201 protein-coding genes, 2 tRNA genes and 1 pseudogene are annotated in these 227,933 nt (G+C 53.5%); 108 read left to right on the top strand and 96 right to left on the bottom strand.

Going from position 1 to position 227,933, the window contains the following annotated elements; all coding sequences use genetic code 11:
- The 11 genes from WHS46_09295 to WHS46_09245 all read right to left on the bottom strand — a co-directional run.
- Positions 1–185, bottom strand: a 185-nt coding sequence (locus WHS46_09295) for a hypothetical protein (protein ID MEJ5348869.1), incomplete at its 3' end; no start/stop codon positions are given.
- Between the two features lie 459 nt (positions 186–644).
- Positions 645–1,757 carry an alanine dehydrogenase gene (gene ald, locus WHS46_09290; GenBank protein MEJ5348868.1) on the bottom strand — a complete coding sequence of 371 codons (1,113 nt, stop codon included), beginning with the start codon at positions 1,755–1,757 and terminating at the stop codon, positions 645–647.
- 39 nt (positions 1,758–1,796) lie between these two features.
- Positions 1,797–2,675: a lipoyl synthase gene (gene lipA, locus WHS46_09285; protein MEJ5348867.1), complete on the bottom strand. Its 879-nt coding sequence runs from the start codon at positions 2,673–2,675 to the stop codon at positions 1,797–1,799.
- A complete protein-coding gene (lipB, locus tag WHS46_09280; protein MEJ5348866.1) occupies positions 2,662–3,369 on the bottom strand; it encodes a lipoyl(octanoyl) transferase LipB in 708 nt (235 codons plus the stop codon). The genes lipA and lipB overlap by 14 nt, the downstream gene beginning before the upstream one ends.
- Before the next feature lie 101 nt (positions 3,370–3,470).
- Entirely contained in the window at positions 3,471–4,628 is a 1,158-nt protein-coding gene (gene nrfD / locus WHS46_09275) for an NrfD/PsrC family molybdoenzyme membrane anchor subunit (GenBank protein ID MEJ5348865.1), read from the bottom strand.
- Between the two features lie 12 nt (positions 4,629–4,640).
- Entirely contained in the window at positions 4,641–5,432 is a 792-nt protein-coding gene (locus WHS46_09270; GenBank protein ID MEJ5348864.1) for a 4Fe-4S dicluster domain-containing protein, read from the bottom strand.
- The gene (gene dsrJ, locus WHS46_09265; GenBank protein MEJ5348863.1) at positions 5,432–5,809 is read right to left on the bottom strand and encodes a sulfate reduction electron transfer complex DsrMKJOP subunit DsrJ; all 378 of its coding nucleotides are present in this window, start codon (positions 5,807–5,809) and stop codon (positions 5,432–5,434) included. Before dsrJ ends, WHS46_09270 begins: the two co-directional genes overlap by 1 nt.
- The gene (locus WHS46_09260) at positions 5,802–7,427 is read right to left on the bottom strand and encodes a (Fe-S)-binding protein (GenBank protein ID MEJ5348862.1); all 1,626 of its coding nucleotides are present in this window, start codon (positions 7,425–7,427) and stop codon (positions 5,802–5,804) included. The genes dsrJ and WHS46_09260 overlap by 8 nt, the downstream gene beginning before the upstream one ends.
- A 2-nt stretch (positions 7,428–7,429) precedes the next feature.
- Positions 7,430–8,434: a sulfate reduction electron transfer complex DsrMKJOP subunit DsrM gene (dsrM, locus tag WHS46_09255; GenBank protein ID MEJ5348861.1), complete on the bottom strand. Its 1,005-nt coding sequence runs from the start codon at positions 8,432–8,434 to the stop codon at positions 7,430–7,432.
- A 32-nt stretch (positions 8,435–8,466) separates the two neighbouring features.
- The gene (locus WHS46_09250) at positions 8,467–9,006 is read right to left on the bottom strand and encodes an RsbRD N-terminal domain-containing protein (GenBank protein MEJ5348860.1); all 540 of its coding nucleotides are present in this window, start codon (positions 9,004–9,006) and stop codon (positions 8,467–8,469) included.
- Positions 9,007–9,889: 883 nt separating this feature from the next.
- Positions 9,890–11,215 (bottom strand): acetyl ornithine aminotransferase family protein, encoded by a 1,326-nt coding sequence (locus WHS46_09245; GenBank protein MEJ5348859.1) that lies wholly within the window; start codon positions 11,213–11,215, stop codon positions 9,890–9,892.
- Positions 11,216–11,380: 165 nt separating this feature from the next.
- Here WHS46_09245 and WHS46_09240 point away from each other — a divergent pair, with 165 nt between their 5' ends.
- The 7 genes from WHS46_09240 (at position 11,381) to WHS46_09210 (ending at position 18,037) form a co-directional block, all read left to right on the top strand.
- Entirely contained in the window at positions 11,381–12,088 is a 708-nt protein-coding gene (locus WHS46_09240; protein ID MEJ5348858.1) for a TetR/AcrR family transcriptional regulator, read from the top strand.
- Positions 12,051–13,166, top strand: coding sequence for an aminofutalosine synthase MqnE (mqnE, locus tag WHS46_09235; protein ID MEJ5348857.1), 1,116 nt, complete (start codon positions 12,051–12,053; stop codon positions 13,164–13,166). The genes WHS46_09240 and mqnE overlap by 38 nt, the downstream gene beginning before the upstream one ends.
- Positions 13,167–13,453: 287 nt before the next feature.
- A complete protein-coding gene (mqnC, locus tag WHS46_09230) occupies positions 13,454–14,575 on the top strand; it encodes a cyclic dehypoxanthinyl futalosine synthase (protein ID MEJ5348856.1) in 1,122 nt (373 codons plus the stop codon).
- Between the two features lie 9 nt (positions 14,576–14,584).
- The gene (locus tag WHS46_09225; GenBank protein ID MEJ5348855.1) at positions 14,585–15,814 is read left to right on the top strand and encodes an amidohydrolase family protein; all 1,230 of its coding nucleotides are present in this window, start codon (positions 14,585–14,587) and stop codon (positions 15,812–15,814) included.
- Positions 15,787–16,707: a menaquinone biosynthesis protein gene (locus tag WHS46_09220; GenBank protein MEJ5348854.1), complete on the top strand. Its 921-nt coding sequence runs from the start codon at positions 15,787–15,789 to the stop codon at positions 16,705–16,707. The genes WHS46_09225 and WHS46_09220 overlap by 28 nt, the downstream gene beginning before the upstream one ends.
- A complete protein-coding gene (locus tag WHS46_09215) occupies positions 16,689–17,474 on the top strand; it encodes a 2-amino-3,7-dideoxy-D-threo-hept-6-ulosonate synthase (GenBank protein ID MEJ5348853.1) in 786 nt (261 codons plus the stop codon). Before WHS46_09220 ends, WHS46_09215 begins: the two co-directional genes overlap by 19 nt.
- The gene (locus WHS46_09210; protein MEJ5348852.1) at positions 17,471–18,037 is read left to right on the top strand and encodes a flavin prenyltransferase UbiX; all 567 of its coding nucleotides are present in this window, start codon (positions 17,471–17,473) and stop codon (positions 18,035–18,037) included. The genes WHS46_09215 and WHS46_09210 overlap by 4 nt, the downstream gene beginning before the upstream one ends.
- A gap of 506 nt (positions 18,038–18,543) precedes the next feature.
- Here WHS46_09210 and WHS46_09205 read toward each other — a convergent pair.
- Together WHS46_09205 and WHS46_09200 are read right to left on the bottom strand one after the other, a co-directional pair.
- On the bottom strand, positions 18,544–19,833 hold the full coding sequence (locus WHS46_09205) for an IMP cyclohydrolase (GenBank protein ID MEJ5348851.1): 1,290 nt from the start codon (positions 19,831–19,833) through the stop codon (positions 18,544–18,546).
- A gap of 42 nt (positions 19,834–19,875) precedes the next feature.
- Positions 19,876–20,868: a hypothetical protein gene (locus tag WHS46_09200; GenBank protein MEJ5348850.1), complete on the bottom strand. Its 993-nt coding sequence runs from the start codon at positions 20,866–20,868 to the stop codon at positions 19,876–19,878.
- Positions 20,869–21,017: 149 nt separating this feature from the next.
- On the opposite strand from WHS46_09200, the gene WHS46_09195 reads away from it, so the two are divergent.
- Both WHS46_09195 and WHS46_09190 read left to right on the top strand, forming a co-directional pair.
- Positions 21,018–22,079, top strand: a complete 1,062-nt coding sequence (locus tag WHS46_09195) for a hypothetical protein (GenBank protein ID MEJ5348849.1) — start codon at positions 21,018–21,020, stop codon at positions 22,077–22,079.
- 510 nt (positions 22,080–22,589) lie between these two features.
- Positions 22,590–23,111: an AbrB/MazE/SpoVT family DNA-binding domain-containing protein gene (locus WHS46_09190; protein MEJ5348848.1), complete on the top strand. Its 522-nt coding sequence runs from the start codon at positions 22,590–22,592 to the stop codon at positions 23,109–23,111.
- Positions 23,112–23,202: 91 nt separating this feature from the next.
- Here the strand turns inward: WHS46_09190 and WHS46_09185 are convergent, their stop codons facing one another.
- From WHS46_09185 to WHS46_09165, 5 genes are all read right to left on the bottom strand, one after another.
- A complete protein-coding gene (locus WHS46_09185) occupies positions 23,203–23,880 on the bottom strand; it encodes a CDP-alcohol phosphatidyltransferase family protein (protein MEJ5348847.1) in 678 nt (225 codons plus the stop codon).
- A gap of 122 nt (positions 23,881–24,002) precedes the next feature.
- The gene (locus tag WHS46_09180; protein MEJ5348846.1) at positions 24,003–25,298 is read right to left on the bottom strand and encodes a molybdopterin molybdotransferase MoeA; all 1,296 of its coding nucleotides are present in this window, start codon (positions 25,296–25,298) and stop codon (positions 24,003–24,005) included.
- Positions 25,295–25,924: a molybdenum cofactor guanylyltransferase gene (locus WHS46_09175; GenBank protein ID MEJ5348845.1), complete on the bottom strand. Its 630-nt coding sequence runs from the start codon at positions 25,922–25,924 to the stop codon at positions 25,295–25,297. Before WHS46_09175 ends, WHS46_09180 begins: the two co-directional genes overlap by 4 nt.
- Entirely contained in the window at positions 25,921–26,580 is a 660-nt protein-coding gene (gene mobB / locus WHS46_09170) for a molybdopterin-guanine dinucleotide biosynthesis protein B (GenBank protein ID MEJ5348844.1), read from the bottom strand. The genes WHS46_09175 and mobB overlap by 4 nt, the downstream gene beginning before the upstream one ends.
- 11 nt (positions 26,581–26,591) lie before the next feature.
- Positions 26,592–28,064, bottom strand: coding sequence for an aldehyde dehydrogenase family protein (locus WHS46_09165; protein ID MEJ5348843.1), 1,473 nt, complete (start codon positions 28,062–28,064; stop codon positions 26,592–26,594).
- A gap of 226 nt (positions 28,065–28,290) precedes the next feature.
- Between WHS46_09165 and lgt the strand changes: the two genes are divergently transcribed.
- From lgt to WHS46_09145, 4 genes are read left to right on the top strand one after another with little or no spacing between them, the layout of a single operon-like run.
- The gene (gene lgt / locus WHS46_09160) at positions 28,291–29,094 is read left to right on the top strand and encodes a prolipoprotein diacylglyceryl transferase (GenBank protein ID MEJ5348842.1); all 804 of its coding nucleotides are present in this window, start codon (positions 28,291–28,293) and stop codon (positions 29,092–29,094) included.
- A gap of 13 nt (positions 29,095–29,107) precedes the next feature.
- Positions 29,108–31,039, top strand: coding sequence for a GNAT family N-acetyltransferase (locus WHS46_09155; GenBank protein MEJ5348841.1), 1,932 nt, complete (start codon positions 29,108–29,110; stop codon positions 31,037–31,039).
- Positions 31,039–31,974, top strand: coding sequence for a hypothetical protein (locus WHS46_09150; GenBank protein MEJ5348840.1), 936 nt, complete (start codon positions 31,039–31,041; stop codon positions 31,972–31,974). Before WHS46_09155 ends, WHS46_09150 begins: the two co-directional genes overlap by 1 nt.
- Before the next feature lie 57 nt (positions 31,975–32,031).
- Positions 32,032–32,718, top strand: coding sequence for an MBL fold metallo-hydrolase (locus WHS46_09145; GenBank protein ID MEJ5348839.1), 687 nt, complete (start codon positions 32,032–32,034; stop codon positions 32,716–32,718).
- Here WHS46_09145 and WHS46_09140 read toward each other — a convergent pair.
- Entirely contained in the window at positions 32,666–33,277 is a 612-nt protein-coding gene (locus WHS46_09140; GenBank protein MEJ5348838.1) for a hypothetical protein, read from the bottom strand. The genes WHS46_09145 and WHS46_09140 overlap by 53 nt on opposite strands.
- Positions 33,278–33,586: 309 nt before the next feature.
- Here WHS46_09140 and WHS46_09135 point away from each other — a divergent pair, with 309 nt between their 5' ends.
- From WHS46_09135 to WHS46_09120, 4 genes are all read left to right on the top strand, one after another.
- Complete coding sequence (locus WHS46_09135) at positions 33,587–34,909, top strand: S41 family peptidase (GenBank protein ID MEJ5348837.1); 1,323 nt, start codon at positions 33,587–33,589, stop codon at positions 34,907–34,909.
- Positions 34,910–35,301: 392 nt separating this feature from the next.
- Positions 35,302–36,072, top strand: coding sequence for a divergent polysaccharide deacetylase family protein (locus WHS46_09130; GenBank protein ID MEJ5348836.1), 771 nt, complete (start codon positions 35,302–35,304; stop codon positions 36,070–36,072).
- Between the two features lie 130 nt (positions 36,073–36,202).
- Positions 36,203–36,445: a DUF1573 domain-containing protein gene (locus WHS46_09125; protein ID MEJ5348835.1), complete on the top strand. Its 243-nt coding sequence runs from the start codon at positions 36,203–36,205 to the stop codon at positions 36,443–36,445.
- Positions 36,446–36,454: 9 nt separating this feature from the next.
- The gene (locus WHS46_09120) at positions 36,455–37,222 is read left to right on the top strand and encodes an OS_HP3 family (seleno)protein (GenBank protein ID MEJ5348834.1); all 768 of its coding nucleotides are present in this window, start codon (positions 36,455–36,457) and stop codon (positions 37,220–37,222) included.
- Positions 37,223–37,684: 462 nt separating this feature from the next.
- Here WHS46_09120 and ahbD read toward each other — a convergent pair whose 3' ends face one another.
- Genes ahbD through WHS46_09100 form a run of 4 tightly spaced genes read right to left on the bottom strand, consistent with a single transcriptional unit; the run spans position 37,685 to position 42,794 of the window.
- On the bottom strand, positions 37,685–38,806 hold the full coding sequence (ahbD, locus tag WHS46_09115; protein MEJ5348833.1) for a heme b synthase: 1,122 nt from the start codon (positions 38,804–38,806) through the stop codon (positions 37,685–37,687).
- Positions 38,807–38,820: 14 nt separating this feature from the next.
- On the bottom strand, positions 38,821–39,795 hold the full coding sequence (gene hemB, locus WHS46_09110; GenBank protein MEJ5348832.1) for a porphobilinogen synthase: 975 nt from the start codon (positions 39,793–39,795) through the stop codon (positions 38,821–38,823).
- Between the two features lie 18 nt (positions 39,796–39,813).
- Complete coding sequence (gene ahbC / locus WHS46_09105) at positions 39,814–41,004, bottom strand: 12,18-didecarboxysiroheme deacetylase (GenBank protein MEJ5348831.1); 1,191 nt, start codon at positions 41,002–41,004, stop codon at positions 39,814–39,816.
- On the bottom strand, positions 41,001–42,794 hold the full coding sequence (locus WHS46_09100) for an AAA family ATPase (GenBank protein ID MEJ5348830.1): 1,794 nt from the start codon (positions 42,792–42,794) through the stop codon (positions 41,001–41,003). Before WHS46_09100 ends, ahbC begins: the two co-directional genes overlap by 4 nt.
- A 201-nt stretch (positions 42,795–42,995) precedes the next feature.
- On the opposite strand from WHS46_09100, the gene WHS46_09095 reads away from it, so the two are divergent.
- Genes WHS46_09095 through WHS46_09085 form a run of 3 tightly spaced genes read left to right on the top strand, consistent with a single transcriptional unit; the run spans position 42,996 to position 44,930 of the window.
- Complete coding sequence (locus WHS46_09095; GenBank protein ID MEJ5348829.1) at positions 42,996–43,418, top strand: PilZ domain-containing protein; 423 nt, start codon at positions 42,996–42,998, stop codon at positions 43,416–43,418.
- 52 nt (positions 43,419–43,470) lie between these two features.
- A complete protein-coding gene (locus tag WHS46_09090) occupies positions 43,471–43,989 on the top strand; it encodes a hypothetical protein (protein ID MEJ5348828.1) in 519 nt (172 codons plus the stop codon).
- Positions 43,986–44,930 carry an AAA family ATPase gene (locus WHS46_09085; GenBank protein MEJ5348827.1) on the top strand — a complete coding sequence of 315 codons (945 nt, stop codon included), beginning with the start codon at positions 43,986–43,988 and terminating at the stop codon, positions 44,928–44,930. The genes WHS46_09090 and WHS46_09085 overlap by 4 nt, the downstream gene beginning before the upstream one ends.
- A 22-nt stretch (positions 44,931–44,952) precedes the next feature.
- Here the strand turns inward: WHS46_09085 and WHS46_09080 are convergent, their stop codons facing one another.
- Positions 44,953–45,078 (bottom strand): hypothetical protein, encoded by a 126-nt coding sequence (locus WHS46_09080; protein ID MEJ5348826.1) that lies wholly within the window; start codon positions 45,076–45,078, stop codon positions 44,953–44,955.
- A gap of 229 nt (positions 45,079–45,307) precedes the next feature.
- On the opposite strand from WHS46_09080, the gene leuS reads away from it, so the two are divergent.
- The 3 genes from leuS to holA are packed head-to-tail and all read left to right on the top strand — an operon-like array spanning position 45,308 to position 49,391.
- Positions 45,308–47,797 (top strand): leucine--tRNA ligase, encoded by a 2,490-nt coding sequence (gene leuS / locus WHS46_09075; GenBank protein MEJ5348825.1) that lies wholly within the window; start codon positions 45,308–45,310, stop codon positions 47,795–47,797.
- A gap of 25 nt (positions 47,798–47,822) precedes the next feature.
- Positions 47,823–48,341 (top strand): LptE family protein, encoded by a 519-nt coding sequence (locus tag WHS46_09070; protein ID MEJ5348824.1) that lies wholly within the window; start codon positions 47,823–47,825, stop codon positions 48,339–48,341.
- Positions 48,342–48,347: 6 nt separating this feature from the next.
- A complete protein-coding gene (holA, locus tag WHS46_09065; protein MEJ5348823.1) occupies positions 48,348–49,391 on the top strand; it encodes a DNA polymerase III subunit delta in 1,044 nt (347 codons plus the stop codon).
- Positions 49,392–49,448: 57 nt separating this feature from the next.
- On the opposite strand, the gene rpsT is transcribed toward holA, so the two are convergent.
- Entirely contained in the window at positions 49,449–49,727 is a 279-nt protein-coding gene (gene rpsT / locus WHS46_09060; GenBank protein MEJ5348822.1) for a 30S ribosomal protein S20, read from the bottom strand.
- A 118-nt stretch (positions 49,728–49,845) separates the two neighbouring features.
- On the bottom strand, positions 49,846–50,316 hold the full coding sequence (gene greA, locus WHS46_09055) for a transcription elongation factor GreA (GenBank protein ID MEJ5348821.1): 471 nt from the start codon (positions 50,314–50,316) through the stop codon (positions 49,846–49,848).
- Between the two features lie 291 nt (positions 50,317–50,607).
- Here greA and WHS46_09050 point away from each other — a divergent pair, with 291 nt between their 5' ends.
- The 3 genes from WHS46_09050 to WHS46_09040 are packed head-to-tail and all read left to right on the top strand — an operon-like array spanning position 50,608 to position 54,299.
- On the top strand, positions 50,608–51,540 hold the full coding sequence (locus tag WHS46_09050) for an aspartate carbamoyltransferase catalytic subunit (GenBank protein ID MEJ5348820.1): 933 nt from the start codon (positions 50,608–50,610) through the stop codon (positions 51,538–51,540).
- A 38-nt stretch (positions 51,541–51,578) separates the two neighbouring features.
- Positions 51,579–52,865 carry a dihydroorotase gene (locus tag WHS46_09045; GenBank protein MEJ5348819.1) on the top strand — a complete coding sequence of 429 codons (1,287 nt, stop codon included), beginning with the start codon at positions 51,579–51,581 and terminating at the stop codon, positions 52,863–52,865.
- 15 nt (positions 52,866–52,880) lie between these two features.
- Positions 52,881–54,299, top strand: a complete 1,419-nt coding sequence (locus WHS46_09040) for a sigma-54 dependent transcriptional regulator (GenBank protein MEJ5348818.1) — start codon at positions 52,881–52,883, stop codon at positions 54,297–54,299.
- A gap of 77 nt (positions 54,300–54,376) precedes the next feature.
- Here the strand turns inward: WHS46_09040 and WHS46_09035 are convergent, their stop codons facing one another.
- Complete coding sequence (locus WHS46_09035; protein MEJ5348817.1) at positions 54,377–55,318, bottom strand: AEC family transporter; 942 nt, start codon at positions 55,316–55,318, stop codon at positions 54,377–54,379.
- 131 nt (positions 55,319–55,449) lie between these two features.
- Between WHS46_09035 and WHS46_09030 the strand changes: the two genes are divergently transcribed.
- Positions 55,450–55,848 (top strand): hypothetical protein, encoded by a 399-nt coding sequence (locus WHS46_09030; protein ID MEJ5348816.1) that lies wholly within the window; start codon positions 55,450–55,452, stop codon positions 55,846–55,848.
- Between the two features lie 368 nt (positions 55,849–56,216).
- Here the strand turns inward: WHS46_09030 and WHS46_09025 are convergent, their stop codons facing one another.
- Positions 56,217–57,068, bottom strand: a complete 852-nt coding sequence (locus WHS46_09025) for an inositol monophosphatase family protein (GenBank protein ID MEJ5348815.1) — start codon at positions 57,066–57,068, stop codon at positions 56,217–56,219.
- Positions 57,069–57,147: 79 nt separating this feature from the next.
- Between WHS46_09025 and WHS46_09020 the strand changes: the two genes are divergently transcribed.
- On the top strand, positions 57,148–58,002 hold the full coding sequence (locus WHS46_09020; GenBank protein ID MEJ5348814.1) for an amidohydrolase family protein: 855 nt from the start codon (positions 57,148–57,150) through the stop codon (positions 58,000–58,002).
- A 198-nt stretch (positions 58,003–58,200) separates the two neighbouring features.
- Here the strand turns inward: WHS46_09020 and WHS46_09015 are convergent, their stop codons facing one another.
- On the bottom strand, positions 58,201–59,214 hold the full coding sequence (locus tag WHS46_09015; protein ID MEJ5348813.1) for an RNA polymerase factor sigma-32: 1,014 nt from the start codon (positions 59,212–59,214) through the stop codon (positions 58,201–58,203).
- 242 nt (positions 59,215–59,456) lie between these two features.
- On the opposite strand from WHS46_09015, the gene hisC reads away from it, so the two are divergent.
- The 4 genes from hisC (at position 59,457) to sppA (ending at position 64,102) form a co-directional block, all read left to right on the top strand.
- The gene (gene hisC / locus WHS46_09010) at positions 59,457–60,563 is read left to right on the top strand and encodes a histidinol-phosphate transaminase (GenBank protein MEJ5348812.1); all 1,107 of its coding nucleotides are present in this window, start codon (positions 59,457–59,459) and stop codon (positions 60,561–60,563) included.
- Positions 60,560–61,252: a (d)CMP kinase gene (cmk, locus tag WHS46_09005; GenBank protein ID MEJ5348811.1), complete on the top strand. Its 693-nt coding sequence runs from the start codon at positions 60,560–60,562 to the stop codon at positions 61,250–61,252. Before hisC ends, cmk begins: the two co-directional genes overlap by 4 nt.
- 87 nt (positions 61,253–61,339) lie before the next feature.
- Positions 61,340–63,115, top strand: coding sequence for a 30S ribosomal protein S1 (locus WHS46_09000; GenBank protein MEJ5348810.1), 1,776 nt, complete (start codon positions 61,340–61,342; stop codon positions 63,113–63,115).
- Between the two features lie 102 nt (positions 63,116–63,217).
- Positions 63,218–64,102: a signal peptide peptidase SppA gene (gene sppA / locus WHS46_08995; GenBank protein MEJ5348809.1), complete on the top strand. Its 885-nt coding sequence runs from the start codon at positions 63,218–63,220 to the stop codon at positions 64,100–64,102.
- A 1-nt stretch (position 64,103) separates the two neighbouring features.
- On the opposite strand, the gene WHS46_08990 is transcribed toward sppA, so the two are convergent.
- Positions 64,104–64,721: an L-threonylcarbamoyladenylate synthase gene (locus WHS46_08990; GenBank protein MEJ5348808.1), complete on the bottom strand. Its 618-nt coding sequence runs from the start codon at positions 64,719–64,721 to the stop codon at positions 64,104–64,106.
- A 115-nt stretch (positions 64,722–64,836) separates the two neighbouring features.
- Here WHS46_08990 and WHS46_08985 point away from each other — a divergent pair, with 115 nt between their 5' ends.
- From WHS46_08985 to WHS46_08940, 10 genes are all read left to right on the top strand, one after another.
- Positions 64,837–65,883, top strand: a complete 1,047-nt coding sequence (locus WHS46_08985; GenBank protein ID MEJ5348807.1) for a hypothetical protein — start codon at positions 64,837–64,839, stop codon at positions 65,881–65,883.
- Between the two features lie 86 nt (positions 65,884–65,969).
- On the top strand, positions 65,970–67,448 hold the full coding sequence (gene guaB, locus WHS46_08980) for an IMP dehydrogenase (protein MEJ5348806.1): 1,479 nt from the start codon (positions 65,970–65,972) through the stop codon (positions 67,446–67,448).
- A gap of 14 nt (positions 67,449–67,462) precedes the next feature.
- Complete coding sequence (gene guaA, locus WHS46_08975) at positions 67,463–69,019, top strand: glutamine-hydrolyzing GMP synthase (GenBank protein MEJ5348805.1); 1,557 nt, start codon at positions 67,463–67,465, stop codon at positions 69,017–69,019.
- Between the two features lies 1 nt (position 69,020).
- Entirely contained in the window at positions 69,021–69,758 is a 738-nt protein-coding gene (locus WHS46_08970; GenBank protein ID MEJ5348804.1) for a UPF0280 family protein, read from the top strand.
- A 91-nt stretch (positions 69,759–69,849) separates the two neighbouring features.
- Positions 69,850–70,341: a YfcE family phosphodiesterase gene (locus WHS46_08965; protein ID MEJ5348803.1), complete on the top strand. Its 492-nt coding sequence runs from the start codon at positions 69,850–69,852 to the stop codon at positions 70,339–70,341.
- A gap of 10 nt (positions 70,342–70,351) precedes the next feature.
- The gene (locus WHS46_08960) at positions 70,352–70,852 is read left to right on the top strand and encodes an HIT domain-containing protein (protein MEJ5348802.1); all 501 of its coding nucleotides are present in this window, start codon (positions 70,352–70,354) and stop codon (positions 70,850–70,852) included.
- On the top strand, positions 70,839–71,219 hold the full coding sequence (locus WHS46_08955; GenBank protein MEJ5348801.1) for a hypothetical protein: 381 nt from the start codon (positions 70,839–70,841) through the stop codon (positions 71,217–71,219). Before WHS46_08960 ends, WHS46_08955 begins: the two co-directional genes overlap by 14 nt.
- A gap of 27 nt (positions 71,220–71,246) precedes the next feature.
- On the top strand, positions 71,247–74,033 hold the full coding sequence (mutS, locus tag WHS46_08950; protein ID MEJ5348800.1) for a DNA mismatch repair protein MutS: 2,787 nt from the start codon (positions 71,247–71,249) through the stop codon (positions 74,031–74,033).
- Entirely contained in the window at positions 74,030–75,853 is a 1,824-nt protein-coding gene (locus WHS46_08945) for an N-acetylmuramoyl-L-alanine amidase (GenBank protein ID MEJ5348799.1), read from the top strand. Before mutS ends, WHS46_08945 begins: the two co-directional genes overlap by 4 nt.
- Positions 75,850–77,874 (top strand): ribonuclease catalytic domain-containing protein, encoded by a 2,025-nt coding sequence (locus WHS46_08940; GenBank protein ID MEJ5348798.1) that lies wholly within the window; start codon positions 75,850–75,852, stop codon positions 77,872–77,874. The genes WHS46_08945 and WHS46_08940 overlap by 4 nt, the downstream gene beginning before the upstream one ends.
- A 76-nt stretch (positions 77,875–77,950) precedes the next feature.
- On the opposite strand, the gene prfB is transcribed toward WHS46_08940, so the two are convergent.
- The 7 genes from prfB to WHS46_08905 all read right to left on the bottom strand — a co-directional run bounded on the left by prfB (position 77,951) and on the right by WHS46_08905 (position 85,004).
- Positions 77,951–79,088 (bottom strand): peptide chain release factor 2 gene (prfB, locus tag WHS46_08935; protein ID MEJ5348797.1). Its coding sequence is split into 2 segments (ribosomal slippage): positions 77,951–79,009 and positions 79,011–79,088, totalling 1,137 coding nucleotides; the frame shifts between segments, so codons are not numbered across the junction.
- 256 nt (positions 79,089–79,344) lie between these two features.
- Positions 79,345–80,889: an apolipoprotein N-acyltransferase gene (gene lnt / locus WHS46_08930; GenBank protein ID MEJ5348796.1), complete on the bottom strand. Its 1,545-nt coding sequence runs from the start codon at positions 80,887–80,889 to the stop codon at positions 79,345–79,347.
- A 14-nt stretch (positions 80,890–80,903) separates the two neighbouring features.
- Positions 80,904–81,776 (bottom strand): hemolysin family protein, encoded by an 873-nt coding sequence (locus WHS46_08925; protein MEJ5348795.1) that lies wholly within the window; start codon positions 81,774–81,776, stop codon positions 80,904–80,906.
- A 95-nt stretch (positions 81,777–81,871) separates the two neighbouring features.
- Positions 81,872–82,786: an agmatinase gene (speB, locus tag WHS46_08920; GenBank protein MEJ5348794.1), complete on the bottom strand. Its 915-nt coding sequence runs from the start codon at positions 82,784–82,786 to the stop codon at positions 81,872–81,874.
- A 6-nt stretch (positions 82,787–82,792) separates the two neighbouring features.
- Entirely contained in the window at positions 82,793–83,242 is a 450-nt protein-coding gene (gene speD / locus WHS46_08915; protein ID MEJ5348793.1) for an adenosylmethionine decarboxylase, read from the bottom strand.
- Between the two features lie 86 nt (positions 83,243–83,328).
- Entirely contained in the window at positions 83,329–83,880 is a 552-nt protein-coding gene (locus tag WHS46_08910) for a cupin domain-containing protein (GenBank protein ID MEJ5348792.1), read from the bottom strand.
- Positions 83,881–84,032: 152 nt separating this feature from the next.
- Positions 84,033–85,004 carry a diguanylate cyclase gene (locus WHS46_08905; GenBank protein MEJ5348791.1) on the bottom strand — a complete coding sequence of 324 codons (972 nt, stop codon included), beginning with the start codon at positions 85,002–85,004 and terminating at the stop codon, positions 84,033–84,035.
- 135 nt (positions 85,005–85,139) lie between these two features.
- Between WHS46_08905 and WHS46_08900 the strand changes: the two genes are divergently transcribed.
- Positions 85,140–85,985: an NAD(+)/NADH kinase gene (locus WHS46_08900; protein MEJ5348790.1), complete on the top strand. Its 846-nt coding sequence runs from the start codon at positions 85,140–85,142 to the stop codon at positions 85,983–85,985.
- Positions 85,986–86,183: 198 nt separating this feature from the next.
- Here WHS46_08900 and WHS46_08895 read toward each other — a convergent pair whose 3' ends face one another.
- Positions 86,184–87,062 carry a radical SAM protein gene (locus WHS46_08895; GenBank protein ID MEJ5348789.1) on the bottom strand — a complete coding sequence of 293 codons (879 nt, stop codon included), beginning with the start codon at positions 87,060–87,062 and terminating at the stop codon, positions 86,184–86,186.
- Between the two features lie 133 nt (positions 87,063–87,195).
- Between WHS46_08895 and speE the strand changes: the two genes are divergently transcribed.
- Together speE and WHS46_08885 are read left to right on the top strand one after the other, a co-directional pair.
- Positions 87,196–88,107 carry a polyamine aminopropyltransferase gene (speE, locus tag WHS46_08890; protein ID MEJ5348788.1) on the top strand — a complete coding sequence of 304 codons (912 nt, stop codon included), beginning with the start codon at positions 87,196–87,198 and terminating at the stop codon, positions 88,105–88,107.
- Between the two features lie 25 nt (positions 88,108–88,132).
- On the top strand, positions 88,133–89,086 hold the full coding sequence (locus tag WHS46_08885) for an ATP-binding protein (GenBank protein MEJ5348787.1): 954 nt from the start codon (positions 88,133–88,135) through the stop codon (positions 89,084–89,086).
- Between the two features lie 53 nt (positions 89,087–89,139).
- On the opposite strand, the gene WHS46_08880 is transcribed toward WHS46_08885, so the two are convergent.
- On the bottom strand, positions 89,140–89,388 hold the full coding sequence (locus WHS46_08880; protein MEJ5348786.1) for a uracil phosphoribosyltransferase: 249 nt from the start codon (positions 89,386–89,388) through the stop codon (positions 89,140–89,142).
- A gap of 89 nt (positions 89,389–89,477) precedes the next feature.
- Here WHS46_08880 and WHS46_08875 point away from each other — a divergent pair, with 89 nt between their 5' ends.
- The gene (locus tag WHS46_08875; GenBank protein MEJ5348785.1) at positions 89,478–90,296 is read left to right on the top strand and encodes a glycerophosphodiester phosphodiesterase family protein; all 819 of its coding nucleotides are present in this window, start codon (positions 89,478–89,480) and stop codon (positions 90,294–90,296) included.
- A gap of 184 nt (positions 90,297–90,480) precedes the next feature.
- Positions 90,481–92,079: an imidazole glycerol phosphate synthase subunit HisF gene (gene hisF / locus WHS46_08870; protein MEJ5348784.1), complete on the top strand. Its 1,599-nt coding sequence runs from the start codon at positions 90,481–90,483 to the stop codon at positions 92,077–92,079.
- A 108-nt stretch (positions 92,080–92,187) separates the two neighbouring features.
- On the opposite strand, the gene WHS46_08865 is transcribed toward hisF, so the two are convergent.
- The 8 genes from WHS46_08865 to WHS46_08830 form a co-directional block, all read right to left on the bottom strand.
- Positions 92,188–92,985: a PEP-CTERM sorting domain-containing protein gene (locus WHS46_08865; protein ID MEJ5348783.1), complete on the bottom strand. Its 798-nt coding sequence runs from the start codon at positions 92,983–92,985 to the stop codon at positions 92,188–92,190.
- A gap of 418 nt (positions 92,986–93,403) precedes the next feature.
- On the bottom strand, positions 93,404–94,663 hold the full coding sequence (locus tag WHS46_08860) for an aldo/keto reductase (protein ID MEJ5348782.1): 1,260 nt from the start codon (positions 94,661–94,663) through the stop codon (positions 93,404–93,406).
- A gap of 43 nt (positions 94,664–94,706) precedes the next feature.
- A complete protein-coding gene (locus WHS46_08855) occupies positions 94,707–96,692 on the bottom strand; it encodes a 4Fe-4S binding protein (protein ID MEJ5348781.1) in 1,986 nt (661 codons plus the stop codon).
- A gap of 587 nt (positions 96,693–97,279) precedes the next feature.
- Positions 97,280–98,281, bottom strand: a complete 1,002-nt coding sequence (locus WHS46_08850) for a DUF362 domain-containing protein (protein ID MEJ5348780.1) — start codon at positions 98,279–98,281, stop codon at positions 97,280–97,282.
- Between the two features lie 271 nt (positions 98,282–98,552).
- Positions 98,553–99,605 carry a DUF6599 family protein gene (locus tag WHS46_08845; protein ID MEJ5348779.1) on the bottom strand — a complete coding sequence of 351 codons (1,053 nt, stop codon included), beginning with the start codon at positions 99,603–99,605 and terminating at the stop codon, positions 98,553–98,555.
- Between the two features lie 10 nt (positions 99,606–99,615).
- Positions 99,616–100,158 carry a YIP1 family protein gene (locus WHS46_08840; GenBank protein ID MEJ5348778.1) on the bottom strand — a complete coding sequence of 181 codons (543 nt, stop codon included), beginning with the start codon at positions 100,156–100,158 and terminating at the stop codon, positions 99,616–99,618.
- Between the two features lie 27 nt (positions 100,159–100,185).
- The gene (locus WHS46_08835) at positions 100,186–101,904 is read right to left on the bottom strand and encodes a bifunctional sulfate adenylyltransferase/adenylylsulfate kinase (GenBank protein ID MEJ5348777.1); all 1,719 of its coding nucleotides are present in this window, start codon (positions 101,902–101,904) and stop codon (positions 100,186–100,188) included.
- Between the two features lie 321 nt (positions 101,905–102,225).
- Complete coding sequence (locus WHS46_08830; GenBank protein ID MEJ5348776.1) at positions 102,226–103,020, bottom strand: carbon-nitrogen hydrolase family protein; 795 nt, start codon at positions 103,018–103,020, stop codon at positions 102,226–102,228.
- A 429-nt stretch (positions 103,021–103,449) separates the two neighbouring features.
- On the opposite strand from WHS46_08830, the gene WHS46_08825 reads away from it, so the two are divergent.
- Both WHS46_08825 and WHS46_08820 read left to right on the top strand, forming a co-directional pair.
- Positions 103,450–103,526 (top strand) — tRNA-Arg (locus WHS46_08825).
- 11 nt (positions 103,527–103,537) lie between these two features.
- Positions 103,538–103,613 (top strand) — tRNA-Lys (locus WHS46_08820).
- Between the two features lie 483 nt (positions 103,614–104,096).
- Here WHS46_08820 and WHS46_08815 read toward each other — a convergent pair.
- Positions 104,097–105,251 (bottom strand): MFS transporter, encoded by a 1,155-nt coding sequence (locus WHS46_08815; GenBank protein ID MEJ5348775.1) that lies wholly within the window; start codon positions 105,249–105,251, stop codon positions 104,097–104,099.
- A gap of 488 nt (positions 105,252–105,739) precedes the next feature.
- Between WHS46_08815 and WHS46_08810 the strand changes: the two genes are divergently transcribed.
- From WHS46_08810 to WHS46_08760, 11 genes are all read left to right on the top strand, one after another.
- Positions 105,740–106,594: a MoxR family ATPase gene (locus WHS46_08810; protein ID MEJ5348774.1), complete on the top strand. Its 855-nt coding sequence runs from the start codon at positions 105,740–105,742 to the stop codon at positions 106,592–106,594.
- Positions 106,595–106,667: 73 nt separating this feature from the next.
- Positions 106,668–107,867, top strand: a complete 1,200-nt coding sequence (locus tag WHS46_08805; GenBank protein ID MEJ5348773.1) for a hypothetical protein — start codon at positions 106,668–106,670, stop codon at positions 107,865–107,867.
- A 2-nt stretch (positions 107,868–107,869) separates the two neighbouring features.
- Entirely contained in the window at positions 107,870–108,631 is a 762-nt protein-coding gene (locus tag WHS46_08800) for an ATP-binding protein (protein ID MEJ5348772.1), read from the top strand.
- A 13-nt stretch (positions 108,632–108,644) separates the two neighbouring features.
- Positions 108,645–111,359, top strand: a complete 2,715-nt coding sequence (gene polA / locus WHS46_08795) for a DNA polymerase I (GenBank protein MEJ5348771.1) — start codon at positions 108,645–108,647, stop codon at positions 111,357–111,359.
- Positions 111,360–111,467: 108 nt separating this feature from the next.
- On the top strand, positions 111,468–112,805 hold the full coding sequence (locus WHS46_08790; protein ID MEJ5348770.1) for a KamA family radical SAM protein: 1,338 nt from the start codon (positions 111,468–111,470) through the stop codon (positions 112,803–112,805).
- A 13-nt stretch (positions 112,806–112,818) separates the two neighbouring features.
- Positions 112,819–113,880, top strand: a complete 1,062-nt coding sequence (locus WHS46_08785) for a D-alanine--D-alanine ligase (GenBank protein MEJ5348769.1) — start codon at positions 112,819–112,821, stop codon at positions 113,878–113,880.
- Positions 113,868–115,799, top strand: a complete 1,932-nt coding sequence (locus tag WHS46_08780; GenBank protein MEJ5348768.1) for a GNAT family N-acetyltransferase — start codon at positions 113,868–113,870, stop codon at positions 115,797–115,799. The genes WHS46_08785 and WHS46_08780 overlap by 13 nt, the downstream gene beginning before the upstream one ends.
- 202 nt (positions 115,800–116,001) lie before the next feature.
- Complete coding sequence (locus tag WHS46_08775; GenBank protein ID MEJ5348767.1) at positions 116,002–116,889, top strand: YitT family protein; 888 nt, start codon at positions 116,002–116,004, stop codon at positions 116,887–116,889.
- A gap of 54 nt (positions 116,890–116,943) precedes the next feature.
- Positions 116,944–117,666, top strand: a complete 723-nt coding sequence (locus tag WHS46_08770; GenBank protein MEJ5348766.1) for a TerC family protein — start codon at positions 116,944–116,946, stop codon at positions 117,664–117,666.
- Positions 117,667–118,070: 404 nt separating this feature from the next.
- Positions 118,071–120,635, top strand: coding sequence for a mechanosensitive ion channel domain-containing protein (locus WHS46_08765; protein ID MEJ5348765.1), 2,565 nt, complete (start codon positions 118,071–118,073; stop codon positions 120,633–120,635).
- 23 nt (positions 120,636–120,658) lie between these two features.
- Positions 120,659–121,174 (top strand): DUF2062 domain-containing protein, encoded by a 516-nt coding sequence (locus WHS46_08760; protein ID MEJ5348764.1) that lies wholly within the window; start codon positions 120,659–120,661, stop codon positions 121,172–121,174.
- 282 nt (positions 121,175–121,456) lie between these two features.
- Here WHS46_08760 and WHS46_08755 read toward each other — a convergent pair whose 3' ends face one another.
- The 4 genes from WHS46_08755 to WHS46_08740 all read right to left on the bottom strand — a co-directional run bounded on the left by WHS46_08755 (position 121,457) and on the right by WHS46_08740 (position 128,217).
- On the bottom strand, positions 121,457–121,861 hold the full coding sequence (locus WHS46_08755; protein MEJ5348763.1) for a hypothetical protein: 405 nt from the start codon (positions 121,859–121,861) through the stop codon (positions 121,457–121,459).
- A 103-nt stretch (positions 121,862–121,964) separates the two neighbouring features.
- Positions 121,965–125,816: a translocation/assembly module TamB domain-containing protein gene (locus tag WHS46_08750; GenBank protein MEJ5348762.1), complete on the bottom strand. Its 3,852-nt coding sequence runs from the start codon at positions 125,814–125,816 to the stop codon at positions 121,965–121,967.
- Between the two features lie 28 nt (positions 125,817–125,844).
- Entirely contained in the window at positions 125,845–126,384 is a 540-nt protein-coding gene (locus WHS46_08745; GenBank protein MEJ5348761.1) for an acyloxyacyl hydrolase, read from the bottom strand.
- A 24-nt stretch (positions 126,385–126,408) separates the two neighbouring features.
- Complete coding sequence (locus WHS46_08740) at positions 126,409–128,217, bottom strand: BamA/TamA family outer membrane protein (GenBank protein ID MEJ5348760.1); 1,809 nt, start codon at positions 128,215–128,217, stop codon at positions 126,409–126,411.
- Positions 128,218–128,354: 137 nt separating this feature from the next.
- Here WHS46_08740 and WHS46_08735 point away from each other — a divergent pair, with 137 nt between their 5' ends.
- Positions 128,355–130,067: an FAD-dependent oxidoreductase gene (locus WHS46_08735; GenBank protein ID MEJ5348759.1), complete on the top strand. Its 1,713-nt coding sequence runs from the start codon at positions 128,355–128,357 to the stop codon at positions 130,065–130,067.
- A 52-nt stretch (positions 130,068–130,119) separates the two neighbouring features.
- Here the strand turns inward: WHS46_08735 and WHS46_08730 are convergent, their stop codons facing one another.
- Complete coding sequence (locus WHS46_08730) at positions 130,120–130,431, bottom strand: hypothetical protein (protein MEJ5348758.1); 312 nt, start codon at positions 130,429–130,431, stop codon at positions 130,120–130,122.
- Between the two features lie 579 nt (positions 130,432–131,010).
- Here WHS46_08730 and WHS46_08725 point away from each other — a divergent pair.
- The 10 genes from WHS46_08725 to WHS46_08680 all read left to right on the top strand — a co-directional run bounded on the left by WHS46_08725 (position 131,011) and on the right by WHS46_08680 (position 142,745).
- Complete coding sequence (locus WHS46_08725; GenBank protein ID MEJ5348757.1) at positions 131,011–132,189, top strand: cysteine desulfurase family protein; 1,179 nt, start codon at positions 131,011–131,013, stop codon at positions 132,187–132,189.
- Between the two features lie 336 nt (positions 132,190–132,525).
- Complete coding sequence (locus tag WHS46_08720) at positions 132,526–135,045, top strand: TIGR03960 family B12-binding radical SAM protein (GenBank protein ID MEJ5348756.1); 2,520 nt, start codon at positions 132,526–132,528, stop codon at positions 135,043–135,045.
- Between the two features lie 3 nt (positions 135,046–135,048).
- Complete coding sequence (locus WHS46_08715) at positions 135,049–136,605, top strand: Rne/Rng family ribonuclease (protein ID MEJ5348755.1); 1,557 nt, start codon at positions 135,049–135,051, stop codon at positions 136,603–136,605.
- A 156-nt stretch (positions 136,606–136,761) separates the two neighbouring features.
- Entirely contained in the window at positions 136,762–138,537 is a 1,776-nt protein-coding gene (locus tag WHS46_08710) for a chloride channel protein (protein ID MEJ5348754.1), read from the top strand.
- 60 nt (positions 138,538–138,597) lie between these two features.
- Positions 138,598–139,902 (top strand): glutamate-1-semialdehyde 2,1-aminomutase, encoded by a 1,305-nt coding sequence (gene hemL, locus WHS46_08705; protein MEJ5348753.1) that lies wholly within the window; start codon positions 138,598–138,600, stop codon positions 139,900–139,902.
- Positions 139,903–140,088: 186 nt separating this feature from the next.
- On the top strand, positions 140,089–140,322 hold the full coding sequence (locus WHS46_08700; protein ID MEJ5348752.1) for an AtpZ/AtpI family protein: 234 nt from the start codon (positions 140,089–140,091) through the stop codon (positions 140,320–140,322).
- Between the two features lie 7 nt (positions 140,323–140,329).
- The gene (locus tag WHS46_08695) at positions 140,330–140,728 is read left to right on the top strand and encodes an ATP synthase subunit I (GenBank protein ID MEJ5348751.1); all 399 of its coding nucleotides are present in this window, start codon (positions 140,330–140,332) and stop codon (positions 140,726–140,728) included.
- A gap of 3 nt (positions 140,729–140,731) precedes the next feature.
- Positions 140,732–141,454 carry a F0F1 ATP synthase subunit A gene (gene atpB / locus WHS46_08690; GenBank protein MEJ5348750.1) on the top strand — a complete coding sequence of 241 codons (723 nt, stop codon included), beginning with the start codon at positions 140,732–140,734 and terminating at the stop codon, positions 141,452–141,454.
- 71 nt (positions 141,455–141,525) lie between these two features.
- A complete protein-coding gene (atpE, locus tag WHS46_08685) occupies positions 141,526–141,897 on the top strand; it encodes an ATP synthase F0 subunit C (protein MEJ5348749.1) in 372 nt (123 codons plus the stop codon).
- A gap of 140 nt (positions 141,898–142,037) precedes the next feature.
- Positions 142,038–142,745 (top strand): redox-sensing transcriptional repressor Rex, encoded by a 708-nt coding sequence (locus WHS46_08680; GenBank protein ID MEJ5348748.1) that lies wholly within the window; start codon positions 142,038–142,040, stop codon positions 142,743–142,745.
- 210 nt (positions 142,746–142,955) lie between these two features.
- Here the strand turns inward: WHS46_08680 and WHS46_08675 are convergent, their stop codons facing one another.
- Genes WHS46_08675 through WHS46_08645 form a run of 7 tightly spaced genes read right to left on the bottom strand, consistent with a single transcriptional unit; the run spans position 142,956 to position 152,973 of the window.
- Complete coding sequence (locus WHS46_08675) at positions 142,956–145,517, bottom strand: excinuclease ABC subunit UvrA (protein MEJ5348747.1); 2,562 nt, start codon at positions 145,515–145,517, stop codon at positions 142,956–142,958.
- 12 nt (positions 145,518–145,529) lie between these two features.
- Positions 145,530–146,561, bottom strand: coding sequence for a 4-hydroxythreonine-4-phosphate dehydrogenase PdxA (pdxA, locus tag WHS46_08670; GenBank protein MEJ5348746.1), 1,032 nt, complete (start codon positions 146,559–146,561; stop codon positions 145,530–145,532).
- Positions 146,562–146,570: 9 nt separating this feature from the next.
- Positions 146,571–147,482 (bottom strand): quinolinate synthase NadA, encoded by a 912-nt coding sequence (gene nadA, locus WHS46_08665; GenBank protein MEJ5348745.1) that lies wholly within the window; start codon positions 147,480–147,482, stop codon positions 146,571–146,573.
- A 14-nt stretch (positions 147,483–147,496) separates the two neighbouring features.
- Positions 147,497–148,243, bottom strand: a complete 747-nt coding sequence (locus WHS46_08660; GenBank protein ID MEJ5348744.1) for an outer membrane lipoprotein carrier protein LolA — start codon at positions 148,241–148,243, stop codon at positions 147,497–147,499.
- Positions 148,244–148,264: 21 nt separating this feature from the next.
- Positions 148,265–150,517, bottom strand: a complete 2,253-nt coding sequence (locus WHS46_08655; GenBank protein ID MEJ5348743.1) for a DNA translocase FtsK — start codon at positions 150,515–150,517, stop codon at positions 148,265–148,267.
- Between the two features lie 12 nt (positions 150,518–150,529).
- Entirely contained in the window at positions 150,530–152,203 is a 1,674-nt protein-coding gene (locus WHS46_08650; protein MEJ5348742.1) for a ribonuclease J, read from the bottom strand.
- 2 nt (positions 152,204–152,205) lie between these two features.
- A complete protein-coding gene (locus tag WHS46_08645) occupies positions 152,206–152,973 on the bottom strand; it encodes a lysophospholipid acyltransferase family protein (protein ID MEJ5348741.1) in 768 nt (255 codons plus the stop codon).
- Positions 152,974–153,199: 226 nt separating this feature from the next.
- On the opposite strand from WHS46_08645, the gene WHS46_08640 reads away from it, so the two are divergent.
- Positions 153,200–153,676, top strand: coding sequence for a single-stranded DNA-binding protein (locus tag WHS46_08640; GenBank protein ID MEJ5348740.1), 477 nt, complete (start codon positions 153,200–153,202; stop codon positions 153,674–153,676).
- A gap of 401 nt (positions 153,677–154,077) precedes the next feature.
- On the opposite strand, the gene tatA is transcribed toward WHS46_08640, so the two are convergent.
- The 7 genes from tatA to rimO form a co-directional block, all read right to left on the bottom strand.
- The gene (tatA, locus tag WHS46_08635; GenBank protein ID MEJ5348739.1) at positions 154,078–154,290 is read right to left on the bottom strand and encodes a twin-arginine translocase TatA/TatE family subunit; all 213 of its coding nucleotides are present in this window, start codon (positions 154,288–154,290) and stop codon (positions 154,078–154,080) included.
- Positions 154,291–154,311: 21 nt separating this feature from the next.
- On the bottom strand, positions 154,312–154,713 hold the full coding sequence (locus tag WHS46_08630; GenBank protein MEJ5348738.1) for a hypothetical protein: 402 nt from the start codon (positions 154,711–154,713) through the stop codon (positions 154,312–154,314).
- A 75-nt stretch (positions 154,714–154,788) separates the two neighbouring features.
- Positions 154,789–156,093 carry a glutamyl-tRNA reductase gene (gene hemA / locus WHS46_08625; protein MEJ5348737.1) on the bottom strand — a complete coding sequence of 435 codons (1,305 nt, stop codon included), beginning with the start codon at positions 156,091–156,093 and terminating at the stop codon, positions 154,789–154,791.
- A gap of 10 nt (positions 156,094–156,103) precedes the next feature.
- Positions 156,104–156,928, bottom strand: a complete 825-nt coding sequence (gene ccsB, locus WHS46_08620) for a c-type cytochrome biogenesis protein CcsB (GenBank protein ID MEJ5348736.1) — start codon at positions 156,926–156,928, stop codon at positions 156,104–156,106.
- Positions 156,910–157,626 carry a bifunctional precorrin-2 dehydrogenase/sirohydrochlorin ferrochelatase gene (locus WHS46_08615; GenBank protein ID MEJ5348735.1) on the bottom strand — a complete coding sequence of 239 codons (717 nt, stop codon included), beginning with the start codon at positions 157,624–157,626 and terminating at the stop codon, positions 156,910–156,912. Before WHS46_08615 ends, ccsB begins: the two co-directional genes overlap by 19 nt.
- A gap of 441 nt (positions 157,627–158,067) precedes the next feature.
- Positions 158,068–159,093 carry a polyprenyl synthetase family protein gene (locus WHS46_08610; GenBank protein ID MEJ5348734.1) on the bottom strand — a complete coding sequence of 342 codons (1,026 nt, stop codon included), beginning with the start codon at positions 159,091–159,093 and terminating at the stop codon, positions 158,068–158,070.
- 152 nt (positions 159,094–159,245) lie between these two features.
- Positions 159,246–160,616: a 30S ribosomal protein S12 methylthiotransferase RimO gene (gene rimO / locus WHS46_08605; GenBank protein MEJ5348733.1), complete on the bottom strand. Its 1,371-nt coding sequence runs from the start codon at positions 160,614–160,616 to the stop codon at positions 159,246–159,248.
- Positions 160,617–160,977: 361 nt separating this feature from the next.
- On the opposite strand from rimO, the gene WHS46_08600 reads away from it, so the two are divergent.
- The 11 genes from WHS46_08600 (at position 160,978) to WHS46_08550 (ending at position 173,133) form a co-directional block, all read left to right on the top strand.
- Positions 160,978–162,054, top strand: coding sequence for a lytic transglycosylase domain-containing protein (locus WHS46_08600; GenBank protein ID MEJ5348732.1), 1,077 nt, complete (start codon positions 160,978–160,980; stop codon positions 162,052–162,054).
- 45 nt (positions 162,055–162,099) lie between these two features.
- A complete protein-coding gene (locus WHS46_08595; GenBank protein MEJ5348731.1) occupies positions 162,100–162,282 on the top strand; it encodes a hypothetical protein in 183 nt (60 codons plus the stop codon).
- 166 nt (positions 162,283–162,448) lie between these two features.
- Entirely contained in the window at positions 162,449–163,684 is a 1,236-nt protein-coding gene (gene sat, locus WHS46_08590; GenBank protein ID MEJ5348730.1) for a sulfate adenylyltransferase, read from the top strand.
- A 165-nt stretch (positions 163,685–163,849) separates the two neighbouring features.
- Positions 163,850–164,296, top strand: coding sequence for an adenylyl-sulfate reductase subunit beta (gene aprB / locus WHS46_08585; GenBank protein ID MEJ5348729.1), 447 nt, complete (start codon positions 163,850–163,852; stop codon positions 164,294–164,296).
- Positions 164,297–164,314: 18 nt separating this feature from the next.
- Positions 164,315–166,228 (top strand): adenylyl-sulfate reductase subunit alpha, encoded by a 1,914-nt coding sequence (aprA, locus tag WHS46_08580; protein ID MEJ5348728.1) that lies wholly within the window; start codon positions 164,315–164,317, stop codon positions 166,226–166,228.
- Positions 166,229–166,390: 162 nt separating this feature from the next.
- Positions 166,391–167,659: a CoB--CoM heterodisulfide reductase iron-sulfur subunit A family protein gene (locus tag WHS46_08575; protein ID MEJ5348727.1), complete on the top strand. Its 1,269-nt coding sequence runs from the start codon at positions 166,391–166,393 to the stop codon at positions 167,657–167,659.
- Between the two features lie 4 nt (positions 167,660–167,663).
- Positions 167,664–169,883, top strand: a complete 2,220-nt coding sequence (locus tag WHS46_08570) for a hydrogenase iron-sulfur subunit (protein MEJ5348726.1) — start codon at positions 167,664–167,666, stop codon at positions 169,881–169,883.
- 36 nt (positions 169,884–169,919) lie between these two features.
- Positions 169,920–171,080 carry a (Fe-S)-binding protein gene (locus WHS46_08565; GenBank protein ID MEJ5348725.1) on the top strand — a complete coding sequence of 387 codons (1,161 nt, stop codon included), beginning with the start codon at positions 169,920–169,922 and terminating at the stop codon, positions 171,078–171,080.
- 221 nt (positions 171,081–171,301) lie between these two features.
- A complete protein-coding gene (locus tag WHS46_08560; GenBank protein ID MEJ5348724.1) occupies positions 171,302–171,553 on the top strand; it encodes a hypothetical protein in 252 nt (83 codons plus the stop codon).
- A gap of 63 nt (positions 171,554–171,616) precedes the next feature.
- Positions 171,617–172,333 carry a YkgJ family cysteine cluster protein gene (locus WHS46_08555; protein ID MEJ5348723.1) on the top strand — a complete coding sequence of 239 codons (717 nt, stop codon included), beginning with the start codon at positions 171,617–171,619 and terminating at the stop codon, positions 172,331–172,333.
- An 11-nt stretch (positions 172,334–172,344) separates the two neighbouring features.
- Positions 172,345–173,133: a YkgJ family cysteine cluster protein gene (locus WHS46_08550; protein MEJ5348722.1), complete on the top strand. Its 789-nt coding sequence runs from the start codon at positions 172,345–172,347 to the stop codon at positions 173,131–173,133.
- A gap of 301 nt (positions 173,134–173,434) precedes the next feature.
- Here the strand turns inward: WHS46_08550 and WHS46_08545 are convergent, their stop codons facing one another.
- From WHS46_08545 to WHS46_08535, 3 genes are all read right to left on the bottom strand, one after another.
- Complete coding sequence (locus WHS46_08545; protein MEJ5348721.1) at positions 173,435–173,698, bottom strand: ogr/Delta-like zinc finger family protein; 264 nt, start codon at positions 173,696–173,698, stop codon at positions 173,435–173,437.
- A 374-nt stretch (positions 173,699–174,072) separates the two neighbouring features.
- The gene (locus tag WHS46_08540) at positions 174,073–174,480 is read right to left on the bottom strand and encodes a DUF5663 domain-containing protein (protein MEJ5348720.1); all 408 of its coding nucleotides are present in this window, start codon (positions 174,478–174,480) and stop codon (positions 174,073–174,075) included.
- Between the two features lie 119 nt (positions 174,481–174,599).
- Positions 174,600–175,613 carry a transporter substrate-binding domain-containing protein gene (locus WHS46_08535; protein MEJ5348719.1) on the bottom strand — a complete coding sequence of 338 codons (1,014 nt, stop codon included), beginning with the start codon at positions 175,611–175,613 and terminating at the stop codon, positions 174,600–174,602.
- Between the two features lie 268 nt (positions 175,614–175,881).
- Here WHS46_08535 and WHS46_08530 point away from each other — a divergent pair, with 268 nt between their 5' ends.
- The 11 genes from WHS46_08530 to WHS46_08480 all read left to right on the top strand — a co-directional run bounded on the left by WHS46_08530 (position 175,882) and on the right by WHS46_08480 (position 186,403).
- Positions 175,882–176,334, top strand: a complete 453-nt coding sequence (locus WHS46_08530) for a thioesterase family protein (protein ID MEJ5348718.1) — start codon at positions 175,882–175,884, stop codon at positions 176,332–176,334.
- 68 nt (positions 176,335–176,402) lie between these two features.
- Positions 176,403–177,563, top strand: coding sequence for a homocysteine biosynthesis protein (locus WHS46_08525; GenBank protein MEJ5348717.1), 1,161 nt, complete (start codon positions 176,403–176,405; stop codon positions 177,561–177,563).
- 30 nt (positions 177,564–177,593) lie between these two features.
- Complete coding sequence (gene larE / locus WHS46_08520; GenBank protein ID MEJ5348716.1) at positions 177,594–178,400, top strand: ATP-dependent sacrificial sulfur transferase LarE; 807 nt, start codon at positions 177,594–177,596, stop codon at positions 178,398–178,400.
- Between the two features lie 30 nt (positions 178,401–178,430).
- Entirely contained in the window at positions 178,431–179,426 is a 996-nt protein-coding gene (locus WHS46_08515) for a tRNA 4-thiouridine(8) synthase ThiI (protein MEJ5348715.1), read from the top strand.
- 148 nt (positions 179,427–179,574) lie between these two features.
- The gene (locus WHS46_08510) at positions 179,575–179,757 is read left to right on the top strand and encodes a hypothetical protein (protein MEJ5348714.1); all 183 of its coding nucleotides are present in this window, start codon (positions 179,575–179,577) and stop codon (positions 179,755–179,757) included.
- Between the two features lie 32 nt (positions 179,758–179,789).
- Positions 179,790–180,158, top strand: a complete 369-nt coding sequence (locus WHS46_08505; protein MEJ5348713.1) for a hypothetical protein — start codon at positions 179,790–179,792, stop codon at positions 180,156–180,158.
- Positions 180,159–180,164: 6 nt separating this feature from the next.
- Positions 180,165–182,039: a RiPP maturation radical SAM C-methyltransferase gene (locus tag WHS46_08500; GenBank protein ID MEJ5348712.1), complete on the top strand. Its 1,875-nt coding sequence runs from the start codon at positions 180,165–180,167 to the stop codon at positions 182,037–182,039.
- Positions 182,040–182,418: 379 nt separating this feature from the next.
- A complete protein-coding gene (locus WHS46_08495) occupies positions 182,419–183,450 on the top strand; it encodes an OmpA family protein (GenBank protein ID MEJ5348711.1) in 1,032 nt (343 codons plus the stop codon).
- A 74-nt stretch (positions 183,451–183,524) separates the two neighbouring features.
- On the top strand, positions 183,525–183,944 hold the full coding sequence (locus WHS46_08490) for a hypothetical protein (GenBank protein MEJ5348710.1): 420 nt from the start codon (positions 183,525–183,527) through the stop codon (positions 183,942–183,944).
- A gap of 11 nt (positions 183,945–183,955) precedes the next feature.
- A complete protein-coding gene (locus WHS46_08485; GenBank protein MEJ5348709.1) occupies positions 183,956–185,986 on the top strand; it encodes an ABC-F family ATP-binding cassette domain-containing protein in 2,031 nt (676 codons plus the stop codon).
- Positions 185,987–185,998: 12 nt separating this feature from the next.
- Positions 185,999–186,403: a glycine zipper 2TM domain-containing protein gene (locus WHS46_08480; protein MEJ5348708.1), complete on the top strand. Its 405-nt coding sequence runs from the start codon at positions 185,999–186,001 to the stop codon at positions 186,401–186,403.
- Between the two features lie 177 nt (positions 186,404–186,580).
- Here the strand turns inward: WHS46_08480 and WHS46_08475 are convergent, their stop codons facing one another.
- The 6 genes from WHS46_08475 to WHS46_08450 all read right to left on the bottom strand — a co-directional run bounded on the left by WHS46_08475 (position 186,581) and on the right by WHS46_08450 (position 194,700).
- A complete protein-coding gene (locus WHS46_08475) occupies positions 186,581–186,853 on the bottom strand; it encodes a tetratricopeptide repeat protein (GenBank protein ID MEJ5348707.1) in 273 nt (90 codons plus the stop codon).
- Positions 186,850–187,332, bottom strand: a complete 483-nt coding sequence (locus tag WHS46_08470; GenBank protein ID MEJ5348706.1) for a DNA polymerase III subunit chi — start codon at positions 187,330–187,332, stop codon at positions 186,850–186,852. Before WHS46_08470 ends, WHS46_08475 begins: the two co-directional genes overlap by 4 nt.
- Positions 187,333–187,344: 12 nt before the next feature.
- Entirely contained in the window at positions 187,345–187,686 is a 342-nt protein-coding gene (locus tag WHS46_08465; GenBank protein ID MEJ5348705.1) for an MTH938/NDUFAF3 family protein, read from the bottom strand.
- 120 nt (positions 187,687–187,806) lie between these two features.
- Positions 187,807–191,316 carry a DNA polymerase III subunit alpha gene (gene dnaE, locus WHS46_08460; GenBank protein MEJ5348704.1) on the bottom strand — a complete coding sequence of 1,170 codons (3,510 nt, stop codon included), beginning with the start codon at positions 191,314–191,316 and terminating at the stop codon, positions 187,807–187,809.
- A 52-nt stretch (positions 191,317–191,368) separates the two neighbouring features.
- A complete protein-coding gene (locus WHS46_08455) occupies positions 191,369–193,546 on the bottom strand; it encodes a peptidase U32 family protein (GenBank protein MEJ5348703.1) in 2,178 nt (725 codons plus the stop codon).
- A gap of 269 nt (positions 193,547–193,815) precedes the next feature.
- Positions 193,816–194,700, bottom strand: coding sequence for a creatininase family protein (locus WHS46_08450; GenBank protein MEJ5348702.1), 885 nt, complete (start codon positions 194,698–194,700; stop codon positions 193,816–193,818).
- A 406-nt stretch (positions 194,701–195,106) separates the two neighbouring features.
- Here WHS46_08450 and WHS46_08445 point away from each other — a divergent pair, with 406 nt between their 5' ends.
- Genes WHS46_08445 through WHS46_08425 form a run of 5 tightly spaced genes read left to right on the top strand, consistent with a single transcriptional unit; the run spans position 195,107 to position 197,144 of the window.
- Positions 195,107–195,331, top strand: a complete 225-nt coding sequence (locus WHS46_08445; protein ID MEJ5348701.1) for a hypothetical protein — start codon at positions 195,107–195,109, stop codon at positions 195,329–195,331.
- 27 nt (positions 195,332–195,358) lie between these two features.
- Positions 195,359–195,646: a hypothetical protein gene (locus tag WHS46_08440; GenBank protein ID MEJ5348700.1), complete on the top strand. Its 288-nt coding sequence runs from the start codon at positions 195,359–195,361 to the stop codon at positions 195,644–195,646.
- Between the two features lie 27 nt (positions 195,647–195,673).
- The gene (locus WHS46_08435; protein ID MEJ5348699.1) at positions 195,674–196,261 is read left to right on the top strand and encodes a DJ-1/PfpI family protein; all 588 of its coding nucleotides are present in this window, start codon (positions 195,674–195,676) and stop codon (positions 196,259–196,261) included.
- 19 nt (positions 196,262–196,280) lie between these two features.
- Positions 196,281–196,934 carry a LysE family transporter gene (locus WHS46_08430; protein MEJ5348698.1) on the top strand — a complete coding sequence of 218 codons (654 nt, stop codon included), beginning with the start codon at positions 196,281–196,283 and terminating at the stop codon, positions 196,932–196,934.
- 24 nt (positions 196,935–196,958) lie between these two features.
- Entirely contained in the window at positions 196,959–197,144 is a 186-nt protein-coding gene (locus WHS46_08425) for a hypothetical protein (protein ID MEJ5348697.1), read from the top strand.
- 182 nt (positions 197,145–197,326) lie between these two features.
- Here WHS46_08425 and WHS46_08420 read toward each other — a convergent pair whose 3' ends face one another.
- The 3 genes from WHS46_08420 to WHS46_08410 are packed head-to-tail and all read right to left on the bottom strand — an operon-like array spanning position 197,327 to position 200,213.
- Positions 197,327–198,964, bottom strand: coding sequence for a SidJ-related pseudokinase (locus WHS46_08420; GenBank protein MEJ5348696.1), 1,638 nt, complete (start codon positions 198,962–198,964; stop codon positions 197,327–197,329).
- Positions 198,961–199,761, bottom strand: coding sequence for a histone deacetylase family protein (locus WHS46_08415; GenBank protein MEJ5348695.1), 801 nt, complete (start codon positions 199,759–199,761; stop codon positions 198,961–198,963). Before WHS46_08415 ends, WHS46_08420 begins: the two co-directional genes overlap by 4 nt.
- Positions 199,755–200,213 (bottom strand): hypothetical protein, encoded by a 459-nt coding sequence (locus WHS46_08410; GenBank protein ID MEJ5348694.1) that lies wholly within the window; start codon positions 200,211–200,213, stop codon positions 199,755–199,757. Before WHS46_08410 ends, WHS46_08415 begins: the two co-directional genes overlap by 7 nt.
- A 417-nt stretch (positions 200,214–200,630) precedes the next feature.
- Between WHS46_08410 and WHS46_08405 the strand changes: the two genes are divergently transcribed.
- From WHS46_08405 to WHS46_08390, 4 genes are all read left to right on the top strand, one after another.
- Positions 200,631–201,266, top strand: a complete 636-nt coding sequence (locus WHS46_08405) for a TetR/AcrR family transcriptional regulator (protein MEJ5348693.1) — start codon at positions 200,631–200,633, stop codon at positions 201,264–201,266.
- 93 nt (positions 201,267–201,359) lie between these two features.
- On the top strand, positions 201,360–203,219 hold the full coding sequence (locus tag WHS46_08400; GenBank protein MEJ5348692.1) for an acyl-CoA dehydrogenase: 1,860 nt from the start codon (positions 201,360–201,362) through the stop codon (positions 203,217–203,219).
- An 18-nt stretch (positions 203,220–203,237) separates the two neighbouring features.
- The gene (locus WHS46_08395; protein MEJ5348691.1) at positions 203,238–204,434 is read left to right on the top strand and encodes a thiolase family protein; all 1,197 of its coding nucleotides are present in this window, start codon (positions 203,238–203,240) and stop codon (positions 204,432–204,434) included.
- 12 nt (positions 204,435–204,446) lie between these two features.
- A complete protein-coding gene (locus WHS46_08390) occupies positions 204,447–206,492 on the top strand; it encodes a 3-hydroxyacyl-CoA dehydrogenase NAD-binding domain-containing protein (GenBank protein MEJ5348690.1) in 2,046 nt (681 codons plus the stop codon).
- A gap of 188 nt (positions 206,493–206,680) precedes the next feature.
- On the opposite strand, the gene WHS46_08385 is transcribed toward WHS46_08390, so the two are convergent.
- Positions 206,681–208,009, bottom strand: a complete 1,329-nt coding sequence (locus tag WHS46_08385; GenBank protein MEJ5348689.1) for a ThiF family adenylyltransferase — start codon at positions 208,007–208,009, stop codon at positions 206,681–206,683.
- Between the two features lie 784 nt (positions 208,010–208,793).
- On the opposite strand from WHS46_08385, the gene WHS46_08380 reads away from it, so the two are divergent.
- Entirely contained in the window at positions 208,794–209,780 is a 987-nt protein-coding gene (locus tag WHS46_08380) for a glycosyltransferase family 9 protein (protein MEJ5348688.1), read from the top strand.
- A 140-nt stretch (positions 209,781–209,920) separates the two neighbouring features.
- Here WHS46_08380 and WHS46_08375 read toward each other — a convergent pair whose 3' ends face one another.
- From WHS46_08375 to hpt, 4 genes are read right to left on the bottom strand one after another with little or no spacing between them, the layout of a single operon-like run.
- On the bottom strand, positions 209,921–210,199 hold the full coding sequence (locus tag WHS46_08375) for an HU family DNA-binding protein (GenBank protein ID MEJ5348687.1): 279 nt from the start codon (positions 210,197–210,199) through the stop codon (positions 209,921–209,923).
- Positions 210,200–210,231: 32 nt separating this feature from the next.
- Entirely contained in the window at positions 210,232–211,512 is a 1,281-nt protein-coding gene (serS, locus tag WHS46_08370) for a serine--tRNA ligase (protein MEJ5348686.1), read from the bottom strand.
- A 21-nt stretch (positions 211,513–211,533) separates the two neighbouring features.
- Complete coding sequence (locus tag WHS46_08365; GenBank protein ID MEJ5348685.1) at positions 211,534–212,349, bottom strand: zinc-ribbon domain-containing protein; 816 nt, start codon at positions 212,347–212,349, stop codon at positions 211,534–211,536.
- Complete coding sequence (gene hpt / locus WHS46_08360) at positions 212,333–212,890, bottom strand: hypoxanthine phosphoribosyltransferase (protein MEJ5348684.1); 558 nt, start codon at positions 212,888–212,890, stop codon at positions 212,333–212,335. The genes WHS46_08365 and hpt overlap by 17 nt, the downstream gene beginning before the upstream one ends.
- A 217-nt stretch (positions 212,891–213,107) precedes the next feature.
- Between hpt and WHS46_08355 the strand changes: the two genes are divergently transcribed.
- On the top strand, positions 213,108–213,326 hold the full coding sequence (locus WHS46_08355) for a NifU family protein (GenBank protein MEJ5348683.1): 219 nt from the start codon (positions 213,108–213,110) through the stop codon (positions 213,324–213,326).
- Positions 213,327–213,777: 451 nt separating this feature from the next.
- Here the strand turns inward: WHS46_08355 and WHS46_08350 are convergent, their stop codons facing one another.
- The 12 genes from WHS46_08350 to WHS46_08295 all read right to left on the bottom strand — a co-directional run bounded on the left by WHS46_08350 (position 213,778) and on the right by WHS46_08295 (position 225,594).
- Positions 213,778–214,260, bottom strand: coding sequence for a 23S rRNA (pseudouridine(1915)-N(3))-methyltransferase RlmH (locus tag WHS46_08350; GenBank protein ID MEJ5348682.1), 483 nt, complete (start codon positions 214,258–214,260; stop codon positions 213,778–213,780).
- A 29-nt stretch (positions 214,261–214,289) separates the two neighbouring features.
- Positions 214,290–215,009: a TlyA family RNA methyltransferase gene (locus WHS46_08345; GenBank protein MEJ5348681.1), complete on the bottom strand. Its 720-nt coding sequence runs from the start codon at positions 215,007–215,009 to the stop codon at positions 214,290–214,292.
- A 7-nt stretch (positions 215,010–215,016) separates the two neighbouring features.
- Entirely contained in the window at positions 215,017–216,969 is a 1,953-nt protein-coding gene (gene dxs, locus WHS46_08340; protein ID MEJ5348680.1) for a 1-deoxy-D-xylulose-5-phosphate synthase, read from the bottom strand.
- Positions 216,970–217,047: 78 nt separating this feature from the next.
- Positions 217,048–217,953 carry a polyprenyl synthetase family protein gene (locus WHS46_08335; protein ID MEJ5348679.1) on the bottom strand — a complete coding sequence of 302 codons (906 nt, stop codon included), beginning with the start codon at positions 217,951–217,953 and terminating at the stop codon, positions 217,048–217,050.
- Between the two features lie 97 nt (positions 217,954–218,050).
- Entirely contained in the window at positions 218,051–218,329 is a 279-nt protein-coding gene (locus WHS46_08330; GenBank protein MEJ5348678.1) for an exodeoxyribonuclease VII small subunit, read from the bottom strand.
- 14 nt (positions 218,330–218,343) lie between these two features.
- Positions 218,344–219,774: an exodeoxyribonuclease VII large subunit gene (xseA, locus tag WHS46_08325; protein ID MEJ5348677.1), complete on the bottom strand. Its 1,431-nt coding sequence runs from the start codon at positions 219,772–219,774 to the stop codon at positions 218,344–218,346.
- A 207-nt stretch (positions 219,775–219,981) separates the two neighbouring features.
- Positions 219,982–220,989, bottom strand: coding sequence for an ABC transporter permease (locus WHS46_08320; GenBank protein ID MEJ5348676.1), 1,008 nt, complete (start codon positions 220,987–220,989; stop codon positions 219,982–219,984).
- Between the two features lie 4 nt (positions 220,990–220,993).
- Positions 220,994–221,992: an ABC transporter permease gene (locus tag WHS46_08315; protein MEJ5348675.1), complete on the bottom strand. Its 999-nt coding sequence runs from the start codon at positions 221,990–221,992 to the stop codon at positions 220,994–220,996.
- 39 nt (positions 221,993–222,031) lie between these two features.
- Positions 222,032–223,633, bottom strand: a complete 1,602-nt coding sequence (locus tag WHS46_08310) for a peptide-binding protein (protein ID MEJ5348674.1) — start codon at positions 223,631–223,633, stop codon at positions 222,032–222,034.
- A 23-nt stretch (positions 223,634–223,656) separates the two neighbouring features.
- A complete protein-coding gene (locus WHS46_08305; GenBank protein MEJ5348673.1) occupies positions 223,657–224,289 on the bottom strand; it encodes a VTT domain-containing protein in 633 nt (210 codons plus the stop codon).
- Between the two features lie 3 nt (positions 224,290–224,292).
- A complete protein-coding gene (locus WHS46_08300; GenBank protein MEJ5348672.1) occupies positions 224,293–225,123 on the bottom strand; it encodes an undecaprenyl-diphosphate phosphatase in 831 nt (276 codons plus the stop codon).
- Positions 225,124–225,351: 228 nt separating this feature from the next.
- Positions 225,352–225,594, bottom strand: a complete 243-nt coding sequence (locus tag WHS46_08295; protein MEJ5348671.1) for a hypothetical protein — start codon at positions 225,592–225,594, stop codon at positions 225,352–225,354.
- A gap of 216 nt (positions 225,595–225,810) precedes the next feature.
- On the opposite strand from WHS46_08295, the pseudogene WHS46_08290 reads away from it, so the two are divergent.
- The 3 genes and pseudogenes from WHS46_08290 to WHS46_08280 form a co-directional block, all read left to right on the top strand.
- Positions 225,811–225,994 (top strand): annotated as a pseudogene (locus WHS46_08290) (IS1380 family transposase).
- A 3-nt stretch (positions 225,995–225,997) separates the two neighbouring features.
- Positions 225,998–226,261 (top strand): hypothetical protein, encoded by a 264-nt coding sequence (locus WHS46_08285; GenBank protein ID MEJ5348670.1) that lies wholly within the window; start codon positions 225,998–226,000, stop codon positions 226,259–226,261.
- 689 nt (positions 226,262–226,950) lie between these two features.
- The coding region (locus tag WHS46_08280; protein MEJ5348669.1) for a transposase at positions 226,951–227,933 on the top strand (983 nt) is incomplete at its 3' end.

The raw sequence follows: 227,933 nt of genomic DNA, 5'->3' as shown, positions 1-227,933 counted from the left end.
TGATGGAGGAATGTTCCAGATACCGAACGATTTTCTTCCAGCCATTCAAGAAATAAATAGCCCACGGCTTTACCCAGATGGCTTTTGGGCGGGACTTCGGGTGCCACAGATGCCGCAGCGCGCCCGTGATGAAAGCGCTCCAACTTGGAAAAGGCCCGCTCCTTGCGGAAGGCATAGAAATCCACAGGGCTCAATTCCTGGCTGCGAGCTTTATTTCCAACGGCCTAGAGCCGCTGAAGGTAGCCCAAGGACACCTCGGTACGACCGGTTTTTCCCTTGGCGGATTGGGTTCGGAAGTCAATGAATTCCTAACCCACATTTGTAAGATCGGTGGCCTTCGATGCCAGGAAGACATAAACGGCGCAGGGAAGCCTTATGGATGTGTTCCTACCCCCGAGCAAGGGCTTCCGTAGAACGGGGATTTTTGGTTCGCTCGACGGTAAGGTGGCGGATTTCGCTTGGCAGGAGAGGATGCGGCGGATTTCGCTATGCTTCATCCGCCCTACGGATATGGAGGCGGATTTCGCTTTGCTTCATCCGCCCTACGGATATGGAGGCGGATTTCGCTTCGCTTCATCCGCCCTACGGATAGGGTACCGGCAAAAAGCACCCGGCGCAGGCTCTTCCCCAAAAAGCCTGATAGACTACAGAAAGTTTTCCACGGGCACGTACTCCAGGTCGAAGGCCTCGGCGACTCCGGGATGAGTGACCTTGCCGGCGATCACGTTGGCGCCTTTAGCGATTTCAGGGTTTTCTTTCATGGCTCGACGCCAGCCTTTATTGGCGATTTCCAATGCATAGGGCAGGGTGGCGTTGGTCAAAGCCAAAGTGGAGGTTTTGGGAACGGAGCCGGGCATATTGGCCACACAATAATGGACAATACCGTCCACCATATAGATGGGATCCCTGTGGGTGGTGGGCCTGGAAGTCTCGAAACAGCCGCCTTGATCAATAGCCACATCGATCAAGACGGCACCGTGCTTCATGGTGGAAAGCATGTCACGAGTGACCAGCTTCGGTGCCTTGGCTCCGGGGATGAGTACGGCTCCGATGACCACATCGGCCTTTTTGACCAGATCGCGAATGGCGGCTGGAGAAGAGGCCACAAGAAAGCAGTTGGGCGGCATGATGTCGCTCAGGTAACGAAGCCTTTCCAGATTCTTGTCCAGGACATAGACCTTAGCTCCCAAGCCGCAGGCGATCTTGGCCGCATTGGTCCCGACCACGCCGCCTCCTAGAATCACCACCGTGGCCGGCTCCACCCCAGGGACTCCCCCCAGCAAAATCCCCTGACCTCCATAGGCTTTTTCCAGGTACTTGGCGGCCTCCTGCACAGCCATACGCCCGGCCACTTCACTCATGGGGGTCAGCAAAGGCAAGGACCCATCGGCTTTTTGAATGGTCTCGTAGGCGATGTTTACGGACCCACGTTCCATGAGCACACGGGTCAAGGATTCGTCGGCAGCCAAGTGAAGATAGGTGAAAAGGATTTGACCTTCTCGAATAAGATTGTATTCCGGCGGCAACGGCTCCTTGACATGCATGATCATGTCGGCGCGAGCATAAATCTCGGCGGGACTTTCTACAATCTGGGCACCGACACGCTGGTAGTCCTCATCGGGAAAACCGCTGGCCAGACCGGCGCCCTTTTCCACAAGCACCGTGTGGCCTTGTTGCACGGCCACTTCGGCTCCAAATGGGGTCATCGAAACGCGGTATTCCTCGGGTTTGATTTCTTTAAGGATGCCAAGGATCATCGTGGTGCTCCTTTCTCCGAGTTTTCGAAAGCATGCGGGTTATAGGCCGCCATACATTTCATGGGCTCGATAGGAGCTGCGCACCCACGGTCCTGCAGCCACTTGGTAAAAGCCCATGGACAAAGCTTTTTCTCGCCAAGCTTCAAATTCTTCCGGCGGCACGTAACGAGCGACGGGAAGAAGATGCGAAGCCGGCTGCAAATACTGGCCCAAGGTGACGAGACGGCATCCGGACATCAAAAGATCGTCCAGAGTCTTCAAAATTTCATCCTGGGTTTCTCCAAGACCGAGCATGATGCCAGACTTAAGAGGAATCTGAGGGGCGATGTTCGAAGCGGCTCGAAGTAAGGCCAGAGATCGACGGTAGTCGGCTTGGGGCCTGACGGTGTCGTAGAGCCGAGGGACGGTTTCCACATTATGATTCAAGACCGCAGGACCTGCTTCAAGCACCGTGCTCACATCGGAAACGCGGCCCTGAAAGTCGGGAATCAGAACTTCCACCTGAAGTCCGGGAACAGTGCTGTGCAGAATTCGAATGGTTTGGGCAAAAAAGGAAGCGCCTCCATCGGGAAGATCATCTCTTGTTACGGAAGTCAACACCACATAACGAAGCCCGAGGGTCAGCACGGCTTGAGCTATACGAGACGGTTCTTCGGGGTCGGGCGGCATGGGATTACCGTGGTTCACGGCACAGAAACGACATCGGCGCGTGCAACGATCCCCCAGGAGAAGAAAGGTTGCCGTCTTTTGAGAAAAGCATTCCCAATGATTTGGGCATCGAGCTTCCTGGCAGACCGTATGGACATGGCATTTGTGCAATAGGTCTCGCACAGCTTCGTAGGACGCCGAACTGGTGAGACGTTTTCTTAACCATGAAGGTTTTGCGAGCTTTTGGGTCTGGTTTTCATCCGGACGCATCGGGCCTTTTTCCTATGGCAACGTAAAGCGCCTCGAGATCGGTTCTTTCAAAACGGACGTCCAAAACTTGCTCAGCACAGGCCGTGAGCGTAGCTTTCACCTGAATCATAGATAACATGGTTCCGGTTTCCAAAGCGAGAGATGTGACGCTCACATTTTCTAGGCCACAGGGGTGAATCCAGCCGAAAGGTTCCAGAGAATTGTTCACATTCAAAGCGAAACCGTGAAAACTCACACCGTGGCGGACCGCAATGCCGATGCTTCCCAATTTTTTGTCACCGACCCACACACCTCGATTGCGAGTGTTTCGTGTGGCCTTGACCCCGAATCGAGCGGCGGTTCGAATCATAACCTCTTCCAGGGCGGTCACCCACTCCACAGCTTTCCAACCCGCCGAAGGAAGATGCACAATGGGATAGCCCACAAGCTGTCCAGGCCCATGGTAAGTGATGGATCCACCACGTTCCACGGAAAGAACGCGCACCCCATGCGCTTTCAAGACACTGGACGGCACGCACAAGTGTTCCGTACCCCCTCGACGTCCGCAGGTAATCACGGCTGGATGTTCCAGAAGAAAAAAAACGTCTCGGTCCAAGACACCAAGATTACGTGCGTCCACACATCGGTGTTGCAGCTGCAAAGCCTGGTCGTAGTCAAGCACACCCAGGTCGACAAGTCGCCAGAGGCGAACCATAAGGCCGAAGACTCCTTCAATAAGGAAAGGGCGCGGTAAGGTACCGCGCCCTTTCCCTGTGTTTCGTCAAGAGGAGTAGTCCACGGGGTCAGAAGAGGCCCTTAGGCGCGAATTTCCTCCTTCACACCGATGGCCACCTTGTAGAGCACCGCCATGATCAGGAAACCTGTAGCCCATACTCCCAAAGTAATCGCCAGTTCGGGAGCGGTCGGGATATACGGCGTGACCTTGTCGAACACATTGGGAATGAAGCCGGTCACCACCAGCCCGACACCTTTTTCCAAATACAGCCCGAAAAAGACCGCAAGGCAGGCGATCTTCAGCAGTTTTTCATTGTTTCGAAATTGAGGCGGCACCAGAAGAACCAAAGCAATCACCGACAAGATCACGGAAAGCCACATGAAAGGCACCAGTTCCGCATGCCCTTCATAGCCGGCAAACTGGTAGACAAACCCGTGCATGTGTCCCGGAATCTTGCTGTAGAACGCGGTGAAGATTTCCAGCAGCAAGAAGAACACACTGGTGATCATGGCGTAGGTGACAATCTTGGAGAGCTTTTCAATGGCCGAGGGACCCGGATCGAAGTTGGTGCGCTTCCGAATGAGGAAGCACAAAAGGATCAGAAGCGAAGGACCGGAAGCGAAGGCCGAAGCCAAAAAGCGGGCGGCCATGATGGCCGTCAACCAGAAATGGCGACCCGGAAGACCGGCGTACAAGAAAGCCGTCACCGTGTGAATGCTCACTGCCCAGGGTATGGAGATGTAGATAAGCGGTTTGACCCACGCAGGCGGAGGCATTTCCTTGCGCTCGGCGCTCAACACGGTCCAGCCGATCACGGCGTTCAAGAAAAGATAGCCGTTCAAAACGACCATGTCCCAAAAGAGAATGGAATTGGGTGTCGGGTGAAGCAGCACGTTCAGAAGACGCATGGGCTGCCCAAGGTCCACGATGATAAACAGAAGACACATGGTCACAGCGCTTACCGCCAAAAATTCACCCAAAATGGTGATGCGGCCGAATTCCTTGACATGGTGCAAATAGTAGGGAAGCACCACCATGACCGCCGAAGCGGCCACTCCGACCAGGAAAGTGAACTGAGCGATGTAAAACCCCCAGGACACATCCCGGCTCATGCCGGTGATTTTTAAGCCTTGGTTGAGCTGGAGCATGAAGCAGGCGAAGCCGACCCCTGAAAGGATCGCCAGGCCCAGCAGAAGGCTCCAGTACTTTTGTCCACCTTTGAAAGCCTTTTCAAGCATGTCGTCCCCTCATCAGATCAGGTAGTAAACATTCGGCCCCGTACCCAGCTCGATCTTACGGCGCAGACTGTAATGGCCGGAAAGGATCTTGCGCACTTCGGAATTGGGGTTGGTCACATCGCCGAAGATCAGGGCCTTGACCTTGCAAGCTTCCACACACGCCGGCTGCAAGCCTTCATCGATACGTTCGTAACAGAAGGTGCATTTTTCCACCACACCTTTGCGACGTGTCGGGTATGTCATGTTGATGTCTTCGGGCTTGAGATAGGGCCGAGGGTCACCCCAATTGAAGCTTCGAGCGCCGTAGGGACAGCCCGCCATGCAGTAACGGCACCCGATGCAGCGGTGAAAGTCCATCATGACAATGCCGTCCTGTGAACGCTTGAATGTGGCCTTGGTAGGGCACACTCGCACACAGGGCGGATTGCTGCAATGGTTGCACAGAAGCATGAAGGGGCTTTCCTTGACTTTTTCCGGAGCATACTCATGGGCTTGGTCCGGAAAAGCGTGCTTGTATTCTTCCAACCAGATCCATTTGATTTCCCGTTTTTGGTCGGGAATATCCGGCACATTATGGATCTTGTGGCATGCCAAAATGCAGTCTTTGCATTGGCGTTTTTCTTGCTGTTCCCAGCACTTCTTCATATCCACGATCATGGCCCACTGAGCCCCTTTGAGGGCCTTGGGGTCGGGTTTGTAGCGAGGCCCTTTCTCTTGGGCGAGCGCCTGAAAGACAGGCAGAGCACTCAGCCCCAAGACGGATATTCCGCCTATCTTCAGGAATTCACGGCGATTTTTTTCCATCACATGTTCTCCTTAGGCTCGATGTGACACTGCCAGCAATAAGGTTTGACCCCGGCGTAATTGTGGCACTGGTCGCAGAACTTCACCTTGCTGGAATGGCATTTCATGCAAGCGTTCTGCAGGCTCATGACATGTTCTTTACCGTCGGGCCCCACCCACAATCTGTTGGCATCGCGAACCACCAGGTCCCGCCACTGGTTGAGAAGCACCATGTGTTCCGTTTTCATGTAGGCCGCGTCCATGACACAGACTTTTTCCGTTTTCGGCAGCTCGACTTTCGGCGCCGGGGCTGCCTTCCCCAAGTTGGACCACAGGGGGAAGGTGAACAGCACCACAAAGATCAGAATTCCCGGAACGATTTTCTTTGCATCATACATCTTCGGTCTCCTCCTCTTCTTCCATCCCCGGCAGGGGTTCGTAGCGGAGGTCGGTGGTGCGCTTCTTTTCACCTTTCATCACAAGGGCGTTGCCTACCAGCTCGTGAAGTCCTGTGACATTCACCCCCGGAACCCAATAATTCATCAAGGGCGGCAGCACGGCGCGGTCAATGGCGCAGATGCAGGCCAGCATGTTCACGCCGTACTTTTCATGGACATAGCGGACGGCGTTGGCTCGAGGCAGCCCGCCGCGCATACGCATTTCCATGAATTCGTCGGTGTTAAGCCCCGATCCGGATCCACAGCAGAAGGTCTTTTCGCGAATGGTGTTTTCGGGCATGTCATAAAAATGGTTGCAGACAGCTTTCAGCACGTAACGGGGTTCCTCAAACAGGCCCATGGCTCGAGATGGGTTGCATGAGTCGTGGAAAGTCACGATCTTGTTGTCGTTTCGGCTGGGATCCAGATTCAACTTGCCGTGGCGAATGAGATCCGCCGTGAATTCGGCAATATGAACCATCTTGGTGCTCTTGGCGTTCTCAAACACCGTGCCGGTGATGGGGGATTTAGGCACTTCCAGGAAATCCGCAGGGCCGTTCATGGTGTCCATGTACTGGTTGATGACACGCCACATATGGCCGCATTCGCCGCCAAGAATCCATTTGACCTTGAGGCGCTTCGCTTCGGCATACATCTTGGCGTTTAGGCGCTTCATCATCTCATGGGACGTGAACAAGCCGAAATTGCCACCCTCCGAAGCGTAGGTGCTCCAGGTGTAATCCAGGCCTATTTCATGGAAAAGCATCATGTACCCCATGAGGGTGTAGGTTCCTGGATCGGCAAAGACGTCTCCCGACGGGGTGATGAAGAGGACTTCAGCGCCCTTGCGGTTGAACGTGGGTTCCACGCGCACACCGGTGACCGCCTCGATCTCGTCCACAAAGAACATGATCATGTCTTTGAAAGCATGCGGCTGTATCCCCAGGTGGTTTCCGTTCATGTAGCAGTTGGCCACAGGGCCCATGATCCAGTCGATACCGCAGCCCAGTTCATTGAGCAGCTCACGGCCCATCATGGTGATTTCAGCCGTATCGATACCGTAGGGGCAAAAGACGGAGCAACGTCGGCATTCCGTGCATTGATAATAGTAATAGAACCATTCCTTGATGATTTGTTCCGTCAAGGCGCGGGCACCGGCGTATTTTTTCAGAATCTTGCCGCTGCCGGTGAAATAATTGCGGTAAATGGAGCGAATAAGTTCCGCCCGCAAGACCGGCATGTTTTTGGGATCCCCGGAACCGATGAAATAATGGCATTTGTCAGCACAGGCGCCGCAACGCACGCAGATGTCCATGAAAAGCTTGAAGGAACGGAATTTGTCCAGTCGATCCTTCATGCCCTTCAGGGTGATGTCTTTCCAGTCATCGGGTAGCTTCCAATCCTCATCCGCAGGGTTCCATTCTCGAGGATTGGGCAACCCGACCACTTCCAAGTTTTTGGCCTTTGCCCCATAGCAAAAGGTGCCGGGCCGAAACTCCGGGACCGTTTCGGTCCAAGGCTTTTGCGGCGGCCGATGGTCCACCTTGCCTAGTTCGCTGGGTTTCGGTACGCTCGCCATGTTTACTCCTTCTTTTCCACTGGAAGACCAGCTTCAATCATCTTTTCCCTGAATTCATCTTCATACTCTTCATAGGTATGAACCTTGACCGGGTAATTCCAAGGATTGATATGGCGCACCATACGGCTGTTATTGGGAAGATTCCTTGTAGGACTCAGGAAAACTCCAGCCATGTGCACCAGTTTGCTAAAGGGGAAATAGGCAAAGAGCACGCTGACCAAGAAAAGATGAATATAGAAAATGACCCCGATCCCTTCGGGAATCACAGGGCGAAAGGTGGCCAGCCCCATGGTGAGTTCCTTAACCCCCACGATGTCTACCTTGTAAATGTAGCGCATAAGCAGGCCGGTTGCCGCGACGGCGAAGATCAGGAACAAGGGAAAGTAGTCCGACGGCAGCGAAATGTACTTGAGCTGGGGAATGGTGACACGGCGAAGGAAAAGATAGGTCACACCGGCCAACAGAGCCAGGCCGGAAATGTAAAGCCGAGGCAAACCCACTTCCAGAAAGCCGTCCACGCTTTCCAACAGCGTGACCAAAGGAGTGACAGGTTCCGAGAAAAATCGAAGATGCCTGAGAAGAACCACCAAAAAGGAGTAATGGAACACGATGGCTCCGAGCCACAGCCACTTGGCCGATGCATACCGAATCTTCGGCCCTTCGTAAAACTCTAACCGGGTGTTTCGAAACAGGGACCGGAACAGCAAAACCTCAAGAATCATGCGCAATACCACCCCTTTGGTATCCGTTGGATTCTCCAAGGGGTCCGCCTTGATCCAGGGGAAGCTCTTTTGCTGCCCGCAGGTGGTCGGGATGCGGAACGGGACCGGCGATCGGGCCCATCGCACCACGCGTGCCACAACCCCTATAAAAAACAGAGCGACGGCCGCATAGGGAATGAAGACCGCAAAGAGGGTCGTCATCCCGGCCGTCACGCCGATCAGGGGGAGGCACACGAGGATCCCGACGGCGACAAGGGAAAAGACCATGGCTTGTGATGCGTTCATAACCACCCCACCTCGTTTTGGTTAATAAATAGTTAAGATTCCTCCCGGGAGCCGTCTTCCGCACGGCGGCTCTCCCATATGGCCTGAGCCCGCTCCAAAAGTTTTCCGGTCCTGTTCTTGATCTCGTCCACGCGCAGCTGATAGAGCTGTTCACGACATTGCATATAGATGTTGAAGGCCATCAGGGCCGCTCGATCCACGGTGCGTTCAAAACCCACAAGTTCAGCCGCATACTGGGCGGTAAGACCGTCTTTGTCCGTTTGAGCTCGCACGACGTCCTTCAAAGAAAACATGAAGGAGACCGCCTGAGCGGGTGTAAAATCTTGGACGGCGCGCACGCGCACGATTCGATCCAAAAAGGGTAACACCTCGTCGGAAGACAGCCCTTCCAGGATCTGCGCAAAAATGCCCCGAATCCCCTCAAGGATGGAACTCCCCACAGGGTTTGAAAAGGGATCTTTTTCTTTTTTCAGAAACTTGGCCGTTTCTTCAGGATAGGTTTCCACCACCGAATGAAACCATTCTTTCAGAATGGCCTTTTGATTACGTTCCAAATACTGGCTGAAGCTCATGTCGCCACCGTTTGTGCTCAAGGCTGGTTCGGCCGAAACAAACCTTCCTTCGCGAAAAGGGTTCGAGAAGGGCGCTTCGGCGCTGATCTTGTGAAGTATCTCACTATAGAAAAAGCAAAGAAATGTGTCAAGCTTTTGAAAACCTTCGCTGAAGAATGCACAAAGCTTTGAAGAACCTTCCCCATAAAGGCGACAAAAGCGGATGAATTATAGGAACGGCCCTTTGGCAGGGTCAAGGATTTTCGCGCATTCAAAAAGCATGGCTCAAGGCCGCACCTCCGACGTTCGAGGGTGACCAGCGAGGTTTTTGGGAAGATGTGCTTCGTGTCCTTCAACTGACAAATCCCACCAAGGGATATACCAATGGGGCGCCGATGCTTTCTCATGGAACGGGGCATTGGCAGGGCTTGCACCGAAATACCGGCTTGTTTGCCGCTAGGTTGGTCCATCAGGCAGGGCACGGGTGAGTACTTAGGTCCGCCTAGAGCCTCTCCGAAGACTCGCAACAACAAGGTTTTTTATGTCATTTCAAGGTAGGGACGAGGCGGCGCCTCGCCCCCGCAAGCCTGAAACCTTGTTTTCTTCCGGAAGCGCCGGCGTTCCGCCCGTATTTGGCGGCTCAGAGCTCTTCGCTCCCAGGAAACCAAAGGGTTTGAGTATATGGGCTCGGCGCGCCGTGCCCCTACGCTCTGGGCTGGAATCACTCTAAATTGAAAGACCAGCTTTCGGGAATATTGAATCTTCACCGGGCAGATTCAGGGATTCGTGAGGTGAAGACCTTGGTCAGGCTTCATGGAAGAGGCAACCCAGGTTCACCCATGTTTCGCCTGGAAACGTGAAAAAAAACGCGAAATGACCTGACTGTTAAAAACTTCTGTTTTGTTCAACGAAATAAAGCGCGAAGGGCTGTTTCAAAAAGTTCCAAAGCACAGTCCACCTCATCCGCGGACACGGTAAGAGCCGGACAAAAACGCACGGTGTTTTCCCCGCATCCCAAAAGGAGGAGCCCCTTTTGAAAAGCTTCCTGAATGAGGCCGTTTCGCCACTCACTCGCCCTCTCCTTTGTATGCCGGTCTTTGACCAGTTCCACGCCCACCATGAGCCCCAGTCCGCGAACATCGCCGAGGCATTCCCAATCCTGCTGCAATCGACGCAAACCTTCCAAAAGCCGGCGCCCGTTGACGGCCGCGTTCTCCATAAGACTGGATTCCACCAGAGCCAGGGTTTCCAATGCGGCCATGCACGAAAGAGGATTGCCTCCAAAGGTGGACGCATGGCTTCCGGCTTCCCACGTCATGATGCTTGTAGGAGCCATCATGGCTCCTAGAGGCAGCCCGGAAGCGATGCCCTTAGCCAGGGCAATGATATCCGGCACAACACCGAAATGTTCCATGGCGAACATTTTGCCCGTTCGACCGATTCCTGTCTGCACTTCATCGGCCACATAAAGGATACCGTACTTGTGGGCGATGGCCTGAAGGCGCTTATGAAATTCCGGCGGCGGGACAATGTAACCGCCTTCCCCCTGAATGGGTTCCACAAAGATAGCCGCCACTTCTTCAGGGGGCATGGTGGTTCGAAACAGGGTTTCTTCTATCCAGCGTACGCATTCCAGATCGCACGATGGATAAGTGAGATTGTATGGACAGCGATAGCAATAGGGATAAGGAATATGCGTAATGCCTGGAACAAAGGGATGATAATGTTTCTTTTGAATGGTCTTGCTGGCGGTCAAAGACAGAGCGCCCATGGTTCTGCCGTGAAAGGCCCCGAAAAAGGCGATGTTGAGTTCCCGGCGCGTATGCCATCGAGCCAGCTTGAAAGCCGCTTCCACCGCTTCTGCACCGGAATTGCCGAAATAGACCTTGTAGGGATCTTTTTGAGGAAGAAGTGAAGAGAGCTTTTCCGCCAAGCGAATCTGCGGTGTGTAGTAAAAATCCGTCCCTGACATGTGAAGCAACCGCTGGGCTTGTTCTTGAACAGCCTTCACGACGCGCGGATGACAATGGCCCGTGGCACATACCGCAATGCCTGCCGTAAAGTCCAAGAACTGGTTTCCATCCACATCCTCCACCCAGACCCCCTGGCCCTTTTCCGCCACAAGAGGGTAAATGCGCGTGTAGGACGGAGAGACATAGGTATGATCCTTGGCGGTCAGAGCTTGGGCCTTGGGTCCGGGAAGAGGCCCATGAATAATGGGTCGTCGCACGGCTCACCTCCTCATGTGGTTTTCCCTGCTCTATTACCGCGGCCCCTTCCTGGTGGCAAGGGATTGGTTGACAAGCCTTCCCGAGCTTGGGTAAAAGTGACCACCTGGTCACTTTCTGATGCGGGGTCCTTTCAGGGGTGCAGAAAAATGGGCATGGATCGTTTCATGAGGCTCAAGACCTCGAAACGGGAAAAGATTCTGGATGCGGCGGTGGAAGAATTTTCCCGGCACGGGTTTCGACAGGCGAGCCTCAACCGATTGGCAGAATCTCTTGGGATTTCTAAAGGCTCTCTTTTTCAATACTTCGGCAACAAGGAAGGGCTCTTTCTTTTCATCTTTGATCATGCCGTAGCTTTAGTGCGTCAGCGATTGGGTCAGGTCAAGCACAACACGGCGGATAAGGACTTTTTTGAAAGGATTCGCCAAAGCCTCATAGCGGGAGTCGACTTCATTCAAAAGCATCCTCGAGTTTACCGCATCTACCTCAAGATGCTCTTTCAGGAAGATTTCCCCTTGCGGGATGAGCTTCTGCAGCGGGTGCGGTTTTTCTCAGCTGAATACTTGCGCCCCATTGTGCTCGCAGGGATGGCTCGAGGCGAAGTGCGTTCGGACATGGATCCTGAATTTGTGGTTTTTTTTCTGGACGCTGTCATGGATCGTTTTCTTCAGGCGCATTGTGTTTCCTTTCTGGACGGTGGTACGGGTTTGTACGAAGGATCCTCGGAAGTGACGGGGCGTTTGATCGACGAATTCATCAAGGTATTGAAAAACGGGTTGGCCGGTGACGGCATGGTCATGGCAAAGGAGACGGCTTTGGACACGAAAGGGACCGAAAATGCTTCCCGTAACGGTCTACAGGTCTTTGGGTCTTGAGGATATTTACCACAAGGTGATGGAAGGCCGACGGCTGACCCTTGAAGACGGGCTTCGACTTTTTCGATGTCCGGATTTGGTGGCGGTAGGGGGATTGGCCTATGAGGTGCGACACCGCCGGCACGGGACGAACACTTACTACGTAGTCAACCAGCACATCAACTATTCCAATATCTGTGTCAACGGCTGCTTGTTTTGCGCCTTTCGACGCCGTAAGGGTGAAGCTGGAGCCTTTGAACTGACGGTTTCAAATATTGTGGAGAAAGTTCAAGATCGGCTTCAAGAACCCATCACGGAAGTGCACATGGTGGGAGGGTGTCATCCGGAACTGCGGCTGGAAACCTTTGAGGCGATGTTGCGGGCCATTCGACAGGTTCGGCCGCAGGTGCACATCAAAGCCTTTACAGCGGTGGAAATCGCTCATTTTGCCCGCCTGGAAGGCCTTTCCATTCGTGATGTTCTTTTGCGCTTGAAGGCGGCTGGACTGGACATGTTACCCGGCGGTGGCGCCGAAGTGTTCAGCCCTCGAGTGCGCGCCCTTCTGTGTCCTCAGAAGCTCAGTGGCGAGGGTTGGCTACAAGTCATGCGGGAAGCTCACCAATTGGGCATAAAAAGCAACGCCACCATGCTTTTCGGGCATAAGGAAACCCTTGAGGAACGCCTGGAGCATCTGGACGCTTTGCGTCGACTCCAGGATGAAACACAAGGCTTCGTATGCTTCATCCCTTTACCTTTTCAGGCGAAAAACACGGACGTGCCGCATGCTCAAGGCCCGACGGGTGTGGATGAACTGAAAACCATCGCCGTCTCCCGCCTCATGTTGGACAATATTCCTCACATCAAAGCCTATTGGGTCATGTTGGGAGTGAAGCAGGCGCAAGTGGCCCTTCATTTCGGAGCCGACGATTTGGACGGGACCGTGGTGGAAGAAAAAATCGGGCACATGGCCGGAGCCGAATCCGAATCCTTTCTTACCAGAGAGGAGCTGGAATTTTTGATTCGCGAGGCTGGTTTTCATCCCGTGGAGCGTAATTGCTTTTTTGAAGAAGCTGCGGCCCCGCCGTCTTGCGGGGCTTAGGAAGTCGTCTGGGAACCGGTTATGCCGATGGTGCTATTGCCGTTTTGTCGTAGGGACAAGACGGCGTCTCGCCCCTGGAACCCTAAAGTCGGCTTATTCGCCGGAAGTGCCGGCCTTCAGCCGGCTTTTTCCACGGGCGTTCGGTCCGGGTCTTGGGCGGGTCGGAGACCCGCGCTTCCAGGACAATGAGGGCGAGTCCTCAATGAGGCACATTTTTTATGGCATGGTAAAGCCACGTCGCATGGGAGATCCAGACGTCACAGGTTTCTTAAAGGCAAGGAAGGCTTTTGAATTTTTCCGAGGTGGTGATGAAGGGCATAGGTGAAGGTTCCAAAATGCGCTCCTGGCATGAGGCGTTGCTGGAAGGCGTTGTGGAGGAAGGTCGAAGGTTGGACCGCCATGAAGCACGAGAAATCTATCTTCATGCGGATTTTCACCGCCTAGGCCATGCGGCGCATCGCCTCCGTCAAAAAAAGCATACCGAAAATGTGGTCACTTATGTGGTAGACCGCAACATCAATTATTCCAACATTTGCGTTTGTGGTTGCCGGTTCTGTGCTTTCTTTCGGCCTCCAGGCCACCCTGAAGGCTACGTTCTGGGAAGAGACCTCCTTGCTAAGAAAATTGAGGAAACTTTGGCTTTAGGAGGGACTCAGATTCTTCTTCAAGGGGGGCATCACCCGGATCTTCCTTTGAGTTTCTATGAAGACATGCTGCGCTTCATCAAGGAAAGGTATCCGGTTCATCTTCATGCTTTTTCCCCGCCGGAAATTGTCTTTTTTGCCAAGCGCGAACGAATCGATGTGGCCACGGTGATTGCTCGGCTGAAAAGCGCCGGATTGGATTCCATTCCCGGAGGAGGGGCGGAAATTCTTGTGGATGAGGTGCGTCGCCGGGTGTCTCCCAACAAATGTTCCGCAGAAGAATGGCTGGCGGTGATGGAAGAGGCGCATCGCCAGGGATTACGCACAACGGCGACCATGATGTTCGGTCATGAAGAATCCCTGGAGGACCGGTTAAGCCATCTTTTTGCGCTTCGCGACCTGCAGGATCGAACGGGAGGTTTTACGGCTTTTATTCCATGGACTTTTCAACCTGGCAACACATCCATTTCCAAGCGGCCGGAAACGGCGGTGAGCTATCTGCGTTTGCTGGCCCTGTCTCGTTTGGTCCTGGACAACTTCGATAACCTGCAAGCCTCTTGGGTCACCATGGGTCCAAAGGTGGCTCAGGCGGCGCTCTTTTTCGGTGCCAACGATTTCGGCTCCACCATGATTGAAGAAAACGTAGTGGCGGCTGCAGGGGTTCATTTTCGTCTCTCCGTGGAAGAAATCCGTCGGCTCATTTGTGACGCCGGTTTTGTGCCCAAGCAGCGGACCATGGCTTATGAATGGATCGAAGGAACCTAAAGGAATGGCATGAAAGGCGTGGAGATCCATCGAGCGCCTTGGGTTTTTGTGGGTATGGGACCGCCCGTGGCCGACGGGGCCGTGGTGGTGAGTCACGACCGAATCCTGGAATCCGGCCGGGCTCAGGACATGCGCAAAAAATTCGGGAACGCTTCGGTGCGTTTGTGGGATCATGAGGAGGCCGCCCTTGTTCCCGGAGCTGTGAACGCCCATACGCATTTGGACTTCAGTCTTCTTTCTCTTTCCAGACCTTCACAGCCCATGGGATTTCCTCAATGGCTTGTATCCGTGTTTCAGGCCAAAGAAAACCTGAGTCCTTCTAAACGACGGGATGCACACAAAACGGGATCCCTACAGGCCTTTCAGTCCGGCACGCGGTGCTTTGCCAACGTTATGAATCCGCCTGTGGAGTCATTTCCGGAACCTTCAAAAATTCCCCATGAACATCGATTCGTGGAGTTATTGGGATTTCATTGTCAGAATCTTCATGAACTCTTTTCTCCAGAGGCCATAACCCACAAGCCATACACGTTTCTGGCAGCGCATTCCCTCTATGCAACATCTTGGAAAGTTATCGCCCAAGCCAAAGCCTGGAGCCGTTCCAGAGGGTTGCTTTTTTCCATCCATGCAGCCGAGCATTCCGACGAGGTGCACTTTGTTCGAGACGGCACGGGCTTTTGCCGCGATCTGTTGCAGTCCTTGGGGCGTTGGGATGCCTCCTGGCGTCCTTCGGGAACATCCCCGGTGAAAACCCTGCAGACCTTGGGTGTTTTGGACGCTCAGACCCTTTTGGTCCACATGGTGCATGTGAACGAAGAGGATTGGAACGTGGTGGCGCGCTGTGGGGCCGCCGTGTGCTTTTGTCCGCGAAGCAATGCGTGGATCGAAGGAACGATTCCCCGCATCGAAGCGGCCCTTCAAAGAGGGATTCGCTGTGCTTTGGGAACGGACAGCCTGGCCAGTAATGAAGACCTGAATCTGTTTCGTGAAGCAACCGCTGTCTTGGATGGCATGCCGGGCATCACGCCGGCGACGGTGTTACGTATGGTCACGTCCATAGGGGCTCAGGCCCTTGGTCTCCATCCATTTTTCGGACATTTGGGTCCTGGGGCCAAAACGCCTTTCTTGGCCGTTTCCGTTTCGGGTTCTTTTTCCACGGAAAACGATCTGGCCGAAAGAATCATTCGCCATGCGGCGCAGGGGTCTATGGTATGGGTCGCGGACACCACCTCACACTGAAGCTCGGAAAAATCGATTACTTGAATGTTTGGCCGGTCTATTACGCTATGGAACAGCGTCTGGTTCCCAATCCGTGTCACATCTCGGCCCATTGTCCATCGGAACTGAACGCCATGGTGTGTCGCGGAGAGTTGGATCTCAGTGCTGTTTCTTCGGTTATGTATGCTCGGCATCCGCAGTTGTTCAAGATTGTCCCCGGCTTGGCCATCGCCTGTGCCGGGCCGGTCCATAGTGTGTTGTTGTTAAGCCAAAAGCCTTTGGAATCCCTTGAAGGTGAAGATATTCTTTTAACTCGGCATTCGGACACTTCCGTTGTGCTGCTGAAGATCCTCGTGGAAATATTCTGGAACCTTAAAAATGTACGCTACCATCGTGGAGCTCTGGCTGACGCTTTGGCCAACGGATCGTCACCGACGGCCTTTTTGGCCATCGGTGACGAAGCCCTGGTGTGGCGCGGTCATGCGAACTATCCTTTTCGCTATGATCTGGCGGAAGTGTGGCATGGCTGGACGGGGCATCCCTTTGTGTTTGCCCTGTGGGTGGTGCGCCGGGATGTGGCGGCTCGAGAGCCGGCCCTGGTCCGCGAGGCGGTGCGATCTTTATGGGCATCCAAGTCGTGGGGACTTCAGCATCTGGATGTTTTGTGTCAAGAAGCCAGCCGCTTGGGTATTTTGGATCTCGTGGGTTTGCAGCGATATTACAAAACTTTCATTTTTGACCTTCATGAAAGGGCCTTAGAAGGTTTGAGGCTTTTTTACCGTTTCATGGTGGACGTCGGCGATATTCCTGCCTGTCCCCCATTGGATTTTTGGGCCGAAAGCGACGTAAGAGAGGAGACCACGGGAGGGGAACCTTTTGCAGGAGAAGGCAAACAATGGGCGGTAAGCATTTAAGGTTGCGACGTTTTTTTTCCAGAGAAGACGGTCGTCTGGTGCTGTTTCCTTTGGATCACGGCGTCAGTTGCGGCCCCATACGCGGCCTTGAGCGCATGAAATACGTGATTCGCTACGGCATTGCCTCGGGGGCGGATGGGCTCGTGCTGCATAAAGGCATGATGACGTATCTGGAACAAATCCCTGGGCCTCTTCCCGGCATTTTCATGCATCTTTCGGCCAGTACCCAGCTTGGTCCCGCTTTTCATCAAAAGGTTTTGGTTGGGTCTGTGGAAGAAGCCATTCGTCGAGGAGCGGACGGGGTTTCGGTTCACGTGAATTTGGGAGATGATGCCGAACCTCACATGCTCAGAGACCTTGGACATGTGGGAGAGGCCTGTGCCCTGTGGAACCTGCCTTTTTTGGTGATGATTTATGTGCGAGGAGCCCACGCCCCGAAACCGCTGCCTGATGAAGCCGTGATGCATGCGGCACGGGTGGCCGCCGAACTGGGGGCGGATATCATCAAGATACCGGCGCCGCAGCATGAAGAAAGCCTGGAACACATCGTGAACAGTGTTCCTGTGCCGGTGGTCATGGCCGGTGGCAGCAAAGAAGCCGATGAAAGAGCTTTTCTGACAAAAATTCAGCAGGGACTACAAGCCGGCCTTGCAGGTGTGGCGGTGGGCCGCAATGTTTTTCAGCACGCGACCCCGGAACGTTTCTTAGCGGCCATTGTCGCTTTGGTCCATGAAGGACGAACAGTGGAGGAGGTCTGGAGCCCATGAGCTCTCTTCCGGTCATTGTGGCGGTCACGGGCGCCAGTGGAGCACCCTATGCGCAAAGGTTATTTCAATTTTTTGCCCAGCGAGGTGTTTCGGCCCATGTGGTGGCCTCTTCGGCCGGAAGGCTTGTTTATCATTTGGAAACGGGGAGAAATCTTGAAGAGGACCTGCCGGACGGAGTGCCTCTTTATGGTGAAGAAGACTTCAGTGCCCCTATCGCCAGCGGCTCCTTTCGCACGCAAGGCATGGTGATTGTCCCCTGCACCATGGGGACTCTAGCCGCCATCGCCAACGGTTTGGCCAATAACCTCATTCATCGGGCGGCCGACGTGTGTCTCAAGGAAAGAAGGCCGCTTATTGTGGTGCCTCGAGAAACCCCGCTCAGTCTTGTGCACCTGAAAAACATGATGGCGATAACTGAAGCGGGCGGTCTTGTACTGCCTCCGGCTCCAGGTTTTTACCACCATCCGCAAAGTGTGAAGGATCTTCTAGACTTTATCGTCGCCCGTATCCTGGACCACTTGGGTGTCCCTCAGGACCTCGTACCCGCTTGGCAGGGCCTCTAAGCAGTTGTCTGAAAACAGCCTTTCTCCTGGAATCATCGATGTCCCAGCCGTGAAGGGAGCGGGCCGCTGACTTGCACCATCAGGAATAAACCTACTCCCAGACCCCTAGGGGTGAGGCTCACCGTCGCCCCGAAACTGCAAGACCTTTGTTTTCGTGGGAGCTGGAGCCTCTGACCTGCCGTGTATGTGTGTGGGATGCCCCGCACCCAAGGAAAAATTCTCGGTCACCCACGTCGGGGCGAACCCATGTGTCCGCCCCCAGGCCGTTCAGGCATGCCAATCGTTTAGGGCGGATACTCAGGTCCACCCCCACAGATGCGGTAGCGGCAGAAACATCCAGGCTTGGCCGGAAAAAAAAGGCCATGGTTTTCCTGAAAGCTCGATTCCCAGCACGCTCATGTTCGGGACGGCCCACTCATGATGCGGGCGGGATGCCCGCGCACCCAGGTAAACAAAAGTTTTGGGCCTGGTCTGGCCTGACTCGTTCCACGTTCTCGGCAAAACTGCTAGTGCTTAAAAGCTCGTTGCCCCGTGAACACCATGGTGGCTCCCGCTTCATTGCAGGCTTCAATGACTTCCCAGTCTCTCAGAGATCCACCGGGTTGGACCACTGCGGTGACCCCTTGGCGAAGCCCCACATCCACGCCGTCTCGAAACGGGAAAAAGGCGTCGGAGACCATGGTGGATCCTACCAGGCCCGCTTTCACTTCACGAACCGCCGCATCGATTTCTTCACGGTCCTTTCGAGGCCTTTGTCCTGTTTCCACGGCGCGTTCCAGTTCCTTGTAGGAGATGCCGTATTTTTCAAAGCAGAGCGCATCGCCGTAGTTGCGGTAAGCCTTATAGACGGCCAGTTCCGCAACTCCCACTCGGTCCTGTTCTCCCGTGCCGATAGCCACCGTGCACAGATCCTTCACATAAAGAACGGAATTGGAGGTCACCCCTTGTTCCACATACCACCCGAAAAGAAGATCCTGCATTTCTTTATCCGTGGGAGCCCGTTGAATCCGGTAGGTTTTGCCTTCATGGATCGTTTCGGCCAGTTTGAGATCTTGGGGACCTTTGACGGCGCATAGTTGGGATTGTTGCACGATGAGACCGCCATCCATGAGCGATTTAAAATCCACAAAACGCAAGTTTCGATATTCTTCCAGCCGATCCATCCGTCGCACTTGAATAATTCGAAGATTCGCCCGCTTTTTGACAATATCCAAAGCGCCTTCTTCAAAATCCGGAGCCGCCAGAACCTCCAGGTAATTTTGAGCCGCCAATTCCGCGGTATCCTTATCGAGACTTCGATTCAAAACCAGACATCCTCCAAAAGCCGCAATGCGATCCGCTCGATTGGCTCGATAATACGCTTCCGCTAAAATTTCCCCGTGCGCGACGCCGCAGGGGTTATTATGCTTAAGGATGACGGCGCAGGGGCGATCCATGAGATATTTGATGATATTCAGCCCGTTATCCAGATCCGTAAGGTTGATCTTTCCCGGATGTTTTCCCGCCTGCACCATATCCTCTTCGGTTATGGCGCTCACAAGCCCTCGACCTGGCTCAATAAAGTGACAGTCTCCCAAGGTTAGGTTTCCTGAAACAAGCTCGTAGAGTGCCGCTTCCTGACCGGGGTTTTCTCCATAACGAAGACCCTTTTCGATGAGTTCCCCTGTTTTTTCGTCGGGAAATTTCCATGTCCTTTTTCGGTACAGCAGTTCCTGATGTCCAAAACGAATACAAAGTTCTTCCGGAAAATGATCATCCATCACGGTGCGGTACATTTTCTTGAGATCTTGTGCCATGTGTTTGCTCCTTCGGGAGAACGTTATGTTTGTCAACGGTTTTCAACGCAGCTCAGAAGGCAAAGGCGGAACGGAAAATCCTTGAAGGTCTTTTCGGTTTAGAAGAATTCTCGATGCCGAAGGCCTTCTTATTTGCAACGAGGACCCAAGATAACGCAAAGCTTCCAGGTCTTTGGCTTCCACCTGGTCCAAAGCTTCAAACAATTCGGAGATATTGAAGAAAACAATAAGGTCATCGGGATGGAGAAGGTTGATGTCGTCGACCAGACGATTCCTTCGAGCATCATAAACGTGCACGATGCTTTCCAGGAATTTTAAAAGGCGCCCAATCCCGGAGCTGCGTCCATCAGCTCGAGGTTGATCGGCGCGAGGCGGAAGCTCGATACCGCGCCGTGCGAAATATTCTCGAATGACACCATAGTGAATCTTCCATAGGTTTTCGCCGGGTCGAACCAGACGGACTCCGTAGTAAATCGTCTTTTCAGACACCGTTCTGGGAGGTGTTGTGGGCAGGGGTTTCGGCAGAAAGCCTCCAACGGCTTGTCTTTCTGTTCCGGGTTCTGGAGAGGGCCCGGGTTGGTTCGGGGTTTGAGTGGCCCGACCGGCTAGACGCTTTTGTATCTCTTCCACGGTCCATTGTCGGCCATGAGCGCTGAAGGGTTCCTGGGGCTGAACCACGTGATCCACACTGGTTTTAAGACCGAAAGCGTCTTTTCGCTCTTCCTGAGAGGTCTCAGGGGAAACTTCCGGGTAGCTGGAAGCAGCTGGCTCACTCAAAGCCGGAGCAGGCGGCCTTTCTTCCACAACGACGGGGATAGGTCTTCGTATTTTGTCAGGTCCTGCCGAAGCGGTGCTTTGATCGGATTCCGCCGGCTTTTGTGTCGAGGGCGGAGTGGTCTCAAAGGGAGGCCGGCCGGTTTTCATGAGCACATAAAGAGCCCCCACGGTCAGAACGAGCAGCAAAGCAAGTAAAATCAGTAAAAATTTCTTGTTTTCCAATTCCCGGTTGGAACGCCTGGGGGCTCTTTCCTCCATCTTGGCCTCCACTCTGCGTGTTTGACCAGGATGCCGCTCTATGCTAGACGATTCCGGGGAAGGCGGGCGAAGGAAATTTCTGCGGCAACCCAGATACCTGAAAGATATTCACAGAATAGAAACCATACTCTTTGAGGAGCGACTTTGCAATGGGACTTTTTGATCCTGCAGGACGGGCAACACTTGTGGGCAGCATGCCGCACGCAGACCCTGAGCGTGCGGTAAGCGTCATTTTGGAAACCATGACCGACATTCCGGTCTGGCCTCAGTTGTCCCGATATGCCGCCGAACAGATGATGCTGCAGTACTTGGAAGGACTTCCTGGAGTCCGTCAACAAAATGATCGCGTATGGGTGGATACGCTGGATTCTGACCAGGAAATTCTATCTTTTTATGAAGATTATCTGGCCGTAGAGGCCTCCCTGTCCCTTCTAGAGGAGTCCCGCTTTGCCATGGGAAAGGAGACAGGCCGAACCTTTCGCCTCTTTTTAGACAGGCTCGATCAAAGACCCCGCGATTGGAGTGCTGTCAAAGGACAAATTGTCGGCCCTTTTACGCTTTTGAGCGGCATGACGGATCAGAATCGGCGTGCGCTGCTCTTTGACGACCGCATGTGCGATATTGTGGTGAAGCATTTGGCCATGAAAGCCCTATGGCAATTGCAGCATCTGAGTCGATGGCAAAAACCCGTCATCCTTTTTCTGGATGAACCGGCCCTGGCAGGTTTCGGCACATCGGCGTTTATCACTGTTTCCGCGGATCAAGTGAAGTCGCTGATCACACAGGTCGCCGAACCTTTGAGACAGGCGGGGGCTTTGGTCGGTGTGCACGTCTGCGCCAATACGGACTGGGGTCTCGTCTTTGAATGTCCCCTTGATATTATCAACCTGGATGCGTATCAGTTCTTTGATCGTTTCGCCTTATATCGAAAGCAGTATCTTGAGTTCTTTTATCGAGGCGGCATCGTGGCTTGGGGCATGGTCCCAACGTCGGAAGAGGCCTTAATCGACAAAGTGTCGGCGGAATCACTGGCGCAACGCTGGAAGGATCAAGTCCGAACTTTGTGCGGATCCGAGATATCGATAGCATCGGTGCTGCAGCAAAGCCTTGTGACGCCGAGTTGTGGATGTGGTACCTTGAGTGAGCGCCATGCGGAGCGTGTCGCCGAGTTGACAAGGGATTTGTCACGGATTTTGCGAAGCCAATGCTAGAAGGCGAAACGAGAGGTAGCGGAAAGTTCCGCGCGGTTTTTTTTCCTCCTTTCCCGGTGCCTGGACTTCAAAAAAATACGGAACAATGTCGTTTTGCCGTTGACCTTTGCGAAGGCTTTCCCTATAAGGACGCGCGCCGCGCTTCCTCTTTTTGAGAAATGCCGCGGCTGTGGTGGTATCGAGGGGGCATTTTGAAATTGGATGTGAAACACGGTTGATTCTTTGAGAAGGCTTTGTTAGCTTTAGAATGCCGTTGACGGCATTGTCGTCGCATCTCAAAAAATTCCCAAAACTCGTGAGCTGACAACATACTCTCAGCAAACCCCTTCGCCGGTAAGTTGCTTGCCTTCGAAGGCGCCGCAAAAAGGCGGAGCGCATCATGACATGGGGAAGCGCTGAAAATCCCCAATGTTTTTCAGTTGTGGGTTGGAGTATGTGCAGAGGATGCGATTAGGTATCAAGACGTGATTTTTGTGTCACGACTCTTGTGATCAGGAAAGAGAACCAAGAATGTTTACCGGAAAGGAACGTGCTATGGATGTGGAATACAAAAACATCGACCCGAAACTGATCGTCAATGAAATTCGAAACGGCCGATCATTGGAAGCGGTGCAGAAGCTTTTTGGGCTTCGATTTAAAAGCGAGGTTCAAGACTTATACCTCAAGGGCCTCATGGAATTAGGCGAAATTCCTCAAATGGGTTTCGGTAAGCAACGGGCTTCGGAGCCTGCTCTGAATCGTCCTGCCAGAGCCACCAGCCAGCCTCGAGTGCGGGAAAAGTTTGAAGAGCGTCCAGAACCCGAGGTTATCACCAAACCCGTGGTTCGAAGACGTCCCAAGCAAATGGAAGCTCAGGCGCCCTCGGTGATCATCAAGACCACGAACCATCGCACCATAGGGCAAAGCGGAAGCATCACTCTCAACAAGGCGCTTCTTATCGACCAGCTTGGCTTTTCCGTAGGGGATTCCTTTGAAATCTACCGAGAAGATGACCGAGTCATTCTGCGAAAGCTTCCGGAACCTTTGATCTAGAATATGTTGGAAAACAAGGGGCATGGGCTGAAGACGCCCCTTCAGCGGCCTGCGGGGTCTGCAAAAGGAGACCGGGCCATCGGGTGACGGATCAGCTCCTTATGTCCGTCATGGATTTTGAGGTTCCCTCTTCGTGCAGAGCTTGAAGAACGTGCCAGAAACGCCATAGAGCCGTCAGGTTGGTGCCGACAGCCAGAATAAAAAGAGTCACCATGAGAAAGGCGTCCTCGCCTGAGGCGCTGAAAGGAAGGCGGGAGAGTTTGTTAAAGGCCGGATTGGCCATGCCGCCGAGCCCGATCAAAATCACGCGTTCTCCACGTTGCAAAAAGCCAACCAGACATTTTTGTCCGAGCCCTTCGGCACGGGCCCGTGTGTAACTGACCATCAAGGATCCAAAAAGTATACAAAGTACCAGAAAGGAAAGAAAGGGTTCCGAGGAACCTTTTCGGCAAAAATAACCCCAGATGCCGAGATAGATAAAGAATTCGGAATAACGGTCCAGAACGGAATCCAGAAAAGCGCCTGAGTTACGGGCTTTTCCTGTGCTGCGAGCCAAACTCCCGTCCAATGTGTCCACCAAGCCGGCCAGAAGAGTGAGAAGGCCCCCCCAAAAGGGTTGAAAGAGGAAAGCCAGCCCTGCCGCCACGCTTAGACCTAAGCCCATAATGGAGACCTGGTTCGGTTGAACCTTGAGCCGAACCAGAAGAGGTACCAGAATGGTTTGCAGGATTTTATAGTATTGCTTTTCGATGTATGTGCCTTTGAGCATGAACGGTATTCCCTCCGTGCTTGAGAAATCGAGCCAGCACTATACACGCTCCTGACTTCGTTGAATAGAGTCATGTGCGATTTTGGACCACTTTTCGTAAAAACTCTGAAGAAAACAGCGAATTATGGCGAACTCATGGGTCGCTTTTCTGTGTCAGGAGGCGATTTTCCCCTATGGCTCGAGTCCAGGGAAGATCCAAGAAGCAGGCGTACCGTGACAAAGGTTTCCGCAGGAAGGAGTCCGGCCTGAGCCGGCACAAGAGCGTAGGCGTTTTTTTCCGCCAGCGGAATCAGGGAAGACGGGGATTCTTGGAGGAGAGGATCAAACCAAAGGGTTCCATCGCAGCACACCAGGTTTCCCGGTATGGCACGAGCCCCCCTCCCTTTTGGTTCCATCGAACATTTAAGCCTTGCCGAAAACGTCTGAGCCAAAGGCTCCCTTGTGCCATACCAACGTTCAAGGACGGGTAAGAAAAGTTCATGGAAAATCACTTGGGCAGCCCAGGGGGATCCGGGAAGAGCCCAGTAGAGTTGGTTTTTTCGGGTTCCCAAGGCTGTGCTGCTTCCAGGCTTGATCTCGACCCCTCGAAAAACAGGAACGATGCCGAGATCGTTCCACACTTGAAAAATCAGATCCTTGTTTCCTCCACCGGTTCCTCCGGTGGTGATCACTATATCCCCAGCGGCTGCCTCCAGAACGGCGCTGATATGGAAGGGGTTGTCTGGAATACATCCCAGGTGCATCGGGACGGCACCGGCGTTTTGGAGCATGGCTGCCAAGAGGTACCGAGTATCGGGATACGATCCGCCTCTTTCATGCTTTGTTCCAAGCTCCAGAATCTCGTCGCCTGTACTCGCCAAGGCCACTCGACAGGAAACAACCAAAGGAAGCAGGCTGCAGCCCAAAGCGGCCGCAGCAGAGATTCTTGAAGGCGTCAGCCTGTGACCGGCTCGAAGCGTCACGGTGCCCCGTTCCAGCCATTCCCCCGCTGAAGTCACCCACTGGCCTGGAAGAACTTCGGAGTAAATTTTCAGTTGGCCGTCGATTCGCTCCGTATTTTCGTCGGGCACGACGGCATCCGCTCCAGCTGGCAACACGGCGCCTGTAAGAATCCGGCACGCCGTGCCTGGCTCCAACTTTACAGCAGGCACGCTTCCTGCCGACAAGACGTGCTCGAGGCAGTGCACCAACCGTGGATGCTTCAGTGTGGCCCCTTGTGTGTCCGCGGCCCGAACGGCGTAGCCGTCCATGCGTGAACGGCTTTCGCTGGGAATAGAAAATGGAGCGATGATGTCCTGAGCCAGAATTCGATGAAGGGCTTCCGGCAAAGGCACCCATTCAAGGGAAGCCGGCTGCACAATTTGAGCGGCCAGACGGACGGCCTCTTCCAGAGGGATGGCTTGCGGCTGCGATATCATGGTTCAGGATTGGTTCCGCCGGATTCCGTCGAATCAAGTGTTTTCCACAACTCGAGCATTTGCTCATAGTCTTCAGGAGTGTTGATATTCCAAAGACTTCGGCCTTCAGGATCATAACGGCGCCATTGGGATTCTTCCACGGCGTATACGCGCACATTTCGGTAAAAACTGATGATTTGTCGTTGATCCGATTCGATGCATCGTCGAATATGGGGCAGGCAGCGCACATGGTAGAGCGCCATGAGGGGTTCGAATTTTTCTTCTTTCTTGAGCACCACCACATCCACACGAGGAAGATGGGTGAAGGCCGTCATGGCGTGCGCTAAAGACGGGTCAAGAAAAGGCATGTCGGTGGCACGAACAAACACCCAAGAATGCGGGGAAAAATAGAGAGCGGTAAAGATGCCGGCAAGCGGTCCGAATTGAGGCACAATATCGCGAACCAACAAAAGGTCCATGTCTGCGTAAGGAAGGAGGTCATTGGCCACGACCATGACGGCATCGCACACCCTGGAGAGGTTCATTACGGCGCGGTCGATGAGGCGCAGTCCTTGAAAAACTTCCAGAGCTTTGTTCCGTCCAAAACGCCGGCTTTTTCCCCCGGCCAACACCGCTCCGGCAATCACGCCTCGTCTCCCAGAGTTATGGTCACCTTCAGCTGTTTCGGCCTTTTCCAGCCTCGAAGCTGCGAGACCATGCCCACAATGCCGCCGGCGATAAAATCTTGAACGAAATCCTTCATGGGAAGTTTTTTTCCGTCGATCTGAACCAGCACACGAGGCTTTTTTCGGTCTTGCAGGTAGCGGGCTTGAAGAAAGTCGGCGACTCCTTCCACATCGGAAAAGCCGAACCGAGGGACCTCCGTTTCCAGAAGCTCGTCCGTGATGAGCGCGATAAGATTGTCGGATGCGGAACACAAAGGCTGAGGTTCAATGGCGGAGCGAAAGACCTCGATCTTTGGAAAGACGGAACGTTTGAATCCTTCAGCGAGCACAATGTCTTCATCCCAGAAATAGCGAGAGACCACTTCTTCCAGAGGGAGTTCGGCGGCAACGGTGCGAATGGAAGCCACTCGGACAGGGGATGAAATGGCGATGGTTTGAGCTCCCGCTTGGGCATGGCGCCAAGTGTCCTTGCCCTCCCGGTCCATCTGAAACCCGTGCACATCGTGCTTAATGGTTCCTACACGATACCCTCGCTGCACCAAAGCTGGAATGAGCTTTTCCAGGAAAGTGGTTTTGCCCACATTGGATGCGCCCACAACACAGACGATGGGAACCATGGTTTGCCCCCTTAGGCATAAGATATGTAGATGGTTTTCAGTTCCGTAAAGGCTTCCACGCCGAATCGGGACTTTTCACGCCCCAGCCCGCTTTCCTTCATGCCTCCAAAGGGAGCTTCCGGCAGGGCTTGATGCACTTCATTGATCCAAACACTGCCGGCTTCCAAATGGTCGGCCAGGCGCAGTCCTTTGGCTAGGTCCTCGGTGAAAACATAGGCCGCAAGGCCGTACGGAGAACGATTAGCGTCTTCCAAGGCTTCCGCTTCATTGTCAAATGGAACAAGCAAAGTGACCGGGCCGAAAATTTCCTCGTAAACCTCAGGCACCTGGGTTGGAACATCCGTGATGACAGTCGGTGGAAAATAAAACCCTCGGGTCAAGTGTTCCGGAACCACAGCCTGATGAATGGTGGCTCCAGCTTCCCGAAACCGGGACACTTGGGTGCTGACCCGTTGCAGAATGCCTTGATGACTGAGCGGTCCCAAATCCGTTTCAGGTTCCTCGGGATGCCCGAGGCGAAGCTTCATCACTTGGTCCGTGAATTCGGTGACAAAATCGGTCCATAGGGTTTTGTGCACATAGAAACGGGTCATGCGGTAGCAGTACTGACCTGAATTTTTGTAAGCCTGAGCGACCATGTGAGGCAGGTGAGTGCGCCAGCGCGCATCTTGGCACACGATGACGGGGCATGATCCGCCCAGTTCCAGAATCATGCGTTTGACTCCAGCGGCCCCACGACGTTGAATTTCTTTCCCCACCTCTGTGCTTCCTGTGAAGGAGACACCGCGCACGTCTCGGTGATCCACCAGAGCGGCTCCCGTAACAGGTCCGGGTCCGGTGATAACTTGGAAAAGCCCGGCAGGAAGGCCGGACTCAAAGGCAAGTTTCGCCAGAGCCAAAGAGGACAAGGGTGTGTGTTCATCGGGCTTGGCCACCACAGCGCATCCTACGGCCAAAGCCGGGGCCGCTTTGCACACAAGAGTGCTCAAAGGGTAATTGAAAGGCGTGATGGCGGCCACCACTCCCAAGGGTTCTCGAACAACCAAGGTGTGCCTATGAGGGTCCCCAAGCAGGGGAAGAATCCCTGAAAGGCGGTAAGCTTCTTCTGCGAAATAGTCGATCAATTGAGCCGTGTTGTCCACTTCCGCTTGTGCCGCGTGCTTGGGTTTCCCTGTTTCCCGGGTGATCAGGGCTGCTAGATGTTCCTTGTGAAGGCGGATCTTTTCGGCGAGGGATCGAAGCACATGGCGACGGTGTTGCGGTGGCGTCTTTTTCCAATCCTTTTGGGCCTGCACCGCTCCGGTGACGGCTCGATCCACACACAAGGCGTCACAAACAGGTACGGAAGCAAAAGGTTCTTCCGTGGCTGGATCCACGACGGGCAAACATGGTTCTGCCCATTGTTCGGCCCCGTCCAACCAAAAGCCGACCCTTTTCTGCACTTCCGTTACCGCCGTGTTTCGAACCAATCCCGCATTCTCCATGCCCGCTGAAAGGCTCCATGAAATTAAAAACTCTTGGAAATGCTAAATTTCGAAAACAGCACTGCCACAGCGTTGACTCTATGCCACAGCGCCCCAGGCGTGTCAACGCAGCCACCGGCGACAAACACCGTGTCTTTCTGCAAGGAAAATCCGAAGGAGCCGACCGACGTTGACGCTGATACCAGGCGTGTGTTTATATGGGCTCGAAAGAAAGGGAGGCCATCTTATGATTCCGTATCCTAACATTCGTCCTGAAATCCTTTCCATTGGGCCCATTCAGCTTCGCTGGTACGGTTTGATGTATGTGCTGGGTTTTTTGAGCACCTACTATTTGGCTTCACGACTTCCAAAAGCCAAGGAAATCGGCCTGACTTCGGAACGTATGCAGGATTTGATTCTTTACCTGGCTGTGGGTTTGGTGGTGGGAGCCCGACTTGGTTTTCTTCTTTTTTACCAGTACGATAACTGGTCCTTTTATCTAAAGAATCCTCTGGAAATCATCGCCACATGGCATGGGGGCATGTCCTTTCACGGTGGCCTTATCGGCAGTGTGTTTGCAGGATGGATTTTTTGCCGTCGTATCGGCTTACCCTTTTGGGGCGTGGCGGACTGCGTGGCTGTCACGGCTCCCATCGGCTTGGGATTAGGGCGTCTCGGCAACTTCATCAATGGGGAATTATACGGAAGGCCAAGCCGGGTGCCGTGGGCTATGGTTTTTCCTGACGGCGGTCCCATCCCTCGACATCCTTCCCAAATCTATGAGGCTTTGGGAGAAGGTGTGCTGCTTTTTATCATTCTGTGGCGGCTGTCACGGCACCAACGCAAGGATGGAGTCCTGGTGACGGCTTTTCTTTTTTTCTACGGAGCTATTCGTTTTCTTCTCGAGTTCTTTCGAGAACCCGACGAAAATCTGGGTTTTCTTTGGGGTTCCTTGACCATGGGACAGATTTTATGTTCGGTCATGATGCTTACTGCGGCGGTTCTCTATGTGTGGCGTCGATCGCAGCAAGAGCCTTTCCATTTGAAATGAGGAAACGAAGCCCATGAGCGACTCGCAGAATCCGTTGGTGAATACAAGCCGAAATGCCGAAGAGGCTCGGCAAGGTGAATGGCACAAGAAGCTCACCGACATACGCCGAGCCTTTCGAGCCCTGAAAAGAGGCCAAAGGATTTTTATCGGCTCAGCCTGCGGAGAACCTCAGCAGCTCGTACGTGCTTTGGAAGAAGCCCTGCCCAAACTGGCCGACATCGAAATCCTTCATATTTTGAGCTTGGGAAAACACACGTTCCTGGAAGAAAGTTACCATGACAAGTGCCGATTGAAATCCTTTTTTGTGGCCGCGGCTTCCCGAAAGGCCGTCGCTGAAGGACGGGCCGATTACACACCCATCAATTTAGGGGATGTCCCCGGGTTGTTTCGAAGTGGTACCCTTCCCATCGACGTGGCTCTCATTCAGGTGGCTCCCCCTGACGACCACGGTTTTTGCTCACTCGGCATTTCCGTGGACATCGTCAAAGCGGCTGCAGAGACGGCCAAGACGGTCATCGCTCAAGTCAACAGGTATATGCCTCGCACTTTGGGGGACTCCTTCATTCACGTGGATGAAATCGATGCCTTGATTGCATGGGACGAACCGCTGCTGGAAATGCCTCCATCCGAAGTGACCGAGGTGGCCTCGGCTATCGGGGCTCAAGCAGCCAAACTCATTGAAGACGGCTCTACGATCCGTATCGGTGTCGGGTCCATTCCGAGCGCCGTTCTTTATGCGTTGGAAGACAAAAAGGATCTCGGCGTTCATACGGATATGCTCACCGATGCTTACCTGTATCTTGTGGAAAAAGGTGTTATCACCAACGCCAAGAAGACGCTTCATCCTGGAAAGATCATCGCCAGTTTTTGTATCGGGACTCGAACTCTTTTTGATTTCGTTGACAACAATCCCATGGTGGCTCTTTATCCCGTGGAATACACCAACAATTACCTGATTATTTCTCAAAACGAGAAAATGGTGTGTGTCAATTCCGCTCTGGAAATCGATCTCACCGGGCAGGTCTGTTCCGATTCCATGGGATACCAGATTTACAGCGGCGTGGGAGGCGCCGTGGATTTCTTGAGGGGGGCTCGAAATTCCAAGGGAGGTAGAACCATTACGGTGCTTCCGTCCTTGACGGAAGACGGCCGTTCCCGCATCGTTCCCACACTCACCCCCGGAGGTGGTGTGGTGACCACTCGAGGTGGTGTTCAATACGTGGTGACCGAGTACGGTATTGCTCAGCTTCAGGGCAAGAGCCTTCGAGAACGGGCGTTGGCTTTGATCGGTATTGCCCATCCGGATTTTCGCGAGGAACTGACACGTCACGCCTACCGTATTCAGTTGCTCAAGAAAGAGCAATTCGCCATTCGAGCTGCCAAGGCTATTTACCCGGAAGAACTGGAAGTCAAACAGGTGTTTGACGAGGAAACGGAAGTCTTTTTCCGACCGGCCAAACCCACGGATGAACGTTTGTTACGAGAGTTTTTCTACTCCTTACCCAAGGATGAAGCCTACATTCGGTTCCTTTCCACCATGAAGGTGTATCCTCAGGTGGATGTCCATCGTCTGGTCAATATCGACTATGATCGGGAAATGACCCTGGTAGGTCTTGTGGGACACATGGAAGAAGAAAGAATTGTCGCCGTGGGCCGTTTCATTGCCGATGAGGAATCTCCGGGGGCGGAAGTGGACTTTGCGGTTCATCCCGATTACGGACGAAGAGGTATCGCATCTTTTATGATTCAATACCTTGCGGAAATCGCCATACGGAACGGTATTCGTCAATTTCGGGCTTACATTCGGCCGGGCAATGAAAAGGTCTTCGGTATCTTTCAAAGGCTTGGATATTTTGTGGACAGTTCTTATATGGATGGTTTCTATGAAATTCGAGTCCATTTCGACAAGCCTGTGGATGTGTGTCTCACAGAGGTGGCATCGTGATGGGGGAGAAGGAATGGGAAGCCATTCGCGAACTTTCTCAGCGATTGGATCGTTTACAACACGAACTTTGGACTCTTAAGGCGTCTCAGGCCGCATGGGTGCACCCTGTGGAAAGCGCTTTGAGTCAGAGGGGACTTCCCGTGGTGAGTCATGGAGACACCAGCCAAGTGATTATTCCTCCGGAAGCCCCTCAAGAGGCTGTGGATCGTCTTTACGCTTTGCTTCGCCGTTATTCCTTTCGCTTATTTCTGCGCGATGCCATTCGCACTTCCCATGGGGAATCTTTGGAGCCCCTCACACGATACTGCTCCCCAAAAACCGTGCGCTGTTACCTTAAAGAATTGGAACATATGGGGCTCGTCCGCATGGACTCCCAGTGGCGTTGGCAATGGATACGACCCCCGGTGCCCAGTTTCGGGCCTACTTTGGAATGGTACGTATGGCAGATTTTTCAAAGAGAATTTTTGGCTCCAGCCATATTTAACGTTCGGTTGAATCGTACCCGTCATGGTGGAGACTATGATGTGATCGCCTTGGTCAACCACCGGTTGGTTTACGTGGAAGTGAAATCGTCCCCGCCGCGAGGTGTCGAGATGCCGGCGGTGAAGGCTTTTCTTAACCGTCTTAAAGACTTGCAACCTGAAGTGGCCGTGTTCCTTGTGGACACCGAGCTGCGCATGCGCGACAAGATTGCCGTCTTGTTCGAGGAGGCTTTAGCGGATTCGAGGGAGTCTTTGGACAATCGGGAAGTGTGCCGGCTGGTGCACGAGCTGTTTCATATCGGTCACAGTGTGTATCTCATCAACAGTCGAAGAGGGATTTACAGTAACCTGCGTGTGTGCCTTCGTGACGCCTTTCGATGGCATGCCTTGGCCGGCCCTTCATCCACCATAAAAGTCGCCGGCAGGCCTCGAGCCTCTAAAGAAAACGTGTAATCGGATTTTTGGGATTGGTTTGGTGAGCTAAGAGAAAACCCGGAGGTTGACAACCTTATGCCCTTACCGAAAAACTTGTATATCTATCCTTGGGAAAGCTATACGGAAAATAATTGCAACAGTTACTTAATCGATGGTCCGGTGAGAATTCTCATCGATCCCGGACACGCTCATCTGTTGCATCATTTGGAAGCACGCATGGCTCAGGATGGATTCAGCTTGGAAGATGTTCATGTCGCTTTGGCCACGCACCCTCATCCGGATCACTGTGAAGGGTTACTGAAGCTCAAGGAACTAGGGACGCTTATTTCCATGCATGAAGAGGCCTTAGCGTTCCTTCGCCGTTTCAGCGCTCAGTGGGAGCAGATGACGGGGCAAAAGATGCCCGAGTTTTCCGTGGATTTTTTCATCAAAGAAGGTCGGTTGGAACTGGGCCCGGAGGTGTTTCAGGTGATCGAAACACCGGGGCATGCGCCGGGGTCTGTTTGTTTTTACTGGGAAAAACCTGGCGTGCTGTTTTCCGGAGATGTGGTCTTTGTCCAAAGTGTCGGCCGAGTGGATCTTCCCGGTGGGAATGCGGGCTTGTTGGTGCGCAGCTTGGATAAATTGATGCAACTGGACACTCAAGTGCTGTGTCCCGGTCACGGACCGGTACTGGACGGGCGAGGCGCCGTCAAAGAAAATTTTTATCTCATTCGTCAGTATTTTTTCGGCCCTCAGACCCCACAGGCCTGGCCCCAATAGGTCCAGAAGGCGCAGAAGAAACATTTTCGGTAAGAGCTGCAAGCCACTGGATCTTCAAAGTCTCGATCTGATGGGCCATAGTGTCAAGGGATTCGTTCCATTGCGGATCCAAGGCGGGTGTCACATGGACGGCGTCTCCTCGAATCCCCTTTTCGGCAAGCCGGGCTAAGAGACGGTTTTGCCGTGCTTCCCAAGAGTCATCGGCTTCTTTGTTTTTCATGGCCAGCTGACTCAGCCGATCCACATAGGGAAGATCCGTCGTGGAGCCCAAGGCTTGAAAAGCCGGGACCAGGGCGCCCAGGGACTTCTTTTCCGACAAGAAGTCCAGGAGCTTTTGAAGCATGCTTTTGCGAGCGTCTTCTCGGTAAGTTTCAGGGATGTTTTTCCAGGCTTCCAGCATCTGCTCAAGGCTCCAAGCCCCGTCCAAGAAGCGTTGCACCATGCCGGGCACCCTCTCCAGGTGTTCTTTTCGTTCCATGGCTTGTCGTTCTTGCGGGGTGAGGACCAAGTGCTTGGTTTTTTCCAAAACAATATCGAGCGTGCTTTTGATTTCGGCCATGGGGTCTCCCCCCTTTCTCGTTACCGAATTGTGAGTCCCTCGAGCGGCAAAGTCGTCGAAAGAGTCGAAAAACGGACGGGTGGCCTTCTTTGTCGAGGCGACCCGAATCTCTTATAGCTTCTTGACAGGCGAAGTGCAATGTCCTGAGAAAAACGGATTTTGTGAGCGCGTTCGAGTCCATCGTTTGTGTTAAAAAAACGTTCTTTCTTTGACGAGTTCTTTTATAATGGCATGGGCTGAGGTTAAACCCCTGAGGGCCCTCGTGTGCTGTGAAGTCGATGACATTTTGGGATTCAAAAGGAAGAAACGATGAAAAAAGGGAGCAGAAAGACTCGTTTGGTTGTCATGACCGCTTGTGTGGCCTTGGCGGGATGGATCGCTTTGAGAGCCATGGCGACGGGGGCTGAAAAGGGCGTCTACGAGCAGCTCAAGCTCTTTAGTGATGTGATGAATTTGGTCCAGGATCATTACGTGGAGGAGGTGGATTCTCGAAAGCTCATTTACGGGGCCATCAGCGGCATGCTTCGAGAACTGGATCCTCACTCGTCCTTTTTGCGCCCTGAGGACTACAAAGAGCTCGAAATAGAAACCAAGGGGAAGTTCGGCGGGATCGGCATCGAGATTACCGTTCGCAACGGAGTCCTGACCGTGGTGGCTCCCTTGGAAGGAACCCCGGCGGACAAGGCCGGTATTCAAGCCAATGACCAGATCATCAAGATCGATGGAGCTCCGACCCAGGAAATGAGTCTGACGGAAGCGGTGCAAAAGATGCGGGGCCCAAAGGGCACCAAGGTCAAGCTCACGATCATGCGGGAAGGTCAGCGCAAACCCCTGGAATTTGAGTTGACTCGAGACATCATTTCCATTCAAAGCGTACGAACGCGCTTTTTGGAAAAAGGCTATGGTTATGTGCGTATTTCCAGCTTTCAGAGCGGTACGGGACGCGATCTGAGGAAGGTCTTGGAAAAGCTGGAGGCGGAGGAAAAACCGCTGCAGGGATTGATTCTGGATCTGCGCAATAACCCGGGAGGCTTACTGGATCAGGCGGTGGCCGTGGCCGACGAGTTTTTGGACTCGGGCCTTATTGTCTACACGGGCGGACGTCGTGAAAACCAGCAGATGCGCTTTGAAGCGACCAAAAACGCCGTGCCCCATCCGTATCCCATCGTGGTTCTGGTAAACGGGGGTAGTGCCAGCGCGTCGGAAATTGTGGCAGGGGCCTTGCAAGATCACCGAAGGGCTGTCATTGTGGGTGAACCCACTTTCGGTAAGGGTTCCGTGCAGACCGTCATCCCGCTCAACGACGGATCGGCGGTACGTCTGACCACGTCGCTGTATTACACTCCCAGCGGACGTTCCATTCAAGCCAAGGGCATTACGCCGGACATTGTGGTCAAGCGCATTGTGCCCAACCCGGAAAATGGCAGTGAGGAATCGGCACGACGTTTGCGTGAAAAAGATTTACCTCGGCACATGGAGGCCCCGTCCGACAGTCCCGAGCAACAGGACAAGGGGGCGGTGCCGGAGCAGCCGACGGAGACGGAAAAATGGCTTGAGGTGGACAATCAAGTGCGCCACGCTCTGGAGCTGCTCAAGAGTTATCGCATCATGGCGGAAACACGGTACAAATAGAGCAAAGGACCCGCGCTCAGATGGCCACAACCCAAGGTAAAAGGCCCGTCTCAACAGGCAAGCGTCCAAGGGCCCTCTTGGGACAGAGAACGCGAAAGGGAGCCGCGACATCCGGTCGAGCAGGACGAAAGTCCCCCAAGGAAAGCGTCTTTGTCCCTATGCTCACCGTGTGGATTGTTGTGCTGTTTATTCTTCTAAGCCTTGTGTTTTGGGCTAAAGGGAACCCTTTTCGAACATCCTCAGTGGAAATCAAGGGAAGACAGACTGGGGAGATGACTGGTCCTGCGTCACAGGCTCAAGCTCCTAGAAGAACCAAGTCAGTGACGTCCAATGGGTCCTTGGAGGAGACATCCAAAACTTCTCGTCATACGGCGGACTCCCAGGGGCCCAGCGTGGTGGCTGCGGTGCCGAAACCACCCGTTGAGCCGCCGGTACCGCCCACGGTGCCGGAAAAACCTGCCCTGGCTCGAGTGGCCTTGGTGATCGACGATTTCGGCTACGATCTGAAAATAGCACGTAAATTCATTAACCTTCCCTTACCCTTGACCTTTTCCGTGCTGCCTCACCTTCCCCACACGCGTGAAGTGGCGGCTTTGGCGGCGGCCCATGGGCATGAAGTGCTGATCCATATGCCCATGGAACCCCACGGCTATCCTGCAACAAACCCCGGCAAAGGTGCCCTGTTGGTGGCTATGACCCCTCAGGAAATGGTGGCCCAGATTGAAAAGGCTCTGAAGGAAAACCCCTACGCTCGAGGTCTTAACAACCATATGGGTTCCAAGTTCACGGAAGACCCCGAGGCCATGAGGGTTGTGCTGCAGTATCTGAAATCGAGAGGGTTTTATTATTTGGACAGTTACACCAGTGGCCGAAGCGTGGCGGTTTCGGTGGCGCGGGAGATTGGGGTGACCTGTGCCCAGAGGGATATTTTTCTGGATCATGAACCGACGGAAGAGTTTGTTCGTCGTCAAATCGCCGAGCTCATTCGTCGAGCCAGGGTGCAAGGTGAAGCCGTCGCTATCGGTCATCCTCATCCGATCACTTTGAAAGTGTTGCAGGAGGAGGCGGAGACTTTTCAAAAGGAAGGAATCGAAATAGTTCCTCTCAAGAAACTGTGGCAGGAACCGTCGTCTCATAAGGGCGCTCCATCAGACGTTTCTTAAGGGAGACACAAGCGTGCCCGCACAAATGCAAGGAAGTCGGATCAAGGCGGCTGTTTTGACCGGGAATGGGCACAGGCGCCCAAAAGCTCGGCCTCATTCAAGGAATAGCCTGAAAGACCTCCGTTCTCTTTTGAAAGGCCTCACGTTTGTTCCGGCTATTTTCTCGGTGATGTTTGTCTCTTTCATGGCATCGGCAGATTCAACGCCACCGACTTCGACTCCTTCGGAAAAAACAGATACTCCCCGAATTATCATTGAAAATCCAGTGGTAGACTTGGGTGAAGTGATGGAAAACGGCACTGTTTCCCACGATTTTGTGGTACGTAATACCGGTACGGCGCCTCTTTCCATCGAACAGGTTCGCCCTGGCTGAGGCTGCAGCGTGGCCAGGTTCGACCGGCTTATCCCTCCAGGTGGAGAGGGAAAAATCACGTTATCCATCAATCTTTCGGGATTTCGGGGAAAGGTCACCAAGAGCGCCACAGTGCACTGCAATGATCCCCAAAGCCCTAGGGCTTCACTTGCCGTAAGCCTCAAGGTGGTTCCTTTTGTTGATATTCGCCCAAGCGATACGGTGGTTTTTCGAGGGCCGTCGGCGGGGTTACAAGCGCAGCACGTGGAAGTGGAAAGTCTGAAAGTGCCGATGCGCATTCTGCGTGTGGAAACCAACCTGGAAAAGGAGATTCGCACACAGGTGGAGACGCTGGAGGAAGGCAGGCGTTACCGGCTGATCGTCGAAAATAGGGCTGAGCAGGGCAGTTATGCCGGGTATGTTCGATTGGAGACGGACCACCCTCAAAAGCCGGAAGTGCTGCTCACGGTTCGAGGAATGGTGGAAGGGCCTGTGGGGATTCGGCCCACAAGTGTTCTGGTTGGAAAGGTGAAAGGATCCAACGAAAACCGGGTGGGCCGAGTTCTGGTGGTGCACCACGGCGGAACCGACTTTCGTATTTTGCGGTTGGAATACGATGCGAAGCTTTTGAACGTGGAGACAAAGCTTGAAGAAGGTGTTGCCGGTTATTTATTGGAAATCACGGCGAAGCTTGAGACAGTTCCGCAGGGATTCCAGAAACGCACTGAGCTAAAAGTGTACACAAGCATTCGCCCTGAAGACCCGCTTGATGTGCAGGTTTTTGTGGCCCATCAGTGAAAAGGCCCATGCCTTTTATCCCGAATGAATGTTCCCGGTGAGTATCGAAAAATGGAGGGGCCGGCCCTTTGGTGGTGACTTACCCACGGCCTATGGGGGCGCGGGCTGTGTCAGTGTCTGCCAAGTCACGGGATTTCCGTGCGGGAGCAGTGGGCGGACACACGGGTTCGCTCCACAACCAACTGGCTATGAGGGTGAACACTTCGGCGCGCCCTTGCCGGGGATTGGCTGCGAGACCTGACGCATGCATCCGCTCATAGCGAGAATAATCTGTGGCGAAATTTTGGTCCCGTCTGTCATGGGTCGGTACCTGCCGAGAAGCCTGTATCTTAGGGGCGCACCGGTGTGTGCCCCCGTGCGCCCTCTATGAGGGCCGCGAATTGGGGAAATGCACGGTCGGCCGATGTTGGATCCGGACAAGTCGGGAAAGCCCAGGTCAGCAGGGCAACAGTCGATCACGCATTAGACCGGAGATCGTAAAGCTTTGGGTTCATAAAGGCAAAGGGGCTCTTCGGCCATGTAATTTCCCGTAGCTTCAAAGGCGCGAGCGCGGCATCCGCCGCAGACACGAACGTATTCGCAACGCCCGCATTTTCCTTCCAACGCTTTGAAGTTTCGAAGCCTTCGAAAAACCTCGGAGTTTTCCCAAATCTCGCGAAATCCTTGATCCCGAACATTCCCGCAGTTCACTTCCAGGTAGCCGCACGGTTGCACCTGACCCACGTGGGAAATGAAGCAAAACCCTGTGCCTCCCAAGCAACCTCGAGTCATAGCATCCAACCCGAAGGTTTTCATGTCCACAGAACGGCCTTCCTGACGGGCTCTTTGCCGAAGGATGCGGTAATAATGAGGGGCACAGGTGGCCTTGAGCTGCAAGGGAACCTTGTCGCGCTGTTCGTAAAACCAGTGCAAGGTTTGTTCGTATTGTTCTGCATTGATAGCCTGTTCTTCCAGAGACTTTCCTCGACCTACGGGAACCAGCAGAAAGATATGGTGTGCCACAGCACCCAGATTCACGGCAAGTTCCTGAATGCGAGGCAGCTCCTTGAGGTTTGTGGCCGTGATGGTGGTGTTGATTTGAAAGGGAAGATCGGCTTCCCTAGCAGAACGAATTCCTTTAAGCGCTCCGTCAAAGGCTCCCGGCATTTGGCGAAACGCATCGTGGCTTGCGGCGTCCGCTCCGTCCAGGCTGATGCTGATACGCTGAATCCCAACCTCTTTCATTCTTCGCGCGGCATCGAGGGTCACAAGAGTGCCGTTGGGTGCCATGGTCATGCGAAGCCCTCGTTCATGGCCGTAAGCGGCCAAGTCGAAAATATCCGGCCTGAGCAGAGGCTCCCCTCCCGTAAGGATGACAATGGGCGATCCCAGGGCCGCCAGGTCATCTAAAAGGCGAAGACCTTCCGTTGTGCTGAGTTCGTTGGGGTAGGGTTTGTCCATGGCCGCGGCGCGGCAGTGCACGCAGGAGAGATTGCAGGTGCGGGTGACTTCCCAGGCCACAAGGCGGAGAGTCCATGCATGAGCTTCAGTGTGAGGAGTCCCGGCGGCATGAGGACCGGTGGAGGAAACGGCGTGGGAAGGCATGAACACTCCTTTCTTTAGGAGGATAGCAGCCTGGCGGCATCCTTGGCGAAGTAAGTGAGGATCATGTCGGCTCCGGCCCTGTGAATGGCCGTGAGCACTTCCATCATGACACGTTGTTCATCCAGCCAGCCGTTGGCGGCAGCGGCCTTGATCATGGCGTATTCCCCACTGACATTATAAGCGGCTACAGGCCAGTCGAATTCTTCTTTGACGCGTCGAATAATATCCAGATAAGCCAAAGCGGGCTTCACCATGACAATGTCGGCTCCTTCCTCGATATCCAGCTGAATCTCGCGAAGGGCTTCACGAGCATTGGGTGGATCCATCTGGTAGGAACGCCGGTCCCCGAATTGAGGCGCTGAATCCGCCGCTTCACGAAACGGGCCGTAAAAAGCGGAACAATACTTGGCTGAATAGGCCATGATGCCTGTTTGGTGAAATCCTTCTTCATCAAGGCTTTCGCGAATGGCGCCGACACGACCGTCCATCATATCCGATGGAGCCACCATGTCCGCTCCCGCCTGAGCATGGGAGACGGCGATTCTGGCTAGAAGACCCAGGGTCGGATCGTTGTCCACTTCCTGAGCGTGTAACACGCCGCAATGCCCGTGGCTTGTATATTCGCACAGGCATACATCTGTAATGACTACCAGATCAGGACAGGCGTCTTTGATGGCTCTCACGGCTTCCTGTACCACGCCGTTCGAAGCATAGGCTTCCGATCCTATTTCGTCTTTTTTTTCCGGCAGTCCAAAGAGGATCACCGCAGGAATTCCCAGCCCATGGACCTCTTTCACTTCGTGGACCACGGTATCTCGGGACCATTGAAACACACCGGGCATGGACGGAACAGCCTGACGAATTCCTCGACCGCTTCGGACAAAAAGGGGATAGATGAACATGTCCGGACTCAGGCGTGTCTCCCGGACCATACGTCGCAAATTTTCCGTGCGTCTCAAGCGTCTCGGCCGGTATTCAGGAAAGTACATGCACCAAACCTCCTTGGATCAGCCGGCTTGGAAGCCGATCTCTTCGTCCGTCAGGTAACAGGCGGGGTCAGGGGCCCAAAGATCCCCAGTCGCCGCTTCCGCGCGTACGCGAAAATTACCCCCACATACCGACAACCAGCGGCATTGAGCGCATCGGCCTTTCACGTAGGTTTTCTTGTCCTTCAAGCGAGCCATGAGGGGATTGGAAAGATCGGTCCAGATGGCGCTGAAGGGTCGTTGCCGAACATTGCCGAAGGAATAATGCCTCCAAAACTGGTCCGCATGCACCTGACCATCCCAACTCACACAGCCGATTCCTCGCCCGGAATTGTTGCCTTCATTCATTTCCAGAAGTTTGAGAACATCCGGTGCTCGAGGAGACCCTTCTCGAAGCAGGCGCAGGTAGACGTAGGGACCGTCGGCGTGGTTGTCCACCGTGAGCACTTCCTTGGGTTTTCCGCGTCGATGCAGATCCGCTGTACGATCGATGATAAGATCCACGGCACGCCGCGTTTCTTCATGAGTGAGATCTTCTTCCATGAGCTTGGAGCCTCGACCGGCATACACCAAATGATAAAAGCAGACCCTCGGAATATCTTGGGATTCCAACAGATCAAAGATAGCCGGGATTTCGGCGGCGTTCCGTCGATTCATGGTGAAGCGTAACCCCACCTTGATGCCGGCTTCCCGGCAGGCGGCAATCCCTTCCATCGCCCTTTGAAACGCCCCTTTGACCCCTCGAAACCGATCATTGACCGATTCCATGCCGTCCAGACTGATGCCTACGTACGAAAGCCCTATGTGTCTCAGTTCCTGAGCGATGCCGGGCGTGATCAAGGTGCCGTTGGTGGAAACAACGGCACGCATACCTTTCTCTACGGCATAAGCGGCCAGTTCCACGAGATCCGGCCTCATGAGAGGTTCTCCACCTGAAAACAGAACCACGGGGCACCCAAAGGCGGCCAAATCGTCCAGAAGAAGTTTCCCTTCAGCCGTGGTCAGTTCATCGGGAAAATGGCGATCCAGAGCCTGAGCGTAGCAGTGAACGCATTTGAGATTGCATCGACGGGTCATGTTCCAGACCACGACAGGCTTTTTGTCCTGGGAAAACTGTAAAAGATGCGAAGGGAGTTCTCCGCTGCGGCGACCGTAGCGCAAGGCGTCCGAAGGTTCCACGGTGCCGCAGTACAGCTTGGAAATACCGATCATGAGGTCGATCCTTTCTGCGATGAGGCCTTTTCCTCAGGGAGAGGGTGCTTGCGGTAGGTGTCCCGAATGAGTTCATCCAGGTAGGCTTCCGGAGCATCCACGGCACCCTTGGGGAGAATGAATTGAATCTGACCGCTTCTTTCGGCGACCAGTCGAAAGGCATAGTCGTAATCCCGCGAAATTTCCCGACACACAGCCGTGGCTGTCTTATCCTCCGTCAAGGCCTTGATCATAATGGCGGTCATAGCCTGATCGTCGAAATGGATTTTAAAACCCTGATGGTCGTGAAATTCTTCTTCAAAAACCTTGATCTGGTTATACATGGTGATCATGGCGTCAAAGAGCCCTTCGATGGGTTCTCCGGTTTTCACATGCTGATCCACCAAGAGTTCCAACCGTCCCGGCGTAAAGACGAAGGGATAGTTGTGGACGTAATGTTTCTTTTTCTTGAGGACCTGTTGATGAACGGCTTCTTTTTCCTCTCGCACCATCCGTTCATAAAGCTCACGCTGCTGGGGCGAATCCGGATCCTTAAGAATGGCTTCCAAAGCTTCCTGGGGATGCAGGACCAGGTCCTTGGTCACCACCAAATGGCGAATGGAGGTGGACGGCAAGCGTTTCTCAAATCCCAACAAGATCCGCTCGATGACACTCACCAGCCCTCTTGCTCCCGTTCTTTCCTGGTAAGCCATTTCCGCCAAGGTCCACAGAGCCTCGTCCTGGAATTTAAGATCGATCCCGTAGCAGCGAAAATCCTCTTTTTTCCCTTGAATGATCGGACTGTTTGGATTCTTCAGGATTTGATACAAATCTTCCACTTCCAAAGGTTCCAAAACAGCGATCACGGGAAGACGCCCCACGAACTCACTTTCAAATCCATATTCGATGAGGTCTTCCGCTTTGACGTGCTGAAGGAACTTGTGGTCGTCTGTGCGACTGTGAACGGCGGCGCGAAATCCCACACCTTGCTGTTGCAGGCGTTTTTTGACGATTTCGGCCAAACCGTTAAAAGCGCCACTGACGATAAAGAGAATGTTTTTGGTGTTGATGGTTTGCTTGTCCCTTTTGCCGGTTCTTCGGTATTGTTCGATGGCCTGCAGTTGGGAGATGGGATCATGAGGAACCCGTAGATCCACTTCGGTCTCTTCCATGGGCTTTAACAAGGCTCGCTGAACACCGGTTCGCGACACATCAGGTCCGATAAGCTGTGAAGAGGAAGCGATCTTATCGATTTCGTCAATGTAAATGATTCCGTACTGGGCCAGTTCCAGATCATCATCGGCGGCACGCACCAGGTCTCGCACCAAGTCTTCCACATCTCCGCCCACATAGCCTGTTTCGCTGAACTTGGTGGCATCTCCCTTGACGAAAGGAACACCGATCTTCTGAGCAATCAGCTTGATAAGATAGGTTTTCCCCACTCCGGTGGGGCCCATCAGGATAATGTTGTTCTTAATGCGCCCGATGGGATCGGCGTTTCGATGTCCCCGTTCCAAGCGCCACTTGATACGGTTGTAATGCGTGCAGATCTTGGTCGCCAAAATGGCCTTGGCCTGCTCCTGCTTGACCACGTATTGGTCGAGGTAGGCTTCCAGCTCTTCGGGTTTCATGTCAAACTGAATCTGACGCACCTTTTCCGACGAAGACTTTTTGGATTCGCCTGCTTTGGGGTGGGCAACCATCATGGGGGAAATGACCCTGATCTGGCGTCCGTATTTCTTGGAAAGGAATTCGCTGAGCTCCCTTTCCAGTTCTTCTTGATCCGGAAATTTTTGGCACTGATCACTCATGGGGCACCTAGCCTTTCGGTTTGTCCGCTGAATGCGTCTTTCAATGACGCCCTTTGACTATAAGGCGCTCCATTCGCTTTTTCAAGGAAGGCTGAGGATGCATCGGTTTCAAAAGTATTTAAGGTCAGCCGTCAAGATGCCGAATACTAAAATGGTTGAAACAGATCAAGGCACGCCGTCATGGGCATGGAGGAAACATCGATGACGAACAAAGACAATCTTCTGGAAGAACTCAAGGACTTAGAGGAAACGTTGGAACTGACCGGTGTTTTTGAGGAACAGACGGTGGTTCGAAAAACCTTTCGTGTTCCCGTCAACGAACAAACACCGGTCAGCTTGTTCATCCAAGGCGTTTCTTTCCGTGTAGCCAATATCAGTGAAGGCGGTGTGGGATTTTTGGCGGATTCCGGAAACTTGGCCCAGATCGGTCAGGGATTGGACTCCGTGGAATTGCGGTTCGGCGATAGGCATCTTCAGGCTTACGGAACCGTTCGACATGTGACCCCCCTTGAAGGTTCAGGATTCTTGTACGGTCTTTCTCTCGAACTGAAAAATGACGCGGATAGGGATTTCATGGTGGATTTCGTGCAAAAAGCCCGCGAACGGTTTTTCGAGCAGAATTGAGGCACATGCCTCTGAAGGCAGAGCCCCCTAAAGCCGTCAAAGGTGCATGAACATGGGAGAATTGTTTTGGGGCTTTGAAAAGCTGGGTTGGACAGGAGGATCTCCGGTGGCGCCGTCTCGTAAGGAGGAACCGATGGACATTATGGGGGCCTTGCTCCGTGGGGAAGAGCCCAAGGTCACCACAGAAGAAAACGACATCCTTGAACGGTTGGCTTTTTACTTAAGGCGCTTGGAACACCGAAACGCCTCAGCCGGGCATGATGACCGCAAAGGGACTTTGACTCGGCCCAAAGATGCTCAGCCGAAAAAGAAGGTTACCTATTATCTTACCAAGCTGATCATTCAACACTTGGAGAAAGCGCAACATATCTTGTTGGACGCTCCATCGGATGAATCCAAACCGAGGATTTCCAAATCCGTGATCGTTGAGACGGCTTTACGAACAGCACTTCAGGAACTGGACGCCAAGGGGCCCAAGAGTCGATTGTTTCAAATGGTTCACGAGGTGTGCCGAAAACCCAAAGAAACCGTACAGGTTTCCAGGAAGTCATCAGGAGAAGAGGTCCCATGATTATCGTGTGTCCCAGCTGCAATCGGCAGCACAAGGTGGATGAGACTCGCCTTTCTGAAAAGGTGAAGGCCGCAAAATGTGTCTTTTGCGGTCATCGGTTTCCCTTACCGAGACCTTCCGATGGGGAACAGGAAGGGGCAAAGGCGCCGCAGCCTCAACAGGCGGCTCAGGAGGCGCGATGGCCCAAGCGTCGCATTGCCGTCTCTTTAAGCAAAGGGGGTGTGGGCAAAACGACCACGGCGGTCAATCTTGCCGCGGGATTAGCCATGGCTGGTTTTAAAGTGCTTTTGGTGGATACCGACACGCAAGGGCAGGCGTCCTACATGCTCGGAGTGAAGCCAAAAGCGGGTCTCACGGAACTCATGACCGGTGAGGTTATCCCCGAGGAATGCCTGGTCCAGGCTCGAGAGCGCTTGTGGCTTCTGGCCGGAGGGCGTTCTTTGGCAGGGGTGAAACGCCTCATTGCACGCAAAGACTTTCGCGGGGAAATGACCCTCACCGAGGCCCTCACGCCCATTGAGGACCGCTTTGATTACGTGATTGTGGATACTTCGCCGGGATGGGATGTGTTGACCATCAACGTGCTGTTTTATGTCAAGGAAGTCTTGATTCCGGTAAGTCTGGAAGTGATGGCCATTCAAGGTCTTTTGGAATTCAGTCGAAGCCTGGCCTCCGTCCAGAACTATCACAAAGATCTTGCACTCAAATACGTGGTACCCACCTTCCTGGACAAGCGTGTCAAGCAATCGGAAGAAATCCTCGAGCAGCTGAGCGCCCATTACAACAGCCGGATGTGTGCCCCTATTCGTTACAACGTGCGGCTGTCCGAAGCGCCCGGGTATGGCAAGACCATTTACGAATATGCGCCGGGATCTCCTGGAGCCAGGGACTATCGCGACTTGGTTCGCCGGGTGGCTGGAGATGAGACCCTTTTGAGTTGAGCGGGATTGGGGTGTCGAGGTTTTATGCCGTTCCCTGCGCCTTGACACCTTCCCGATGCGGCTCATAGCGGAGTTTTTTCACCAAAAATTTGGCCTTCCACATCTCTTCTTTCCCTTTCAAATTCTCTTCTCCAATCATTTCTTGCATGCTTTCTACTTTCCTGATCCACTGTCGGGAAAGGCCTTGCCATTCCCGGGTGAAATAAGCCGTGGAGGGGTTCAAAGGCTTTGGCCGGACCCTTGCGGTGTTTCCACCGTACTCCTGTTGGTATGCACCGTTGCGATTCAAGGGCGCCTGTGCTACAAGGCAAGCGCTTTTGACCGTTGCATTCGCCTACCGGCTTCAGCCGGTCAAACCACACGTGAGGAACGGTGACATGGACAGCCGATACGATCCTAAAAACATCGAGAAAAAATGGCAGGATTTCTGGGAAAAGGAACAGCTCTTTCGAGCTTTTGAAGATCCCGGCAAGAAGAAATTTTACCTTTTGGAAATGTTTCCCTATCCTTCAGGCCGTATTCATATGGGCCATGTGCGCAATTATTCCATTGGGGATGTGGTGGCCAGGTTCCTTTCCATGCGAGGCTACAATGTTCTGCATCCTATGGGATGGGACGCTTTTGGCATGCCCGCCGAAAATGCGGCCATCAAAGCGAAAACCCATCCGGCCAAGTGGACCTATGAAAACATCGAGTACATGCGAAGCCAGCTTAAACAGTTGGGTTTTTCTTACGACTGGTCCCGAGAATTCGCCACCTGCGATCCGTCCTATTATCGGTGGGAGCAGTTGTTTTTTATCAAGATGTTTGAGAGGGGACTGGCTTACAAGAAGAAATCCTATGTCAACTGGTGCAACACCTGCCAGACGGTTTTGGCCAATGAACAGGTGGAAGACGGCGCGTGCTGGCGTTGTGACCAGCCTGTGGTTCAGAAGGAAATGGAGCAATGGTTTTTTAAGATCACGGACTATGTGGAAGAGCTTCTGGAATGGTTGGACAAGCTTCCTGGCTGGCCGGAGCGGGTGTTGACCATGCAGCGGAACTGGATCGGTAAAAGCTACGGCAGCACCATTCGATTTCCTTTAGCGTCGGGTCAAGGTTTTATCGAAGTTTTTACGACCCGAGCCGATACGCTGTTTGGAGCCACCTTTATGAGCTTGGCTCCGGAACACCCCATGGTGGCGGAACTGTGCCGAGGGCATGACGAGGAACAGGCCGTTTTGGCTTTTGTGGAAAAAGCGAAACAGGCCAAACGGGGTGACCGTACGGTAGGGCTTTTGGAAAAGGAAGGTATATTCACGGGTTCTTATTGTATCAATCCTATGACCCAAGAGCGTATGCCCATCTTTGTGGCCAATTTCGTGGTCATGGAATACGGCACGGGTGCCGTTATGGCCGTTCCGGCACATGATCAGAGGGACTTTGAGTTCGCTCGAAAATACGGATTACCCATCAAAGTGGTCATCAAAGAAAGCGAGGCGGCTTCCGAGCCTGCTGCAGAAGATCTGACTCATGCCTTTGAAGAGGACGGCATTCTTATTAATTCCGGCCCTTATTCAGGCATGTCCTCCCAACAAGCCCGCGAAGCCATCACTCGGGATCTGGAAGCCAAAGGACAAGGCAGTTTGACCGTGCAATATCGGCTTCGGGATTGGGGCATTTCTCGACAACGTTACTGGGGGGCTCCTATTCCCATCGTTTACTGTGATCGTTGCGGAACGGTCCCGGTCAAGGAAGAAGATCTTCCCGTGATTCTCCCTTTGGATTTGGAAATGCCGGAAAACGGCGCTTCGCCGCTCCCTTCCAGTGACGCCTTTGTCAAGACCACGTGCCCTCGATGCGGCGGTCCGGGAAAGAGGGAAACGGATACCATGGACACCTTTGTGGAATCTTCCTGGTATTTCGCAAGGTTCGCCTGCGCCGACCACAACGAAGGACCGTTGGACGATCGCCGCGTGCGTTACTGGATGCCGGTAGATCAATACATCGGCGGCATTGAACACGCGGTGTTGCATCTGCTCTATTCCCGGTTTTTTACCAAAGTCCTTCGGGACATGGGGTTTCTGCACGTGGACGAACCCTTCACGAACTTGCTCACGCAAGGCATGGTGATTAAAGACGGTGCCAAGATGAGCAAGTCCAAGGGGAACGTGGTGGATCCCGACGATATGATTCGCACTTACGGAGCGGATACGGTCCGGCTGTTTTGCTTGTTTGCGGCTCCGCCGGAAAAGGAGCTGGAATGGAGCGACCAGGGAGTGGAAGGGGCCTACCGTTTTCTAGGGCGTGTGTGGCGACTGGTCTCAGAAAACCTGGATGAACTCAAAGCCGTGCGCCCTTATGATGGAAGCGAACCCCTGACACAGGAACTTCAAAGTCTTCATCGCAAAACCCATCAGACGATCAAGAAAGTCACCGAAGATATCGAGCAGCGATTCCATTTCAACACGGCTATTGCCGCCATCATGGAACTGGTCAATGAGATCTACGGGTGCCTGGACAAAGCCAGGCAAGATTCCGCGTGCTGGCCTGTTCTTCGGGAAGCCGTTGAATCGGTTATTCTGATGCTTTCTCCCATGGCTCCCCATATCGCTGAAGAACTCTGGACCCAACTGGGCATGCCTGCCAGCGTCGCCAAGGTGTCTTGGCCTTCCTACAGAGAAGAGGCCTTGACGGCGGATACCGTTCTCGTGGTGATTCAGGTGAACGGTAAATTACGAAGCCGGCTCATGGTTCCAGCGGACATTTCCGAGGAAGCTTTAAAAGAAGCTGCTCTGAAAGACTCTAAGATTCAGAGTTTTCTAGGAGGCAAGCCGGTGCGGAAAGTCGTTGTGGTGCCGAAGAAACTGGTCAACATCGTGATGTAAACCATCCCAGGTAAAAGAGACGCTCATGGGCCGGTATCTGCACAGCCTTTTTGCCTTCAGCCTGATGCTATGGTGCGGCGCGTGTGGTTACCGGTTCGCAGGGGACGGGGCCCAACTGGATGCACGTCTGCAAACGGTGGCGGTTCCCGTCTTTGAAAACCTGACGGCTGAACCTGGAATCGAAGCGGTTTTTACGGGAGCTTTACGTCGAGAGTTTCTCATGAAAAGCCGACTTCGTCTGGTGCCTGAATCCGAAGCGGACGTGGTCTTTATCGGTCAGATTCGACGTCTTTCAACCACCGAGGTGGGCCATAGCAAGGCTCAAAACACAGTCCTCACGCGCCTGACCGTGATCCTGGATGTGCGCAGTGTGGATCGAAAAACAGGAACCATTCTCTGGCAAGACCGTGCCTTGACCTACTTTGAGGACTATGCTCACGATCCGGAAGCCATCGTAGGTTTTCAAAATCGTCAGGAAGCCCTTCAAAGGGCGGCCCTGGAAATAGCTACCCGCGTTTTTGATCGGTTCATGAGCCGATTTTAGCCCACCATGGACAGCCGGCTTTTCTTCAAACAGCTTCGAGAGGCTCCTCTGCGCAACATTTATCTTTTTCGTGGTGATGACCCGTCCTTGTTGGACAAGGCATGGGAAGCCTTGGTTGAGGCCGTCAGGGCCCGGGAGGGTTCCCCGATTCAGGGGGAACAGATGGATGCCAAGGAAACCTCCGTGCATGAAGTGCTCAGTCGAGCCCGTACAGTACCCATGTTCGCTTCCCGGCGTGTGCTTCGGGTGCGCGATGTGGACCTATGGCCCAAAGAGCAGCGGGATCTTCTGGAACGTTTCGTGGTATACCCAAGCCCAAGAAGCCATGTGGTCTTGACCTTGGGAAGCAAAAAAAGCTGGAAGAACTTGGAAAAGGCCGTGGCAGCTCATGGGGCCATCGTGGATTTTCAGCCCATGCAAGAACGCCAGCTTCCTGTTTGGGTTCGAGAAAAGGCGGCGGCTCAAGGAAAAGCCATGACACCCTCGGCGGCCTTCCTGCTCGTGGAAGCTGTGGGCACAGATCTTCATGCTTTGGAAACTGAGATCGAAAAGCTGTGTCTTTACGTAGGAGATGCCGCCACCATCACGGCGGAAGACGTGGAGGCCGCCTGTAGCCGAGTACGATCCGAGCATGTTTTCAAGCTCATGGACCATGTGGTGGAAGGTCGATCCAAGGCAGCCCTTGAAACCCTTCGTCAACTGCTCCTCAAGGGGGATGCCCCCCTGGCCCTTTTGGCGCTCCTGGCACGCCATGTTCGTCTTTTGTGGCAAGTCAAGGATGGACTTGATCGAGGAGAAACGGTGGGGAGCCTAGCACAAAAGATGCGCCTTCCTCCCTTTGCGGTGGAAAAGACCGCTCGCCATGCGCACCTCTTTTCGGAAGATGCCCTTCTTCAACTGCATGCGGCCATAATCGCCATAGACCTTTCCTTGAAAACCACAACCCTTGATCCGGCTAGAGCCTTGGAAGGTCTTCTCTATCGCATGGCGACTTTGAAGGCACAAAAGAAGGAGGTCCTTCCCGCGGGACCTCCTTCAGAATTTTCGTAGGGGCGATAACGGGCCTCGACCCTTGCAAATTCGACTCTGAAAGAGCCTGAGGTGGTTTCAGGCGCTCTGGGCAGCCTTAAGCATGTTGACTTTCTTGGCCAGTCTGGAAATTTTACGCGAAGCCGTGTTGCGATGAATGGTTCCTTTGGCGGCGGTTTTTGCAATGATCGACGTGGCTTCTCGAAGGTGCTCCATAGCTGCATCCACTGCGTTGGTGCGAATGGCTTCTTCCAGCTTCCTGATAGCCGTCTTCATGCGGCTTTTCCGCGCTCGATTGCGCATGCGGCGCGCTTCACTCTGTTTGGCTCTCTTCAGGGCTGATTTGTGATTGGCCAAGACCTTTCCTCCTTCCGTTTTTCACCGTCATCATATGGAAAAAGTGTTCTAGGTTTCTCTTTCGGGAGCCTTGTCTTTTACCCGTGTAAAGGTTTTCTGTCAAGACGCTTTGCGTTTTTTAGGAACGCACTTCCACAATTTCCAACTGACGAACGCCCTTTGGAGTCCTCACCGAAACCGTGTCGCCTTCTTCTTTGCCGATCAAGGCCTTGCCCAGGGGCGAACTGACCGACAGTGTTCCTGCTTGAATGTCCGCTTCGTAAGGTCCCACAAGCCTATAGGTAAGCTCTTCCCCGCTGTCCAGGTCCTCCAGCACTACGGTCAGCCCGAACATGACTTTCCCGCCGTCGGCACCGTTAGTTTCAACGATTTCCGAATGAGCCAGTTTTTCCTGAATATCGGCGATGCGTCCTTCGATCAGGGCCTGTTTTTCCTTGGCAGCTTCATACTCGGCGTTCTCGGAAAGATCCCCATGTCCTCGAGCTTCTTCAATAGCCTTGATCACTTTGGGGCGTTCTTCCTTTTGGAGCCGTTGGAGTTCCTGTCTCAGTCTTTCATAGCCTTCCCTTGTGATTGGAACCCTTTCCATGTCCTGCCTCCAGGTTCAAGGATGTCCCCGTCAAAGCCGTGTCTTGTAAACGCAAAAACGCTCCCCGCCGCCCTTCGCCGTCGGAAGGGCGCTGCAGAGGGCGTTTCCACAATCCAAAGCATGAAAAGATCGCACAGCCTTGAGGTACCGATTCCTTTATAGGGATGCGCTTCCGGTGTCAAGAGGTCCTGTGTTTTAGGCTCTGATTTTTTCCTCACTTTTCAGTCTGAAAAATGGTATTTTCACAAAAAACTATTTTGAGGTCTTAGGAAACACATTGAGGATGTGCCCATGGCCTTTTCGAGAAAAGACCTACTCGGCATGAGGGATCTGGAGGTGGATGAAATTGAAACCATTCTCGACACCGCCGAATCCCTTAAGGAAATCAACACACGGTCCATCAAGAAAGTCCCCACCCTTCGAGGCAAAACGGTTGTGCACCTGTTCTATGAACCCAGCACACGAACCCGCACCTCTTTTGACATCGCCGCCAAGAGGCTCAGCGCGGATACTTACAGCATTAGTACTTCCACCAGTTCCATGGTGAAGGGGGAGACCTTTCTGGACACGGTGAAGAACCTGGAAGCCATGCAGCCGGACGTTTTCATTATTCGGCATTCGGCTTCGGGGACTCCACATCGCATTGCTCAGCGTACCAAGGCTTCCGTGATCAATGCCGGAGACGGCATGCACGAACATCCGTCTCAGGCCCTTTTGGACATGCTGACCATTCGCCAGCACAAGGGTCGCCTGGACGGCTTGACGGTGCTCATTGTGGGGGATATCGCGCACAGCCGAGTGGCCCGGTCCAACATCTGGGGCCTGACCAAAATGGGGGCTCGTGTTGTGGTATGCGGCCCACCGACGCTTCTGCCTTCGCATCTCGAACATCTGCCGGTAACGGTTTCCCTGCGTCTGGAGCCGGTGATTCCAGAGGCGGATGTGATTATGGTTCTAAGGCTTCAAAAGGAGAGGCAGGGTCAGGGGTTGCTGCCTTCTTTGCGGGAATACGCCGCCTATTATGGCATCGATTCCAAAAAACTGGCGCACGCCAAGCCTGATGTGCTCATCATGCACCCGGGGCCCATGAATCGCGGTGTGGAAATAAGCCCGGAAGTGGCCGACGGCCCCCATGCCGTCATTTTGGATCAGGTGAGCAACGGTGTGGCGGTGCGCATGGCGCTGCTTTACCTCTTGGTGCAAAGAGACGAATCGGCCGACTGAATGGGTTTCATGACCCGATGACGACAAGGGAGGGAGCTGTGGAGATCGTCCTGCGTGGCGGTCGTATTCTGGATCCGCAAAGGCGAATCGATAGAATCGGGGACCTCATTATACGGAATGGGGTAATTCATGAGCTGGTGTGGGAACCTCATGCCGTGTCGCCGTCTTCCCAAACCCGCGTGATCGATGTGACCGGAAAATGGGTGGTCCCGGCGTGGGTGGATATGCATGTGCACCTCAGGGAACCCGGCGAAGAGTACAAAGAGACCATCATGACGGGAACCGCCGCCGCTGTGGCCGGAGGATTCGGAGCTGTGGCCTGCATGCCCAATACAAAACCGGTCAACGATTGTGCGGCGGTGACTTCTTTCATAACACGTCGAGCCTTCGAACAAGGGCATTGCCATGTTTACCCTGTAGCCGCCATCAGCAAAGGTCTTAAAGGTGAAGAACTGGCCGAATTTGGAGAACTTCGTGAAGCGGGTGCGGTGGCTGTTTCTGATGATGGACGTCCCGTGATGAACGCGGCTCTTATGCGAAGAGCCCTGGAATACGCCAAAGCCTTTGACTTGCTGGTGATCACGCATGCCGAAGAGACGGCCCTGTCCCAAGGGGGCCACATGCATGAAGGCGTTATGTCGACTCGATTGGGGCTTCAGGGTATTCCCGCGGCTGCGGAAGCCGTCATGATCGCCCGTGATGTGCTTTTAGCCGAGCTCACCGGTGGCCGCCTTCATGTGGCTCATGTGAGCACCGAAGCTTCGGTGTGGATTCTCCGTGAAGCAAAACGCCGAGGCATTCCTGTGACCTGTGAAACGGCTCCCCATTATTTCACCCTTACCGACGAATTCGTGGAAGGTTTTGACACGGTTTACAAGGTCAACCCTCCGTTGCGGACTCGCCGAGACGTGGAAGCCATCAAGGAAGCCCTTGCGGACGGCACCATCGATGTCATCGCCACCGACCATGCACCGCACAGCCTTTTGGAAAAAGACACGGAATTTCAGGATGCTGCCAATGGCATGATCGGCCTGGAATCCGCCCTTCCTTTGGTGCTGAACCTTATTGAAGAAGGGGTCGGCGATCCCCTGGATATTTTGGCCAAGGTCACATGGAATCCTTCGAAAATTTTGGGCATCCCTTTTGGAAGCCTTCGAAAGGGTGCGCCGGCCCATATAACCATTATTGACCCGAATGCGGAACACGTGATCGATCCCGAAACCTTTCAATCCAAAGGGCGTAACTGTCCGTTTCGAGGATGGTCCGTCAAAGGGAGGGCCGTCATGACCCTGGTGAATGGCCTCGTGCGTTATCCTTTTCCTTAAGGAGCGTACATTCGCATGTCCTACCATGCCGACGGACGCCGAATCCTCGTGGTGGATGATGAAAGGAGCATGCGTGAATTTCTGGAGATCATGCTCCAGAAAGAAGGCTATGTGGTGCACTGTGCGGCCAGCGGCACGGAAGCCCTGAAGATTCTCAAAGAACAGCGCTTTGATTTGGTCATCACCGATATTCGCATGAAACCCGTAGACGGTCTGGAAGTTCTCAGGGAATGTAAACAACTGTCTCCTTCCACGGTGGTGATTATGATTTCGGCCTATGCCAGTACCGAAACGGCCGTGGCCGCCATGCGTGAAGGGGCCTACGACTATTTGCCCAAACCCTTCAAAATTGATGAGATGCGCCGGGTCATTCAAAACGCCTTGAAGACTCAGGGCCGAGAAGTGCCGCCCCATGCCCGCCAAGGCCCCTTGCATTTCGGCTGCATGATCGGCGAAAGCCCGGCCATGAAAAAGATCTATGAACTCATTGAACGTGTGGCAGCCACCACCAGCAATGTGTTGATTACCGGAGAAAGCGGTACAGGCAAGGAACTGGTGGCCAAAGCCATCCATAAAAGAAGCGCTCGAGCCGAAAAACCCTTTGTGGTGGTCAATTGCGCCGGCGTTCCGGAATCCCTTATCGAAAGCGAACTTTTCGGGTACCGCAAAGGAGCCTTTACGGGCGCCACCATGGACCGTAAAGGGCTGGTGGAAGCCGCTCAAGGCGGGACCCTTTTTTTGGATGAAATCGGGGAATTGTCTCCAAGCCTTCAGGTCAAGCTTTTACGCCTGGTTCAGGAAAAAACCATTCGTATGCTTGGAGATACCACCGATGTTCCCGTGGATGTGCGCATTATCTCTGCGACCAACAGAGATCTGGAGCAGATGGTGATCGAGCGTCAGTTCCGTGAAGATTTATATTTTCGATTGAACGTCATCCATCTAAGGATACCTCCCTTGAGGGAAAGGCAGGAAGATATTCCTCTTCTTGCAGACTATTTTCTGGCCAAATTTTCTAAAGCCTTCGGGAAGGATATTCAAAAAATTTCATCTTACGCCATGGATATTTTGAAACAGTACGATTTTCCGGGGAACGTTCGAGAACTGGAAAACATTATCGAACGCGGTGTGGCCTTGGAATCTTCGAGTATTATTCTCCCTGAAAGCTTGACCATCGCCACGTCTCGAAAAAAACGTCAGGAAGAATACCAACCAGGTTTGCCTGTTTTGCCTGAAAAGGGCCTAAATCTTCCCAAGTATCTTGAGGACCTGGAAAAAAGCCTGCTTTTACAGGCTCTGGAACGATGCGGAGGCTCCAAACAAAAGGCTGCACAGCTTCTCGGGCTGACCTTTCGTTCTTTTCGATATCGACTCGTTAAGCATGGCCTCTCTTCCGAAGAAGACGAAGACACCCTGGACCGAAAACCCTTCTGAAGCCTCACAAGGTCGAGTGCAGAGTTTCACCCTTCGGTGCACATTCATTTTAAGATCATCATGGTTTTGCGTGCTTTTCATCCATGAAAAGAAAGCAGCACGGCGTAGGTGCAGCCGGAGACCATAGTTAGAAGTGAGGTGGCTGCGGCGGCCAGTTCGGTGTCCCCGCCCAGTTCCGAGGCCATGATATAGGTGATGGTGGCGGGAGGGGCTGCTGTCAGAATGAGCACGGGGGTGTAGAAGGAGGAAGGAACGTGCCAGGAGCGCATGAGCCCATAGGTGATCAAAGGAAAAAGAAGGAGCTTCAAGGCACCGATGGCACTCATGGCGGGCAGCAGCTTTGTCAGCGATTTAAAGGAAAGAGAGGTGCCGATAAGTAACAAGGCGAGAGGCAGAGCCATACCGGAAAGGATTTTCAGGGATTGTGAAAGGGCCGGATGGAGTGAAAGGGAAAGGTAAGAAAAAAGTGTTCCGGCCGTTACCGAAACGATGATGGGATTGGAAACGATACGTTTAAGGGTTTCCATGGGATCGAAGCTTCCGATTCCGGACGGGCTTTGGTTTGTGGGTTTGTAGTAGGCAAAAACGCATACGGCGAGGAGATTTTGTGCCACAATGAGAAAGCTGCTCAAAATGGCGGTTTGCGCAAAGGCTTTTTCTCCCAAGGCATAGAAAGCGATGGCATAGGCCATATAACCCAGATTCCCATGGAAAGTGCTGTGCACAAAGGTCGCCTTAAAAGCATTGGGTCGGCCCATGGAATGGGCGATGGTAAAACCGGCGGTGGTCACAATGGCAAGTCCGGCCAACATGGATAGCACGGCGCCGGCGTGAAAGTTTTGCGAAAAGGAAGATCGGGCGACTTCGTGAAAGAGCATGGCGGGGACAGCCACGTAATACACCAGTCGATTGGCTGAGGCGATGAAAACATCTCCCACGAATCGGCGGTGCATGAGCACATAGCCCAAACCGATGATGGAAAACACAGGAAGGATATGGGTGACGAAAACCTTGAACATCCGCAGCCTCCGGTGCCTGAGAAGGGTTTCGAGTTTCCATACGGGAAAAGGCTTGACCTGCACACAACTCGGTTTTAATAGTCTCGGCACCTTGCGGGGTAAAGCCCAGAATGAAGATGGAGAGTGTTGCGATGGCCAAAGACGTGGATAAAGATGATTTGATGGAAGATTACGAAGACGACAGCCTGGATTTTGAAGGCGGCGCGGATCTGGATTTTGAGGACGAAGAGGAAGGGATCCTCATAGAAGACGAAGACGACATGATGCCGTCGGTGCTTCTCAAGGGGAGTCCCAAGCCCAAAACGGAGGAAGACTGGCGTGCTCGCCTTTTGGAAGCAAGCCGGGAAGGGGTTCCTGAATACAACATGTCTGAGTCGTACAAGGAAGGGGACCTGATCTGGCATCCTGTTTTCGGGCTAGGAGTCGTGAGCCATGTGCTCACCCCAAGAAAAATGGAAGTGGTTTATGAAACCAGCAAAAAACTTATGGCCATGAATGTGGTTCCTCCAACCACCTGGACCAAGGAGTAAGCAGCCGCCCTGGAATGGAGAAAAGCGAGCTTCACTGGTTTTCGTCTTCTCATTCCTGAACCCAAGGGGTCAGACCCGTGTTCCCGCCACAAAAAATGACTTGCAGGGGCGGACCTATGTGCCCGCCCTAAACCACTCCCAGACCATGGGCCTTCTGGACCTTTAGATCCAGCACGTAAGACGGCCTGTGGGGCGGATTTATGTGTCCGCCCTGAAATCATTCGTCCTTTGTTGGAATTAGGGGCGCACACATCGGTGCGCCCCTACAGGGATCCTTTGGTTCAGCTGGGCTATGGTCGAGCGGTTTGAGCCGCCGGCGCGTGGTTCTGTTGTGCTTCTCCGGTTATGGTTCCCGGGGTCAAAAAACCTCAGAGTATTGGGCCAAGAGCTTCTCGAAGGGGTTCGATTTTTTCCAGTAGAAAACGGTGAACAAGAGAAGATCCGGCCACGATGTGGCCGCTTTCCAGGTAAGCCGATCTTCCCCAAAAATCTGTAACCAATCCCTTGGTTTCTTGAATGAGGAGGGCTCCGGCAGCTATGTCCCAGGGTTTCAACCCGATTTCCCAAAACCCTTGCACGCGGCCGGCTGCGACGTAGGCAAGATCCAGGGCGGCGGATCCGGCCCTTCGAATACCGGTGACTTCAGCAAAGACTTCCTTAAAAACTTGAAGATACGGGTCCAAAAACTTTTTGGAACGGAAAGGAAACCCTGTGGCTAAAAGGGCCTCGTGCAAGGGTTTTTGAGGAATCGAAGGAAGAGGACGATCGTTACACCAGGCTCCGACACCCTGATGCACTTCAAAGAGTTCGCGTCGCAAAGGATCGAACACCCATCCCATAACCACGGTGCCCCGAACCGCCAGAGCAATGGAAATGGCAATCATGGGAAATCCATGAATGAAGTTGGTCGTGCCGTCCAAGGGATCCACGATCCAGACATGGGAAGGGGAATGGTTTTCCACAGCTCGTTCTTCAGACATCAAGGTGTGGTCTGGAAAAGAAGATCGAAGACGCTTTAGAATGAGCTCTTCACAGAATCGGTCCACTTCGGTGACGTAATCAGAAACCCCTTTGCTTTCCACCTGAAGGCCTTGGGATTCAAATTTTTCTCGTATATAGGAGCCGGCTTCAAAGATGGCCAATCGAGCGGTCGTACGTGCCTTATGGACTTCCTGGGGTGAGAGAACAGAGCTGGAAGGGTTTCTCCCGGAATCTTTCACAATTGCCTCCTTGCAAGGGTTTGCGTTAACTTGAAAACCTTCTGTAGCCTTCATGTCCTTAACACTGAAGGAGACAACGATGAAAATAGATTTTCACGTCCACAGTTTTCCTCCTGAAGTGGTCGCGGATCGAGAACGTTTTTTTGACGGAGAGCCTGCCTTTCGTGCTTTGTACGGCCATCCTAAAGCACGCTTGGTCGATACGCCTGCCGTGCTGGAAGCCATGGAGCAAAACGGTGTGGACGGCGCCGTGATTTTTGGGTTCCCGTGGAAGAATCGGGAAACGGCTCGACGCCATAACGACTACGTGCTGGAATCGGCGGCACAAAATTCACGACGGCTGATACCCCTGGCCTGCTTTGACGCTCTTTCTGACTGGGCTGTGAACGAGGCCTCCCGATGCCTGGAGGCCGGGGTTGCAGGTCTAGGAGAATTGGCAGTGTATGAGGCTTGTGACGAAAGACGGGCTTTGAAAGCCTATGAGGCGCTCATGACGTTGTGCCGTTCATTCGGACGTTTGATGCTTGTGCATGCCAACGAGCCCGTTGGCCACCTGTACCCGGGAAAGGCGCCTTTTGGCTTGGGCTTTTACTACCAGCTGGCTTCCATGTGTCGGGACGTGCCTCTGATTTTGGCCCATTGGGGAGGAGGCCTCTTTTTTTACGAACTGCTCAAAAAGGAAGCGCCGCAGATACTAGCCCATGTGTATTATGACACCGCTGCATCGCCCTTTCTTTATCGCAGCAGCGTGTATCGGCAGGCCCTTGACATTGTAGGTTGTGACCGAATCCTTTTTGGCAGCGACTATCCTTTGTTGCCCCCAAGCCGCTATGAAAAGGACATGGACGAGGCTGGGCTCATGCCTGAAGAAAAGACGGCGATTCTCGGCCAAAACGCGCTGCGTTTGGTGACCTTTGACGCCGCACTGCCTTGAAGTCTCATGAAGATCCTCAGCCTTTCCATCCGCTCACTAGGGAAGTCGGTAAGCCCTGTCACAAAAGCGAAGGGACCACGCACCGATGCACCCCTTCGGGCACAAAATGATAAACCTTTTCCTAAACCTTGTCCCCGCCGTGCCGACTGTTGGCTAAAAAGTCTACGGGCCTAGGGTTTCGGGCTCCCGCCTGCTTTTTCATGAGGCGTCGATGAGACTTTCTTGAAGAAGCTCCAAATCTTCGACTTCCTCTTCCAGGTAAGCTCTGAGTCTTTTCTTCAAGCGGCTTTCGATTTGTCGAATCCGTTCACGGCTGATACCAAATTGATCTCCGATTTCCTGCAAGGTCATGGGCTCATCGGCTAGAAGTCGATGATCGAAAATGACAGCCTCCTTGCCCTTAAGGCCTTCTCGAAATCGTTTCAGCTTTTCTTGGAGAATGGCTTTGGCTTCGGCATCGGCGAGCAGGTCGTCTGCGGGAATTTCTCGAGCCGGCAAAAAGGCCTTATGGGTGTCGGTGGAGTCATGATCCAGGGGTGCATCCAAGGAGATTTCGCCGCTTGCCAACCGCATGTCCATTTCGGTCACTTCAGATTCCTTCACATCCAAACGCTGGCTTAGCAGTTTGGGACTCGCTTCGATTCCTTGGGCTTCCAAACGTTCTTTTTCTTTGCGCAAATTGAAAAAGAGTTTCCTTTGAGCCTGGGTGGTCCCGATTTTGACCAGCTTCCAGTTGTCCATAATGAATTTGATGATGTAGGCCTTGATCCAGAAAGAGGCGTAATAAGAGAATTTATAGCCTCGGTACGGGTCGAATTTTTTGACCGCCTGCATGAGGCCGATGTTTCCTTCCTGAATGAGGTCCATGAGATTCTGCATCCAGTGGCGCTGAAAATCCATGGCGATCTTCACCACAAGTCGCAGATTGGATGTGACCAGTTTGTAGGCCGCTTCCAGATCGCCCTTTTCCTTGTATCGAATGGCCAATTGGGTTTCTTCTTCCCGGCTCAACAGAGGGTATCTCTTGATTTCTTCTAGATACGCTCGTAAAGGATCGTAGACCTGAGGCCAGTCAGTGCGAGGCGTGTCCGGAATCGTTTCATCCTGAAGAGAAAAATCCTCAGTTTCGAACAAGAGCTCTTCTTCCTGAATGCTCTCGGGCGGAAGGTCCTCGTCCAGCATTGGCGTTAAGGATTGTTTTTTCTTGACCATCTTTTGCGTCCGCCTCCCTTTTATGACGGCGTTTTTCCCGGCGCCATTTCGGTTTGCATGTTTGATGAGGAATCCTGTGTGCCGGTCGTCAAAACGCCACCCACTCCTTGAGGGTCATTTAAAACATATTAACAGAACCGGATCAAGACACCACAAAAGCTTGCGTTTTGAGCGGCTCTTTTTTATAAGCCTTTGCGTAAACTTCATCAAAGCCCACGACCTGTGAAAGGAGCCCGAATCTCTTGGTTTCTCGCTTGGTGCCCCCGCATATCGCCGCCATTGATCCTTATCCGCCCGGTAAGCCCATTGAAGAGCTGGAAAGAGAGCTCGGGATCACCAATTCCATCAAACTGGCCAGCAATGAAAATCCCTTGGGACCTTCACCAAAGGCTGTGGCGGCCATTCGAGAAAAGCTTGGCGGTCTGCACCGCTATCCGGACGGTAGCGGGTATTATCTCCGCCGAAGGATCGCCGAAAAACTGAAAGTCCCCATGGAAGGGGTGGTCTTGGGCAACGGGTCCAATGAAATCATTGAGCTGGTCATTCGAACCTTGATTCGACCCGGGCTTGAGGTGGTCATTCCTAACCCGTCCTTTCTCGTGTATCAGCTGGCCGTCCAGACGGTAGGCGGCACGGTGGTCTCTGTGCCCTTAAAAGATTTTGCCATTGATTTAGAAGGAATCCTCGGGGCCGTTACCGATCGAACGCGTCTCATTTTCGTCAATAATCCCAACAATCCCACCGGAACCGTTTTATCCGAAGAGGCTTTTCGAGACTTTTTTCAAAAACTGCCTTCCGACGTCGTGGTTGTGATTGACGAAGCTTATATCGAATTTGCTCCCATGGGTTCCACCTTTGACGGGTTGGATTTCGTTTCCACGCAAGGGCCCTGGGTCGTGACGACGCGCACCTTTTCCAAAGCTTATGGTTTGGCGGGCCTTCGCATCGGCTACGGTGTTATGGATCCTCAATTGGCGTCCTTTCTGCACCGCGTACGTCAGCCTTTCAATGTGGGTACTCTGGCCCAAACGGCCGCTCTGGCGGCTCTGGATGACGATGAGTTCCTGGAAAAAAGCCGTGCCGTGGTCCATGAAGGCTTGAAGTTTCTGTATCGAGGCCTTGAGGCTCTCGGGGTCCCTTATCTACGTACCTCGACCAATTTCTTTCTCATTGCTGTTCCCGTAGACGCCAAAAAGGTTTATGAAGCCATGCTTCGCGAAGGGGTAATTATTCGAGCCATGAATGCCTACGGGCTTGATCGTTATGTTCGTGTCAATGTGGGACTTCCTGAAGAAAACGAGCGGTTTCTTCGGACTTTTGCCAAGGTTTTGGAACAGTTCCAACCATGATCATTGCCATTGACGGACCGGCAGGTTCCGGAAAAAGCACCATTGCTCGACTCCTGGCCGAAAGGCTTGGGGGCGTGTATTTGGATTCCGGAGCCATGTACCGTGCGGTGGCCTGGGCTTTGACGCAAGAGCGTCTACTGGACGCCGATGATGCCACCCTGGAGCGAGTCCTGCCGACGTTGCCCCTTGCCTTTGTCGTTCAAGACCAGAAACTTCACATTTTTTGGCAAGGGGTTTCCTTGGGCTTGGAAATTCGCAGCCCGGAAATCACTCAAGCCGCTTCCAGCATCGCTCAAAAGAAACCCGTACGCCGATTCCTTTTGGAACAGCAAAGACGTCTGAGCGACACATCTCTTGTGGTGGCCGAAGGTCGGGACATGGGCACGGTGGTGTTTCCCACGGCTGAAGTCAAAATATTTCTTACAGCCTCCAGCGAGGAAAGGGCCAGACGTCGTGTGGCCCAATACCATGAACAAGGAACGAAGGCTGATTTTCAGGCTGTCTTGCAGGCCATTGAATCGAGAGACCATGCCGATGCCAATCGCTTTCTAGCGCCTTTGAAACCTGCCGATGGTGCGGTGGTCATCGACACTTCGGGGCTTTCCGTTACTCAGGTGCTGCAGGTCGTGACGGATCTCGTGACGAACGCGAAAAAAGAGACCGGGGCTCAAAGATCCCGTGCAGATTAGCATTGTCAAGGGTTGGCGTGTCTGCTATGGTGCGCACCCAGTAAAGACGGCGTCAGCCGAAATTCGGACAAGGGGGTAGTCAGTTCAATGATGACGAAAGAAACCACGGAAAATTTAGAAATGCAGCAGCAAAAAATGCAGGAAGTCTTAACGGATCACGAAGCCGACACGGATGATGTGGATGGCGACAGCTTTGAGAAGCTCTATGCCCAGAGCTTCGGCAACATTCAGGAAGGGGAAGTCGTTCGAGGAAGGGTTGTCCAAATTTCGGATGACTATGTCATGGTGGATATCGGCTACAAGTCCGAAGGAGAGATTCCCATTTCCGAATTCAAGGATGAAAAGGGGAATCTGGAAGTTGCCATCGGAGACGAGGTGGACGTGCTTTTGGAATACCACGACGACGATGAAGGAACCGTCTTTCTGTCCAAAGAAAAGGCGGAAAAGATAAAAGTTTGGGACGACATCAGCCGTATCTACAATGAAGACGGTGTCATTCAGGGTAAGGTGGTCTCCCGGGTCAAGGGAGGTTTGGCTGTAGACATCGGCATTCAAGCCTTTGTGCCGGGCTCACAAGTGGATCTGCGTCCTGTACGCAACCTGGATGCCCTCATCGGCAAAACCTTTGATTTCAAGATCCTCAAATACAACAAGAAACGCCGCAACGTGGTGTTGTCTCGGCGCGTGCTTTTGGAAAAGGAACGAGAACGTCAGAAAGGCCAGACCTTGTCACTGTTGGAGGAGGGCAAGGTCATGGAAGGCGTGGTCAAGAATATCACCGACTATGGTGTTTTTGTGGACCTGGGAGGTATCGACGGCCTGCTGCACATTACGGACATGAGTTGGGGTCGCGTGGGACACCCTTCGGAATTGTGCCAGATTGGAGATACCATCAAGGTTAAAGTGCTTCATTTCGATCGAGAAAACGAGCGGGTTTCCTTGGGCCTTAAGCAGCTTCAGCCTGATCCCTGGACCAACGCCGCTGAAAAGTACCCCGTGGGCACCAAGATTCAAGGCAAGGTGGTCAGTTTGACGGACTACGGGGCGTTTGTGGAAATCGAAGAAGGTATTGAAGGACTCATTCACGTGTCTGAAATGTCCTGGACACGCAAGATTCGGCATCCGTCCAAGATCTTGAGTGTCGGGGACAAGGTGGAAGCTGTGATTTTGAGCATCGATCCCGCCCGAAAGCGTATTTCTTTGGGCATGAAGCAGTTGGAACCCAATCCGTGGAGTGTCATTTCCGAAAAATATCCTGTTGGAACCATCATTTCCGGCAAGATTAAAAACATCACAGACTTCGGCATCTTCATCGGCATTGATGAAGGGATCGACGGCCTGGTGCACATCTCGGATATTTCCTGGATCAAGCGTATTCGACATCCTTCAGAGGTTTATAAGAAAGGTCAAGAAGTTCAGGCCATCGTTTTGAATATTGATAAGGAAAACGAAAGATTTTCTTTGGGTATCAAACAGTTGGAACCTGATCCATGGGAAAGCGTGGCTCAACGTTATCCGGTGGGCAGCGTAATTACGGGGCCGGTGACCAATGTGACCGACTTCGGCCTCTTTGTGGAGCTGGAAGAGGGCATCGAAGGGCTGGTGCATGTTTCGGAAATCGGCAAGGAAAAGGCCAAGGGAGCTCCGGACGAATACAAAGTCGGGGACCAGGTGACGGCCAAGGTGATAAATATCTCGCCCAAAGACCGAAAGATCGGCTTGTCCATCAAGAAGGCCGAAGAACACGAAGAACGTAGCGAGTACAAGGAATACATAAACAGCCCCAAAGCCGCCACCACCAACTTGAGAGAAGTTTTGGAAGCGGCAGCGCGCCAGAACGCGGAAAGTGCCCAGGAAGAATAAAACTCGGCGCTTTTCCCAAACCTGATGTTCGTGTTCTTGCCTTTGGGTTATCGAACACCCGGCTTTGTGTGATGCCGGGTGTTTGCTTTTGAGGGAAAGGCTATGTTCAAAAAGACTTTGAAAATTCTTCTTATGATCGCTTTTGTGGTGCTTGTGCCTTTTGTGGGCTTGTATCTTTGGCTTCTAGCTCCCCAATGGGAATGGACAAAGGAGCCCAACCGAATCGGTGTGGTGGAAATCGAAGGACTTTTGACGGACGCTCGACCTGTGTTGGAGTCTTTGAGCGAGTTTCGAAAGGATCCTTTGGTCAAGGCGGTGGTGTTGCGTGTGGAATCTCCCGGAGGCGGTGTGGGAGCCAGTCAGGAAGTGTATCGTGAAGTGCAGCGAACGGCGGCGGAAAAACCTGTGGTAGCCTCCTTTGGCGGCGTGGCTGCTTCGGGAGGCTATTACGCCTCGGCGGCGGCCAGTTACATCATCGCCAACCCGGGAACCCTCACCGGAAGTATCGGTGTGGTGGCCCATCTACCCAATTTGCAAGGGTTGTTCGATAAGGTGGGGTATCGTACCGTGACGGTGAAAAGCGGTCGGTTCAAGGACGTGGGGAATCCAGGACGAGAAATAACCGAGGCTGAAATCGCTTTGCTTCAGGAAACCGTGGAAGGGATGCACACGCAGTTCATTAAGGATGTGGCCGCCGGACGACGTCTCTCGCCGAATCAAGTGCAAGCTGTGGCGGACGGTCGTGTGCTGAGCGGTGAAAAGGCTTTGGAACTCAAACTTGTGGATGCTCTGGGCAATTTTCAAGACGCTGTGGCCAAGGCCAAAGAACTGGGGGGTATCGTGGGAGAACCACGTCTGGTGTATGCGGAAAAAGATCGCCGCGGCCTATTGCGCCTTCTTCTGGGAGCTACCGGGCTCAAGGTCCTGGACCAAGTGCTGGACCCGGCCTTGTGCCCGGTACGCTATGAGCTCCTTTTAGGGCATTAGTCTAAGGGGTTTGAAAAATTTCCACATTCCCGCCGCCTTTTCGAAGGACTTCGGGAATGTCTTCAATCAGAGAAATAACGCTGGAGGGGCGTCCAGGAACGGGGCCGCCATCCACGATAAGGTTCAAGGAATGCCCCAGGACTTCTCGAATTTCCTGCGGCGTTTCCAGAATACGACCGGATTCCGGGTCCGTGGCGGTGGTACTGATCACAGGATGTCCCAATTCCTTGACGATAGCGGTGCATATGGGATGGTCCGGCACACGGATACCCACGGCTTTGCGTTTGGTGAGCATGATACGAGGGACAAGCCTGGATCCTTCCAGAATGAAGGTGTAGGGACCGGGAAGAAGCCGTTTCATGGTCTTGTAAGCATAATTGGTGACCTGAGCGTATTCACTGATGCTTTTGAGGTCGCTGCAAATGAAGCTGAAGGGCTGCTGAGGGGATCGGCGTTTGAGTTTATAGATCTTTTCAATGGACGACTTGTTGAACAAGTCGCACCCGATACCGTAATAGGTGTCCGTGGGATAAGCGATGATTCCTCCCTTGGCAAGAACTTCGGCCACTTGTCTGATCTTGCGCGGTTCCGGGTTGCGGGGGTTGATTTCCAGAATCATAGGCATCCCTCTCCTTCTTGTGGTGAAGTGCGTTGGAAGCCCAATGGCGGATTTCGGCCCCCTGGGCCGAAACCCCTATAGGCAAAGTAAACATAAAGGATGAGAAAAGACAACGATGTCGTCCTCGGCCTTTGCCACATCCAGCAGTTTTGAAGGTCCGTGGGGCCGTTACGCGGCGGTGGATATTGGCTCCCATACCGTGCGCCTGCTGGTGGCGGAGTGGCATGCCGATGGAAAGCTTTACCCTTTGCACAACGAACGCCATGTGACTCGGCTGGCTCAAGGGTTTTTGGAAAACGGTCTTCTGACCGACCGGGCCATGGAACGTACTGCCGCCGTCCTTTCCGACATAGCGGTTCATCTTCAAAATTTTTCGCCTCGTGCCGTGCGTTGTGGAGCCACAGGGGTGGTACGGAAGGCCTCCAATGGATTCGATTTTATTCGCCGGGTTCAGGCCATGGCGCCTTGGAAGGTGTCGATTCTTACGGAAGCTGAAGAAGCAGCCTTGTCTCTTCAAGGCATGCTGAGCGTGCTGCAACCCGAAAACGATCTTGTGGTGTGCTTTGACTTGGGAGGAAGCTCCACAGAATTGGCTCTGGTGGATCGACACTCCCCATGGCCTTTATGGATCGGCAGTGTCTTCCTTGGAGCCGCCACTCTTACCGAAACGTATTTTCAAGAAGCCCCCGTGTCCATGGAACAGGTGCATCAGGCTGCTCGTCATGCACGTCGTGTGCTTCAGCCGGCTGTGGAAAGCATCTTCGAGACGCTGCAGAAGGCTTCTCTATCCGGGAAGAAATGGACCGTTGCCGGGACAGCCGGGACGGTCACCACTCTGGCGGCCATGGAAGCACGCATGGATACCTATGTTCCGTATCGCATCAACAATCGAACATTGACCAAAGCATGGATCGCCGAGACGGTCCGGTTCCTGGCTTCCTTGAGCCTGGAAGCGCGACGAGGTCTTGTGGGATTGGAACCCGGCCGTGAGGACATTATTTTGGGAGGAGTCGTGATTGTGAAAGAGATTCTGGATTGTTTCGGGGCCTTCCACATGCTTGTTTCCGATGCAGGCTTACTCGAAGGTCTTCTCCTGGATCTCTTGCAAGGTGCCGCAACCCAAAGCGGTGTATCCCCTCAATGGGTTTGGCGGTTGGATTGAAATACGGAAAAAACAACATTGGACACTCAGAGTGGACGTACAGGTTCGCCCGATGTCAATGGATGCCAAGCACATGGAGAAAGCTCATGGATGAAAAAATGATGCATCATATTCCGGAAGCTCTGACCTTTGACGATATTCTTATTGTTCCTGCCTATTCGGAGGTTCTTCCGGCGGAAACGGACGTGAGCACCGTCCTGGCGGCGGGGATTTCCATGAAAATTCCCTTGGTCAGTGCCGCCATGGATACCGTTACGGAATCCGAAACTGCCATCAGCATGGCTCGAGAAGGCGGTATTGGGATCATTCATCGGAATATGAGTGTGGAGCGGCAAGCACGTGAAGTGGATAAGGTCAAGAAGTCGGAAAGCGGTATGATCGTGGATCCTATCACGGTTCATCCAGATCAGCCCATCGGCGATGTGATGGAACTCATGTCCCAGTACCGTATTTCGGGGGTTCCTGTGGTCAAAGGCGATCAACTGGTGGGGATCATCACGAATCGGGACCTGCGCTTTGAAACGGATCTGACACGACCGGTTTCCGAGCTTATGACCAAGGACAATCTGGTAACGGCTCCTGTGGGCATATCCTTGGAGGATTCCAAAAAGCTTCTGCAGGAAAGACGTATTGAAAAGCTGCTTGTGGTGGACGATACCGGCCGACTTCGAGGTTTGATCACCATTAAAGACATCATGAAGGTCAAGAAATATCCCAATTCTTGTAAGGATCATTTGGGTCGGTTGCGAGTGGGTGCCGCCGTGGGAGCCGGTGCGGACACGCCGGAGCGGGTTCAAGCCCTGGTCAAGGCGGGAGTGGATGTAATTGTGGTGGACAGCGCTCACGGTCATTCCCGAAATGTTTTGCGCACCGTAAGCTGGATCAAAAGTGAGTATCCTCAGGTGCCGGTGGTGGCCGGAAACGTGGCGACGGCCGGCGGAGCGGAAAGCCTTATTGAGGCGGGAGCTGATGCGGTCAAGGTGGGCGTAGGGCCTGGATCCATCTGTACCACCCGGGTTATTGCCGGCGTCGGGGTGCCTCAGATCACCGCCATCATGGAATGTGCTCGCGTGGCTCGACCCCGCGGTATTCCCGTCATCGCCGATGGTGGCATCAAGTACAGCGGCGACATCGTCAAGGCTCTGGCCGCTGGTGCTGATTCGGTCATGATCGGAAGCCTTTTTGCCGGAACCGATGAAAGTCCCGGCGAGACCGTCCTGTACCAGGGGCGTAGTTACAAGGTGTATCGAGGCATGGGGTCTTTGGGAGCCATGAGGGAAGGAAGCCGGGATCGCTATTTTCAGGATCAAGTGCAAGAGACGACCAAATTGGTGCCGGAAGGTATCGAAGGCATGGTGCCTTATCGAGGTCCTTTGGCTTCCACGATTCACCAGTTGGTGGGAGGTCTTCGTGCCGGCATGGGTTATGCCGGATGTCGTAATCTGGAAGAACTTCGCACCAAGACGCAGGTGGTGCGGATCACCAGTGCCGGCCTGAAAGAGAGCCATGTGCACGATGTGATCATTACCAAGGAAGCTCCCAATTATCAGGTTGATCTGAAATAAAGGACGGAGCCGTTATGGATTGGCATGCTCTGCATCCGGACCGGGTGCTCATTCTGGATTTCGGATCCCAGTACACACAGCTCATTGCGCGCAGAGTGCGTGAAAGCCATGTGTATTGCGAAATCCATCCCTATTCCATGGACTTGAAGGCTGTGCGCGCCTATGCCCCCAAAGGCATTATTTTGTCCGGAGGACCTTCCAGCGTGCATGATGCCAACGCGCCCCTGGCTTCTCAGGAGCTTTTTCAGTTGGGTATTCCCGTGCTCGGTATCTGCTACGGCATGCAGCTCATGGCACACCTTCTTGGCGGATACGTGGAGCGTGCCGAAAATCGTGAGTACGGCCCGGCCCTTGTGGATGTGGATGAGCCGGCTGTGCTTTTTCAGGATATAGACGCCAAGGATGTACGCGTCTGGATGAGTCACGGGGATCGCATTGTGCACATGCCTTTGGGATTTCGTATTTTGGCCCATAGTCCCAATTCTCCTGTGGCCGCCATGGCTGACCCGTCCCGAAAACTTTACGGTGTGCAATTTCACCCGGAAGTTGCTCACACGCCGTGCGGCCGCACGCTATTGGACAATTTTCTTTTTCATATCTGCGGCTGCAAACCCACCTGGACCATGAAAAGTTTTGTGGAATCGGCCATCACCGCGGTTCGGGAAAAAGTGGGATCCGACCGAGTATTGTGTGCCCTCAGTGGCGGCGTGGATTCTTCCGTGGTGGCCGTCTTATTGCATAAGGCCATCGGCGACCAGCTTCAATGCCTCTTCGTGAACAACGGTCTTTTGCGGAAAGGTGAAGCTGAAACCGTGGAACGGGTCTTTCGAGACCATTTCGAAATCAACCTGGTTTCGGTCAACGCCACGGATCTCTTTCTCGATCGCCTCAAGGGAGTGACGGACCCTGAGCAGAAACGGAAAATCATCGGCAACCTCTTCATCGAAGTCTTTGAAAGGGAAGCCTCCAAACTCCAAGGGACCCGCTACCTAGCCCAAGGCACCTTGTATCCTGACGTTATAGAAAGTGTGTCCTTTAAAGGGCCATCGGCTACCATCAAAACGCATCACAATGTGGGCGGGCTTCCCGAACGCATGAAATTGGAACTCATCGAACCGCTTCGGGAACTTTTCAAGGACGAAGTGCGCCAATTGGGACGGGAACTGGGATTGCCGGAACGCATCATCATGCGGCATCCGTTTCCGGGACCGGGTTTGGCCATTCGCATTATCGGCGAAGTCACCCCGGAAAGTCTAAGAATCCTTCGTCAAGCCGATGCCATTGTTTTGGAAGAACTGGAAGCCGCCAATTGGTACGACCGTGTCTGGCAGGCTTTTGCCGTGCTGTTACCTGTGCGTTCCGTGGGGGTCATGGGCGATGAACGCACGTACGAACAGGTGGTGGCCATTCGAGCGGTGGAAAGTGTGGACGCCATGACCGCTGATTGGGCCCGAATTCCCTACCAGCTTCTGGCACGCCTTTCCAATCGCATCATCAACGAAGTCCCCGGAGTGAACCGCGTTGTCTACGACATTTCTTCCAAACCGCCCAGCACCATCGAATGGGAATGATATGGAAAGGGCTCAGCCGGTTCATAGGTTCTATCGGGAACAGCACAAAAGAGGCCCTTGGCATGCCTTTCGAGTTCAGGTGGAACAAACGGATTTGTGGGTACGGGCCGATGCGGATCTTGGCCGCCAGACCCGCGACCTTATCCTGACCTTTCGACGCCATATCCTTGAATACAGCCGTACGGCTCCGCTTTTTTTGACGTCCTTGACCCCATTGCCCGACGATCCTCTGGCTCCGGACATCGTGCGTCGTATGCTGCGAGCCGCCCAGAAAGCTCATGTGGGGCCTATGGCCGCCGTGGCCGGTGCCATTGCCCAAGCCGTGGCCGAAGGACTTCTATCTTGGGCCCGTTCGGTCATCGTCGAAAACGGGGGGGACTGCTATGCCGTGGCTCAAGAAGATCTTGTGGTGGCTGTGTATCCAGGAGAGAAGTCCCCGTTTCGAGACCGGCTGGCCCTGAAATTGGCCGCCGAGGATTTACCTATGGCCGTGTGCACTTCCTCCGGAACCCTAGGCCATTCCCTGAGTATGGGCCGAGCGGATGCCGCCACGGTGCTCGCCAAGGACGCGGCTTTAGCGGATGCCTGCGCCACAGCCCTAGGGAATCGCGTCCGGCACCAAGATGATTTGGAACCAGCTTTGACTTGGATTCAATCCATTCCCGGTGTGCTAGGGGCTCTGGTAACCCTGCATGATCATTTGGCCGTTTGGGGAAACATCTCGCTTGCGGATCCGTAAAGCCCAAAAAAGCCTTGTGTTTCAAAAGGGTGGCTGGTATATGCTCAATTAACCATTGAAATTAAAAGCATTTTTTGTAATTGAGCGACCAATGGGCATGAATATCGTGGTGCTTTCCGACACACATCTCACGCACGTGACGCAGGAACTGCAAGACCTGTGTGCACGTTACTGCGATGGTGCGGATTTGGTGGTCCATCTTGGGGACTGGACGGCGGGTTGTGTATTGGATTATTTCGAGCAGTACCGGCTGGAGGCGGTATGCGGCAATACGGATGAGACGGCGGTGCGTTTGAGACTGCCGACAAAGAAAACGTTCCGAGTGGGTTCTTATCAAATCGCCCTGACCCATGGATGGGGTTACGGGAACTATGCTTCGGACATCAAAACGCATCTGCTGGAAGTATTCGATACGGCCCATGTTATTCTTTTCGGGCATACGCATCGACCTCTTCTGGAAAAAGTGAATGGGCGGCTTTTGTTGAATCCGGGTTCTGTTTTTTCACCTCGAAGTTCTCAAGGAAGGACTTTGGCCTTTTTGCGAGTGGGCACGTCGCTGCACGCGGAAATTATCCAGCTGTAGGAGTGCGATCATGCAGAATCTGTGGGCGCCGTGGCGTATGGAATACATTTTGGGAAAAAGAGAACCGTACTGCATTTTTTGTCCGGAAGGCGGCGGGCTGAGCGATCCGGAACGCCTGATTCTCTATCGGGGTCGCTTGACCATGGTGATGATGAATAAATACCCTTACAACAACGGCCACCTTTTAGTGGCCCCATGGCGTCATGTGGCGGACTTGGAGGGTCTCACGGAGGAGGAAATGACTGACCTCATGAGGAAGATACAGATGTGCGTGAGAATCATTCGCCCCCTCATGCGACCTCAGGGCTTTAATGTAGGGCTTAATCTAGGTGCTGCCGCCGGAGCCGGTGTGGAGAGCCACTTACACTTTCATGTGGTGCCCCGATGGGAAGGGGACACCAATTTCATGACGGTTTTTGCCGATGTGCGAAGCATTCCAGAGCACTTGAAACAGACCTACGAGAAGTTGCGACCACATTTTGACAAGGAGAAACTCCATGAAGCTCTTTAGGTTCGTGACCACCCTGTTGCTTGTGGCCGTGATGGTACTTTTTGTCCGGCAGAACATGGCCACTTTTCAGAGGGATTTGGATTTCATGCTGTATTTGTTTATCAGGGAAGATGTGCGTTGGACGCTTAAGGTCTTCATGGTCATTTTCATTTCAGGATTTGTGGGGCTGCTGGTCGGTCTATTCCTCATGTTTCGACCTTTTTTGCGGACACGCAGAGCTCTGCAGGCGGAAAGGGCCGAAAAGGAAAGGCTTTTGGCGGAAAGAGCCAGAGCTGTCGAAGAGGTTCGGGTACGGGGTCAAACCGAACAGGAAAGTCAGGCTCCGACCTTTTCGGAATCGGAGCCGCACTCCGAGGCATCCGCTTGAGGAGCCTCTATCAGACTGTGATCGCTCATGAACAAGATCACCCCCATGATGCAGCAGTATCTGGACATCAAGGCACAGCATCCGGAAGCCTTGCTGCTTTATCGAATGGGAGACTTCTACGAGCTTTTCTTTGAAGATGCTGTGACGGCATCGCGCATCTTGGATATTGCCCTCACGTCCCGAGACAAGAACGCGGAAAACCCTGTGCCCATGTGCGGCGTGCCATATCATGCGGCCGAAAGCTACATAGCTCGGCTGGTAAACGCGGGGCACAAGGTGGCCGTCTGCGACCAGGTGGAAGATCCGAAAAAGGCCAGGGGTTTGGTTCGAAGGCAGGTCACCCGTGTCATCACGCCGGGACTGGTGGTGGAAAGCCAGAACCTATCGGCCAAGGATCCCAATTATCTGGCGGCCGTTTCCCATAAAGGGAGCCGATATGGTCTGGCCTACGTGGATGTTTCCACCGGTGATTTTTTAGTGGTGGAAGTCGATGGGCGTGAAACCCTTTTGCGTGAACTCGCGCGTGTAAGCCCCAAAGAGATACTTGTCGGCGATGGGCAGGAAACATCGTGGATTTCCGAGGTGACTTCAGGTCAAGGGGTCGCGGTGACGGTCCTGGATGAGTCGGCCTTTGATGTGGCTCGATGCCGGGAAAGACTTTTGGACCATTTTCGCGTGTATTCCCTGGAAAGCTTCGGTATCGGGGAAAGTCCCTTGATTGTGCGGGCCGCGGGAGCCATTTTGGACTACCTTCGAACCAACCGGCTGAACACCTGCGCACATTTAAGAAAAATCACACCGTATCGGCCGAGCGATTTCATGGCCCTAGATGAGGCCACACTCAAGAATCTGGAAGTCCTTCAGGCCGCTGCCACTTTAACCCGCAAAGGATCCCTGCTGCATATTCTGGACGAAACCCTGACCCCTATGGGAGCCCGGCTGCTTCAGAAATGGGTCCGTTATCCTTTGCTGGATGTTTCAGCCATTGTTCAGAGGCAAGATGCCGTGGCCGAATTGATGGATCAAGGGGGTACCCGTGCAGAACTTCGAGAAATCCTTGAAAAGATAGCGGACCTGGAGCGGATCGTCGCCCGTGTGAGTGTGGGTACGGCAGGGCCGCGGGATCTGGCGGCGCTGAGACGCTCCTTGGAAATATTACCGGAAATTCAGACACATCTGCAGCTTTTTTCATGCACCTTTTTGTCACAGTTGGCTTTCGATTGGGATTCCCTGCAAGATGTGGCACAGCGTCTCGCGGAAACCCTTGTGGATGATCCTCCCCACATGTTGGCGTCGGGCGGGGTGATTCGCCCCGGTGTGGATGCGGAACTAGACCATTACAGACGCCTGGCCTTGGATGCCAAAGGTTGGATGGCCGAATATGAAGTCAAAGAACGGGCGCGTACCGGCATCAGTTCCCTGAAGGTGCGTTACAACAAAGTTTTCGGCTATTACATTGAAATTTCCAAAGCCAATTTGGCCCTTGTGCCTGATGATTACATACGCCGACAAACCTTGGTCAACGCCGAAAGATTTATCACCGAAGAACTCAAAAACTTTGAAGACCAGGTTCTGCATGCGGATGAAAAGAGCCGAGAACTGGAAGAACGGCATTACGAGGAGTTACGCTTATGCGTGGCGCAACATGCGGAAAGGATTCTTAAGGCCGCTGAACACGTGGCGCATCTGGATGTTTTGGCTTCGTTGGCGGAAACAGCCGCCCGTAGGGGATATGGCCGACCGGTCGTGGATGATGGGGACGAGATTGTCATTCTAGAGGGACGTCATCCGGTCGTTGAGCGATCCCTTCCCGAAGGAGCCTTCGTTCCAAACGATGTGCAACTGAATTCTCGGGATCAGCAGATTCTCATAATCACCGGCCCCAATATGGCCGGAAAATCCACCATTTTGCGTCAAACGGCTCTGCTTGTGCTCATGGCTCAAATAGGCTCTTTTATTCCGGCAAGGCAGGCCCGCATCGGGGTTGTGGATCGCATTTTCACACGCGTGGGTGCCTCCGACGATCTGGCTCGAGGTCGCTCCACTTTCATGGTGGAGATGCAAGAGACGGCCAATATATTGTACCAGGCTACCCCCAAAAGTCTTATCGTTTTGGATGAAATCGGTCGCGGCACATCCACCTTCGACGGCATGAGTCTAGCCTGGGCCGTGGCCGAATATCTTCATGATTTGCACGGTGTCGGCGTAAAGACCTTGTTCGCCACGCACTATCATGAACTGACGGAACTGGCGGAAAGACTGCCTCGTGTCAAGAATTACAATGTTGCCGTCAAGGAATTTGAAACCGACATTGTTTTCTTTCATCGCCTCCTTCCCGGAGGTACCAACAAGAGCTACGGCATTCATGTGGCGCGTCTGGCGGGGCTTCCCAAAGAAGTGATTGTTCGAGCCCAGGAAATACTGAGTCAGCTGGAAGCAGGAAGCCATCGGCCTCCTGAAAGACCTAGAGACACGGCTCGTTCGGCGCCCCGACGCAAATCCCGAGTGGGGTTTCAGATGAGCTTGTTTCAACCCGGTGTGGAGTGGCTTCGGGATGCCATCATGGCTTTGGACCTGGACCGTATGACTCCTCTTGCAGCCCTCAAGACCCTTTACGGACTTCAAGAACAAATTAAGGGGCGTTCCCCTCTAGCAGCCGTGCCCAAAGGCAAAGAGACTCTTGAGGATGAAGAGACGTGGAACCCTAGGACCTCACCCGATGGGAAAAACCCAGCTACCCGGTTCAAAGGGGACGAAGGTTCAGGAATGTTTCGTCAGGGAACATCGCGGCCAAGCGGTGGAGAATCACCATGAAAAGATTCTTGACAAGTGCGAAAGGCCTTTGGAGTGCGCTGGTTTTTGGATTGACTGTGGCTGTTGGCAGCGCCTTCGTGCACGGATCGGCACCTCTGAACTTGGAGGGTCGTTACCATGAGGCGCGCCGTCAGTATTTATCCCTCGTGGACCAGTTGTCCGATCCCAAAAATCAAGCCCTCTTTCGACAAAATATCCAAAAATTTCTTGATATTCTTCAAGAAGATGTCAAACAGACTTTATCGGATCGGTGCCTTTTCATGATCGCTCAGTCCTACCATCGCCTTCATGACGCTCTCAAATTGGAAAACGATTATAGAAACGCTCTCAATTTTTACAAACAAGTGGCCCTTCGGTTTCCTCAAAGCCCCTTGGCCGATGATGCCCTGTTTCTTTCGGGAATCCTTATGGAAATGAAGGAACCAGAAGAGGCTTGTTTGGAATTTTCACGCCTCTGTGTTCTTTTCCCTCAGGGCGATATGACCTCAAAGGCTCGGCAAAAAGCTGAAGAATTGTCAAAAAAGCTCAGAACCTCGGCGTCGGCGCCGACTCCTGAGGCTTCAACGATTCTCAACGGTGACAAGGCGACATCCAAACCTAAGGGGACCAGCCAGGAAAAAACGCCGCATTGGGCGGTGCCAAAGGTTGCAGAACCAGCCCGAGAAGAGCCCAAAGCCGCCGTGGAAAAAATTCGTCACTGGTCGGCGGAAGAGTACACTCGAGTGGTGGTTTACCTGAGCGGTCCCGTACGGTACAGCCGGAGTGAACAGCTCGCAGACCCCGAGAAGAAGCTGCCTCAACGTATCATCCTCGATCTGGAACGCTGCAGTGTGGGTCCTCAAGTCAAGTCGGTCATCCCCATCAAGGATGGTTTGTTGGAAGACGTACGTTTGACGACTTCCTTTGAAAACAAAACCCAGGTGATTGTGGGCCTTCAATCGGTGGAATCCTATCGCGTCTTTTCTTTGGCCGATCCATTTCGCCTTATCGTTGACGTGCAGGGCAAGAAAAGAGCGCAAGCCTCCACAACGGCTCGAACGGAAACGCCGCCCGCCGCAGCCCCTATGGTGCCGAAACCCGTCGTCAAAAAGGGCATGCCCAGTATGGTGGCTCAATTGGGGTTGACCGTGAGACGCATCGTCCTGGATCCGGGCCATGGAGGGAAAGACAAAGGGGCCATCGGTCCCGGAGGAGTCTTCGAAAAGGACATTACGCTGGCCATCGCTAAGGAATTGAAAAAGATTTTGGAAAAGGAAGGCGGCTATGAAGTGATTCTGACACGGGATTCCGATCGATTCTTGAGCCTGGAAGAACGCACGGCCATCGCCAACACTAAGAAGGCTGATCTCTTCGTCTCCATCCATACCAATGCCCACGAAGATTCAAGCCTTGGCGGCATTGAAACCTATTTTCTTAACTTTTCGAAAGACAAAGAATCCGCACGCCTGGCCGCTCGAGAAAACGCTACATCAGCCAAGCATATGAGTGACTTGGAAGCTATTTTGAATGAGCTGTTACATCACACCAAGATCGATGAATCATCGCGTCTTGCTCAAGATATTCACCGGGGCATGATGCGCAACCTGGAAAGCAGCGTGCAGCTTCGCGACTTGGGCGTCAAGCAGGCTCCCTTTTATGTGCTTCTAGGTGCTCAAATGCCCAGTGTTTTGATTGAAGCCTGTTTCATTTCCAACCCTGAGGAAGAACGGTTGTTGACCCAGACGCAATTCCAACGCAACTTGGCAAGAGCCATTGCCAAAGGGATTCATTCGTACCGGGAACGGCTTGCCCAGGTGGGCCGGCTGGGGGAAGGCGCATGAGCCCATCCGAGGTGAGTGGAGTGAGTCCCGGGACGGTGGTCGAATTTTTTGAGGCCAAGGAACTGCTTCTTGGAGTCTGCCTGGCGGTTAAAGACCAAAGGCTCAATGTGCTGACGGAAACCAACCGGGAAATGAACCTGGTTCTTCGGCGCGTGGTATCGGTTTCTCCCGGCAAGTTGAATCCTTCGCTGCGTCGAGATGACCTGGTTCGAGCTCTCAAGAACATTCGGCAACTGCGTGAATCCCTGGCTGCACAGGTGAATGTGGCGGAATTGTGGTCAGTTCTGGAAGGCGAATCCGAAACCTACAGCGTTCAGGATTTGGCCGAGCTGGTCTTTACATCCGAAGTCACCGATGACCATATGGCGGCGGTGCAACGGGTTTTGTTGGCCGATCGTCTGTATTTTCAATTCAAAAATGGCTTCTTTGCCGCAAGAACCGAAGAACAGGTGGAACGTCGCCGCGAAGAAATAGCTCGAGAAGCCGAAAGAGAACGTCTTTTGGAAGAAGGGGCTCAATGGCTGCGTCGTGTTTGGCAATCAAAACCGGGGACTCGTCAAGAGATATTTTCTCCAGAAATCATAGAAAAGATTCAGGATTTCGGACTCTTCGGCCAGGAAGCGGAAAGCGCCGCTTTTGTCAAGGAACTGTTTGCTCGAGCGGGCCTTACGGCGCAACCGGCCGCAGCCTTTCGGCTGCTGGTGCGTTTAGGGGTATGGTCTGAAAACGAAAACCTTTACTTACACCAGCAGGGATTAAGCATCGAGTTTCCTGAGCAAGCTCTGAAGGCGGCGGACGCCGCCAAGAGCCTTGTGCAAAGGGTCAGTGTGGAAGAGGCACGAAGTGATTTTCGTGCACTCGATGTTTTCACCATTGACAGTGCTACGACGCGGGACTTTGACGATGCCTTGAGCTTTCGCCCCTTGGATACAGGTCTTTGGGAAGTGGGGGTGCACATTGCGGATGCCGCCCATTTTGTAGGCATGCATGATGTGCTGGATGAGGAAGCGGCGTCCCGGGTAACATCCATTTACCTTCCCGATCGACGTATTCCCATGCTCCCTCCGGTTTTATCAGAAGAAGCCTGCAGCCTGTGCTTGGGGAAAGACAGAGCCACCCTGAGCTTTCTCATGGAAGTGGACGAAGAGGGTCGGATTCATCGTTGGACCGTTCGCCCCGGCATTGTTCGAGTCACCCGCCGACTGACCTATGAGCAGGTGGACTCCTTGGTGGAAACCGAGGAAGCGTTCAAGATTCTTTTACACCTCAGTGAACGACTTCGAGAAGAGCGGCGGGAAAGAGGGGCCGTGCTCTTGCCGTTGCCGGAAATTCACATCAGTGTCAATGACCATGGCATGATACAGCTGGTGCGATACGACAAGGAAAGCCCGAGCCAGATTATCGTTTCCGAATGGATGATTGCGGCCAACGGTCGTGCTGCCGCTTACTTGGCTGAACGGAATCTGCCGGCCATTTATCGGTGCCAGGCGGAATGCCGTCCCGAAACAGATCAGGTACAAAGCGATTATCCCATTTTTCATATCTACCGACAGCGTCGTCTCTTTGCTCGGGCGGAACTTGAAACACGTCCCGGCCCTCACTGCAGCCTAGGCATGAACCCCTATACCACCGTGACCTCCCCTATTCGCCGTTACATGGACCTGGTGGTGCAGCGTCAGATTAAAGCCGCACTTCTTCACGGCCGACCGGCTTATACGGAAGAAGAGCTGGAAAAGATTCTCACACGCATGCGCGTCCAGCTGGGCAAGATCGCCTTCGTCCAACGCAAATGGACCCGTTACTGGATTCTTCGATACCTGGAACAGGAAGACATTCAGACGCTTCATGGGATCGTTCTGGATAAGAACGCCAAGTTCGCCCACATCCTTTTGCCTGATTTTCTATTGGAAGTGCAAGCACCGCTTCCTCAGGAACATCCCGTGGGACCCGGTGAAATGGTGCGGCTGAAGATCGAGCGGTTACATCCTCGAGACGACGTGCTTCGTGTCCAGATCGTGTGATGAAACCGGCGAAGCACAGTAGCGATGTGCTTCACCGGTTTTGATAGGAAATCCGGAAGTGTCAATGCCTCCAAGATTATGAGGAAGCGGCGGAAATCTGGGATTGGCCTTGAAGTTGATGGAGGAGATAGGCTTCCATAAAGTCGTCCAGTTCCCCGTCCAGAACACTGTCCACGTTCCCTTTTTCTACCTGAGTGCGGTGGTCCTTGACCAGGCGATAGGGCTGAAGAACGTAGGATCGAATTTGGTTTCCCCAGGCTATGTCGTCCAAGCTGTCATGCAGTTCCTGCAATTCCGCTTGTTTTTTTTGCATCTCCCTTTCATAGAGCCGAGCCCGTAGGACTTTCATGGCCAGATCTCGGTTGCGATGCTGAGAACGTTCATTCTGGCACTGGACCACGATGCCAGTGGGAAGATGGGTGATTCGCACCGCCGAACTGGTCTTGTTCACATGTTGGCCGCCGGCACCGCTGGCTCGAAACGTGTCTATCTGCAGGTCCGAAGGCTTGATGTCGATCACAATGGAGTCGTCCACTTCGGGGTAGACGAACACGGCGGCAAAAGAGGTATGCCGACGTCCACTGGCATCAAAGGGAGAGATTCTCACCAGGCGATGCACGCCGGATTCGCCTTTGAGTAACCCATAGGCATAGGGCCCGGAAACCGTAAAGGTGGCGCTTTTGATCCCCGCCTCTTCTCCTTCCAGAAGATCGATGACTTCGGTCTGAAACCCTCGGCGTTCACACCATCTGAGGTACATGCGCAGAAGCATTTCCGCCCAATCCTGGGCTTCCGTGCCTCCGGCTCCCGCATTGATGCTGACGATGGCGTTGCGGGCATCATTTTCGCCGCCCAACATTTGACGCACTTCCAGAGCCTTGACCTTTTTTTGAACGTCTTTGGTCTTACGGGCTACTTCACGGACGGTGTCCCCGTCGTCTTCTTCGACGGCTAGGTCCAGAAGCAGTTCGTTGTCTTCCAGTTCCCTTTTCAGCGTTTCGAATTCCGAGACGATTTCCGAAAGCTGAGCTCTTTCCTTTAGGACTTCCTTGGATTTTTCCGGATCGTTCCAAAAATCCTCCTTGGATATTGCCCGATCCAGCTCTTGAAGTCGCCGGCGTTTTTCAGCAATGTCAAAGATAACCTCCCAACGTGTCCACCCGCTGGTGCAGTTCTTTTAGGGAGTTTCGAATTTCTGAGGTTTCGATAAGCATGGTGTTTCCCTCCTTACGGGCTGTCCTGGGACAGCATTTTTTTTAATATAGCATATTGGAAAAGTGTTCCCTAGGAAGATGACAGAGAACTCGCCATGCCAAGGCATCCCATGCCATTTTGTAGGGGCGAAGGGGTGCCTCGCCTCCCCACGGAGCCGAAACCGCATTTTTCATGGGAGCGCCGGCCTTCGGCCCGCCATTTGTGCGGCTGGGACGCCTGCACTTCCTGGAAAAACAATTCTTGTCGGGCAGGCTCCTAGGCAATTCCCCGAGACCTGTGTCGCGACCGAGCCCGCTCCCCATACACGAGACACAGCAGTGTCGTCAAGGTGCAGCTCCACGCAAACACATTTCCATAGCGCATATAAAAGGTAGGAGCTTTGTTCCCTGGGATGATCTCGGCCCTTGTGGTACCGGTGAGGTTCAAGGGCAGGGAGGTGAGGATTCTCCCGGCAGCGTCAAACACAGCACTGATGCCCGTATTGGCGCATCGTACCAAGGGAACACGGCATTCCACGGCACGCCAACGTGCGATTTCCAAGTGTTGATACGGTGCGGCTGTTTGACCGAACCAGGCGTCGTTGGTGAGGTTGACCAACACCCGTGCTCCATGGCGCCAAGCGTCTCGAGCCAATTCCGGAAAGATGGCTTCATAGCAAATGAGTACCCCAAGGGATGTGTCCTTGAAGGGAAAAACGGAGGGATTCTCCCCTGGAACGAAATCCCCGGCCGCGGTTACAAGTTTCTCCACAAAAAAGAGGACGGACTTCAGGGGCACGTATTCCCCAAAGGGTACCAGATGGCGTTTGGCATAGGAAGCCACGATGCCTGCTTCGGGATCCAGTAACGCAGCACGGTTTTGCAAGCGCGGGGAAACCCCGTCAGGAATTACCCAGGGAAGCCCCAAAAGAATGGGCACTTGAACCGAAGCGGCGATTTCGTGAAGTTTTTGAGTGGGTCCTTGTTCGTATCCGTAGAAAAAGGGTGCCGCCGTTTCCGGCCAGACCAGTAGGTCTATGGGTTTTTCCTGGGAAGCCGTCTGTGAAAGGTTCCAATAAATATTCAGGGTCGTCTCTTGGTACTCAGGATCCCACTTCAGGGACTGATCAATATTGCCTTGAACGAGCGCCACATGTAAGGGCCGCACGGTGTCCTGGCTCGAGACTTTTAGGGAGTTTTCCCGCCACACCCCATAGCCCACAAAAAGGGTTCCGCAAAGGATTCCAAGCAGCGCATGGCGCAGTCCAAGGCGCCTGGCCACAAGGCTTGCCACCATGGTGTTTCCAAGAACGACCAGCCATCCTACACCATAGACCCCCGCTATGTCCGCGGTTTGCAAAAGGGGAATCACCTTTGTTTGCGTGTAACCCACATTGGTCCAGGGAAAACCTGTAAGAAAATGGGCTCGTACCCATTCCAAAGCAATCCAGAGGCAAGGAAGTCCCCATATCTCCAGGGCCGGCAAACCCCGCCAACGACGAGCCAGGGCGAAAAAAATTGCTGTGTAGAGGGCGAGATAGCCACATAGAAGACAAAGGACCAATGCCGATACAGGAAGCGGCAGGTTTCCATAATGATTGATCACATAGATGATCCAGTAAAGCGTGGTCACATGATGGACGAACCCGGCGACAAACCCTAGGGAAAAGGCCTTTCGCAGAGGCACCTTGTCTAGAACCATCAGAAGAGGAACCAGCGCAAACCAGCTGAGCGCGGCGAAGTGGAAAAAAGGAAAACCTGCCGTCAACAGCAGGCCCGTGAGACAGGCGGCTGTCCAGGGGGAGGTGAGCAGGCCCGTCAAGGATGGGATCCCTTTCAATCGGAAGATTCCGATTCCGCCTGCGTCTTTTCCGGAAAGGATTCGTGACGGCGGACGCGAACCTTTTGCACCTTACGACTGTCGGCGGCTTCCACGATCATTTCCAAGTTCTTGAAATAGACCTTTTCATGCACCGAGGGAACCCTGCCCAAACGGCTGATGATGAAACCGCCGACGGATTCGAATTTTCCCTCGGGAAACTCCAGGTCCAGATAATCCTCCAGTTCTTCCACATCCAGTCGAGCATCCACGAGGATGGAACCGTCTTCTTGCTCCACCAGCCAGTTTTCCTCGGCGTCGTACTCATCCATGATATCGCCGATAACTTCTTCAATGATGTCTTCCATGGTGAGCACGCCCGCTGTGCCGCCGTACTCATCAATGACGATGGCCATGTGGGATTTTCGGTGCCGAAGATCCCTCAAAACTTCGCTGATCTTCTTGGTTTCGGGAATGAAGTAGGGAGCCCGTAGAATTTCCGAGAGATTGATCTCGGTTTTGCCCCAATGCTGCAAAAGGTCCTTGGCATGCAAAATGCCGATTATGTTGTCGATGGAGTCTTGATAGATGGGGATTCGAGAGTGGCCCGATTCCACGATCAGCCCAATGAGGAATTCCACGGTGGATTCATGGGGGGCGGCGACGGTATCGGTTCGAGGGACCATGACCTCGCGAGCGACTGTATCGCGAAAGGAAAAGATTCCCTGAATCATTTCCCCTTCGTCTTCGGTGATAAGCCCGCGCTCTTCTCCCTCATCAATGAGCTCTTGGATCTGCTTTTCCAGATCCTTGGGTTTGTCGATCCGCGAGAGGCGGCGCAGAGCCTTTTTGAGCCAGCGCGACAAGCCTTTGGCAGATTCTTCTTCCAAGTCTTTCCCTCAACCTTGCAACAAGGCCAATGAAGCCGACGTCCATGGGGGACCGGCAGACGTCCATGACGTTAAAAAAAATCTAACAAGCTCCTCTAAGGCTTGTCTAGAAAAATATGGGCAAGCATTTTGTGAACCAGTCGAGCCGCAAGAAAATCAGGTGCGACCATGCCTGGAATGGGGCACAGTTCCATGACATCGAAACCTACGATCCTCTTTTGGGTTGTGACGGCACGAAGCAAGGACAAAAGGTCGTACCAGCCCAATCCTCCAGGTTCCGGTGTGCCTACGGCAGGCATGATGGAAGGGTCGAGCACATCCAGATCGATGGTCACATAGACGTCAGGACCCAAAAGGTCCAGAATTCGAGGAATCGTGTGGGAGTCTCGAACCACCTCCTCGGCGAAAAAAGCAGGAATAGCCTTTTCACGAATCAGTTCATGTTCTTCCCGAGTCATGGAACGCAATCCCACTTGAACCAGATGAACACTGTCCAGCACATGGCGCATGACACACGCGTTGCTGAACGGGGTTTCCTGGTAGGATGCGCGAAGATCGGGATGAGCGTCCAGATGAAGAACCGTCAAAGAGTGAAACCGAGCTGCAGCCGCCTGAATCATGCCCAAAGACATGAGATGCTCGCCGCCGAGAAGGACCGGAATCTTTTCCGCGGCCAAGAGGGCCTTCCCCACGGCATGAACCCTTTCCACCATGTCTCGAGGGGAAACGGCCGTGACCCGCAGTTCTCCCAAAGTGGCGATCCCATACCGGTACGGCTCTGTGCCCGTATCTTCTTCATAGCATTCAAGTTCTCGAGAGGCCGCAAGGATGGCTCGAGGTCCTTCTCGAGTGCCCGCTCGAAAGGTGGTGGTTCCATCATAGGGCGCCGCCACGATCACCGCTCGAGCCTCATTCACGGGACGGCTGTATTCCGGCAAGCCCAAAAAAGACAAACAGGGACCGAGATGATCCATCACCTCGGCCCCCAGCCCATGGGTGTTTCTCGTCATGAAAAATCAGCGGCTCCGCTGGCGCAGCATGCGATCCATGCGCACCACGTGCGTGGAATCTTCGATGGTGTTGGGGAATTCCTGTCCTCGATCCAAAACATGGATTTCACATTTTTGTATGCGAAACCGTTCCTTGACGACAGCCACCGCTTTGTCGGTATCGAAAGGTTTGCAGGAAAACATATCCAAACTGAGATACCTTTTTTCCGGGAAGGTATGAATGCTGATGTGACTTTCCGCAATAAGCACAAAGCCGGAAATCCCCCAGTCTTCAGGGACCACCCCTTTGTACCGAAAGACATACGGGGGCATAATCTTGGTCATTTCCATTTCTTGTGGATATTCGTCCAAGAAATTGTAAATCACGTTGATGTCTTGCAAAACTTCGGGATCACATCCGTACCCGTCCAGCATAAGATGGACCCCGAAGCCGAATTCCGGTTTTTTCATGTTCATGTGCGGTACCTCCCCGACCTTTCGATGAATCGTCCGGAAGCCGAAAGCTGCCGGTGACGGTATTCCTAAATCAGCGGCCCAGAGCCTCAAAACCGGGACTGGCTCACCACCCACAGAAGATGCGCTTCGCCCCGACCGGAATTTTCCACCCAATGCCGCGTGGAACTCTTAAAATAAAAACAATCCCCCACACTCAAGCGATAAGGTTTGTTGTCGAACCACAAGGTCACCGATCCCTTGATCACAAAGCCGAACTCTTCTCCCTCATGAGGGGTGTGTTCCACGGTTCGGCCACCTTTCTGCATGCGCACAATCACCGGATCCATGATCCGGCCCAAGGCCCTTGGCAAAAGAAAATAAATGGCGCACTCCTCCGTGGATTCAGAACTGAGGACGCGCGATCTCTTGCGAGCCACCACGGTCGGCCTGGGCATATCCTGAAAAAACTCGGCTAGATCCACTCCCAACACGTCCAGAATACTTTTCAACGTGGCAATGGACGGCGACGTCAAGTCCCGTTCCAACTGGGAAATGAATCCCTTGGTCAAATAAGCCCGATTGGCCAGTTCTTCCTGGGTCAGGCCGTTTTCCATGCGAAGTCTTCGGAGCTTATCTCCGATCTTGAGGCCGTCCTCCATGGTTTACCTATATTAAACAGAAAGTTTAAAAAAGCGGACCTTGTATAAGAGCACGAACCCGGGATGTCAAGAAAAAATTGAGCGGTGTTTCCAAACGGGGCTTTCAGAAGCTGAAGCCTAAAAGCGTCACGGAATGAAAGAGAATCAACGGGTTAGACAACGGATCGAGACGGTTCGTCGGCGGCCGCGGAAGATGTTTCAAAGGGAATGTCATCGCCGTCGAGGCACAGTCGATTGCCGCCCAGCTCCTTTTTAGCACGATACTGAGCCTTATCGGCACGTTCAATGAGGTCCTCGACGCTTTTTTCCACGTCCCCGTTGAGGTTTTTAAACCGAGCGGCCCCAATGGACAAGGTTGTGGGGGCTGCATCCAAAGCGGCGTATCGTTTTTGAACGCGTTCCACCACGATACGCACTTGGTCGGCGTTAAGATACGGCAACACCACGGTGAATTCATCACCTCCGTAACGAAACGCCGAATCCACATGTTCTCGAATGGACTGCTGCAGAATGGTCCCCAGTTCAATAAGCAGAGCATCTCCCGCCTGATGACCTTCCTGGTCATTGTACTGCTTGAAAAAATCGATATCGATAAAGACCAGAAAAAGGGGATGACCGTAACGGATGGAGCGTACCGCTTCCTGGATCAAGACGTTTCGAAAATGGCGTCGGTTGAAAAGGCCGGTCAAGGGATCTCGAATGGCCAGCTGCTCCAGTTCTCGACGCAAAAACCGCTCGCGAAGAAGCCGTCGTATCTTGGCTTCCAGCTTGTCCAGACCAAAAGGTTTGGTGATGAAATCCGCCGCTCCGGCGCTGATCACTTCCACATACTTGTAACGGGTGGCATGTCCGGTGATGGCGATAACATCGGTGTGCGGGTAATGCTGCCTGATATGCTCGATGAGTTCCATGCCGTCCATGCGAGGCATGTCCATGTCGGTGATCACAATATCGTACGGGGCGAGTTTGAGCTTTTCGGAAGCGTCCAAGCCGTCGGAGGCCATATCCACATGGTGGCCGATGTAGCTTAAGCTTTCCGCCACCAACTCCCGCACGCTGCGCTCGTCATCCACCACGAGAATGCGCTGCGGACCGAAGCTATCATCTCGAAGAAGGGTTTTCATGTGCTGTTTTTCCCAAGAAGCGTTTGCACCGAACGGTGAAATACAATACGTTGTCTTTGGGCTTTTGGCAACGAGTTTCGCGTGATGATTCAAGGCGAAGACGCCCATTGGGGGCGACAGAGAGGGTCAAGGTTCATGGAACGTCTCCTGATTATTTACAAGAAAGGTCGAAGCGATGCCGCCCGGCTGGCGCAAGAACTGGTTGCATGGCTCACGGCTCGAGGCTTTGACGCGACGGCTCGAGAAAACCTTCCGGAAACAGAAATAACAAACCCACCATCGCCTCTGCCCATGGATGCCGATGCGGTCATTGTTCTCGGCGGGGACGGCACCTTGCTCAGTGTCGCCCGTCAAGTGGCGGACCGGGATGTTCCTATTGTGGGTGTGAACTTGGGTGGGTTGGGTTTTCTCACGGAAATCAGCCGAGAACGCTGTTTTCAGGATCTGGACCATGTGCTTTCTGGAGCCTACGAAATCGAAGAGCGTATGCGGCTGCGCGTGGTCATTGAAAGCCGGGGTCAAGAGCTCTTTGTCCAGACGGTTCTCAATGATGCGGTGATCAATAAGGGAGCGCTTGCCCGTATCGTAGAGCTGGAGACCTTTATTGACGGTCGCTACCTGACTCATTACCGTGCCGACGGCCTCATCGTGGCCACCCCGACGGGTTCGACGGCTTACAATCTCTCCGCAGGCGGTCCCATCGTCTATCCTACGGCGCAGGCGGTCATTTTGACCCCCATCTGTCCCTTTACCTTGACCAACCGTCCTATCATTTTGCCGGCTTCATCGCTCATTGAAGTGAGACTAGACGAGAAAGCTCAAGACGTGACCCTGACCTGCGACGGGCAGGTAGGGTATCATCTTTCTCCCAAGGATTCCATTTCCATGGCCATGTCCCCCCATAGCCTCAAACTCATCAAACCTGCCAGCACCGATTACTTCGACATTCTTCGCACCAAACTCAAATGGGGGCAGACATAAAACCATGAGGTCGGAATTCTTCTTCAGTTTTTCCAGTGTCGGGAGCATCTCAGAGAAGCCAAAAGCCCCTTGGTTTTTACAAGGAAAACCGACTTCCATCCAGTTCAAACGCCAGCGGCCCTACGAAGAAATGTGTTTTCAGAGAACTCCTGCGTTGCCGTTCCCGAACAGGCTCCAAAGAAAAGCGCCGATTTCAGCCTAGAGCGCGCGCATCCATTCAGGCTTCAACGGAACTTGGCGCTTCAAGGCGGCATCGATCAAATCCAGGCCCTTTTCCTTATCCGAAGGCATTTTCACCTTGATGGGTAAATAGTTGGACGCGTGATTGGAAAGAAACAAGCCGCGGGACATGTGTGTGGAGGCCAGCATTTCCCGCAGTTCCCTGAGGAGTTCTTCAGGGGTAGGAAGCACAAAAGCACCTCGGCGAACCTGCTCACCCAGTTCCGTGTTGGGAAGCACCATCAGGGTTAAGGCTCCCACATAGTGAGGGTCCATGGCTGAAAGCAGGGACCCGGTAGCCTGCGCATGCTGCAAGGATCGATCCCTTCCGGCGATACCCAAAAGAACCGTGACCGAAAGCTTGATACCGGCTTCTCGAACCCGACGGCCGGCCTCGATAAGTTTTTCCCGTGAAATGCCTTTGCGAATGGCGCGAAGGGTTTCCGGGTCACCGCTTTCCACGCCCAGGTACACGATCCCTAGCCCCAATTCCTTCAGTTCGGCAAGTTCTTGAGGGGTCTTACGTAAAATGCTCTTGGCGTTTCCATACAGGCCAACCCTCTGAATCCAGGGCATGGCCCGTCGAATTTTTTGCAAAATATCCACAAGTCTTGGTTGCGGCACAATGAGGGCGTCGCCGTCGGTGAGAAACACTCGGCGAAGGAAAGGGAAATGACGTGCCGCATAGGCGATATCCTGGTCGATGATCTCTTGATCCTTGATCCGAAACCGTACCCCTTTGTAAGTCCCGCAAAAGGTGCATTTATTATGGCTGCACCCTACGGTGACCTGCAAAAGAATACTGTCCGCCTCACTGGGAGGCCGAATGATGATACCTTCATAATGCATGCCGTCCATGCACACACTCCTGAAACACGGCGTATAAGGCCGAAATGTTCTAAAGAAAGAAAGTTGAATCCGCGTTTGAGATTTGAAAACGTTTCCTCTATAGTGAGCCGCTCAAAAATTTTCAAGCGAGGAGGCTTTCTTGATGACTGATCGTGACATGATTCTCTATGAGCCTTTCACGGCAAGCATGGGGCGCCGGTTTGAAATTCGCCGCGTGATTCACCGTCGAAAGACCCCTTACCAGCTCGTGGAGGTGGTGGACTCCCCCGATTTCGGCGTGACCCTTTTTCTGGACCGTCGGTTTCAAACATCGGAAAAAGACGAGTTTTTTTACCACGAATCGTTGGTGCATCCGGCCATGATGCTTCATGCCAACCCCCGGAGCGTTCTGATTATCGGGGGCGGCGATGGAGGGACATTGGAAGAAGTGTTGAAGTATCCGTCGGTGACCCACGTGACCATGGTGGAATTGGACGGGGAGGTGGTGGATATCGCCAAAGAGCACCTTCGAAGCATCTGCGGGGCCGCTTTTGAAGATCCTCGCGTTCACCTCATCATCGGCGATGGCCGAAAATTTGTGGAAGAAACCGCCGAAACCTTTGATGTCATCTTGTTGGATCTGACCGATCCCATGGAACCGTCCAAGTATGTGTACACCCGGGAATTTTACAGCTTGTGCGCAGCAAGGCTGCGTCCAAAAGGGATTCTTGGACTGCATAACGATTCGCCGTTTTTCTTTCCCGACGCCTACAACGTGATCACCAAGACCCTCGATGCCGTCTTCCCTTTTAGGCGCCAATACGCCGCCTATATCGTGGGCTATATGCTGGATTTCGCCTTTTCCGTTTGTGCCATGGACGATGTGCTGGAGGTGGAGGAAAAAGAACTGCAACGCCGTGCCGCTGATCGCGGGCTTCAGGGCCTTTTAAGCTACACGCCGCAGCTTCTGGAACGTTTCCGAACGCTTCCCGGATACATGCAGCGGATTCTTGATGTCCCCTGCGCCGTTTCCACGGACGCAGCTCCCTTTGTCATCAAAACGGAACCTTTCTAGGCTTTGAGAAGAAGCGGAAGTCGTCATGGGTTTTCAAGAAAACAGGCCGCTTTCTCAATCGGCCAAGTGCACGCGATGTCGGCAACAAGCCGTCATCGCGCTGCCTAGTCATCATGCCAATTTTTGTGAATCGTGTTTTGAAGTTTTCTTTCACCGTGCGGTTCTTAGGGCCATGAAAAAATTCCCCATCAAGGCCGACGAACCGATCCTGGTGGCTGTTTCGGGTGGTAAGGATTCCTTGGCGACTTGGTCGGTCTTAAACGAATTGGGTTATGTCACCAAAGGGGTTCACCTGAATCTAGGGATTCCTTCGTTTTCGAAAGCCTCGCAAGAAGCCGTCGCCGCCTTTGCTCGAAACCGAAATCTTTCCTGGACGAGCTATACCCTGAAGGATCTCATCGGCTATTCCATTTGGGAAATCCGTCAAAAAACCCGCCGCCCCATTTGTTCCGTCTGCGGTATGATCAAACGCCGACTGCTCAACCGCCTGGCGGTTCAGGAAGGGTTTCGAGTCATCGCCACAGGTCATAACCTGGACGATGAAGCCGGAAGACTCCTGGGAAATCTCGTGCGTAACCGTCGAGAATACATCGAAAAGCACTACCCCTACCTGCCTTCTGTGCATCCTCGAGTGCCGGCCAAAATCAAACCCCTATATCGCGTATCAGCGCACGAAATCCGCACATACTGCCGTGTCCACGGGATTGAATTCTTGGAAGAAGCCTGTCCTTTGTCTCGAGGGGCCACAAGCCGTATCTTTCAAGAAGCTTTGGACATGCTGGAAGGCAAAATGCCGGGAACCAAAAGGGATTTCTTGTTTGCCTACGTTGAGACACGGTCCGCGCCGCAGCTTACGGAAGATTTCGGCACATGTGACCGATGCGGAGAACCCTGTTACGGAACCCGTTGCAGTGTTTGCAACCTTCTGGAACGATTACGCGAACCACATCGCAGCCCTTCAGGCGAGGAAACGGGCTGATATTGGGTTCAGAAAAATCAGTGTTCGGATGCCAAGGCTTAGGCGCCGGCTTTCTACCCTCGTTCGGCCCGGCCGGGCAGGAGAAGGTTCAGGGCCACACCGCTGATACCCACAAGCCCGATTCCCTTGATGGTGAAATCTCCCGCCGAGAAATCCATGCCCCCGATGGCGAAAACAACCCAGGTCAATATGCGGGCCAGTTCCGATGCGAGTTCACGAAAATCCTTGGTGCTGATATTATGTTTGCGCATGAGGCCCAATTTGTGGCGAACGAGCGGATGGTTCACAATATGGACGGGCACGGGCAGCTCCTTTCTCCTTTACGAAACATGGGGTTGCAACCTTAGGCGCGGGCTGTAGAGCAATGGTGACGGGGTGTCGAGAAGGGGCCATGGCGACGTGGAAAGATCTTAGGGAATCCAATGTGTTTTGGATTGGAGCGCATCGAGGAGGATTGGCTCTGGGGCCGGAAAACACCTTGGAGACAGCTTTGCTCGGGTTTCGATCTGGAGCCCATTTTTGGGAATTGGATGTGCAACTTTCCGCTGATGGGGTTCCCATGGTGCTTCATGACGACACTCTGGAACGAACCACAAATGCGCCAAGTCTTTACCCGGAACGACGACCCTGGTATGTGTGGAACTTCTCTCGGTCGGAATTGGCGGCTCTTAATATTGTAGACTTTAGAAAAAATAAGCTCCATGACAATGCCCATCAAACCCCATCCAAGGTCCTGCGCATTCCGACTCTAAGGGAAGCTCTTGAAATGACTCGAAACCTTGGATGGCTGGTCAACGTGGAGATCAAGGGAAAGGCGGAACATCACGAGCGACTTGTGCAAGAGACGTTGAGACTCATCACCGAACTGGGCATGGTTTCTCAAGTGCTCTTGTCTTCTTTTCACTTAGAGGTGCTTTCCCGAGTTCGGGCCCTGAAGGTTCCGGTGGCAACCGGAGTTTTGGTCAGCGATGACGTCAAGGATCCCGTGGGTCTTGTGAGGGCTTGGAAAGCTTTCTCTTTTCATCCCGAGCAAAGCCGAGTGCACCCGGAAATGATAGAGGCATGCCGCAACGAGGGGATTCCCGTCATTGCCTGGACCGTGAACGATTCCACCAGGGTTCAAAAGCTTCAAAACTGGAGTGTTTCCGCCGTCATATCCGATCGACCTGACGAATTATGTGGAAAAGCAAAGCGCTCAGCACACGTCTGAACACGAACCTGTCAGGAAAGTCGAGGCGCTTCGTCTGCGATCAGTGTGGGCCAAGGCCTTCCGCTTCCAGAAAAACCCGTTTCAGATTTCAAGGGGCGAGGCGACGCCTCGCCCCTATGCACGAACGGCAATCGATCCAAAGGTTTTTGTCGTTCTTGAATAGGCTCTAGGAGGATCCAGCATCATGGTGACACTTTTGGATTACGGCGCGGGAAATGTGCGAAGTGTGGTCAACGCCATTCAAAGCCTTGGGCATTCGGTGCGTTTCGTGCAAAGTGCCGAGGATATTTTGTCTGCGGAAAAGCTGGTCTTTCCAGGAGTGGGCGCTTTCGGGTCCATGATGCGGGCGCTTCGAAACAAAGGATTTGTGGAACCTCTGCGCCGTTACTTGGAAGCGAACCGCCCTTTTCTGGGCATTTGTTTGGGCCTTCAGGTCCTGTTTCAAAGGAGTGAAGAAGATCCCAGCGAGGAAGGCCTTGGTTTCTTCAAAGGCAGGGTACGCCGGTTTCGAGTGAATCTGGCCGTGCCGCACATCGGCTGGAATGGTATCAAACCGCGTAAACCCTCAGCCCTGTTTCAAGGTTTGGAGGGTGAGGAAAAATTCTATTTTGTGCATTCCTACCACGTGGATCCCGAAGATTCCGAGTTGGTTCTTACGACAACCGATTACGGCCGAGAATTCGTAAGTGCCGTGCAAAAGGGGCGTGTGGCCGCCGTGCAGTTTCACCCTGAAAAGAGCGGCTCTGTCGGCCTCGGAATTCTTAAAAATTTTCTGGAAGCTTTGGAGGCACCGAGCGTGCTTCCGCCCAAAGCCCCGGCGCGAACCCAGCTGGCCAAGCGCATTATCGCCTGCCTGGATGTGCGATCCAACGATCAGGGAGACCTGGTGGTGACCAAAGGGGACCAGTACGATGTGCGTGAAAAAGGTGTGGTCCGTAACTTGGGAAAACCCGTGGATTTGGCGCGACGCTACTACGAGGAAGGGGCCGACGAAATCACTTTTCTGAACATTACCGGCTTTCGCGATTTTCCCCTCAAGGATCTTCCCATGCTTGAAGTCCTTGAAAGGACTTCAGAAAATGTCTTTGTGCCCTTGACCATCGGAGGCGGCATTCGAGATTATGTGGATAAGGACGGCACCGAATACAGTGCGCTTCAGGTAGCTTCCGCCTACTTTCGGTCCGGAGCCGATAAAGTTTCTATCGGAAGCGACGCTGTGCTCATCGTTGAAGATGTGCTACGCACGGGAAAAGCCACAGGCCGAAGCGCGATTGAAACCATTTCACGTCTTTACGGCAGCCAGGCTGTGGTTATTTCCATCGATCCGCGAAGGGTTTATGTAGCCTCCCCGCATGAAGTGCCCCATCATGTGTTGGAAACACAAATCCCGGGGCCGCATGGAGAACGTTATTGTTGGTATCAGTGCACCATCAAAGGAGGGCGGGAAGGAAGACCCGTGGATGCTGTGACTCTGGCTCGAGTGTGCGAGGAATTGGGAGCCGGCGAGATTCTGCTCAACTGTATCGACCGGGACGGCACCAATATGGGATTTGATGTGGAGCTCATCAACGCCGTCAAAGAGTCCGTGGGCCTTCCCGTGATTGCTTCCAGTGGAGCCGGCTGCGCGGAACACTTTCTGGAAGTCTTTACGCGAACACGGGCGGAATCGGCCCTAGCCGCCGGTATTTTTCACCGAAACGAAGTCTCCATCGGTGCCGTTAAAACCTTTCTTCAAGGCAAAGTCCCTGTTCGACCCACGCCCCATAGAACGCCTGAAAGATGAAAACAAAAAGCCGGCGGCACTGAAGGAAGACAATGCCGCCGGTCTGTCGGTTTCTTTAAAGGTTTTACGTCTTATGTCAGACTCTTTACGGTTGGAAGTCTTTTCACATCACGACTGTGCTGCGGTTCTTTTACCGTTTCCCTTTTTTCGAGCGCGCAGAAAACCTGCCAAACCCACCAGTCCTGATCCCATAAGAAGCATCGAGGCGGGCTCGGGGACCACATTCTGAGGTGGAAGTGATAACTCAACTGTTTCGTAGATGACATCATTTGCGCAGTTCACAGTAAACCCAATGGTGAGCAGACCCGCATCGAGAAGAATCTTGTCAGCAGGGAAGATAAAAGTCAGATTTGTGGTTCCCCAGCCACTAAACTCCACAGCTCCCTCCAGAGATGCACCACTGGGAAGGGAATTCAGCCCGATGGGGTGGTTGTGACGAATATTATAACCACTCCAGAAGCCTGTGTTATCCTGTCCGGATGTTTGATAAGCGCTTCCATTGTCTAAAGAAATGTCTATGGCATAGAGATTATAATTCCACGGGGAAGGTATTGTGCCGTCTAATTTGTTATTGTCCGTATAGACGACGTATTCCCAGTTCGTATCATTATCAATGCTTAAGAAAAGATCCCCAGGCTCCAGTTTGTTCCAGCCGTTGTTCGTATTGCCCCAAGAGGCAAAGGAAAACGTAATTTGGGTTAAATACCCAAGTTCATCGATTTTAACCGTGCCGCCCGTAAAATTTGGATCGCCGATGGTGTCCTTACCATTGTCAGACGGTGAGTTATTTGCCCAACCAGGCCAATATATACTGTCGTCGTAAAAGGTAAATGGGGTTCCGAGGCATGGTGTTACGGAAAACAGGCATAAGGCCAGGAAAAGCCAAAACGGCATGAACCTTTTCATAAAAAGCTCCTCTCCTTCGCAGTTCTAAGATCCATGAATCAAGCGTTCAGAAAAGCCTCTATTTTTTTCCGTGCCTAAACGCACAGCAAGGGGTGTGCCAAGTAACGAGAATTCAAAACGCATGAAACGAGGAAGGAAGTTTTCATGAAAAGTCAGTAGGATATGGGTTTGGTCAAAAGGGAGTGGTAAAAGGCGGATTCCCGTATCCACGAGGGGTGTGCAAAAGATTGCCGCATGGGGTGTGCAACGGATTGCACATGGTGCGTAAGATTTGCATACATAAACGGCCGTGGAGATCTGACGGCTCCAGGCCGTTTTTCAGAGAAAAGAGCTAGATCGCTTTTTGACGGAAAGCTCAAAGCGTCCCGTTTCTCCACACAATTTCAAGCGGATGTGAGCGAAACATTAACCCGCTTTTTCAAACCGATATTTTAAGGTTTCGAGCAAGCTGGGCCGCTTCAGACACAAGGCGGCGAAGGGGAAGACCATGAGGACAGCGTCTTTCAGCCTCTTTCAGCCGGGCCTCGTTCAAGGTCGCAAAGACGCCTCCTTGCGCGAGGGGCTGCAGGACTTCGCACGCCGCCGCCATGTCGCCATAGTCCCGAGCGTACATGAGGCTTCGCATCATGTCGAAGATGGGGGCTTGGGCGGCATGAGCACAGACAGCGGCGCATCCGGCGCAATACTGGCTTCGAGTGGCTTCGGCATAGTGCCGCAATTCGTTTTGTTCTTCTCGGCTGAGCGAGGTTCGATCCAGGGCCGCCGCGACATTGCTCATGAGGATGGTCATGGTGGGCATCTGTGAACAGATACTCGCAATGCGTGTATCTTCCCAGACGGCTTTGAGCTTGGCCTGCTTGTCCGTAAAACCTCGTGCCAGCAGCTTTTCGGCCAAAGCGCCTTCGGCTGAAGAATCCGCTCGAAAAGGTCCGCCTCCTTGCGTTTTCATGGCTGTGAGACCAATGCCGGCGGCGACGCAGCGGTCAATGGCCCGTTTCATGGCATCGTCGTGCATGAGTCGAAAATTGTAAGTAAACATTATGCCGTCCACCCAACCCAGCCGAGCCGCTCCTTCCAGGCACTGAGCCATATTGGCGTGGGTACTGAAGCCGAAAAGGCGAATTTTCCCCGAAGCTTTTGCTTGCTCCGCCCAGCGGCGCACATCCTGTGTCAGTTCTTTAATGTCATCTACGGCATGCAGAAAGTACAGATCAATCCAGTCCGTTTGCATGCGTTCCAGACTGCGTTGCAGCAGTTTGGTCATTCCGGCGGGATCTCGAGCATCAGATTTGGTTACCAGAAACACTTCTTTTCTTGTTTCAGGAAATCGCGCAAAAAAAGCACCGATACCCTCTTCACTGCGACCGCCTCCGTAACAGTCCGCCGTGTCCCAATAAGTCACACCCCAACGCAAAGCCTGCCGAAGCAAAGTCTGGTTGGATCCTGTGTCAAACATACCTCCCAAAGACAAAACGGATACGGGAATCTTGGAAGCTCCAAAAGGTCGTTGGGGAACTCTTTGGGAAGTTGACGATTCCTGAGCCTTTCCCAGTGAAGGAAATTGCGTAACCGTCGCCGTTGTTCCCGCAAGGCCTAGAATGGCGGCCGCCTTGAGGAATCTTCGGCGTGAAAGGGTTCCGGCACCGCTTGTGGTGATCACGTCTTTTTCCCGATGCATAATCAGTCCTCCATGTTTTTTGACATTTCAAAATGCCTAATCTTCAGGATCGGCCGGATGAGCGTCTTGCCAGAAGGGATCGTTCTGGATGGCGCGATTCGTTTTCTGGCGAAACGCGAATGGCCGGAACCCCTCGAACGGGACATTCATGCTCACAGATACCGCATCCAACGCATCGCGTGAGATCCACCACAGGGCGTTTCAGTTTCACCGCAAGGTAAACAGAGCATGGAGAATCCTCAAAGGATGCCTCTCCTTGGCCGCTCGTTTGCTCAACGTAAGACACCTGAATCCATCCGTCACCCCAATCGCGAATGGGCCAGTGTTGAGACCTATCCAAAGGGTCCTGAACCAGCCAGAGGTTATCCAGAGGCACCGCATTTTCTAATGGGCGAAACCCATGCACGATCCAGCGGTTTCCTTCGCGTGCGGTGACGCATAAGGGAGGCAGCGGCAGTTTTTCCAGGGTTTCTACAGTCTGAATCGCCTTGGGACTTACAGGGCAGTTTTCTTCGCACACAATGCATGGCTTTCCAAACGCCCACGGCAGGCAACGATTTCGGTCCACAAAAGCCGCTCCGATGCGAACAGGGCCTCGCGCAGCAAAATCCCCGGTACCATGCTTTTCGTCCAAGGTAAGTCTGCGAATAGCCGCCGTGGGACAGATGCGGCTGCAGGCCACACATTGGTACTGGCAGCCGCTGGTTCCCGCTCGAAAATCCAAAACCGGTGTCCACAACCCTTCCAGGCCCGCTTCCCATAAAGCAGGCTGCAAAACATTGGTGGGACAAATGCGTAGGCACTGACCGCATTTGATACATCGGCGCAAGAATTCCGGTTCCGGAAGGGATCCTGGAGGTCGCACCACGGTGGGTGGAAAGCGCCGCTGCACCAAGCCGTCCAATCGAGAAACAGGGGCAGCCAAAAGTCCTACGCCTAGAGCGGCCAAAGTTCGACGTCGAGACAAATTGACCGGGCTCAAGGAAGAAACTCCGAAAGCAGGTTGGGCCCAAGTGTAAGTAATAGCCTTTTCAGGACAAATCACCAGGCAATTGCTGCATAGAGTGCATTCCCCTGCCATGAGTTCCCCGGAAGGTCGACAGGCCGCATCACAGACCGTTTCACAGCGTTTGCAGTCGGTGCAGCGGTCTTCGATTCTTGTCATGCGCCACAAGGATCTTTGTCCCACAAGATGCATGAGAGCTCCGGCCGGACAGAGGTAACGGCAATAGAAACGGGGTTTGATGAAGTTGAGGCCCAAAGCAGTAAAAAAGACGGTTCCGAGAAGCCAGGCCCCTTGAGTCCATCGGTTTCCGGAAAGCCCTTGCGGTTGGAAAAGTCCCAGGGCCGGAAACACTACTTGGTTCAATGACCTTTGAATCAAAGCGATGGGATCCAAGAGGCCGGTCTGCAATGATCCCACAGCGGCGGGGAATCTAGCCAAAAGGAGACCCAAAACGAACACGAGGGTGCCTAGGAGACCTTCTTCAATCCGGAAAGGTGCTTTGGGGGAAAGCTGTTTTTCTCGAAACCCGGTGGCCAGAACGAGAAAGACAACGGCGCCCAAAAGAGTAAACGTTTTGGCTCCGGTTTCCCAATGTGCCCACCGATCGAGGGTCCAGAGTGGACCGCACGCCATACCGAGAAAAAAGAAGAGGAAGTAGAATTTGAGTTGGTGCGCTCCGTGTGGGGCATTGTCGGCCATGCGCTGGGAAAAGGTTTGACGACGTGACGCCAGCCAGCCCATAAGGTGATGCAGTGTTCCCAGAGGGCAAATCCAGCCGCAGAAGAAACGTCCGAAAAGAAGCGTGATCGAAAGGGTCACGAGGCCCCAAAAAAGGCCGGCAAAAAGGGTTCCTGTGCCTAAGGCGGTGGATAAAGCATTCAGTGGATTCAGTTGAAGAAACCAATTGACGGGCCAGGCACGAATCTCCGTCCAATGGACGCCCACCCGAGTCACGGCACAGAAAAACAGAAAGAGCATCAAAAAATAGGCTTGGCTGATACGTCGCACGTGATGGATGCGCATGAAGGCTTTTTTCCTTGCTGCCTCTGAAGCATTTTGACGACAGATTTCACGGTCCTCGTCACCTTACCCGCTGCCAGGTTACCAAACCTGCCCTACCCTTGTAGGGGCGGACCCATGTGTCCGCCTCCCAAACACGAAGCCATGAGCCAAACGGGACCGTCCAACAGCCTGGAGGGACGGCCCCACGTGTCCGCCTCGCAAAAAACCGGCGTAGAATCAAAGCCAGGAGCTTATCCGACAATTGAGAATGAGCCATTCCAGGCCATGACATAGGGTCACGGCGCGCCGTGATCCTCCAAGCTGTGTTTTTTTGGAAATCCAGGCTTCCGGGCCGCAATTTTTACGGGTAAGACGCCCGAGCTTTCAGGGAAAGACACGATTTCGGACTTGCGGGGGCGAGGCGGCCCCCCCCCCGCCTCTACCTTAAAATGTCATTGACTGCTAGCCCGTAGGGGCGGACCCATGTGTCCGCCTCCCAAACACGAAGCCATGAGCCAAACGGGACTTTCCAACAGCCTGGAGGGGCGGTCCCACATGTCCGCCCCACAATTTTCCGGAGCCTTGTTTTAGTTTCTCTCCGAAAATCCTTAAACATGCACACGATGAACAACCATATTTTTCAGATCCAAAGACCCTGCTCCAAACCTTTCAGCCTGCCTCAGATAAGGCAGCTTATGCGGATCGATGTTCAAAATCTGGGCTCCCAAAGCATCTGCAGCCACGGGATCAGGACTTACGATGAGTGTTCGAGTCTCCTTCAGGTCAGCCAAGGAGCCTCCCGTCGGGCCGTTGGTCATCATGGCCGTGATGCCGTCCAAGATCACCAAAGTGGGCCGAAACAGAGCTGCCAGCTCAGCAATCACGTCATGCACGTTTTGATGAAACAGGTTTCGTGGCCCTCCAAGAAGCCCGTACCAGTTTTTGCAAATCATGGAAGCTCCGGCACGATGGTGATGCTTGACCGGAGCCAAGTTGATCACTTTGTCGGCAGTCAAAAAAGGTGCCGTCCAAGATGGCCATTGGTTCAGGTAGCGGCCGTCGGGCAGGGTGACCGCCTGAAAGCGGCGGGATTCGGGAATCCATAAGGTACCCCCGCTACGTCGAACCGCATCGGCGATACCCGTCAGTCGAAAGCAACTGGCCGGGTCGTTGATGGGGTTGTCTGAAACCACAACCTGGGAAGCTCCGGCTTTCAGGCAACTACGGACCACAGCTTCCACCAGTTCAGGATGGGATGTGGCTCCGAGAGCCGGTGGACTTGCAAAGGCTGCGTTCACCTTAATGAAAACGCGATCTTTCGGAGAGATGAATTGTTTGATGCCGCCCAGAGCTGCCAACCCGGCCTCGCAACAAGCTGCTCGGTTAGAACCCGTCACTACGACCACAGCTTTTGGGGCATTTGAAACCGACCAGTCAAAGGGGCCTTGCCATTCTTTATCTTTTTCGGTTTCACCGGTAGGCCCAACCCAGTCGCTGTGACTCAGGCCCGTTGCCCACAAGGCCGCCAAGCCTAACCCATAGCGTAGTCCTCGAGCCAAAAATCGCCGTCGTGGAGAATCCACGGATGAACTGCCTTCAGGTTTTTTCATGGCGTGCACCCAAAAGGCCTACAAGCATCCACTTAAGAATGCTAACAGCACAATCAGCAAAGCCGGGCTCCATTGTCCAACGGGCTGGCAAAGACTCCGTAGGGACGAACCCATGTGTCCGCCCTACGATGCGATCATCAGCCATTTAATCAAGATCGTCGCCCATGTCCGCCGATTTCCTAACCACTAACGGCCGAACTTAGGTGACCGAACAAGCACCCAAAATCCCATAGCCTCAAACCGATGCGTCCGCCCTACCAACACCCTTTCCCTACCGGCCTTCCTCTTCCTTAAAATCCAAAGCCTTACGGTTTTTCAGCTTCTCACGAAATTCCGAGGCGGTACGCTCTGCGGTCTGTTTTTGTTCGGCTTCGTGAACTCCGGCCACCAGCTCTTGGTGGGAAAACACCACTTCCACAAAGCCAAAAAAGTCCACAATCACCAATTCTTCATCCGGATTTGCTCCTGAAAGGCGTTTCGCACCGGCTTCTTCCAAGTACCGCACATAAGCTTCGGCGGCCTCTCGTCCGCTCCAATCCTTGACTGATTTCGCCACAAAAACCGTCATCGAATCCATATCTGCACCCGTAGGCACCGCAAAGGTTTCCTGAAAGCCGTCATAACCGAAAGCGCTCCCAAGATAAAGAACAGCTCGTTCATGAGCCCGAAGGGACTCAGGAAACCATTCCAGAGTCCGCAGGATTTGGTCCGATGAAGGAATGGATCGAACGAGCGCGCTCAGGGTTTCCGTTAAGGCTTCCATGAGGTGCTCATCCTCCGCGGATCCGACCCCTTCCACGTAATAGGGGCCGGCGGCGGCACACACCACGTTAGCGGCTCGATAGCCAAAGGCGACATCGGGGATGGGTATCGCTGAGGAACGTCTCTGTTGGCTGAAAACAGCAAAAGCGCTTTGATCACTGTGCATGACGAAAAGAAAAAATTCCGCCCAAATATCTGAGTGTTCCTTAAGCTTCACCCTTTGGGTCTTAAGGGACTGAAACCCTGCTTCCAGATAGAGTTCGGCTTTGCCGTCGATTTTATCCGCAAGGGTCTGGGCATCAAAATGTTCCGCCTTTTCTGAAGCCACTAGGGCCGGCGCCAGGGCTTGAGACAAATCGGGCAGCGCTGTTTCCAAGGACTGGGATGGCGCCGTTTGACGATGGCTATGGGGAAGAGCGGTGTTTGCTGTTCCCGAAAGATAAGGATCCGGGCTGCGGGAAAAAGCGAAAATGAGGACCGTTATGACCACCAAAAGGCCGAGCAATCCCCATGAGAGGTATCGTTCCGAGCGGCTCGGCCGTGAGGCGGGTTGTCCAGCCACGTTTAGGCTCCTAATGGGACGAAGACGTCACGTCCGGCCGTCCGAAAAGAGCGAAAGCCACGGTAAGCATCAGACTCTGAAGAACCCAACCGATAATGCACACGGCCACGGCGCGGCCTGTGCTCCGGTAATCCAAGGCTTGTCGTACGGCCACCACCATAGCCGCCAACATCCAGGCTCCGGTAATGATAAGCACTAAACCTCCCAGGCCCGGAAGCACACCCAAAATACGCAGGATTCCAGGCGAACTGCTGAACCCGATGGTTCGCAAAAGCTCTTGGGGATTGCTCTGGGTTTGCGGTTCGGGCAGGAGTTTCACGCCCACAAAGTAAGTGATGTAAGCCCAGAGGTACCATGCGGCCAAGGCCATGAGGGTCAAAGTGATCATGCCCTTGAATCCCCCTATGCCCGTGCTGCCGATCCCTGCGGCCACACTGGAAAGAATGACCACCGTCATGGCCTGGCCCTTGGCACTCGTGTCCGCTTCCACCTCTTCGTAGAGGCTTACATCCAATTTGGCGGCTCGAATCATGCGTTGGATCAAAACATTCATTGGAATCTCCTTCACAGCCAGAGACTGTTATTTGATATAGCCGGCTCGTTCCAGATAAAGCAAGACTTCCTGGGCCGCTTCGTCAGGGGTAAGTTCCGTAGTGTCGATAACCACCTCCGGAGCCGACGGGGGTTCGTAAGGGTCATCAATTCCGGTAAATCCTTTGATGAGGCCCGCGCGCGCCTTGGCGTAAAGCCCTTTGCGGTCACGACTCTCGCATACTTCCAGGGGTGTGGCTACATAGACCTCCACGAACCCACCGTAGTTCTCTATCAGGCTTCGAATCTGGCGGCGCGTGGCTGCATAGGGTGCGATAGGTGCGCAGATGGCAATACCACGGTTCTTGGTGATTTCACTGGCCACAAAGCCGATACGGCGTACGTTGATATCACGATGTTCTTTGGAAAAGCCCAACTCACTGGAAAGATTTCTCCGCACCACGTCCCCATCCAGCAGAGTTACGGGGCGACCCCCCATTTCCAGAAGGCGTGCGTATAAAATTCTGGCAATGGTCGACTTTCCCGCTCCAGAAAGCCCAGTGCAGAAAATGGTGAACCCTTGTTTATGCCGAGGCGGATAACCTTTTTGCAGTTCCTCGATAACTTCCGGAAAACTGAACCATTCCGGAACGCGTTTTCCTTCTCGAAGCCTTCGGTGGAATTCTTCCAAGGACATGGACTTAACCGTACTTTGTGGAGGCACTTCGCGCACGGGCATATAAGCATCTTCTTCAAAGACGTAGACCATCTCTTCGAAAGGAATAATTTCGATGCCCAGGGCCTTCTGATAGCTCAAGGCCGTTTCCATGGCTGCTTCAGGAGCGTAAAACCTTCGACCGCTCGGGTCAGGGCTTGGGCTGGCGTGATCGCGCCCCACAATAAAATGCGTGCAGCCGTAGTTTTTGCGAATAATGGCATGCAGCAAGGCTTCTCGAGGTCCCGCCAGGCGCATAGCCAAAGGCAGCAGGCTTAAAAGCATCATGTTTGGAGGATAATACCGGCTCACCGCCTGGTAACATCGAATGCGCGTATAATAGTCGATATCGCCCGGTGAAGCGCGACGTGCCACGGGATGCAGCAAAAGGTTCGCTTTGGCGCGATCCATGGCTCGAAGGGTCATTTCAAACTGGGCTCTGTGCAAAGGATTTCGAGTCTGAAACCCCACGATGCGGCGCCAGCCCAGTTTCTTGAAAAGGGCACGCATTTCGTGAGGCGTATGTCGCAAGCGCTTGAAGGCGAAGTGAAGCGGTAACTGCACCCCCTCTAATGTGCCTCCCACATAGTGGGTCCCTGTGCTGTGAAAAAGCAGATCCACGCCGGGATGGGCCGTGTCCGTGGTGCCGTAGATGATTTCGGCTTCTCGCAACTTGTCTATGGGCCAAATGTCTTCCACATGAAGCACGGCCACCATAAATCCTTCCCCATCGCGCAAAGCCACAGATTGGCCCGCATCCAAAGTCCGGGCGTCGGCTTCCGAGACATCCAAGCAAACGGGCAGAGGCCACAGAACACCGTTTTGAAGCTGCATGCGATCCAGTACCGATTCGTAATCCGCACTGTTCATAAAGCCGCGCAAAGGCGAAAAGGCCCCATTCAACAAGAGTTCTAGATCGGAAAGTTGCCGGGGATTCAAGGTAAGGCTGGGTAGTGTTCGGCTGAGGTCCCTGAGCATCTGCGCTCGCGCTTCATCCACAAGAAGATTGACTAAAGCGCCTCCGTGAGCCGCGTAGGTCATGTCCGTCATCATGGGTTGACTCCCCTGTCTTGACTTTTCGCATCCCAAGGAACTTCTTCTGAGCTTTTCCCCTCATGAGAGCTCACTGTTTTTCTTACCATGCTTGCCGTCCCCCTAAAATGGAAATCCCATGGTTCCGAAGGAGACACTTTATAACCGACACCTGCGCGAAGCGTTTTGAATCCCGTCCATTTAGGGACGTGTTCGAGAGGTTGTTTCAAGGGGATTCGTTTTGAAGGCGTCTGCCGGCTGGGTGTAAACAAGACATCCCATGAGGCGCAACCAAAAGCACCAACGGTGGGTCGATGATGTGGAAATTCCGGAATCTGCGACTTAGAAAAGGTCCCTTCTACGGTTTTCGAGACATGGGAGCTTTTCTCGAACGGCTCTGAGACGCGCCGAGGAAACAACGGCGATGATGCAATCTTCTCCTTCAATGGCTGTCGCAATGGGGATTCCAAAGGGGTCGAAAACGGTGCTTCGGCCACAAAAGGCGTGGCCGATCAGGTTGCACCCGGCAATGTAAACCGTGTTTTCGACGGCGCGGGCTTGAAGTAAAGTGAGCCAAAGCTCTTCCTTAACCGAACCTTGGTACCAGCCTGCAGGCACTACAATAAGCTGGGCACCTTGATCGGCAAGGTAGCGAAACACTTCAGGAAAACGAAGATCATAACATATGGCCACACCCACACGAAATCCTTCGACGGAAACCACAAAAGGTGGAGCGTCCCCAGGCTTCATGGTGTCGGATTCCCGAACGTTCAGGGCGTCGAAAAGGTGTAGCTTTCGGTATGTGGCCAGCAATTTTCCTTGAGTATCGACAAGGACGGCGGTGTTGTAAGCCCTATGGGAATCCGGCGATGGTTCCCAAATCCCGGCAAGAATATTGAGGCCGGAGTCTATCGCGATGCTGCTTAAATGTTTCAAGAAATTCGCATATCCGTGCCGCGCCAAAGATACGGGCGTCTGATCTCCTTTAGGAAGCCCCATAAACATCTCGGGAAACACCAAAAGCTTCGTGCCGGATTGCGCAGCCCTTGCTGCAAGATGGTGCGCCTTTTCCAGATTCTGGAACGGATCGCTGCTCCCTTGCACCTGGGCTAAGGCTATGGTGAGTGTCACATCCATGAGAAAGAAACCTCCTCATAGGCTAAAAAAGAGATTGAGCCTAAGCCGGACCTTGTCAATGGTGAAGTTTGCCGGCCACCAGATGCATTGAAAACACCATGTCCATTTTTTTCTGGGAGCGCGGGGGTCCCGTCCGGAAAATGAGCCGGCATGAAGCCTCCGTCCACAGCGAATGGCTTCGTATCAGTTTTTTTAGGAGCAGACGCCGCCTTGCCCCTATCTTGAATTGGGATTTAACGCAACAGCCATTAAGCGTCTTCATACATGCTCCCAGCATGACGGCACAATCTGAGCAACTCGACGTTATGCGTATTTTTTAGCAAAAATCCAGGAAATCCTCACGCCCCTACTCCTCGAATTTTGCAAAAAGTTGCTTGACACTCTCGTGCCCCTGGGCTAGTAAAAAGCCCCGTTCGTGGCAACGATCATGCGCCCGTAGCTCAGCTGGATAGAGCGTCGGACTTCGAATCCGCAGGCCGCAGGTTCGAATCCTGCCGGGCGTACCAGAAATGCACGTGGGCCGTTAGCTCAATGGGTAGAGCAGCTGACTCTTAATCAGGAGGTTCGGGGTTCGAGTCCCTGACGGCCCACCAGAGACAATAAAGGGCTCGGGTAAGATTTCCCGAAGCCTTTTTTTTATGTTGTGCTGAGGATGTGTGGGAAAAACTTTGCTTGTGGCCGAGGAAAGTGAACAAAGTGGACCCGTCGTTCCGTCCCTGCGTAGGGGATTTTGTGTGACGAAGGTTTGGTCCCGTGCCTGAGAAATCGTTGCCACAAGGAGGCATCGTTGTGGGGTACCGGTGTGTGCGCCCGGGATGATTTCGCGGCGGGAGTATTTGGGTGGACATGTCCGTTCGTACGGAGCCTTCTGACCTCATGGCGTTGATAAGGGTCATGAGTTCGGTAAAGAGGTTGAATAGGTTTTGGGGCCGGCCATGTAAAGATTAGGTCGGATGATGGGGTCTGGTTACGGTTTTTTTTGTTGGTCATGGAGGCTTGACAGGAAGGGATTTCAGGCGGAGCGGAGGGTATGAATTCTTTGCGGTGTGGGGTTAGGTGGCTTGGAAGGTCTGACCCTATGATGGATGATAGGGTTTCATGAGGAGGCCGAAGAGCAGAAGACAAAGTGCCGTGAGCGCGGCTGTGCTCGAAAAAGCAAAAAAGTAGCCTTTGAGGGTGATCACCGTTCCCATGGCGGCTGAGGCGGCCATAATGCCCATATAAATCGCCGTGTTATATCCACCCATGGCCAGTCCTCGAGAGCGGGGATCGGCCACAGCCGCGATGAGCGTTCCAATGGAAGTGAAAGCCAGGGCTAAGCCCGCCCCTAGAAAGGCGGCCCACATCAGAAACTGCCACAAAAGATGAGCGGCCCCAAAGCCGACCATGGCCCCTGCTGTTGCCAGGGATCCCAGGGCCACCAAGCGTCTGCGATCCCCCGTCCGGTCACTCCAATGGCCAAAAGGAATGCGAAACACAGCGTTGGAAACACCCTGGATCATAAAGATCAACCCGATGGAAGCCACGGGGATAGCACTTTGTCGAGCATGCAAAGGAATGAAGGTGACAAACATTCCCAAGCCGAAGCAGAGCCCTAAAGTGATCAGCCAGCAGCCCCAGAGAGGGCGTGACTGAAGAACCGTCACGGCCAGTTGCCCAAGAGGCGGGTTGGTTCCGGTTTTGCCGCCCGTTTGCGGTGTTGGTAAGAAAACACCCAGCACAATCAACAATCCAACGGTCAGCACACCCGAAACCACGAACACATCCTGAAAACTGAACCGCTGCGCAATCCAAGCTCCAATGGCCGGCCCAACGCTCATCCCCACGTAAAGCGACGTGGTGTACCACCCGTAGGAGCGACCCAGGTGGGTCACCGGCGAAACGTCTGCAACATAGCTCATCATGGTAGGGCCGTAGGCCGAAAGACCGATCCCGAACAAGAAATAGATGGCCATGAGCTGAGGCGAAGATCTTGCCCAAGCCAAGGCAAAACAGGTCAGACTGACGATGAAGATGCCCCCTAGGGCCAACCGTTTTCTTCCCCATCGATCCGCCAAAAGTCCCACAGGCAGGGAAAGGCATCCGGCGGTGAGGAAAAACACGGAATTGATCCAGCCCACGGTGGCCGTGTCGGCTCCAAGACTCTTGGCATACAGGGGCACTACAGGAATACGCATGTAGGAAGCGGTGTAGAATCCAAAGGTGAGAGCACAGGCAAGAAAAAGGCTCATGCGAAAGGACGGTTCCGGTCTTCCGGCCCATACATTAAAAGATCGTGCAAAAGCCCGTCTCACCGCAGGGTTTGCCTCCGTTAGGCTCTTAACGGCCCGGGTTTAGTGGACACTTGTGCCGCCCCATTCTTCTGGCCCCGTCTTGTTGTCACCTTAGCCCATGGAAAGCCTATAGCACACCAAGGTCGGCTTCGAAAGGCTTTCGGGGGACCAAGTTCTTGTTTTGAAGAGCACGAAGCCAGGCGTATGCTTTGCCGTTGGAATGCCAAATCCGGCCAAACAATCCCGTTTCCTTTTCCTGGCATGGGTAACGGCAAAGCCCACCCGATCATTTTCCGGAAGACCTGTTTGCAAAGGCTATGCTTTGGTTCTTCTTTTCCACGTATGGAGGCTTCAAGAGTCTTCCAAAATACTCTATGATGCCCACGTCGGCGAGGGTTACAAGACGGGGATTCTAAAAGGCGGTCCCTGACACAAGGAGGTTCATCGTGCAAAAGGCTTCTCAGTCCATTTCCCTTCGCTTCGAAGGCACCGAGCGCTACTATCTGAACCCGGAACTTCGAGAGATTGTCAATATTGCCATAGCCATGGAAAAGCCGTTGTTGCTGAGCGGAGAAGCGGGTACAGGAAAGACCCAGCTCGCCTTTGAAATCGCTCGAGCCCTTCAGCTGCACATGGAGGAAGCCCGGTGCAAGTCCACCTTCAAGGGGGAAGAGCTGTGTTACGTTTATGACACGGTGCTGCGCCTGAACGATTCCCGTTTCGGCACAGGGAACACAGGCCGCGACGTGAACAATATCTGGGACTATATTCGTTTCGGTCCCATCGGCAGAGCTTTTACCTGCGAAGACCGTCGTGTGCTCCTTCTGGATGAAATCGACAAGACGGATTCCGACACTCAGGACAATCTCTTGGATGTGTTGGAAGACGGCGCCTTTATCATTCGCGAAATCAACCATAAGATTCGAGCCAGGCAGCGTCCGATCATCATCATTACAAGCAATGCCAAGCGCGAACTTTCGGATCCTTTTCTGCGCCGTTGTTTTTGCCATTACATTCCTTTTCCAGGACCCGAGGAAATGGTCAAAATCGTGCGACTGCATTACCCGGACATTCCCGATGCCTTTTTACATGCATCGTTGGAAACCTTTTATCGTCTTCGCGAAGAGGGATTTGAGAAACCTCCCGCTACGGCCGAACTCTTGGACTGGATCGGAGCCATGAGAGCGAGCGGCGTTCGAGGTCCCGGGGCCGGGAAAGACGTGGCTCATATCGGCACGCTGCTCAAGAGAACCCAGGACATTTTGAAATTCAAAGGTCTTCGTAAAACCCTTCGTTTTTAAAAGGTCCCTGGGAAGATCCCATGCTTTCGGACAACAAGACTCATGGGCGCCGTAAAGCCGGAAAGGAAAAGGCATGGTGGATTTCATTTATGGGCTTAGGCGCGCGGGAATCCCAGTCAGTGTCCATTACATTCTGGAATTCTACCGTGGCTTGCGTGCCGGAATCGCTCGAGACCTGGATCGCCTCTTTCTTTTCGCACGCCTGGTGTTTGTGAAGAAAGTGGAACACTACGATGCTTTTGAACAGGTTTTTCGTCAAACCTTCTTGGGAGATCCCTCGGTTTTGCCAGAGGATTGGGAAAACCTTCTGAAGGGAAAGCCGTTTGAGGAATGGTTGCGGCGCGAAGTGGAAAGTGGCCGGCTTCCTCCGGAAGCCCTGCGCCAGTTTGACAACGAAGAGCTTTTGGAGCGGTTCTGGCGCACTGTGATGGCTCAAGACGGCCAACACCATGGTGGAAACACCTGGGTGGGCACGGGAGGGCGATCCCCTTTCGGGCATAGCGGCCGTCACGGAGGAGGGTTGCGTGTCTATGGAGAAAGTGTGCATGGGACGGCGCAAAAGGTCATTGGAGCCCGTCGTTATATTCATTACAGTGATGAGACGCCGCTTCGAAGTGAGAACCTGAGGCAAGTGCTTTCCACCTTGAAAAGTCTTCGTCCTGTAGGTCCTGAGACGGAGCTGGATGTGGACAGCACCATTGAGCGGACGGCCAAAAATGGTGGTGAGATCGAATTGGTGTTTCAAAGGGAACTGAGGAACCGCGTGGAACTTATTGTCCTTGTAGACAACGGCGGTTATTCCATGCTCCCTTACATGGATCTGGTCAAGACCGTGTTTAGTCAAATTCGCGATTGTTTTCGAGATGTGCGCTTCTTTTACTTTCATAACTGTATCTACGGTACCGTGTACGCGGATCCCCAGCGACGTCAACCCGTAACATGGGACAAGCTTCTTTCGGCGGGTAAGAAAACGCGCCTGATCATCATCGGCGACGCCAACATGGCGCCGGCGGAACTGATGGCTTCCTACGGGTCTATTGATCCGACGACCGCTATTCGTAAACCGGGTTATGTGTGGCTAAGGGAACTTAGAGAAGCTTTTCCTGTAAGTGTCTGGTTGAATCCCATTCCTCGAGACCATTGGGTCTGGAACAGTTCCACGATCGCTCGTATCGGCCAGATCTTTCAGATGGAAGATCTGACCCTGGGAGGGATCAAGAGCGCGACGTCTTATCTTAACATTCAGGGCCAAGCGGCGGATCAGGCGGCATAGGTGTGGCTTACATTGATCAGGAAGTGCGAAAGTTGGTGGGCAAAGCCGTCCACCACTACGGTCTGATCGACCCCAAAGATCGAATCGCGGTCGCCGTCTCGGGAGGCAAGGACAGCGTGCTGCTCTTGTGGCTGCTTCGAGAAAGGCTTCGACGCGTGCCCATCCATTATGATCTCGTGGCCGTTCACGTGGATTTGGGGTTTAAGCCCGGCACGGCCGAACCATTGGAAGACTTTTTTCGTTCGGAAGGATTCGAATACCGGATTCTTCGTACCGATTACGGTTTGCAGGCGCACAGCTCCGAGAATCGAGAAAACCCTTGTTTCCTCTGTGCCCGAAGACGACGTGCGGCTATATTTCGTGAAGCGAAAGCTCTGGGATGTTCCAAAGTGGCTTTGGCGCACAATCAAGACGATTTTATCGAGACGTTTTTCATCAACATTCTTTACGGAGCCCAGACGGCCAGTATTGTGCCGCGCCAAAGCTTTTTCGGGGGTTCTTTGACGGTCATACGGCCTTTGGCCCTGGTGGACAGCCAAAAGGTGGACCGCATGGTGCGACGTCTGGGATTGCCCACCGTGGAGAATCCATGCCCTTCGGTGGGACGAAACGCCCGCACCCAGATTCGAGAGTTCCTTTTCGGCCTGTATCGGTCCAATCGAAAGATTCGAGGGAACATTTTTCATGCCATGAGCCATGTCAACCTGGAATATCTGCCGCCGCCTCTGAAACAACGACCGGATTCCAGCCGCGGCATGGAATGAGGAGCCGCCTAAGATGACGGAAAAAAAGTCGCCCCTTTTCCTTATCGATGCCAGTTCGTACATGTATCGAGCCTTTTACGGCATGGGCCGACGCCTGACGGCTCCCGACGGCACACCGACGCAAGCGGTTTTTGGTTTCCATCAAATGCTTCACAAAGTCCTCAAGGAAAAACAGCCCGAGCTCATATGCGTGGTTTATGACCCACCGGGTCCCACTTTTCGCCATGACATATATCCGGAATACAAGGCCACGCGGGATCGCATGCCGGAAGATTTGGTGGTTCAAGTGCCTATCATCAAGAAGATGGTGGAGCTTTTGGGGATACCGTCCCTGGAGATTCCAGGGTACGAAGCCGACGATGTCATGGCCACCTTGGTCCGTCACGCCCTACGGGAAGGCTGCCCTGTGGTGATTGTCTCCGGAGACAAGGACCTTCATCAGTTGGTGAATGAACCTCTGGTCCTTCAATGGGATCCTCAAAAAGACGAACTGTATACGGCAGAAGCCGTGCGGCAGAAACTCGGTGTGCTTCCGAACCAAGTCCAGGATCTCTTGGCGCTCATGGGGGACAGTACGGACAACATTCCCGGTGTCCCCGGCGTGGGAAAAAAAACAGCTGAAGACCTGATTCGCCTTTTTGGAAGCCTGGACGAAGTGTTGCGAAGGGTTGATGAAATTCCAAAGGCAAGTCTGCGAAAAAAAGTGGAAGAGGCCAAAGAAGCGGCTTTGCTTTCCAGGGAGTTGGTTCGCTTGCGGGACGACGCTCCCCTGGAGACACCTGTGGCACGGTACCGAAGGCGCCCTGCCAACGTCCATGCTCTTCAGGAATTGTACGAAAAGCTGGGTTTACGTCGCTTTTTAACTGATCTTACCAAGGATCTTTCGGTACAGACCCCGGCTTTGCCTACGGAAGCAAGCGGATTGCGGCAGGATCGAATCCTTAGGGATGAAGCAGCCTTTGAAGAAACCCTGAAAGAAATTCAGCGGGAAAACGTCCTTTCCATTGACTTGGAAACCACGTCCCAGGATGCCATGCAGGCCGACATTGTGGGGGTAGCCTTGAGCTGGCGCGACCAGGAAGCGGCCTATGTTCCCATTGGCCATGAAATGGAGAATCAGGGCCCTCAGCTTCCTCTTTCCGTCGTTCTAGACAGGCTTCGGCCCATCCTGGAAGCGGAAACACCAAAAAAAGTGGGGCAAAATATCAAGTACGAATGGGTGGTTCTGAAACGGCATGGGATTGAACTTCGCGGCATTGATTTCGATACCATGGTGGCCAGTTACCTTCTGGATCCGGGTAACCCGTCTCATCGGCTGGAACGCATTGTGGCGGAACATCTCGGAGAACCCAAAGCGGCGTATGCAGACGTGGCCGGATTCGGTGCCAAGGAAATCCCTTTTAGTCGAGTCCCCATTGAAAAAGCGGCCGCTTATGCATGCAGTGATGCCGAAACCACCTTGAGGCTTGTTCCCATTTTGCGAAAGAAACTGGACGATGCCGGCCTTTTGAACCTTATGGACTCCTTGGAACGGCCGCTCATCGAAGTCTTGGCGCGCATGGAGCTGCGCGGAGTGCGGGTGGATACGGAGAAGCTCAAGGTCTTGTCCAGAAGCTTTGAAGAGGGCATGCTTAAGGAAGAGCAAGCCATTTACGAGATTGCTGGAGGCCCTTTCAACATTCAATCGCCCGTGCAGCTTCGGGATATTCTCTTTGGCAAGCTGCAACTTCCTGTGATCAAGAAAACCAAAACGGGACCTTCCACGGACATGAGTGTTCTAGAAGAGTTGGCGGCGCATCATCCCATCGCCGAACACATCGTAGCTTACCGTAGCCTGGCCAAGTTGAAAAACACTTACGTGGATGCTTTACCTTCCATGGTGCATCCCCGAACAGGACGCATTCACACAAGCTACAACCAAACAGTCACGGCCACGGGACGTCTGAGCAGTTCGGAGCCCAATCTGCAAAACATTCCGGTGCGCACTGAAGAAGGGCGCCGTATTCGTGAAGCCTTTGTGGCCGATCCAGGCCATGTGCTTTTGGCGGCGGATTATTCTCAGATTGAACTCCGCATCTTTGCCCATTACAGCGGGGATGAACGGCTTTTGGCCGCCTTTGAAGCTGGAGACGACATTCATCGCAGGACGGCTGCGGAAATGTTCGGGGTGACTCCGCAGGAGGTGACCCCGGAGATGCGTCGCCACGCCAAGACCATCAATTTCGGCATTATATACGGCATGGGCCCTTATGGTTTGGCCAAACAGCTCAAGATCAGTCAAACCAGTGCCAAAGCCGCTATCGATCGTTATTTCGAAAGGTACCAAGGGGTCAAGCGCTGGATTGAACAGGTGATCGCGGAAGCGGACAAGAGAGGGTACGCGGAAACCCTTCTTGGGCGGCGTCGTTTCATTCCAGAACTTAAGAGCCGCAATCGGACGGTACGCCAGCAAGGGGAAAGATTGGCCGTCAATACCACCATTCAGGGATCTGCGGCGGATGTGATCAAAAAGGCCATGATCGACATCCATGGAGAGATGCAAGCTCGTCGTTGCCGAAGTGCCATGCTGCTACAGGTACACGATGAACTGGTTTTTGAAGTGGCTGAGGAGGAATTGGACTGGATTCAGAAGATGGTCAAGGATCGCATGGAAGGGGTGCTTTCGCTGCGTGTCCCTCTGGTGGTGGACATGGGTTGGGGAAAAAACTGGGCTGAAGCTCACCCCTGATCCCAAAAAAAATTTTTTCTTTCTACGTTTTTCGTGTAAATGGTGCCTGCGACGCAGTGCACGGCAAGAGTTTCAGATCACTTTGGAAGAACAAGAAAGGGTGCCTACATGGAAATAACCGATCGACAATGGCGGCAGGAGTCTTCAGCTGTTTTTGAAGAGTCGTCCGAGGCGGAGGAGCCTCCAAGCGAACCTCCGGGCGCAGACCCAACCGATGCCTCACCTTCCTATCGGCGGATCCCTCGACTCTCCTCCCGCCGATCCGCCTCCATGCCCCTGAGCGAACAAGCCTGCGAATTCAAAAAGAAGTATTTTCCCAATGTGAGTCCTGCTTTGTGGAATGACTGGCATTGGCAGGTGCAGCATCGATTTCGTTCATTGAACGGGCTGAGCCGAATCGTCCATCTCAGTGCCGCGGAACAAAGCGCTTTGCAAAACCCTTCCGCCCGTTTTCCCGTAGCAATCACACCGTATTATGCAAGCCTTTTGGACCCAAGGAATGCCGAGCATCCGTTGCGTCGTTCCGTGGTGCCTCTTCCTGAAGAATGGCTTCGCAGTCCTGAAGAATCCGTGGATCCCTTAGGAGAAGACCGGAACGCACCGGTGCCCGGACTGGTCCATCGCTATCCGGACCGAGTGCTTTTTTTGGTGACAGGCTTTTGTTCGACCTATTGCCGCTATTGCACGCGATCCCGGCTTGTGGGACGTCATGGCACTGGAGGGCATGCCAGTCGTCGTGTTTGGGAAAAGGCTCTGGCCTATATTCAAGCGACGCCCACCGTTCGCGATGTGCTTCTATCCGGCGGCGATCCCCTCACCCTGGCCGATGAAGCCTTGGGCTGGCTTCTGGATCGGCTTCGGGCCATTCGGCATGTGGAAATCATACGGATAGGGACCAAAGTCCCGGCTGTTTTGCCTCAACGGATCACGCGGGATCTGGTCCGGCTTCTGCGTCGATATCACCCATTGTGGATGAGCTTGCATTTCACGCATCCGGAGGAATTGACACCGGAAACGACGGAAGCTTGCGCACGGCTGGCGGATGTCGGCATTCCCCTAGGCAGCCAGACGGTGCTTCTGAAAGGCATCAACGACGACGTGGCTACCTTAAAGGCTCTTTTTCAAGGCCTCATGCGTCTTCGAGTACGCCCTTACTACCTGTACCAATGCGATCCCATTTGCGGATCGGCCCACTTTCGAACCAGCATCGCTCGAGGGCTCCACATCATGGACGGTCTTCGAGGACATACCTCTGGGTATGCAGTGCCGTCCTACGTGGTGGATGCTCCAGGAGGCGGTGGCAAGATTCCTCTTCTTCCCGACTATGTGCAGGGAGTGGACGGCAACGATCTGATCCTTCGTAACTATGAACATCGCCTGTTTCGGTACCCCAAGGCTTTCGAGGTTCCCTCCGGATCATGCCGGGTGGTCCATGAAGTGTTTTGAAGAGGCAAAACCAATGAAGATCGGGCTGACGTACGACCTTCGGGACGTCTATCTTGCGGAAGGGTTTTCGGAGGAAGAAACGGCTGAATTTGACCGCCCGGATACCATCGAAGCCTTGGAAACCGTCATTCGTGCCTTGGGTCATGAAACCGATCGCATCGGACGTCTTAAGGATTTAATGCAGCGCCTGGTCTCTGGAGACCGCTGGGATCTCGTGTTCAATATCGCCGAAGGACTTCTGGGATCAGGCCGAGAAGCTCAAGTTCCCGCCCTTTTGGATGCCTATGGAATACCTTACACGTTTTCCGATCCGTTGAGTTTGTGTGTCACGTTGGACAAGTCGGTGGCGAAACGCCTGGTGCGGGATGCCGGGCTTCCTACGGCGCCTTTCGTTGTGGTCGGCGATCTTGAAGATGTCGGGCGCGTGGATCTTCCTATGCCTCTTTTTGCCAAACCCGTTCGCGAAGGGACGGGTAAAGGCATAACGACGGCATCGAAAATTCAGTCTTTGGAGCAATTGGAGAGAGTGTGCGTGTTTCTCTTGGAAACGTATGACCAGCCCGTGCTGGTGGAAACATTTTTACCCGGTCGTGAATTTACCGTGGGTCTTTTGGGTTCGGGAAAATCGACTCGAGCCCTCGGCGTCATGGAAGTGGTTCTTCGAGAGAATGCGGATGCCGAAGTCTATTCCTACGCCAACAAGGAATGGTGCGAGGAACGTGTGCTGTACCGTCTGGCGGATGACGAAGAAGCACGGCAGGCGGCCCGTGTGGCCGTGGAGTCCTGGAAAGTGCTTGGATGTCGAGACGCCGGTCGTATCGACCTTCGTTCTGATGGTCGAGGACGCCCCCATTTTCTCGAAGCAAATCCCCTGGCAGGGTTGCATCCTGAGCATTCGGATTTGCCCATTTTGTGCACGCTTCTTGGTATTCCGTATCGGGATCTTATCGGTGCCGTTTTGAATGAAGCCATACAAAGAATGGTTAGAGGCGGCAAAGCTCCGGAAAAATCTCTTCACAGAGAGGCCCTTGATTCAAGGTCAATCCACGAGGGGCGGCTCTCATGCGGGTTGTGATTCTACATTCTGCCGTACCCTCAAAGGCGCTGCCTGATGAAGAGGATGTGTTGGTCCAAGCCGGTTTCTTGGGAGAAGCGCTCACACGTTTAGGACACGATGTGATTTTTCTTCCCTTCTCCTCACATCTTGAAGCCGGACGTTGGGCGCTTCGAGATCTCCGCCCGGACCTGGTTTTCAACCTAGTGGAAACGGTTGAAGGGACCGGGCGCTTGATTCATGTGGCGCCCGGGCTGCTGGATGTGGAAGGCTTTCCTTATACGGGGTGTTCCACAGAGGCCGTTTTTGTGACGTCTCATAAAGTGCTCACCAAATATTGGTTGACGGCGTACGGGCTTCCCACACCGGCATGGTTTGAGCCGAACAAGGCTCTCGGTCTTGGGAATGATTGTGATCAGGGTGACCTTGGAAAGGCCGTGCCTTTCGTTTCAACGCCGGGTTCAAGCAACACGAGTCTGGAGGCCTCTTCGAAAACTCGCAAGGCCAAGCATCTCATGCCAGTTCCCGGTAGCGCCGAGGCGGCGCCTCACCCCTACAAAACTGAAACCGGGTGTTTTTCTGGGAGCGCAGGCTTTCCGCCCGACCTTTGGGGCGGCGAAACGTCCCAGCTTCCATGGGAAAATGCGCTCTGGGACAAGCTTCTCGGTAGCCTTCAAGATTGGATGCGAAGCCTTGGAACCGAAAGCTTTGCCATTGTAAAGCCCCTATGGGAAGATGCCTCGGTAGGGATCGATCAGGAAGCTGTCGTGTCCCTTCATGACCTGAAAACCTTGGACCGGGCCATGACGCGAGCCCGACACCGGTTCGGCCCGGACGGATTTTTCGTGGAACATTTCATTGACGGTCGAGAATTCAATCTCTCGCTGCTCTCAAGCCCTGATGGAGTTCAGGTGCTTCCGCCGGCCGAAATGTGTTTTGTGGGTTTCAGCTCGCAAAAACATCGCATCGTGGACTATGAAGCCAAGTGGGTTGCAGGCTCCTTTGCCGAAAGGAACACGATGCGCTCCTTTTCCTTTTCTGAAGAAGACGCCCCGCTTCTCGATCGCCTGTGCGGACTGGCTCAACGATGTTGGAACATTTTCGGGCTTCGAGGCTATGCAAGAATCGATTTTCGAGTGGATTGGCAAGGGCGCCCCTGGATTTTGGAAATCAACGCGAATCCTTGTCTTGCACCTGATGCTGGATTCATGGCGGCGGCAGATCAAGCGGGTCTGAATGTGGACGACGTGGTGCAGCGGCTCATCGATGATGCGTTCAAAGCTCGGCGATTTCCTAGGAGTCTGCCCGAAGACAAGAAAAGGCGATACCTTTCCCGGAAGCGCGGGCCTCTGGCCCGCCATTTGTGCGCGTGGGACGACCGGGCTCCTAGGGTCACAATCGTTCCCGGACACGATTCTAGACCTGTGTTTTTTTCGTCACGGACAGAGGTTGACGAAGCCGATCTAAGCTTCAGAAATTACCTTGTGCCGTCAGACTTGGAGACGCTGGATCGGATCACGGCGCAAACAGGTTTCTTTAACGAAGAAGAACTTTCTGTAGCTCGGGACCTGGCCCGTCAAAGCCTCGGAACAGGCGCGGAGTCCGGCTATTTCTTTGTCCTTTCTGAATATGCAGGGCGTGTGGTGGGTTACACCTGTTATGGACCTATTTTGGGAACCGCCGGTCGATATGAGCTCTACTGGATTGTGGTGGATCCGGCGTTTCAGGGACAAGGGATCGGACGAAAGCTTCTTCAAGAGACCGAATCGGCGATTGGAAGAGCCGGGGGGCAACGCGTGTATGTGGAAACTTCATCCCGGGACACCTATGAACCGACCCGACGGTTTTATGTTCGGGCCGGATATGCCTTTGTGGCTTTGCATCCTGATTTTTACGGTCCAGAGGATCACAAGATCATTTATGCCAAGGAGCTCTCCTGAACTCGAGTCCTATGGAAAAATTGTCAAATGGGTTTTCCATGGGGAGCGTGCAGGGCTCATGATCTGGAAGAGGGGGTACGGTGCGCCGTGCCCCCTCCTTTCATGCTGGAATCCAAGGTTTATGGCTTTCACAAACAGAATGCTCTTCCTTGGGGTTTAAGCGACATCGGGGACAATCGCCGTGCCGTGCATGGAGTGCCACGTGATCAAAAAAAGGCTCACTCTTTCTCGATGGTCGGCTCCGGATTGGAAGTCTCTTGCCATCAACCTGGGTCTGATTGTGACGGGAAGCTTGATTTTCGTGCTCGGTGTCAACGCCGTGCTCGTTCCCCAAAAATTGCTCAGTGGCGGGGTTGTCGGTGTCGCCGTCATTCTGCATTACCTTTATCCCTCCGTGGATGTGGGGCATTTTTACCTGCTGGGCAACATTCCGCTTATGGTCCTGGGATGGTTCTCCATCAGCCGACGTTTTATGGGATACACCCTATTCGGCATGGTGTTTTTTTCCCTGGCGGCTTCTTGGATCAAAGTTCCCGCGGTGCCCCTTTCCGATCCTCTTCTTGCGGCCGTGCTGGCAGGCGTGTGGTGCGGTCTGGGAGGAGGCATCATGTTACGATCTTTGGGATCCGCCGGAGGCTTGGACATTTTGGCCATTTATTTGAACACACGCTGGGGCATTCGTGTGGGAGTGACCTACATGGCTGCAAACGTCATGATCCTCGGGGTGGGAGGTTTCTTTTTCGGGCTGGAAAAAGCTCTATTGTCCGTGGTCTACGTCTATGCGAGCAGTCGTGTGGTCGATGCTGTCCTGGTGGGGTTTAATCGTCGAAAGATGGTTTTGATCATTACCTCCCAGGTGCAGAAGGTTGCCGACTTCATTTTGAACAGTATTGGGCGGGGAGTCACTTTTCTCAAGGGCATGGGAGGCTATTCCGGAGAGGATCGAGAGGTGATTCTTACGATCATTACCCTCACGGAACTGCCTAAGCTTAAGGAAGCGGTTTTTCGCATGGATCCCAACGCTTTTGTGATCATTAACGATACTCTGGAAGTTCTTGGTAAAAGACACGGTCGGCTTAAAACTTATTGACCGTATGGTCGAGAACGAAAGGAAACGTAAAGGGAGGTTTCGAGAGAATCTAACATGTTGGAAAACTTGGTGACATTGGAAAATGCCGCGGCGCTGATCACTCTGACGGCCATGGAACTGGTATTGGGGATCGATAACATCGTCTTCATCGCTATCATCACGGGACGGCTGCCAATAGAAAGTCAAGAAAAGGCACGTCGACTCGGCCTTTTTCTGGCCATGTTTTTGCGCATTGCCTTGCTTCTGGCCATCACGGTCATCATGCGGCTGACGAAACCTGTCTTTGAAGTGTTTTCCCATCCCGTATCGGGTCGAGACCTTATCCTTTTGGGAGGCGGCCTCTTTCTCATCGGCAAGGCGACCCACGAAATCCACAATAAACTGGAAGCGCCGTCCAAGCCTCACACTAAGACGACCCGAACTCATGCCGATTTCGGTTCAGTCCTGATTCAAATCCTTTTGCTGGACATCGTTTTTTCCCTGGATTCTATCATCACCGCCGTCGGCATGGCCCGCCATGTGGCCATCATGATCCTGGCGATCATTCTTGCCGTGGCCGCGATGATCCTTTTCGCCGGATTCGTCAGCGCTTTCATTGATCGACACCCCACCTTGAAGATGCTGGCTCTCAGTTTCCTCCTCCTTATCGGCGTCATGCTGGTGGCCGAGGGGTGCGGCAAACATATCGAAAGAGGCTATATCTATTTCGCTATGGGCTTTTCAGTATTTGTTGAGGTCCTGAACCTCAGGGTGCGAAAGCAGGCGCATCATGGGTGACGGCCCTCGAAGGGCACACCCATTGCGAAAACACGCTGGTTTTTCTAGGAACGTAAACCCGCGGTTCGCTTTTGAGCGTTCCGGGCTGCTTACATGGGAGCTTGACCAAAATTGAATTTTTGCCTGGGACCGCAGGCGTCCCGGCCGCACAAATGACGGGCCGAAGGTCCCCGCCCCAAGAAAAAACACAGTTTCAGGGTTGCAGGGGCGAGCGCCAACTCGCCCCTTCATTGAAATAGCATGAAAGACCTTGCTATTGTGAGTTCTCGAACACGCGGCTAAGCCCATCAGACAAAGCCGCTTTTGAAGCTTCAATGCACAAATTCCAGACTCTTGAGGTGTGAGAGGCGATGTTTTGCAAAGCACGCGGATGGCTTTTAATTGGAATTCTGTGGCTGGCAGTCGTGATAACACCATGCGTGTTTGGAGCTCAAAGCCCTGAAGGAGGACCTTCTGAGCCTCAAGACCAATATGCCGAACTTTCGTCTTCCTTGGAAAAGGCTATTCAGGCGGAAAAGTTGGATCTGGAAAAACTCATTCAAGACATCGACGGACTCAAGCAGTCTCTGGCTACCTGGTCAAAGGAACTTAATGCCGCTCGTTTGCAGTTTTCCGCCGTGGGAAACCTCATCTCCCTTGCCTCCCCTTCCTTGGAGGATTTGGATAAGGCCTTAGGGCCTTTAAAGCAAACGGTGGATGATGCGGCGGCTCGTGTGAAAGATTATCAAAACAAACAGACCAATATTGCTACACAATTGAGTGCCCTGGCGGAACAAAGAGCCGCCAACCAGAGCCGAATGGAAACCCTGAAGGCCCGTCGGGACGATCTTCCCACCATCCGCACCTTGACGGCCCAGCTCAAGGAAGCCGAAGAACTTTCCAAACAGAAAGAAAAACGCCTTAAGGAATCTCTAGAAATATATCAAAAGCTCGTGGACGATTGGAGTGCTCTCAGGGATGAAGGCAGCGCGCTTCTGGATCGATTGAACAAGCGTATCGCCGAAAGAAAGCGGGAAGACCTGTTTCGTCGAACACGAACCCCTCTTCTGGGCGTGGGACTTTCCGAATTTCGACGAGACCTGGACACGGTGGCGGCCTTGCTTACCCTGGCACTTCAACCGACCTTTTGGGTGGAACAAGCGCAAGGGCTCTGGAAGGTCGGAGGACTGCTTCTGATCACCTCGCTTCTGGTTTTGGGTGTGGTGCAGTGGCTTTGCCTCCGGCTTCGAAGCGTGTGCGGTGCTTTGCTGTCACGTCGGGATGCTCAGGAAAAGCCTTGGTTCTTCCTGACCCTGGTGCTCTTCAACCGTTCTCTTCCTCTTCTTGGGGCTACCTTTTTTGTCTTCGCCTACACCTCGGCACGGAATCTTTACGATACGTCTATTTTTCTGAGAACCCTTTGCCAGATTCTGTTCCTCTTGTTGCTGAGTTCTTGGGGTATTCATTTTATTCAAGACGTTAAGGAAGTTTTTCGACCCGGTCGGTTTGCTTTTGTCTTACGAAGGCTTCGCGTGTTGGTGACCTTTGGACGCTGGCTGCTTATTGCCTATGTCATCCTTCAAGAAAGCTTAGGGCGTTCCAGCGCTCTGTTGCTCCTCTATAGGTTTGGTCTCGAAATGGCCTTTTTGGCCTGGAATGCAACGTTTTGGAGGGGTTTGAAACGGGAAGTTGTCACCGGTGGTCCCCCGTTTTGGATGACCGGCAAATTGTGGACCCTCCATCTCTTCATGGGATGGGGATACGCCGTCGCTCTGGTAGGCGTGCTCTTGGAACTGGCCGGTTACGCTTTGTTGGCCACTTTTTGGTACGTGGGCTGGGGACGTAGCCTGATCATGGGGCTCTGGCTCTTTCTCCTTTACAAGAGCCTCATGGAATGGGAACAGGCCATAGGAACCGCTGCAGCCTTCGCACCCGATACGGAGGAGGACACCAAGAGCTCCCTGAGATGGTTGACGGTCAAAAGCCTTTGGGTCCTCTGGCTTTTTGCGGGATCCGTCGGCCTCATGGTGGCCTGGGGCGCGAGACAAGCTCTTATCGTAGCCTTCTTTAACCTTCTCAACACGCCACTTCCTTTGGGGAATTTGAATTTTCGACTTCTGGGACTTATTCATGCCAGCGTGATTCTCGCCTTAACGCACTTGGGAACCCGAGGGCTCAGGCGTCTCATCAAACACCGCATTTTCCGCCACAGTGGCCTCGAACTAGGTCTCCAGGAATCCATTGTGTCCATCTCAGGCTATGTCCTATGGTTTATCGGCATCCTTGCCGCCCTCAACGCCCTTGGCTTTTCCGGCACTTCCCTTACTGTGGCTTTCGGAGCCCTGGGTGTAGGGTTGGGCTTTGGGCTTCAAAATATTTTCAATAACTTCGTCAGCGGTTTGATTCTGCTTTTTGAAAGGCCGATCCAAGTGGGGGATTCCATCGAAATCGACGGCACATGGGGGGAAGTGCGCAAAATCAACGTGCGCTCCACCATTATTCAAACTGTGGATAATGCGACCATGATTATCCCCAATTCGGAATTTATTAGTGGACGTGTGATTAATTGGAGTTTTAAAGACTTAAGGGTTCGGCGCAATGTCAATGTGGGTGTGGCTTACGGGTCTAATGTGGAACTGGTGCGGCAGACCCTTTTGGAAGTGGCCCAAAACCATCCTCTTGTCTATAAGCAGCCGGAACCCAGCGTGCTTTTTGTGGATTTCGGCGATAGCGCCCTCATTTTTCGACTGCGAGTGTGGACCACCGTTCCCGTGTGCCTGCAGGTCGAAACCGACATCCGTTTCGAAATCAACAGGCTGTTTCAAGAAAGAGGCATTGAGATCGCTTTTCCGCAATTGGACGTGCATCTGAAAAGTACTCCTGTGTCGGGATCCCAAAATGCAAAGCTTTCAACCGACAGCCCGCATGCAAGCTCTACATCGAATGGGCAGACGGTAGCTTTTTGCGAGAGCGGCTCGTCTAGGAAATAAGACTTTTTTCAATCTGTGAGGTCATGGAGAAACTGCGTCGATTTTATGATCGGCTTGTGCGAATGAGAGGAAACCCAAAGGAAATCGCTCTGGGGTTTGCTCTGGGGATTTTCATCGGCATGTCTCCCACCATGGGATTTCAGATGCCTGTAGCGGCCTTTTGTGCCGCGTTGCTGGGTTGGAACAAATGGAGCGCTGTCGCAGGTGTTTGGATCACCAATCCGATCACGGCACCTTTTATCTATTCTGTGAACTACTGGGTGGGCTCACGGATGATCCACTGGTTCTTGCCGGAAGCGACAGCGCATGCGGAGGCCGTCCTCAGTCGCGTGGGACTCATTTTGCAAAAGACACCGCATGTGATGGCTTCTTTAATTGTGGGGGGCATGGTTTTGGGAGCGCCTTTGGCATGTGCCGGCTATTGGTTGGCGCTGTGGGCCGTGACACGCTATCGGGTTCGGGTTAAAGGACAACTGGATCGGGCACGTCAAAAAATGCGCGAAGAGCGCGCAAGGCGTCGAGCAAACCTCAAAGAGTGACGCTTCTCCTTGGAGCAAGAATCGCTCTAAATCTCTCCACCGTGCCCAGCCGGTGAAAAATTCGTTGAATCGCATCAACGGCATTCGCTCTGAAGCGCAAACATGTAGGGGCGGACCTATGTTGTCGGCCCCCATAAAAAATCGGCATGGCAGGTGTTCGCTCATCGAGAAAAATCCGGCGCAGTGTAACCACGGCATTCGCTCTGAAGCGCAAACATGTAGGGGCGGACCTATGTGTCCGCCCCCAAATTTTGGACAGCAAAGGTACTTCGGGAAAAGCTTTTAATGGGCTTTCTCCGCCTTGGATTCGGGCTTGGCTTGCGGAGCATGGGCTGCAGGAGCGGCTTTGGTAGGAGCCGGAGCCTGGGTTTGTTTCACGGCAGGAGGTGGAACACTTGCCTTGGGCTTAGCCGGTTCGGCTTTTTCCTCGACGACCCAGTCATTGCCCTTCTTGACCAAAGGCAACACCATGTTGACTTCAATGGTTCCCGTCACCGAAACCTTTGCAGTGTCCGCCTTCTGCTCCACCACCTGGTATTTCAGCTTGGAGGTGTCCATCTGAAATCCCTTGTGCTTGGCGATCTGCTCCTGCACATAAGCTTTGGCCGCATCCGGAGGTTCTTTTTTGGCGCAGCCGAAAGACACCATGAGACCCAGGACCATGAAAACACAAAGCAACCGTCGCATAAGCACTCCTTTTTTTTGTGTTATGAGATTATGTGATGGAAAACCGTCCACGTGAATTTTTATACATGAGTTTGCTCGCGATCGGAAGAGTTTCTGTGTCTTGTTAGTAGTCGTATTTCCAGAAAACACCCGCTCGGCTGCGGGACTGAGTTCCTGCTTGGCTTTCCAGGGTGATGTTTGGGGTGATTTCCACTTCCACTCTCACGGCGATGTCACCTTCTTCCAGGCGTTGATCCACGTCCACGCGAACATTTTCCCCAAGGTATTTCCGTAGACCGATTCCAAGGCTTTCTCCCAGGCCGCTTCCCAGAAGTTCCAACTGATCCAGCCCCAAGAGGTCACGTGCTTTCCCCAGAACGTCGAAATGGCTGTTACCTCGGGTGCTCAGGGCTTGAAGCGTTCTGGCAAGACGAATGGCCTGGAAAGGGCTCAAAGTGGTGGCGCTTCGACCGAAGAGAATCTGAGCCAGAATTTCTTCCTGCGGCCTTTGGGGCGAGGATTCCAAAGCCAATTCAGGCCTGGAAGCTCGGCCTGAAAGCCGTACCGATGCGGTCATGTCACGAAGGGCCGTCTCTCCTACAACGTGAATCACAGGATCCGGAGGTGTTTCGCCGACAAAAATGACATGACCCTCTGTGAGCCGAAAGCGTTTATCGAGAAACAGCAGTTGGCCTCGAAGGATGTTCAACTGTCCGGTGAGTTGCGGCTCTGAGGAGGGACCGACGATTTTTAAGGCTCCTTTCCATTCCGAATCCAAACCCCAACCGGACACGGTCGTCATCCCAGGAAACTCCAGGGTAAGATTCAGGAAAACGCCATGAGCTGAAGAGGTCGAGTTCTTTCGGGCCGATGAGGACTTCAATGCTGGCGAAGGGGGGATTTCGATCACATCCAAATCCACCACATTTGCTGGAAGCCGTTTGGGAAGTTCGATTCTCAAAGGGCGCACCCTCACTGTCCCTTCCAATGCCGTTTCTCGCAGGCTTCCTTGAACGGAAAGAAAGCCGTCGAGATTTCCAGAGATATCGTCGCGATGCAAGGGGGAGAGATCTTCAAATATGAGACGTGTCTGATAAGGAAAACCAGCGCCGGGATCCAACCGACATTGACCGTGGCCTCGAAGAAAACCTTTCTTTCCATCGAAAGCCTTCAATTCCCGCAATCTCACACCGTTGCCCGTGCCTTCCAAAAGGGCTGTGACATCTTGAAGATGAAGTCCAAAATCTTCGTGTTCGTACCGCCCCTTGGTGAGTAACACTTCGCCGCCAAGAAGGGGGCGGTTCAAGGTGCCGTCCAAGGTCAAGCGACCCTGCATGTTCCCTTGGATTTTGTGTTCTTCCAGCTCGAGAAGGGTTGCGATTCGTTCCAGCGCTACGGCAAGGGAAAGGGTTCCCGATAAAGGTTCGTCCTTGAAAAGGCTCAGATCAATAGGCTTCAATTGAAATCGCATAGGCAGCGTCAAATTCACTCGGCTGGGTTCGGAACCTAAACCGAAAATGTCCGCTTCCAGACGCAGTTGCCGGGAAACGGCCCACGCTGAGGCCTTCAAGGCAAGGGATTCTTGAGCAGGCCAACCGGGACGGCGCAAAGAATCGATGTGCAGTGTCATCGTGGCTTGGGGGTTGTTTTGGGGCCCGTGTAGAAAAGCCTGGCCGTTGAGACGTCCTTGCAAAGATGGACCTCCCCAAGGCTCCATAAGTTCCAATGGCAGGTTTTCCATTTTCAAGGACACCGAATGTTTTTCACCGTTCCATTGCGCTCCTGCGACCACGCGTCCTTCTCCGACTCGCAAAGCCGTAGGAGACAAAGTCCAGCCTTGTGTATCTACCACAAGGTTCGAAGGGCTTTCCAACAGCAGGACCACAGGACCTGTGCGGGCCGAAAAGGTATCAAGTTGAATTTCCTTCGTGGAGGAATGCACGCGGGCCGTTCCAGTTGTTTTTAGTGAAAAGGGTTCGTGAAAGGTTCCTTGAAGATGCGTGGAGAAAGCCACCCTTTCAAGATTCCCGTCGGCCTTTGCCTGAGCCTGGGTTATTGAGAGAGGAGGTTTTTCAAGCTTTTTGACGGTCAAGGTCATGGTGCCTTGAGGTGCCGGAAAGAGGGATGTCAGTTGGGCGGAAAGGTTCGCGTTTTCTATGAAAATATCGGCAAAAGTCAGGGACCGTGCCGTCACGCTCCCATTCATGGCTTGGTGATCACCTTTCTCTGAGAGGGAAAGAGTGCCCTTGATGCTTCCACGAAGGTCCTGAGGAAACAAGGGTTGAAAAATGTCCAGCCTGGGGATGGTGAGGTCCAGCAAACCTGATGTCCGGTAGCTTTCCAGGTGGGTTTGCAACGAGCCCTTAAGTGAAGCGTCATAACACCGAAAGAATATTCGAGGTAGATCCAGTCTGGGGCCTTCTTTGGCAAAGTCCAGATCCAAACGCCAAGGACCTTTGCCGTAAAGAGCTCGCGAGGTGATCTTTCCCTTTGGATTTTGAGGAAGGCCCATGACGGAAAACTGCACATGCCAGTCGGTCCAGAACGCCTCCCCGTAGGCAAGACGGCTGCCTTGCAGGTTTGTCAGGACGGTCATGTTGTCCCATGTTCCGGAAAAGTCCAACTGTCCGAGCCCATCGCCTTCCACGGGCCTCGGTGTCGCGAGAGACAAATAAGAAATATCGGGAAGAGCGACGGTAATTCGGCCGTTGGCGCTCCGTTGTCGAAGATCGACACGCCCGCTCAGCTCCATCGTTCCCAGATCGGGTAGGTTGAGCAGGATCTTTTCCATGTCCACTTTTTTGTCATGGGTGAGGCGTACCGAGGTTTCCACGGTCACATCCTGCAGGGAAGGTAGAGAGCTCCCCTGAATTGTCACGGACTCGGCTTTACCATGCACGTTCAGCGAAACCTGGGGAGACTCGTGGGAGGCTTCGCGGGTAAAGGTCCAAATCCATCGTGTTTCCCCGTTGGAAAGTCTCCAGGAGGGATTTTCAAGATTTTTCAGCCGCAGATTAAGTTCCCCGTGCAGACGTCGTACTGGGCCTTCCACAAAACCTTTCCCCTCGGCCTGACCTCGAATGGGATAACCCGCAAGAACGCCGAAGGGCTCCAGATCTTTGGCTACCAAGGTATACGAGGTGGGTTTGAGGACGGCCGGTCCTGGCTGATAGCCTCCCGAGGCTGAAAGAAGAAAAGGGCGAGACTCAATGTTTAAGGATTCAATCCATAAAGTGTCGATGACATTTGCAACGGTGTCCCCATGAAGCCGCGTTTGGAGGTGAAGAGGGCCGAAGTTTTTTAAGGCCAACCGTGTGGCGACCCAACCGTTTTCTTGTTCCGAAAAAATAAGAGATCCATGGAATCGAGGCGACTTGGGTTGCAGAAGCGCTTGCACGATGAGAAACGATTCCCGCTGAGCGTGGTTGGCCACGAGCTTGAGAAAGACTTTTTGAATCCCGTCCTTAGGATCATAGGTGAGGAAACCTTCAAGGGCTGCCACGAGAGACATGCCTAAGACCGGCGTGTCGAAAATCACCTGATGCAGGAAAAGCTTATCCACTAGAATAGGTAAAGGAAGAACAGGCAAGGTCCACGGGGTAGGCTCTTGAACGTCCTGGGAAGAGCGATTCGAAAAAGGCCCACGAGCCACACGGGCTTCTCGAACGCTCACAAACTGGATATGTACTCGACCTTGAAGTAGTTGCGTGGGACGCCATTTGAGGTACATGTCCTGAGCTCTCAGCCACGCACCATGGCCGTCGGCGATTTCCACCTCGCTGATCCCCATCTCGAAAGGAATCCAGCCGGTTATTGTTCCTATACGAACCGTGGTCTGAGGCCCGGAAAGTTTGTTGGAAAGTTTGTGAGCAAGCCATCGCTTCACCGCCGGGCTTTGCATGGCTCCCCAGAGGGCAGCCGCAAAGAGCACCAACGCACCCACGACGATCGCTACAATGCGAAGAACGCCTCTCATGTTACATACCCATGAATCTCATGGGAAATCATGGCAGAAGGCATCTTAGTTCAACGGCATGGAAGTCCAACCCTGGATTGTTTTTGTAGAGGTTGGCGTTGGAAAGATGCTGAAAGCGATACCCGATGGAAAGGTACTTGGTAAGGGTTACATTGAAACCGATTTCTTCGGTGAATTGGATTTCTCCGCCCAGGTTTTCTTTACCAAAGGTGTGTTGTTCCAGGAACGCAGGGCGAAAGGCTGCCATGAAAGCCAACCATTTCCAGGGGGTTTGAAGCGTTACCATGGGACCAGTGGAAATCAGAACAGATTCTTCATCGGCGGCGCTCAGAAGTCCGAAATGGATTTCCCAGAAAGTATCCACCACCCAGCCGCCTTTCCACTGCCAATCCCATGGCAGAGTGTGGTAGGCGATGAGCTCGTGAAGATGAAAGGTTTCCTTTTTTTCGATAGCGGTGAAGGCGGATCGAACACCAATGCCGAAAACTAATTTTTCCGCAGCCCATGCCGTCGATTCCCCTAAAACAAGGGCAAAGGCTGTGAGTAACATCCAGTTCTTCAGGCGCATGCTCTTCTCCTTGGGCCTTCAACGTTAAAACGCTTGTCCCAAACTTACATAGATTTGAAAGACATCGTCAATGCCTGTGCGACGGTTCAGCGGGAAAGCCACATCGATACGAAAAGGCCCCAAAGGGGAATAATACCGGAAGCCAAGCCCTGTGCCCCATCGAAAACTTCTTCCAAAGTTCGGCAGGGTGCTCTCGTAAGTCGTGCCTCCGTCCAAGAAGGCCGCAAAACCGTATCTTTCTCGAAAACGCCAGCGCATTTCTCCGTTCCAGACAAGAAAGGACCGACCACCCAAGGGGTCATTTCCATCTCGAGGCCCCAAACTTTGATAAGGATAGCCTCGCACACTGCCACCGCCTCCCACGTAAAAACGCACATCCGGAGGGACGCTCTTCTGAGCGGCCCCGATTATGGTCCCTCCGGAAAAGATGGAAGCCAGCACAAGCCGACCGTCGCCCGCCCAGTCATAGTAAGTGCTGACGGTTGTCGATGTCTTCCAAAAAAACAGGGAGACGTCCGTTACGTCCCAATAGGGGGAGGTCTGGATCTGGCAGCGAAATCCTCCAGTGGGATCCAGAGGGTTGTTGGTGGTATCCAGGCGCACGAAGGCGGGGAGAAAGAAAAGGCCGTAAGTTTCCCGATGGGAAATCTGTTCCACGCTGGAGAGCCGAAAGCCTGCTCCCGCACCCGCTCTGATCGTGGGTGTGATGTCCCGCGCCAGGGAAATGGAGGTCCCAAGGCTGCGGCTCCAGTACGCATCCCAATCTTCTTCAGCCACTCGGCCCTCGAATTGCAAAAATTGGTCCGGGCGCAGAAAATCCCGCCATAATCCCATGCCGTCCAAAACCTTCTTTTGGGACGACAACTGGGTTTCAGCACCTACCTTTGCCTTACCCTTAAAAAGGTTCCTACTTTCCCACGAAACGTCCAGTTCTGGACCGACGTCCGTGGTGTAAAAAAGCCCTCCTTTGAATGTGCGAGGCTTTCTTTCCGTGACCGTGATTTCCATGGGAAGTCGTCCCTGGGGATCCGCTGAGGAGGCATGGTTGATACGCACCACGGAAAAGAGATCCATAAGGATGAGGTTGTTCTGCGCTTTCGTGATGAGCCGTGAATCAAAAACGTCGCCTTCCTTCCAAGGGAGTCGAGCACGGACGATGTCTTCCCGCACGGTTTGCAATCCGGTGACGGTGGCCGGACCAAAAAAACATTTGGGTCCCGAAACGATGTCATAATGAACCTCTACGGTTCGCTCCTCATGGCGAACGATGACTTTTCTCTCTCCAATGCGAGCCAGGGGATAACCGTTTTCGGCAAGAACGGTCAGAATCTTTTGGTCCGTGTCCTGGATTCGGCTTGCGAGAGCCGGCGAACCCGCGGGCAGGGAAGATCGAGCCGTTTGACTTAACAGTTCAAAAATGGATGAAGGGACCTGGGAGATGTTCAGCTTCGTTTCATTCAAAAGATACAGTGGGCCTGGGTTCACGGAAAATGACACTGTCACCGTGTCTTTGTCTCGATCGATTCGATAAGTGACCTCTGAGCCATAAAAGCCTTCGGATCGAAGAAAAGTTCGAAAGATATTTTGATCTTTTTCCAAACGACGTCTGAGTTGGTTGAGGGACGCGGCGCCTTCCTGTTTTCGACCGAAGGTTTCGGAAAGGGGTTTTAGGCGTCGTTGCCAATCTTCCTCGACGCTTTCTTCGAACTGCACGGCATAGGAAATGGAACCCGCAAAGCTTGAGACGTTATGAATTCCAAAAACCCCGACCGTAAGAACAACCCAAAAGACGGTCCATAGGTCTTGACGCCGTTTTGCGGATCGCCGCCCCACTTGCCGCTCCACTATTTCGAATCTTCAATGTGAGGAGCCGTTTTCTTTTGCGTGTCTTGAAAAGGGATTGTAGTTTTATTGAGGCAAAATGCAAAGGGCGAAGATCCTTGTTTATTAACCGTGGAGGATGACGGGCTATGGCGGGAAAGCGTATTTGCATCGTCGGAGGTGTTGCTGGAGGAGCTTCCAGTGCGGCACGGGCACGCCGGCTCGATGAAAAGGCGGAAATCATCATTCTCGAAAAAGGACCCTTTGTCTCCTTCGCCAATTGCGGCCTTCCCTATTACGTGGGAGACGTGATTCGTCGTGAGGAACACCTTTTGGTGGCGACGCCCGAAATGTTTCAACAAAGGTTCCGTATCGAAGTGCGCCTTCATTCGGAAGTGCTGCGCATCGATCGAGAAAACCGACGTCTTCTCATTCGAGATCATCAAGCGGGTCGGGAGTATGAGGAACCCTATGATGTCTTGGTGCTATCGCCTGGTGCCTCGCCAATAAGGCCGCCGATTCCTGGGCTCGATCTTCACGGTGTCTTTTTTGTACGCAGCATTCCGGACAGTCGCGAAATTCGGCGCATGATCGATCAAAGACATGCGCAGAAAGCTGTTGTCGTAGGAGGCGGCTATATCGGGCTCGAGATGACCGAAAATCTGGTGCGACGGGGGTTGCACGTGACTTTGGTGGAAATGCAACCCCAGATCATGCCTCTGTGTGATCCCGAAATGGTATGGCCGCTTCAGGAAACACTGTGGGAAAAAGGGGTGGATCTGCGTTTGGGAAACCAGGTGGAAAAAATTGAGAGAGGATCAAATGAAGAACTCAGGGTAAGGCTTCGCTCCGGCGAGGAGCTATCGGCACAACTGGTCATTGTGGCCGTGGGTGTGCGACCTGAGGTTCAGTTGGCTCGAGACGCCGGGCTTGCCTTGGGGCATCTTGGCGGCATTCTGGTGAATGAAAAGATGCAGACCAGTGATCCATCCATTTGGGCCGTAGGAGACGCCGTGGAGGTGCTTCACGTGATCACGGGCCGACAAACCCTTCTTCCCTTAGCGGGTCCTGCCAATAGACAGGGGCGGCTTGCCGCCGACGCCATATGTGGAAGAGATGTCCGTTTTCGAGGCGTTCAGGGGACAGCCGTGGTCGGCCTTTTCGATCAGGTCCTGGCCATGACGGGGCCCAGCGAAAAGGTTCTGAAATCCCTCAACTTATGGGATGAACCCTACCGGTGCGAAAAAATCTATCTTCATCCAGGTCATCACGCCAGTTATTACCCAGGCGCCGAAACCATTGCCATGAAGCTCATTTTTTCCAAGAAGGATGGAAAAATTCTAGGATTTCAGGCGGTGGGCAAAAAGGGAGCCGTGCGGCGCACAGACGTTATTGCCATGGCCGTTCAGAAAGGCGGCACCGTTTTTGACCTGGAAGAGGCTGAGCTGTGCTACGCTCCACAGTTTGGATCCGCCAAGGATCCCGTGAACCTTGCCGGCATGATCGCTGCCAATGTGGTTCGAGGAGATGTGGAAGTGATTCATGCCGACGAGATGGATCAACGCCCTGAGAACGTCTTTGTGCTCGATGTGCGTGAGGCGTTTGAATACCGACGCGGGCACATTGAGGGAGCGGTGCACATTCCTCTGGGGCGATTACGGCAGCGTATGGCGGAACTGCCAAAGGACCGGGAAATCTGGGTCTATTGCTATGTGGGCCAGCGTTCTTACCTGGCCGCTCGAGCGCTGCGCCAATACGGGTATCAGGCTAAAAATCTCAGCGGGGGCTTTCGCACCTACACCCTGTGGAGGCTGGCGACGTCTCACCTCTCCAAGCCCTCAGACAATCTTGTGCCAAAATGAAAAACGCCTCCCCTCGGGGGAGGCGTCGGCTGACACAGGGACCTGCATTCCTCTAGGATGCGGACTTGGTCTTTTCCAGTTCAGCTTTGAGTTTTTCCACTTCCTGTTTATATTTTTCGGCTTCTTCTTTGTACTTGGACAGATCATCGACGGCGGCTTCCGGAGCGGCTTCTTCCCCTTTTTTCTTGCCGAAGGGGAGCTGATCCTTGACTTCATCGTAGCCCAGATAGGCCGCCATGGCGCCGCCTAGCAGAAGCGCCAAAGGAATTGCGCCCGCCAGGAGGTTAAGAAAAGGCTTGAACCAAATGAAAATACCGATGATGCCGAAAAAAGCTGCGGCCAAGCCGCCCAGAAAAACCTTCATCGTTTTGCCTCCTTCTGCTTCTTCCTTAGACTTGTCACGCGTCGCTGATCCCTACGGTGAAAACCCCTGAAACGAACCGCCTCATCGGCAGCCCCTGGCATGATAAAGATTTCACGCACCCTGTAGCACGGCCCAGAGGGTTTTGCAAGGAGAAAGTCACCCGCATGTCCTTGAAACGACGGGAGGCTTTGGGGTTGACGTTGGCCTGGTGGCGAACGTATAGATACATGCTTTTCGGGCCGGGGATCTGAGGGCGTGTCTGAGACCGGATTTTCTCCTGGGAACGAGGATCTGTCGCCTGCACAAGGAACGGATCAGATGCCTGCGCGCTCCCAGGGAATAGCTCGGTTTCAAGTTTGTGTAGGGGCGAGGCGGCGCCTCAGCGCTGCTATGCAATGGCATTCGATGCCGTGGTCTTTCCCGTTTTTGGACAGCTTTTCGAGCGCTGTCTCAGAACTCAGAATGCTCCATTTGGGGATAGGCAATTTCAGGTACTTAGCGTTCCCAAAGCTGCCAAAAAGGGCATAGTCGGACAAGCTCCTAAGAAACGAGAGAAGTGTCATAGGGGGGTGCAACGGTATGGACGGTCGAAGAATCTATATGGATCATATTGCGGGAACGCCTTTGGCGATGGAAGTTTTTGAAGCTATGAAACCTTTTCTGGTGGAACATTTCGGGAATCCCGCCAGTATTCATCATCTGGGCGAGGCGCCTCAGGATGCCATCTTTAAGGCGCGATCCCAGACGGCGGCGCTTATCGGAGCGGAACCCGAGGAAATCATCTTTACGTCCGGAGGTACCGAAGCGAACAACCTCGCCGTCAAGGGCGTCGCCTTTCAACGCATGCACGAGGGGCGGCATCTGGTGGTTTCGGCCATCGAACACTATTCCGTCCTTTATGCCGCCAAGGCCTTGGAAAGGTTCGGCTTTACCGTCACCTTGGTTCCTGTGGACCACTATGGTTGGGTGGACCCGAAAGATGTCAAAAGAGCCATGCGGCCGGATACCGTGCTCGTGTCCATTATGCACGCCAACAATGAAGTGGGCACCATTCAATCTCTGGCGGATATTGCCGCTGTGGTCCATGAGCATGGAGCCCTGTTGCACACGGACGCCATCGCCTCGGTTGGTCGCATTCCCGTCGACGTGAATGCTTTGGGTGTGGATCTGCTTAGCCTTGCAGCGAACCAGTTCAACGGTCCCAAAGGCGCCGGAGCGCTTTACTGCCGGAAAGGAACCTCTTTGTGGCCCCTTTTTCATGGCGGAGGTCAAGAAGACGGGCGCCGAACCGGAACCGAAAATGTCGCCGGCATTGTGGGATTGGGGGCTGCTGCGGAGCGCGTGCGGTTAAGGCTTTCGGCCAAAATGGAACGGTGTATTCGGCTGGAAAAGCTTTTACGGGAACGTATCTCGGGCCTGATCGATGAAGTGCGTTTCAATGGGCACCCGGAAAGACATCTTCCCGGTTTGGTCAATGTGTCCATTCGCTATGTGGAAGGGGAAGCCCTGCTGTTACACATGGATTTAAGAGGTATTTGCGTGGCCGGAGCCTCGGCGTGCATGTCCATCACGGCCAAGGCGTCTCATGTGCTGGAGGCCATGGGGCTTTTGGGGGACGGAGCCTACGGAACACTGCTGTTTACTTTGGACGAGGAAAACACCGAAGACGAAGTGCATCAAGCTGCGGAAACGCTCGCTACGGTGGTGTCCCGACTGCGTTCCATGTCGCCTTTGTACAGCGCTCGAGTCTCTGCCTGAAACACAGCGGGTCGGGAGTCGGTCGTCGTGTGTCGCAGTGGCCGGGATAGGTTCATGAAGTCTGACCGGAAATCTCCAAGTGCTTGTTCGCAAATGACGACGTTTCCCGAAAAGTTGAGGCGGACACGGAGGTCCGCTCCTCCAGGGTGGTCATGAGGCTTCCCCGGCACTGGCAGCCTGGAGTCCATCAGGCAGGGAAAGCCCATAGAGGAGTGAAGGTTTCCCAGGCATTGGTAGGCTCGAAGACGGACATACTGCTTCGACCATGGAAGCCGTCACGTATTGATTGACGGACATACTCAAGAGATGGTTGAAGAAATTTCAGGGGACAAGGGAATGTTGTCGAGTGATCTTTTGGACCGGCTTCTTCTGGAAATTCAACGCCCCGGGCGGTATCTGGGCGGTGAAATTCATGCCCGCGCCAAGAGATTTGAAGAGGCTGATGTCCGCTACGTCTTAGCCTTTCCCGATGTGTATGAAGTGGGCATGAGCCACCTCGGCATACAACTCCTTTACCATCGCTTGAATGACATGGAAGGCGTCCTGGCGGACCGCGTGTATGCTCCCTGGCCCGACTTTGAAAAGCGCCTTAAAGAAACCCGCAAGCTTCTCTATGCCTTAGAAAGCCGACGTCCGCTCAAGGACTTTGATTTCCTCGGTTTCAGTCTTCAGTACGAACTAAGCTACACGAACATTTTGACGATTCTGGATTTGGCCGGCATTCCCCTTCACAGTGAAGATCGAGATCTTTCGCATCCCTTTGTCATTGCCGGAGGCCCTTGTGCATACAATCCGGAACCTTTGGCGCCTTTTTTCGATCTCATCGTTCTAGGGGAAGGCGAACAGGTCCTGACGGATCTGACGCAGGCTTACCGAGATTGGAAAGCGTCCCGGGGGACTCGACGCGAATTTCTTGAAGGGATACGTCGTCTCCCCGGTATTTATGTCCCTTGTTTTTTTGAACCGCATTATGACACTGCGGGCCGATTCATGGGGCTCCAACCCCAGTTTGCCGATTACACCTCTGTCAGAAAGAGGGTCGTTACGGATTTGGACCTGGAAAGCCCTCTGCCGGAACGTCCTTTGGTTCCCTTGGTGGAGATTGTGCATGACCGCTTAGGACTGGAGATCGCTCGAGGATGCACTCGAGGCTGCCGGTTTTGCCAGGCGGGTTTCGTGTATCGCCCTGTTCGGGAGCGCCATCCAAAGAATCTTTTGGAAAAGGCCTGTCGGGCTGTTACTGAAACCGGCTTTGAAGAGGTGTCCTTGCTCTCTTTAAGTACAGGGGACTACTGCCAGCTTGGCTGGTTGCTTCACGCTGTCATGCAGGAAATGGAAGGACGTCGTGTGGCTCTCTCTTTTCCTTCCATGCGGGTCGGGACCCTTTCCCAGGACTTCATGGAGTGCATTCGCCGCGTACGCAAAACGGGATTTACGGTGGCTCCGGAAGCAGGGAGTCGTCGTCTTCGATGCCTTATCAACAAGAACATCGAAGAAGAGGATCTCTACGAGACCGTCAAGGATGCCTACCGTCTGGGCTGGAAAGGCATCAAGCTCTACTTCATGATGGGCCTTCCTACAGAAACCTTGGAAGACCTCGACGAAATCGTCCGTTTGAGCCTTCGAGTTTGGCAGTTGGGAAAACCATATCGAGCCGGAGTGCACGTGGCGGTTTCGACCTTTGTGCCAAAGCCCATGACACCCTTTCAATGGACGGGGCAGATCGCCAGAGGGGAAATAAACCGTCGACTGGATTTTCTTAAGGAGCGGTTGAAACGTCCAGGTCTACGATTGAAATGGCACCATCCCGACCTGAGTGTTCTAGAGGCGGCTTTGGCCCGAGGGGATCGGCGTTTCGCAAGGGTGGTGGAGGCTGCCTGGCGCAAAGGTGCCCGCTTTGATGCTTGGGACGAGCTCTTTCAGCGGAACATCTGGGACAAGGCTTTTGCCGAAGCGGGTCTGAACGCCGACGTTGAAGCGCAGCGCTCCCTTGGCGCCTCGAATCCTCTGCCATGGGACCATCTCAGTGCCGGGGTGCTCAAGAGCTATCTGTGGAGGGAATGGGAAAAAGCCCTGGCCTATGAGCGAACGGGGGATTGTCGTTGGGAATCCTGCTTCGGATGCGGTGCCTGTGACGGAGTCCATGTGAAACCACAGCTCATTGAGGACTTCAAGCCCGAGATTGTGCCACGGGTCGCTGTGCCCGCTGAAGCCCCCAAGATTCTTTATGCGTACACGCTGCGGTTCGCTAAAAAGGACCAAGCCCGTTTCTACGGCCAGTTGGAAATGAACCGCATCATGGAAAGGGCCCTGCGCCGCTCCGGGCTTCCGGTGACTTATACCCAAGGGTATCATCCCCATGCCAAGGTTTCCTTTCGAGAAGCTCTGCCGGTGGGGATGGAAAGCGAAGTGGAGGAAGCGACCATTCAGTTGCGAGAGCCTGTGGCCGAAACGGAAATCGTAAAGCGTCTCAACGCGGTTTTACCGCAAGGTTTTCGTGTGCTCCACGCGACCCGTTCTGACGAAACCCCTCGAAAAGCCACAGCGTTTCGAGTGACCTATCGTCTTTCCGGTTTGACCGAAGAACTGGCGGAAGCTATCATAACTCGCTATGCCGCATGCGCGGATCACTTGGTTAGCAAAAAGACCAAAAGAGGGCACGTTGAGGTTCGATGCGCCGATGTCTTACTTTCCATACGTCGCCTCGATGCAACCACCGTGGCCATGGAACTTGTGGAACGAGCCACGGCACGTTTTCGGCCGCAGAGCTTTCTTGAAGTGTTGTTGCCGGAAGCCGGCGACCTTTTCAAGGCGTGCCGATTGTGCAAAGTCTCCGTGGCGCCCTTAGAGGAATGAACGATGGCTGCGGAATTGATCATCAACGCCGATTTTTATGAGACTCGGGTCGCTCTTGTAGAAAACGGCCAGGTGGCTGAACTTTACATCGAAAGAGCGTCCGATGCAGGCATTGCCGGCAATATCTATAAGGGACGTGTGGTTCGTGTCCTTCCCGGAATGCAGGCAGCCTTTGTGGATATCGGCCTGGAGAAGGCAGCTTTCTTGTATGTGAGTGATGTCCACCATCCTTTAATGGAAATGGATCAGATTTTTCAGGATGCCACACCCGAACGGGAAGAACCCCAAGAGCCGGAACCTTACCAAGTCACAGGGGATTCCGAGACACCGCTGGAAGAAAGACAACTTCCGGATCTTCCCATTGAAGACAGATTACGGGAAGGTCAGGAAATTCTTGTGCAGGTGGCCAAGGAACCCTTGGGAAACAAAGGGGCGAGAATCACCACCCATGTGACATTACCGGGAAGAAACCTGGTGCTCATGCCCCTCATGGACCATGTGGGGGTTTCTCGCCGTATCGAAGACGAAAAGGAACGCAAGCGCCTGAGGGACCTGGTCCTTGACATCAAGCCGGCTCATTGCGGCTTCATCGTGCGGACGGCGGCCGAAGGTGAAGACGCTGAAAAGATTCAGGCGGAAATGGAGTTCCTGCTCAAGCTGTGGCAAAACATTCAGCGCCGCTCCGAAAACGCTCCGGTCCCGTCCCTGGTGTACCGGGATTTGGATATCACCCTGAGAGCCGTTCGAGATCTTTTCACCAAGGAAGTGGACCGCCTTGTCATTGATAACCCCCAAGAGTACAAGAAAGTGTTGCAGTTTACGGAAACCTTTTTGCCTTCCTTGAAAAACGGCATCGAGCTTTACGAAGGTTCCGAACCCATCTTTGACGCCTACGGAATCGAGATGGAGGTGCAAAGGGCGCTCAGCAAGAAGATCTGGCTGAAGTCCGGGGGCTATATCGTCATAGAAACCACGGAAGCTCTTACAGCCATTGATGTCAATACCGGTCGTTACGTGGGCAAGCGGAACCTGGAAGAAACCATTCTCAAAACCAATCTGGAAGCCGTCAAGGAAATCGCCTGCCAGCTGAGGCTTCGAAATATCGGAGGTATCATCATCATTGATTTTATCGACATGGAAAAGGAGGCTAATCGCGAAAAGGTTTTTAACGCCTTGAAGGAAGCTGTGCGCAAAGACAAGAGCAAAACCAACATCTTGCGCATGTCGGAGCTGGGCCTTATTGAAATGACCCGAAAACGAACCCGGGAAAGCATCGGACGAACACTCTGCGAGCCCTGTTTCTATTGTGAAGGGCACGGGCAGCTCAAGTCCACCCAGACCTTGTGCTATGAAATCTTGCGAGAAATTCAAAGAGAACAAAGGGACCTTTTCGGTCGCAATGTGCTGATTCAAGTGCACCCGCGTGTGGCGGCCAGACTTCTGGACGAAGAACGCGCCTCTTTAGAAAGGCTGGAAGAAGCCCTGCACGCCTGTTTTCATGTTCAGGGGGAACGTAACTTTCATGTGGAGCAGTATGAAATCACTGTGGAAGAGAATTGAAGGGCTTGCAAGGCCAAGCTTTCACACTATGTCGACTCTTATTATTTCATGGCTTCGGCCCGAGAGTCGAAACCTTCAAGAATGCCTTCGTTTGAAGCAAGGTTACGAGGGTCACGGTTTGGTCCAGCCGTTTCGCCCGTTAAGGATGAGCGATCGGTGAACCGTTTTACCGAAATTCGAGCCTCCCTGGAACGCAACAAAACCTTACGCTACGTTGTCTACAGCGTGATCATCGGAGTGGTCAGCGGACTGGGGGCGTGCCTTTTCTTTGTTCTTTTGGAATGGGGAACCTATTTCTTTCAAGAACACCTGGCCGGTTATCCTTTAAGTAAACCCGGTGGTGAACGCCTGGTCACTCTGGAACCTTCCCCGGTCTTTCGCAGATGGATGCTTCTGGTGCTCCCCGCCTTTGGAGGACTTCTTTCAGGCTTTTTGGTTTATCGATACGCTCCGGAAGCCGAAGGGCACGGCACAGATGCTCTCATCGACGCTTTTCACAACAAAAACGGCATGATTCGAACCCGAGTACCTTACATTAAGGGCCTGGCTTCCATTATCACTCTGGCGACCGGGGGAAGTGCGGGTCGAGAAGGGCCCATTGCCCAGATTGGCGCCGGCTTTGGTTCCTGGGTGGCGCGCTTATTGCGCATGAATGTTCGGGAACGGCGCTTGATGCTGTTGGCGGGATGCGCCGCCGGTCTCGGGGCTATCTTTCGGGCTCCCTTGGGAGGAGCCCTGACGGCTGTTGAAGTGCTTTACCGGGAGGACTTCGAAACGGAAGGCATTATTCTTTGCATCATGTCTTCCGTGATCGCCAATGCCATTTTTATCAGCATCTTTGGGCAGCGCCCCATTTTTGACATTCCTCCCATTCATTTTGCCAATCCCGTGGAACTACTCTTTTATGCCGTTTTGGGCCTGGTGTGTGTGCCGTTCGGATTCGCCTATGTTAAAGTCTTTTACGGCATGCGCGATTATTTCTTTCGACGGATTCCCTTAAAAAAAATGCTCATTCCCACCATTGGAGGCTTGATGGTGGGAATCATCGCCTACTGGCGACCCGAAGTCATGAGCAGCGGGTACGGCACGATTCAACAAGCCCTATTCGGCGCCTTGCCCGTTTCTTTGATGCTCGGCCTTGCCGTGTTGAAGATTCTGGCCACTTCATGCACCATATCTTCAGGCGGCAGCGGAGGTGTCTTTGGGCCGTCTCTTTTTATCGGGGCCATGTTAGGAGGGGCTGTCGGCCAGATTTCGTGCGGCCTTTTTCCCCAGTGGGTGACGGATTCGGGGGCTTTTGCTTTGGTTGGCATGGGGGCGTTTTTCGGCGGCGTGGCCAAAGCTCCCATCGGGGCGCTGCTCATGGTTTGCGAGATGACAGGGGGTTACGGTCTCGTCGTGCCCTTGATGTTTGCGTCTGTGATTGCCGTGCTGTGCTCCCAGGGCTGGTCCTTGTACGAAAAACAGGTGCTGAACAAATTTCATTCTCCGGCTCACCGCACCGACATGGTGATGAACGTTCTGGAAAACCTCCAAGTGCGAGATGCCTATGATCCTGCCTTGCCTGTGACCAGCCTTCCCCAGGACATGACATTTCGAGAGCTCAAAAGATTCATGGTCCACACGCGTGAGTCCTTTTTTCCGGTGGTGGATGACCGGTTTCGTCTCAAGGGAATCTTGTCGCTTCATGATGTGCGTTCCGTGCTCTTTGAAGACTCGGTGGCGGAACTTCTCGTTGTCGGCGAATTGGCATCTCCTCCCATCAGCGTGCGCCCGGATGAGAGCCTATACGAAGCCCTGATGAAATTCCTGGCTTCAGGATACGGCCAGATTCCCGTGGAAGAAAACGATTTGGGGGTTGTAGGAATGCTTCGGCTGGAAGAATTGATGCACGCCTATCATCAAGAGATTCAGAGACTAAAGGAAGATTGAGTGCGGGGTTTAAAAGACCTTTGGTTTTGATTCGTGAAGTTTACAAATGAAGGGGTATGTATGGCACACAACAGGATTTCGGACGAGCTTTTCCGTCGAGCTCAGGCGGTCATTCCTGGAGGGGTGAACAGTCCGGTGCGGTCCTGCCGTTCCGTGGGGGCTTCTCCCTTCTTTGTGAAAAGGGCGTCGGGGTGTCGATTGGAAGACGAAGACGGACGGATTTACATCGACTATGTGGGATCCTGGGGACCTTTGATCATCGGGCATGCGCATCCTCGGGTGGTTGAGGCCGTGCGTTTTGCGGCAACCCAGGGTACCTCATACGGTGTTCCATGCCGGCTGGAAGTGGAATTGGCCGAAAAGGTTGTCTCCATGGTCCCCTCCATGGACATGGTGCGCATGGTGAATTCGGGCACGGAAGCCACCATGAGCGCCATTCGATTGGCGCGAGGTTATACGGGACGGCCGAAAATCATCAAGTTTGACGGTTGTTATCACGGCCACAGCGATTGCCTTCTGGTCAAAGGAGGATCCGGACTGGCGACGCTGGGCATTCCCGGAAGTCCCGGGGTACCTTCGGAGGTGGTGGCTCATACTTTGTCCTTGCCCTACAACGATGTGGCATCAGTGGAAGCTGCCATGCAAGCCCATGGGGAAACCGTCGCATGCATCATCGTGGAACCGGTGGCCGGAAACATGGGGACCGTGATTCCAAAACCAGATTTTCTTCCGGAGCTGCGCCGCTTATGTGACGCTTACGGCAGTCTGCTTATCTTCGATGAGGTGATCACCGGGTTTAGGCTGGGTCCCGGAGGGGCTCAGGAGCGATTCTCGGTGCGACCGGACCTTACCTGCCTTGGGAAAATCATCGGGGGCGGCCTTCCCGTAGGGGCCTACGGGGGCCGACGGGACATTATGGAAAAGGTGGCTCCTTTGGGTCAAGTGTACCAGGCTGGAACTCTGTCGGGAAATCCTTTGGCCATGGCCGCCGGCCTCGCCACACTCCAAGTGCTCTCGGAACCGGGGGTCTACGAATCTCTAGAACAAAAAGCATCAGCCCTGGAGGCGGGGCTTCGTGAAGCCGCCCGCATCGCCGATGTGCCGGTGACCATCAACCGCATCGGATCCATGGGCACCGGCTTTTTCACCCAGGAAGACGTCACGGATTTTGCCACGGCTTTAAAATCCGACACGGCCGCTTACGCGGTTTTTTATAGGGAAATGCTGGATCGAGGTATCTACCTGGCGCCGTCTCAGTTTGAAAGCTTTTTCGTGAGCACCGCCCATGAGGAAGAGGATCTGCACCGTACGGCGCAAGCCGCTCTGGAGTCACTAAGGGTGGTCAAAGAGATGTTGGCGCGCTGAAGGGTGCCTTGAGGCGTTTTTCGGGGCGAGTGCAGGCACATGGGCTGAATGTATAAGTTATGGGAAAAAGGATCCAAATTTGACACTTGACCCCCGAGGACATGGAAAGCCTCGATTGGAAAAATTGCGTTGACTTGGTAGGGGCCCTATGCTAGGTAGTCTGTGATAATTTACACGAAGTGGCCGATGAAAGAAGAGACGAAGAAGTACCTGAAGCAGGTGGGTTTAGCGAGCACCCTGGGATTCTCGGTGGCTTTCGCCATTTTCATCGGCGTAGCGATCGGGTACTGGCTGGATGCCAGTTTTGGAACTTTCCCATGGCTCACACTGATTTTTTTGGTCATGGGGATCATCGCGGGCTTTCGCAACTACGTTCGGTTCATGCGAAAGCAGCAGCGCGAGGATCAGCGAAGGCCGTAAGGGGCTCGTGGTTACCCTGCTGAGTGACGATAAGCTGGTTCGGCGCATTCAGCTTGTGAATGTGATTCTTCTCTTTTTTGCCGTGCTAAGTGCCGCGATCCTGTTTTCCGCAAGGGAAGCTCTGGGAGTGCTTCTGGGAGGGGCGACGGTCACGGCAAGTTTTCATGTGATGAAGTGGCAGATGCGCCGGGCTTTTCGATACCCCGGGCAACCCCCGTCCAAAGGGGCGCTCTTTGTCAAGTACTACCTGCGATTCCTTGGCACCGTGTTCGTGGTCTTTACGGTGCTCTATGAAGGATGGGTGGATCCGCCGGCGTTCCTTGTGGGGTTGTCGGTGGTGATGGTTAGCATTGTGTTGGTGGCCATACACGAAGCGGCGAAAATGGTCATGAGGGGAGAGAGGTAGGTTATGGAACATCCGGTCTTGTTTCTCAGCATTCTTTTGGAGAAGCTGGGACTTCCCATCGTCCACAGCGCTGATGAAGCTCACACCTTTTTGCAAAAGCTGCTTCTACCCCATGTGGTGTACACCTGGGTGGTGGCCGCTGTGCTGCTCATTCTGGCCAAGCTGGCCGTAAGCCGCCTGGAATTGGTGCCGTCGGGCGGCCAGAACTTTTTTGAAATGGTCCTCACAGGGATTGAAGATTTCATGGTGGGGATTACGGGAGAGGAAGGACGCTTCGCCTTTCCGCTTATCGCCACTTTGGGCTTTTTCATTCTCTTGAGCAATTACATGGGGATGATTCCAGGCTTTTTCGCACCTACGGCCAACATCAACACCACGGCGGCCTGCGCCCTTATCGTGGTGACGTTTACGCATGTCATTGGCATCAGGTTTCACGGCGTCAAATACATCAAACATTTTATGGGTCCCATCTGGTGGTTGACCCCTCTGATTTTCCCGATCGAACTCATCGGCCATACGGCGCGCGTGCTCAGCCTGTCCATCCGTCTCTTTGGAAACATTTTCGGTGAAGAGCTGGTGCTGGCCATTTTGTTCTTCCTTGCGGGTCTGTATCTGGCTCCTCTGCCCATCATGTTCTTGGGGCTTTTCACCGGGTTTGTGCAGGCGTTCATCTTTTGTCTGCTGTCGTCCATGTATTTCGCAGGCGCCATTGAAGAGGCGCACTAGGCTTCCCAAGGCGGTTTCGGTTGGAGGAAAGGCCGCATAAACTTAATTCTCAATCCAAGGAGGTTGTATCGATGTCTAGGAAAGTTGGGTTCTTCACGACGCTGTTGGTTCTCGGGTTGACCACGTTGGCCATGGCTGCGGACGCGGGATCGGCCGAAAAGGTCGAAGGCCTTCGGTTCTTCATGTATTCGGCCGTGGCCGCAGGATTCGGGATCGCCATCGCCGCCTTCGGGACGGGCTTGGGCCAGGGCATGGCCATCAAGAGCTCCGTGGAAGGTGTGGCCCGCAACCCGGAAGCCTCCGGCAAGATCACGGTGACCATGATGATCGGTCTGGCCATGATCGAGTCCCTGTGTATCTACGCTCTGGTCATCGCCCTCATCCTCATCTACGCCAACCCGGTCTCCAAGCTCATCCAGGGCTTCGTGGGCCTGGCGCACTAAAGACGAGGCGAAGGCGCTCCGACGAAGGCTGAATCTCCGTGGGGATCGAGGGAAATCGCCCTCGGTCCCCATGCCCCGTAAGCGGGTGGTTTGGCCTTCTTTTAAACCTGGCCATGTGAAGAGCAGCACAACACGGATCCGTGGCATGGCTGCATGCACAAGGGCTTTTAAGGCGCGTTCCGGCGCGGCACCAACGGCTGCATGAGGGGCAGAGGATGAAATTTGCCAAAATCCCCATGGCGACCATTAACCGCCTGTCCATTTATGTTCGCACGTTACAAGAGCTTCTTGAAGAAGATGTGGACGTGATCTCTTCAGAGCGATTGGCCAAGCAGTGCGGAGTCAATCCTGCGCAGATTCGAAAGGACCTGGCTTACTTTGGAGAATTTGGGGTTCGAGGCGTCGGTTACCACGTGGCGGATCTGGTCAATCAAATCAAGGAGATTTTAGGGCTCAACCGTACGTGGAATCTGGCCATGGTGGGTTTGGGCAACATCGGCTCATCCATGGTTCGTCACGGCAATTTTGTCAAGCATGGCTACATTTTTACGGCAGCCTTTGACGTGGATCCTCAGAAGGTGGGAAAGAAGCTTCCCAACGGACTGATCGTGAATCATGTGGACGAACTGGAAGAAGTGGTGCGGGAAAGGGACGTCCACATCGGGGTCATCGCGACACCGGCCAGTGCAGCCCAAAGTGTTGCCAATCAACTCATTCTTGCAGGGATCAACGGCATCCTCAATTTCGCTCCGGTACAGATCCAGGTGCCGGATTGCTGCCACGTGGAAAACGTGGACTTCACCATCAAGCTGGACTGTATCGCCTACCATTTATCCTCGGGTGTTTAACAGGACCACGCACAGCGCTCTCGCGGCCCGCTCGCCGATAGACCGGCATGTGGCCGGGTCAAGGATCTCCAAAGGGTTGGTGGCGGAAGGATATCCCCGTTAGGGAAGAAGCGAAGCGAAATCGGCAAAAAAGCGGTGCCGCTTAGCCGAACAGGGGGGGCATGAAGCGGATGACCCCGAAAAACGAGCCGCGCCTGTTGGACCAGGTTCTTAGAAAGATGAAGCGCGCAAAGCTTTTATGGTTGGGGTGTCGAAGCGGGTGAGGACTTCTTCCAGAGGCCCTTCGGCTACGATCCATCCTCCATCAGGCCCGGCTCCGGGTCCCAAGTCCAACAGATAGTCGGCCGATCGCACAAATTGAAGATTGTGTTCAATAACGATCACGGTATGCCCTTTAGACACCAGCCGCTGAAGAAGGTTGACAAGGCGTTCCACGTCTTGAGGGTGCAACCCTGTTGTGGGTTCATCCAGAAGATAAAGGGATGGCTTGGCCGAGGAACGAGCCAGTGCCCTGGCCAGTTTCATGCGCTGGGATTCGCCTCCGGAAAGCGTGTAGCTTGGCTGGCCGAGCTGAAGATAACCGAGCCCCACCTCTTCCAGGACCGAAAGTTTTCGGGAGATGGCGGGCAGATGTCGAAACACATCCAGGGCTTCCGAAACGGTTAATCGCAGTACATCCGCCATGGACAGGCCCTTGAATCGAACGGACAAAGTGTTGGGTTCGTAACGAGAACCGTCGCAATAGGGGCATGTCACGTAAAAATCGGGAAGAAAGAGCATCTCCACGCGCAAACGTCCATCCCCTCGACAGAACTCACAGCGCCCACCTGGATTGTTAAAGGAAAATCTTTCTGCCGAATAGCCTCGAGCCTTCGCTTCCGGCAGCCCGGCAAAAAGGGCACGCAGCGGATCGAAGACGCCGCAGTAGGTAGCGGGAATGGACTTGGGAAGACGCCCCACGGGAGACTGATCCATGACATGGACGTGATGAATCATCTCCCAACCCGTAAGGTTTTCGAAAGGCAAAGACGGAGCGTCGGTTTTTCGCAAGGCTCGAAGCAAAGCTGGATAGAGGGTTTGGATCACCAGAGAACTCTTTCCCGACCCGGAAACCCCCGTCACACAGGTTAGGGCCCTGAGCGGGAAACGGGCTTTGATGTTTTTCAAGTTGTGCCCCTTAGCGCCGTGAATTTCCAGAAAGTGAAAAAAGTGTTTCCTGGAAAGGGGTCGCGGCCCCTCGGTTCCGGGAATTCGGCGAAGATACGGGGCTGTGGTCGAGTGCGCGCATTGGACCAATTCTTCGGGAGTGCCTTCAAAAACGAGACGTCCACCCGCGGGTCCTGCTCCAGGACCTAATTCGAGAACATAATCCGCCTTGCGCAAAGTATCCAGGTCGTGTTCCACCACAAGGACCGTGTTTCCAAGGTGCCGAAGGTCTCGAAGCACCCCCCTCAATCGGTTTCTATCCTGGGGATGAAGCCCCACACTGGGCTCGTCAAAGATGTAGACGGTGCCTGAAAAAGGTGCTGTCAGCTGCTGAGCCAATCGAAGGCGTTGGGTTTCGCCGGAAGAAAGGGAGGCCATAGATCGGTCGAGGCTGAGGTAGCCGAGGCCGAGGTTTTGTAAGGCGTTCAGTCGAGGGAGAATTTCCTGGCGGATTCTTGTCAGGATTTCCTTTTCATGGGAATGAAAATCCAGCTGCGTAAGCCAGGCACTCAATTCCTTAAGCGTCATGGCATTGACGGCTCCAATGGATTGTTCCCCAACGATGATCGAGAGGGCCTGCTTGTTGAGACGCATACCCTCACATGCCGCGCAGGGAATTCCCTCTGTCCAAGTCTGTTCCTCTCCCTCCTGCTTCGAGCTCTTGTTGGCTTTTAGGGTTCGCTCTAGTCCCGTGCCTTCACACCGCGGACACATCCCTTTCGGATGAAAAAAGGAGAACAAGGCCATCGAAGGCGCCTCGGCGCGATAGCCACACTGAGGGCAAACGGGAATCTGGGAAAAAGTGAAGCTTTCCCCTGTCTCCAGCAAGGCCTTGACGGTGCCTTGGCCGTGTCGTGCGGCCAGTTCCAGGGAACCAGAAAGGCGTCCCAGAGCATCAGGTTTCAGGCTCAGACGATCCACGACCAGTTCCAGAAAATACTGAGGACGCCTAGGAAGAACCGGCAAGGGATCCAGGGAATAAACCTGGTTTTCCCAGCGAATGCGTAAAAAGCCGTCCATTTTCAAAGAAGTCAAAACGCCGGAAAGCTTTCTTTCAGGAACCGGTTCCAAGGGAGCCAGAATCATCACTCGGGAACCTTCAGGACTTTGCAAAAGCTGCTCAGCCATCTGCCCAATGGTGTAGGATCGAATGGGAAGACGACAGGTAGGGCATGTAGGTGTCCCCAGTCTTGTAAAAAGCAGCCTCAGAAGATCGTAAATGTCCGTGAAGGTCCCTACGGTGGACCGAGGATGAGCGGGAAAACGGCCCTGCTCCAATGCGATGGTGGGACTCAGGCCTTCAATGGAGTCCACCTCAGGCTTTTCCCACCGAAAGGCAGGCACAAGAGCCATGCTGGAAGAAGGCAAAAAAGTGCTGAAATAGCGTCGTTGCGTCTCGGCGTGCAGCACATCGAAAAGGAGCGTCGACTTTCCGGAACCGCTTACCCCTGTGACCACCACAAAGGCCTGTTTGGGAATATCCACATCAAGGTCTTGCAAATTGTTTTGCCGGGCTCCTCGAATGCGAATCCATTCACGAGATGCCTTTTCGAAGGTCTTTTGCATGTTCTGGTGCGCTCAGCTTTTTCGGTGGCGAACCATGGTCACGGCGGTCTGCATGGCATAAAGAAGGCTTCCGCAGTGGGCGATGCCTTTTCCGGCGATGTCATACCCCGTGCCGTGATCCACGGAAGTTCTTACGATGGGAAGCCCCAAGGTCACATTGGTGGCTTCGTAGAAGTGCACCAGTTTCAAAGGGATAAGCCCTTGGTCATGGTACAAGGCCAAGACCGCATCAAATTCACCTTGAAAGGCTCGAAAAAAAACCGTGTCAGGGGGGTAAGGGCCCGAAACGTCGCATGAAGGATGGGAGTGGCGAAACTGGTTCACCGCTGGAGCGATGACGTCCAGTTCCTCGCGCCCGAACCGACCCGCTTCTCCTGCGTGCGGGTTCAGACCCGAGACGGCCACTTTGGGACATGCAATACCGAAATCCCTTTTGAGCGAACTTGTAAGGACTTCCAGGGTGTGGAAAAGATTTTCCTGTGTGATGCGTTTTGGAACATCGCGCAAGGCACAGTGAATGGTGGCTAGAGCCACCTTCAGTTTCGGGCCTGCAAGCATCATGACTACGTGCGAAGCCCCCGTAAGATGCTGAAGAAATTCCGTATGCCCGGGAAAGGAAAATCCCTGTCGCTGGAGGACATCTTTATGAATAGGACCTGTGACCACGGCATCCACGACGCCGTTCAGCGCCAGATGCACGGCGGTACGAATGAAACCGATGGTTTCGCGGCAAGCCGCCGCTGAGGGGTTGCCGTAAGGTATGTCCCTAATGGACAGTGGCGTTCGGCACAGGATGTAAACATCTTCGGGCTGCTTGTCTTGGGTGATGTGACCAACTTCGCGAATCACCTTAAAAGGAAGCTCGGCTCTAACAAGATCCATGGCCCTTTGAAGTGCCGTCACATCCCCGATAATCACAGGCAGACATCTTTCCTGAACCCATGGGTGTTGCAGAGCCTTGACGATCACTTCCGGCCCTACCCCGGAAGGATCTCCCATGGTAACGGCAACAATGGGCCGATACGACTCGGTTCTTCCACCCATGAACCGACCTCAAATGAGCAGCATGCGTTCGACGGCCTGCAGGGCTTTCACACGAATGTCTTCCGGGACACGGACCTGGGGGCTTAGAGTTTTCAGGCTACGAAGAATGTCATCAAGGGACGTTTTTTTCATATCCGGACATACCATGTGGGAGGAGACGGGGTAAAAGGTTTTGGTCGGGTTATCCCGCCGCATAGGGTGCAAAATACCCGTTTCTGTGCCGATGAGAAAGGTGTCATGAGAACTTTGGCGAACATAACGTAACATGCCTGATGTGCTTGTGATTTCATCGGCCAGATCCAGCACTTCCGGCCGGCATTCCGGGTGCGCGAGAAAGAGCGCCTCCGGGTGGGCGGCTTTGGCCTCTTGAACCATGGAGGCCGTTAACCGATGATGCACAGGGCAGTAGCCTTTCCAGAAATGGATCGTCTTGTCGGTATACCGGGCGGCATAAAGAGCCAAATTTTGGTCGGGAACGAAATACAAGGCTTTTTCTTGGGAAAAGGAAGCCACCACGCGCGTGACATTGGCCGACGTGCAGCAGATCGTGCTCTCTGCCTTCACTTCCGCCGTTGAATTGACATAGGTCACAATGGGGACTTCGGGAAACTCTTGCCGAATTCGGCGTACATCCTCTGCCGTAATCATGTCCGCCATGGCACAGCCGGCTGACGGGTTAGGGAGCAAAACAATTTTTTCGGGGTTGAGAATGGCGGCTGTTTCCGCCATGAAATGCACCCCGCAAAAAACGATGACGTCGGCATCCGTTTCCTGAGCTTTGCGACTCAGTTCCAGGGAGTCCCCGGTAAGGTCGGCAATGTCCTGAATGACGCCGGGCTGATAATTGTGCGCCAAAAGGATGGCGTTTCTTTCCTTTTTCAAGGCCAAAATCTCTTGAACCAAAGGATTATTCAAGGACATGGGTTTCTCCGCTTTTAATCTCCAAGTCGACGCTTGATGGCGCCGATCTCTTCGGGATGCAGTTTTCTTCCGGACGGATCCAAGACAACGACGGTCTCATCCGGATTAAAAGCAAAAAGTTCCTTGGGCAGGTTGGGAACGTATTTCTGATTGTGAAATTGAATGCGATTGATGTTGCCCAAGGCATCATGGGCTTCGATTTCAGTGATAGTGTATGCGGTGGTGTCCACCCAGACGCGCAGATCCCTTACATTGGGATCTTCCTGTTTGGGGGTCAGGCGTAACACGGCGGTCTCTTCCGAGGCCGAGGCTGCGTCCAGAGTCGCCTGAAAATTTTCTTTCAGTTGGACCACGCCCTCAAAGAAAGTGCGCATCACAGGGGATTGCAGCAGTTCTTTCATTTCCAACAGGGATATTTGGCGGTCTTCAGGAATATACAGCCAAGCTGTGTCCTTAAAGGCGACAAAGATCTGACGATCTGGCGCTTCGTATTCCCAGCGCATGCGGTAAGGTTTTTGATAGTAAAAAACCCCGTGAGCTTTCGTGGTGGCTCCTGAACTCGCCACCGATGTGGTCCATTGCGTAAAATCGGCCGTATAGGCCGATAGGGTCCTGTACGTGTTTTCCATCTTGGAAAGAATTTCAGGGACACTGATCTCCGCGGCCTGACCGGCTTCCGAAAATTCAGGCGAAAAACCTTGAGCGGCGGTCAAGATTCCCAGCAGGAAAAATGCCAGGCCTTTGCCAAAAGTTGTCACCATCACGGAGTATCCTTTTCTTTTTTATGAGTTCAAAGAGTCCTTGGAAACCAGAACCTCTCGAGGTTTGCTTCCATCGGAAGGGCTCACGATGCCCTGTTGTTCCATGATTTCAATCATGCGCGCAGCTCTGTTGTACCCGATGCGCAGCCGCCTTTGAATCATGGAAATGGAAGCTTGACGTGTTTCCACCACAAGGCGAACGGCTTCTTGATACTTTTCATCCATGTCCTCATCGGCTGTTTCGGAGACATTTTCCTTCTCCGCAAAAGAAACTCTTCCTGCAATCGGATCCGTCTCGGGTTGGCGTTCCCGCCAAAAATCGGTGACACGTTGCACTTCTGCATCTGAGACAAAAGCCCCTTGAATGCGCTGCAGTTTTCCTGTGCCCGGAGGCAGGAACAGCATGTCGCCTGCGCCCAGCAGAGTTTCTGCGCCATTGGTGTCCAAGACGGTCCGAGAATCCACTTTGGACGACACCTGAAAGGAGATACGCGTGGGAATATTGGCTTTGATGATCCCGGTTAGAACATCCACCGATGGCCTTTGGGTGGCCAGTATCAGGTGAATGCCTGCCGCTCGAGCCATCTGGGCCAATCGCGTGATAGATTCTTCCACTTCTCGGGAAGCAACCATCATAAGGTCCGCCAGTTCATCGATGATGAGCACGATATAGGGCAAGGTGTGATGATCCAAGACCGTGCCGTTGGCTGTTTCTCGAGGAGACGTTTGCGGGGATTTGCGGGAATCTTCTTTGCTGAGAACGCGATTGTAGGATTCGATGTTGCGCACGTTCTTGTCGGCCAAAAGTTTATAGCGCAGTTCCATTTCTTGAACGGCCCAACGTAGGGCTCGCGTTGCCATCTTAGGTTCCGTGACCACAGGATGAAGCAGGTGCGGAATGTTTTCGTAGGTGCTCAATTCAATCCGTTTAGGATCGATCAAGAGAAATCTCAAGCTCTCTGGTGTGTTGCGATAAAGAAGGCTCAGCAGAATCGCATTGATGCAGACGGACTTTCCTGTGCCGGTGGCTCCGGCGATGAGCAGATGAGGCATACGGGTCAATTGGGTGATCACTGGGTTTCCGGTGATGTCCTTGCCCAAGGCGATGGTCAAGGGAGACGTGGAGGCGGCGAAGGCCTTGGATTCAATAATGGAACGCAAAGACACCATGGCTCTTTTTTCATTGGGAATTTCAATGCCGATGGCGGCCTTACCAGGGATCGGGGCCACCACGCGAACACTGGCGGCTTTGAGAGCCATGGACAGGTCATCGGCCAGTCCCACAATGCGGCTGATCTTGATTCCTGGTGCCGGGCTGTATTCATACATGGTGATGACCGGTCCCGGATTGATGCCCACCACCTGGCCTTGAACACCGAAATCCGCCAGCTTTTCTTCCAGGGTACGCGCCTTTTGCTGCAAGAGTTCGGGATTCGGGGAGGCTTCTTCCTCTGCGTAAAAATCTAGGAGATCTACAGGAGGCAAAGGAAGATTTGGGCTGATTCGAGACGACGGGATGAAAGACTTGTCCTGAGTCGATGCCTTTGGCGCTTCATCGGCGATGGGCATGAAGCTGCCCATTTCAGCCGCATCCTTGACTTTGCGTTCTGAAACAGCCGAAGATTTAGGGCGACGCGCCGAGGGCTGCGTCTTAGGCTCTACCGTGGGCTTTTCGATCCTTGCAGTTGAACGGGTGGCGGGACGAGACGTTAACGCCTTGGTAAGCACAGACAAAATGGCGCGGGGAACGACCAGCAGCATTCGGCCTAAAGATCTTAAAGTGAAGGGCGTGGCCATAACCGTCCCCATGAGAAAAACACCTCCTAAAAGAACGTAGGCTCCCAGGCTGTTTAATCGTGCGGCCAAAAAGGAAGCCGAAAGACTTCCCAGTGTTCCACCTGCTGGAATCTCGTGACCGAAAATCGATATTGTGGGGCCTGAAAAGGCCGCCAGGCTCATGGCGGCCCAGAGCATCAAAAACAGACCTGGAAGTTGCATACGGCCGTAGGCGAAGACGGGAAGACCTCGAAGCAGGCGCCAGCTCCACCACACACCTAGAACAGGTACGACATAGGCCACGATGCCGACCAGAAAGAACAAAAGCCAGGAGACATGAGCGCCCAGCACACCCACCCGGTTCATGGTGGGGCGTCCCGAGGGCGAAGACCCAAAAAAGGTGGGATCGGTGCTCTGATAAGAAACAAGGCTTGCAGCGATGAGAATGCTGACCGTGAGCACGGCCAGGGCCCAAGCTTCGTGTTTCTTGCGTTCCACGCAACGCCCCCTTTAGACCTCCACCACCATGGGATGGATGAACGGTCGCCTTTCCAGAACCTTTTGAAAGAATTTTTTAAGCTCCCGCCGAATCTCCAATTGAAAATCTCCGCAGTCCATCATCTCTCCCTCGGCCTGAAACCGCTCGAGAACGTCCAAAATGAGGCAGCGTGCGCTGTCGAGAATCTCTGGTTTTGTCTCTTCCAGAATAAATCCGCGACTGACCACTTCCGGACCACTGAGAATCTCGCGAGTCTCTTTGCTGATCACCAAAGAGACCAGGACCATGCCGTCCTCCGAAAGGTGTTTTCGGTCTCGAAGCACCAAGTCGCAGACATCGCCGACACCTTTACCGTCCACAAAAACCCTTCCCGTTTCAATGCGCTTGTGGACTGAAGCGGCACCTTCTTTAAAGGAAACAACGTCCCCGTTTTCCACCACCAGACAGTGATCCTCCAAAATCCCCAATCTTTGGGCCAGTTGTTTGTGCTGCACCAGGTGGCGATATTCCCCGTGGATCGGAATGAAATAACTGGGCCGCACCAGATTGATCATGGTCTTGAGTTCTTCACGGTAGGCATGTCCTGAGACGTGAATTTCCTTAACCTGATCGTAAATGACTTGAGCCCCGTGACGGTACAGATGATTGATGATGTTGTGAATGGCTCGTTCGTTTCCCGGGATGAACTTGGAGGAAAAAACCACGGTGTCTCCCGGCTTGATGGACAATTTCTTGTGCACGTTGAAAGCCATGCGGGTCAGGGCGCTCATGGGTTCTCCCTGACTGCCGGTGGTCAGCATGAGCACCTTGTTGTCGGGCAGATGCTGCAGTTCCACCAGAGTGGTTTCAAGGTCCGGATCAAAATGGAGGTAGCCCAACTGGGAAGCGATGCGCACATTGGCGACCATGGACTTGCCGCTGAAAAAAACCTTTCGGCCGAATTCCGCCGCCAGATCCAGCACCTGCTGAATTCGATGAATGTTACTGGCAAAAACCGCCACGATGATGCGACCGGAACATTCCCTGAAAATTTCTCGAAAAGTGTGCCCGATGTCCCTTTCTGACAGGGTGTAACCTTCTTTTTCCACATTGGTGGAATCCGAAAGAAGGGCCAGAACACCTCGTTCTCCATAGGCGGCAAATCGGGCCGTATCAAACCTTCTGCCGTCCAGAGGCGTATGGTCGATCTTGAAATCCCCGGAATGAACGATGATACCCTCAGGACTTTCCACAGCCAAGCCCACACCGTCTGGAATGCTGTGACAGACCTGAATAAACTCAATGCGTAAAGGCCCCAAGTCTATCTTTTCCCGCGCTTGAGTGCGATGCAGCACCGTGCGGTCCAGCAGTCTGTGTTCTCGAAGTTTTTCTTCTACTAGAGCAAGCGTGAGCGCTGTACCGTAAATGGGAACGGGAAATTCACGAATGAAGAAAGGTATCGCCCCGATATGATCCTCATGCCCATGAGTGACCACCAAAGCGCGAACCTTATCCTTGTTTTGACGAAGGTACGAAAAATCGGGAATAACAATGTCGATCCCTAACATTTCCTCTTCGGGAAACATCAGGCCGGCATCCACCACCACAATGGTTTCGCCGTATTCGATCACCATCATATTAAGGCCGATTTCACCACAGCCTCCGAGAGGAATCAGGCGTAAAGCTGGTTTTTCGGAATGATTCATGGTCATAGAGCTGCAGAGCGAACCTGCACGGCTGGGGACTCGGCGTTCAGGTTCCCTCCTTCCCTTTCAGTGAGGTGGCGCCGAATGGCTTCGCGAACCTTTTCAATCACTCGATCCCGGTCCTCCATGGTCATCTTGGCCGTCTCGATAGGTTCGCAAATGGTCATGCGAAGACGCCCGGGTCGAACCAGGCGGGCTCCTTTAGGTAAAATCTTATAGGACCCGCTCAAGGCAATGGGCACTATGGGTTGCCCGGACTGAATGGCCAAAATGATACCCCCTTTCTTGAAGGGTTGAAGAACACCGTCGCGGCTTCGAGTGCCTTCTGGAAAGATGACGATGGAGGTTCCTTCTCGAACTCGACGGGAGGCTTCCTCCAAGCTTTGAAAAGCCTTTTTGCGGTCGGATCGATCGATGGGCACGTAGCCGATGAGACGCATGGCATGGCCAAAGATGGGTATACGAAAGAGTTCTTCCTTGGCCAGCCATCGAAACTGAACCGGCAATTTGCCGAGTATGGCAAAGATGTCGAACCAACTCTGATGATTGGCGGCATAGACCACGGGTTTTTGAGGATCCAGATGTTCCTGGCCGTGGACCTCCACAGTCACGCCAGCCGCCCATAAATTAAGATTACCCCAGAGGCGGCCGCACAAATGGGCCCAATCACTGCGGCGGGTCAGCAACACGATGCCAATGGCTGCAAGACCCAAAACGACGGTGGAGACCAGAAGCATGGCATAAAATGTGGCGGTTCTAACCCACCTCATGAGAACACCTCGGTTTAACTATAGGGAAAAAGGCATTAAAATCCTGAAGCGCCGGGCAGTCTAAAGGTATTCCTCACCAGAGTCAACTTCCTTCAAAAGGGCCCGACACCGGACTTGTTGTGGAAAAAGCCTCCGTGCTATAAGCAAAGAAGGATGCGCGTTTCACTTAAAAGAGAACCATGGCAACGAGGCGACGGCCTTAGAACCTGGAAAAGCGAGGGAAAGCATGGCACGGACATTGAACAAAGTCATCCTGATCGGGCGCTTGGGTGGCGATCCGGACGTGCGTTACAGCCAGACGGGTTTGCCGGTGGTGCGTTTCAGTCTGGCAACCAATGAAAGAGTTCCTGTAGGCGAAGGCAATTGGGAAGATCGCACCGAGTGGCATCGCATTGTGGTGTTCGGCAAGTTGGCCGAAAACTGTTCCAATTACCTTTCCAAAGGTCGATTGGTGTATGTGGAGGGGCGTCTTCGCACCAATCAATGGGAAGATGCGCAGGGTACGCGAAGGTCCACAACGGAAATTCATGCGACGGATGTGGGATTTCTGGACAGCGGACGAGAGGCTTCGGTTCAGGCTGAAACCAGCCAGGAGGTTTTTCGACGAGGTCCCGCCCCGGCTCTAAAGCCCGAAGAAACTTTTCCGGATTCTCTTCCGGAAATGCCTGAACCTCGCAACAAAGGGGATGATTTTCCTTTTTAAACCTTCTTCGAGGGGGGTGGTTCACCTCTCTCCGTGAAAGAGCTTCAACTCCCTGCCGAGGGGAGGTCTCGTGCCAAAGATCCTCTTTGCTATTGGGCGGTCCCGTTCCCCCTTCCTCGTCACAAACCTTGTGGGGCGGAGCCATGTGTCCGCCCCAAAACATGCCATGGGGGCCCGGGTTTGAGGCGCACACACCGGTGCGCCCCTGCAGGATCTTGCGCATGGAGTGTGCCTTGACCCCTATCGGGGATGGAAGCCTTCGTAACCAGGAGATCCAGGATCCTGCAAAGAAACAATCCTCCACAGGTCTCCCATGGGTGTTGGCACATCAAGACGACATAGCAGGGATTCTTCGAGTGCCGCTGCAAATTCTTCTGTTTCTCGAAGTTTTTGATCGAAAATCAGCTGCTGGGTTTTTCAGACCCGCCGGTGGAAGCTTCGATCTTTTCCGTTTTCTTTTCCGTAATTTCAGGTTCTTCCTGAGTCGCTTTCTTGAAGTTTCGTATGCCCTTGCCGAGTCCGGCACCGATTTCAGGCAGTTTTCCGGCTCCAAAGATAATGAGCACGATCACCAAAATGACCAACAATTCGGGCATGCCGATGCCACCAATCATGAAAAGGCTCCTTCCTCGAGGTTAAGTTCCCAAAAGTTGCTCCACCTCTTGGACCAATTGAAGAAATTCTTTAGACCGCCGATACTCGTCAAGCCGACGTTGATGTTCCAGCCAACTTTCCCAGACCTTCATCCACAGAGCGTTATGCCAGTAATGGGCGGCGGGGCTCTCCGGATGGTCCACTCTTTTTCGGTATTCCTGATACTCTTCATAACAATGCCTGCAAAAAGGATACGGGCTGGCATACCTTTCACCCGACCGTTCCACTGGGTCCAGTTGGGTGCCGCACTTCGCGCACTTGAAAGCACATCGACTGCATTGGAAAAGACTGCGCAGGGCCTCCACCTTGCGACGGCGGGTTTCGGCATCCTTTTCGGCCCTGGAGCCTTCGCATCGCTTGCCGAAATCAATGATTTCCGCCATAGCCCCCCTCGTCTTTCTCGCTGTCATTCCGACCCATTGCATCTCCGAGCAGGATGACGGCAGGAATCGTTAACATTACCCATCGGTGCAGTCAAGCGAGCTTACGGGCGTCTCTTCCCTGTCAAGGTTGAAGAGTTGCTGCGTGAAATTGACGTACATGTTCTTGGAATCCCTCACCGATTTTTTCTTTAAGAAAATAATCGGGTCGTGCAGAAGTTTCTTGATGATCGACTCCGTCAGCACTCCGATGGCTTCCTTTTCCTTATCACCCAATCCGGGAAGTTGGGAAAGGGTTTTGCGCAGTTCCGTTTGTCGAATTTCTTCCGCCTTGCGACGCAAAGCGATGATGGTCGGCACCACATCCAGTGTTTGAAGCCATTGGTGAAACTGCAGAGTTTCTGTGTCGATGATGAGCTGGGCCTTTTCCGCTTCGTGACGCCTTTCGGAAAGATTGAGGTCCACGATGCCCTTTAAATCGTCGATATCGTAGAGATACACATTGTCCAGATCGTTTACCTTGGGATCCACATTACGGGGCATGGCGATATCGATGAAAAACAAGGGGCGGTTTTTGCGCTTACGCATGCGAGGTTTAAGGTCATCGGCATAGAGAATGGGTTGGGCGGCGGCTGTGGAACACAGAACGATGTCCACGTCCAGCAAGGCGTCCAAAAAATGAGCGAACGGAATCGTTTGGGCCTGGAAGCGTCGAGCCAACTCCACAGCACGTTCCAGAGTGCGATTGACCACCACCATGTCCCGAACCCCGTGCGCTCGAAAATGTGCCGCGGCCAGTTCCGCCATTTCGCCGGCCCCAAGCAGCATGACCCGTTTTCCCTGGAGTTGTCCAAAGATTTTCTTGGCCAGTTCCACAGCGGCGTAGCTCACGGACACGGCGTGACAACCGATATTGGTTTCCGTGCGCACGCGTTTGGCCACGGAAAAGGTCTTGTGCAGCAGCCGGTTCAACACCACACCCACTGTTCTGTAATGAGTGGCTTCTCGATAGGCTTCCTTGATCTGACCTAAAATCTGAGGTTCACCCACGACCATGGAATCCAAGCTGGAAGCCACTCGAAAAAGATGCCGTACCGCTTCCAGGTTCTTGTGCACGTAGAGGTGCTTGAGGACCATCTCTTTGGGAAGGCCCACCAACCGGACCATGATGTCTGTGATTTCTTCGATTCCGTCGGAGCCGTTGTGCGTCGTAAAAAGGAACTCCACTCGGTTACATGTTGACAAAAAGAACATTTCTTCCACAGCCCGACAGTGAGGTCGATGCTCCAAAGGGCTGGCGGTCAGACGACAGACCTGGGCGATGCGTTCCCGGATTTCGACAGGAGCTGTCTTGTGGTTCATTCCGACCAGATAGATATCCATGGCCACATCCTCATTGTGAGGAAAACAGGGTATGATGCCCTTTAAGAAAAAGGTTAACCCCCAAAAAAGTCAGCAAAACAAAGGAAAATCCAAAGATTGCCAACCAGGCCGCCTTGCGACCGCGCCAACCTACGGCGAGGCGCTCATGAAGCAGGACGGCGTAGATGAGCCAAGTCATCAAAGCAAAAATTTCCTTAGGGTCCCAATTCCATGGGGATTTCCAGACGGTGCTGGCATAGAGAAACCCAGCCAAAAGACCTACTGTCATTAGAGGAAATCCCGTGAGCAGGCACACGTGATTGACCCTATCCAACCGTTCCAAGGCGGGTAAGCGATCGGAAAAGGGCCCGCGCTTTTTTTTCTTAATCGTCCGTTCCTGGTAAAGGTAGAGCACCCCGGCTGCAAAAGCCACAGCAAACAAGGCGTTAGCGGCGAATAGCGTGCTCACATGAATCCACACCCACGCGCTTTTCATAAGGGGTGAGTCGGAAATCATGTGGGAAGGCAAGATGGCCGAAGCGAACATGAAAGCTGCGGCCAAAGGGGCCACAAAGGCTCCCAGAATACGTAAACGTAAACGGTTTTGTAGGATCAGGTAGGCTCCCACCAGAAGGAATGAGAAAAAAGAAAGGGCTTCCGAGAGGCTGGTGACCGCCAAATGACCTGCCTCTAGGGAGCGCAGCACGATGGCGGCGCCATGCGAAAGCATTCCGGCCACCAGGACGAACAGAGCGGCCCGATGCGCATTTTCCCCGTTTCGTAAAAGGAAAATGAAATAGCCCACGGAGCCGACACAATAGCAGCATACGGCAAGGATCAGCAGGAGGTGTTCCATGCCTTGTTCCATAAAGATGCCACTTGATCATGCGGGACAATGCCCTGACAAACTTCGGAAACGGCGTCGATCATCTGGGAAAATCTTTGAGTTCGAATCCATTCCGTCAACGGAAGTTCCGCAATCTTGCGAAACAGTTCCTGGTTGGCGGCGCTGTTTCGGCTTTGGCCCTGAATGCGCCGGCGCAATTCTCCCAGGAACCGTAGACAGGGTTCCCATTCAGGACCGAACTGTTCCTCGAGCTTTTCACGAACCCTTCGAGCAACGGCAGGACTCAAGCCTTCCGTGGCTACTGCGATGGTCAAGGGGCCACGTCGAAAGGATGCTGGCACAACGCAGGTGCCCAGATGAGGTGCCGTAGCCATGTTACACCACACACGGCGGTTTCGAGCCTCCTCGGCAAGACGGCGGTTGAGATCCTCGTCACTGGTGGCCGCAAAAACCAGATCGACTCCGTCCAACTGTTGCGGATCATAGTCGGGTCCGAGGTAAGAAAGCAGGCGGCGGTTCTTGGCATCCGTCAACCATGGGGTGAGTTCCCGAGCAACGAGGCGCACAAGGGCGCCGTGTGCCAAGAGTTTTCGCACCTTTCTTTCCCCGACCGCCCCGCCTCCCACAACCAGGCACACTCGATCTTTGAGCGAGAGAAAAAGCGGGTACATGGGAGGATGTTGGGGTAAAGACTCGACCTTATACAAAGGCGCCTTCTCCTGAAAAAGACCCTCGAGCCATCTTGCTTTCGGCAAAGCTTTTTCGCCGAAACACGCGATCCGTTTAACACGAGCGAGCATTCCAGGGCAAGCACCGACGTCCGACACGAAAAGCTTGCCCGACAAGGCATAGTGAGCGTTACATCGAAAGCCATGCCAAAAGTAAGGACGAGGCGGCCGAATCGGGCCGGCCACGACACCGGTGCAGCGGGTGGCATCGAATGCCGTTTTATGGTAGGGGCGAGGCATTACCTCGCCCTGACAGCCCCGAACTATGTCTTTTCGTGAGAGGGCCGGCCTCCGGCCCGGTCATGATGCGGGCAGGACGCCCGTGGTTGCACGGAAAAATCTGTTCTCGGACAGCCCACTGAGGGTCTCGAGGCGTGCGGCAAACCCTGAAAAGACTGGTGCATGCTCTGATAAGAGCTGCTAGGAACGCCGGCAAAGGACGTAGTCGGCGATATCTTGCAGGAGAGACTTGGTGGGACAGGGGGGGAAGGCATCGAGGTTTTGCTTGGCCATGGCCACGTGTTCAGCGGCGCGTTGCACCGTGTAATCCACACCGCCCAATTCCTGAACCAGACGCTGAACGGTCTGGATCTCCTGCATTGATTGGTGTTCCGCCGTGAAGACCTTTCGAATCAGGTCGCGGCGAGCCGCATCGGCCTGGGCCATGGCGTAAATCAAAGGAAGTGTGGCCTTGCCTTCCTGAAGGTCGTTCCCAACGGGTTTTCCCAATTCTCCGACGGTTCCCACATAGTCCAATGCGTCGTCAATAAGCTGAAAGGCAATGCCTAAATGAAGCCCGTAATCGCTCAAAGCCTTTTCCTGAACCGTGGAAGCCTGGGCAAAAATGGCTCCGATACGACAAGCCGCACTCATCAGCACGGCCGTCTTTCGAATGATGACTTCCATGTAGGACGGTTCATCGGTTTCCAAGTCATCGGAATGAATCAGCTGCAGGACTTCACCCTCGGCCATGCGTGTGGTGGTGTCTGAAAGGACTTCCAGGATGCGTAGGTTGTTGTAAAGGACGGTCATGAGGATGGCTTTGGAATAGAGAAAATCCCCCACAAGAACCACCGCCGGATTGCCCCAAAGGGTGTTGGCGGCCGGTTTTGTGCGTCGTATTTCCGCATTGTCCACCACATCGTCATGCAAAAGGGTGGCGGCATGAAGGAATTCAAACACCACGGAAAGATCAGCGTCCTTATCCCCTTCATAGCCGCACAGCTTCGAAGATAGTACCATTAAAAGGGGACGAAGGCGTTTTCCCCCACTCTCCATGATGTATCGGCCTACCACCTCGATGAGCGGCACACTGGAACTCAAATGCCGCCGAATGGCCTGTTCAATGCGCTCCAATTCAGGACGAATGCTCGCGTAAATACGAGCTTTGAGTAGATCACCTTTCGTGGAGGTGGGGATGGCATGGGGGACGGCAGATACAGTCACGACAGCGGCTTCGCTCCTCACAGGCCCTAACAAGACGGCCTGTCCACAAGGCTTCGGCTTCGAAAAACACGACCCGGTTCATAGCGAAAAAACCTAAAGGTGTCAAAAAATTTTCTTCCGCCTTTAGGCTGCCGGGGACGTTCTTGTGGTCTTCAGATTTCCGGAAACCTCTGGAGTTCGTGAGACGAGGAAGGAAGAAGGCGGGCTTCCAAGTCATAGGCGTGAGCCTTAAGAATTTCTCCTAGCACAATGTCCCCGGCCTTGGCTTCTCCATCCACAATCAGCACACACCCGTCCACTTCAGGGGCTTGGCCGGGAAGCCGGCCGACGGCCAAGTATTCCGTTTCCGAATGCAGCCCTTCCACTAGGATCGGCAGACGACGCCCTACCAGCCGTTTAAGATTAGCTCGTGATATGGCTTGTTGAAGAGACATGAGAGCATCCCGCCTGGCCAACTTCACCTCTTCGGGAACAGGATTCGAAAGGCGGGAAGCTCGACAGCCCTTTTCGGCGGAAAAAGCAAAAACACCCATATGGTCAAATCGTACTGCCTCCACAAATCGGCAAAGTTCGCGAAAATCGTCTTCGGTTTCTCCGGGAAATCCCACCATGAGCGACGTCCTTAGAGACACCTCGGGCAACAGGGTGCGTACTCGATCGATAAGATCCATGGGGTGAAGACATTTTTCACGCCGATGCATGGCTTCCAGAATCCTTGGGACACAATGCTGAAAGGGAATGTCCAGGTAAGGAACCACCTTGGAACTGCCGGCCATGGTACGCAAAAGTTCATCGTGGATACCGAAAGGAGACGTGTACAACAAGCGCACCCATCGCAGTCCCGAAACTTCCTCGAGAGCTTCCAAAAGGCGGCACAAAGCGCCGGACTGTCCGAGGTCCGATCCAAAAGCGGTGGTGTCCTGAGCAATCAGGTTGACTTCCACCACACCGGCCTGCACAAGATCACGAACCTCTTGAACCACGTCCTCCACGGTGCGGCTGCGACACGGGCCGCGCAGAGCCGGAATCAGGCAAAAGGAACAACGATGGCTGCAACCTTCAGCGATTTTCACGTAAGCCCAATGGGCCGGTGTGGACGGCAGGCGTTGAATTCCTCCATGATAAAAATAACCGGGACGATCCAGAAGAATTGTGGGTGAACCTTTTCGAAGAAATTCGGTGAAAACCTCTGCAAATCGATGGTAGTAGGATGTGCCGAGGAAAAGATCCACTTCAGGAAGCAAGGCAACGAGCTTACGGCCGTAACGCTGTACCATGCACCCGACCGCCACCAGATGCGCGCAGGCTCCTTCCTCCTTGCATCGCGACATTTCCAGGATATGGTCCACCGCTTCTTGCACCGCCGATTCCAAGAAACCACAAGTGTTGACCACAATGAGTTCCGCCTGCAAAGCATCGTCGACGATCTCGTAGCCCATATGACGGATCTGAGCGGCCAGGACCTCACTGTCCACCAAATTCTTGGCGCACCCTAGACTCACCACCGCAGCTTTCTTAACCATGCCCATCCTTTCAACGTTCCCGCCCAGCCTTCGCACAGGAATTCTCTAATCAAAAGAAGTGCCAGAAAAGGGCTCTGTATACAAAAAAATTTTGGTCCAGAGGGAGTGAAAAAAAGTTTTTGCTCGGAAATGGAAGCATACGTCAGAAAAAACTCCTGGAAAGATTGCCCTTGAACATTTGTGAACAAAGAAGGTTTTTCTGATCGGGCCTGAAAGCTGAATCAGGGAATTCGGGATCAAATCCTGGAAAACGTCCTTTCACGCGGTTTGTCCCAAAAGCCCATTGGCGGCTAAAGGATTGCAGTAACCCAACGGCCTGCGATCACGAGGCCATTGGCAGGATCTTTAACAAGGAGTTATCATGGCGACGATCCTTCGGCATGGGTTTTACCGGCCCCAGGAAGAGCGCGCAGGGACTCAACCTTCACTTTTTCTCTCCATCGTGCTGGTGCTTTTCATGACCGTCCCGGCTTTCACGACCACAAAAGCCATGGCGGGTTCGGTCGATCCACTGGAACGGATCCTCGGCGTCGACCAGAGGGTAAGCCTTCCGTCAGGAGACTCTCTTCTAGCGGCTGTTCCCGTGAAACCGGGAACTCGAGGCCGCTCTCCTTCAGCCTTCCCTCTTGATTCCCCAGCGCTTTTGCAAGAACAGTCCATAACCTTTCAAGAACATCCCAGCATCTCGGCCTTCGTGCAAAAGCATGTGGTGCGTGACCCCGATGGGTTCCAACTGATGTTGGAGCGGGCCTGGATGTACCTTCCTATCATGAAGGAAATCCTGGATGTGGTGGGGGCGCCTTCCGATCTTTTGGCTGTGGTTTGTGTGGAAAGCCGTTTTCGAGGCCAGGCGAGATCGGGTGCTGGAGCCGCCGGGTTCTGGCAACTTATGCCAAGGACGGCTCGCACTCTCGGTCTGCGTGTGGACGGCTGGGTGGATGAACGTTTCGATCCTATCAAATCCACTCGAGCCGCGGCCGTGTATCTTATGGACCTCTACGAACAGTTCGGTTCGTGGGAAATGGCTTTGGCGGCCTACAATGTGGGTGACGGAGCGGTGCGTCAGGCCATGAGCCGCTATCGTACAGAGGACTTTTGGACGCTCTACAGAATGAAGGCCCTGCCCTATCAGACGCGGCAGTTTGTGCCCAAGGTTTTGGCGGCCGTCAAGGTGCTTCACAATTTTAAAGACTACGGGCTGGAAAAACCCAATTATGAACCATTATGGGCTTTCACCACCGTTTGGGTGCATCACCCCTTGTCGCTCAACCAAGCTTCCGCTTGGACCGGTGTTCCCCTGGAGGTCTTGAAGCGACTGAATCCAGCCCTGCGCCGAAACCAAATTCCTTCAGGGACGGGCTACCAACTGAGGCTTCCACCCGCGGCGGTGGAAGATTTTCTGTTGGCCTATGAAAAGCTGATGAACAAAAGAAGCTGACCTGGGTCTCCGTGCTTTCTTGGGGACTCAAGATGCGGAGTGATCATGAGCATTCGAGCTGTTGCCCAAGAGCTGTACCAATGCATGAAACGCCTTGAAGAGCTTGAGAAAAAATTGGCGTCCCTGCCCCCGAATCACCCCGAAAGGCCTGGACTGGAAAAGGCTTTGGCAGAGACCAAAAAAGAACGAGACCAGCTCAAAGGGGCTCTGGAAGGCGCCAAAAGCTAAGAGACCGATCATTCTCTAGAAAATGCCTGTCTGTCTCTTTGCGTCTTTTTTCACTTGACATGGTGACGCTGCCCTTTATAATGCGATTGATCCGGATTGCACAAGCTGGAATGCCGCCTCTTGCGGATGGTGCGTAGAGCTAACAACGAAACGAGGAGAGTGGATTATGTCCAAGTTGGTTCCTCCCCATGGAAAAGAAAGAAAGCTCAAACCCCTGCTTTTGGAAGGTGAAGCTCGCAGAGCTGAAATGGAAAAAGCCAAGACCCTGAAAAAGGTCCCCATGACGAGCCGGGAGGCTTCGGACTTGGTCATGTTGGGCATCGGTGCCTTCACGCCTCTTGAGGGCTTCATGGGCTATGACGACTGGAAGGGTGTTTGTGATGAATACAAGATGGCGGACGGCACTTTCTGGCCTATTCCCATCACCCTTTCCGCGGACAAAGACCTTGCCGACAGCTTGGCTCCCAATGAGGAAGTGGCCCTGTGGGATGTGGAAAACGACCAGATCCTGGGCACCATGAAGGTGACGGAAAAATATACCATTGATAAAGAACACGAATGCAAGTCCGTATTCTGGACCACGGACGCGGCCGGGCATCCGGGGGTCGCGAAGGTTATGGCCCAAAAGGAATTCAACCTGGCCGGTCCCGTGAAGGTTTTGAGTGAAAGCTTCTATCCGGAAGTGTTCAAAGGTACTTATCAAACGCCGGCGGAAGCGCGCAGGATTTTTGACGAAAAGGGTTGGGCTCGAGTGGCTGCGTTTCAGACTCGCAACCCCATGCACCGCAGCCATGAATATCTTTGCAAGATTGCCGTGGAAGTCATGGACGGCGTCTATATTCACCAGCTTCTTGGAAAGCTCAAAGCCGGGGATATTCCCGCCGATGTTCGCAAGAAAGCCATTGACGCTCTGGTGGACAATTACTTTGTGAAAGACACCATCGTGGTGGGCGGTTATCCGGCTGAAATGCGTTATGGGGGTCCTCGAGAAGCCTTGCTTCATGCCGTGTTTCGCCAAAATTACGGCTGCAGCCATCTGATCGTAGGGCGTGACCATGCGGGTGTGGGTGACTATTACGGCCCGTTTGACGCTCAGAAGATTTTTGATGAAATCCCTCAAGACGCCTTAATCACCAAGCCGCTCAAGATCGATTGGACCTTCTGGTGCTTCAAGTGTGATGGCATGGCTTCCATGAGGACCTGCCCGCACGGTAAAGCCGACCGTCTCATTCTTTCGGGCACCATGGTACGCAAGACCTTGTCCGAGGGTGGGGAACTGGATCCGCATTTCTCTCGGCCCGAAGTTTTGGAGATTCTCAAGGAGTACTACGCAAGCCTGGAAGAAAAGGTGGAAATCAAGCTTCACGGAGCGGCCACAGGGGATGCTCCGGCCAAGAAGTAAGAGACCGCATTTTGGTGGGGGAGCCCTTTCTGGGGCTCTTCCCACGGGGGAAACGGAGTGTTTGCATCCAAGGAAAGGAGGTGCAACGGCTGTTTCTTTGGGGCGAGCTCAGGAAAGGGTTCGCAGAGGTCAGTGGTTTCGTGACAACCTTTAGGAGGTGAAGAGATGCCTAGTTACGTCATTCTCGAGAAATGCGACGGCTGCAAGGGGCAGGACAAGACCGCGTGCATGTACATCTGCCCCAACGACCTGATGGTCCTGGACAAGGAAAAGATGAAAGCCTTCAACCGGGCTCCGGAAATGTGTTGGGAATGCTATAACTGCGTGAAGATCTGCCCGCAGCAGGCGGTGGATGTCCGTGGTTATGCCGACTTCGTTCCCATGGGCGCCTCGGTTGTGCCGCTTCGCGGTTCCGAAGACATCATGTGGACCGTGAAGTTCCGCAACGGCGAAGTGAAACGGTTCAAGTTCCCCATTCGGACGACCCCGGAAGGCCAGGCTAAGCCGTGGCCCGATGAGTGGCAAACGGGTTCCGATGACATCAAGAGCCCTGTGCTCTGCACGGAACCGGCGTCCACCCTGGCGGCAGAACTTCCCACCCTGAAGAAGTAACCTTAAGGAGGTGAACACATGAAGCCTTCCGATTTCGAAACTGTACGAGTCGATACCGATCTTCTTATTCTGGGCGGTGGTATGTCCGCCTGTGGCGCCACTTTCGAGGCGTCCTACTGGGCCAAGAAGTACGGCTTGAAGGTCACCGTGGTGGACAAGGCCGCCATGGATCGTTCCGGCGCCGTGGCCATGGGGCTTTCCGCCATCAACCAATACATCGGTTATGGCAAGGGCCAAAACACCGTTGAAGATTATGTCAAGTACGTCCGTCAGGACCTCATGGGCATTTCCCGTGAAGACCTGGTGTACGACATCGCCCGTCACGTGGACAGCTCCGTGCATCTTTTCGAAAAATGGGGTCTTCCCATTTGGAAAGATGAAAACGGCGAATACGTCCATGAGGGACGTTGGCAGATCATGATCAACGGCGAATCCTACAAGGTCGTCGTGGCCGAAGCCGCTAAGAACGCACTGGCCACCATGGGCGACAAGGGCCAGCTGTTCGAGCGCGTTTTTATCGTTGAGCCGCTTCTGAACAATGGCAAGTGTGTGGGTGCCGTAGGTTTCAGCGTTCGTGAAAACAAGTTCTATGTCTTCACGGCCAAGGCCACCATCGCCTGCATGGGTGGTGCGGTGCATGTGTTCCGGCCGCGTTCCGTGGGTGAAGGTCTGGGCCGCGCGTGGTATCCGCCTTGGAATAGTGGTTCCACGGCTTACTTCACCATTCGTGCCGGCGCCGAAATGACCTGCCAGGAAGTGCGCTTCATCCCCGTGCGCTTCAAAGACGGTTACGGCCCGGTGGGTGCGTGGTTCTTGCTGTTCAAGTCCCGCGCCACCAACGCTCTGGGTGAAGAGTACATGGTGACCCGCGCCAACGAGCTGCCCAAGTGGGCTCCTTACGGCACCGGTAAGCCTATCCCGGCCAACCTGCGTAACTGGCTCGGTATGGAAGACGTCATGGCCGGTAAGGGTCCGATCTACATGAGGACGGAAGAGGCCATCGCCAACCTGGCTGCCAAGTACAAAGACGATCCCAAGGCCTTCAAGAAGAAAATGAAGGAATTGGAAGCCGAAGCTTGGGAAGACTTCCTTGACATGACCATCAGCCAGGCCATTCTGTGGGCCGGTATGAACATTAAGCCGGAAGAAAAGCCTTCGGAAATCGCTGCCGCCGAACCGTACTTCATCGGTTCGCACTCCGGTGCTTCCGGTGCCTGGGTGTGCGGTCCCGAAGACCTGATGCCTGCGGAATACCGCAAGCAATGGGAACCCATCGGTGTCTACAACCATATGACCACGGTTCCGGCGCTGTTCACGGCGGGTGACGGTGCGGGTGCCTCCTCGCACAAATTCTCCTCCGGTTCCCACGCCGAAGGCCGTATCGCGGCCAAGGGCGCCATCGCCTACATCCTGGACCACAATCAAGCTCCGGCTGTGGACGAAGCCCAGGTGGCGGCGCTGCGCGACAAGATTCTGGCTCCGTTGGCTCGGTTTGAAGAATTCGCGGCTCTGTCCAGTGACCCGGACATCAACCCGAACTTCATCAAGCCGAAGATGTTCATGTTCCGCCTCCAGAAGATCATGGATGAATACTGCGCCGGTGTGTCGGCTCAGTTCACCACCAACAAGCACTTGCTGGAGCGCGGCCTTGAACTGCTCACCATGCTGAAGGAAGACTCCGAAAAGCTGGCGGCCGAAAACCTGCATGAACTCATGAGGTGCTGGGAAAACGTGCAACGTATGTGGATCGCCGAAAGCCACCTGCGTCACGTCCTGTTCCGCGAGGAAAGCCGTTGGCCCGGTTATTACTACCGTGCCGACTGCCCGGATATGGATGAACAGAATTGGCATTGCTTCGTCAACTCGGTTTGGAATCCTGCGACCGGCGAATGGACCATGAAGAAGGTCCCTGTCGTTCACCTGGATGTCTAAACCTGTGACGTGACAAGCCAGCCCCCTGGGTGCTCGAAAGAGCCCCAGGGGGTTTTTTAATGGAAAAACACCGCGTTGCCACAGTGGCTTGCCTGCCTGCTATCCCTATGTTATGGGACGGCGCGGGTAAATGTTTTCACAATGAGCAGTGGAGGAGAGTCCATGTCTGAAGTGACCAACGGCCATCGCAGTGTCTTGGTGGTGGGAGGCGGGATGAGTGGGTTGAGTGCGGCCCTGGAGGCGGCGGAAGCCGGATATCCCGTCTACATCGTGGAAAAGGAGCCTTACTTGGGAGGGCGTGTGGCGAGGATGAACAAGTATTTTCCAAAGCTATGTCCTCCGTCGTGTGGCCTGGAAATCAATTTTCGTCGGATCAAGAACAATCCGTTGGTGCGGTTTTTTACTATGGCGGAAGTAATCAAGATTTCCGGACAACCCGGGGACATGGATGTGAGCGTGAAGATTTCCCCCCGTTATGTCAACGAAAAATGCACGGCGTGCGGGTTGTGCTCGGAAGCCGCGGAAACCCGGGTGCCCAATCCCTTTGATTATGGTTTAAGCATGGTCAAAGCGGCATATCTTCCGCATGAGTTCGCGTTTCCTTTGCGTTATGTGATCGCTCCGGAAGTGGTTGGAACGCCCGAGGCGGAAAAAATTCGGGACGCCTGTCCTTACGGGGCTGTGGACCTCGGAATGCAGGAAAAGGTCTTCGATCTCAAGGTGGGCGCTGTGGTGTGGGCCACAGGCTGGAAGCCTTACGATGCGACAAAGATCGCCTACTACGGGGGAGGCTCTTTTAAAAACGTGATCACCAACGTGGTCATGGAACGTTTGGCATCGACCAATGGACCGACACAGGGAGCGATTCTGCGTCCATCGGACGGAACGGCTGTGCAGAAAGTTGCCTTTGTGCAATGTGCTGGATCCCGCGATGAAAACCATCTGGCCTATTGCTCCGGTATCTGCTGCCTCGCCTCCTTGAAGCAGGCAACGTATGTCTTGGATCAAAATCCCAATGCCTCGGTGACCATCTTTTACATCGATATTCGTGCTTTGGGAAAATACGAAGACTTTTACACAAAGGTTCAAACCGATGCTCGCGTGCGGTTTGTCAAGGGCAAACCCGGGGAGATTTGTGAAGATGCCCAATCGGGTCAGGTGATCGTGCAAGTGGAAGATCAGGAAACCGGAAAGATCCTTAAGGAGGCTTTTGATTTGGTTGTCCTGGCCACGGGCATGGTGCCGAGCACGGCCGAAGACAAAGTTCCTGCCGAAATGGCCTACGACGAACACGGGTTCCTGCTTCCGGCGCAAGCCGTTAGCGGCGTGATTCCCGCCGGATGTGTGAAGCGCCCGGTGGATGTGGGCTCCAGTGTTCAGGATGCGACAGCGGCGGCCCTTAAGGCGATTCAGGCGATGGTGAGGAGGTAGGCCCATGGAAAAGAAAATTGGTGCGTACATCTGCACGGGCTGCGGCATTGGGGAAGCTTTGGATGTGGCGGCGTTGGCCAAGGTGGCCACCGGGGAGTACAAGGTGCCCGTGTGCCGAGAGCATGCCTTTTTGTGCAGTGAGGAAGGACGAAAGCTTATAGAAGACGACATGGCCCAACAAGGGGTAAACACCATCGTCATTGCGGCGTGTTCCCCTCGAGTCATGACGGATGTGTTTGATTTCCGACCGGATAAGGTTCTCGAGCGCGTGAATCTGAGGGAACAGGTGGTGTGGAGTCATCCGGCCGGAGACGAAGACACCCAGATGATGGCCGAGGACTACCTACGCATGGGCCTGACCAAGGCCAAAGAAATGGAACCCCCTGTGCCTTTTCAGGGTGAAAACTTGAGCAAGCGCATCCTCGTGGTCGGGGGTGGCCTTACAGGACTGACGGCCGCCAAGGAAGCTGCGGCAGCCGGCTATGAGGTCGTGCTTGTGGAAAAGAGCGACACCCTTGGAGGATACCTGAAAAACGTTCATTCCGTGCCGCCCTTGGGCCCACCGTATGAAGATCCCTACCCTTTTGATGGAGAGGGGTTGATTGCGGCGGTAACCGGAAGCGATAAGGTCAAGGTTTACACGGGGGCTCACATCGAAAAAATCAGCGGCGCGCCCTGCATGTTTGATGTCACCATTCAGTCCAACGGATCGCAGGCGGCGGAGCGGGTTGGAGCCATTGTTTTGGCTACGGGTTCCGTGCCCTATGATGCCTCAAAGCTCACGCACCTGGGTTATGGCACGCATGCCGACGTCATCACGGCCGACCGTCTGGAAGCCATGCTCAAGGAAGGCCAAGTTCTGCGCCCGTCCAACGGACAGCCCGCGGGAAGTGTGGCCTTTGTCCTCTGCGCCGGATCCCGAGACCCGGACCACCTGCCCTATTGTTCGGCGGCATGCTGTGTCGAATCCTTGAAACAAGCCAGAGTCTTGAAACAAAAGAACCCCGATATGCCTGTCTATATCTTTTATCGAGACATGCGGGCGACGGGAAATTACGAACTGCTTTATAAGCAGGTGCAAAAGGATGGAGTGATTTTTGTCCGTGGGACTGTCACGGACGTGAGTGATGACGGATCCGGCGCTCTCACCGTTTCCGCTCAGGATGTGCTCACCCGCTCGCCCATCACTTCCGAATCGGTGGATCTGGTGGTCCTGGCCACGGGCATGGTTTCCACCGCGGCCCTAGGAAAGCCTTTTAAGGCCCAACAACCCAAGGAAGGCGAAGAGGCTCAGGAGGTACCGGCTGACACCATTCTGGTTTCCAACCTGCTCAACCTGGAGTACCGGCAAGGGCCCGAAGTGCCGGCCCTGAAGTACGGGTTTCCAGATTCCCACTTCATTTGCTTTCCTTATGAATCGCGTCGCACAGGCATTTATCCCGCCGGGACGGTTCGCGCTCCCATGGATTATGCTCGTGCTTTGGAGGACGCCGCCGGAGCGGCGCTCAAGGCCATTCAGTGTGTGGAGATGACGGCTCAGGGAAAAGCGGTGCATCCTAGGGCCGGAGACCTCAGTTATCCGGAATTCTTCATGCAGCGATGCACCCAGTGTAAGAGGTGCACGGAGGAATGTCCTTTTGGTGCCATCAATGAAGACGAAAAAGCCAACCCGCTTCCCAACCCTACGCGATGCCGTCGCTGCGGCGTGTGCATGGGAGCGTGTCCGGAACGGATTATCTCATTCAAGAATTATTCTGTGGGCATGATCGGCAACGTGATCAAAAACATCGAGGTGCCCGAAGAAGACGAGGAAAAGCCTCGCATTGTCGTTTTGGCGTGCGAAAACGACGCCTATCCCGCTTTGGATATGGTGGGCATTCGGCGCGCTCAGTACAACCCCTGGGTGCGGGTCATTCCGGTGCGTTGCCTGGGTTCCATGAACTTGGTCTGGATCGCTGATGCGCTGTCCAAGGGCATCGACGGAATTTTGCTTTTGGGCTGCAAACACGGCGATGATTACCAGTGCCATTTCGTCAAGGGAAGTGAACTGGCCAACATTCGCATGAGCAAGATCAAGGAAACCCTGGATCGCCTGGTGCTGGAATCGGACCGCGTTCGTTTTGAGCAGGTTTCCATTACGGATTACGCCAAGCTGCCGCAGTTGCTTGATGACTTTGCAGCAACTTTGGAAAACGTGGGCCCGAACCCGTACAAGGGTTTTTAACGGCCCAGATTGCGGAAAAAACGGAAGGAGATTCCCATGGAACCCAAATTCGTCTCGCTGGAAATGCGCGACTATATCGTGAGCATGGGCGCGGAGACCGTGAACTGGTGCATGCAGTGCGGTCTGTGCACCAATCTATGCCCGTGGCGCCTGGTGCCGGGGGAAACCAGCGAAAAATTCAACATTCGCCACATGCAGCGTTTGGGCCAGATGGGCATGGAAGGTTTTGAAGAAGAACAGATCCTTTTTGCCTGCACCACCTGCAGCATGTGCCAGAGCAATTGTCCTCGCGGCGTGAAGATTGTGGACAACGTGCGGGCCATGCGGTCGAGCCTCGTAGGGGCGGGGATGGCCCCCGCCAACCTGCGACCGATCTTGGGCAGCGCCCACGCCAACGGCAATCCCTGGTCGGGGCCTCGCGAAAAGCGCACCGCCTGGCAGCAGGGACTGGATGTCCCCTCTTTTGGTCCGGACACCGAATACTTTCTCTTTGTCTGCTGCCATTCCTGCTATGACCCTCGAAGCACCAAGGTGGCTCAGAGCATTGTGAAGCTGTTGAAGGCCGCCGGGATCAGCTTTGGTGTCATCGGCAACGAAGAAAGCTGTTGCGGGGAAAGCATGCGCAAGCTTGGCGACGAAGAACTTTTCCAAAAACTGGCCCAGTCCAATATCGAGCTCTTCAACGCCAAGGGTGTTAAAAAGATTATCACCACCTCGCCTCATTGCCTCTGGACCTTCACCCACGAATACCCCGAAATGGGCGGACAATGGGAAGTGATTCATTACACGCAACTCTTGGCCCAATGCCTAGAGGACGGTCGATTAAAACTTGTAGACGGTGTGTCCAAAAAGGTCGCCTTTCACGATCCCTGCTACCTGGGTCGACACAGCGGTATTTTTGATCCGCCTCGCCGGCTTCTTCAGACTGTGGCCAAGGGCGAAACGGTGGAATTGAGCCGGCGTCGTGAGCTCAGCTTGTGCTGTGCCGGCGGCGGCGGTCGTATTTGGGCGGAAGTGCCCATGGGAGAACGCTTTGGGGAACTGCGCATCACCGACGCCCTGGACAAAGGGGCTCAAGTGCTGGCCACGTCTTGTCCCTATTGCATGAACATGTTAATTGACGCATGCAATAGCTTGGGCAAGCAGGAAGAGTTGGAGATTGCGGAGCTGTCGGAGCTCTTGGCCGCAAACCTCTAGAACCGGGCTCGATCGAACTTTTCCGGGCCGTCCTCCTTTCCTTTCGTGGAAAGGCCAGCGGCAACGGCTGGTAAGTCCTTTCGTCTCGTTCGCAAAACCGTGGCACTCTTCTTTTGTGGCCGAGGGCGTCGGAAGACTGAAGGAACGTGCTCCGTAAGGGAGCCCAAGAAAAGGGGCGGGCGAAGCCCGCCCCTTGTTGTTAAGAGAAAAAGGAGGTTTTTGTGACCCCGGAAACGCTCAAGACCCAGCAAAAGGATTATTTCGTCGCCGAATGGGTGGAAGAACAGCTCGTGATGATTCCCCACTGTTTCTGCGGCCGAGAAGTGAATGAAGACTATTTTTGTGACGTCTGTCAAAGGCAATGCCTGTGCCAGGTCATTTTGTGTCGAGGACCTCAGACCCTTAGGGTTGTGGAAATGTTTTTGCACGGGAATCCTGATTTCAAGAATTTTCAGGCTTTTCCCTACGATTGATGATACCTTGTTCTCTGAAAGTAGGATGTGAAGCATTCTGTGAAAGGATCAAAGGACGGTCTTATGAACCCCGCACAAGATACTGAAGTGGTTTATCGTGCGGAGAGCACGATACGGTTTGCTTGTCACCATGACTTACCATGTTTTACCCAGTGTTGTCGCGATGTGAATATTTATCTCACCCCTTACGATATTCTACGATTGCGCCGTCGCTTGCGCATGGGATCGACGGAATTTCTAGCTCGATACACGCGCCATTATTTGGCCAAGGTCACCCATGTGCCTGTGGTGCAGCTGGCCATGGACCCCGAAACTCTGCGATGTCCCTTTGTGGGGGATGAAGGATGTCGTGTCTATGAAGATCGGCCTTGGGCGTGCCGCATGTTTCCCTTGGATTTGGGAAAAGAAAACGGAGCCTATCGCCTGCTGGCGGACAAAAAAAGATGCCTGGGGCTTCATGAAGGACCGTCGTGGACGGTAGGCCGGTGGCTCAAGACACAAGGCGTGGATCTTTACGAAGCCATGGAACAGGCCTTTCAACAAGTCATGCCGCCGGATTTTAAGCCCGGAGAGCGTATGGAAGCGGGATTGGGAAAGCTCTTGTACCTGGCTTATGATCTCGACCGCTTTGACGCCATGTTGAGTGATCCTAGATTTCGAGCGTTTTACGGCATCGATGAGGATCGTTACGAAAAGGTGCAACAGGACGATGAAGAAAAGCTTCTTTTAGCCTTCGCTTATATTCAGAACCAGATGGCCGAACTGTTTTCGGTTCTTTAGAAAGAAACCTCATGGAAAAAGAAATTGTGGACACGGCTCCCCAGAAGATTCGCGACCGTCTAAGGCCTATTGTCAACGGGACATTTCAGTTTGCATGCCACCCTAACGTCCCCTGTTTTACGGAATGTTGTCGCGATTTGAACCTTATGCTGACGCCCTATGACATTCTCAGGCTGGCTCGGCATCTGGGCCTTTCGACTACAGCCTTTTTGGATGCTTATACCGATGTGGTGGTGGCCGAAGGCAGCCCTTTGCCCTCAGTGATCCTGAAGATGCAGGAGGATGCCAGGCGCACCTGTCCTTTTGTGACGGACGAGGGATGCCGGGTTTATGCCGATCGGCCTTCGGCATGCCGCACTTACCCGCTGGCTCGAGCGTCGAGAAAGCATCGAGTCCACGGCACGGTATTGGAATCCTATTACTTGGTCGTGGAAGATCATTGCCGAGGTTTCGAGGAGCCGTGTTCCTGGACCATTGAGCAATGGATCGAAGACCAGGGTCTGGAACCGTACCATCGGATGAACAACGACTGGATGGACATGGTTACGCACCCACGTCTACGCCAGGGTCTTTCCGAAAAACAGATTCCCATCTATTTCATGGCATCCTACGATCTGGACCGGTTTCGATCCTTTGTGTTTGAAAGCCGGTTCTTGGAAGTTTTTGACACGGGGATCCTCGATGTGGAGCGGGCCCGCGAAGACGACGCGGCACTTTATGAACTCGCCATGTCGTGGCTGAAATGCTTCCTTTTGGGCGAAGGACCTATCCGGCCCAAAAAAGGTATTTCAGGGCCTTGATCCCAAGACATTCCCATCGCTAATACCTTGACGAGACAAGGGCGTGACGGCGCCTCGCCCTTACGCCCGGAGACCTTTTTTCTTTTGCGGACGCAAGTCTCTGGCCCCCTCATTTTACAGGCGGGACGCACAGGCCCGTCAGGGAATGGCCTCGTTTCAGGATTGCAGAGGCGAGGCGACGCCTCACCCCTACAAAACGGCATATGACGCAACCGTCTTTGAGGTTTTCGGATGAACTCCTGCCGTCGAAAGGAGGCGCTTAAGGGCATGCAGCGGAAACAAGGGGCTAGGAAACGGCCCTTTAGTCCTCAATAATCCCAGTCTTCAGAGCGTCTCTGGACCAAACGGGGAGAGGCCCTCGATAGCCCGTGTCGGGATCATATCGAAAACGGTACGACGCTCTGGTGCAAACGGTTTTCTCCATTTGACTCCAGCCCCGGACGAAATACGGGCATTCATCGTTAAAACACACCCAGAAGTATTCAGCCGACCAGGTGGAAAAGTCCGGTGTACGCCATTTCTTCATCTGTTGACCGCAGTGGGGACAAATGGTGAGATCTTCCATGGGCTTTAACTCCGTATGGAGATTGCTTGATGATCCTTTTTATTACACGCTCTATTTAACACGAGCATGAAGATAAGAAGCCGTGCACTGAAAAGCAAGACCGAGTTCCATTCACGACCGAAAAGCCGTCGAAGTCTATGCATGGGGGTTTGTTCCCACGGTGATAGAACCGGTGTTTTGCTTCAAGGGTCGGCTGACCCATCATTTGTAGGGGCGGACCGATGTGTCCGTCCCTACAAATTTTCTGAGAATCGGCTGGGGGCACCGGTCCGCCCCTGCAGAATTTTTTGAGGGCTGGACGGACATAGGGGGCTGCCCTTCAGCGCATATGCCGAGAAGGCCTGTCTGCTTTGGCGCGTGCGTAAAACTCCAGCTTATGACGACACCGAGGTGTCCGGAAGGTTTTCAAAATCCTTGGGGTCGAAGCGGCGGTTTTTCATGAAAAGCACCGTGAATTGCTTCATGGTTTCTTTCATGACCTCCTGGTAATGAGGCACATGCTTGTCAAAGATTTCTTCCACCTTTTTGTAACTGAGTTTTGACAGATCCTTAGTGAGTTCCAAATATTCGGCACGTTTGTCTTCCGGCAGTGCCTTAACCATGTTTTGACCCAGAAGATTTTCAAACAGCTTGTACATGTCATCAAGGAGTTTTTTGAGAGCCTCGGGGGTGTGCTGTTCTCCCTTTTTTTCCACGAGAGCTTTCAAGAAATTGACGATATAGGGGTTGCGAATGTTGAGAGGTGTTGCTTCTTCCGTAGCCGGGCTGAACGGTGTGTTCATGGCATCCTATCCTTTGTCGGTTGTGTGGCGTTCTGGAGGCATCGTACCTCGTCGTCGCGGACACTTTACCACGATCGTTCCCCTATTGTCAGGGCTTTGGTAGCCCTCAAGGTATGTCTTTACCCGGAGACGGCTTTTTTCTTTTGTTGTTCCGCATCCTTAAAGGCTTTAAGTTCCTCGTAGATCTTTTTGGAGCATTCGGGGCAGATACTGTGCGTAAAGGTTACATCCGCGTGCTGGCTGAGATAACTTTCCAGTTGATTCCAATAGCCTAGGTCGTCTCGAATTTTTTTGCAGTAGGCGCAGATGGGCAAAAGTCCTCGGAGCTTTCGAACGTTTTCCAGGGCTTCTCGCAATTCCTGAATGAGGCGTTCCTTGTCCTTTTCGACCTGCCGACGTTCGGCGATTTCGGACTGCAGCACCTTGTTTTTGAGGCGTAATTCGGTCAATGCGGCCAACAATTCCTGCGATTTGCCCTGAAGCTTGAATCGATAGAGAGCGTACGCACCTATGGCCCATAGAATAAGAAAAGCACCTCCCAGCAGCATCGCGTTTATGAGGCGGGAACGTGGCAGATGCACCCAATTGTCCTGAGGCCACCAGCGCACCAATAGGGTTTGGCGGTCCTTTTCGGTGAGCTTGAGAAATCCCTGGTTGATTTCAGTCAGTAGATCCGTTCTGTCTGGGCGGACGGCGACACGAATCGCCAAGACACCATCATGGGTTGTGACCGTAGGCGCTCGAAAAAGAAGCATGACCGGGTCACTCAGGGCAAGCTCAGGATGACTGGCCAGGGTGAAAAGCCCGGTCCACGCATCGGCTCGACCATCCAGAATACGGTTTTCCATATCCATGGTTTCAGAAAGGACAAACTTTACGGAGCGTCCTGTGCGCGAAGCCCAAAGCCGCCACAAGTCCACGAACAACCCGGCGGGCTGGCCATGGATGTCCGTGTAGGAAAAGGGTTCGTGGTTTTCTCGAGCTGCCACAACGAGGGGTATATTCTGAGCCGACGTCAGGGAAACAAGAGGGGGCTGCACAGAAGAAAAAATCAGGGTGCAGAACAAAATCAGCCCAAGAAAGGGTGTTCCGCCACGACGGTCTGTTTTTCTGTTAAGGATGGCCGAAAGCATCTGGAATTCTACCTGAAAACGGTGTGCTCAATGCGTTCTTCTTTCATGAACTGTCATTGCATCCTAGTGCAAGCGAAAGCTTTTGCCAAGGGGAAAGCTGAATCCAAACGGCTTTCCAGTCTCAAGAAACTGTAAAGGCGGACCGGCATGCCCGCCTCATGTGCCACGGAAATTCGCTGGAAAGAATGTAAAGATAAAGGTGTACGACAAGGGCCGCAAATAATGTTAATCTGATTTTATTACGAACACCAACAAAAAGGAGTGGACTATGTTTGAGCTTCCCCAAGATGCTCCGCAAAATTGCTTGGAAATTCCCATTACCATTCGGTTTGGAGACACGGACCCCTACGGAGTGGTTTACTTTGCATCATACTTTCGTTATTGCCACCATGGTATTGAAGAGCTCATGCGTCACGTGGGTTGTCTTCCCGAAAAGTATTTTCGAGATACCGAGCGCGGGTTCGGCCTACCGATCGTGGGGGCTGCGTGCGACTTTTTTCGGCCGGCCAAATATGGCGATGCCTTACGCCTTCGAGTAGGGGTCTTCAGGATGAGTCTTCGATCCATTACCTTCGCCTTTTATTTCTTTTTGCAAGATCGTTCGGACGTTGTGGGGCGCGGCCACGCCTCCATGGTTGCTATTGACAGAACGTGGCGATCCTGCCACCTTCCGGAGGAACTGAGAGAGGCACTGGAGCCCTACAGGTTTTTTAAGGCGTAGAAAGGATCGGCGCTTTAGAAGCGGGTTTGCATGGTCAAGGTTATTTTTTTGAGGGGAGTTAAAGGCACATGGCGACATTTTCCAGGACTTATGAGGAGATCAACGAGCGCATTCGTAAAGGCAGTGTGGTGGTTTTGACGGCGGAAGAAATGACCCGATTGGTCAAGAGAGTGGGTCCGGAAAAGGCTGCCAAAGAAGTGGATGTGGTCACCACGGGCACCTTTGCGCCCATGTGTTCTTCGGGAGTTTTTATCAACTTCGGCCATACTCAACCCCCTATCAAGGCGGCTAAGGTATGGGTCAACGATGTTCCCGCCTATGCGGGGCTGGCTGCTGTAGACATCTATTTGGGCGCGACGGAGCCTGCATTTGATGATCCTCTCAACAAGGTGCATCCGGGAACTTTTGAATATGGAGGAGGTCATGTCATTCATGACCTGGTAAGCGGAAAACCCGTGCGGATTCGCGCCGAAGCTTACGGAACGGACTGTTATCCGAACCGTCACGTGGAAATGACCGTCACACTCCAGGATTTGCCCTATGCCGTCCTGTGCAACCCTCGAAACGCCTACCAAAACTACAACTGCGCCGTGAATCTTTCCAAAAAAACCATCTACACCTACATGGGACCCCTCAAACCTCGCCTCGGCAACGCCAACTATTCCACTTCGGGTGAACTAAGTCCCTTGTTAAATGATCCGCATTATCGCACCTTAGGGCTGGGAACACGCATCTTTCTCGGAGGTGGCGAGGGATACATAGTCTGGCATGGCTCTCAGCACAGGCCAGAAGCGCCGAGATTGCCCAACGGGGTTCCTCGAATGCCTTCGGGGACCTTGATGGTGTTGGGGGACTTAAAGGACATGAGCCCTCGATGGCTTATGGGGGTGAGTATTCAGGGATATGGTTGTTCTTTGGCGGTGGGTATCGGGATTCCCATACCGATTTTAGATGTGGAAATGGCCGCCTACACGGGAGTCTCTGATGCGGAGATTGTCACGCAGGTGAAAGACTACAGCTTCACACAGGCGGAACCCTTGGCGGAAGTCAATTACGAAGAACTACGCTCGGGTCATATTCGTATCGGGGACAAAGAAGTACCTACCGTACCGCTTTCGAGTGTGGTGCGGGCTCGAGAAATTGCGGAAATTCTCAAGAAATGGATCCAAGAGGGGCGGTTTGAACTAGGAGTGCCTCAGCGGCTCCTGCCCAATCCGTTCAGGCGCTGAAGAAATATTTTATCCATGGAAAGAGGAGGCTTGAGCGAAAAAGGGATCGTGTGGAATCAGATGGACTTCGAAAAAATGGCGCGCCTTGAAGCGGTGACGGCGTCGTGGAAAACCGTGGCGGTGGCCTATTCGGGAGGTGTGGATAGCACTCTGCTGTCCTGGCTTTGTGCCCGCGTTCTCGGAAAATCGGTTCATCTGTACTTGGTCCAAAGCCCGTTTCTTTCGGCTCGAGAACTCACCTCAGCTCAAGCGGTCGCCTGGAAGCTGCATCTACCCCTCAAAATCTTGCCTTTGGACCTCTTGGCATTGAAAACGGTTCGAGAAAACGACTCCAATCGATGCTACCATTGTAAAGCCGCAATCATGGAAGCTGTTTTTCATGCACGCCTCCATGGAGCGGTTGTGGTGGACGGATCCCACGTAGACGATGCGCAGGAAGATCGTCCTGGACGAAAAGCCCTTTTGGAGAAGGGTGTTGCCAGTCCTTTTGCCTTGGCGGAATGGACCAAGAAAGACATTCGTCGCTTCGCGCGGAACGCAGGGCTTTCCAATTGGAACAAGCCATCCCAGTCCTGCTTGGCGACACGGGTTCCTTTTGGGACATCGCTGCAGGTGGACACTTTGAAAAGGATTGAAGCTGCCGAGGACATTCTTTATCAGGTGGGGTGTGTGCAGGTGCGGGTTCGATGGCGCGGCCTAGAGGCTCGAATACAGGTTGGACGGGACGATATGAACATTTTGCGTGAACCCAAAGTCTACGGGCATGTATCGCAACACATGAGGCAGCTGGGCTTTGCTCGAGTTGTTCTGGATTCCACGCCTCTTTCCTCGGACTGACTCATCTTCGATGCTAACCAGAGCACCTTGATGCAAACGATGACATGCAAAGGAAAAGGCATTGGGTTGTTGTCCGGAGGTCTGGACGGCATTTTGGCGGTCAAAGTGCTTCAGGAACAGCCCCTGGATCTGGTGGCTGTCACTTTTACCACGCCTTTTTTCGGCCCGGAAGGCGGCTTACAGGCAGGGCGCCTGGCAGGCATTCCCACGCGAGTGGTTGATCTTGGCGAAGTGTTTCTCAGGATGCTTAAAAATCCTCCTCACGGTTACGGACGGCACATGAATCCTTGCATAGACTGCCACGGGTTGATGCTGCGTGAAGCTGCCAAAATCATGATCGAGGAAGGCGCGGATTTTCTTTTTACGGGAGAAGTGGTTGGGCAACGCCCCATGAGCCAACGGCGGGCTGCTTTAAAAATTGTTGAAAAGATGTCCGGAGTCCCAGGCCGAATTCTCAGACCTCTAAGCGCCAAGCTCCTGGAACCTACGATTGTGGAACGTGAAGGATTAGTGGATCGAGAAAAACTTTTGGATATCCATGGACGGGGTCGAAAGCGGCAAATGGAGCTGGCCGAATTCTATGGTATTCGCGAGATTCCTCAGCCGGGGGGAGGCTGCATGCTCACCAAAGAGGGTTTCGCGAGAAAGCTCAAAGAGCTTTTTGCCATCATGCCCCATGCGGAAACTATCCATGTGGAAAGACTCAAATGGGGACGTCATTTTCGTCTGGGCAGCTCGTGCGTGTTGGCCGTAGGAAGATCAAAACACGAAAATGAACGTCTCTCGGCCATGGCCGGCCCGGACGATGTCCTTCTTAGAGTGCCTTCCCATCCTGGCCCCACAGCCCTTCTTTTTGGAACAGCTCCACGGCGGGCTCATGTTCAAGCGGCGGCCATGATCGTGGCGGCTTACAGTGATGTGGCACAGGGTGAAAGGGTGGAAGTGCTCTGGATTCAAGGGAACACGCAAGGATGGATTCATGTCAAGAATGTGGGAAGAACCCCTTGGCTTCACTGTCTTCTATGATTTGATCAGGTTTTTTGTGATCTTCCCGACTCCGGCGACCATGCTTTATGCGGCTGTGATAAAAGTTCATGTTGGATTTCAGCGAACATGACCTTATAATTGCGCTCAAGCGCCAAAGTGGAAAACCAAGGGACGAAAGGAGAACGCAATGACGACTCTTCGTCAAGTCTGTCACTGTGAAAACTGCGGAAACGAAGCGGATATGGTGGTCACGTGCACCTGGGTTGAGGTGGAAGAGAACCCGGGAGTTGTTTCCAAGAAGAAAAAGGAAACACGCAAGTGTACCGTGTGTGGCAATGAAGCCGACATGATTTTGGACGATAGCGAATGAAAAAGCACGTCACATGGGGGATCGATGTCGCGATGAGCATGGCACGTTCCAAAAGACCGGTTCCCAAACACATTATTGTTTGTCCGTTTTGTGAGGTGGCACAGCCTATTCCCACGGATTTTGACGCCATTCATCGATGTCAGTGCGGAGCGTGTTTCAAGGTGTGTGGGCACCACGCCGTGGAAGACAGTATGTCCGACATCGCGGAAGAGCTTTGGGAACCGGATGAATTGGACTTCATTCGTTCTGTGCCCATGGATTTCTGCAATGTGGTGGTGGAAAGAGATTTCGACCGGCTGTTGGATCTAAAACAAACGGCCGATCCTAATGAAATTTCAAGGTTCTGCAAATATGACGTGGGCTCACCTTTGAGCCTGATTTGGGTGAAGAGGCTTTTTTAAAATCCCATGCGGGTCGTTTTGGTGTCCATGCCTTGGGCCTTGGCCGATCGCCCATCCATTCAACTTGGAACCCTGAAAGCTTTTCTCTTAACCCGTTTTCCTCAAAAGCTTCAAGTGATGACGGCCCACCCTTACCTGTCTGTGGCAAGGGTTCTGGGCCGTTTCCTTTACCAAAGAATCGCGGAACGTAGCTGGCTTGGAGAAGCCGTCTATGGAGCTTTGCTTTTTCCAGAACGCTTTGAAAGCTGTGAAAAGCTTTTTTATAAAGAATGGCGCCGCTTTGAAACCGGCTCGGTTCCCAACTTTCCACAGATTGTCTCCAAAATAGATGAATTTCATAAAACCATGCCCCTCTGGACCCATTTGGAACAAGGGGATTTGGTAGGGTTTTCCGTCTGTTTCGCACAACTTACCGCCTCGCTATTTTTGGCTCGAACCCTTAAGCAACGGTCCCCTTCCGGTCGCATAGTTTTCGGAGGCAGCCTGGTGAGCGGCCCCATGGGAAAATCGATCATGGAACTTTTTCCGTGGGTGGATTTTGTCATCAATGGAGAAGGGGAAAAACCTTTGAATCGCCTCGTGTCGCGCCTTTTGGAAAGGCACGGGACGAGAGGGAACGATGAAAATACTTGGGGCCCGGGAATCTTTTATCGTCGTGAGCGAAACCAAATTGCCGGGGAAGGATTGGACCAGATTTCCCATCTCGATACCTTGCCTCTTCCCGACTACAGCGACTTTTTTCAAGAAGCCGCCTTGCATGAGGAGCGGACAGCCATATTTGCTTTGCCTGTGGAATCCAGCCGGGGATGCTGGTGGCACCTGGCTCGGGAAGGCACACCGACCCGAAAGGCCTGCCGCTTCTGTAACCTCAATCTGCAGTGGCGCGGCTATCGATCCAAAAAACCCGAACGGGTAAGCTTGGAATTGAAAACTTTGGCTGAAAAACACCGAAGCTTGCGTTTCGTTTTCGTCGACAACACCCTGAATCCTGCCAGGCTTTTAAAGATGGCCCAAGAGATTCAGGGCACAGGAAAGGATTTCGATCTTTTCGGGGAAGTGCGCTTACCTTTGAGCCGTGTACATGTGCGGGCCTTGAGACTGGCAGGGTTTCAAAGAATTCAGGCCGGTATCGAGGCGCTCAGTGACAGCCTTTTGAATCGCCTGGGCAAAGGCACCCGTGTCATCGACAATGTAGCCTGGATGCGCCATTGTGAAGAGTTCGGCATTGAAAATCGATCCAACCTACTGATGGAATTTCCTGGTTCCACACAGGGGGAAGTGCAGGAAACTTTGAAGGTGCTGCACCAGGTTGGTGTGTTTCGTCCATTAAAGGGCGTGCGGTTTTGGTTGGGAGAAGGAAGCCCTGCGGCCATGGATGCAGCGGCTTACGGGCTTCGAGCCGTCAAAAACCATCCGCACTATGCCGCCATCTTTCCAGAGACGGTTTTCAAACGAGCCCGTTTTTTGATCAAGACCTACCGAGGCGATCGAGCTTACCAACGAATCCTATGGGCGCCGGTCCGGAAGTTTCTTCAAAGATGGCAGCGAGAGGACAAGACCTTTCGCGAGTATACGGACGGGAAAACCCCGAGGCTGGGTTACTGTGACGGAGGAACCTTTCTTCTGCTTCGTAGACGGGATCTTTACGGGCAGGTTCTTGAAACCTTTCGCCTCGTTGGCCCCTCGCGGGACATCTATCTCAGCTGTTTGGATCCCATCGCGTTGGAAGACTTGCATAGAAAACACCCTCGGTTTTCCAGAAAGGCTCTCGAGGGCTTTCTAAGGGATATGGTCGACAAGGGTCTTGCCTTTGAATCCCAAGGGTGGTTCTTGAGCCTTGCGGTCCACGAGGGAGTCCAAAAGTTCCTCAAGAGTCCATAAACTGAAAGCTTCTTTGAGCATGGGGACTCACGTTCACGTGAAATAAGAGAACTTTCTCTTCTTCGACCGACACAGAGAACCTTGAATTTATGCCGAGTTACAGCTTGACTCAGGCGGATTCATTGTTTAGTGTGTCACCAATTGGGAATAGAAAGTTTTCACGAACCCTTCCGTGTGGAAGGGCCTTCATGGAAAGAAGGGTTATTAGGTTCTTGTTGTTTTTTCCTGCATAGATCGAGGGTAAAAGGGACGCCATAGGACAGGGGCCTTGTGTGGAAAGACGATGGTGGAGATGGTGGACATGGTTGCATGAATCCACCGGAAGGCGGATTATCCAACACAACCATGAATGATTTTACACGAAAGAAAGGAGCGATTTATGGAGGGCAAGAAAAAGTGGATGGTCTTGGTGGCGGTATTGGTTCTGGGTGGGTTTCTGTGCGGATCCGTGCACGCCCAAACGAAGCTCATTCCCAAAATCGACAATTTTATTCTTTTTCCAGATCAATCAGGGTCCATGTACATGACCCATGCCAAGCTTGGCAAGGTGAAAATGGCTCTGGCCAAAGAAGTCATGCTCAAGATGAACGACGAGATTCCTGAGCTGGGTTACAAGGGTTCTCTTTACCTTTTTGCACCTTGGCAAAAAATCGCTGAGCCGGCTGTCTATAAGAGGAACGCTTTCGGAGAGGCCATCGCTAAGATCAAGCCTGATCAGGACATCTTCGGGCGTCTGACTCCCATGGGCCCGGGCATTAGTTCTTTGGATACCGTGCTTTCCGGGTTCAGCGGTAAGACGGGCGTGATTATGGTTTCGGATGGTGGGGCGAATCAGGGCCTCGATCCCGTGGCAGCGGCCCAGGCCATTCGCAACAAATACCCTCAGGTGTGCTTTCATGTAATCAGTTTCGCGGATGAACCCAAGGGTGCTGATATTCTCAAAAAGATCAGCGGCCTCGGTGGCTGTGGTGTGCATGCCGAAGGAGCCACGCTGTTGGCCGATGCAGCGGCCCTGAAACAGTTCGTCAAGGACGTCTTCTACACGACCGCCGCCATGGAAGCGAAAAAAGAGGATGTCATTATTTTGCGCGGTATCAATTTTGATTTCGACAAAGCCGACATCAAGCCGGAATGGAAGCCGGTGCTTGACGAAGGTGCCGCCGTGCTTGCCAAGAATCCCGATATCAAGATCATCATCGAAGGGCATACCTGCGCCATCGGCACCGACGCTTACAACCAGAAGCTTTCAGAACGGCGGGCTCAGTCGGTTTTCAACTACTTTGTCTCCAAGGGAATCAGTGCCTCTCGTATGAAGACCGTAGGTTACGGTGAGTCCAAACCAAAAGCGGATAACGCCACGGAAGAGGGCCGCCGCATCAATCGCCGTGTGGAAATCAAAGTAGTGAAATAACAAATAAAGCGGAACGCACAAAGGCTGGGCACATTCGCCGTGTGCCCGGCCTCTTTTATGAGGGGTGAACTGCGATGGGGAAAATATGCGCCGTTGTCGTCACTGCTGTTCTTGTGACCTGCCTCTTTGCCTTCTCCGAGGCGCAAGCAATCGACGAAAAGGAAGCCTGCAGGCTCTTTGAGAGTTTTCAATCGGAATGGATGAAGAAGCTTTCCCAGCACGGTCTTTATGGACCGGAAAAGGTCGCTTTTGAAGAGATCAAAGGCCAAAAGAAGGTTGTCGCTCGATATTCGGAATTGGGAGAGGTCAAGGAAACCCGGGTCAAAAAGACTGAATCCAAGGGGTGTCCGTTCGTAGGAGTTTTAAGTTATGAAGAGAAGGTCTGTGAAAGTGAAGGTCGAAGTCGAGCCGACGCGGCTAAAGGACCTTTTTCCTGCGGAACACGGACCGTAACGGAAGTTTTTCGGTTTGCCGATGGAAAATGGGTATATTGAGGTGACCTTGTTTGATCTCCGTTCAAAGTGTTAGTAAGTTTCTCGGGAACAAAGAACTATTTCGTCAAGTCTCCTTTCATGTGCATCCCGGCGACCGTATTGGGGTCGTCGGGTCCAACGGAGCCGGCAAAACCTCGCTTTTTCGCATCATCCTGGGGGACATGGAACCCGATGATGGCGTGGTGACCCGCACCAAAAATCTTTCTTTAGGTTACCTTCCGCAACAGTGGTGTCCTCCGGAAGACCTAAGCGTCCTAGCGCATACCCAAGCCGTTCGCCGCGAACTGTCGCAATGGCGCCGTGAAATGGAAGAACTTGAAGCGGCTTTAGCCCAGGCCGAGAACATGACGACGGCCCAACGACTCGCCGAACGTCATGCGGCTCTGCAGGCTCGACTGGAGCATCTGGGTTCCTACGATCTGGAGGCTCGTGCCCAAAAGGTTCTCATGGGACTGGGTTTCACCCAGGATGATTTTGATAGGCCTGTCGCGTCCCTGAGCGGCGGATGGGCCATGCGTGTGGAACTGGCGCGGTTGCTCGTCGCGGAACCGGATGTTCTTCTTCTGGATGAGCCTACCAATCATTTGGATCTGGAATCCATTCTATGGCTTGAGACATATCTTCAGGAGACCCGTTCCGCTGTTTTGGTGATTTCCCATGATCGATCCTTTTTGAACCGGGTGGTTCAAAGAATATTGGAATTGGAAAACGGCCGTGTGGAGACCTATCAAGGAAATTTTGACCGATACATGGAAGAAAAGGCTCTAAGGCGTCGTATCCTTGAAGCGGCCAAAGAAAACCAGGATGCCCGCATACGCCATATTGAAAATTTTATCGCTCGAAACCGAGTGCGTAAGGATCGAGCCCGTCAGGTGCAAAGTCGCCTCAAGATGCTGGAGAAAATCGAGCGCCTTGAAGTCCCTGGAGTCCAGGAAACAGTGCACTTTCAGTTTCCTGAACCTGAACGGTGTGGCCGACGCGTTTTGGAAGTCGTGGGTCTGCGCAAGACCTTTGGGGACATGGTCGTCTTTGACGGAGTGGACCTGGTGGTGGAGCGTGGTGATCGCATCGCTCTGCTGGGACCAAACGGAGCGGGTAAGAGCACCTTGTTGAAGATTCTTGCGGGAAAAGAGTCTATCTTGGAAGGAGAGGTGCGACGCGGACACAATGTCAAGATCGGCTACTACGCCCAGCATCTCTGGGAGGAACTGAACCTCCACAAGACCGTCCTCGACGAAGTCCTTTCGGTTTCCGGCGATATGCCGCACACGCACGTAAGAACTTTGTTGGGGGCCTTCCTCTTTAGGGGAGATGATGTGGAAAAAAAGGTCGGAGTGCTGAGCGGTGGAGAAAAGGCGCGTCTGAGCTTATGCAAGCTCCTGGTACAAGCGCCGAACGTGTTGCTGCTCGACGAACCGACGAACCATTTGGATATTCCGGGGCGGGAAATGTTGGAAAAGGCTCTCAAAGCTTATTCAGGCACGGTGTGCTTTGTGAGCCATGACCGGCATTTCATCAATGCCTTGGCGCAAAAAATTGTATTGGTGAGCCGTCACCGGCTGGAGCTTTTGCCGGGTAATGCGGATGATTACGAACGGTTATGGAAGCAAACGTTACAACAGGAAGTTCCTTCGCCGTCCCCGGCTCTGATGGAGCTTCAAGACGGCATGCGGCCTAAAACTGATGCAAAAGAGCGAAAAAGGCGGGAGGCGGAACGGCGTAATGCTTTATACCGACTTAAGAAACCTCTTCAGGATCATTTGGAGGCTTTGGAAAAACAATTGGATCATCTGCACCAGGAACGGGAGAGTTTAAGCGCCGTTTTGGCGAATTCCGACACTTACACAGGCGCAAGAGACGTGGCGGCTTTGCAGCGGCGGTACCGAGAGTGTCAGGAAAAAATCGAACAGGTGACGGCGCAATGGGAGGAAACGGCTTTGGAACTGGAGTCCATAGAGGAGAGGTTTGAAGGGGAAGATTTCAAGGTTATGGAAAAGTTATCCCGGAACCGGGCGCATTCTCGGGAGCGTCAATCCCGGTAAAGGAGACTGGCGATGAAAGGTTTAAGTTGTGGCTTGGCGGCCATTTTTTTGGTCATGTCAACCTTCGCATGTGTTCCCGGCCCTACAACCCAGCAGCATTTGGAATCGGCCACCTGGCTGGGCGTGGTGGGGGCCGGCGTCGGAGCCCTTATCGACAACAAAAACCCATGGCGCGGAGCTGTCGTTGGAGCCGCCATAGGATCCTTGGCTGGTTACGGGATTGCCGAGGTGTCTCAACGGGCGGCGGAAGAAGCGGCTAGGCGCCGTCAGACCGTAACCTACCATAATCCCAATACCAACGAATGGGTTCAGGCCGATCCCGTTAGTTATCAGGGACAAACGGCCACGGTGCGCACACGCACGTATCAGGGGCAGCACATGACCAATGAACGTTACATGACCGTTCCGGCCTACTGAGAGTGTACAAAGGTTGGGGCTTGGCGGCCGCCGCGGGAGGCTCGCTCGCAAAACAAGTGGGGCGAAGGCCCACTCCCTAAAAAATACACCATTTCGGGTTTGAGAGACTGGCGCCGTCTGGCATCTCTCACGAAATGGCATGAGGAACCTTGGTATTGCGAGTTCTCGAGCAGGTTCCTAGGCGTCGTGTGAGGGCGTGGCGCCCGCCGCCAGAGTCTTGATCCGCTTCAAGTGCATTTCTAGAACTTGGTTTCCTGGATAAACCTTAAGGGCTTGTTCCAGCGTGGAAATCGCGGTGGAAAAATCCCGGCGTACTTCATAAAGCCGAGCCAGCACCAGCCAGGCTCCAGGATCCAGCCCCTTTTTTCGAAGCTTTCGTCGTACCAAAAAAATCGCGAGACGGCTTCCATAATCATAATACAACCGCTTGGGATAATCCAAAAGGCTCATGGAGGCGAGCTCCTTTGTTTGTTTGACTCGTCGGTCCGTGCCGAGGACGGCAACGGCACATGTCGAAGAGTCCATGTTCGTTCTTTGGCATTCGCCCACAGACGTCGACTGGCTTCCCGTTTGTCAGCATCATCCATGGGAACAAAATGGACAATCGTGTCAAAAGAAGCCGCGGCTTCCAGGTCCGGGGTTTCGTCGCACACGAGCACGTTGCAGGAACCGCGTGCTGAAAGGTCCCAACCGATCAGGACAGGTTCGATCGCTTTGATGGCCTCCTCGGCTTGGGTCACAATGCGATGAGGAACGAAACTGGCCTTGGAAAAACTCCACAATAACTTGTCCAATTGTTGCGCAGAGATTGTAGATCCCGTAAGAACAAATACACGATATCCCTCTTCGAAAAGCCGCTCCACCCAGCGACACAGATCTCGACGTTGATCTTCGGCTAAGGTTTCCACAAAAAATATCCGGCCCTTCATGCCGAAACCGCCTCAACAGGTCAGATGAAACGCACCGGCCACCTGTTTTCCGGCCCGCACCAGATCATTAAAGGTGCGCACAGCCTCTTCCGTAGGCTCATCGATGAGCTGGATTCCTTTTTCTTGGCAGACTCTTCGCACTTCATTGGATGGTTTCATCAAACCTGGGCTGCCACGTCCGATAACCAGCACCAAGGGTTGCGCTTCCAAAATGTCCAGAATGTCTTCCACATGAACCTTGTGGCCTTCTTTACGCCACCAGTGGGGAATCACCTTGTTGCGAAGAATCTTGAGATCAGCCTGATACGTTGTCCCGGCTATCTCCATAGATCCAAAACGGTACCCGTCGATCATCGGTTTCCTCCCAAAGTCAGGCAAATCGGGATGACCTCCATCTTTATGAACTCTATCACCCCTGGCCTGCTCCCTCAAAGGAAAAGCCTTTCTCAGACACGTTTCAGCAGGGAACAGCCCTCATTGATGACAAGCTTTGCGCACCAGATCAAGGCAATCGGCTCCGAACTGCGCCGTCATGGCGCGCACGAACCCCGAAGTTGGTGTCACATGCAACTTATGATTCAGGGCAATGACGGCTGTGGCTTGACCGTCCACATCCAAATGCAACACGGTCTTGCAGGGGCCGGAGTGAGCGACCAAAAGGTGGCGCAGGGTTTCGAGACCGTTTCGATCCAAAGTGTGCGCCGGTAATTTGATGAGCACCGTATCCACCGATTGGCTTTGGGCTTCTTCGAGGGTGAGGATTTCATCCGCAAGCACTTTGGATCCCTTTTCATCGTGTTGCAGGGTTCCGAAAACCACAAGTGGTTCGTCCCCCTGGAGCAAGGGACGTGCTTTGAGGTATGTCTCTGGAAAGCAAACCACTTCCAAGGTGCCTTCCTTGTCTTCAAGGCTGAGAAAGGCCATGCGCTCACCTTTTTTTGTCGTCAGCTCCTTGGTGATAGAAATCAGTCCGCACAAAATGACCTTGGCGCCGTCCGGCTTCTCTCGAACTGTTTGCGTGTCCGCCGTACATAGGGTTCCAAGAACATCGGTGTAGTGATCTAGTGGATGTCCGGAAATGTAAAATCCAAGGGCTTCTTTTTCATAGCTGAGAACGGTCCGACTGTCCCAAGAAGGGACTTCAGGCAGCGTTTCAGGTTCCGGGCTGTGCTTGTCGGAAGCTCGTAGCAGATCAAAAAGGTTCAGCTGTCCTGCACTTCGGTCCCGATGTCGAGCCTGAGCTTTTTCCAAAGCCTGGTCCATGGCAGCCAGAACCCGAGCTCGATCCGCATGAATGGAATCAAAAGCCCCGCACTTGATCAAGTGTTCCAGAACACGGCGGTTCACTTTGGAAGAGTCCACGCGTTCACAAAAATCGTAAATGGAAGTGAACGGCCCTCCTTTGGCGCGTGCTGCTAGAATGTTCTCAATGGCGCCTTCCCCCACGTTTTTCACGGCCCCAAGGCCAAACCGGATTTTTCCTTCCACCACGGTAAAATCCAGCTCGCTCACGTTCACATCGGGAGGCAGCACCGCAATACCTTTTTCTCGGCATTCGTTAATGAGTTTGACCACCTGGTCCGTGTTGTTCAGAAAGGAATTGAGCAGAGCCGCCATGAATTCCACGGGGTAATGGGCTTTGAGGTAGGCGGTCTGGTAGGCGATAAGAGCGTAGGCGGCGCTATGGGACTTGTTGAAACCGTAGCCCGCAAATTTGTCCATGAGGTCAAAGATATGGTTGGCTTTGGTCAGTTCGATGCCGTTTTGTTGAGCGCCGGCCAGAAAACGTTCACGCTGCGCGGCCATGACTTCCGGAATTTTCTTTCCCATGGCGCGGCGTAAAATATCGGCTTCGCCAAGAGTGTAATTGGCCAGCACTCGAGCGATTTCCATGACCTGTTCTTGGTACAGAATAACGCCGTAGGTGGGTTCCAGAATGGGTCGAAGCTGCTCCACATCGTAAGTTATGGGAATACGCCCGTGTTTTCCGTCGATGTATTGATCCACCATTCCGCTTTTGATGGGACCCGGCCGATACAAGGCCACCAAGGCCACAATGTCGTCGAACCTTTCCGGCTGCAGCCTCACGAGAATATCTCGCATGCCCGAACTTTCCAGCTGAAAGACACCCGTGGTGTCGGCACGACCCAACAGGTCGTATGTTTTGGGGTCGTCCAAAGGGAGCCGTTTCATGTCCAGACGGACCCCATGATTCTTTTCGATCAGCTGGACCGCGTTATGAATGACCGTAAGGTTTCTTAAGCCGAGAAAGTCGAACTTGATAAGTCCGGCTTTTTCCACATATTTCATGGAAAACTGGGTCACCACCTTGCCGTCTTGATCACGAAACAGAGGCATGTATTCCACAAGGGGTTTGTCGCCGATAACCACCCCGGCGGCATGAGTGGAGGCGTGGCGTGTGAGGCCTTCCAGAGCCTGAGCGATTTCAAAAAGCTCTCGAACCTGAGGATCTTCCCGCTGCAGCTCCACGAGGCGAGGCTCTTGCTCAAAGGCTTTGGAAAGTGTCACATCGAGACCTGCAGGAATCAGCTTGGCGATCTTGTCCACTTCGTTGTAAGGCATGGCCAAGGCACGCCCCACGTCCCGGACCACGGCCTTGGCTTGCATGGTGCCAAAAGTGGCGATTTGCGCCACCTGATCCCTGCCGTATTTTTCCGACACATACCGAACGACCTCATCACGACCCAGAACGCAAAAGTCCACATCAATATCGGGCATGCTGATGCGTTCCTTGTTGAGGAATCGCTCAAAAATAAGGCCGTGCTCGATGGGGTCCAGATCCGTAATCCCCATGACATAGGCTGCCAAGCTTCCAGCCGCGGAACCTCGACCCGGACCTACGGGAATGCCACGGTTTTTGGCATAAGAGATAAAATCGGCCACGATGAGAAAATACGCCGCAAAGCCCATTTCCACGATGACATCCAATTCTTCCTGCAGCCGCTTTCGGTATGCTTCCAAATCTTGGTCGGAAAAGTGGGGTCGGTTATGGCGAATTTCTGAAAGTCTTTTTTCAAACCCCTCCAGAGCCGTTTTTCGAAATTGAGTTTCGAGGGATTCTCCGTTGGGTAAAGGAAATACAGGAAAATGATATTCGCCCAGTGGAATATTCAAGGCACACATGTCGGCGATCCGCACGGTATTTTCCAGAGCTTCCGGCACATGGGCGAATTCGCGAAACATTTCATCCGGAGACTTAAAATAAAGCTGATCTGTTCGAAATTTCATGCGCTTTTCATCCAGAACGGTTTTGCCTGTCTGAATGCATAGGAGAATGTCGTGAGCGCGGGCATCATTACGTTTCAAGTAATGGCAGTCGTTGGTGGCTACCAAAGGAATGCCTGTGTCTCGTGACAGAGCGATGAGTTTTTCGTTGACGATCGCCTGTTCAGGGATGCCGTTAGCCTGAATTTCGAGGAAAAAACGATTCTTTCCGAAGATTTCTTCATATTCCCGAGCGGCTCGAAGAGCGGCGTCCGCTCTGCCGTTTAAAAGCTCGGAGGCCACTTCCCCTTTCAAGCAACTGGACAGAGCGATGAGACCTTCATGGTGGGCTCGAAGCAGTTCTTTGTCGGCCCGAGGCTTATAGTAAAAGCCTTCCAGGTAAGCGAGGGTGACGATTTTAATGAGGTTTTTGTATCCTGTCAGATCTTGTGCCAAAAGGATCAGGTGTTGGTTCTTGTCGTCATCGGCACCGTTGGGTCCTGCACCGGCGTTGCCGGAAAGACCACGAGTATGACGCCCTCTGGGGGCTAGATAAATTTCACAGCCGATAATAGGCTTGATGCCGGCCTTTTTGGCTTTTTCATAAAATTCCAAGGCTCCGAACATATTGCCGTGGTCTGTGACCGCCACCGCGGGCATTTCAAATTCCTTCGCTGTTTGAACGAGATCCCCCAATCGAATGGCTCCGTCCAAAAGGCTGTACTGGCTGTGGACATGCAGATGAACAAATGGTGGCATGAATTCCCCTTACCCCCTTACGCTTTGATCTTTGCTTTGGGCGCGACCTGTTTCACCTCTCATGGAAAAGGCGGTGGCCCCTGCCCTGTTGAGGCTCTTTCGAGGCGGATGCTTTAGCCCTCGAGTCGGGAATGGGTTTTCTCTCGTAATTAAAAAGGGAATAGGGCGCATCGGAACGTTGTCGCTGGTACCCGCTCAACAGACGTTCCCACTGTCCGGGTTCCAAAGGTGTTGGCCCTTCTCCCAAATCCATCAGAAATGTCCGGTATCCCATCGCTTCCAATTCGGGAATCTTTTCAAACCAGTTGCAAGGGCGATCGGCATGGAGCGCCGCGAGCGACCCTTCCTTGCGGTAGAAATAAACATCCCCGCGTGGTGTTTTGATCGGTCGATTTTCCAAAAGGGGCGGATGAATTCTTGAAAGAAAGAGCGAAGGATGACCGTACACCGGGATCACGGGAACGCATGGCACAGGGTCCAAGATGAGTTCGCGAAGTTCATCGCGAGTGATTTCCCAGGACAGCACCACGGAGCGGCAACCGACCTCGGCCAAAGCGGCCATGGCCGCTTTGTTGCGGACGTTCATGCGGGAACCCGCGGTAACGAAAATCCTCCCGTCTTCTAACAACCAATCCAAGTGACCCCAATTGTTGATTTCCCAAGCTCGATATCCTTTGGAAAGGTACCAGGCTACCGCCTTGCGATAATAATCCACATCGTTTTCAAAAAGAATTGGTGGCAGAGACCAGCCGAATCGTTCCCTCTGCGCCTCGTGGAGACGTCTCTTGGCCATTTTTTCCAGGTTTTCTCGGGTGGCCACAAGCCAAACCTTTTGAGCGGGCGATGTCATGGCACGCCCGAGATCCGCAAGAGCACGGAGCTTTATCCAGAGAGACGGGGCGAGACGTCGAACATTGCCTGGGCTTTTCGGGAAATGGTCAAGAAGTTCATGGTGGTGGTCCCATCGAGCCCGATAGGACAAGGGTTTCGAGCCGTCCCGCAAAAGAGATTGCCAGAGCTTTGCGGTCGGCATGGGCTCTCTTCCGATTCGAAAGAGCCTCACACCGGTGGAGAGTTCCTGAAGCCTTGTTGTGGCAAGAACCACGGAACCAAGCGTCTGAGTTTCTTCCAAGAAGGTTCCATCTTCCGTACGGATGCCTTCCAAAACGAATGTAGGCAATTCTTTGCCTTCAGAGGATTCCGGACGTAAGCGGTCTCCTAAGCGTATCGAATGCCGAAGATCCACCTTCAAGCCCTCAGGCCCTATGGATCTTACGGTAGCCACCCACAGTCCACTGGATCCGGAACGATGCGGACTAAGGATTTCCTTGGAAGGATCTTTGCCGAAAAAGGCCGCGGTTAGGCGGCGAGCCGGAGCTCGAGTGAGCCAGTCTCGAGCTTCCTCCACGGCATCTTGAACCTGATTATCGGGGGCGTCCAGCACATGCCGGTAGGCACGCACCACCGTGGCGATGTAGTCGGCGTCCTTCATGCGGCCTTCGATCTTAAAAGCTGTCAGGCCAAGTTTTTTGAGGAAAGGAATGTGGGCGAGTGCGCAGAAATCATTGCAGGAAAAAAAATAGCCGGATTTTCTTTCCTGAACATAGCGAAGTCGACAAGGTTGCACACATCGCCCCTGAAGCCCACTGTGCCCGCCGCGGTAGCTACTGGCAAGACAAAGGCCGGATATTGAGTAGCAAAGAGCCCCGTGGACAAAGATTTCTAGTTCTGCATGGGTTTTGTGACGAATAGCTTGAATCTCATCAAGGGTGAGCTCTCGAGCCAGGACGATGCGGCGAGCGCCGAACCTTTCCAGGACGTGCACACCGGCGCTACTGTGCACCGCGGCCAGGGTACTTGCATGAAGCTTGAGAGATGGAAAATAACGGCGGCACAAGAAAAAAAGACCGGGATCCTGAACGATCAGCGCATCCACACTCAGGTCCGATAGGGCCTGCAACGTGTCCATGACGGATGGGATTTCTCGAGCCGTAACAAGGCTGTTGAAAGCCACGTACACGGAAATTCCTCGACCTTGCACTACAGGCAGAAGACGGGCCAGATCATCCAGACTGAAATTGGGGGCGTGGGCTCTCGCACTGAGCTTTTTGAGGCCCACATAAACGGCGTCCGCTCCGTTTTCTATGGCGGCCCAGAGCGCATCCAGATGACCCCCAGGGGCCAGGAGTTCCGGGACGGTTCTTGAGTTATGTGCCGGCTTACCCATCATTTTCGGTATAGCTCTCGCCGTTTATCGTTCTCATCTGATGTTCTATTCTTACCCTTTCCAATGTAACCGGCTCTCCTTGCAGAGACCACCGTATCCTGTGGGGAACGGCGAGGTATGTGCAAAGCAGCGTATCCTCAGGGTAAAGAACCTCCATGTCCGCTCGTCCACGACCCGCCTTGGTCGGGGCGGACCGATGTGTCCGCCCCTGCGAGACCATGGTGTGGGTCGGACAATCCGGCCCGCATTATCATCACAGAAGGGGCAGGTTTTCACACATCGGGGTCCTGCCAGGTCTCCAGCTTTTTGACAAGGGCCATCAGGGCCTTTACAGAAGAGTCCATAAAAAGACGTCCCTTTTCTGCCGATGCTGCTTTGGGGTTTCCCCAAACCCCCGAAGGCCAATAAGCCCTCTTGCGACGTACCAAAATGTGCTCGGGAAACGTGGGATAGGCCTCCTCTGCAATCCCTTGAACCCATTCCGGGTGCAAATGAAGCATAAGCGATGTCTCCACTTCGCCGGCGTGGGAATCCTTTGGATTTTCTTGAATGTCTTTCCAGGCCGTTCGGCCGATGTCGAGCACGGAACAAACGGCTAAGCGCAACTCTGGAAGGCGTTCCATGAGTTCCTCGCCGGCGTCCACAAGGGTTGCCATGTGAGTTCCGCCGGCATGGCCGCTGAGAACGATCACATTTCGCAATCCTTGTCGGTAAAAGCTTTCCACCACATCGAAGAGGAGGGCATGAAGGGTTCGAGAGCGTATTCCAACGGTTCCCGGATGTTCACTGGAACTTCGACACAATCCATACCACATGGGAGGTGCTGCCCAGACGGGCATGATACGGGCCACGGCGTTGGCCAGAGCCACAGCATGAAACGTGTCGGTCCCGAGAGGAAGATGGGGCCCGTGTTCTTCCAAGGAACCGCATGGGATAATGACGGTATGAATAACCCGCCGTTCCTTTTCAAAAAAAGTCATGGTGCATTCTTCCAGAACGGGCACGATTTCCTCCTCTTTTAGGCCATGAGAGCCGGCATTGTCCAACACACTCTCTTCCTTATCGCGATCCTTTTCAAGGAAGCAAGCGTCACGGTTCAGTCCTTCGGTTTCACTGAAGTTTTTAATGGCCTTCAGACGCCTAAGGCGATTCCACATTTTCGTGAAGGCATAGTGTGCTTTGGGCCCTCCAAAATTTCAAAAGCTTCAGGCTGTGGGCAGATGTTCATCGAAGGGACGGGATGCCGCCTCGCCCCTACTGTTCTATTCCCTGGAAGCGAGGACCTCTGGCTCACTCATTAGGCTGGCAGGGCGCCGGCGCTTCCAGGGTAAAATTCGTTCTCGGGCGAATTCCCAGGCATTCCATTCTTTTGTTTCGCGCCTCACGAAAGACTTTCTTTTGAGCAAAAAGGTTCTTGGACTCGCGAAGATCTTCCGCTTGACATGGCAGGGATTTTTGTCAAGTTAAGTTTAATTTCTCGTTGGGGTCTGATGTGCTGAGCGTGCTTGATCGATGCGGAAACTCTTCCCGGGGCGTTCTCTGGAACTTTCCGCGGAGGCAGACATGAAACACAGAGACTTTTTGAAGGCAACGGCCGTGGGAGTCACATGGATTTCGACTGAGGCCGCCATAGGCGCTCTCGAGGCCACGGCCAAGCTGAGCCAAGCCGTGACAAGCTATGGGAGAAATACGACCGTTTTTCACACCGACCTTCTTCTCAAGGTGGATGCACCTATGCCTTTTTGCGGCGGCACATCGACCCCCTTGCAAGATTTTTCGCTCAGTTAAGGGATGATCCAAGAGAGGTTCCTACCCGTGGGTGATTGGGTTCAATACTTGACTCTTCCCGTGACGGCGGTTTTGGTGGCGGGGCTTAATCTTCCTTTCGGATACTGGAGAGCCGGCGTGCGGCGGTTTTCAAAGGCTTGGTTTCTGGCGGTGCACCTTCCTGTACCACTCGTGGTGGGTCTGCGCGTTATGTCCGGGCTGGGATGGCGACTCAATACATTTTCCGTACTTGTGGGGGCTTTCTGTGTTGGTCAATGGCTGGGTGGCTCCTTGCATAGGGCCGTGGTGTGGGTTCGTGAACGCCGAATGTCGTAACGCACAATGCCATAAGGAGGACTTCTCATGGCGACGAAAAAGATTCTGATGCTTGTTGGGGACTTTGTGGAAGACTATGAAGTGATGGTTCCCTTCCAGATGCTTTTAATGGTCGGGCACACGGTGCATGCAGTCTGTCCGGGGAAAAAGGCCGGAGAAAAGGTTCGAACGGCCGTCCACGATTTCGAAGGGGATCAGACTTACAGCGAAAAGCCGGGCCACAATTTCACACTCAACGCCACCTTTGACGAAATTAAGCCGGAAGCCTACGATGGTCTCGTCATTCCTGGTGGAAGAGCTCCCGAATACATTCGGCTCAACCCAAAGGTCTTGGACATTGTTCGTCATTTCGCGCAAACGGGAAAACCTATCGCTTCCATCTGTCATGGTCAGCAGGTCCTGGTGGCTGCCGGCGTGCTTCAAGGGCGCACGTGCACGGCGTATCCGGCAGTCAAGCCCGATCTCCTTGCGGCGGGAGCTTCCTGGGCTGACGTGAATGAAACCTTCACCAACGCCGTGGTCGATGGAAATCTGGTCACAGCACCGGCTTGGCCTGCCCATCCCGAGTGGATACGTAAGTTTTTGCAGCTTTTGGGAACTCGCATCGAACCCTAACCTCCATAGGGAGCTTCTCATGTGGGAATTGATGGCTATCGGGGCGGGATCCTTTACCGTGGCCCTTTCGGGGGCGCTCATGCCCGGTCCTCTTTTAACCATTACCATCAGCCAATCAGTTCGGCGTGGGTTTCGCGCGGGCCCGTTGCTCATCACGGGCCACGCCCTTTTGGAACTAGCTGTGGTTGCTGCCGTGGTGATGGGGCTTGGTCCTTTTCTCAAGAAACCAGGAGTCATGGGAGCCATCGCCCTTTGCGGAGGCGCCTTTCTGCTGGTGATGGGCTTGGATATGGTGCGCAGTGCGGCTCGCTTGTCGCTTAACCTGCAAGCTCCAAGCAAAGACGGAGTCTCAGGACGGCATCCTGTGATGTTGGGTGTGCTGGCGAGTCTTGCCAATCCTTATTGGACCTTGTGGTGGGCCACCATCGGTTTAGGGTACCTGGTGGCCGCCATGAAATTCGGTTTGTGGGGTGTGGCTTGTTTCTTTTTTGGGCATATTGCCGCGGATTTTGCTTGGTATAGCCTAGTGTCCTTGGGAGTGACCAAAGGCACGCGGTTCATGGGGGATCGCAGCTATCGGTGGGTTTTGCGTTTCTGCGGCGTGTTTCTCGTGGGTTTCGGAGCGTGGTTTCTATGGTCGGCTAAAGAGTTCTTGAGCAGGGCTCTGGTTTAGGAGGGACAGAGAGGAGACAAAGGAATGAATGAGGCAGTGCGGCGTCTCGTGCAATCCACGAGGCATCTCATGGATTACATGGAAAAAGAATTCGTTTTCGACAAAATGGGTGATGCGGGTTGTGGTGGTGTTGATCCGTACCGTTCCGAAACGTTTGAAACCCTCATTCAATCCGTTCGGGACGCTCTAAATGATCTGGACGGCTTCTAGGAGCCTGCGCAGAGAGGGTTTTCCCCTTCGGGAGCGCGAGCGTTCGGCCTGCACAAATGAAAGGCCGAAGGCCAGCCCTCTCAGGAAACGACACAGTTTCAAGTTTGTAGGGGCGAGGCGTCGCCTCGCCTCTATCTTGAAATGGCAAGAGACCATGATATGGCGAGTTCTTGGACAGCCTGCTAGACGCTGGAAGAACCAACGCACCGAGCAGTGTTGCGGATGTGGAAAAAACGCCCGCTGATGCATAAGGCTGCCGCTGCGCCGACAAACTGAATCATTTCGGGCAGCGAAATGCGGTCGTTGAAGGCGCCTAGATGCGGTCCCGTGAGAAGCACCACGTCTTCACGGCCTCGGACAAACCGTCGAGCCTCCGTCGCCGAATACCCTCGTTCCTCAAGAAAAGCCCAAAATTCGTGGTCGGTCATGTTGTTTTGGTCGGCTACTCGAAGAATCTCTTCCATGTGCCGGTCCACGCCCATTTCCTCGATCATACGGTCCACCAGTCCGCCCAAGTTTCCCGATATATCCGTTGGGGCCGCCAGACCGGTAAAAGCTTCATAATAGGCCTGAAAGATGGATTCGAGCACTTTCATGAGAAATGTCTTATCAAACCATTCACGAACGTCCACGGGGGTTCCGTCGTTTTGTCGACCTCGAAGGCTTGGATCTCGATTCCTGAAATAGCTTCCGCAAACCAGGAAAAAACTCAGGAAATGGGCTCCGATGTGTTCGTAGAAAGAAACCCCGTTGGTCTCTGCAGGTTCCAAGTGTTCCAAGTCGCGCAGGCCTGATTGCCCGAAATTGGGATAATCGCACGATGCCAACCACCGATCCAACCTGCCGGCTCGAGGCCACCGATAAAGACCGCCGTCTTCACGGCGATGCCCCTGAACTCGATTATGAAAAAGGGGGATGGGGGCCGTATGCACAACGCCGTGGGAAGCGAGGCGTCCCAGCATGCGGGCGTTCCGGACCATGACGGAAAGGAATGTTGCCTTGGAGGGCATCAGGCCGTTTATGGGCTGATTTGGGTAGTCGAAATAGCCGGCTGGAGCCATAAAAACGATGGCCCAGGGTGCCTCTTCATGGGTGTTTTCCCACAAGTTCAAAAGGTGTTCGCGTGTGCTGAAGTCCACTCGAAACAACCCCGGACCGGCTGAGTTTAGGGGAGAAGGAATTTGCGCTGTGTCCAAATGCCATTGTTCAGCCTTCTCGTGAAGAAGACGCATCCACTGGATTTCTCGAAAAAGGGCTTGAGCACTTTCCGGATCTTTGGCGGTCTTTATCACAAGGATTTTTCCCGTTTTTGTTTCCCGGCGCCAGAAACTTCGACCACACACATGCCAATCGTCCCACGAACCTGGTGCCCACGAAAGGTTGCTGGCTTGCTGCCACGACAAAACGGGAGCGCACCATGGATCTGGATCCGGAGGCAAATCGGGCGGCGCTAGGCCCAAAGGAAGCGTTCCCAGGGCTTCACACGCTGCGCGCTGACAAGCTCCGCGGGATTCCATACACAGCCTTTCCAGCATCCGTCGTGCATGTTCCACCACGTCGGGACGTGGGGATCTTTCCATGAGGTCCCGAATCCCGAAAGCTGTTTCTCGGCTGAAAAAATAGGCTTGTCTTTGCGCTTGATACGGTTCATGGGTCAGAATCTTTCCTAGAAGACGCACCGTACCATGGTCCAGCACTTCCGGACGGTGCTGCACCAGGCGACGCAGATCCTGGGTTTTGAGAAAGGCGGCGGTGAAATCCGATGGCGGGCCGCTCAGTTCGCGCTTGAGCTGTTCCAGTTCTCGATGGGCTGCTCTCATGGCCTCGTCATGAGTGTCAGATCAGTCAAGTCTTTGCCTTCCAGACCCCGGCAAAAGGCATAGACAGCCTTTCCCAGTTCATGGGGCATATAGCCTCCTTCCAGCACCGCAAACACTTTCCCGAATGCTTTTTGGCGGGCCGTTTCCTCCAGAAGCCTGCCGATGCGATGGTAATCGCGGTTGCTAAGGTGTCCGCCCCAGTCTTTCAGATGCATGTCAAACCCGGCGGAAACGCCGATAATGTCCACCAAAGGCAAAGCTTCAAGAAAATCGGCGATCCTTTCAATAAAACCGTCTTTTTCCGCCGATGAAACATCCAGAAAAAAACATCGGGAATCTCCCTGAAAAATTTCCGCCGTGCCGTCCCCACGATGCATATCAAAATCAATAACCGCCGCTCGCTCAATGAGTCCTTCGTGGAACAAAGTCAAAAGAGCGACGGCCATGTTGTTGAAAAAACAGAAGCCACCGTAACGGTTGCGTCCTGCATGATGCCCCGGCGGCCGTACAGCAGCAAAGACGGGATGTTGTGTTTGGGCGGCCAGACGTGCGGCACAAATGGCCCCCCCAGCGGCAAGGACAGCCGCTTCCCAGACGGCCTTGCCCTCCAGCTGCACATGGATGAGGTGTTCCTCGCTGTGGGCTCGTAGAAGATCGTCCTTGGAGGCAGGGGAGGGTGCGACGACCTCGTAAAATTCTTTTAGCTTTCCCATAACGGAACGAAGCCGAGCGGGGGTTTCCACGGCACCCGTGGGATACCGCGCAAGATACGCCTCGTGAAAAACCACTTTCAGCATGGAGCTTTCTCCGCCGATGCTTCGGGCGACGTCGATTGGGAAGCCGAGCCCTGAAAGCGCAAGGATATCATCTCTTTAAGTTTCTCGGCAACGGTGTGGTAAACGGCGAGCGTTTCCTCGGTCCCATAACCTTTATCGGCGTGAATGAACACGGGCTGTCCTGTGCCGTACTTCAGCTTGGAAGAAACCACCACGTAAGGGATATGGCGTTCTTTGTCGCATTCATGCACGAGCCCGATGAAATGGCCTCGAATGAGGATCAGATCCGGTGTGGGTAACAGGGGATTCATATGGTAGGCAAAGGCTTCTTCCCTAGGAAATTGCCGAATTTCCACATCCAGCCCGTGCCGGGCGCAGATCTTTTGAAGCAATTTGCCGTCAAGGCCGCAATGAAGCATATAAAGGAGAAAGCGTTTTTTAGGCCCTCGCGGGCTTTGCTGAGCATCTGTCATGATGAGTCCTTTCTTGTCCCGCTGACACCTTAAACATATCGAATATGAGGTTTTGAATCACCTGCTTTTCATACGGAGGGGGCGTCGAAAGAAAGAGGGGATGATCCATGTTTCCGCTAGGATGTCGCTACATATTTTTGGCCTAATTTTCCGAGTGCCGATCTTCTGCAGGGGCGGACCCATGGGGCCGCCCCAAAATGTTTCGGTTCCGTAGGGTTTTTGGGTGTACACATCGGTGCACCCTACAAATGGTGCGAAGGGGGGCCATGTTGGTTCGGCCGCACCTGCCGTTTCAAAATTCAGGTTTTCCGGGGCCCTTTAGAAAATTTTTTCTCTTGACAGCACAATCGGGAAAAGTTTAAGCAGATAATGAATGATGATTCATTCATGTGAAAGAGACGATGGGAGCGGGGCAAGATGGTGGAAGGGCGCGGAAACCACAAGAATTCGGACAAAAGGCAGCGCATTTTGGATGCCGCGGTGGCGGTGTTTGCCGAAAAGGGATTTTTTCAATCCCGAGTTTCGGATATCGCCCGCCTAGCCGGTGTAGCCGATGGAACCATCTACCTCTACTTCAAGAACAAAGACGATCTCCTGATCTCTATCTTTGAAGAAAAAATGAAGGAGATCAACGTGAAGTTCCGTGAGGCTCTGGCCTCGGAAAAGGACGCTTTGGCCCGCTTTCGTCGACTTATTGCCATGCATCTGGCAGGGTTTCAGGCTTATCCGGAGCTGGCGGCTGTGCTGCAGGTGGAGCTACGTCAAAGCAGCCGCTTCATGCGCGAATACAAGAAAGTAGAACTGAAAAAATATTTGGACCTCATAGGCGATGTGATCCGCGAAGGGCAGCAGCAAGGAGTCTTTCGCCAGGATTTGCCTCTGGGATTGGTCAAGCGCTTCATTTTCGGGGCTTTGGACGAGGTGGTGTCCACATGGGTGCTGGCAGGGCGTCCGTATAATCTGGAAAGTCTGACGGAACCCTTGATGGATCTTTTCATCAACGGACTTGGAGAACCTTCCGTAAAAGCGCGTCGCGCCGGCATGAACCAATGATCCAAGCAGGAAGCAGCCCTGGTTCAAGGAACTTGAGGATGGAGCAAAACGCGATTTTCCAACGGTGCCACGAGGGTCGAGGAGGAAAAAGTCATGAAGCTACTTGTGGATGAAAGGGATCTGAAGTTTGTTCTTTACGAACAGCTGAACGTGGAAGATCTGTGCAAGTATCCTTTATTTTCCGAATATTCCAAGGAAACCTTTGATATGGCCTTGGAACAGGCGGAAAAGCTTGCAGAACAGGAATTTTACCCGACCAACAAGAAGGGTGACAAAGAAGGATGTCGCTTCGAAAACGGGTTGGTCAAGGTTCCCGAATCCTTTCACCAAGCTTACCGGCTTTACTGTGAAGGCGGCTGGTTGGCCATGGCGGATGACCTTGAAGTGGGTGGTCAAGGTTTTCCGTTCACGGTGCACAATGCTTGTGTGGAGTTTTTTGCCGCTGCCAACTGGGCCTTGCTCATGTATCCCGGCCTCACTCATGGCGCCGCCCGCTTGCTCCAAAAATACGGCACGCCGGAACTTCAGGAAAAGTACATGTACAAGATGTTTTCCGGTGAATGGGGTGGGACCATGTGTCTTACGGAAGCCGGAGCGGGCAGTGATGTGGGCAACCTGCGCACTCGCGCTGTGCCTCAAGGCGATGGTACCTACAAGATCGAAGGTCAAAAGATTTTCATCTCTTCCGGCATGCATGATCTGACCGAAAACATCGTCCACATGGTGCTGGCCCGCATTGAAGGCGCGCCCAAGGGCACCAAAGGCATTTCCATCTTTCTCGTGCCGCGCCTCTTGGTGGACGACAACGGGAACCTGGTGGACAACGATGTGAACTGCGGCGGAATCGAACATAAGATGGGCATTCATGGTTCCGCCACCTGCGTGCTCAACTTCGGTGAAAACGGCAAGTGCCTGGGCTACCTCATGGGCGAACCCAATAAGGGCATGCGGATCATGTTTGACATGATGAACGAAGCCCGCCTTTTTGTGGGTATGCAGGGTCTGGCCCATGCCAGCACGGCGTATCTGCATGCGTTGCAGTATGCCAAGGAACGGGTGCAGGGAACCCCGGTGGAAAAGATGAAGGATCCCGGTGCCGAGCGCGTGGCTATCATTAACCATCCGGATGTGCGCCGAATGCTCATGTTCATGAAATCCAGCACGGAAGGGCTGCGGGCTCTCATGCATCTTGCCGCCTACTGTCTGGATCGGGTGCGCGTCGCGCAAACCGACGAGGAACGGGAGCTCTATCAAGGCTACGTGGACCTTCTTATTCCCATCTGCAAATCCGTGGGAAGCGACCTGGGCTTTCGAGTCTGCGAGACGGCCGTCCAGGTCTACGGAGGTTACGGCTACACGTCGGAATACCCGGTGGAGCAGTTCCTAAGGGATTGCAAGATCGCGTCCATCTACGAAGGAACCAACGGTATTCAGGCCTTGGATCTGGTGGGTCGAAAGATTGCCATGAAGCGCGGTCTTCTGTTCAAGAACGCCGCCAAGTTCAGTGCCGAGCTGACGGCTAAGTTCCGCAAGAATTACCGCATGCGGGAAATGCTGGACATTTATGAAGAGGCCGCTGAAAGCCTCATTCAAGTCACCAAGTTCTTTGGACTCAAAGGCATGACCGACGAATTTCACGTGCCCATTCTCTACGCCAAGCCTTATTTGGATCTTTTCGGCGATGTCACGCTGGGGCTGTTGCTCCTGTGGCAGGCCTACATTGCGGACCGCAAACTTTATGAAATTTATGCGGACCATGGAGCCAAGGACGACAAGGCACGCCAAGCCGTGCTGCAGTCCAACCGCAGTGCCGCCTTTTACGCCGGCAAGATCGCTTCGGCCAAATTCTGGATCACCCAGGTGCTCACCCAGGCAGCCGGGAAGGCTCGAGCGATCATGACCAGCGACAAGTCGCCTTTGGAAATTCCCGAGGAAGGATTCGCTCTTGTTTAACAACAAGGAGGACATTCGATGAAGCTTAGGGACGTGGTTTTAGTGGACGGGGTTCGCACGGCGTTTGGAAAAGCCGGAGAAAAGGGCATCTTTTGGATGACGCGTGCCGATGACATGGTGGTCAAAGTGATCAGGGAGCTTCTGCGTCGAAACCCTCAGGTGAAACCCGAAATGGTTGAAGAGAACGTGTGGGGTGCCACCACGCAGGAAGGGGACCAGGGCTTGACCATGGGGCGCACCACGGCCATTTTGGCCGGTCTGCCCGAATCCACGGCGGGTTTTTCCGTAGATCGCATGTGCGCGGGCGGCATGACGGCCGTCACCTGCGCCGCTTCGGAGATCGCATTGGGTTCCGTGGATGTGGCCATTGCCGGCGGTGTGGAACATATGGGGCATCATCCCATGGGAGCGACCGCCGATCCCAATCCGCGTTTCATTGCGGAAAAAATCGTTTCCGAAGATGCTCTGGTCATGGGCAAGACCGCGGAAAACCTGCATGACATGTTTCCCGAGATCACCAAGGAAATGGCCGACGAATACGCGTACCATTGCCAGAAGAAGGCCTACAAGGCCTACCAGGACGGTATCATTCAGAAAATGATCGTTCCCATGACCGTCTACACCAAGAACGGTTGGGTGGTGGCGGACCGTGACGAACAGCCTCGCCCGGAAACAACCATGGAAGCCTTGGCCACCCTGAAGACCCCGTTTCGTGTTCAAGGTAAGGTGACACCTGGAAATGCTTCCGGATTGAACGATGGTGCCTGCGGTGTGCTGCTCATGTCTGCCGACAAGGCCAAGGAACTGGGCCTTAAGCCGAAGATGCGCTTGGTGGGATATGCCTATGCGGGCGTCAAGCCGGAAATCATGGGCTATGGTCCCGTGCCGTCCACCCACAAGGTTTTGGCACGCACAGGCTTAAAATTTGAAGATCTTGACGTGATCGAACTCAACGAAGCCTTTGCGGTTCAAGCCATTGTATTCATGAAGGAATTCGGCATGAAGATTCCCGATGACAAGCGCCTGAATCCTTACGGCGGAGCCATTGCTTTCGGGCATCCTTTGGCTTCTTCCGGCCCGCGGCTCATGATTCACCTCATGCACTATTTTGAAGCCCATCCCGAAGCGCGCTACGGTTTGGCGGCCATGTGCGTGGGTTTGGGCCAAGGGGGATCGGTCATTTGGGAAAACCTTCAAACCGCGAAGTCCGAATAAAGGGGGATTGTCATGGGCGAACCGGTGACCAAGTTTTTCGTCAATTTCTGGAACTCTCCCGTTGGCAAGCTGGCCATCGTGACCATGGACAACGGGCATGATTACAAAAAACCCAATGTGTTCAGCGAAGCCGCCCTCATGTCGCTCAATGAGGCCATTGACACCGTGTTGGCCGAAAAAGACGTGAAGGGCCTCATGCTCACGGGAAAACCTTACATCTTTGCGGCCGGAGCCGATCTCACCCAGGTGCCTTTTGTCACCACCTTTGAACAGGGTTACCAGATCGGTAAGGCAGGCCATACCATCATGAAGCGCCTCATGGACCTGCCTTTTCCAACCGTCGCGGCTTACAACGGTGTGGCTCTGGGGGGCGGCCTGGAAATCGGTCTCTATTGCAACTATCGCACCGTGTCTCGAAGTGTTCCGGCCATGGGCTTTCCCGAATGTTTTATCGGCCTGATTCCCGGATGGGGCGGCTGCACCCTGGCCACCAAGCTTCTCGGCCCGGAAAAAGCTTTGGAACTCATCATTTTCAATGCCCTCAATCAAAACCGCATGATTGACGGCCTCAAGGCCTATGAAATGGGTCTGGCGGATCGATTGTTTGACGGAGCCGAATTTTTCGACGACTCGCTCCGTTTCCTCATGGGGATTATTGCAGGCACCGAAAAGGTGGAACGTCAGACTCCGAAAGTCACCAACCTCAAGGCCGCCATCACCAAAGCCAAGGAATTCGTGGACAGCAAAGTCCATGGAGCGGCTCCGGCACCCTATCGCGCCATCGAACTCATCGAAGGGGCCACCAAATGGGATGTGGACCAGGGCTTTGAGGAAGAGAACAAGGCCTTGGGGGACCTCATTAAGAGCCGTCAGTGCAAGTGTTCCATTTACGCTTTTGATCTGGTGAACCGCTATGCCAAGAAGGTCAAAGGGGTGCCCGAGGCCAAGCCGAAACCTGTGAAAAAGGTGGGCATCATCGGGGCCGGTCTCATGGCATCCCAGTTGGCTCAGCTTTTCATCTATCGGCTGGGTGTTCCTGTGGTCATGAAGGACATCAAGCAGGAATTCGTGGACAAGGGCTGTGCTTATGTCCATCAGGAATTTCAAAAGATGGTGGAAAAGGGCCGCATGCCCGAAGCCCGCGCTCGCTACCTTTCCAGCCTTCTGCACGGTACCCTGAGCTATGATGATTTTGCCGACTGCGATTTTGTGATCGAAGCCGTGTTTGAACGCATGGACATCAAGAAACAGGTGTTTGCGGAAGTGGAAGCGGTGGTGGGTCCGGAATGTCTTCTCGCCACCAACACCTCGTCTCTCAGCGTCACCGAGATGGGGGCAGACCTGAAACATCCGGAACGGGTGGTCGGCTTCCACTTTTTCAACCCGGTGGCTGTGCTGCCTTTGGTGGAAATCATCAAGACGCCTCAAACCAACGATCTCACCTTGGCCACCGCTTTTGATCTGGCCAAAAAACTTAAAAAGACCGGTGTCCTGGTCAAGGATGCTCCGGCTTTTCTGGTCAACCGCATTCTAACCAAGATGCTGGCTGATTGCCTCGCTATGGTGGACGAAGGCGCCGATTTCATTCAAGTGGACGAAGCTCTGCTAGGCTTGGGATTGCCCATGGCTCCCTTTGACCTGCTGGCCCTGGTGGGCTTTCCCGTGGCGTACCATGTGGCGGAAACCCTCAACCATGCCTTTGGTTCGGAACGTTTTCCGCTTAACGCCAATTTCAAGAAACTGGTGGATGCCGGCAAGAAAAGCATTTATGTGCCGGGAGCTAAGACCAAGAAGGTCGATCCTGAAGTGGAAAAGCTCTGGGTCAAGAAGGGTCAAAAGGAATTCCTCGCCGATGAGATTCGCGATCGCGTGCTGAGCAACCTAGCCAAGGAGATTGATCTTATCCTAAAGGAAAAGGTCGTGGACAGTTCCAGGGATGTGGATTTGGCGATGATTATGGGGGCCGGCTGGCCGTTCTTCATGGGTGGCATCACCATGTATCTGGACATGGCGGGCGTGACCCCCAAAGTTCTGCAAAAAGTGTTTTTCAGCTTTTAGTCTAATGGGAGAGGACGCGCCTCAAGCGCGTCCCTTCCAAAGATTGCAGCTCGTGTTGAGTCAATGAGGTTGAGCCTGAAATTCTTGGACAATCTTTGAAGCTTGCAGTTTCTTGTGGCGTGACCCATTCCGGCAGGAGGGGCTGGGAGAGGGTGGCTTGAGGGCGGTCTCATGAGGACCGCCTTTTTTCATGCTTCAAAATCAGCCTTCCACAAGGTGTTGAGCCGCAGACCTTCTGTTTCCGAGGACTCATAAAAAAGAATTCCCGGTGGTTCCCCGGAAAGCATGCGGTGGAGAAGATCCGCCATGAAGGCTCCGATAATCTGGTTACTCATGACCACAGACGGATCCGCCTGAAGCCGGCACGATGCGGTGACGGCCTCAGCGCCTGTAACGGGTTGAGGAGGCTCATGGGCCGGGGCAAGGGATCTCCGTCGCACCAAGTGCTCCAAATTGAGGATGCGTGCCGGTGTTTCTTGACTGTATTGTGGATGATAACACACCACTTGACCTCGATGGGGTCCTGTGCCGCCCGAGACAAGGATTTTCCCCTCTTCTTGAGCCCGTCGACTGAGAACAAGACGCGTTTCAAAGTTGTCCACGCAGTCCAGGACGACGTCAAAAGCTGAAAGATCCGTTTGTTCATCAAAGGTCTTGGGAATGCCGTGAATCTCGGTTCCTAAAAACATATTCAGGCGATAAGCCAAGGCCGGAGCTTTCATGGCGCCCACATCCTGGGCAAAAAAGATTTGACGGTTTAGGTTGGTGACGTCCACGCGATCCGGGTCAAAGACGGTGATGCGTCGGCAACCCAAAAGGACCAAGGTCGGTGCCGCGAAATTTCCCAAAGCTCCCGCGCCCACGATCGCTACCGAAAGATTTTTTAAAGATTGGGCGGGGTAAGGACGGACGTATGTCAGTACGTTTTGGGTTTGGGGCCTTTCAAAAAGGATTCTTTTGACTTCTTCCAAAGCGAGACCCGCAACCGCCATGGCTGGAGCAAGATCATTCCAGGGTGTTGCTGAAAGCGACTGAGGAGCTATCATGGAATGGATCGCGGCCGAATCTTTACCGGGCGTGTAGCTGAAAAACCTGAAGCCGGCTTGAGTTGTCTCGGTCAAACATCGAACGGTGATCAATGGGGTTTCAGTTTTCCGAGCGGCATTAAAAAGAAGCTTGTTGGTAAGACCGAGTTGGGAAAAATCCACAAGGACCGAGCAACGATCCAGCAAGGAGGCTGTGGCGGGGTGAGTCACCCAGCCTTGAACGTAAGCCAGTTGAATGTTGGGATCCAGGGAACGAGCGAGCGAGGTGAAAGTTTCATCAAGATTTGGGCAGATGACGATAAAACGGCGAAGACCCAAGGCAACTGCAGATGCCAGGAAAAAGGAAGCGGGATACGGTCCGCTTCCCGTGATCCCGATCATCGCCTCGCTTAATTTTTCTTGACGCCATCCAGGGATCAGGTTCTGACGGTGATGCCGCATCAGCATGGCTGCGGCTTTCGATAGGCTCATGGTTTCGCGTTTTTTAAATCATGAATGAGAACCAGCTATTCAAAACAAACCGGCGCACGACGCGCCGTGCCCATCCCGGTTTTTACTGGATTTTGAGCGACCGACGGTGACCTTACTGCAGACTTTATGACACCGTGACCACGTGCCCTTTGGTCAAGTGTGGCTTCATGGCGTAAGCCATCTCTGATTTGGCTCTCCCTATTTCCGCTGCGCCCGGCATGCCGGGGACCGGAACGAAGTCCCGAGAGGCGCTATCGCCCTGTTCCCTCACATGCAGTCCCCTGATTCCTTTCTTTCGCGCTGACTCGCAATCCACCGCCGCTTTAATGATTTTAAGCGTAAGGTTAGCTGGAGGAAAGGACCCCAGGAAAGCCTCTGCCGCTTCAAGAGGCGGCTGAGCGGATACCTTCCACAATCCGACCCAACAGGTCCTCCGCAGTCATCACCGTCATGTGAAGCCTTGGGACGAAATCCCCTCGATGTTCAGCGCCGCGGTAAAGTTCCACCTGCCCTTTTTGACAGCCAAAACCCTTGACTTCAGTCACGGTCATGCCCTGAAAGCCGGATCAGGCGGCGACTCCTGCACCTCACCCAACTTAAACGGCTTGACGATCGCTTCAACCTTGACCATATCTCATTTTCCTCTTTGGGGCTGAACACTCCCTTAAAAGGTAAAAAACCTTGCCAACCGGAAGATGAATTGCGTAAGTATTAAGAATAGAAAAATAAAATATGATTCTGCGGGCTTTTATAGCGGATGGTTTTCTATGGGAAAGGGACAAAAATGTTCCAGGATGGCCGCTCTGTGGGCTTTTGGCATCAAGGGGCCTTGGGAGACTTTGTCCTCTTTACTCCTGTAATAGACGCTTTTTACGAGTTGTTTCCAGAAGCGAGGTTCCATTTGTGGACACAACCTGCACATCTGGATCTTTTGTCGGGCAAGCCCTATCAGGTGACGGGGCACACGATACAGGAGCCTTTGTGGTTGGCACTTTTTACGGACCAGGCGTGGGAAAAGGCACCGATTCCTTCGGCCCTGGCCGAATGCCGGTTTTTTTTCTGGGTGGGACAAAAAAGTGCTCACCTTGCCGTGGAACGTCTGCAAGAGCGGCTTTCGGGAAAAGTTTTTTGGATCCAATCCTTTCCTCAAGACGGAGTTCCCATGCCGGTGACACGGTTCCTCTTTGAGCAGCTGAAAGCCTTTGGATTTCCCGTACCCGAAAAAAGGGCGCAAATTTTAGGCCATTCGTCCATGAATTCCCACGTGGCAGCCTGGGTTGCATCCAAAGGCCTTTCTTGGGGGCGTTATGGGGTGGTGCACATGGGTAGCGGTGGGCTTCGAAAGGTGTGGCCCATGCCCCGATGGCAGAGCTTGTTTGAAGCCACACGTGGCTTTTTTGGAAGGCCCGTGGTGATGCTGCGTGGCCCTGCCGATGAAAAGGCTGCCTCTTTTGTGGAGGCGTTTTCCAAAAAATGGGGCTGGCCTGTGTTCCTGATCCAAGACCTCAACACGCTTATGGCCTTACTGAACGGTGCTGCCTTTTTTGTGGGTTGTGACTCCGGAGTATCCCATGTGGCGGCGGCCATGGATGTCCCCAGCCTTGTGATCTTTGGGCCGACAGACCCGGCCGTTTGGGCGCCCCAAGGAAATCATGTTCGCATCTATCTGGATTCTTGGGTTCCTGAAGAAGTGCTGAATGTCGAAAAAGGCATATGCTGGAAGACGGATGCCGATCTGCTTCGGCATCTTCAGGATATTTTGGCAATGTGAAAAGAAAGGCGCCCATTTTTGTAGGGACTCCGGAGCCTTGTGACCGAAGCGGCTTCATGCTTTTGTCGTCTTGAGGAAGCCGCTTCGTTGTCCGACGTTCGAAAATTGTTGAAGCTTCTTTAGTGGAGAGGTTTCTTTGCCTATTGTTTGTCGACCCGTTCTTTGAGTTCTTTTCCTACCTTAAAGAAAGGAAGTCGTTTGGGACGCACGTCAATGAGTTCTCCGGTTTTGGGGTTTCGGCCTTTGTAGCCGTCGTACTTTTTCACCTTAAAGCTGCCGAACCCTCGAATTTCCACGCGATCTCCTTGCATCAAGGCCTTTTCCATGCTTTCAAAGGTGACATTGACGGCGAGTTCGGCGGCTTTGAGCGTGATGCCCTCGGCCTTGGCCAAGGCTTCGATCAATTGACTCTTGGTCATGACGTCTGCTCCTTATGATTCATCTTTAAACTCTAGCGCTGGGAAGTGATCCTTTCCAGGCCGCGCATGTAAGGACGTAAGGCTTCCGGGATGAGGACCGTTCCGTCGGCCTGCTGATAATTTTCGAGAATGGCCACAAGGGTGCGCCCGACGGCCAATCCGGACCCGTTGAGGGTATGCACCAATTCGGTTTTTTTCTTTCCCTTTCGACGGAACCGAATATTGGCGCGACGCGCCTGAAAATCTTCAAAGTTGCTGCACGAAGAAATTTCCCGGTACGTGTTTTGACCGGGAAGCCACACTTCAATATCGTAGGTCTTGGCGGCGGAAAAGCCCAAATCACCCGTGCACAGCACCACCACGCGATAGTGTAACCCTAGCTCTTGAAGAATGGTTTCCGCGTTTTCCAATAAGGTCTGCAGTTCGTCGTAAGATGTTTCCGGCTTGACGAGCTTCACCAGTTCCACTTTGTTGAATTGGTGTTGCCGAATGAGGCCTCTCGTATCTTTGCCGTAAGATCCCGCCTCAGATCGAAAGCATGGCGTGTAGGCTGTGTAATACTTGGGAAGCTCGTCTTCTTCCAGGGTTTCGTCCATGTGAATATTGGTCACCGGAACTTCTGCGGTAGGCACCAGGAAATAGTCCCAACCTTCCAATTTGAAAAGATCCTTTTCAAACTTGGGTAACTGACCCGTGCCGGTCATGGCGGTGCGGTTGACCATAAAGGGCGGAAGCACTTCCGTGTAGCCGTGACGGGCTGTGTGGACGTCCAGCATGAAACTGATCAGGGCTCGTTCCAAAGCGGCGCCGGCGCCCCAATACAGCGTGAATCGTGCTCCGGTCATTCGAGCCGCCCGTTCAAAATCCAAAATCCCCAAAGCTTCTCCTATGTCCCAATGAGCTTTGGGTTCAAAATCAAACTTGGGTGGTTCCCCCCAGGTCTTGACCACGGGATTGGCTGTTTCATCCACTCCTACCGGAACGGAGGCATGAGGCATGTTGGGAATAAACATCAGAATTTCTCGAAACCGCTCCTCAATACCTGCCAGTTCAGTTTCCAATTCCTTGATCCGCTGCGACACTCCTTTCATAGCCTGCAGCAGATCTTCGGCATCGGCCCCTTCCCGCTTTCGTCGTGCGATCTCTTCAGAGGCTTGATTACGTTCGTGCTTGAACTGTTCCACTTCCCGTAAGAGAGCTCGTCGCTTCTCGTCCAGCTTTCGAAACGGCTCCATGTCCATGTCCATTTGCCGATCCCGAAGCATCTGGGCGACCCGGTCCATATTTTCTCGCACGAACTTGAGATCCAGCATGTTTCCCCTCTCGCTTCTCGATCATTTATCCGCCTGAGCGTTGACCACTTCCACACTGTAGTCCGAAAGAAGGCTAAGCTCAGGCAAGTTGTAAAAGACAATCATGAAAGGTACCTTGCCCATGGACGGAATATGGACATTGCTCAAATCTTTGCCTTCCCGGTTCATCATGACGTTTTGAATTTGGGTCATATCCAGACGCATCAATTCATCCCGGGTCATGGTATTGCCGCAGTAGGCCTTTTGTACCTGAGCCGGTTGTTTCTCCGTGGTATAAAGCTTCCCTTCCACAAGCACAAAACTCACCGGCCCTCCCGATTCGTTGACCGCCTTTCCTTCCACCACAAAGATCTGGCCTGCAGACATGTTTTCCAGAAAATACGCACGAATGTCAGGATCGATGGTGACTTGAGGAATTCCCGTCGATTTCATGCTGCCGGGCACGGGCACGGCTTTCTTTTGAAAAAGCATTCCCTTGGAAAAGAGATAGTAAGCGGCGCCGGCGACTCCCAGTAAGATCAAGGCCAGAACAACAAAAGTGACAACCTGCTTGGACGAAGAGCGTTCCCGGACTGCAGAAGGCCGAAGGGGTCGAGGTTCCGGCCGTGCCACAGGAGTGGGGCCTTCGACGTCTTCTTCGTCCGCTCCTCTTGAAACATCCGGTTCCTCGGAATCGACCATTGAAGGTTCAAATTCAGGTTCGGGTTCGGACTCCTGGGAACGCCGCACCACAAAGGTATGGCCGCATCGACTGCAGCGGGCTTTCACCTTGTCCTTGTGAAGCCTTTTGGGATCGACACGGTATTTGGTTCCGCACAATTCACAGCTGACCAGCATGACAGTCCTCGAGCGAGTCAAAGACCACTTCGTAAATGCCTCGAAGTCCCCGGTACTTTTCGGCAAAGTCCAAACCATAGCCGACGACGAACCCCGAAGGGATTCGAAAGCCCGCGTAATCGACGGGGACTTCCACCGTACGCCTTTCGTATTTGTCAATGAGGGCGCAAATTTTGACCGTACGAGGCTTTCGGCTTTTCAGGTGTGCTATAAGCCATCGCATGGTCACGCCCGTATCCACAATGTCTTCCACCACGAGCACGTCACGGCTGTCGATAGGGCATTCCAAATCCTTGGAGAGGGAAACACCTCCTGATGATTCCGTTGACGCTCCATAACTGGCGATGCGGATAAAGTCCACTTCCGCAGGAACCTCCAAATGGCGGACAAGATCGGCAAGAAAAATAAACGCTCCCTTGAGCACTCCCACGAGCAGAAGGTCTTTGCCTTGATAATCTTGGCTGATGTGCACGGCCAGCTCCTGGACACGGTTCCGGATTTCTTCCTCGGAAATTTTGAGCACCAGCCTATGTGGGTTCATCCTCATCCTTTCCTGAAAGTCCGCCCGAGCCCCGAAGTGGTCATGCGCCGGTCAACCTAGCGGAAAAAAAAAGAAAGGTCAATCGCTGTCTTTTCTTAACTCTTTAAAACCATTCATAATCCAAAAGCACCTGAAGAATCCTTTTAGCGTTTGCTTTGTTCGTACGGAAGTCTTAATAATGGAGTGAATGCCATTCTGAAAACGAAGGAGATAGACCATGCGCGATCAAGTTGAAAAGGCACTGTCCAAGATTCGGCCCATGCTGCAAAGAGACGGGGGCAATGTGGAACTTGTGGATGTGGAAGGTTCGGTGGTGAAGGTGCGCCTTACGGGAGCCTGCCATGGATGTCCCATGAGCCAGATGACACTCAAGGCCGGAGTGGAACGTATCATCCGCCAGGAAGTGCCTTCGGTGACCGAAGTCATCGCTGTTTGAAATCCTGCCAACAAGGCCTTGGGACCTTTGGCCGAAACGTGGCGGCCTTAGGTTTGGATGCCATGTTTTTATGACCAAGGCGTCTTAAGGGCGGAACCCTTTCTTGGTATGTGCAGGCAAAAACCTGGAGGGTCGGACCTATGTGTCCGCCCCGAAAGTCTCGTGAAACGGGGGAACATGGGGGCGGACACGCCAGCTTGCGCCTCCAGTTTGTCATTCAGACGGCGGATTCAGGGTTCGGGTCCAGATGCTATTGCTCAGAGGTCGGACCCATATTTCGGGTTCATGTGGGGTGTTTTGTAGGGGCGGACCTATGTGTCCGCCCCGAAAGTCTCGTGAAACGGGGGAACATGGAGGCGGACATAGCGGCGCGCCCCTACAGACCCGCCGCCGAGGACAACCACGCGGGTGCACCCGTCTGGGCCTGCCGCCCATGGCGGACGTGCCGAGCTCAGGATCCCTTGTGGTAGGGTTCTCCGCGAAGAATGGTCAGAGCTCGGTAGGTTTGTTCAGCGACCAAAAGGCGCGCAAGGTCGTGAGGGAAAGTCATGGGCGAAAGCGAAAAAACATGCTGTGCCGATTTCTTGACTTCATCGGACAAACCCAAGGGACCTCCTAACACCATCCACACTTCCTGCCCCGCCTGCTGAAGCCGGTCCAGCACACCGGCGTACTGTGTTGAAGTTAAGCCCATACCCTTTTCGTCCCAGACGATGAGCACGCCCCTGCTGGCGACAGTTTCCACAATGCGGCGCCCTTCTTTTTCCAGCACTTCTTTCTCGTGTTTTTCGTGGACCTTGGGATTCACCCGTTCAGGACGCACCACATGCACTTCACATCGCACGTAGTGACCGATCCTTTCCAGATACCGGTCAATGCCTCGCTGCACTTCCGGGAAAACGGTTTTTCCCACAAAAACGAAATGGATTTTCATGGCTTCTCAAAGAAAGTCGACCCCATCCGCTATGTCTGCAGCGGTAGTGTGCGTTCGGCCGCCAGAAGAAATTCTCGATTGCCTTTGGGACCAAGAATGGGCGAGGCCACAATTCCCAGGACTCGGAATTCCAGGGATTGGACCGTTTCGGCCACCGATCGGCATACGGCTTGGTGGACGGAGGCATCCTTGACCACACCGCCTTTCCCCACATGTTCTCGTCCAGCTTCAAATTGCGGTTTCACCAGAGCCACAAGAAAGGCATCCGGGGAAAGAAAGGTCACGACCTTTGGAAGAACCAGCTTCAGGGAAATGAAAGAGACGTCCACAACGGCGCCCTGCACCGGTTCGGCGATGGCGGATGGATCCAGATACCGAATATTTGTACGTTCTAAAACAATGACACGAGGATCCTGCCGTAATTTCCAAGCCAATTGACCGTATCCCACATCCACGGCGTACACTTTCTTGGCTCCCCTTTGGAGCAGACAGTCCGTAAAGCCGCCCGTGGAAGCCCCCACATCCATCACCACAAGGCCCTTGACCTCCAGCCCAAAATGATCCAGGGCATAAGCCAGCTTGATGCCGCCTCGGCTCACATAAGGGTGGTCTTGACCTCGAATCTCAATTTCGGCCTGTTCAGGAATTCTGCGACCCGACTGGGTGACAGGATGTCCATTCACCCAGACACAACCGGCCAGAATAAGCCCCTGAGCCTTTTCCCGGCTAGGGGCCAGGCCGCGTTGCACCAGGATCTTATCTAACCGCTCGAATGAGGGTGTCATGGGTTACGAGGGGGCCGGCAAAGGCTTCTCGAACACTTTGGGCGATGCCTTCCGCATCCAATCCCAGGTTGCGTCGCAACACCTTCAAAGGCCCGTGAGGGATAAAGGCATCGGGAATCCCCAGGCGCAGCAGGCGTCGAGGCAAAATGCCTTCTTCGCTGAGTGCTTCCAAAACGGCGCTCCCGAAACCTCCCTGACGCACATTATCTTCCACCGTCACCAGCAAAGGGGTTTTTTGAGTCCAACGGGCGATGAGGTTCACATCCAGGGGTTTGACAAACCTGGCATTGATCACGGCCGCTTCAAGACCTTCCCGGGCAAGGATTTCCGCCGCTGCCATGGCTTCCATGACCATGGCCCCTACGGCCACCAGGGTCACATCGCGACCTTCTCGAAGCAATTCTCCCTCTCCGATGGGTATTTCACGAAGTTCGGCATCCAAAGGCGCGCCCAGTCCTTGTCCTCGCGGATACCTCACGGCAATGGGGCCTCGATGAAGCACGGCTGTTTTGAGCATGTGGCGCAATTCGTTTTCATCCTTGGGTGCCATGATCACCATATTGGGAATGTGCCGCAGATAGGCCAGATCAAAAACCCCATGATGGGTCGGCCCGTCTTCTCCAACCAACCCCCCTCGATCCATGGCGAACACTACGGGAAGATTTTGCAGGCAGACATCATGAACAATCTGGTCGTAGGCCCGTTGCAGAAAAGTGGAATATACGGCCACCACAGGGTGATACCCTTCCGCAGCAAGCCCTGCGGCAAAGGTCACAGCATGTTGTTCGGCGATACCCACGTCAAAAAAGCGTTTGGGATAAACCTGAGCGAACGTGTCCAAGCCTGTGCCTTGAGGCATGGCGGCGGTGATGGCGACGATACGAGGATCTTTTTCGGCAAGTTCCGTCAGGCATCGGCCGAAAACGGCTGTGTAGGATGGAATATCTTCTTTCTTCGTTTCACCCGTTGTGGGATCAAAACAACCGATGCCGTGAAAGCGAGAGGGATCACATTCCGCCGGTACATAACCTTTACCCTTGGTGGTCCCCACGTGAATGAGCACAGGGCCTTTAAGGGATTTGACGGTTTCAAAAGTTTCAATGAGTCGGTCCAGGCGATGGCCCTTGATCGGACCGATGTATTGAAATCGAAAAGCTTGAAAGAGCATGCCCGGGGTGAAAAACGTCAAAAAGGATTCCTCGCTTTTTTTTAGGAGCTGGACAATGTTGGATCCTACACCGGGTATGGCCTTGAGGGTGTTTTCCACTTCACGCTTGAGGCTCATGACCGTGCGGCTGGACAGTTTGCGGCTGAGAAACGAAGACAAGGCTCCCACATTCGGGGAGATGGACATTTCGTTATCGTTGAGGACGACAATGAGATCCCGCCCTAGGTCCCCGGCATGATTGAGAGCTTCGAAAGCCAAGCCTCCAGTCATGCTCCCGTCCCCGATCACGGCGATGATGCGGCTTGGGCATCCTTTGAGGTGTTTGGCGGTGGCCATGCCCAGCGCTGCAGAAATGGAAGTGCTGGCGTGGCCCGTTCCAAAGGCGTCGTAGCGGCTTTCGTCACGTTTGGGAAATCCACTGATTCCTTGCCATTGGCGCAGAGTGTGAAAGCGGTCGCGTCGTCCGGTGACCAGTTTATGGGTGTAACACTGATGGCCCACATCCCAGACAATGCGGTCGTTGGGAGCGTCAAAGACATAATGGAGTGCCAGAGTCAATTCCACCACGCCAAGGTTTGGGGCAACGTGACCTCCGGTGCATGCAGTGGTCTGCACGATAACTCGGCGAATTTCTTCGGCCAAGGTTTCCAGTTCTTTGATGGACAACCGTTTGAGGTCCGCCGGGGAATCAATGTGTTGCAGCAAGGAGGTTTCGATGTTTATGGGGGCTCGTTCCGGGTTTGGATGACGTTCCACGTCGATAACCTGCTCCTTCAAAAGCGTTTCGATATGAGGGATCTTCGATTCTCAGACAAATCATCTGAGCCTGAACCCTTAAGCTTTCCGAACCAAAAGATACCGGGCTAAAGCCCGTAAAGGGTCGGCTTTACGGTCGAATCCGTCCAACGCCTTCACGGCCTCTTCCACGTGTTCTCGAGCAATTTCTTTAGTGCGGCCGAGGCCCAAAAGGGCCGGATAGGTCTTCTTGTTCTTGGCTGCATCGGATCCCGTCGATTTTCCCATGACCTGAGGATCCCCTTCCACGTCCAAGAGATCGTCCGTGATCTGAAACGCTAACCCCAAGTGCCTTCCGTACCGTGTGAGGGCATGGAGAGCTTCCTGGGAAGCGTTGGAAAAGACGGCGCCAATTTCCAAAGAAGCGCTGATAAGAGCCCCTGTTTTGCGAATGTGCATGTATTCCACCGTGGGAAGATCCACTTCCCGGGTTTCCGATTCCAGGTCGATGATCTGGCCGGCAATCATGCCTTGAGCTCCGGAAGCCCGCGCCAGAATGGCCACAGCTTCCAGACGTTTTCCAGCCGGCACCAAAGCAGCTTGAGAGCCTACAGGGGCCGCCAGAAGGCCGAAGGCTTCCGTCAGCAAAAGATCTCCGGCAAGGATGGCAACGGCTTCTCCATACACTCGATGGTTCGTAGGACGGCCTCGTCGAAAGTCGTCGTTATCCATGGCCGGAAGATCATCGTGGATTAAAGAATAGGTATGGACCATTTCCAGAGCACATGCCGCAGGCATGACGGCATCCTGGGACCCATCCACCACTTCGGCGGCTGCCAGGCACAGAATGGGACGAAGCCGTTTACCTCCAGCAAACAGACTGTAGCGGGCGGCTTCCACCACGGTTTTTTCCAGGCCCGACGATGGTGGAAAGAATCGTTCTAGGGCCTCATCCACCGCCTTTCGTTTTTCAGCCAGATAAGCTTTAACATCAAAGGATTTCACGGAAAAAGATCCTCCGCAATAAGGTGGAATTTGCTTCTATCACGAACCGTGGCTTCATGCCAGTGGGAAATCTAGCACTTACAAATCACGGATCGTCTTAGGATTCGTTTTCTTCCGGCGGCTTGTCAAAAGGGGTGGCAATCCAACGCCCGTCTTCTCCCTGAACCAACATCTGCACTTTCTTTTCCGCCTCTTCCAGCTTTTCGTGGCACAACCGTACAAGCCCCACGCCTTCACTGAAAGCTTCCATTGCAACTTCCAAGGGTAAGTCGCCCTTTTCCAGCTTTTCCACGATTTCTTCCAGGCGTTTCATCGCCTCTTCAAAACTTTCCGTTTTTTTTCGCTTGGCTTTGCTTTGAGTTTCAGCAAACGTCATAGGAAGGTCCTTTCTCATGGTCCATGAAGGTCAAGGCCCTTTGAAGATGGTTCCGACACATTGTCCCCTGAAATCGGGCTTTCGAAGATTTCGAGAACCCTGGCGTTCATGTGGCCTTGAGCCACCTGAATACGCACCATGTCTCCAGGTTGCACCTGAGAAGCTTGGCGGATCAAGATGTTTTCAGGCATTTTAAACGTCAGGGAGTATCCACGGGCGAGAATACTTGCGGGACTTAAGGATTCCAGCTGAGCCGCCACTGAGCAAACCTGGAACCGCCGCCGCTCTAAGGCTTGAAGGTGTGCCCCCAGCAAGCGCCTGGAAAGAAGTTCCAGACGACCTTGGGCGTCCAGCAGGCGCTTTTTGGGATTCCCTTGCCGAAGTCGTTGAGTGGCGTGCAGGGAACGCATTCGCCACAGATAAAGTTGCTGATTCATGGCCCGAACCAAACGCTCCAGCCGATCGTCTACAGCCAGGCGCCAATCCACGAGGCGTCGGCGTGGATCGATGAGGCGGCTTTCCGTGTGGGTGAGCCGTGTTCGAAGGCGTTCCAATTGCAAGGTCCAAGCCGTGCGTAAGCGTTTTGCCTGATCGTTCAGTCGCCGTTCCACCTCTATCAGGCGATCGACCACCCATTGGGCAGCCGCCGTAGGTGTCGGCGCACGAAAATCGGCGACCATATCCGCAATGGTCACATCGATTTCGTGTCCTACCGCTGAAATGACAGGAACAGCGCATGAGGCGATAGCTCGAGCAGTCATCTCTTCGTTGAAAGGCCACAGATCTTCCAAACTACCGCCGCCTCGACCCACAAGCACCACATCCCAACCGAAAGTGTCTCGAAGAAGAGACACTGTCTCCAGGGCTCGGACGATTTCCGGAGCTGCTTCATCACCCTGGACACGCACAGGCAGTAGGGTTACCGTCAAAGGATAGGGGCAACATTGAAAAATCTTCAGCATATCCCGCACGGCCGCTCCCGTGGCGGAGGTGATCAGAGCGACCCGTTGCGGTCTGAGCGGGAGAGGTCGCTTGCGTTGCGAATCAAAAAGCCCTTCTTTTTGAAGCTTTTCCTTAAGCTGTTCAAAAGCGAGCTGTAACGCTCCAAGGCCCTCAGGCTCCAGGATATCAGCAATGATCTGGTATTCACCGCGCGCCTCATAGACGCTCAACCTTCCCTGACACAACACAGCCATGCCGTCTTCGGGGCGAAACTTTAACCGAAGGAACTGACTCTTAAACATGACCGTCCTGATTTGACTGTTCTTGTCCTTAAGCGTGAAATAGGCATGCCCGGAACCAGCAATTCGCAGGTTGGAAATTTCGCCTCGAACCCATACGTAAGGAAAATTGGCCTCCAGCAAGCCCTTAATCCGGGCGTTAAGCTGGCTCACCGTCATGACCACCGAAGATTCCGTGTCTGGAAAAGCTGAGGTTAAAGGCATGGCGAGTCAATCCTTGAAATGGTTCAAAGTATGAATTTTGAAAGCCACAGGTTTGTCACTTGAGCAAGTGGGAATTTCCCCTTGAGAACGCCGGAGTCTTACCTGTATGAGAAGCGGGCGACAGCCTGCGCTCCAAAAACCATTGTGACTCCTTGCTGGCGAACAGTCTTGTCACGTGAGCCTTCAAACGGACCGAGATGGACACCGTCACTCGAAAAGCTTTGGATCCATCGCATCTCTCAGACCTTCTCCCACCAAGTTGTAGGATGTGATGCCAAGGAAAATGGCCAGCCCTGGAAACGTTGTCAACCACCACGCAAATTCGATGTAATCACGGCTCTGGCTAAGAATATCTCCCCAGCTCGGTGTGGGAGGCGGCACGCCGAAACCGAGAAAACTCAGGCTCGATTCCGTAAGAATGGCACCAGCAATGCCAAAGACTGCCGAAACCAACACGGGAGCCATGGCGTTGGGAAGCATGTGCCAAAAGATAATCCTTACGTGGGAGGCTCCCAACGCCGCGGAGGCTTGAATGTAGTCCAACCGTTTCAGCTTGAAGAATTCGGCGCGTACGAACCGAGCGACCCCGGTCCAACCCGTCAGCCCGATAACCACCATGATGTTGTAGATGCTCGGCGGCAAAAAGGCGATTATGGCGATAATGAGAAAAAACGTCGGAATGGTTAGAAGAATTTCGATGAGGCGACTGATCAAGGCGTCTACCCAGCCACCGAAATAGCCGGCAAAACCTCCCAGTGTGATCCCGATTACCAAAGCGATACTTACGGCCACAAAACCCACGGAAAGGGAGATACGGGCGCCATGAATCATGCGGCTGAGCACGTCCCGGCCTCGATCGTCGGTCCCGAACCAATGTTTTCGGGACGGGGCGGAGAGGTTTTCCAGGAGATCATATTCCGACGGGGAATAGGGAACCGGCGGCCACAAAGCCCACGATGGAGGAGGCCCGAAGGGTTTTTGAAAAAGAAAGACGTTCGGATTCCAGAGATCCTTCCATGTCCCGGTTTCCGGTCGAAGGTCTTCATTGAAAACAGGAAATACTAGACGACCCTGCCAGAGGGCGACAATAGGTCGATCGTTCGCTAACACGGGAGCCAGAACGGCCACCAGCGCGAGAAACACCGACACCCACAGGCCTGCCATGGCCCTTCGTTTTTTTCGAAAATGATGCCAGACGATTCTCCAGTATGACATTGTCCTAATCCAACTGGATTCTGGGATCCAACACGGCATACAAAATGTCTGAAAGCAGCAAGCCGAGCAGGGTGAGCAAGGCCGAAATAGTGGTGATGGCCATGATCACCGGATAATCGCGGGAAAGCACCGCTTCAAAGCCTAGTTGTCCCATGCCGGGAATGGAAAAGATGCTTTCGATGATCACACTGCCTCCGAACATGGCCGGAAGCAGAAACGCCAGCAAGGTCACAATGGGAAGCAGCGCGTTCCGAAAAGCATGTTTCAAAATGACCACCCGTTCGCTCAAACCCTTGGCCCGAGCCGTCCGCACGTAATCTTCACGAATGACTTCCAGAAGTTCGGCTCGAGTCAGGCGCGAAAGGTAGGCAAAACCTCCGTAGGTAAGGCACGCTACGGGAAGCACCAGGTGATAAAGACGATCCAGAATCTGGCGCCATAGAGGCCAGTTTTCCGCATGAATGGATGAGATACCGTAAATGGGAAAGATGTCCCAGAAGTCACCGCCGCCGAAAAGCATAATGAGGAGGACCGCAACCCAGAAGTTAGGCAAGGAGTAGAGAAAGAAAAATAACAGGGTCAGAGTCTTGTCCGTAACGGTGTCGGGGTGGGTGGCGGAATAGACGCCAAAAGGAATCGCAATAAGATAAACCAGAAAAATGGAAAGCACATTGATTTGAATCGTTATGGGAAGCCGTTCAGCGATCTTATCCATCACAGGGCGATGATCCTTAAACGATGTGCCGAAATCCAAGGTGAAAACCCGCTTGACCCAAAGCAGGTATTGGACGGGTAAGGGCTTGTCCAAGCCGTAAAGTTTCTTTGTCTGTTCAATAATCTGCTTGGCGTAGGCGGTGTCGGCCATTTCCCCTTGGGAGGCCATCTGCAGTTTGAGCATGGCAGGGTTTCCGGGTGCCAGCTGAATGATGCAAAAGGTAATAAACGTGATTCCCAAAAGTGTGGGAATCATCTGGAACAATCTCTTGACCAGGTAAGCTCTCATGCTCGCCGGCTCCTTGGAGCTTTCCTTTTCTTTAGCACTCTACCGATATCGTTGCTTTTCCAGGGGAACCCACCATTCTCTCAGTTCTAATCCCATGGGATAAACCCTCACATTTTCAAAACGTCGGTCCACGGCCACCAGGGCTTCAGTTGTGAACAAAAAAGTGTACGGTTGTTCTTCATGCAGAATCTCGTGGAACCGATGATAAAGGGCTCTCCGTTTCAACGGGTCGAATTCACGACGTGCCTCTTCAATCAGGCGATCCGCCTCTTCGTTTCGAAACCCTACGAAGTTGGAACCCTTATCCGCCTGAGACGAATGCCACAGCTGGTAAGGATCGGTTTCCCAGCCCAGGCTCCAACCTAAAGTGCACGCATCAAATTCGTGGGATTGAATCTTCTGAATGAACACGGCCCATTCCAGTTTTCGAATGGTTACGGAGATCCCAACATTTTTCAAGTTTTGTTGCACAATCGTGGCCAATTGTTCCGCGAACAGGGAACCTGCGGAAATAAGAAATTCAAACCGAAAAGGAATGCCGTTACGGTCCAAAAGGCCGTCCCCGTCATGATCTTCCCATCCGGCTTCCTTCAAAAGCTTTCGGGCTCTTTCAGGGTCATAAGGGTAAGGTTTGATCGTTTTATTGTATTCGGGACTGTTGATGTAGAAAGGGCCGCTGACCACCGTGCCAAGCCCGAAGAGCAGGCGCTGCAGGATGGTTTCTCGATCCAAGAGCAAGGTCATGGCCTGGCGCACACGCCGATCGTCAAAATAAGGTTTTCTTTGGTTCCAACCGATATAAGTGTAGCTGGGAAGATAGTACTTGAGCTTTTGGAAACGTTCCTGAAATCGAGCGCTTCCGGTCTGCCTCATCCACTGAATGGGCCGAAGGCTCATGAGGTCTAACCCTCCCTTTTTGAGCACCTGCAGCGCGACGGTATTGTCTGTGATGATCTTGAAGACCACCCGTGCCAGATGAGGTTTAGTGCTCCAGTAGCCTTCGTGACGTTCTAGAACGATTTCCTTTCCTGTTTCCCAGCGAACGAATCGGTAAGGCCCTGTGCCCATCGGGTTTCGGCCGATCGGGTGCTGGTTGAAGTTTTCTCCTTCCTTAAAAAAAAGATGAGCCGGAACGATGGGAATACCTCCGCAGAATTCCAGGGCTCGAAAGTAGGGCATACGGTAATGGTAGCGGATGGTGTAATCGTCCAGAGCTTCCAGTTTTTCGATGTCTCGATAGTAGTTGCGAAGATGCGCAGCATCCACCGCAGGGTCGTTGATCCTTTCGAAGGAAAACAGAACATCTCGAACTGTAAACGGTGTGCCGTCCTGCCAGCGCACATCCCGGCGCAGATGGAAAGTCAAGGTGAGACGGTCTTCAGAAATGTCCCAGGATTCAGCCAGGACCGGAACAAGTTCTAGAGTGCGAGGATCTCGGCGAAGAAGGGATTCATAGATGAGGTCGTTGACCCGGCCGGCGTAAGCGTCCGTCGCCGTAATGGGATTCAAGGTGCCTGGTTCCGCTCCCAGATGCACGATGAGCCAGTCGCCGTCCACGGGTTCCACAGCGTGCGAAGATCCTTGTATCCAAACCGCAAAAAAGGCCATGATGATACTGAAACCAAGCACTCTCAGCCCCATGGCTTTTCGTATTCCTTGCGATGTCATGATTTTTCGGGATGCTCGGCCTGTGAAGACGCCGAGCCCGGCCCATGTCTTTTGGACCACCAATGGATCAAGGCGAATCCACCCACAAGAAGGGCAGCAAAAACCACGGACAGCAGGTTCAAGGACCTCTTGACAAATTCGCCGATGGGTTCCCCCAAGAAATAAAAAAGCGAGGCCACAAGAAAAAAGCGTCCCCCTCGACCCACGACGGATGCCAGTGTGAACCGCTTGAAATCCAGAAGGAACGTCCCGGCACTGATGGTAAACACCTTGTAGGGTATAGGAGTGAACCCTGCAATGCCTACCGCCCACACATCATAGCGCTGATAATAACGTTCCACGGCGTGAATCTTGGAAGAGCTCATGAGCCGTTCCAGAATGGGGCGGCCTCCGTACCGGCCGATACCGTAACCGAAAATACCGCCCAGAACGGAAAAGACGGTGCAGATAAGGGCATAGGTAAAGGATTGTTTCGGTTCGATGAGGGCCAAAGAAATGAGAAGCACATCGGGAGGGATGGGAAAGAAGCTCGATTCCACAAAGGCCACGGCCGCAAGAGCCACCGAAGCATGTGGGGTATGAGCCCAAGCCACCACCCATGCGGCTAGATCATGAAGAAAAGTTGTCATATTTCATGGATTCCCATGGTGAAAAAACATGAATGCCAGGCAAACAGTCCCCAAGGTCCAACAATAAGGAGCGAAAAGGTGAAAGCGGCCTCGACGCACCGTAGCAAGTAAAAAACGCAAGGCTACATATCCTGTGATCGCCGCCGCTGCAGTGCCCCAAAGCACAGGGCCTACGGGATTCGGAATGGCCTTCACGTGTAAAGATTCCAAAAGCATGGCTCCCAAAACCGCCGGCACAAAAAGCAAAAAAGAAAACCGTCCGGCCCATTCCCTTTGAAATCCTAAAAGAAGCGCCACAGCAATGGTCGATCCCGACCTGGAAATGCCCGGAGCGATCGCCAGACCCTGAACCAGGCCGATGAGAGCGGCGTGTCGAAAACGGATGTCAAAAGGGCCCTTGCCCCAGGAAGAAATCTTGCGGCGTGTAAGCCATAAAAGGGTTCCGGTCACAAGCAAGCTGAATCCTACGGCCGTGACCGATGTAAAAAGGCGTTCAAAAAGATCTTTGAAGGCAAAGCCAAGGATCACGGTGGGAATGGTGCCCCAGAGAACCAGGGTGAAAAGGCGGCGGGCTTCGTCACGTGGATAAGAATTGTCGACTAAAGGATGCCTCAACCATTTCAGGCCGCCCTGAACAAGTAAAACAATGTCACGACGAAACACCAAAGCAACAGCTAAAAAGGTGCCCACATGAAGGCTGACATCGAAAAAAAGATTGGGTTCCTTCCAGCCCAAAAGATGCTGCCCGATAACCAGGTGCCCCGAGCTGCTCACGGGAAGAAATTCGGTGATTCCTTGAAGGATTCCTAAAGCGACGGCTGAAAGAGTGTCCATAAAATGTCCTTGATATGGTTTTCAAAGCGATGTGCCCGGGCTATCAGCAGCCCACGGCGTATCCTGGTCATATTTCCCGGCTGGAAGTAGGCACGTTTTCAGGGCCACCGCATGGCGCTTCTAACATAAAGGGCTCCAAGGCAACAAGGCTCATGGAGGCTGAGCACGAAAAAAGCCCCTCACACCGATAAAGGTGAAGGGGCTTGGCTCGTTTCGATCAAAAGAGAACTACAGGCTGTTAATGTCGATGTTTCGAATGAATTGTTTGATTGCGTCCATGCTTCGTTCGATGCGTTCCTGAAGTTTTTTGTTCTGCAGATCGTTTTCCGCATGAGCGCTCGCGTCCTTTTCCACGGCAGAAGAAGGCACGGTGCCCGATTCCAAAACTTCTTGAGCCTGAAGCCCCTCTTTGGAAATATCGGTTCCTTTCAGGAAATCGAGCTGCATCTCCAGAACTTTGTTCTTATCCATGTCAGCCTCCTTGGAGTTTTCTCATTTGCGAAGTTAACTTAAGCACGGCGGAAGACCTCGTAAAGATGGGCTGTGGTGCCTTTTTTAAGTCTTCCGCCCGTTTTTTCCTTTTTGTCTCTTACCTTGTGAGTCGGCACTTTGATGGAACTTCTTGAGTCTTTTCGCTCCGCAGCCGTGGCGAAGAGCCAAGCGATCATCGATGGGGTCGAGAGTCCTAGCGACACGCTCACCGGCCGGGGCGGTTTGAGCCTGTTTGTCCGCTATCTTCACAACATCCAGATTTTTCAGCAGATCGATACTTTCTTCGGCTCCATGCGTCGCAGCCGCAAGGGGTAGCCGATCACCGAGATTATCAAACAGCTGTTGTTTTTTCGTCGATGGTACCAGCCGGCACCTGGTGTCCTTGGATGACCTGACCAAGGACGGCGGTTATACCGCTGCCATTGAAAGAGGGCCGCACCGCATGCTTTTCCCGGTCGTGGCGGCCATGAATCCTGTGGACAGGACACTGAAGGATTTTCGGCTTCCAGCAGCGGCGGTTCAATTGCTCTCTCGCGATGCCGCCTTCTACGACACGATGTTGGTTTCCTCTTTGCTCTACGAGGGCTTCAAGCAGGACGTGTGCGCGCCGATGGTCGAGTTCATTACGGCTCGGAGAGCCAGGTGAAGAACGCTGACCTGTTGAAAAAGATCTACCTCCCATAGGCCGTCCTACCCCTTTCCATGGCTAGGGCCAACACGGTGAAAGGACCTTCCTTGTTATCCACACGCCTAAGCAGCTGGAAGAACTCCGATGTACCGCGGTGTGGCCTGACCGTGGCGAGGCAAAAGATGCAGTCCGGTAAAGAATGGGTATGACAACTTGTGCGGGAAACGACAACATGCTAGTTAAACTTTTTGTACGCGGCTGAGATAGACGGTTCCCACCCAGGTGCAACATACTAAAGAGTTGTACGAGGCCGCGAAAAGGCTGAGCGTTAAGGGAAAAAATCCTAAAACAGAGTTAATCCGTCGGGGCGTTAATGAAATCTTGGCCTTTGCCGAAGGCGCGAAGCGGGAAGAGAGGATAAGAAAGGCGATGGTCGCCGCGGGATTGGTTTTTTGCAAAGACCTATCGCCGAACCACGCCATCCATTTTGCAGAGGCGGCTTCTGAATGAGGATTCTCGTCGATAGTTTTGCTTTTCCGGCCGTTTTCGACGCCGATCTTGCTGAACAGGACTTCGAGCTGACACCGGCCTTAATCCGTGAGGTTGTGTCTATACATAAAAGTATCATGTCGCAGGTATCGTATGGAATTTGATTCACTCTGGTGCTCTAGGGTCTCCCGTCCCAATTTCACCCGGCAGGCGCCCTCATGAAAAGAAGCGAGATAGAAGGATCTTCGAAAGCTTACTCCAGCGGGCACTGGGGCCTGGTTCTTGTGGGCCATTGGATCAACGGCAGCACGGACCTCTGCCAACGGTTGGAAAAGGAAGTTCCGGGAAGGCCGGTGATCTCTCATGCCGATGTGGTCAAGACCTCTGTGGGGCTTTTGTGTCTGGGAAAGAGCGACTTTGAAGCCGTCGAGGGAGTTTCCGGCGATGACTGGTTCAAAGAGGCTCTGGACATCCAAAAGGTCCCATCGCAGGAAACCTTGCGACAGGGCTACGACAAGCACGCGAGACTTTTCGAACGTCTTGCCGGCGCCGCTGGCGTTGACCTGCTTGAGAGGACCCAGGTTCCCGTAACGCCTCTTTCCACAGGGGATGTGGCTTTGGACCTGGATGTGTTTTGCCTGGACAATTCCGACACAAAGAAACAAGGGGTGTCGCGGACGTCCCAGAACGATGAGGGATACGCTCCCATTGCGGCCTACCTCGGCCGAAAGCGATGGTGTCTGGGCATGAAGCTTCGCCCGGGGTCTCAGCATTCCCAGAACGGATTTGTGGGATTTTTGCGCAAGATGCTGGGGCATGGCCGCAAGGTTACCCGAAGGTCCCTGCTGGTGCGAACGGACTCGGCTCACGATGCTGGGGAAACGCTTGTGGAGCTTAGCCGACACCCTAAGGTGAACTTCATCATCCAATGGAATCCACGCGGGGCGGACCGCCTTTCTTGGCGTGATCGGGCCTTCAGGGAGGGCCGTGTGACGGAGCCTCGGCCCGGCAAGAAAGTGGCGATCCTCAGCACATGGGTGACACGACACTATGGAGGGGAAAGCTATCGGTTTCGCCTGGTGATCCGGGTCACCGAGAGAATATCGGATGCCAAGGGACAAATGCTGATCCAGCCCGATATCACGTTGGAGGGTTGGTGGACGTCTCTTTCCATCGATGAGGATCAAGGGATTCGGTTGGA

It is taken from the genome of Desulfosoma sp., from assembly GCA_037481875.1.
Classification (GTDB): Bacteria; Desulfobacterota; Syntrophobacteria; order Syntrophobacterales; family DSM-9756; genus Desulfosoma.
This window is presented reverse-complemented; position numbering and strand designations above follow the sequence as displayed.

Bases quoted from the DNA above. Each gene is read 5' to 3' on its own strand.
- WHS46_08875 (MEJ5348785.1), top strand. From the start codon at position 89,478: ATGGCGACGTGGAAAGATCTTAGGGAATCCAATGTGTTTTGGATTGGA.
- WHS46_09260 (MEJ5348862.1), bottom strand. From the start codon at position 7,427: ATGGCGAGCGTACCGAAACCCAGCGAACTAGGCAAGGTGGACCATCGG.
- WHS46_08660 (MEJ5348744.1), bottom strand. From the start codon at position 148,243: ATGGTGACAACTTTTGGCAAAGGCCTGGCATTTTTCCTGCTGGGAATC.
- WHS46_08675 (MEJ5348747.1), bottom strand. From the start codon at position 145,517: ATGCAAAAGACCTTCGAAAAGGCATCTCGTGAATGGATTCGCATTCGA.
- aprA (MEJ5348728.1), top strand. From the start codon at position 164,315: ATGAAGCCTTCCGATTTCGAAACTGTACGAGTCGATACCGATCTTCTT.
- WHS46_08380 (MEJ5348688.1), top strand. From the start codon at position 208,794: ATGTTCCAGGATGGCCGCTCTGTGGGCTTTTGGCATCAAGGGGCCTTG.
- hpt (MEJ5348684.1), bottom strand. From the start codon at position 212,890: ATGAACCCACATAGGCTGGTGCTCAAAATTTCCGAGGAAGAAATCCGG.
- WHS46_09240 (MEJ5348858.1), top strand. From the start codon at position 11,381: ATGAGGCTCAAGACCTCGAAACGGGAAAAGATTCTGGATGCGGCGGTG.
- WHS46_08450 (MEJ5348702.1), bottom strand. From the start codon at position 194,700: ATGTGGAATCGCCTTAGGCGTCTGAAGGCCATTAAAAACTTCAGTGAA.
- WHS46_08385 (MEJ5348689.1), bottom strand. From the start codon at position 208,009: ATGAGCCTATCGAAAGCCGCAGCCATGCTGATGCGGCATCACCGTCAG.
- dsrM (MEJ5348861.1), bottom strand. From the start codon at position 8,434: ATGAACGCATCACAAGCCATGGTCTTTTCCCTTGTCGCCGTCGGGATC.
- WHS46_09180 (MEJ5348846.1), bottom strand. From the start codon at position 25,298: ATGATATCGCAGCCGCAAGCCATCCCTCTGGAAGAGGCCGTCCGTCTG.
- WHS46_08745 (MEJ5348761.1), bottom strand. From the start codon at position 126,384: ATGCGCCTGAAGAACTGGATGTTACTCACAGCCTTTGCCCTTGTTTTA.
- WHS46_08595 (MEJ5348731.1), top strand. From the start codon at position 162,100: ATGAGCATTCGAGCTGTTGCCCAAGAGCTGTACCAATGCATGAAACGC.
- WHS46_09165 (MEJ5348843.1), bottom strand. From the start codon at position 28,064: ATGGAGAATGCGGGATTGGTTCGAAACACGGCGGTAACGGAAGTGCAG.
- mqnE (MEJ5348857.1), top strand. From the start codon at position 12,051: ATGCTTCCCGTAACGGTCTACAGGTCTTTGGGTCTTGAGGATATTTAC.
- WHS46_08455 (MEJ5348703.1), bottom strand. From the start codon at position 193,546: ATGATGGGTAAGCCGGCACATAACTCAAGAACCGTCCCGGAACTCCTG.
- WHS46_09085 (MEJ5348827.1), top strand. From the start codon at position 43,986: ATGATTATCGTGTGTCCCAGCTGCAATCGGCAGCACAAGGTGGATGAG.
- WHS46_09140 (MEJ5348838.1), bottom strand. From the start codon at position 33,277: ATGGCCGAAATCAAAAGCACGCTCGATATTGTTTTGGAAAAAACCAAG.
- lgt (MEJ5348842.1), top strand. From the start codon at position 28,291: ATGATTCCGTATCCTAACATTCGTCCTGAAATCCTTTCCATTGGGCCC.
- WHS46_08905 (MEJ5348791.1), bottom strand. From the start codon at position 85,004: ATGAAAACCCTTCTTCGAGATGATAGCTTCGGTCCGCAGCGCATTCTC.
- atpE (MEJ5348749.1), top strand. From the start codon at position 141,526: ATGTCTAGGAAAGTTGGGTTCTTCACGACGCTGTTGGTTCTCGGGTTG.
- WHS46_08855 (MEJ5348781.1), bottom strand. From the start codon at position 96,692: ATGCGCATCCATCACGTGCGACGTATCAGCCAAGCCTATTTTTTGATG.
- WHS46_08715 (MEJ5348755.1), top strand. From the start codon at position 135,049: ATGGCTGCGGAATTGATCATCAACGCCGATTTTTATGAGACTCGGGTC.
- WHS46_08650 (MEJ5348742.1), bottom strand. From the start codon at position 152,203: ATGAATCATTCCGAAAAACCAGCTTTACGCCTGATTCCTCTCGGAGGC.
- pdxA (MEJ5348746.1), bottom strand. From the start codon at position 146,561: ATGGGTGGAAGAACCGAGTCGTATCGGCCCATTGTTGCCGTTACCATG.
- WHS46_09220 (MEJ5348854.1), top strand. From the start codon at position 15,787: ATGGGTCGCGGACACCACCTCACACTGAAGCTCGGAAAAATCGATTAC.
- hemL (MEJ5348753.1), top strand. From the start codon at position 138,598: ATGGCACACAACAGGATTTCGGACGAGCTTTTCCGTCGAGCTCAGGCG.
- WHS46_08490 (MEJ5348710.1), top strand. From the start codon at position 183,525: ATGGGGAAAATATGCGCCGTTGTCGTCACTGCTGTTCTTGTGACCTGC.
- WHS46_08475 (MEJ5348707.1), bottom strand. From the start codon at position 186,853: ATGAGCCTTTTGGATTATCCCAAGCGGTTGTATTATGATTATGGAAGC.
- WHS46_08785 (MEJ5348769.1), top strand. From the start codon at position 112,819: ATGAAGATCGGGCTGACGTACGACCTTCGGGACGTCTATCTTGCGGAA.
- WHS46_08940 (MEJ5348798.1), top strand. From the start codon at position 75,850: ATGAGCCCATCCGAGGTGAGTGGAGTGAGTCCCGGGACGGTGGTCGAA.
- sppA (MEJ5348809.1), top strand. From the start codon at position 63,218: ATGTTCAAAAAGACTTTGAAAATTCTTCTTATGATCGCTTTTGTGGTG.
- sat (MEJ5348730.1), top strand. From the start codon at position 162,449: ATGTCCAAGTTGGTTCCTCCCCATGGAAAAGAAAGAAAGCTCAAACCC.
- mobB (MEJ5348844.1), bottom strand. From the start codon at position 26,580: ATGGTTCCCATCGTCTGTGTTGTGGGCGCATCCAATGTGGGCAAAACC.
- WHS46_09100 (MEJ5348830.1), bottom strand. From the start codon at position 42,794: ATGAGTGATCAGTGCCAAAAATTTCCGGATCAAGAAGAACTGGAAAGG.
- WHS46_08990 (MEJ5348808.1), bottom strand. From the start codon at position 64,721: ATGATTCTGGAAATCAACCCCCGCAACCCGGAACCGCGCAAGATCAGA.
- speD (MEJ5348793.1), bottom strand. From the start codon at position 83,242: ATGAACATGAAAAAACCGGAATTCGGCTTCGGGGTCCATCTTATGCTG.
- WHS46_08755 (MEJ5348763.1), bottom strand. From the start codon at position 121,861: ATGCGACGGTTGCTTTGTGTTTTCATGGTCCTGGGTCTCATGGTGTCT.
- nrfD (MEJ5348865.1), bottom strand. From the start codon at position 4,628: ATGCTTGAAAAGGCTTTCAAAGGTGGACAAAAGTACTGGAGCCTTCTG.
- WHS46_08960 (MEJ5348802.1), top strand. From the start codon at position 70,352: ATGCAGAATCTGTGGGCGCCGTGGCGTATGGAATACATTTTGGGAAAA.
- WHS46_09135 (MEJ5348837.1), top strand. From the start codon at position 33,587: ATGAAAAAAGGGAGCAGAAAGACTCGTTTGGTTGTCATGACCGCTTGT.
- WHS46_08910 (MEJ5348792.1), bottom strand. From the start codon at position 83,880: ATGGAGGACGGCCTCAAGATCGGAGATAAGCTCCGAAGACTTCGCATG.
- WHS46_09150 (MEJ5348840.1), top strand. From the start codon at position 31,039: ATGGGGGAGAAGGAATGGGAAGCCATTCGCGAACTTTCTCAGCGATTG.
- WHS46_08860 (MEJ5348782.1), bottom strand. From the start codon at position 94,663: ATGCATCGGGAAAAAGACGTGATCACCACAAGCGGTGCCGGAACCCTT.
- WHS46_08315 (MEJ5348675.1), bottom strand. From the start codon at position 221,992: ATGAGAGCTTACCTGGTCAAGAGATTGTTCCAGATGATTCCCACACTT.
- tatA (MEJ5348739.1), bottom strand. From the start codon at position 154,290: ATGATTGGTGGCATCGGCATGCCCGAATTGTTGGTCATTTTGGTGATC.
- WHS46_08310 (MEJ5348674.1), bottom strand. From the start codon at position 223,633: ATGGGGCTGAGAGTGCTTGGTTTCAGTATCATCATGGCCTTTTTTGCG.
- WHS46_08865 (MEJ5348783.1), bottom strand. From the start codon at position 92,985: ATGAAAAGGTTCATGCCGTTTTGGCTTTTCCTGGCCTTATGCCTGTTT.
- WHS46_08320 (MEJ5348676.1), bottom strand. From the start codon at position 220,989: ATGTCATACTGGAGAATCGTCTGGCATCATTTTCGAAAAAAACGAAGG.
- WHS46_08530 (MEJ5348718.1), top strand. From the start codon at position 175,882: ATGTTTGAGCTTCCCCAAGATGCTCCGCAAAATTGCTTGGAAATTCCC.
- WHS46_08575 (MEJ5348727.1), top strand. From the start codon at position 166,391: ATGTCTGAAGTGACCAACGGCCATCGCAGTGTCTTGGTGGTGGGAGGC.
- WHS46_09000 (MEJ5348810.1), top strand. From the start codon at position 61,340: ATGATGACGAAAGAAACCACGGAAAATTTAGAAATGCAGCAGCAAAAA.
- WHS46_09070 (MEJ5348824.1), top strand. From the start codon at position 47,823: ATGGGCCGGTATCTGCACAGCCTTTTTGCCTTCAGCCTGATGCTATGG.
- ald (MEJ5348868.1), bottom strand. From the start codon at position 1,757: ATGATCCTTGGCATCCTTAAAGAAATCAAACCCGAGGAATACCGCGTT.
- hemB (MEJ5348832.1), bottom strand. From the start codon at position 39,795: ATGTACTTTCCTGAATACCGGCCGAGACGCTTGAGACGCACGGAAAAT.
- ccsB (MEJ5348736.1), bottom strand. From the start codon at position 156,928: ATGGAACACCTCCTGCTGATCCTTGCCGTATGCTGCTATTGTGTCGGC.
- WHS46_09195 (MEJ5348849.1), top strand. From the start codon at position 21,018: ATGGGACTTTTTGATCCTGCAGGACGGGCAACACTTGTGGGCAGCATG.
- WHS46_08465 (MEJ5348705.1), bottom strand. From the start codon at position 187,686: ATGATCGACGGGTACCGTTTTGGATCTATGGAGATAGCCGGGACAACG.
- WHS46_09270 (MEJ5348864.1), bottom strand. From the start codon at position 5,432: ATGGAAAAAAATCGCCGTGAATTCCTGAAGATAGGCGGAATATCCGTC.
- WHS46_08770 (MEJ5348766.1), top strand. From the start codon at position 116,944: ATGTTGGAAAACTTGGTGACATTGGAAAATGCCGCGGCGCTGATCACT.
- WHS46_08510 (MEJ5348714.1), top strand. From the start codon at position 179,575: ATGACGACTCTTCGTCAAGTCTGTCACTGTGAAAACTGCGGAAACGAA.
- WHS46_08835 (MEJ5348777.1), bottom strand. From the start codon at position 101,904: ATGATGACGGACATGACCTACGCGGCTCACGGAGGCGCTTTAGTCAAT.
- ahbC (MEJ5348831.1), bottom strand. From the start codon at position 41,004: ATGATCGGTATTTCCAAGCTGTACTGCGGCACCGTGGAACCTTCGGAC.
- greA (MEJ5348821.1), bottom strand. From the start codon at position 50,316: ATGGAAAGGGTTCCAATCACAAGGGAAGGCTATGAAAGACTGAGACAG.
- guaA (MEJ5348805.1), top strand. From the start codon at position 67,463: ATGGATTGGCATGCTCTGCATCCGGACCGGGTGCTCATTCTGGATTTC.
- WHS46_08420 (MEJ5348696.1), bottom strand. From the start codon at position 198,964: ATGAGAGCAGCCCATCGAGAACTGGAACAGCTCAAGCGCGAACTGAGC.
- WHS46_09145 (MEJ5348839.1), top strand. From the start codon at position 32,032: ATGCCCTTACCGAAAAACTTGTATATCTATCCTTGGGAAAGCTATACG.
- WHS46_09225 (MEJ5348855.1), top strand. From the start codon at position 14,585: ATGAAAGGCGTGGAGATCCATCGAGCGCCTTGGGTTTTTGTGGGTATG.
- WHS46_08535 (MEJ5348719.1), bottom strand. From the start codon at position 175,613: ATGCTTTCGGCCATCCTTAACAGAAAAACAGACCGTCGTGGCGGAACA.
- WHS46_08500 (MEJ5348712.1), top strand. From the start codon at position 180,165: ATGCGGGTCGTTTTGGTGTCCATGCCTTGGGCCTTGGCCGATCGCCCA.
- WHS46_08955 (MEJ5348801.1), top strand. From the start codon at position 70,839: ATGAAGCTCTTTAGGTTCGTGACCACCCTGTTGCTTGTGGCCGTGATG.
- lipB (MEJ5348866.1), bottom strand. From the start codon at position 3,369: ATGGTTCGCCTCTGGCGACTTGTCGACCTGGGTGTGCTTGACTACGAC.
- WHS46_09020 (MEJ5348814.1), top strand. From the start codon at position 57,148: ATGAAAATAGATTTTCACGTCCACAGTTTTCCTCCTGAAGTGGTCGCG.
- WHS46_08720 (MEJ5348756.1), top strand. From the start codon at position 132,526: ATGTTGTCGAGTGATCTTTTGGACCGGCTTCTTCTGGAAATTCAACGC.
- WHS46_08515 (MEJ5348715.1), top strand. From the start codon at position 178,431: ATGCAAACGATGACATGCAAAGGAAAAGGCATTGGGTTGTTGTCCGGA.
- WHS46_08700 (MEJ5348752.1), top strand. From the start codon at position 140,089: ATGAAAGAAGAGACGAAGAAGTACCTGAAGCAGGTGGGTTTAGCGAGC.
- atpB (MEJ5348750.1), top strand. From the start codon at position 140,732: ATGGAACATCCGGTCTTGTTTCTCAGCATTCTTTTGGAGAAGCTGGGA.
- speB (MEJ5348794.1), bottom strand. From the start codon at position 82,786: ATGACGAGAAACACCCATGGGCTGGGGGCCGAGGTGATGGATCATCTC.
- lipA (MEJ5348867.1), bottom strand. From the start codon at position 2,675: ATGCGTCCGGATGAAAACCAGACCCAAAAGCTCGCAAAACCTTCATGG.
- guaB (MEJ5348806.1), top strand. From the start codon at position 65,970: ATGGATGAAAAAATGATGCATCATATTCCGGAAGCTCTGACCTTTGAC.
- WHS46_09080 (MEJ5348826.1), bottom strand. From the start codon at position 45,078: ATGCAAGAAATGATTGGAGAAGAGAATTTGAAAGGGAAAGAAGAGATG.
- WHS46_08640 (MEJ5348740.1), top strand. From the start codon at position 153,200: ATGGCACGGACATTGAACAAAGTCATCCTGATCGGGCGCTTGGGTGGC.
- WHS46_09050 (MEJ5348820.1), top strand. From the start codon at position 50,608: ATGGCCTTTTCGAGAAAAGACCTACTCGGCATGAGGGATCTGGAGGTG.
- rimO (MEJ5348733.1), bottom strand. From the start codon at position 160,616: ATGGTTAAGAAAGCTGCGGTGGTGAGTCTAGGGTGCGCCAAGAATTTG.
- WHS46_08555 (MEJ5348723.1), top strand. From the start codon at position 171,617: ATGAACCCCGCACAAGATACTGAAGTGGTTTATCGTGCGGAGAGCACG.
- WHS46_08565 (MEJ5348725.1), top strand. From the start codon at position 169,920: ATGGAACCCAAATTCGTCTCGCTGGAAATGCGCGACTATATCGTGAGC.
- ahbD (MEJ5348833.1), bottom strand. From the start codon at position 38,806: ATGCCTTCCCACGCCGTTTCCTCCACCGGTCCTCATGCCGCCGGGACT.
- WHS46_08735 (MEJ5348759.1), top strand. From the start codon at position 128,355: ATGGCGGGAAAGCGTATTTGCATCGTCGGAGGTGTTGCTGGAGGAGCT.
- WHS46_08435 (MEJ5348699.1), top strand. From the start codon at position 195,674: ATGGCGACGAAAAAGATTCTGATGCTTGTTGGGGACTTTGTGGAAGAC.
- WHS46_08300 (MEJ5348672.1), bottom strand. From the start codon at position 225,123: ATGGACACTCTTTCAGCCGTCGCTTTAGGAATCCTTCAAGGAATCACC.
- WHS46_09215 (MEJ5348853.1), top strand. From the start codon at position 16,689: ATGGGCGGTAAGCATTTAAGGTTGCGACGTTTTTTTTCCAGAGAAGAC.
- WHS46_09210 (MEJ5348852.1), top strand. From the start codon at position 17,471: ATGAGCTCTCTTCCGGTCATTGTGGCGGTCACGGGCGCCAGTGGAGCA.
- WHS46_08630 (MEJ5348738.1), bottom strand. From the start codon at position 154,713: ATGGCGGAAATCATTGATTTCGGCAAGCGATGCGAAGGCTCCAGGGCC.
- dnaE (MEJ5348704.1), bottom strand. From the start codon at position 191,316: ATGCCACCATTTGTTCATCTGCATGTCCACAGCCAGTACAGCCTTTTG.
- cmk (MEJ5348811.1), top strand. From the start codon at position 60,560: ATGATCATTGCCATTGACGGACCGGCAGGTTCCGGAAAAAGCACCATT.
- WHS46_09090 (MEJ5348828.1), top strand. From the start codon at position 43,471: ATGGGAGAATTGTTTTGGGGCTTTGAAAAGCTGGGTTGGACAGGAGGA.
- WHS46_09185 (MEJ5348847.1), bottom strand. From the start codon at position 23,880: ATGCTCAAAGGCACATACATCGAAAAGCAATACTATAAAATCCTGCAA.
- WHS46_08805 (MEJ5348773.1), top strand. From the start codon at position 106,668: ATGGTGGATTTCATTTATGGGCTTAGGCGCGCGGGAATCCCAGTCAGT.
- xseA (MEJ5348677.1), bottom strand. From the start codon at position 219,774: ATGCCTTTAACCTCAGCTTTTCCAGACACGGAATCTTCGGTGGTCATG.
- WHS46_08525 (MEJ5348717.1), top strand. From the start codon at position 176,403: ATGGCGACATTTTCCAGGACTTATGAGGAGATCAACGAGCGCATTCGT.
- WHS46_08985 (MEJ5348807.1), top strand. From the start codon at position 64,837: ATGTCGTCCTCGGCCTTTGCCACATCCAGCAGTTTTGAAGGTCCGTGG.
- WHS46_08970 (MEJ5348804.1), top strand. From the start codon at position 69,021: ATGGAAAGGGCTCAGCCGGTTCATAGGTTCTATCGGGAACAGCACAAA.
- WHS46_08505 (MEJ5348713.1), top strand. From the start codon at position 179,790: ATGAGCATGGCACGTTCCAAAAGACCGGTTCCCAAACACATTATTGTT.
- WHS46_08350 (MEJ5348682.1), bottom strand. From the start codon at position 214,260: ATGAAAATCCATTTCGTTTTTGTGGGAAAAACCGTTTTCCCGGAAGTG.
- WHS46_08410 (MEJ5348694.1), bottom strand. From the start codon at position 200,213: ATGACAGATGCTCAGCAAAGCCCGCGAGGGCCTAAAAAACGCTTTCTC.
- WHS46_08850 (MEJ5348780.1), bottom strand. From the start codon at position 98,281: ATGAAAAAACCTGAAGGCAGTTCATCCGTGGATTCTCCACGACGGCGA.
- leuS (MEJ5348825.1), top strand. From the start codon at position 45,308: ATGGACAGCCGATACGATCCTAAAAACATCGAGAAAAAATGGCAGGAT.
- nadA (MEJ5348745.1), bottom strand. From the start codon at position 147,482: ATGTCCTTGAATAATCCTTTGGTTCAAGAGATTTTGGCCTTGAAAAAG.
- WHS46_08405 (MEJ5348693.1), top strand. From the start codon at position 200,631: ATGGTGGAAGGGCGCGGAAACCACAAGAATTCGGACAAAAGGCAGCGC.
- WHS46_08760 (MEJ5348764.1), top strand. From the start codon at position 120,659: ATGGAGAAACTGCGTCGATTTTATGATCGGCTTGTGCGAATGAGAGGA.
- WHS46_08885 (MEJ5348787.1), top strand. From the start codon at position 88,133: ATGGGTTTTCAAGAAAACAGGCCGCTTTCTCAATCGGCCAAGTGCACG.
- aprB (MEJ5348729.1), top strand. From the start codon at position 163,850: ATGCCTAGTTACGTCATTCTCGAGAAATGCGACGGCTGCAAGGGGCAG.
- WHS46_08545 (MEJ5348721.1), bottom strand. From the start codon at position 173,698: ATGGAAGATCTCACCATTTGTCCCCACTGCGGTCAACAGATGAAGAAA.
- WHS46_08390 (MEJ5348690.1), top strand. From the start codon at position 204,447: ATGGGCGAACCGGTGACCAAGTTTTTCGTCAATTTCTGGAACTCTCCC.
- WHS46_08645 (MEJ5348741.1), bottom strand. From the start codon at position 152,973: ATGAGGTGGGTTAGAACCGCCACATTTTATGCCATGCTTCTGGTCTCC.
- WHS46_09035 (MEJ5348817.1), bottom strand. From the start codon at position 55,318: ATGTTCAAGGTTTTCGTCACCCATATCCTTCCTGTGTTTTCCATCATC.
- hisF (MEJ5348784.1), top strand. From the start codon at position 90,481: ATGGTGACACTTTTGGATTACGGCGCGGGAAATGTGCGAAGTGTGGTC.
- WHS46_08540 (MEJ5348720.1), bottom strand. From the start codon at position 174,480: ATGAACACACCGTTCAGCCCGGCTACGGAAGAAGCAACACCTCTCAAC.
- WHS46_08495 (MEJ5348711.1), top strand. From the start codon at position 182,419: ATGGAGGGCAAGAAAAAGTGGATGGTCTTGGTGGCGGTATTGGTTCTG.
- WHS46_08570 (MEJ5348726.1), top strand. From the start codon at position 167,664: ATGGAAAAGAAAATTGGTGCGTACATCTGCACGGGCTGCGGCATTGGG.
- WHS46_08395 (MEJ5348691.1), top strand. From the start codon at position 203,238: ATGAAGCTTAGGGACGTGGTTTTAGTGGACGGGGTTCGCACGGCGTTT.
- WHS46_08295 (MEJ5348671.1), bottom strand. From the start codon at position 225,594: ATGGATAAGAACAAAGTTCTGGAGATGCAGCTCGATTTCCTGAAAGGA.
- WHS46_08425 (MEJ5348697.1), top strand. From the start codon at position 196,959: ATGAATGAGGCAGTGCGGCGTCTCGTGCAATCCACGAGGCATCTCATG.
- holA (MEJ5348823.1), top strand. From the start codon at position 48,348: ATGGACAGCCGGCTTTTCTTCAAACAGCTTCGAGAGGCTCCTCTGCGC.
- mutS (MEJ5348800.1), top strand. From the start codon at position 71,247: ATGAACAAGATCACCCCCATGATGCAGCAGTATCTGGACATCAAGGCA.
- WHS46_08895 (MEJ5348789.1), bottom strand. From the start codon at position 87,062: ATGGACGGCATGCATTATGAAGGTATCATCATTCGGCCTCCCAGTGAG.
- hemA (MEJ5348737.1), bottom strand. From the start codon at position 156,093: ATGGATATCTATCTGGTCGGAATGAACCACAAGACAGCTCCTGTCGAA.
- WHS46_08780 (MEJ5348768.1), top strand. From the start codon at position 113,868: ATGCGGGTTGTGATTCTACATTCTGCCGTACCCTCAAAGGCGCTGCCT.
- polA (MEJ5348771.1), top strand. From the start codon at position 108,645: ATGACGGAAAAAAAGTCGCCCCTTTTCCTTATCGATGCCAGTTCGTAC.
- WHS46_08400 (MEJ5348692.1), top strand. From the start codon at position 201,360: ATGAAGCTACTTGTGGATGAAAGGGATCTGAAGTTTGTTCTTTACGAA.
- WHS46_08375 (MEJ5348687.1), bottom strand. From the start codon at position 210,199: ATGACCAAGAGTCAATTGATCGAAGCCTTGGCCAAGGCCGAGGGCATC.
- WHS46_08965 (MEJ5348803.1), top strand. From the start codon at position 69,850: ATGGGCATGAATATCGTGGTGCTTTCCGACACACATCTCACGCACGTG.
- WHS46_08790 (MEJ5348770.1), top strand. From the start codon at position 111,468: ATGGAAATAACCGATCGACAATGGCGGCAGGAGTCTTCAGCTGTTTTT.
- WHS46_08305 (MEJ5348673.1), bottom strand. From the start codon at position 224,289: ATGACAACTTTTCTTCATGATCTAGCCGCATGGGTGGTGGCTTGGGCT.
- WHS46_09190 (MEJ5348848.1), top strand. From the start codon at position 22,590: ATGTTTACCGGAAAGGAACGTGCTATGGATGTGGAATACAAAAACATC.
- serS (MEJ5348686.1), bottom strand. From the start codon at position 211,512: ATGCTGGATCTCAAGTTCGTGCGAGAAAATATGGACCGGGTCGCCCAG.
- WHS46_09155 (MEJ5348841.1), top strand. From the start codon at position 29,108: ATGAGCGACTCGCAGAATCCGTTGGTGAATACAAGCCGAAATGCCGAA.
- WHS46_08470 (MEJ5348706.1), bottom strand. From the start codon at position 187,332: ATGAAGGGCCGGATATTTTTTGTGGAAACCTTAGCCGAAGATCAACGT.
- WHS46_08945 (MEJ5348799.1), top strand. From the start codon at position 74,030: ATGAAAAGATTCTTGACAAGTGCGAAAGGCCTTTGGAGTGCGCTGGTT.
- WHS46_08600 (MEJ5348732.1), top strand. From the start codon at position 160,978: ATGGCGACGATCCTTCGGCATGGGTTTTACCGGCCCCAGGAAGAGCGC.
- WHS46_09250 (MEJ5348860.1), bottom strand. From the start codon at position 9,006: ATGAGCTTCAGCCAGTATTTGGAACGTAATCAAAAGGCCATTCTGAAA.
- speE (MEJ5348788.1), top strand. From the start codon at position 87,196: ATGACTGATCGTGACATGATTCTCTATGAGCCTTTCACGGCAAGCATG.
- WHS46_09015 (MEJ5348813.1), bottom strand. From the start codon at position 59,214: ATGGTCAAGAAAAAACAATCCTTAACGCCAATGCTGGACGAGGACCTT.
- WHS46_09200 (MEJ5348850.1), bottom strand. From the start codon at position 20,868: ATGGAGGAAAGAGCCCCCAGGCGTTCCAACCGGGAATTGGAAAACAAG.
- WHS46_08480 (MEJ5348708.1), top strand. From the start codon at position 185,999: ATGAAAGGTTTAAGTTGTGGCTTGGCGGCCATTTTTTTGGTCATGTCA.
- WHS46_08900 (MEJ5348790.1), top strand. From the start codon at position 85,140: ATGGAACGTCTCCTGATTATTTACAAGAAAGGTCGAAGCGATGCCGCC.
- WHS46_08725 (MEJ5348757.1), top strand. From the start codon at position 131,011: ATGGACGGTCGAAGAATCTATATGGATCATATTGCGGGAACGCCTTTG.
- WHS46_08550 (MEJ5348722.1), top strand. From the start codon at position 172,345: ATGGAAAAAGAAATTGTGGACACGGCTCCCCAGAAGATTCGCGACCGT.
- WHS46_08830 (MEJ5348776.1), bottom strand. From the start codon at position 103,020: ATGGATGTGACACTCACCATAGCCTTAGCCCAGGTGCAAGGGAGCAGC.
- WHS46_08815 (MEJ5348775.1), bottom strand. From the start codon at position 105,251: ATGAGCCTTTTTCTTGCCTGTGCTCTCACCTTTGGATTCTACACCGCT.
- WHS46_08840 (MEJ5348778.1), bottom strand. From the start codon at position 100,158: ATGAATGTTTTGATCCAACGCATGATTCGAGCCGCCAAATTGGATGTA.
- WHS46_09205 (MEJ5348851.1), bottom strand. From the start codon at position 19,833: ATGGCACAAGATCTCAAGAAAATGTACCGCACCGTGATGGATGATCAT.
- WHS46_09095 (MEJ5348829.1), top strand. From the start codon at position 42,996: ATGACGAACAAAGACAATCTTCTGGAAGAACTCAAGGACTTAGAGGAA.
- WHS46_09030 (MEJ5348816.1), top strand. From the start codon at position 55,450: ATGGCCAAAGACGTGGATAAAGATGATTTGATGGAAGATTACGAAGAC.
- WHS46_08750 (MEJ5348762.1), bottom strand. From the start codon at position 125,816: ATGAGAGGCGTTCTTCGCATTGTAGCGATCGTCGTGGGTGCGTTGGTG.
- WHS46_08445 (MEJ5348701.1), top strand. From the start codon at position 195,107: ATGAAACACAGAGACTTTTTGAAGGCAACGGCCGTGGGAGTCACATGG.
- WHS46_08355 (MEJ5348683.1), top strand. From the start codon at position 213,108: ATGCGCGATCAAGTTGAAAAGGCACTGTCCAAGATTCGGCCCATGCTG.
- WHS46_08365 (MEJ5348685.1), bottom strand. From the start codon at position 212,349: ATGCTGGTCAGCTGTGAATTGTGCGGAACCAAATACCGTGTCGATCCC.
- WHS46_08730 (MEJ5348758.1), bottom strand. From the start codon at position 130,431: ATGAAGGTTTTTCTGGGCGGCTTGGCCGCAGCTTTTTTCGGCATCATC.
- WHS46_08330 (MEJ5348678.1), bottom strand. From the start codon at position 218,329: ATGACGTTTGCTGAAACTCAAAGCAAAGCCAAGCGAAAAAAAACGGAA.
- WHS46_08415 (MEJ5348695.1), bottom strand. From the start codon at position 199,761: ATGCTGAAAGTGGTTTTTCACGAGGCGTATCTTGCGCGGTATCCCACG.
- dsrJ (MEJ5348863.1), bottom strand. From the start codon at position 5,809: ATGTATGATGCAAAGAAAATCGTTCCGGGAATTCTGATCTTTGTGGTG.
- WHS46_09040 (MEJ5348818.1), top strand. From the start codon at position 52,881: ATGTCCTACCATGCCGACGGACGCCGAATCCTCGTGGTGGATGATGAA.
- WHS46_08430 (MEJ5348698.1), top strand. From the start codon at position 196,281: ATGTGGGAATTGATGGCTATCGGGGCGGGATCCTTTACCGTGGCCCTT.